The organism is Eleftheria terrae, assembly GCF_030419005.1.
Taxonomy (GTDB): Bacteria; Pseudomonadota; Gammaproteobacteria; order Burkholderiales; family Burkholderiaceae_C; genus Caldimonas; species Caldimonas terrae.
The window spans coordinates 173,015-403,700 of record NZ_CP106953.1 but is presented as its reverse complement, the minus strand read 5'-3'; the positions used below and the strand labels follow the sequence as shown (position 1 = coordinate 403,700).

184 protein-coding genes, 1 tRNA gene, 13 pseudogenes and 3 other annotated features (2 of these 201 cut by a window edge) are annotated in these 230,686 nt (G+C 66.4%); of the genes and pseudogenes, 114 read left to right on the top strand and 84 right to left on the bottom strand.

Features of this window, described 5'->3' with window-relative positions:
• Positions 1–111: the end of an integrase core domain-containing protein gene (locus tag N7L95_RS28655; protein WP_363324904.1), read on the top strand. The gene continues 408 nt to the left of window position 1, outside the view; 111 of the gene's 519 nt are visible here — the last part of the coding sequence; its start codon lies off the left edge, out of view; its stop codon occupies positions 109–111.
• Positions 112–276: 165 nt separating this feature from the next.
• Positions 277–420 (top strand): annotated as a pseudogene (locus tag N7L95_RS28650) (transposase domain-containing protein); the annotation flags it as partial.
• Positions 421–554: 134 nt separating this feature from the next.
• On the opposite strand, the gene N7L95_RS28645 reads toward N7L95_RS28650, so the two are convergent.
• Positions 555–1,154 (bottom strand): hypothetical protein, encoded by a 600-nt coding sequence (locus tag N7L95_RS28645; protein ID WP_301261025.1) that lies wholly within the window; start codon positions 1,152–1,154, stop codon positions 555–557.
• A gap of 460 nt (positions 1,155–1,614) precedes the next feature.
• On the opposite strand from N7L95_RS28645, the gene N7L95_RS28640 reads away from it, so the two are divergent.
• Together N7L95_RS28640 and N7L95_RS28635 are read left to right on the top strand one after the other, a co-directional pair.
• On the top strand, positions 1,615–2,085 hold the full coding sequence (locus tag N7L95_RS28640) for an SMI1/KNR4 family protein (RefSeq protein ID WP_301261024.1): 471 nt from the start codon (positions 1,615–1,617) through the stop codon (positions 2,083–2,085).
• A gap of 132 nt (positions 2,086–2,217) precedes the next feature.
• The gene (locus tag N7L95_RS28635; RefSeq protein ID WP_301261023.1) at positions 2,218–2,340 is read left to right on the top strand and encodes a hypothetical protein; all 123 of its coding nucleotides are present in this window, start codon (positions 2,218–2,220) and stop codon (positions 2,338–2,340) included.
• An 878-nt stretch (positions 2,341–3,218) separates the two neighbouring features.
• On the opposite strand, the gene N7L95_RS28630 is transcribed toward N7L95_RS28635, so the two are convergent.
• Positions 3,219–3,656, bottom strand: a complete 438-nt coding sequence (locus N7L95_RS28630; RefSeq protein ID WP_301261022.1) for a nucleoside 2-deoxyribosyltransferase — start codon at positions 3,654–3,656, stop codon at positions 3,219–3,221.
• Positions 3,653–5,377, bottom strand: a complete 1,725-nt coding sequence (locus N7L95_RS28625; RefSeq protein ID WP_301261021.1) for an SIR2 family protein — start codon at positions 5,375–5,377, stop codon at positions 3,653–3,655. Before N7L95_RS28625 ends, N7L95_RS28630 begins: the two co-directional genes overlap by 4 nt.
• A 676-nt stretch (positions 5,378–6,053) precedes the next feature.
• Between N7L95_RS28625 and N7L95_RS28620 the strand changes: the two genes are divergently transcribed.
• Positions 6,054–21,134: a LysM peptidoglycan-binding domain-containing protein gene (locus N7L95_RS28620; protein WP_301261020.1), complete on the top strand. Its 15,081-nt coding sequence runs from the start codon at positions 6,054–6,056 to the stop codon at positions 21,132–21,134.
• Between the two features lie 828 nt (positions 21,135–21,962).
• Complete coding sequence (locus N7L95_RS28615; RefSeq protein ID WP_301261019.1) at positions 21,963–22,349, top strand: hypothetical protein; 387 nt, start codon at positions 21,963–21,965, stop codon at positions 22,347–22,349.
• A gap of 77 nt (positions 22,350–22,426) precedes the next feature.
• Here the strand turns inward: N7L95_RS28615 and N7L95_RS28610 are convergent.
• The 5 genes and pseudogenes from N7L95_RS28610 to N7L95_RS28590 all read right to left on the bottom strand — a co-directional run.
• A pseudogene (locus N7L95_RS28610) lies at positions 22,427–22,687 on the bottom strand (integrase core domain-containing protein); the annotation flags it as partial.
• Positions 22,688–22,722: 35 nt separating this feature from the next.
• Positions 22,723–23,793 carry an IS481 family transposase gene (locus tag N7L95_RS28605; protein WP_301261018.1) on the bottom strand — a complete coding sequence of 357 codons (1,071 nt, stop codon included), beginning with the start codon at positions 23,791–23,793 and terminating at the stop codon, positions 22,723–22,725.
• Positions 23,794–23,830: 37 nt separating this feature from the next.
• A complete protein-coding gene (locus tag N7L95_RS28600) occupies positions 23,831–24,277 on the bottom strand; it encodes a DDE-type integrase/transposase/recombinase (protein ID WP_301261017.1) in 447 nt (148 codons plus the stop codon).
• Between the two features lie 103 nt (positions 24,278–24,380).
• Positions 24,381–25,606 (bottom strand): IS3 family transposase gene (locus N7L95_RS28595; RefSeq protein ID WP_301256582.1). Its coding sequence is split into 2 segments (ribosomal slippage): positions 24,381–25,318 and positions 25,318–25,606, totalling 1,227 coding nucleotides; the frame shifts between segments, so codons are not numbered across the junction.
• Positions 25,212–25,328: a sequence feature (AL1L pseudoknot), on the bottom strand. (Overlaps the previous gene by 117 nt.)
• Before the next feature lie 51 nt (positions 25,607–25,657).
• Positions 25,658–26,046, bottom strand: a pseudogene (locus N7L95_RS28590) (transposase); the annotation flags it as partial.
• Between the two features lie 148 nt (positions 26,047–26,194).
• Here N7L95_RS28590 and N7L95_RS28585 point away from each other — a divergent pair.
• Positions 26,195–26,491: a DUF7684 family protein gene (locus N7L95_RS28585; RefSeq protein ID WP_301261016.1), complete on the top strand. Its 297-nt coding sequence runs from the start codon at positions 26,195–26,197 to the stop codon at positions 26,489–26,491.
• Positions 26,492–26,578: 87 nt separating this feature from the next.
• Here the strand turns inward: N7L95_RS28585 and N7L95_RS28580 are convergent.
• From N7L95_RS28580 to N7L95_RS28565, 4 genes and pseudogenes are all read right to left on the bottom strand, one after another.
• A protein-coding gene (locus N7L95_RS28580) for an IS3 family transposase (protein WP_301260994.1) occupies positions 26,579–27,804 on the bottom strand; the annotation gives its coding sequence in 2 pieces (ribosomal slippage) (positions 26,579–27,516 and positions 27,516–27,804; 1,227 coding nt in all).
• Positions 27,410–27,526 (bottom strand) — a sequence feature (AL1L pseudoknot). It overlaps the preceding gene by 117 nt.
• Before the next feature lie 12 nt (positions 27,805–27,816).
• Positions 27,817–27,975: pseudogene (locus tag N7L95_RS28575) on the bottom strand (transposase domain-containing protein); the annotation flags it as partial.
• 446 nt (positions 27,976–28,421) lie between these two features.
• The gene (locus N7L95_RS28570; protein ID WP_301261015.1) at positions 28,422–28,841 is read right to left on the bottom strand and encodes a hypothetical protein; all 420 of its coding nucleotides are present in this window, start codon (positions 28,839–28,841) and stop codon (positions 28,422–28,424) included.
• Positions 28,842–29,008: 167 nt separating this feature from the next.
• A pseudogene (locus N7L95_RS28565) lies at positions 29,009–29,702 on the bottom strand (IS5 family transposase); the annotation flags it as partial.
• 525 nt (positions 29,703–30,227) lie between these two features.
• Here N7L95_RS28565 and N7L95_RS28560 point away from each other — a divergent pair.
• The 8 genes and pseudogenes from N7L95_RS28560 to N7L95_RS28525 all read left to right on the top strand — a co-directional run bounded on the left by N7L95_RS28560 (position 30,228) and on the right by N7L95_RS28525 (position 36,192).
• Complete coding sequence (locus N7L95_RS28560; protein ID WP_301261014.1) at positions 30,228–30,560, top strand: hypothetical protein; 333 nt, start codon at positions 30,228–30,230, stop codon at positions 30,558–30,560.
• A 143-nt stretch (positions 30,561–30,703) separates the two neighbouring features.
• The gene (locus N7L95_RS28555; RefSeq protein ID WP_301261013.1) at positions 30,704–31,294 is read left to right on the top strand and encodes a hypothetical protein; all 591 of its coding nucleotides are present in this window, start codon (positions 30,704–30,706) and stop codon (positions 31,292–31,294) included.
• A 92-nt stretch (positions 31,295–31,386) separates the two neighbouring features.
• On the top strand, positions 31,387–31,554 hold the full coding sequence (locus N7L95_RS28550) for a hypothetical protein (RefSeq protein ID WP_301261012.1): 168 nt from the start codon (positions 31,387–31,389) through the stop codon (positions 31,552–31,554).
• A gap of 227 nt (positions 31,555–31,781) precedes the next feature.
• Positions 31,782–33,242, top strand: coding sequence for an IS4 family transposase (locus N7L95_RS28545; RefSeq protein WP_301261011.1), 1,461 nt, complete (start codon positions 31,782–31,784; stop codon positions 33,240–33,242).
• A gap of 275 nt (positions 33,243–33,517) precedes the next feature.
• Entirely contained in the window at positions 33,518–33,901 is a 384-nt protein-coding gene (gene tnpA, locus N7L95_RS28540; protein ID WP_301261010.1) for an IS66-like element accessory protein TnpA, read from the top strand.
• Complete coding sequence (tnpB, locus tag N7L95_RS28535) at positions 33,901–34,248, top strand: IS66 family insertion sequence element accessory protein TnpB (RefSeq protein WP_301261009.1); 348 nt, start codon at positions 33,901–33,903, stop codon at positions 34,246–34,248. Before tnpA ends, tnpB (N7L95_RS28535) begins: the two co-directional genes overlap by 1 nt.
• A 57-nt stretch (positions 34,249–34,305) precedes the next feature.
• Positions 34,306–35,849: pseudogene (tnpC, locus tag N7L95_RS28530) on the top strand (IS66 family transposase).
• A gap of 52 nt (positions 35,850–35,901) precedes the next feature.
• On the top strand, positions 35,902–36,192 hold the full coding sequence (locus N7L95_RS28525; protein ID WP_301261008.1) for a hypothetical protein: 291 nt from the start codon (positions 35,902–35,904) through the stop codon (positions 36,190–36,192).
• An 85-nt stretch (positions 36,193–36,277) separates the two neighbouring features.
• Here the strand turns inward: N7L95_RS28525 and N7L95_RS28520 are convergent.
• Positions 36,278–37,536, bottom strand: a pseudogene (locus tag N7L95_RS28520) (IS256 family transposase).
• Positions 37,537–37,975: 439 nt separating this feature from the next.
• Between N7L95_RS28520 and N7L95_RS28515 the strand changes: the two are divergent.
• The 12 genes from N7L95_RS28515 to N7L95_RS28460 all read left to right on the top strand — a co-directional run bounded on the left by N7L95_RS28515 (position 37,976) and on the right by N7L95_RS28460 (position 46,709).
• Complete coding sequence (locus N7L95_RS28515; protein WP_301261007.1) at positions 37,976–38,473, top strand: hypothetical protein; 498 nt, start codon at positions 37,976–37,978, stop codon at positions 38,471–38,473.
• Positions 38,474–38,631: 158 nt separating this feature from the next.
• On the top strand, positions 38,632–38,847 hold the full coding sequence (locus N7L95_RS28510) for a hypothetical protein (protein ID WP_301261006.1): 216 nt from the start codon (positions 38,632–38,634) through the stop codon (positions 38,845–38,847).
• A gap of 83 nt (positions 38,848–38,930) precedes the next feature.
• The gene (locus N7L95_RS28505; RefSeq protein WP_301255679.1) at positions 38,931–40,046 is read left to right on the top strand and encodes an IS5 family transposase; all 1,116 of its coding nucleotides are present in this window, start codon (positions 38,931–38,933) and stop codon (positions 40,044–40,046) included.
• A 242-nt stretch (positions 40,047–40,288) separates the two neighbouring features.
• Positions 40,289–41,386 (top strand): hypothetical protein, encoded by a 1,098-nt coding sequence (locus N7L95_RS28500; protein ID WP_301261005.1) that lies wholly within the window; start codon positions 40,289–40,291, stop codon positions 41,384–41,386.
• Between the two features lie 46 nt (positions 41,387–41,432).
• Entirely contained in the window at positions 41,433–41,984 is a 552-nt protein-coding gene (locus tag N7L95_RS29675) for a DUF4031 domain-containing protein (RefSeq protein WP_363324899.1), read from the top strand.
• A 357-nt stretch (positions 41,985–42,341) separates the two neighbouring features.
• Positions 42,342–42,551 (top strand): hypothetical protein, encoded by a 210-nt coding sequence (locus tag N7L95_RS28490; RefSeq protein ID WP_301261004.1) that lies wholly within the window; start codon positions 42,342–42,344, stop codon positions 42,549–42,551.
• Between the two features lie 613 nt (positions 42,552–43,164).
• Entirely contained in the window at positions 43,165–43,572 is a 408-nt protein-coding gene (locus N7L95_RS28485) for a hypothetical protein (RefSeq protein WP_301261003.1), read from the top strand.
• Positions 43,499–43,702 carry a hypothetical protein gene (locus N7L95_RS28480; protein ID WP_301261002.1) on the top strand — a complete coding sequence of 68 codons (204 nt, stop codon included), beginning with the start codon at positions 43,499–43,501 and terminating at the stop codon, positions 43,700–43,702. Before N7L95_RS28485 ends, N7L95_RS28480 begins: the two co-directional genes overlap by 74 nt.
• Before the next feature lie 620 nt (positions 43,703–44,322).
• On the top strand, positions 44,323–44,793 hold the full coding sequence (locus tag N7L95_RS28475; RefSeq protein ID WP_301261001.1) for a lysozyme inhibitor LprI family protein: 471 nt from the start codon (positions 44,323–44,325) through the stop codon (positions 44,791–44,793).
• 272 nt (positions 44,794–45,065) lie between these two features.
• Positions 45,066–45,308 (top strand): hypothetical protein, encoded by a 243-nt coding sequence (locus tag N7L95_RS28470; protein ID WP_301261000.1) that lies wholly within the window; start codon positions 45,066–45,068, stop codon positions 45,306–45,308.
• The gene (locus N7L95_RS28465; RefSeq protein ID WP_301260999.1) at positions 45,305–45,613 is read left to right on the top strand and encodes a hypothetical protein; all 309 of its coding nucleotides are present in this window, start codon (positions 45,305–45,307) and stop codon (positions 45,611–45,613) included. Before N7L95_RS28470 ends, N7L95_RS28465 begins: the two co-directional genes overlap by 4 nt.
• 22 nt (positions 45,614–45,635) lie before the next feature.
• Positions 45,636–46,709, top strand: a complete 1,074-nt coding sequence (locus N7L95_RS28460) for a hypothetical protein (protein WP_301260998.1) — start codon at positions 45,636–45,638, stop codon at positions 46,707–46,709.
• Positions 46,710–47,346: 637 nt separating this feature from the next.
• Here N7L95_RS28460 and N7L95_RS28455 read toward each other — a convergent pair.
• The 6 genes and pseudogenes from N7L95_RS28455 to tnpB (N7L95_RS28430) form a co-directional block, all read right to left on the bottom strand.
• Positions 47,347–48,417, bottom strand: coding sequence for an IS481 family transposase (locus N7L95_RS28455; protein WP_301255661.1), 1,071 nt, complete (start codon positions 48,415–48,417; stop codon positions 47,347–47,349).
• A 37-nt stretch (positions 48,418–48,454) separates the two neighbouring features.
• Positions 48,455–49,585 carry a hypothetical protein gene (locus tag N7L95_RS28450; protein ID WP_301260997.1) on the bottom strand — a complete coding sequence of 377 codons (1,131 nt, stop codon included), beginning with the start codon at positions 49,583–49,585 and terminating at the stop codon, positions 48,455–48,457.
• Between the two features lie 227 nt (positions 49,586–49,812).
• Positions 49,813–49,953, bottom strand: a pseudogene (locus tag N7L95_RS28445) (transposase domain-containing protein); the annotation flags it as partial.
• Between the two features lie 7 nt (positions 49,954–49,960).
• On the bottom strand, positions 49,961–50,359 hold the full coding sequence (locus N7L95_RS28440) for an Imm7 family immunity protein (protein WP_301260995.1): 399 nt from the start codon (positions 50,357–50,359) through the stop codon (positions 49,961–49,963).
• Between the two features lie 147 nt (positions 50,360–50,506).
• A pseudogene (gene tnpC, locus N7L95_RS28435) lies at positions 50,507–52,047 on the bottom strand (IS66 family transposase).
• Positions 52,048–52,104: 57 nt separating this feature from the next.
• A pseudogene (gene tnpB / locus N7L95_RS28430) lies at positions 52,105–52,453 on the bottom strand (IS66 family insertion sequence element accessory protein TnpB).
• A 197-nt stretch (positions 52,454–52,650) separates the two neighbouring features.
• On the opposite strand from tnpB (N7L95_RS28430), the gene N7L95_RS28425 reads away from it, so the two are divergent.
• Positions 52,651–53,876, top strand: a protein-coding gene (locus N7L95_RS28425; RefSeq protein WP_301260994.1) for an IS3 family transposase whose coding sequence is annotated in 2 segments (ribosomal slippage) — positions 52,651–52,939 and positions 52,939–53,876 — 1,227 coding nt in all. Because the reading frame shifts where the segments join, the coding sequence is not laid out codon by codon here.
• Positions 52,929–53,045, top strand: a sequence feature (AL1L pseudoknot). It overlaps the preceding gene by 117 nt.
• Before the next feature lie 199 nt (positions 53,877–54,075).
• Here N7L95_RS28425 and N7L95_RS28420 read toward each other — a convergent pair.
• The 4 genes and pseudogenes from N7L95_RS28420 to N7L95_RS28405 form a co-directional block, all read right to left on the bottom strand.
• On the bottom strand, positions 54,076–55,470 hold the full coding sequence (locus N7L95_RS28420; protein WP_301260993.1) for an IS4 family transposase: 1,395 nt from the start codon (positions 55,468–55,470) through the stop codon (positions 54,076–54,078).
• A gap of 158 nt (positions 55,471–55,628) precedes the next feature.
• Positions 55,629–56,000, bottom strand: a complete 372-nt coding sequence (locus N7L95_RS28415; protein WP_301260992.1) for a hypothetical protein — start codon at positions 55,998–56,000, stop codon at positions 55,629–55,631.
• A 304-nt stretch (positions 56,001–56,304) separates the two neighbouring features.
• Positions 56,305–57,345, bottom strand: a pseudogene (locus tag N7L95_RS28410) (phage terminase large subunit family protein); the annotation flags it as partial.
• On the bottom strand, positions 57,345–57,866 hold the full coding sequence (locus N7L95_RS28405) for an elements of external origin (RefSeq protein ID WP_301260991.1): 522 nt from the start codon (positions 57,864–57,866) through the stop codon (positions 57,345–57,347). The gene N7L95_RS28405 and the pseudogene N7L95_RS28410, both read right to left, overlap by 1 nt.
• Positions 57,867–57,993: 127 nt before the next feature.
• Between N7L95_RS28405 and N7L95_RS28400 the strand changes: the two genes are divergently transcribed.
• The 4 genes from N7L95_RS28400 (at position 57,994) to N7L95_RS28385 (ending at position 60,032) form a co-directional block, all read left to right on the top strand.
• Complete coding sequence (locus tag N7L95_RS28400; RefSeq protein ID WP_301260990.1) at positions 57,994–58,587, top strand: DUF3489 domain-containing protein; 594 nt, start codon at positions 57,994–57,996, stop codon at positions 58,585–58,587.
• Between the two features lie 146 nt (positions 58,588–58,733).
• Positions 58,734–59,087: a hypothetical protein gene (locus tag N7L95_RS28395; protein ID WP_301260989.1), complete on the top strand. Its 354-nt coding sequence runs from the start codon at positions 58,734–58,736 to the stop codon at positions 59,085–59,087.
• 106 nt (positions 59,088–59,193) lie between these two features.
• On the top strand, positions 59,194–59,568 hold the full coding sequence (locus tag N7L95_RS28390) for a hypothetical protein (protein ID WP_301260988.1): 375 nt from the start codon (positions 59,194–59,196) through the stop codon (positions 59,566–59,568).
• Positions 59,569–59,666: 98 nt separating this feature from the next.
• Positions 59,667–60,032 carry a hypothetical protein gene (locus N7L95_RS28385; protein ID WP_301260987.1) on the top strand — a complete coding sequence of 122 codons (366 nt, stop codon included), beginning with the start codon at positions 59,667–59,669 and terminating at the stop codon, positions 60,030–60,032.
• Between the two features lie 54 nt (positions 60,033–60,086).
• On the opposite strand, the gene N7L95_RS28380 is transcribed toward N7L95_RS28385, so the two are convergent.
• From N7L95_RS28380 to N7L95_RS28370, 3 genes are all read right to left on the bottom strand, one after another.
• Positions 60,087–60,392, bottom strand: a complete 306-nt coding sequence (locus tag N7L95_RS28380; RefSeq protein ID WP_301260986.1) for a hypothetical protein — start codon at positions 60,390–60,392, stop codon at positions 60,087–60,089.
• 110 nt (positions 60,393–60,502) lie between these two features.
• Entirely contained in the window at positions 60,503–60,730 is a 228-nt protein-coding gene (locus N7L95_RS28375; RefSeq protein WP_301260985.1) for a hypothetical protein, read from the bottom strand.
• Between the two features lie 51 nt (positions 60,731–60,781).
• Positions 60,782–62,056 carry a site-specific DNA-methyltransferase gene (locus tag N7L95_RS28370; protein WP_301260984.1) on the bottom strand — a complete coding sequence of 425 codons (1,275 nt, stop codon included), beginning with the start codon at positions 62,054–62,056 and terminating at the stop codon, positions 60,782–60,784.
• A gap of 339 nt (positions 62,057–62,395) precedes the next feature.
• On the opposite strand from N7L95_RS28370, the gene N7L95_RS28365 reads away from it, so the two are divergent.
• Positions 62,396–63,229, top strand: coding sequence for a PEP-CTERM sorting domain-containing protein (locus tag N7L95_RS28365; protein WP_301260983.1), 834 nt, complete (start codon positions 62,396–62,398; stop codon positions 63,227–63,229).
• A 503-nt stretch (positions 63,230–63,732) separates the two neighbouring features.
• On the opposite strand, the gene N7L95_RS28360 is transcribed toward N7L95_RS28365, so the two are convergent.
• The 14 genes from N7L95_RS28360 to N7L95_RS28295 form a co-directional block, all read right to left on the bottom strand.
• Positions 63,733–64,176 carry a DUF6362 family protein gene (locus N7L95_RS28360; RefSeq protein WP_301260982.1) on the bottom strand — a complete coding sequence of 148 codons (444 nt, stop codon included), beginning with the start codon at positions 64,174–64,176 and terminating at the stop codon, positions 63,733–63,735.
• The gene (locus N7L95_RS28355) at positions 64,169–64,378 is read right to left on the bottom strand and encodes a hypothetical protein (RefSeq protein ID WP_301260981.1); all 210 of its coding nucleotides are present in this window, start codon (positions 64,376–64,378) and stop codon (positions 64,169–64,171) included. Before N7L95_RS28355 ends, N7L95_RS28360 begins: the two co-directional genes overlap by 8 nt.
• Before the next feature lie 2 nt (positions 64,379–64,380).
• The gene (locus N7L95_RS28350) at positions 64,381–64,845 is read right to left on the bottom strand and encodes a hypothetical protein (RefSeq protein ID WP_301260980.1); all 465 of its coding nucleotides are present in this window, start codon (positions 64,843–64,845) and stop codon (positions 64,381–64,383) included.
• A complete protein-coding gene (locus tag N7L95_RS28345; protein WP_301260979.1) occupies positions 64,842–65,129 on the bottom strand; it encodes a hypothetical protein in 288 nt (95 codons plus the stop codon). The genes N7L95_RS28350 and N7L95_RS28345 overlap by 4 nt, the downstream gene beginning before the upstream one ends.
• A 240-nt stretch (positions 65,130–65,369) precedes the next feature.
• Positions 65,370–67,643: a phage/plasmid primase, P4 family gene (locus tag N7L95_RS28340; protein ID WP_301260978.1), complete on the bottom strand. Its 2,274-nt coding sequence runs from the start codon at positions 67,641–67,643 to the stop codon at positions 65,370–65,372.
• Complete coding sequence (locus N7L95_RS28335; protein WP_301260977.1) at positions 67,636–67,869, bottom strand: helix-turn-helix domain-containing protein; 234 nt, start codon at positions 67,867–67,869, stop codon at positions 67,636–67,638. The genes N7L95_RS28340 and N7L95_RS28335 overlap by 8 nt, the downstream gene beginning before the upstream one ends.
• Positions 67,866–68,600, bottom strand: a complete 735-nt coding sequence (locus N7L95_RS28330) for a PD-(D/E)XK nuclease family protein (protein WP_301260976.1) — start codon at positions 68,598–68,600, stop codon at positions 67,866–67,868. Before N7L95_RS28330 ends, N7L95_RS28335 begins: the two co-directional genes overlap by 4 nt.
• A complete protein-coding gene (locus N7L95_RS28325) occupies positions 68,597–69,076 on the bottom strand; it encodes a DUF6511 domain-containing protein (RefSeq protein WP_301260975.1) in 480 nt (159 codons plus the stop codon). Before N7L95_RS28325 ends, N7L95_RS28330 begins: the two co-directional genes overlap by 4 nt.
• Before the next feature lie 12 nt (positions 69,077–69,088).
• Positions 69,089–69,781, bottom strand: coding sequence for a hypothetical protein (locus N7L95_RS28320; RefSeq protein WP_301260974.1), 693 nt, complete (start codon positions 69,779–69,781; stop codon positions 69,089–69,091).
• Entirely contained in the window at positions 69,778–70,611 is an 834-nt protein-coding gene (locus tag N7L95_RS28315) for an ATP-binding protein (protein WP_301260973.1), read from the bottom strand. Before N7L95_RS28315 ends, N7L95_RS28320 begins: the two co-directional genes overlap by 4 nt.
• Positions 70,586–71,098, bottom strand: a complete 513-nt coding sequence (locus N7L95_RS28310) for an HNH endonuclease (RefSeq protein WP_301260972.1) — start codon at positions 71,096–71,098, stop codon at positions 70,586–70,588. The genes N7L95_RS28315 and N7L95_RS28310 overlap by 26 nt, the downstream gene beginning before the upstream one ends.
• A complete protein-coding gene (locus tag N7L95_RS28305; protein WP_301261192.1) occupies positions 71,095–71,574 on the bottom strand; it encodes a hypothetical protein in 480 nt (159 codons plus the stop codon). Before N7L95_RS28305 ends, N7L95_RS28310 begins: the two co-directional genes overlap by 4 nt.
• 55 nt (positions 71,575–71,629) lie before the next feature.
• A complete protein-coding gene (locus tag N7L95_RS28300) occupies positions 71,630–71,914 on the bottom strand; it encodes a helix-turn-helix transcriptional regulator (RefSeq protein WP_301255739.1) in 285 nt (94 codons plus the stop codon).
• A 406-nt stretch (positions 71,915–72,320) separates the two neighbouring features.
• Positions 72,321–73,262 (bottom strand): hypothetical protein, encoded by a 942-nt coding sequence (locus tag N7L95_RS28295; protein ID WP_301260971.1) that lies wholly within the window; start codon positions 73,260–73,262, stop codon positions 72,321–72,323.
• Between the two features lie 563 nt (positions 73,263–73,825).
• Between N7L95_RS28295 and N7L95_RS28290 the strand changes: the two genes are divergently transcribed.
• The 3 genes from N7L95_RS28290 to N7L95_RS28280 all read left to right on the top strand — a co-directional run bounded on the left by N7L95_RS28290 (position 73,826) and on the right by N7L95_RS28280 (position 76,196).
• Positions 73,826–74,305, top strand: coding sequence for a DUF2924 domain-containing protein (locus N7L95_RS28290; RefSeq protein WP_301259325.1), 480 nt, complete (start codon positions 73,826–73,828; stop codon positions 74,303–74,305).
• Complete coding sequence (locus tag N7L95_RS28285) at positions 74,302–75,714, top strand: recombinase family protein (RefSeq protein ID WP_301260970.1); 1,413 nt, start codon at positions 74,302–74,304, stop codon at positions 75,712–75,714. The genes N7L95_RS28290 and N7L95_RS28285 overlap by 4 nt, the downstream gene beginning before the upstream one ends.
• Positions 75,715–75,818: 104 nt before the next feature.
• Complete coding sequence (locus N7L95_RS28280; RefSeq protein ID WP_301260969.1) at positions 75,819–76,196, top strand: hypothetical protein; 378 nt, start codon at positions 75,819–75,821, stop codon at positions 76,194–76,196.
• Between the two features lie 70 nt (positions 76,197–76,266).
• Here N7L95_RS28280 and N7L95_RS28275 read toward each other — a convergent pair whose 3' ends face one another.
• Positions 76,267–77,184, bottom strand: a complete 918-nt coding sequence (locus N7L95_RS28275; protein WP_301260968.1) for a LysR family transcriptional regulator — start codon at positions 77,182–77,184, stop codon at positions 76,267–76,269.
• A gap of 852 nt (positions 77,185–78,036) precedes the next feature.
• Between N7L95_RS28275 and N7L95_RS28270 the strand changes: the two genes are divergently transcribed.
• Both N7L95_RS28270 and N7L95_RS28265 read left to right on the top strand, forming a co-directional pair.
• Positions 78,037–78,288: a SymE family type I addiction module toxin gene (locus tag N7L95_RS28270; RefSeq protein WP_301260967.1), complete on the top strand. Its 252-nt coding sequence runs from the start codon at positions 78,037–78,039 to the stop codon at positions 78,286–78,288.
• 230 nt (positions 78,289–78,518) lie between these two features.
• Entirely contained in the window at positions 78,519–79,091 is a 573-nt protein-coding gene (locus N7L95_RS28265; protein ID WP_301260966.1) for a hypothetical protein, read from the top strand.
• A 246-nt stretch (positions 79,092–79,337) separates the two neighbouring features.
• Here the strand turns inward: N7L95_RS28265 and N7L95_RS28260 are convergent, their stop codons facing one another.
• On the bottom strand, positions 79,338–79,703 hold the full coding sequence (locus tag N7L95_RS28260; RefSeq protein WP_301260965.1) for an H-NS histone family protein: 366 nt from the start codon (positions 79,701–79,703) through the stop codon (positions 79,338–79,340).
• Between the two features lie 633 nt (positions 79,704–80,336).
• Here N7L95_RS28260 and N7L95_RS28255 point away from each other — a divergent pair.
• From N7L95_RS28255 to N7L95_RS28240, 4 genes and pseudogenes are all read left to right on the top strand, one after another.
• Positions 80,337–80,822, top strand: a complete 486-nt coding sequence (locus N7L95_RS28255) for an SLATT domain-containing protein (protein WP_301260964.1) — start codon at positions 80,337–80,339, stop codon at positions 80,820–80,822.
• Positions 80,806–81,453 (top strand): GTP cyclohydrolase II, encoded by a 648-nt coding sequence (locus N7L95_RS28250; RefSeq protein WP_301260963.1) that lies wholly within the window; start codon positions 80,806–80,808, stop codon positions 81,451–81,453. The genes N7L95_RS28255 and N7L95_RS28250 overlap by 17 nt, the downstream gene beginning before the upstream one ends.
• 133 nt (positions 81,454–81,586) lie before the next feature.
• A complete protein-coding gene (locus N7L95_RS28245; protein ID WP_301260962.1) occupies positions 81,587–82,756 on the top strand; it encodes a YaaC family protein in 1,170 nt (389 codons plus the stop codon).
• A gap of 179 nt (positions 82,757–82,935) precedes the next feature.
• Positions 82,936–83,160 (top strand): annotated as a pseudogene (locus tag N7L95_RS28240) (transposase); the annotation flags it as partial.
• A gap of 811 nt (positions 83,161–83,971) precedes the next feature.
• Here N7L95_RS28240 and N7L95_RS28235 read toward each other — a convergent pair.
• Together N7L95_RS28235 and N7L95_RS28230 are read right to left on the bottom strand one after the other, a co-directional pair.
• Positions 83,972–85,087, bottom strand: coding sequence for an IS5 family transposase (locus N7L95_RS28235; protein WP_301260961.1), 1,116 nt, complete (start codon positions 85,085–85,087; stop codon positions 83,972–83,974).
• 491 nt (positions 85,088–85,578) lie between these two features.
• Positions 85,579–86,076 (bottom strand): hypothetical protein, encoded by a 498-nt coding sequence (locus tag N7L95_RS28230; RefSeq protein WP_301260960.1) that lies wholly within the window; start codon positions 86,074–86,076, stop codon positions 85,579–85,581.
• A gap of 501 nt (positions 86,077–86,577) precedes the next feature.
• Between N7L95_RS28230 and N7L95_RS28225 the strand changes: the two genes are divergently transcribed.
• The 3 genes from N7L95_RS28225 to N7L95_RS28215 all read left to right on the top strand — a co-directional run bounded on the left by N7L95_RS28225 (position 86,578) and on the right by N7L95_RS28215 (position 89,520).
• Positions 86,578–88,035: a site-specific integrase gene (locus tag N7L95_RS28225; protein WP_301260959.1), complete on the top strand. Its 1,458-nt coding sequence runs from the start codon at positions 86,578–86,580 to the stop codon at positions 88,033–88,035.
• Positions 88,036–88,139: 104 nt separating this feature from the next.
• Positions 88,140–89,054 (top strand): abortive infection family protein, encoded by a 915-nt coding sequence (locus N7L95_RS28220; protein ID WP_301260958.1) that lies wholly within the window; start codon positions 88,140–88,142, stop codon positions 89,052–89,054.
• Between the two features lie 238 nt (positions 89,055–89,292).
• On the top strand, positions 89,293–89,520 hold the full coding sequence (locus tag N7L95_RS28215; RefSeq protein WP_301260957.1) for a hypothetical protein: 228 nt from the start codon (positions 89,293–89,295) through the stop codon (positions 89,518–89,520).
• 425 nt (positions 89,521–89,945) lie between these two features.
• On the opposite strand, the gene N7L95_RS28210 is transcribed toward N7L95_RS28215, so the two are convergent.
• Entirely contained in the window at positions 89,946–90,545 is a 600-nt protein-coding gene (locus tag N7L95_RS28210; protein ID WP_301260956.1) for a recombinase family protein, read from the bottom strand.
• A 474-nt stretch (positions 90,546–91,019) separates the two neighbouring features.
• Between N7L95_RS28210 and N7L95_RS28205 the strand changes: the two genes are divergently transcribed.
• From N7L95_RS28205 to N7L95_RS28165, 9 genes are all read left to right on the top strand, one after another.
• Positions 91,020–91,406 (top strand): hypothetical protein, encoded by a 387-nt coding sequence (locus tag N7L95_RS28205; protein ID WP_301260955.1) that lies wholly within the window; start codon positions 91,020–91,022, stop codon positions 91,404–91,406.
• A gap of 5 nt (positions 91,407–91,411) precedes the next feature.
• Complete coding sequence (locus N7L95_RS28200; protein WP_301260954.1) at positions 91,412–93,286, top strand: hypothetical protein; 1,875 nt, start codon at positions 91,412–91,414, stop codon at positions 93,284–93,286.
• Positions 93,287–93,468: 182 nt separating this feature from the next.
• Complete coding sequence (locus N7L95_RS28195) at positions 93,469–94,194, top strand: hypothetical protein (protein WP_301260953.1); 726 nt, start codon at positions 93,469–93,471, stop codon at positions 94,192–94,194.
• A 48-nt stretch (positions 94,195–94,242) separates the two neighbouring features.
• A complete protein-coding gene (locus tag N7L95_RS28190) occupies positions 94,243–95,106 on the top strand; it encodes a hypothetical protein (protein WP_301260952.1) in 864 nt (287 codons plus the stop codon).
• Complete coding sequence (locus N7L95_RS28185) at positions 95,103–95,471, top strand: hypothetical protein (RefSeq protein WP_301260951.1); 369 nt, start codon at positions 95,103–95,105, stop codon at positions 95,469–95,471. Before N7L95_RS28190 ends, N7L95_RS28185 begins: the two co-directional genes overlap by 4 nt.
• 373 nt (positions 95,472–95,844) lie before the next feature.
• On the top strand, positions 95,845–99,759 hold the full coding sequence (locus N7L95_RS28180) for a hypothetical protein (RefSeq protein ID WP_301260950.1): 3,915 nt from the start codon (positions 95,845–95,847) through the stop codon (positions 99,757–99,759).
• A 95-nt stretch (positions 99,760–99,854) separates the two neighbouring features.
• A complete protein-coding gene (locus N7L95_RS28175; RefSeq protein WP_301260949.1) occupies positions 99,855–100,331 on the top strand; it encodes a hypothetical protein in 477 nt (158 codons plus the stop codon).
• A 50-nt stretch (positions 100,332–100,381) separates the two neighbouring features.
• On the top strand, positions 100,382–100,810 hold the full coding sequence (locus tag N7L95_RS28170) for a hypothetical protein (RefSeq protein WP_301260948.1): 429 nt from the start codon (positions 100,382–100,384) through the stop codon (positions 100,808–100,810).
• A 16-nt stretch (positions 100,811–100,826) separates the two neighbouring features.
• Positions 100,827–101,006, top strand: coding sequence for a hypothetical protein (locus tag N7L95_RS28165; protein WP_301260947.1), 180 nt, complete (start codon positions 100,827–100,829; stop codon positions 101,004–101,006).
• 134 nt (positions 101,007–101,140) lie between these two features.
• Here N7L95_RS28165 and N7L95_RS28160 read toward each other — a convergent pair.
• Positions 101,141–101,216: transfer RNA gene (locus N7L95_RS28160), tRNA-Ala, on the bottom strand.
• 49 nt (positions 101,217–101,265) lie between these two features.
• Positions 101,266–102,132, bottom strand: coding sequence for an NAD(P)-dependent oxidoreductase (locus tag N7L95_RS28155; protein WP_301260946.1), 867 nt, complete (start codon positions 102,130–102,132; stop codon positions 101,266–101,268).
• An 80-nt stretch (positions 102,133–102,212) separates the two neighbouring features.
• On the opposite strand from N7L95_RS28155, the gene N7L95_RS28150 reads away from it, so the two are divergent.
• Both N7L95_RS28150 and N7L95_RS28145 read left to right on the top strand, forming a co-directional pair.
• A complete protein-coding gene (locus N7L95_RS28150) occupies positions 102,213–103,133 on the top strand; it encodes an alpha/beta hydrolase (RefSeq protein WP_363324898.1) in 921 nt (306 codons plus the stop codon).
• A gap of 656 nt (positions 103,134–103,789) precedes the next feature.
• Positions 103,790–105,166 carry a pectate lyase family protein gene (locus tag N7L95_RS28145; RefSeq protein WP_301260945.1) on the top strand — a complete coding sequence of 459 codons (1,377 nt, stop codon included), beginning with the start codon at positions 103,790–103,792 and terminating at the stop codon, positions 105,164–105,166.
• Positions 105,167–105,744: 578 nt separating this feature from the next.
• On the opposite strand, the gene curA is transcribed toward N7L95_RS28145, so the two are convergent.
• Both curA and N7L95_RS28135 read right to left on the bottom strand, forming a co-directional pair.
• Positions 105,745–106,782, bottom strand: a complete 1,038-nt coding sequence (curA, locus tag N7L95_RS28140; RefSeq protein ID WP_301260944.1) for an NADPH-dependent curcumin/dihydrocurcumin reductase — start codon at positions 106,780–106,782, stop codon at positions 105,745–105,747.
• 75 nt (positions 106,783–106,857) lie between these two features.
• Complete coding sequence (locus N7L95_RS28135) at positions 106,858–108,021, bottom strand: MFS transporter (RefSeq protein WP_301260943.1); 1,164 nt, start codon at positions 108,019–108,021, stop codon at positions 106,858–106,860.
• A 149-nt stretch (positions 108,022–108,170) separates the two neighbouring features.
• On the opposite strand from N7L95_RS28135, the gene N7L95_RS28130 reads away from it, so the two are divergent.
• Complete coding sequence (locus N7L95_RS28130) at positions 108,171–109,211, top strand: AraC family transcriptional regulator (protein ID WP_301260942.1); 1,041 nt, start codon at positions 108,171–108,173, stop codon at positions 109,209–109,211.
• 981 nt (positions 109,212–110,192) lie between these two features.
• Positions 110,193–111,455, top strand: a complete 1,263-nt coding sequence (locus N7L95_RS28125; RefSeq protein ID WP_301260941.1) for a calcium-binding protein — start codon at positions 110,193–110,195, stop codon at positions 111,453–111,455.
• A gap of 462 nt (positions 111,456–111,917) precedes the next feature.
• Here N7L95_RS28125 and N7L95_RS28120 read toward each other — a convergent pair whose 3' ends face one another.
• On the bottom strand, positions 111,918–112,310 hold the full coding sequence (locus N7L95_RS28120) for a hypothetical protein (RefSeq protein WP_301260940.1): 393 nt from the start codon (positions 112,308–112,310) through the stop codon (positions 111,918–111,920).
• Between the two features lie 264 nt (positions 112,311–112,574).
• On the bottom strand, positions 112,575–113,570 hold the full coding sequence (locus tag N7L95_RS28115; protein ID WP_301260939.1) for a GlxA family transcriptional regulator: 996 nt from the start codon (positions 113,568–113,570) through the stop codon (positions 112,575–112,577).
• 65 nt (positions 113,571–113,635) lie between these two features.
• On the opposite strand from N7L95_RS28115, the gene N7L95_RS28110 reads away from it, so the two are divergent.
• A complete protein-coding gene (locus N7L95_RS28110) occupies positions 113,636–114,499 on the top strand; it encodes an MBL fold metallo-hydrolase (RefSeq protein WP_301260938.1) in 864 nt (287 codons plus the stop codon).
• A gap of 348 nt (positions 114,500–114,847) precedes the next feature.
• Positions 114,848–116,167: a NosD domain-containing protein gene (locus tag N7L95_RS28105; RefSeq protein WP_301260937.1), complete on the top strand. Its 1,320-nt coding sequence runs from the start codon at positions 114,848–114,850 to the stop codon at positions 116,165–116,167.
• Between the two features lie 565 nt (positions 116,168–116,732).
• Here N7L95_RS28105 and N7L95_RS28100 read toward each other — a convergent pair.
• Complete coding sequence (locus N7L95_RS28100; RefSeq protein ID WP_301260936.1) at positions 116,733–117,287, bottom strand: fasciclin domain-containing protein; 555 nt, start codon at positions 117,285–117,287, stop codon at positions 116,733–116,735.
• Positions 117,288–117,806: 519 nt separating this feature from the next.
• On the opposite strand from N7L95_RS28100, the gene N7L95_RS28095 reads away from it, so the two are divergent.
• From N7L95_RS28095 to N7L95_RS28085, 3 genes are all read left to right on the top strand, one after another.
• Complete coding sequence (locus tag N7L95_RS28095) at positions 117,807–118,229, top strand: CopG family transcriptional regulator (RefSeq protein ID WP_301260935.1); 423 nt, start codon at positions 117,807–117,809, stop codon at positions 118,227–118,229.
• 195 nt (positions 118,230–118,424) lie between these two features.
• The gene (locus N7L95_RS28090; protein ID WP_435870133.1) at positions 118,425–119,351 is read left to right on the top strand and encodes an extracellular catalytic domain type 1 short-chain-length polyhydroxyalkanoate depolymerase; all 927 of its coding nucleotides are present in this window, start codon (positions 118,425–118,427) and stop codon (positions 119,349–119,351) included.
• Between the two features lie 158 nt (positions 119,352–119,509).
• A complete protein-coding gene (locus N7L95_RS28085) occupies positions 119,510–120,157 on the top strand; it encodes a suppressor of fused domain protein (RefSeq protein ID WP_301260934.1) in 648 nt (215 codons plus the stop codon).
• A gap of 120 nt (positions 120,158–120,277) precedes the next feature.
• Here the strand turns inward: N7L95_RS28085 and N7L95_RS28080 are convergent, their stop codons facing one another.
• The 5 genes from N7L95_RS28080 to N7L95_RS28060 form a co-directional block, all read right to left on the bottom strand.
• Positions 120,278–122,284, bottom strand: coding sequence for a nitric oxide reductase activation protein NorD (locus N7L95_RS28080; protein ID WP_301260933.1), 2,007 nt, complete (start codon positions 122,282–122,284; stop codon positions 120,278–120,280).
• 3 nt (positions 122,285–122,287) lie between these two features.
• A complete protein-coding gene (locus tag N7L95_RS28075) occupies positions 122,288–123,091 on the bottom strand; it encodes a CbbQ/NirQ/NorQ/GpvN family protein (RefSeq protein ID WP_301260932.1) in 804 nt (267 codons plus the stop codon).
• 4 nt (positions 123,092–123,095) lie between these two features.
• Positions 123,096–124,475: a cbb3-type cytochrome c oxidase subunit I gene (locus N7L95_RS28070; protein WP_301260931.1), complete on the bottom strand. Its 1,380-nt coding sequence runs from the start codon at positions 124,473–124,475 to the stop codon at positions 123,096–123,098.
• Between the two features lie 12 nt (positions 124,476–124,487).
• Positions 124,488–125,360 (bottom strand): c-type cytochrome, encoded by an 873-nt coding sequence (locus N7L95_RS28065; protein ID WP_301260930.1) that lies wholly within the window; start codon positions 125,358–125,360, stop codon positions 124,488–124,490.
• A gap of 1,215 nt (positions 125,361–126,575) precedes the next feature.
• Entirely contained in the window at positions 126,576–127,313 is a 738-nt protein-coding gene (locus N7L95_RS28060; protein ID WP_301260929.1) for an SDR family oxidoreductase, read from the bottom strand.
• A 170-nt stretch (positions 127,314–127,483) separates the two neighbouring features.
• Here N7L95_RS28060 and N7L95_RS28055 point away from each other — a divergent pair, with 170 nt between their 5' ends.
• Positions 127,484–128,434: an AraC family transcriptional regulator gene (locus tag N7L95_RS28055; RefSeq protein WP_301260928.1), complete on the top strand. Its 951-nt coding sequence runs from the start codon at positions 127,484–127,486 to the stop codon at positions 128,432–128,434.
• 140 nt (positions 128,435–128,574) lie between these two features.
• Here the strand turns inward: N7L95_RS28055 and N7L95_RS28050 are convergent, their stop codons facing one another.
• Positions 128,575–129,240, bottom strand: coding sequence for an O-methyltransferase (locus N7L95_RS28050; protein WP_301260927.1), 666 nt, complete (start codon positions 129,238–129,240; stop codon positions 128,575–128,577).
• A gap of 90 nt (positions 129,241–129,330) precedes the next feature.
• Here N7L95_RS28050 and N7L95_RS28045 point away from each other — a divergent pair, with 90 nt between their 5' ends.
• The 4 genes from N7L95_RS28045 to N7L95_RS28030 all read left to right on the top strand — a co-directional run bounded on the left by N7L95_RS28045 (position 129,331) and on the right by N7L95_RS28030 (position 132,974).
• The gene (locus tag N7L95_RS28045) at positions 129,331–129,972 is read left to right on the top strand and encodes a TetR/AcrR family transcriptional regulator (RefSeq protein ID WP_301261188.1); all 642 of its coding nucleotides are present in this window, start codon (positions 129,331–129,333) and stop codon (positions 129,970–129,972) included.
• Positions 129,973–130,243: 271 nt separating this feature from the next.
• Positions 130,244–130,942 carry a Crp/Fnr family transcriptional regulator gene (locus N7L95_RS28040; RefSeq protein WP_301260926.1) on the top strand — a complete coding sequence of 233 codons (699 nt, stop codon included), beginning with the start codon at positions 130,244–130,246 and terminating at the stop codon, positions 130,940–130,942.
• Between the two features lie 109 nt (positions 130,943–131,051).
• Positions 131,052–131,879 carry a uroporphyrinogen-III C-methyltransferase gene (cobA, locus tag N7L95_RS28035; protein WP_301260925.1) on the top strand — a complete coding sequence of 276 codons (828 nt, stop codon included), beginning with the start codon at positions 131,052–131,054 and terminating at the stop codon, positions 131,877–131,879.
• 120 nt (positions 131,880–131,999) lie between these two features.
• Positions 132,000–132,974, top strand: coding sequence for a hypothetical protein (locus N7L95_RS28030; protein ID WP_301260924.1), 975 nt, complete (start codon positions 132,000–132,002; stop codon positions 132,972–132,974).
• A 128-nt stretch (positions 132,975–133,102) separates the two neighbouring features.
• Here the strand turns inward: N7L95_RS28030 and N7L95_RS28025 are convergent, their stop codons facing one another.
• From N7L95_RS28025 to N7L95_RS27980, 10 genes are all read right to left on the bottom strand, one after another.
• Positions 133,103–134,680, bottom strand: coding sequence for a cytochrome D1 domain-containing protein (locus N7L95_RS28025; protein WP_435870125.1), 1,578 nt, complete (start codon positions 134,678–134,680; stop codon positions 133,103–133,105).
• 8 nt (positions 134,681–134,688) lie between these two features.
• Positions 134,689–135,915, bottom strand: a complete 1,227-nt coding sequence (gene nirJ, locus N7L95_RS28020; RefSeq protein ID WP_301260923.1) for a heme d1 biosynthesis radical SAM protein NirJ — start codon at positions 135,913–135,915, stop codon at positions 134,689–134,691.
• A gap of 2 nt (positions 135,916–135,917) precedes the next feature.
• A complete protein-coding gene (gene ahbB / locus N7L95_RS28015) occupies positions 135,918–136,400 on the bottom strand; it encodes a siroheme decarboxylase subunit beta (protein WP_301260922.1) in 483 nt (160 codons plus the stop codon).
• The gene (locus N7L95_RS28010) at positions 136,387–136,896 is read right to left on the bottom strand and encodes an Lrp/AsnC family transcriptional regulator (RefSeq protein ID WP_301261185.1); all 510 of its coding nucleotides are present in this window, start codon (positions 136,894–136,896) and stop codon (positions 136,387–136,389) included. Before N7L95_RS28010 ends, ahbB (N7L95_RS28015) begins: the two co-directional genes overlap by 14 nt.
• Positions 136,889–137,884, bottom strand: a complete 996-nt coding sequence (gene ahbB / locus N7L95_RS28005; protein ID WP_301260921.1) for a siroheme decarboxylase subunit beta — start codon at positions 137,882–137,884, stop codon at positions 136,889–136,891. The genes N7L95_RS28010 and ahbB (N7L95_RS28005) overlap by 8 nt, the downstream gene beginning before the upstream one ends.
• 2 nt (positions 137,885–137,886) lie before the next feature.
• Complete coding sequence (locus N7L95_RS28000; RefSeq protein ID WP_301260920.1) at positions 137,887–139,053, bottom strand: cytochrome D1 domain-containing protein; 1,167 nt, start codon at positions 139,051–139,053, stop codon at positions 137,887–137,889.
• Positions 139,054–139,111: 58 nt separating this feature from the next.
• Positions 139,112–139,453 carry a c-type cytochrome gene (locus N7L95_RS27995; RefSeq protein ID WP_301260919.1) on the bottom strand — a complete coding sequence of 114 codons (342 nt, stop codon included), beginning with the start codon at positions 139,451–139,453 and terminating at the stop codon, positions 139,112–139,114.
• Between the two features lie 7 nt (positions 139,454–139,460).
• The gene (locus tag N7L95_RS27990) at positions 139,461–139,769 is read right to left on the bottom strand and encodes a c-type cytochrome (protein WP_301260918.1); all 309 of its coding nucleotides are present in this window, start codon (positions 139,767–139,769) and stop codon (positions 139,461–139,463) included.
• A 57-nt stretch (positions 139,770–139,826) separates the two neighbouring features.
• Positions 139,827–141,560 carry a nitrite reductase gene (locus N7L95_RS27985; RefSeq protein WP_301260917.1) on the bottom strand — a complete coding sequence of 578 codons (1,734 nt, stop codon included), beginning with the start codon at positions 141,558–141,560 and terminating at the stop codon, positions 139,827–139,829.
• A 666-nt stretch (positions 141,561–142,226) separates the two neighbouring features.
• Positions 142,227–142,688 carry a hypothetical protein gene (locus N7L95_RS27980; RefSeq protein ID WP_301260916.1) on the bottom strand — a complete coding sequence of 154 codons (462 nt, stop codon included), beginning with the start codon at positions 142,686–142,688 and terminating at the stop codon, positions 142,227–142,229.
• A 1,114-nt stretch (positions 142,689–143,802) separates the two neighbouring features.
• On the opposite strand from N7L95_RS27980, the gene N7L95_RS27975 reads away from it, so the two are divergent.
• The 3 genes from N7L95_RS27975 (at position 143,803) to N7L95_RS27965 (ending at position 147,090) form a co-directional block, all read left to right on the top strand.
• A complete protein-coding gene (locus N7L95_RS27975; RefSeq protein WP_301260915.1) occupies positions 143,803–145,044 on the top strand; it encodes an FG-GAP repeat domain-containing protein in 1,242 nt (413 codons plus the stop codon).
• 33 nt (positions 145,045–145,077) lie between these two features.
• The gene (locus tag N7L95_RS27970) at positions 145,078–146,370 is read left to right on the top strand and encodes a hypothetical protein (RefSeq protein ID WP_301260914.1); all 1,293 of its coding nucleotides are present in this window, start codon (positions 145,078–145,080) and stop codon (positions 146,368–146,370) included.
• 255 nt (positions 146,371–146,625) lie between these two features.
• A complete protein-coding gene (locus N7L95_RS27965) occupies positions 146,626–147,090 on the top strand; it encodes a methyltransferase family protein (RefSeq protein WP_435870124.1) in 465 nt (154 codons plus the stop codon).
• Positions 147,091–147,156: 66 nt separating this feature from the next.
• Here the strand turns inward: N7L95_RS27965 and N7L95_RS27960 are convergent, their stop codons facing one another.
• The 4 genes from N7L95_RS27960 to N7L95_RS27945 form a co-directional block, all read right to left on the bottom strand.
• Entirely contained in the window at positions 147,157–148,419 is a 1,263-nt protein-coding gene (locus N7L95_RS27960; RefSeq protein WP_301260912.1) for an FG-GAP-like repeat-containing protein, read from the bottom strand.
• Positions 148,420–148,491: 72 nt separating this feature from the next.
• Positions 148,492–149,184, bottom strand: a complete 693-nt coding sequence (gene cysC, locus N7L95_RS27955) for an adenylyl-sulfate kinase (protein WP_363324894.1) — start codon at positions 149,182–149,184, stop codon at positions 148,492–148,494.
• Positions 149,185–149,919: 735 nt separating this feature from the next.
• Complete coding sequence (locus tag N7L95_RS27950; protein ID WP_301260911.1) at positions 149,920–150,597, bottom strand: hypothetical protein; 678 nt, start codon at positions 150,595–150,597, stop codon at positions 149,920–149,922.
• Positions 150,597–151,316, bottom strand: coding sequence for a hypothetical protein (locus N7L95_RS27945; protein WP_301260910.1), 720 nt, complete (start codon positions 151,314–151,316; stop codon positions 150,597–150,599). The genes N7L95_RS27950 and N7L95_RS27945 overlap by 1 nt, the downstream gene beginning before the upstream one ends.
• Positions 151,317–151,561: 245 nt before the next feature.
• Here N7L95_RS27945 and N7L95_RS27940 point away from each other — a divergent pair, with 245 nt between their 5' ends.
• The 4 genes from N7L95_RS27940 to N7L95_RS27925 all read left to right on the top strand — a co-directional run bounded on the left by N7L95_RS27940 (position 151,562) and on the right by N7L95_RS27925 (position 159,034).
• Positions 151,562–152,317, top strand: coding sequence for a PEP-CTERM sorting domain-containing protein (locus tag N7L95_RS27940; protein ID WP_301260909.1), 756 nt, complete (start codon positions 151,562–151,564; stop codon positions 152,315–152,317).
• Between the two features lie 608 nt (positions 152,318–152,925).
• Complete coding sequence (locus N7L95_RS27935) at positions 152,926–154,887, top strand: hypothetical protein (RefSeq protein WP_301260908.1); 1,962 nt, start codon at positions 152,926–152,928, stop codon at positions 154,885–154,887.
• A 403-nt stretch (positions 154,888–155,290) separates the two neighbouring features.
• A complete protein-coding gene (locus N7L95_RS27930; RefSeq protein ID WP_301260907.1) occupies positions 155,291–156,664 on the top strand; it encodes a glycosyl hydrolase in 1,374 nt (457 codons plus the stop codon).
• A gap of 846 nt (positions 156,665–157,510) precedes the next feature.
• Positions 157,511–159,034 (top strand): methyl-accepting chemotaxis protein, encoded by a 1,524-nt coding sequence (locus N7L95_RS27925; protein ID WP_301260906.1) that lies wholly within the window; start codon positions 157,511–157,513, stop codon positions 159,032–159,034.
• 102 nt (positions 159,035–159,136) lie between these two features.
• Here the strand turns inward: N7L95_RS27925 and N7L95_RS27920 are convergent, their stop codons facing one another.
• The 3 genes from N7L95_RS27920 to N7L95_RS27910 all read right to left on the bottom strand — a co-directional run bounded on the left by N7L95_RS27920 (position 159,137) and on the right by N7L95_RS27910 (position 162,172).
• On the bottom strand, positions 159,137–159,916 hold the full coding sequence (locus N7L95_RS27920; RefSeq protein ID WP_301260905.1) for an alpha/beta fold hydrolase: 780 nt from the start codon (positions 159,914–159,916) through the stop codon (positions 159,137–159,139).
• 372 nt (positions 159,917–160,288) lie between these two features.
• Positions 160,289–160,744 carry a hypothetical protein gene (locus N7L95_RS27915; RefSeq protein WP_301260904.1) on the bottom strand — a complete coding sequence of 152 codons (456 nt, stop codon included), beginning with the start codon at positions 160,742–160,744 and terminating at the stop codon, positions 160,289–160,291.
• A gap of 834 nt (positions 160,745–161,578) precedes the next feature.
• On the bottom strand, positions 161,579–162,172 hold the full coding sequence (locus N7L95_RS27910; protein WP_301260903.1) for a 2-hydroxychromene-2-carboxylate isomerase: 594 nt from the start codon (positions 162,170–162,172) through the stop codon (positions 161,579–161,581).
• A gap of 90 nt (positions 162,173–162,262) precedes the next feature.
• On the opposite strand from N7L95_RS27910, the gene N7L95_RS27905 reads away from it, so the two are divergent.
• From N7L95_RS27905 to N7L95_RS27880, 6 genes are all read left to right on the top strand, one after another.
• A complete protein-coding gene (locus N7L95_RS27905) occupies positions 162,263–162,838 on the top strand; it encodes a TetR/AcrR family transcriptional regulator (protein WP_301260902.1) in 576 nt (191 codons plus the stop codon).
• Positions 162,839–162,957: 119 nt separating this feature from the next.
• The gene (locus N7L95_RS27900; protein WP_301260901.1) at positions 162,958–163,698 is read left to right on the top strand and encodes an SDR family oxidoreductase; all 741 of its coding nucleotides are present in this window, start codon (positions 162,958–162,960) and stop codon (positions 163,696–163,698) included.
• Between the two features lie 241 nt (positions 163,699–163,939).
• Positions 163,940–164,146 (top strand): DUF3606 domain-containing protein, encoded by a 207-nt coding sequence (locus N7L95_RS27895; RefSeq protein ID WP_301260900.1) that lies wholly within the window; start codon positions 163,940–163,942, stop codon positions 164,144–164,146.
• A 195-nt stretch (positions 164,147–164,341) separates the two neighbouring features.
• A complete protein-coding gene (locus tag N7L95_RS27890; RefSeq protein WP_301260899.1) occupies positions 164,342–164,662 on the top strand; it encodes an ArsR/SmtB family transcription factor in 321 nt (106 codons plus the stop codon).
• 165 nt (positions 164,663–164,827) lie between these two features.
• Positions 164,828–165,910 carry an ACR3 family arsenite efflux transporter gene (gene arsB, locus N7L95_RS27885; protein ID WP_301260898.1) on the top strand — a complete coding sequence of 361 codons (1,083 nt, stop codon included), beginning with the start codon at positions 164,828–164,830 and terminating at the stop codon, positions 165,908–165,910.
• 143 nt (positions 165,911–166,053) lie between these two features.
• Entirely contained in the window at positions 166,054–166,833 is a 780-nt protein-coding gene (locus N7L95_RS27880; protein WP_301260897.1) for a PEP-CTERM sorting domain-containing protein, read from the top strand.
• A gap of 76 nt (positions 166,834–166,909) precedes the next feature.
• Here N7L95_RS27880 and N7L95_RS27875 read toward each other — a convergent pair whose 3' ends face one another.
• From N7L95_RS27875 to N7L95_RS27855, 5 genes are all read right to left on the bottom strand, one after another.
• Positions 166,910–167,749, bottom strand: a complete 840-nt coding sequence (locus N7L95_RS27875) for an HpcH/HpaI aldolase/citrate lyase family protein (protein ID WP_301260896.1) — start codon at positions 167,747–167,749, stop codon at positions 166,910–166,912.
• Between the two features lie 4 nt (positions 167,750–167,753).
• Entirely contained in the window at positions 167,754–168,425 is a 672-nt protein-coding gene (locus N7L95_RS27870; protein ID WP_301260895.1) for an alpha/beta hydrolase, read from the bottom strand.
• Between the two features lie 130 nt (positions 168,426–168,555).
• Positions 168,556–169,737 carry a CaiB/BaiF CoA transferase family protein gene (locus N7L95_RS27865; RefSeq protein ID WP_301260894.1) on the bottom strand — a complete coding sequence of 394 codons (1,182 nt, stop codon included), beginning with the start codon at positions 169,735–169,737 and terminating at the stop codon, positions 168,556–168,558.
• A gap of 35 nt (positions 169,738–169,772) precedes the next feature.
• A complete protein-coding gene (locus tag N7L95_RS27860; RefSeq protein WP_301260893.1) occupies positions 169,773–170,933 on the bottom strand; it encodes an acyl-CoA dehydrogenase family protein in 1,161 nt (386 codons plus the stop codon).
• A complete protein-coding gene (locus N7L95_RS27855; RefSeq protein ID WP_301260892.1) occupies positions 170,927–171,832 on the bottom strand; it encodes an HTD2 family dehydratase in 906 nt (301 codons plus the stop codon). The genes N7L95_RS27860 and N7L95_RS27855 overlap by 7 nt, the downstream gene beginning before the upstream one ends.
• 94 nt (positions 171,833–171,926) lie before the next feature.
• Between N7L95_RS27855 and N7L95_RS27850 the strand changes: the two genes are divergently transcribed.
• Positions 171,927–172,865, top strand: a complete 939-nt coding sequence (locus N7L95_RS27850; protein WP_301260891.1) for a LysR substrate-binding domain-containing protein — start codon at positions 171,927–171,929, stop codon at positions 172,863–172,865.
• Positions 172,866–173,758: 893 nt separating this feature from the next.
• Here the strand turns inward: N7L95_RS27850 and N7L95_RS27845 are convergent.
• Complete coding sequence (locus tag N7L95_RS27845; RefSeq protein ID WP_301260890.1) at positions 173,759–174,850, bottom strand: sigma 54-interacting transcriptional regulator; 1,092 nt, start codon at positions 174,848–174,850, stop codon at positions 173,759–173,761.
• Positions 174,847–176,091, bottom strand: a complete 1,245-nt coding sequence (locus tag N7L95_RS27840; RefSeq protein WP_301260889.1) for an acyl-CoA dehydrogenase family protein — start codon at positions 176,089–176,091, stop codon at positions 174,847–174,849. The genes N7L95_RS27845 and N7L95_RS27840 overlap by 4 nt, the downstream gene beginning before the upstream one ends.
• A gap of 400 nt (positions 176,092–176,491) precedes the next feature.
• On the opposite strand from N7L95_RS27840, the gene N7L95_RS27835 reads away from it, so the two are divergent.
• From N7L95_RS27835 to N7L95_RS27775, 13 genes are all read left to right on the top strand, one after another.
• On the top strand, positions 176,492–177,073 hold the full coding sequence (locus tag N7L95_RS27835) for an NAD(P)H-dependent oxidoreductase (protein WP_301260888.1): 582 nt from the start codon (positions 176,492–176,494) through the stop codon (positions 177,071–177,073).
• A gap of 42 nt (positions 177,074–177,115) precedes the next feature.
• Positions 177,116–178,216: a dimethylsulfone monooxygenase SfnG gene (gene sfnG / locus N7L95_RS27830; protein WP_301260887.1), complete on the top strand. Its 1,101-nt coding sequence runs from the start codon at positions 177,116–177,118 to the stop codon at positions 178,214–178,216.
• Between the two features lie 29 nt (positions 178,217–178,245).
• A complete protein-coding gene (locus N7L95_RS27825; RefSeq protein ID WP_301260886.1) occupies positions 178,246–179,142 on the top strand; it encodes an acyl-CoA synthetase family protein in 897 nt (298 codons plus the stop codon).
• Positions 179,139–179,951, top strand: a complete 813-nt coding sequence (locus N7L95_RS27820) for an ABC transporter ATP-binding protein (RefSeq protein ID WP_301260885.1) — start codon at positions 179,139–179,141, stop codon at positions 179,949–179,951. The genes N7L95_RS27825 and N7L95_RS27820 overlap by 4 nt, the downstream gene beginning before the upstream one ends.
• 18 nt (positions 179,952–179,969) lie before the next feature.
• Positions 179,970–180,851 carry a branched-chain amino acid ABC transporter permease gene (locus N7L95_RS27815; protein ID WP_301260884.1) on the top strand — a complete coding sequence of 294 codons (882 nt, stop codon included), beginning with the start codon at positions 179,970–179,972 and terminating at the stop codon, positions 180,849–180,851.
• Between the two features lie 14 nt (positions 180,852–180,865).
• On the top strand, positions 180,866–181,945 hold the full coding sequence (locus N7L95_RS27810) for a branched-chain amino acid ABC transporter permease (RefSeq protein WP_301260883.1): 1,080 nt from the start codon (positions 180,866–180,868) through the stop codon (positions 181,943–181,945).
• A gap of 79 nt (positions 181,946–182,024) precedes the next feature.
• On the top strand, positions 182,025–183,380 hold the full coding sequence (locus N7L95_RS27805; protein WP_301260882.1) for an ABC transporter substrate-binding protein: 1,356 nt from the start codon (positions 182,025–182,027) through the stop codon (positions 183,378–183,380).
• A 5-nt stretch (positions 183,381–183,385) separates the two neighbouring features.
• Entirely contained in the window at positions 183,386–184,186 is an 801-nt protein-coding gene (locus N7L95_RS27800) for an ABC transporter ATP-binding protein (RefSeq protein ID WP_301260881.1), read from the top strand.
• Between the two features lie 21 nt (positions 184,187–184,207).
• Complete coding sequence (locus N7L95_RS27795) at positions 184,208–185,443, top strand: acyl-CoA dehydrogenase family protein (RefSeq protein WP_301260880.1); 1,236 nt, start codon at positions 184,208–184,210, stop codon at positions 185,441–185,443.
• 26 nt (positions 185,444–185,469) lie between these two features.
• Entirely contained in the window at positions 185,470–186,612 is a 1,143-nt protein-coding gene (locus N7L95_RS27790) for an acyl-CoA dehydrogenase family protein (protein WP_301260879.1), read from the top strand.
• 409 nt (positions 186,613–187,021) lie between these two features.
• Complete coding sequence (locus N7L95_RS27785; protein WP_301260878.1) at positions 187,022–187,504, top strand: tlde1 domain-containing protein; 483 nt, start codon at positions 187,022–187,024, stop codon at positions 187,502–187,504.
• Between the two features lie 2 nt (positions 187,505–187,506).
• Positions 187,507–187,761, top strand: coding sequence for a hypothetical protein (locus N7L95_RS27780; RefSeq protein ID WP_301260877.1), 255 nt, complete (start codon positions 187,507–187,509; stop codon positions 187,759–187,761).
• 26 nt (positions 187,762–187,787) lie between these two features.
• Positions 187,788–188,000 (top strand): LPXTG cell wall anchor domain-containing protein, encoded by a 213-nt coding sequence (locus N7L95_RS27775; protein WP_301260876.1) that lies wholly within the window; start codon positions 187,788–187,790, stop codon positions 187,998–188,000.
• A 279-nt stretch (positions 188,001–188,279) separates the two neighbouring features.
• Here N7L95_RS27775 and N7L95_RS27770 read toward each other — a convergent pair.
• Positions 188,280–188,546: pseudogene (locus N7L95_RS27770) on the bottom strand (integrase core domain-containing protein); the annotation flags it as partial.
• A gap of 994 nt (positions 188,547–189,540) precedes the next feature.
• Between N7L95_RS27770 and N7L95_RS27765 the strand changes: the two are divergent.
• The 18 genes from N7L95_RS27765 (at position 189,541) to N7L95_RS27680 (ending at position 228,231) form a co-directional block, all read left to right on the top strand.
• A complete protein-coding gene (locus N7L95_RS27765; RefSeq protein ID WP_301260875.1) occupies positions 189,541–197,469 on the top strand; it encodes a type I polyketide synthase in 7,929 nt (2,642 codons plus the stop codon).
• A gap of 94 nt (positions 197,470–197,563) precedes the next feature.
• Positions 197,564–198,085 carry an SET domain-containing protein-lysine N-methyltransferase gene (locus N7L95_RS27760; protein WP_301260874.1) on the top strand — a complete coding sequence of 174 codons (522 nt, stop codon included), beginning with the start codon at positions 197,564–197,566 and terminating at the stop codon, positions 198,083–198,085.
• Between the two features lie 73 nt (positions 198,086–198,158).
• Positions 198,159–199,190 carry a TauD/TfdA family dioxygenase gene (locus N7L95_RS27755; RefSeq protein ID WP_301260873.1) on the top strand — a complete coding sequence of 344 codons (1,032 nt, stop codon included), beginning with the start codon at positions 198,159–198,161 and terminating at the stop codon, positions 199,188–199,190.
• Between the two features lie 11 nt (positions 199,191–199,201).
• Positions 199,202–200,626 carry an aminotransferase gene (locus N7L95_RS27750; RefSeq protein ID WP_301260872.1) on the top strand — a complete coding sequence of 475 codons (1,425 nt, stop codon included), beginning with the start codon at positions 199,202–199,204 and terminating at the stop codon, positions 200,624–200,626.
• Entirely contained in the window at positions 200,620–202,032 is a 1,413-nt protein-coding gene (locus N7L95_RS27745; protein ID WP_301260871.1) for a gamma-aminobutyraldehyde dehydrogenase, read from the top strand. The genes N7L95_RS27750 and N7L95_RS27745 overlap by 7 nt, the downstream gene beginning before the upstream one ends.
• Positions 202,033–202,088: 56 nt before the next feature.
• On the top strand, positions 202,089–213,731 hold the full coding sequence (locus N7L95_RS27740; RefSeq protein ID WP_301260870.1) for a thioester reductase domain-containing protein: 11,643 nt from the start codon (positions 202,089–202,091) through the stop codon (positions 213,729–213,731).
• A complete protein-coding gene (locus N7L95_RS27735; protein WP_301260869.1) occupies positions 213,724–214,776 on the top strand; it encodes an NAD(P)-binding domain-containing protein in 1,053 nt (350 codons plus the stop codon). The genes N7L95_RS27740 and N7L95_RS27735 overlap by 8 nt, the downstream gene beginning before the upstream one ends.
• Positions 214,773–215,972 carry a fkbH domain protein gene (locus tag N7L95_RS27730; protein WP_301260868.1) on the top strand — a complete coding sequence of 400 codons (1,200 nt, stop codon included), beginning with the start codon at positions 214,773–214,775 and terminating at the stop codon, positions 215,970–215,972. The genes N7L95_RS27735 and N7L95_RS27730 overlap by 4 nt, the downstream gene beginning before the upstream one ends.
• Before the next feature lie 65 nt (positions 215,973–216,037).
• Complete coding sequence (locus N7L95_RS27725; RefSeq protein ID WP_301260867.1) at positions 216,038–217,249, top strand: type III PLP-dependent enzyme domain-containing protein; 1,212 nt, start codon at positions 216,038–216,040, stop codon at positions 217,247–217,249.
• 10 nt (positions 217,250–217,259) lie between these two features.
• On the top strand, positions 217,260–219,098 hold the full coding sequence (locus N7L95_RS27720) for an AMP-binding protein (protein WP_301260866.1): 1,839 nt from the start codon (positions 217,260–217,262) through the stop codon (positions 219,096–219,098).
• Between the two features lie 54 nt (positions 219,099–219,152).
• Entirely contained in the window at positions 219,153–219,590 is a 438-nt protein-coding gene (locus N7L95_RS27715) for a hypothetical protein (RefSeq protein ID WP_301260865.1), read from the top strand.
• A gap of 1 nt (position 219,591) precedes the next feature.
• Positions 219,592–220,461 carry an ACP S-malonyltransferase gene (fabD, locus tag N7L95_RS27710; protein ID WP_301260864.1) on the top strand — a complete coding sequence of 290 codons (870 nt, stop codon included), beginning with the start codon at positions 219,592–219,594 and terminating at the stop codon, positions 220,459–220,461.
• A gap of 81 nt (positions 220,462–220,542) precedes the next feature.
• Complete coding sequence (locus tag N7L95_RS27705) at positions 220,543–222,396, top strand: fatty acyl-AMP ligase (RefSeq protein ID WP_301260863.1); 1,854 nt, start codon at positions 220,543–220,545, stop codon at positions 222,394–222,396.
• A 61-nt stretch (positions 222,397–222,457) separates the two neighbouring features.
• Positions 222,458–223,360 (top strand): AEC family transporter, encoded by a 903-nt coding sequence (locus tag N7L95_RS27700; protein ID WP_301260862.1) that lies wholly within the window; start codon positions 222,458–222,460, stop codon positions 223,358–223,360.
• A gap of 691 nt (positions 223,361–224,051) precedes the next feature.
• Positions 224,052–224,606, top strand: coding sequence for a hypothetical protein (locus tag N7L95_RS27695; protein ID WP_301260861.1), 555 nt, complete (start codon positions 224,052–224,054; stop codon positions 224,604–224,606).
• A gap of 633 nt (positions 224,607–225,239) precedes the next feature.
• Positions 225,240–226,244: a zinc-dependent alcohol dehydrogenase family protein gene (locus N7L95_RS27690; protein WP_301261184.1), complete on the top strand. Its 1,005-nt coding sequence runs from the start codon at positions 225,240–225,242 to the stop codon at positions 226,242–226,244.
• 144 nt (positions 226,245–226,388) lie between these two features.
• A complete protein-coding gene (locus N7L95_RS27685; protein ID WP_301260860.1) occupies positions 226,389–226,976 on the top strand; it encodes a metal-dependent hydrolase in 588 nt (195 codons plus the stop codon).
• A 109-nt stretch (positions 226,977–227,085) separates the two neighbouring features.
• Complete coding sequence (locus tag N7L95_RS27680) at positions 227,086–228,231, top strand: alpha/beta hydrolase family protein (RefSeq protein ID WP_301260859.1); 1,146 nt, start codon at positions 227,086–227,088, stop codon at positions 228,229–228,231.
• 19 nt (positions 228,232–228,250) lie between these two features.
• Here the strand turns inward: N7L95_RS27680 and chrA are convergent, their stop codons facing one another.
• Complete coding sequence (gene chrA, locus N7L95_RS27675) at positions 228,251–229,612, bottom strand: chromate efflux transporter (protein WP_301260858.1); 1,362 nt, start codon at positions 229,610–229,612, stop codon at positions 228,251–228,253.
• Between the two features lie 919 nt (positions 229,613–230,531).
• Between chrA and N7L95_RS27670 the strand changes: the two genes are divergently transcribed.
• Positions 230,532–230,686: the 5' portion of an ArsI/CadI family heavy metal resistance metalloenzyme gene (locus N7L95_RS27670; protein ID WP_301260857.1), read on the top strand. The gene runs 319 nt beyond the window's last position; the window shows 155 of its 474 coding nt (coding positions 1–155); its start codon is at positions 230,532–230,534; its stop codon lies beyond the right edge, outside the window.

Here is a 230,686-nt window from a genome sequence, read left to right as displayed (position 1 = left end):
AGCACCCTCGGGTACGTGCCACCGTCTGTGTTCGCCGCGCAGTGCCGCCAGCTCGCTGGCGGCACTGCGCAAACCACCGCATCAACTACGATGCAAGCCCTTGGGCTCTAGATCGAAGTGCTACGAAAGCCGGGGGCAGCGCAGCCGCTGCAGACCTTTATCGAGGGTGCAACGCTGGCGTACGATAAACAGCTGGATCAGATCAAGCAGACACCTCACACCGATACGGCCGTCGCTTGACGGCTTGTCTGTCAGATCAAGTCTCGACTAGGACACATGAGCTTGATCCAGTCGGCTAGGCTCAACGGTATCGACCCCTGGCGCTACCTACGCGACGTCATGGAGCGGCTACCGACTCACCCCGCTGCTCGCATCGCCGAGTTGCTGCCGCATCGCTGGACGCGACCCTCGACAGAGTGATCGACGACCGTGCTCTGGCTGGCATGTGATAGCCGGACGCGTACTTAAATGCGACAGCCAGCGCCATCCGTTGGCTATATTCAGCAGTGGGCTACGGCGCCTTCGTGGCGGAAAGCAGAGCCGCCATCGCAGCGCTACTTCTCAGGAGACCTACTTGCAGCGGGCTGCCTGGACCGGAGCGGAATGGGCTTGTTGATATCAAGCTCGGTTAGCGGCCACTTCTCGCTGAACAATTCACGCAGCTTCGCAAACTGATCCACGGACCTTGCTAAGCATTCTGCCGGAGGCACATAGGGCTGCTTGTGATCTGGAAGCCAAGGCACAGTGTGCGGAGGACCTCCAGCCAGGTACTCCACGCGAAGCCAAAACTCGTCGCTCCATGGCCCACCTTCTGAACTCAGCACGAAGGTCATTGGGTGACCCCGCCCGCCAATCACGTCGCGAAAGCCGCTAAAAGGGGCTTCTGCCACGAACCTGATATCCAAGGTCATCGCAGCTTCAAACATGTGTCGCCGTGCTTCCTTCAACTCGTCGCTGTCGGACACACGAAAGTCAAAGGCAGCACAAGTGATGAACGGAGCATCCACTCCCATCTTGGGCAATTCAGGCTTGCAGCTAGACAGCCCAACGGCGACCATGCAGAGCACGGGCAGGCTCATGACGCGCTGCGGCAGTACGGGCACGGAGACACGGCCTAGGCACCAGGCCAGAATTCTTGCAGCGGTCTGCGTCATCAATACTCCAGCACTCCCTGAGACTTGGTCTAGTTTTACGGGCGCGCCCAGTCTGTCCCTCATAGTCGTCACAGCGGCACGCTGCAGTAGATGGTCGCCGGCAGCGGAACCAAGACGGCCGTTTCAAAGATGGCAGCCCGCACGGCGTGTCTCCGCCAGGCAGCCTTCCGGGCGCACATCAACCAGATGGCACCAGTGACGTGTCACAACCCTCTCGCGATCGTCGTCGGTTCAACCTGCGAGCAACCGCTCAAGACCTAAAGCACAGGAAGGGATGTGAAAGCGAGAGCGGCTTCGACTTCTCGCACACTGACCCTGCTCTGCGTGCGGACCATCAAGGTATTCATCATCGCTATTACAGAAAGCGTGGCGGCTCATGGACCGTTGCCATGCCGAAGTCCGGGAGCCGCGGAACCGGTAAACTGAGTCGTCCGAAACCAGGTGTTCTACCTTGAGAACTATGAGCAAAGCGACCGCATTGGACCTTATGTCGAAGGCAACCATGGGGCTTACGAAGCTTCCGGTTGCCACTGCCGGAGAGGTCGCCACCGCAGAGGCCGAACTGCGGCAGCCGCTACCTGATGCGTTGAAGGATTTCTACGAGTCCGTCTCGAACGGGCTGAAATTCGGGAGGCTACGGATTCTTCCGGTCAAGTCGATTTCGAACTTGAAGAATACGGCTGAGTCGATTTCCCGCCACAATGACATCCGCTATAGCGACGGGTTCAACGGAGATCCGGCGACCTTCGCTGAGTTCTTTGTTTTTGCCATCGAGAATTCGAGCCGATGTTTTGCATTCAAGCGGGGTTCAGATTGGGTGTGGGAATGGGTGCAACATGAGGAACAGGTTGTGGAGCTCGATCACCAGTTTTGGGACTGGCTCGTAGAAGCCCTACGTCAGGAAGCCCACCTACTACGCTTCAGACCGTAATGCCACAAGTGAGGTACTTGAACGTCGCTTGGAGTCATTTCCATCCCGACGAGTCGCACCTGATCTACCAGGAAATGGACGATCCACTGTGGGAGAGTCGCAAGGCGGAGTGAACGGCGAACGGAGGTTTGTTTGGCGACGCATCCGGTCAAGGTGAATACCGCGGCGGCAGCCTCCTTGCGGACCAGCCCCATTCCGAGCCTGCAGGAAATCAAGGAGGAAGAAAAGCTCTGCGCCGAACTGACCGATCGATAAGAATTTGATGGCTGTTGCGCTAACTGCTTGCTGCTTCGACGTTCCCTCGTTGGCGAGCCGCTATAGCTAAATCGGACGGCTGGCAGTGCTCTGCGGCGCGCTAAGCGACCGCCGACTCCGCCAATGTGGTGAGTTGGGCGCTATTGAGCACCTCGTGTCCGATTTGCCGCAAGTCGGAGAGGTACGACGGTGGCACTTTGAATTCGTGGAGGCGGCCATCTCTGTGCCGATATGCCACGGTCCAAGACATTGCCTTCAAAGCTTCGTATTCCTTTGCCGGATCGATAAGGTCGACGTGCGCACCCCCATCCTTGTTCGCAGCCCCTATTACTACACCGGCTGCATTCTTCGCGATTCCTTCTCCCCACCACTTGTTCGCGCAAAGTGTAGAGGGGAATGTTTCATCAACCTGGAATCGCGGTACGTGCTCAAAATCTTCTACCTGTTCTAGCGAAGCTTTCAATGGCATGCAGGAAAGCTGCGTCGTGAGCCAGCGGCATTTGCTGACTTGGATTTCTACCGACGACTGAACCTGTAGGGACTTTCCGACCCCGAGTTGCGCCAGAAGGGAAGGACCTTGGCCCGAATGGATGATTACTCGAAGAGCGCCGGCAATACGAATCCCTTCCTCACGCGCCTCGGCGTCAAACGCAGCGCACGATCGGCTGATGAATGACAACTGCCGTGAAAGGTGCCCGTAGAGGCGGGGATCGGGTTTCCTTGAAGGTTTCATGAATTTGAGGAGAAAAAGATCCGAAGGAGAGTCATGATTGAGATTCTTCTCTTCTTCAATCGGATTGCTCTATATGGTGTATCGGCACGCGAATTGCGGGTCGACGAGTTCTCTGCTTCACTTTCCTCCCGCAGATGACATGTCGCTAGCCAGCGCGGCCTTTATCTAGGGCTTCTAGTGCTGCTCTAGCCTCGGCTACGGTGGATACCCAGATATCGGTACAACCGTCGATCATCGGATTGTTCCCCCAAGGGAGCAGGACCCGTTTATCAGTTTTTAGGCCAATAACGGTTTTGTTCAGTGCTTTGGCATAGCCGATTTCGACACACACGCCTTCATCAGGAACTCTTCCGTCCAACACCGCCACTATGATGTCGCAATTACGGATAGCCTCAATGTCGCTGCAAAAAGCGGTGCGCGCGGCTTCTGCGGCAGCTGTGCCGCGTTCTACAGCTTCCGCTACCAGTGACCCATCGCGCTGAGGAAGATAGACGGTGGCTAGCTTCTCGAGCTCGCTACACAGCAGGCAGTTGAATCGCCGCTCGACCGGAGTAAAAAGAGGGGAAGCAAGATAAATTTTCAATTGCCTGCTTTCGCAATTTTCTTGCATAACAAATCAAAATCAATTGGTGCGTATTCTTGGAAGAGGACCGCTTCCGGCACTTTCGAAACTACTTGTGAGGGGGTCATATTTGTTGTGTCGATAATCGTCGCCGGGTGACCTCGCCACATATTCAGGATTGCCTCTGATTGAATCTTTAGCTGTTCTTCGTTGTAGGTCTTGCCCCGATTCGCAAGTCGAAGCTTCAAGATCCTTTCATTGCATTTAAGAATGATCAAGTGACCAGGCGCAATGTGAGTTATCCTTCCTTTAGACGGCACCATCCAACGCAACAGCTCGGCGGCTCGACTTGCTACAGCGCCCTCGTCGGCGACGAAGTAAAGGGGGTCAAGAGGGCTCCTGTCAACGAGGGAAAGTTGATCCCGCGCTGAAGTTACCCGGCGATTTTTCTTCCGGAATTGCTGATTGATCCATTCATCAACACTCTCGCGCTCTGACGTCGAAAGATCGCCGTGGGGACGTCCGAGCAACGGATTTCTCCGGTCTACCCACTCGTCGAAAGTGGCAAGACCTTTAATGTGCTCGAGAGTGCTTGTTTTGCCGCCACCCACCGGTCCAGTTAGGTAATATCGGTAATCAGTAAGAAGGCCATCGGACTCAGCGTCGCATAGCGCGCTGAACTCTTCGTCAGGCATCACCAATATGGTTGCTAACTGCTTGATTTCTTCGGAGTCGAGAAAAAGCGTCACCAGGTTGTAAGTGGAGAAGTTCGCTTTTCTAATTGCTTCCTGCTCATCAATAGATGGCTTTGTCGGGCACCAGTGAATATGGTAATGAAAAGTACCGGGATTCTGGCGCGCAGAAACCCGTAGAAGATGCTTTAGGTTGGCGTCGCTCAACGAGAGGCCGAGGAAAATGATGGTGTGCTTTGCGAGGTGGCTCAGGAGGGCCGAGTAGTGGCCTGCGCCAATGTCGGCAAGCTGGTCGGCAAATTCTTGCTCCATGAACACGATATTTTCGCTGAAGCCGTCGATCTTTTCGAGAGGCAGAAAGCCGTTAGGGTGATACAGCACGCCGCGGTTTCGGCGGAATTGACTGCTGGGGCTCCATATAACCTCAAATCCTTTGTCGTCCCTTTTTCCATTCTGCTCGTTGTTGAATAGATAAAGCATTCGTTCGACCGTATCGTCGAAATTGTAGTTTATCGTCATTGCAGAGGCTTTTATGAGCGGCACAAGAGCCCAGAGGTATGGATGTCCTTTTAGATCTTCGTCCGACGTCTTTGTGTCGCGGTATAAGCATTCGTGAACCAGATCAAGCCATCCGATCCGTACCCTACGTTCGCGCTCTACATCGTCTTCCCCGGGGAGGGGCGCTGCTTGCGGCGACTGTAAATATCTTTGGTACAGGAACTGCGTCTGCGCGGTAAAGCTCTCCGATACCTCGAGTAGCGCTGTACCTTTGATTGCTTCGTGCTCAGCAATCCTTGCAATCAGCGTCGGCCACCCTGGTATGTTGAAGTATGTGCTTACGCCAGCGCCGAGGCAAAGTCCGAGCCGATTGTCATCGTGCATTCGATGTCGCAAGTGCACGAGAAATTTGACGTTCGAGGAAAGAAAGGACGTAGGCATGGCAGCGCCTCTTGCGAGTAGTTTGACGCCATATTCTGTCCTACCGTGGCGCAGCTTGGGGCCGGCGGTGGGCGATGCCGAGTCGGATGAGGCTGTGCGCGCCCAGTTCATGCGGGACAGCTCTGCCGCAGTAGCGGGGGAGACAAACCGCTCTCGATGGCCTTCGCCTAAGTCCTTGTAACCTAAGAACTTCTGCGTAGGCCAGTCGGAAAATGTCGCCTCACTTTTTAGAGAAGAGAGAGGAAAAAGGAGTCCAACCGGCGGAAAAACCGTCGGAAACGGCGAAGGCGTGGCCTACGCAGAACGGCCCGGAACCCCGCGCCGTTGCGGGAAAGGCCCAAAGAAAAACGCCCAACCGAGAGCGGTTGGGCGTTGTGTTCTGGTGGAGGAGACGAGGGCTATGGCGAACCTTCCTCTCAAGCTGGGGAGGACTTACGCGGGCCGCTGCGGGTAAGCGTCGCCACTACGCACTTCTCGCATGAGCGACTGGCGTTTTCAACGGCTGACCCGATTGCTTCACGATCGTGACGGCGGCGAAGCAACAGAAGACCAGCGTTGCTCTCCGGGTCTCGTTGGGCGGAATATGTAGTAATTGGTTACATAAATCTGCCGAGTTTCCCTAAACCGTTTCCCGAAAGTTTGGATAACCAGAGCAGTGGCGGCCGCCATGTCGGCTGCTAGGGGAGGGTCGCAACGGTCGCCTTCGAGTCAGGCCGGCGCCCCCCGGAAATAACAAACTTGCCAAGGGTTGGATACACGGCCCACGGCGCTCTCGGGAAACAAGAAGATGACGGCAATCGTTGCAGGCCAGGGCCTGGGTTGGATGACCTCCTCACTGGGCCAACTGGGCGCGGGAGGGCAGCTGGGGCAGGCAGGGCAGGGGCGCTCGGGCGAGCGGGTGTACGTGAACGCGGGCACCGGCAACCTGGTGGTGCAGCAGCAGGACGAGTGGCTGATGGGCGCCGGCCCCGATGTGGCGCTGCTGCGGACCTACAACAGCCTGGGCGGGGCCGACGGCGACAACAACGACCAATGGCGGCTGGGGCTGAGCCGGCGCATCACCGGCTACAACGCCACCGACAACACGGTGCGCCGCATGGCCGAGGACGGCAGCGAGGCGCTGTACCGCTGGGACGCCGCGCGCAACCTCTATGTGAACAAGGACGGCACCGGCGCCTTCGACACGCTGGCGTGGAGCGGCAGCGCCTGGACCTACACCGACGGCGACACCCAGCGGCGCGAGGTCTACGAGGTCACCAACGCCACCACCCGCGAGGCGCGGCTCAAGAGCGTGACCGAGGTCGACGGCAAGAGCCTGACGCTGGGCTACAGCGGCGCGCTGCTGACTTCGGTGAAGACCGCCAGCGGCGAGACGCTGTTCATCGACTACGACAGCGCGGCGGGCAAGACGGCCAACATCACCCAGCTGCGCACCGTCAAGGCCGACGGCACGCAGACCCGGGTGCGCTACGGCTATGACAGTGCCAACCGGTTGAGCACCGTCACCGTGGACCTGACGCCGGCCGACGGCACGGTGGCCGACGGGCAGACCTACGTCACCACCTACACCTATGTGGACGCCACCTCGCGGCGGCTGGACACGCTGGTGCAGAGCGATGGCAGCAAGCTGGACTTCGACTACGACGACAGCGGCCGGGTCAAGACGATCAAGGAGACGGTGGGTGGCCAGGTGCTGAGCACCAGCTTCGACTACGCGACCCCCGGCATCACCCGCATCACCGACGCGCTGAGCCAGCGCACCGACCTGAGCTACGACCCTGCCAGCGGGCGGCTGCTGAGCGTGAAGACGCCAGCGGTGGGCACCACCCAGCTGAGCCGCGAGTACCGCTACACCGCGGACGGGCAGGCGCGGGAGCTGGTGGACGGGCAAGGCAACGTCACCACCTACGGCTACGACGCCAATGGCAACCGCCACTACGAGCGTGACGCCGTGGGGAACGTGGTGGAGCGGCAGTACGGCAGCCGCAACGAGCTGCTGAAGGAAACCCGCTACCGCCAGGGCGACCCGGACGGCGCGGGCCCGCAGCTGCCCACCGAGCCGATGAGCACACGCTACGCCTACGACGCCCAGCTGCAGCTGCGCTTCGTGGTGAGTGCCGACGGGCGGGTGGTGGAGCACCGCTACGACAGCCAGGGCCAGCGCACCAGCACCCTGCAGCACGGCGGCGGCGTGTACACCGCGCCTGCCAGTGACTTGGCGGCGCTGGAGGCCTGGGCGGCCGGCGTGGCCAAGGCCGGCAGCCAGCGCACCGACTACAGCTACGACTTCCGCGGGCAGCTGAGCACGACCACCACCTACGGCCAGCTGGATGCCAGCGGTGCCGGCGTGCTGGACGGCACGCAGAGCGTGACGCACTACGTCTACGACCCGTCGGGCCTGCTGCTGCAGAGCATCGAGGCGCGCGGCGACGAACTCGCCACCCGCAACACCGACTGGGCGCTGCAGCAGCGCAAGGCGCTGGGCCTGGTGGACGACAAGCAGGCCCCGCTGCAGGCCGAGGCCTTGACGGCCGGGCAGAAGCAGGCGCTCAAGCAGCGCTATGTCACCACCTACCAGTACGACGGGCTCAACCGGCTGGTCAAGCAGACGGATGCGGCCGGTCAGAGCACGCTGACCGTCTACAACGACCGGCTCAGGCAGACGCGGGTGACGCTGGCCAACGGGCTGGTGCAGCTGAGCCTGTTCGACGAATCGGGACGGTTGCTGAAGCTGGAGCAGCAGGACCCAAGCCAGGCCACGCCCTCGCTGGGTGCCACCACCTACGAATACGACAAGCTGGGCCGGCTGGTGAAGGCCACCGACCCCACCGGCGTGAGCCGCTACACCTTGTACGACCGGGCCAGCCGCAAGGTGGGCGAGGTGGACGGAGAAGGCGCTCTCACCGAGTACTTCTACGACCGCAACAACCGGCTGACCGGCACGCGGCGGTATGCGACGCCGCTGTCGCCGGCGATGCTGCAGGCGCTGAAGGCCGACCCCACAGGGCTGGGCCTGCCGGCCAACATCCTACGCCCCGGCATGGTCCGCTGGGACCCCGGCACCACCGGTGCGGCCACCGGCTTCGGGTTCGGGGAGGGGAGCCACCCGCAAGGATCGTTGTCCGGAGAAAAGACCTTGTGGATGAGCCAGACCGGCACCGCTGCCGTATCGGCACACCTGCGATCGGCCAAGCTCGTCGTCAGCGCGGGCAAGCGCTATGAAGTCTCGGCCTACACCGGCGCGCAGCGGGCCGCAGTGTCGCTGGAGGTGGAGTTCTTCGACGCCCAGGGCGCGCGCATCGGATCGGCACTGGTTCCTCAAGGCGGTACGGCGGTCAACAACGCCGAGAAAGCCGGCGGCGCCCATCTGGCCGACCATAAGCGCCTGTGGGGATTCGTCACCGCGCCAGCCGGTGCCTCCAGTGCGGAGGTGGTGGTGCGCAAGGCGCCCACGGCCGCTGGCCAGGCCGACTCCATCATGTTCCTGGCCCGGACGCAGTTCGGGGAGGTGATGCCTGACGCCACCAGCGGCGCGATCGACGTGCGCCCGCCCTCCAGCGGTGAGGACCGGGTGACGTACCGCATCTACGATGCGGCAGGTCGCCTGGCGCGCACCTTGCAATCGAGCGGCAGCAGTGCAGCCGTCGTGGACTACCGCTACGACGGCGCCGACCGCCTGATCGAGACCGTGGCATGCGCGAACCGCCTAACGTCGGACATCTATGCCCTCATCGAGAAAGGCACCGTCGGCGGGGTGCTCGATCTGGAGCTGACCAAGCTCAGCACGACTGCCGCCGACGAGAGCAACGACGACCGCCGCACACGCCAGTTCTACAGTGCTGGGGGCCTGCTGCTGGGCTCGCTGGATGGTGATGGCTACCTGACCGAGAACAGCTATGACGCGGCGGGCCGCCTCGTCCTGACGCGCCGCTATGCCCGGGTCACTGCCGCGTCGCTGTGGGCCGCCGGTTCTCTGGACCAGCTCCGCCCGGCTGCCGATCATGCCAATGACACGTTAACGGCCTACTTCTACGACGCCAAAGGCCAGCTGCTGAGCCGCTTCGATGCGCAGAGCTATTCCAAGACGTCGAACGTGCACCAGGGCTACCTGTCGACCTACCAGTACGACGGCGCCGGCCGCAAGGCGGGCGAGACGCGCCATGCGAGCCTGGCTGCCTACGCCGTGGACCACCCCGCCGTGGCTCCCACGGTCGCGGAGCATCCGCAAGACCGACTGACAGCCTACGAGTACGACACCACCGGCCGCCTGGTGAGGGAAGACCGGCGCGAGCGGGCACAGGCTGCGGGCCTGGTCACCCAGTTGCAGTACGACGTCATGGGGCGCTTGATCCAGACCGTTGTCGGCGCGGGCCTGGCTGATGCACGGACGACCCAAAAGCGGTACGACCTGCAGGGTCGCCTGGTCGGTGAACTCGGCGGCGAAGGCCAAAAGGCGCTGGCCGCCCTGGGAAGCGGCGCCACCGCCGCTCAGATCGAGGCCGTGTGGCAGAAGTGGGGCAGCTTCCACAGCCATGACGCCGCGGGCCGTCGCATCGCCACCGTGACCCCGAACGCCGCCGGCAGCGGCGACAAGACCATCTACTACTACGACGGCGAAAGCCGCCTGACGCACGCCGTCAATGCCTTGGGCGAGGTGACGCAGTATCACTACAACAGCTTCGGCGAGCAGGTGCGCGAGACGCGCTACGGCGATCGGCTGGCAAGCACTGCGGCAGGCGCCGGCGGGCTCAAGGCGGCGATCCAGACGGCGGTCGGTGCCCTCAAGGGCGCGCATGACACGATGCGCCGGGAGTTTGACCGTCAGGGGCTGCTCACCGCCTGGTATGACGCCCAGAACCGACGGCTTGGCAGCCACCTCTACAACGCCTTCGGTGAGGTGACAAAGCGCACCGACTACCTGCGTGACGGCAGTCAGCCCGTGCAGCGGACCACCGACTACCGCTACAACCGGCGCGGTCTGCTGGAGACAAAAACCGAAGACCCCTTGGGCCAGGGCGAGCGAATCACGAAAACGCTCCACGACGCCTTCGGCCGAGCCATCCAGACCACCGACGCGCGCGGCGGCGTGGTGCAGCAGCGTTATGACCGCCTGGGCCGCCAGGTGGGCAGCACGGACGCGGTGGGCGTCACGCGCAGCACCACGTATGACGCCTTCTCCCGCGTGGTGACCAGCACCGACGGCCAGCAAGGCACCACCACCTACACCTACGATCCCGCCACCCGGCGCATGACCCTGCAGACGCCCGAGGGCATCAAGCAGGTCACCGAGCAGAACGCCTTCGGCGAACGCGTCAGCGTGAGCGACGGGCGCACCCGCACCGAGTATGACTATGACCGGGACGGCCGGCTCACCGCGACGCGGGTGGAGAACCAGGCCACCGGGGTCTGGGTGACACGGGCCCTGACCACCTACGATGCCGCCGGTCGCGTGTTCGAAACGGGCGACGGGCGCGGCACCGTGACCCGCACCACCTACGATGCCGCGGGGCGGGTGCTGACCCGCGTGGTGGACCCCAGCACCCTCAAGCTGACCACCACCTACCGCTATGACACCCTGGGCCGCGCGACCTGGCTGCGCGATGCCAATGGCGTGTGGACCCAGACCGAGTACGACGCCGACGGCCGGGTGACGGCGGTGGTGGTGGACCCGAAATGCGGGCCCGACTGGGTGAGCGGCTCGGCGCCGGACAACCCCAACGGCTTGGCCCTGCGCACCGAGTATGCCCTCGACCTGGGGGGGCGCCTGGTGCGCTTGACCGAAGGCGCCGGCTCGGCGCTGCCCAAGGTGACGGAGTACGTGTACGACTCGTTCGGTCGCCGCATCGAAGAGGTGGTGGCCCCAGGCAGCCTGGACCTGCGCACCGTCTACACCTACGACAAGAACGACAACGTCACGGCCAAGACCGATGCGCGCGGTTTTGTGACGCGCTATGTCTACGACGCCGAGGACCGCTTGCTGTGGACCGTTGACGCCACCGGCGCCGTGCGCCGCAACGAGTACGACGCCGAGGGCCGCATCACCCGCGCAACCGCCTATGCCGTGCGGTTGGGCGCCACCCAGCTCGCGGCGCTGAGTCTCACCGCGAGCGAGGCCGACCTCACGACGGGCCTGTTGGCCACCGATGCCGGCTACGCCAGCCACCCGGGCAACCAAGTCGAGGTGCGCATCCACGACCGTGACGGCCGCTTGACGCACAGCGTGGACGCGCTGGGCTACGTCACCCGCCGGGAATACGACGCCAGCAACAACCTGGTGAAGCAGACCCGCTACGTGAAGGCGGTGCAGGGGGCGCTCGCGCCGGTCGTCAACCCCGTCGGTGTGCCGGCGCATGTCGTGACTTTCGCCGCACCGACCGTGATCGCCTCGAACGACCCGGTACCGGCGGTGCCCTATGTGGTGCTGGACGCCCAGGACCAGACCGAGCAAACCTTCTACGACGCCGCCAACCGCGCGATCTTCAGCGTCGATGCGGCGGGGGGCGTGACACAGCGCCGCTACGACGGCAATGGGAATGTGGTGGAGACCCGGCGCCACTTCAACCCGATGACCGGCACGACGGTGGTCAACGGCTTGTTGACGGTGACCGTGGCCGCCAGCAACGAAAATGACCGTGTCCAGCGCAGCGTCTACGACCGCGGCAACCGGGAGCTGTTCTCCATCGACGCCGAGAACGCGGTCACGCAGTACGAGTATGACGGACTCGGTCGGGTGAAGTCGGCAACGCGCTTCGCCAATCGACTGCAGGGGGCTTATGCCGAAGGCGAGGCCCCGGAAGTGGTGAACGCGGGTGGCACGCCGAAGACCTCGAGTAAGAGCTGGATCGTCCGCTCGGCGGCCGGCGACGTGGAACGCGACGCGCGCACGGCCAGCACGTACGACAAGGCGGGCCGCCTGATCGAAGTGCGCAATGCCGAAGACGGACTCACCACACGCGTGTATGACGAGTCCGGCCGCCTCAAGGAGCTGAACGAAGGCGTTGGCACAGCGGCGCAGCGCCGCACCTGGTATCACCATGATGCGGCGGGCCGAGTAGACGAGGAGACCCGCTTCGGTGAAGGCAGCGAAACGGTCGTGACTCGCTACTTGCTGGACAAGGCGGGCAATCGCGAGCGCATCATCAGCCCGTTGGGCGTCGAGCTGGCGGAGACCGACAGCCCGTGGGCCAAAGGTGTGCGTGCCGGCACCAAGTTCGGAACACGGTCCTGGACGACGTTCACCTCTGCGGAAAAGACCGAGCTGCAGGCGATGTACAGCACGGTGCAGGTTTTTGATGCCCTGGGCCGAGTGACCCAGGTCACCGATGCCCAAGGGGGCGTCACCGCGACGCAGTACGACGCCTTCGGCAATGCCGTGAAGGTCACCGACCCGAACGGCAATGTGGGGTACTTCTACTTCGACCGGCGCAACCAGGGCGTGCTGCACGTGAACCCGGACGCCGGCGTGGTGGAGACCACCTACACCGCCTTCGGCACGGTGAACAGCACCACGCGCTACTACCGCCGGGTGGAGATCGTGGGCGACCCGACACGTCGCGCCCTGAATGAAACGACGCTGCCGCGTGCCGTCGACGCCGTGCCGAGCTCGGGCGCCTACATCCTCCGGCATGCCGCGCTGGACCAGGTCACCCGCATCGGCTACGACCGGCTGAACCGCCAGACGAGCATCACCGATGGCGAAGGCAAGACCGAGAGGATCGAGTACGACCGGCTGGGCAACAAGGTGCGCTACACCAACAAGGTGGATGGCGTGTTCACCTACACCCACTACCGCGATGGGCGGGTGAAGACCGAGACCTCACCGGAGAAGGCGGCGCAGCAGGACGCGGCTGGCAAGGTGGTGATGGCCGACGTGATCACCACCCACGTGTACGACACCCGGGGGAACCTGCGGCGCAAGACAGAGGCCACCGGCTTGCGCGAGGAGCGGGTGACCGAGTTCCAGTACGACCGGCTCGACCGGCAGGTGAAGCAGATCGGGCAGGTCACGCGGGTCTTCGACGCTGCGAGCGGGACGGAGTCGGACGTGGTGCCGACGCTGACGACGCGATACGACGCGCATGGCAACGTGGTGGAGACGGTGGATGCACGGGGTGGGCGCACGCTGTACTACTACGACTCGCTGGGGCGGCAGATCGGTAAGGTGGATGCGGGCCGGACGTACACAACCTGGACGTATGACAAAGCTGGGAATAAGCTGTCTCAGATCACCTATGCAAACGCTGTTCAGGCCGTCGGGGGCGCGGAGCTGAGCAGTGCGACACGACCGCAGCTGTTGTCTAGCGCACCAGCACCCGGCGCTGCAGCGGTGTATCTCATGCGCGACCGTGTCGGCGCACCGGAGCTGTTTGACCGTGAGACGTTCTATACCTATGACAAAGCGGGGCGGCAAACGGGTACGCGCATCCCGAACATGCCGTATATCAAGCACCGTCCCGACTTAGGGCAGGGGCGGCATGAGTCGTACACCGGCGATCTCATAACCAGCATCACCTACGACGCCGCCGGCAACGCCGTTAAGCAAATGGACGGGAAGGGCAACGTCACTCGCTTCTATTACGACCAAGCGGGTAATAAGGTAGCGCAGCTCGATGCCGCGCTCCATTTGGTGAAGTGGGACCGGGATGCTCAAGGCAATGTCTGGAAGGAGACGCGGTATGCGAATGCCGTGAAAGGTATCACGGTCAACGACAAGACAACGCTCGGGGAAATCATCAAGCCGAACGCGCTTGTCGGTGATGCGGCTGACCGCATTACGATCTACTCCTATGACAAGCTGAACCGAGTGCTCAGTGAGACCCGCAAAGGAGTCCAAACCGCCACCTTTGACGCAAGCGGTAAGCCGGTCCCGGTGGTTGCGGATGCGGTGACCCGCTATCTCTACGACGGCCTGAACAACGTGATTCGCAAGACGGATGCGGCTCAAGCCACAACTGACTGGCGCTTCGATAAGGCGGGACGGCAGGTCAGGGAGGAGCGGGCGCTGTACGTCGACTTCGAGGGCGAAGTGGTGCGCCCCACCACTGACAAAGAATACGACGCACTCGGCAATGTGCGACGGGAGATCCGCCGTGGCAAGGACAACGGCAGCGAGGCGGACGACCGCATCGCCGTGTTCGGGTACGACAAGAGCGGTTGGCTGGTGTCGCAGACCGATGCAGAAAGTGGGGTCACGAAGTTTCATCACGACGCCGCCGGCAATGTGACCCGCAAGGTACTGAAGGGACGAGTCAGCGCGGACGAGACCGTGGTGGATGACACCACGGTCTACGTGTACGACCTCATGAACCGAGAGGTAATGCGCAAGGATCTCGGCAGCCTTGTCGTTCGGGAAACCCGTTACAACGCTTTTGGGGAACTGACGGGTAAGGCGACGCGCTCTGAAAATGCGCCGCTCAACTGGCAGGAGACCGCCGCATATGACCGAGCGGGCCGGGCTTGGAAGACCAACACCGGCGACGGTGTCACGAAGGTTCACGGCTACGACAGCGCCGGTAACGCGGTGCTCACTGTCACGTCGAAAACTGACGTATCCGCTCTGACGTTGGCGCAGGTTCTCGCGCGGGGGGATGCTGCGCGGCAGTTCGCGGTTTTCGATGCGCGTAACCAAGTGACCGACATTTTCGACGCCCACATGGACGGAGCGAACGGGTCGGCAATTATCAAGTCGAATGAGGCCGGGCAGTCGGTGTTTGTATCGGACGATTCGGCAATTCAAATCGGACCGCAACCGACGAGTACGGAAACTGGCACAGCAACGTCGGTTCGCCTGGGGGATGTGGCGATCTCGGCGACCAGGATCGCTGTGACCCAAAAAACCGTCACGCCTAGAGCCCCCATTGGAGGCGCGAACGTTGCGTTCGCCTACATCAAGATCGACGTGCCTCCGACTTGGGAGTACGGCGACGGAAATGTGATCGTGCAGGTGAGCAATTCCTTCAATGGGACGGGTCCACAAAGCCACACATTGAGAGTTGGGCCCGCCGGCGGGCAGCTGACGATCGATAACTGGGGGATCATACAAACCACGCGTTTGTGGACTGGCCAAACTACTCTCCAGTACACGGTCACCCGGGAGACCGCCCAAGGGAGTATCGTACTGGCGAGTACGTCCGTGCTTGCCTATGTTTCTATGGAGCCGCACGTCAATAACTTTGATTTGCAAGGCCCGAAGAAGCTGTACTTCAACGGTCAACCGGAAAGCGCGAACCGTCTTGTTCTTTTCTATCGTCCTGAGGGATCACAGGGCCCATACGAGTGGTTGTCGGTGCCGAAGATGTCCAGCACAAATGCCGGGGGAATGGACGGGAAATTTGCGCACGACTGGTCGGCTCTTCAAGGAAAAGACTATGAGTTCCATTACGTTGCACTCAACTCGGCAGGCGCTGTTGTCAACAAGCGCGCTGGATCGCTGAGACTCTCGAATCCGTCAGCGCCGTCAGTGGTTCAGGAATCTACGGGTATCGTCGGTCTACCGGGCCGCGGCGTGCTGCACAACGACGGCTGGCTACATATTCTTGAACAAGGCGACGCCTCAGATCTAACCTTGCGGTACCGCGAGGCCGGAAGTGGCTCCCCTTGGAAGCTCGCAGGCTCCGAGCAAGTGCTTCATCAGCCCAAGATTTTCGAAGATGGTCGAACCCCGGGTTGGTTCGCGCTGCGGTGGGACAGCTTTGAGACGGGGAAGACCTATGAGTTTGACCTTCAGGCCTATCGTGACGGTCGGCCGATAAATCGAGCGTACGCCGAGTTCCGCCGCGACAGCTCCGGAAATCCGACGATCAGCGCCTTCACGCTGCCTGCAACGGTGCACTTCTCCGAACTGAAGGATGTCCGCTCCTTGAAAGTCGAGTACCGTCCGGCTGGCAGCAGTGGGCCCTACCGCGAGCCACCTGCGGAGGACGTGCGCGGTGAAGGTCCGGGCGTCTTCAGCTGGAACGCGACGGACCTAGTCGCCGACAAAGCGACGGACTATGAGTACGAAGTGATCGTTACCGCCTATGGTGACGGTGACCTCGTCAAAAAGAAGACCACCGCCAAGCTGCGGCTGGGACCGAATGCTCGGGTCGTGGAGGTGCATGCTGACACGCTCGACCAGACTGTGTTGAGGCTCACGCCGCCGCAAAGCGGGGTGGCGAGCGTGCAGTTGCGTTATCGATTGCGCAACAGCGCGGACAACTACACGACGCTGATGACAACAAGGAGCGGTACTGAATTCAGGGCCGACCTGAGGAGTCTCGGCCTACCGCACGAAGGTAGCGTGGAGTACGAGTACGTTTATGACGCCCTCGATGCTGCCAATAATCCACTCGGCCGGAGCTACGGTACATTCCGACTTCAGCCTGATGGGGGAAGCGCCGAGCGTCTTGATTGGGTCATCTTCGCCCCAACCGACCCCGAAACACAGCAGATCCACCGCCGAGTCACCTATAACGCCTTCGGCGAGGTCGCCAGCGAAACTGACGGACGCGGCAACGTGTCCCGGTTCTTTTACAACACGCTGGGCTCCCGTCTCCGACAGGAAGCGCCAAAGACGTGGGTGACCTACGCAAATGGCTTCAAAGAGGAGGTTCTGCCGACCACGCTGAACCACTACGATCTGACAGGCCGACTGATCGGTGTCACCGACGCGAACGATCAAACGCAGAGTCAGACCTGGCTCTCAGGGGGTGCCAGCGCGGGCATTTCTTCCGAGCGACACGCTTTTGGTTCGAAGCGGTACGGATATGACATATTCGGCGACAAGCGCTACAGCCTCAATGAGTTGGCGCGAGATGCCGGTGACCTGAGAGGTCGAACCGACTATCGATATGACCGGGTGGGACGTCTGGTGGAAGTCCGTTACCCCGAGCGAGCGGCTGGCACGCCAGGCAACGGCGGCGCCGCTGGGACCCGCGCCAGCGACCACTATGCATACGACGCAGCGGGGCAGCGCATCAGCCATACCAACGCGCTGGGAGCCACCGAGAGAACCTGGTACGACAGCCAAGGACGTGTCACGAAGACGTCCAGTTTCGCCGGTCACGAGACGCGCTACCAGTACGTCTATCGGTTTGATATTGCCCTCAGCGCCGACCGCATCGTTGGTGGCTGGGAGAAGACCGTCACCGATGCAACGAAGCGGACATCGATAGAGCACACCGATCTGTTTGGCCGACTGACGTGGAAGCAGGACCTGGGTGGGCATCAGTTCACCTACACCTACAACTTCGCCGGCCAGCTGGTTGCGCAGACGGGCAGTACCAAGCAAAACATTGCGTATGAGTACTATGCCAACGGCTACATCAAAAGCATTTGGGACAAGGCCATCGGCGCCTTCACCAGCTACGAGTACGACAAGGCCGGCAACAGAACTTTTGAGGGCTACATGGTCCTCAAAAATCCTCTGGACGCCAGTGGTGGCGTACGCGACTTCTATCAGTACTCCGAGATCGAGTACGACAGCGTGAATCGCATCAAGCTGATCCGCGATCCCAAGGCGGACATCGAGTACGACTATGACGTGGTCGGGAATCGTCGGAGGGTCCGTAGCAGCTATCACGATGGCCTCGGCGGCAACCGGCAGACACAGGAGTACTGGTATACCTACGACGCCTTGAATCGCTTCGAGATGTCCATGGGATTACTGGTGGGGCCGGCTGCGACATCGCGGACGGATTCTGTGCCGAAGATTGAGCTGGGCAAGGACGGCGTTCGGGTCGGTTACGACGCTGCCAGCCGGCGAACGGTCGTGATCAATGGCGTCGACGGCAGCGTCGAGCGCTACACCTACACTGCCGACGGCTACCTGGAAGACACCTTTCTGACAGACCAAGGGCAAGCTGAGCGGCTTGCTGCGCGTCGTGTCGTGGACCTCGCAGGACGTGTCGGAACCTACAAATCATGGAGCCGAGACAATCAGGAGTACACCCGAATCACCGAGTACACGAATGACCACCGCGTCGCTTCTCAATCGGACAATGATGGGGTGACGAAGTACTTCTACTTCGCCGACAACAAGGATGTGGCTGGCGCGACGTCCTCGCAAACGAATGTCGATGCAACTGCGCGCGCCCACGCGAACGGCGCGGGCGAACTGGCGCGCACGCTTCATGAACGGCAGGGAGGTGCGACCACCAACACCTACTATGCCTACGACTACTGGGACGAGGCCAAGCAGTTCGCTATCACCAATCAGGCCTATGACCCGAAGCTAAGGGGGAACAACTCGCTCTGGGGTAAGGGCTATTCCAACATGGAGTACGACGAGAACGGTCACGTCAAAGCGGCGATCGACGTGGTGGAGAAGCGCAGCTTCCGCTACGTGTCCAACGCTCAAGGGCTGATCATGCAGCGCGACGAGATCGAAGCGAGCAAGGTCAACCGCATCCACCGCTACTACTACGTCAACGGCGTGCGTGTCGGGGACGTGGGCAATGATGGCCCGACCCGGACCAACTATGTACAGGCCTTAGCGAATCGCGGCAAGGAAAAGCCGGACTACAAGAACTGGAAGCCGATCGCCAGCGCGGACTTCGATCAGAACTACGAGCCGATCAGCGCCAACTACCCCCGCACCGCACCGAGCAGCTACACGGTGCGCGGAGGGGACACGCTTCCATCGATCGCGGCAGCTCTTTGGGGCGATCGCGCGATGTGGTATCTCATCGCAGAAGTGAACGGACTCAGCGGCACAGAGCAGCTGGTAGAGGGGCAACGGCTGACGATCCCCCCGAAAGTCACGAATATCCACAACAACGCCGGGACTTTCCGGGTGTATGACCCAGCCGAAGCGATGGGCGACTTGACGCCAACGCTTCCGCCACCACCGCATCCGCCGCGCGGCGGCTGTGGCGCCTTAGGCGTGATCGTGATGGTCGTTGTAGCGGTGGTTGTCTCGTGGATGACGTACGGTGTACTGGCACCTGAAGCGGGGGTGGCTGTAGTCGGCGCAGAGGCGGGGGCCGGAGCGGCTGTTGCTGGTGCGGGAACTGCGGCTGGAGCTGGAGCCGTGAGTTCTGCCCTCACCATGCAAACGGTGGCCGCAGCCGCGGCTGCTGGGGCAGCGGGCTCAGTGGCCAGCCAAGTGGTTGGTAAGGCGATTGGTGCGGTGGACCATTTCTCGTGGTCCGGCGTGGCGCTGGGTGCGATCGGGGCGGGCGTCGGTTCGGGACTCGGCGTGGCATTTGGGGCGGCGACGTCCATGGGCAGTGCGGCAGCCCTTGGGGCGGCCGGCAACTTGATCACACAGGGCCTCGCCGTTGCGACCGGGCTGCAGAAGAAGTTCGATTGGCGAGGTGTGGCGGCTTCTGCGCTGGGCTCTGCGGCCGGCTACGGCATCGCAGATGCGATTGGTAGTGCGCAGTACGGGAACGATTGGGACAAGAGGTTTACCGACGTTTCGGCTCGCGCAATGATCGGAAACGACATCGGAGGTGGCTTCGTTCGCAGTGCGGTCAGCAGCCTTGTGAACGGCGGTGTGCGCAGCGCAGTGCAAGGGTATCGGCCGAACTGGGCTGCGGTGGCGGCTGAGAGCTTTGGCAATTCGCTAGGTGATGCCATTACGGAAGGGATCGCACGCAGGGCGAGTCAGCAGAGAACACGTGTGGATTACTCGCTGGCAGGGGCTGATCTTCGACTAGGCGGAAGCGGAAGTACCGTTCGGCTCGGCTCGGGGGATGACGGCGCTTCGGTCTATGGCGGCGGCGACGTCTATCTATCGCGTGACCAGGAAGAAAGGTTGCAGTCTGGCCAGACAGTAACCGACTATGGCGACAGCTATCGAGGGGCTGACGGCAGGCAGGCAAACTCGATCGAAGGCGTTCGCCGTGCCAGCAACGACCGACTCATGGTGGATCGGAGCAAGCTGCCGATTACGCCGCCTACGTCCGTAGCTCCCCCTGCATCGGGGTTCCTCTACGCGCTCTTGGGTGGCCAAAGGACGGCTCTCGATGCACCCTCAGATTCACCTGTAGCAGAAGCACTGGGTCGGGGCTTTCGGAACTTCACATGGACGCCTGTCGTTGAGACGTACGACATGGTGCGCGATGGAGTGGCCTTCAGCTGGAACGGTGCTAAGGCTGGCCTTGGTCTGTCCTATGATCAGAACCTCCAGGCGTCGAGCGGTGCCGGGAGATATTTCTTGGGCGGTGGTTCGTTGCTCGGCTACTATGGTGAGGTGATAGAGGGAGGAGTAACCTCCGTCTTGGACCTGGCAAACGCGGTACGGAAAGGAGATTCAGAAAAAGCCGCCGAGTCGACCTTCAGTTTGGCAGGGCTGCTGCTCGGGAAAATGCGCGGTAGCTCAACGGCTGCCACGTCCCGAGCTAGGCCCACCCTCGGCAATACCAGCAGTGCCGCGCTGTCTTTAGAAGACACATTGGTGCTCCGGGGGGACGCCTCGCGCGCGCAAATCGTCCAGGCGATTGGCGAAGCCGCTCAGCCTTCGGTCAAGGCCCTTCTCGCTCTTGACCCGGAGGCTCGAGTCGGCTTCAGAGGAAGCCTTGCGAACGGGCTTAAGAACGACACCAAGCTTGGCCCCAACGGCGAGCGGGTGCCATTCGACGGCGTTGTCGCGACAAAGAATGGTCAGCCTTACACCGGCCCGCAGGGGTACGACGCGGACTTCTTTGTGGTCAGCGACAATCTTGCTGCCCAGCTTGGCAACAAGCCGTTCTTCAGAAACGCTGCTCGACTGGATACTTCGTTGAACGGAATCTTTGGAGAGTTCGGAGCAGGGCTTCAATCCAACCCGCTTCTGACCGGCATGAAGGTCGAGCCCCCTACCTTCCGAGTGTTTACGTCTACGGAAATTCAGAAGAAGCTGAATGCCGGTGACGCACAAATCTATTTCATCCCAGGGCAGCCATGATGACTCACTTTCTAGCCACGGTTGAATTCGATGCACGCCGCTCGCTCCCCGACTTGGCGGCTGACCTAGCGCGAGTGTGCGGGATACCTCTGACTAAGGAGGACGGGGGTCGATTCGATGAGGTGCCGGCTTACGTCGGGAGTGTCGGTGAAGTTCAACTCACGCTGTTTGGGCCAGCCGAAGACCAAGAGGTGCAAGAGTGCGTTCTTGAGGTTTCGTACAGAACTTCACTTCCCGCGAGGCAGGCGCAAGCTGCTACAACGGCTCTACTACAGCCAGTATTTGATGGAACAGAGGTGGATTCGACAGGACACATTGACTGCTCTGCACAACTGTCAAGCCTTCTGGTGGCGCGCGGATTTGATGATTGCAAGCCAGTCTAATAAACCGACTGAATCATAACCCGCCGCGAGGCGGGTTTTAATCTGGCAATGTCGGCGCTCCAGGCACTGTAAGTAGACAATTTCGTGACTTCGGCTCCAGGCGTCGCGGATGTCATTGCTGGTGTCGAGGTGCGTGCTCCTGGTTATGTCAAGCAGGCGGCAATCAAGATCTACCGCCCTGACGGTACCTTGTACATCGATTTTGATAGTGTGACAAACATGCACGTTATCCGAGTTAAAGTCGGAGCGGGAAAGGGTATGGTTTCAGAGATTTAAGCGAGTCAACAATTTACTCGCCTACCGGTTATTGGTTTCGATGCCACTGAAATTGCCGGGAAAAGACAGTCCTTCAAGCCGTCGGTCCTGAAAGATGCTCATCAGAACGGCATAACGATTGTCAGCAACGTTGACGATCTCATGAAAACTTTTCGCCCGGGAGATTAATGTGCGTGACGTGGTAGTTATTCTTTCCTCTGAAAACTCTCTCCACAATATTGAGCGGTGGCTTCATAAGTCGAAATTTGAGATTATCGGTCCGGCCGAAGGGCGCCTGATTGTTTCGTGGCAAGGTCAAGAAGTTCAATTTCATCAAAATCAGGCGTTGTCAAACCACTACGATGAGCCAGAAGAGTTGTCGTTGCTGGCTTCCGTTGGTTTGACGCAAAACTTCTTCCTCGCAAACTTCAAGGAAGTGAAATTTCTGAGTGAGGTGCTTGCTTTCGTGGTGAATCAGCAAAACTCTTTGATTGATAACGACTTTGACAGAATCGAATCTGGGCCAGAGTTCCTCCGTCGTTTCGAAGAGAATCCGGATTGGGACTGGCTCAATTAACTTGCGGTGTAAAGGATCTATCAGCAGCTACACAATGCGTCGACTTGCGCTGCCCCCAGGTTTCGTAGCACTTCGATCTAGAGCCCAAGGGTTTGCATCGTAGTTGATGCGGTGGTTTGCGCAGTGCCGCCAGCGAGCTGGCGGCACTGCGCGGCGAACACAGACGGTGGCACGTACCCGAGGGTGCTGTGCGGCCGGTGGTGGTTGCAGTCGTCGCGCCAGTTGTCAATGACGCTGCGCATGTGGCTGAGGCTCGCGAACCAGTGCTGCGACGGGCACTCGTCACGGAAGCGGCTGTTGAAGCTCTCGATGTACGCGTTCTGCACGGGCTTGCCGGGTGTCCTAGTCGAGACTTGATCTGACAGACAAGCCGTCAAGCGACGGCCGTATCGGCGTGAGGTGTCTGCTTGATCTGATCCAGCTGTTTATCGTACGCCAGCGTTGCACTCTCGATAAAGGTCTGCAGCGGCGTCTTACCGTAGCAGTACTTGCCCGAGTGCGTCCGCTCGGCGTTGTAGCTCTGCATCCACTCGTCAACGTCCACCTGCAGTTCGTCCAGCGAGTTGTACAGCTTGCGCCGGAAGGCGCTGGCGTAGAACTCGTTCTGGATGGTCTGATGGAAGCGCTCGCAGATCCCGTTGGTCTGAGGCCTCTTCGTGCGCGTGCGCGTGTGCTCGATGTTCTCCAGGTCCAGATACAGCGCGAACTCGTGCGTCTCCCGGTTGCCGCAGTACTCGCTGCCACGGTCGGTCAGGATGCGCAGCAGCGGCACCCCGTGTTCCTCGAAGAACGGCAGCACCTGGTCGTTGAGCATATCCGCCGCCGTGATCGCATGCTTGCGGTCGTAGAGTTTGACGAACGCGAGCTTGCTGTACGTGTCGATGAAGGTCTGCTGGTAGATGCGCCCTACGCCTTTGAGATTGCCCACGTAGTAGGTGTCCTGCGAGCCGAGGTAGCCCGGGTGCTCGGTCTCGATCTCGCCGTGCGCTTCCTTCTCCTGCTTGGCCTTCTCCAGCGCACGGACCTGATCCTCTGTGAGAATCACGCCCTCCTGCGCCACCTTGGCCGACAGCGCCTTCAGGCGCAGTTGGAAGGTCTGCAAGTCATGGCGCAGCCAGATCGTGCGCACGCCAGCGGGTGATACGCTGATGGCGCGCTTTCTCAACTCGTTGGCAACGCGCACCTGGCCGTATGCCGGCTGCTCCAGCGCGAAGTCGATCACCGCTCGCTCGATGATGGGGTCCGCCCGGTTCTTCAGGTTGGGCTTCTTGCGGGAGATCTCTGCGAGCGCCGTTTCTCCGCCCGTCTCGTACAGTTCCTTGAAGCGGTAGAAGCTGTCTCGGCTGAAACCCAGCACCTTGCATGCTTCTGATACGCTGCCCAGCGTCTGCGCCAGCTTCAATAGCCCGATCTTGTTGCGAATGATCTTCTGATCTTGTGTCATCTGACTTCCTTGAACGCCCTGTCGGGCAAGGGTAATGTCAGATCAAGTCGTAGCTATGACAGATGAAGCGTAGTTCGACGCCGTTGGTGGCCGCCCAGCGCTGCATCGTCCTGCCGGCGAACTCCGGCCCGTTGTCCATGCGGATCACCTTCGGCAGCCCGCGCTCGGCTTTGACCTGGTCGAGCACGCGCGTGACGTGCAGCGTCGGGATCGAGGTGTCGGCTGCGATCTGCACAGCCTCCTTGCTGCAGTCGTCCACGACGGTCAGCGTCTTCACCCGCCGGCCGTTGGCCAGTTCGTCGAACACGAAGTCCATGCTCCACACCTCGTTGGATTGCGTCGGTCGCAGCAGTGGCTGGCGCTCGGGCACCGGCAGCTTCTTGCGCCGGCGCTTGCGCACCATGAGGCCTTCCTCGCGGTAGATACGGTAGGTGCGCTTGACGTTGATGGCCCAGCCGTCAATGCGCAGCCTGCTCTGCAGCATTCGGAGCCGTGGCGGCGATGCTGGCCGGCGAGCTCCTTCAACTTCTCTCGCAGGGCCACATTGAATCGCCCCGGGTTTCGTGGAGGCTGGCTGGTTTAAGTGGTCACGCCGTCACGGCCGATCGCTCGGCGAGTTGGCGGTGGTAGTTTGCCTCGGCCTCGGCCGGCGGGATGTAGCCCAGCGGTGCCATCAATCGATGATGGTTGAACCAGGCGACCCATTCGAGCGTGGCAAGCTCGACGGCCTCGCGGGTCTTCCAAGTGCGCCGGTGGATCACCTCGGCCTTGTACAGCCCGTTGATGGTCTCGGCCAGGGCGTTGTCATAGCTGTCGCCCTTGCTGCCAACCGAGGGCTCGATCCCGGCCTCGGCAAGCCGCTCGGTGTAGCGAATGCTGACGTATTGCGAGCCCCTGTCCGAGTGGCAGATCAACCCGTCTTCGGCTTCGGGCTGGCGGGCGTACAGCGCCTGCTCCAGCGCATCCAGGACGAAGTCGGTGCGCATCGAGTGGCTCACGCGCCAGCCCACGATGCGCCGTGCGAAGACATCGACGACGAAGGCGACGTAGGCGAAGCCCTGCCAGGTCGACACGTAGGTGAAGTCGCTCACCCACAGCTGGTTGGGCCGGTCCGCCCGGAACACCCTGTTGACCTTGTCGAACGGGCACGGCGCCTTGGCATCGGCCGCCGTGGTGCGAACGCGCTTGCCTCGAATCACGCCGCGAAGACCCAGCCTGCGCATCAGGCGCTCGACGGTGCAGCGCGCCACCTTCATGCCTTCACGCCCGAGCTGGCGCCAGACCTTGTCGGCACCGTAGACCTGCCGGTTGGATTGCCAGACCCGATCGATCTCCGACATCAACTGCGCATCGCGCTGCGTGCGTGCGCAGCAGCGGCCCGGCTCGCGCCGGCGCATCGCATGGCGTCGGTATCCCGACGGGGCGATCTGCAGCACCCGGCAGATCGGCTCGACCCCGAAGTCATTCCGATGCGCGTCGACGAACGCCTTCAAGACTTCGTACGGCGGTCGAGCTCCGCCTGGGCGAAAAACGCGCTGGCCAGCTTCAGGATCTCGTTGGCCCGGCGCAGCTCCTTGACCTCGCGCTCCAGCTCTCTCACGCGTTGCGCCTCCGCGGTCGTCGTGCCCGCGCGCGTACCGGCCTCTACCTCTGACTGCTTGACCCAATCCAGCAGCGTCTGCGGCACGCAGCCGATCTTCGGCGCGATCGATTCGACTGCGCCCCATAGCGACGGGTACTCCCCGCGCGCTTCCTGCACCATCCGCACTGCGCGCTCGCGAACCTCAGGTGAGAACTTGTTCGACTTCTTCATGGCTCCATCTTCTCAAGAGTTGGAGCCTCCACAAATCCCGGGGCGATTCACATTGCCGTCGTCGTGGGGTCGGTAGCGCAGCGTGCTCGGGCTCATGCCCATCAGCTTCAGCGCCTGGCGTTCGCTCAGGCCCCGGGCCTGCAGCTGCCGCACGACCTCGCGTCGCGCCGACACGGCAACTACTTTCCCTTGAGCACCTCGCGCATCGCGTCCACTTCGAGCATTGAGTTGGCCAACAGCTTCTTCAGCTTCGCGTTCTCGGCTTCCAGCGCCTTCAGGCGTTGCGCGTCCGACACCTTCATGCCACCGAACTTGGCTTTCCAGGCGTAGTAGCTCGGTTCACTGAAGCCGTACTTGCGGCACAACTCCTTGACCGGCAGGCCTGCATCCGCTTCGCGCAGGAAGCCAATGATCTGCTCCTCGGTGTATCGCTTCTTCATCGGTCCGATCTCCATCTCGGGTTGATCGGACTCTAGACCGTAAGCGTCCAGGCATCCCATCTTGACGTGCGATGTGGAACAGTTGGGACCTAGCGTTGAGCAAGCTATCCTGCCAGCTACTACGTTGGATCGTTCACCGCTGCCCACGATGCCCTACGCGACCAAGATCGTGCTTCACTGCCCCACGGGGTATCACGTTGCTTTGGACCAGTTGGTCGAGCAGTTCATCACCGATGGTGTCAAGTTCGTCGGAGTCGTGGGCCACGACTGCGAGCGCGTCGAGGAGATCATCGACGAGCTGGTTGTGGGAGACGGTTCGGATCCCCGCCGCTTCCTGCTCACGTCCTCGCATCCTGGTGAGTCGGTAGCGGAAGTCGTCGAGTTCGCGCGCCTGCTTTCTAGCGAGTATCTGGGCGATGCTCAGGTAGTCGAGTTGGCCGTTTAGAGGCGTAAGCGGCATTGGACGGTGCCCACCGATGCGGCAGCAGTTTGAATCGCCCCGGCTTTCGTGGAGGCTGGTTGGTTTAAGTGGTCACGCCGTCACGGCCGATCGCTCGGCGAGTTGGCGATGGTAGTTTGCCTCGGCCTCGGCCGGCGGGATGTAGCCCAGCGGTGCCATCAATCGATGATGGTTGAACCAGGCGACCCATTCGAGCGTGGCAAGCTCGACGGCCTCGCGGGTCTTCCAAGTGCGCCGGTGGATCACCTCGGCCTTGTACAGCCCGTTGATGGTCTCGGCCAGGGCGTTGTCATAGCTGTCGCCCTTGCTGCCAACCGAGGGCTCGATCCCGGCCTCGGCAAGCCGCTCGGTGTAGCGAATGCTGACGTATTGCGAGCCCCTGTCCGAGTGGCAGACCAGCCCCGCTTCGGCTTCGGGCTGGCGGGCATACAGCGCCTGCTCCTGCGCATCCAGGACGAAGTCGGTGCGCATCGAGTGGCTCACGCGCCAGCCCACGATGCGCCGTGCGAAGACATCGACGACGAAGGCGACGTAGGCGAAGCCCTGCCAGGTCGACACGTAGGTGAAGTCGCTCACCCACAGCTGGTTGGGCCGGTCCGCCCGGAACACCCTGTTGACCTTGTCGAACGGGCACGGCGCCTTGGCATCGGCCGCCGTGGTGCGAACGCGCTTGCCTCGAATCACGCCGCGAAGACCCAGCCTGCGCATCAGGCGCTCGACGGTGCAGCGCGCCACCTTCATGCCTTCACGCCCGAGCTGGCGCCAGACCTTGTCGGCACCGTAGACCTGCCGGTTGGCTTGCCAGACCCGATCGATCTCCGACATCAACTGCGCATCGCGCTGCGTGCGTGCGCAGCAGCGGCCCGGCTCGCGCCGGCGCATCGCATGGCGTCGGTATCCCGACGGGGCGATCTGCAGCACCCGGCAGATCGGCTCGACCCCGAAGTCACTCCGATGCGCGTCGACGAACGCCTTCAAGACTTCGTACGGCGGTCGAGCTCCGCCTGGGCGAAAAACGCGCTGGCCAGCTTCAGGATCTCGTTGGCCCGGCGCAGCTCCTTGACCTCGCGCTCCAGCTCCCTCACGCGCTGCGCCTCCGCGGTCGTCGTGCCCGCGCGCGTACCGGCCTCTACCTCTGACTGCTTGACCCAATCCAGCAGCGTCTGCGGCACGCAGCCGATCTTCGGCGCGATCGATTCGACTGCGCCCCATAGCGACGGGTACTCCCCGCGCGCTTCCTGCACCATCCGCACTGCGCGCTCGCGAACCTCAGGCGAGAACTTGTTCGACTTCTTCATGGCTCCATCTTCTCAAGAGTTGGAGCCTCCACAAATCCCGGGGCGATTCAGTGGCAGCAACTCCTCGATGCACCGGTTCGGATGCGTCGGCAGCCGGGTCAGCACGTCCTTGAGGTAAGTCCACGGGTCGTGGCCGTTCAGCTTGGCTGACTGCCGACATTTCCGAACCGCCGGATTGAGGAGCTATTGCCCCACCGATGGCAAACTGCGGGGTATTGACGCTTACGGTGAATCCAAAGCGCGGGCCAGTTACCCACCGAGCTGCGCGAGCTGTGACAGAGTCATCGATTACCCTGACTGCATGAAAGCCGCCTGCCCGCAATGCCATGGAACGCTCGACTTCAGCGAGGTTGGCGGGCTCTTCGAGCTGCGCTGCACCAGGTGCGAGTGGAAGAAGGAAGGGACGGTGAGCTACACCTGGCCCGAGATGCCAAGATCAGAGCGCATGCCGGTCATGGCAGCAAAGGCAGCAGCGCCGGTGTCCGCGGCCACGCTAAAGTGTATGCGGGACGTTTTCATCGAGGCTCGGCAGCTTCCCTTGAACCAGCTCGCGGCGCAACTGTCGTCGGATGGGGGCCTGATAGTGGGCGCATTGGCCCCATATCGGATGTCCGAGGTCAGGGCGCTATTGGCTTCCACGGATGTGCAGCTTGAGTGTGTTCCTCATGAGGACGACGACCGCTAACTACGTTAGCGCGAAGTAGCACCTGCCAAGGCTTCTCATGGCGTTGCAAGATGGCCCGCAATACGTCGCTGTCGTCACCTTCGAACTTGACTCCGGCATGGTGCCCCTTGGGAATGAAGTCGACTGACCTACGGAAGAACTCGATGCCGACCACCCGTAAAGAGACGGTGGTGGCCGCGTCCCGGTGCGCAACTCGGTAGACGCCGTCACCATCCACCGCGCCTTGCTCGGCAACGAGACCGACGAAGAGCGTGGCGATCGGCACATCGGCCGATGACGCGTTGGTTACCACGAAGCGCCCGTCATGTAAAGCCTCATGTACAAGCAAGGTATAGGAATTGGGCCTGTCCACGCCGCCAGTCTATAGGCACTAGCAGGCTGCTGAAATACTGAGCTGAAGCACCTACCTCGACCCGCGAGCTGATGGAGTTTCGGTAGCTGCCGTCGCGAGGAGTGTCAGAAGGGCCATTTCCAGGCCGGTTCGCCCCTGTGGAGGGCCGAGTTGCGCACCTGCGCTGCTCATCTGGCGCCTTGCAGACGGACCTGTCCCAGCGAGCGCATGCGCACCAAGTTGTAGGCCGCCATGTTCAGCACGAACAACTGGTCCACCTTCTTGAGTCCGCGCACCATCACCTGCCGGATCGAGCCGATGGTCTTGGCCCACCCGAAGGCCTGCTCGATGCGCTTGCGGCATTGCATCGACAACGCGTACCCGTCGGTCTGGGCGATCTCATCGGGCACCGCCGAGCGACGCCCCGACTTGTTCTGCGCCACATGAGGCTCGACCTTGAGCTGCTGCAACTCGGCGATGAACTGCGCCGCGTCGTAGCCCTTGTCTGCACCCAGCGTGATCACCGCCTCGGGGTTGACCTGCCGGGCATCGTTGATGCCTGGCCCGGGCCGCCGCCCGCTCGTCTGCCTGAGTGACCACGGCATTGACGATCAGGCCGTGCCGGTTGTCCATCAGCGTGTGGCCCATGAAGCGCATCTCGCTGGCAGTCTTGCCCTTGCGATACAGGCGGCTGTCTGGATCGGTCTTCGATTCGTGCGTGTCGTTGCTGCGCGGCTGGCCCCGGAAGTCGCTGCCATCGTTGCTGCTGCCACCGCCCGCGTCGTCGTCGTCGCCGGCCTTCTTGGGCACAAAGCTCTTGTGGCTGGCCCACGCCTGGATCAGCGTGCCGTCCACACTGAAGTGTTCCTTGGACAGCCAGTCGATGATGCGAAACGGCGCAACGTCGGAAGAGGTGTACAGGCAAGCTCTGAAGGACGGCTTCAAGAGGTTCGAGTGCGTCGCGCTTCTCTGCGGCGTGTTCGACGTTGAGCTGGACGAAGCGCGGAAGATCGGTCATCGGGTATGGAGCGAGGACGCCGGAGCCACCACGACGGACAGCAAACGGCCTCCGCCAGACAGGAGCCTACCGGCAGGGGCCGAGCAAGTTCTTGCGGCGCTGGGACAGTTGCAGGCCAACGAGCCAATCGATCAATCCTGCCATTTTTGCCAGGGGTCGATCACCGGCGAAGCCCTCGGAAGTCCAACGTCCGCTTGGAAACTCGCTTGTCTATGCGGCAAGTCGAGCACTACTTTTCGTGGGCTTTGAGAGCCGCTACCGATCTGCGATCAAGGACTCGAAGACCGCTTTCAGCCTGAAGCGGCTGGCGGCTCTGCAGCGGAAGCGGTCGTTCGCAGTCAACGTGAACACAGATATGCTGTTGGCGTTCCCGCTACGGCCGACAATCTATGTCCGACTCCCCTCAACGCTTCGAAATCCTCTTCGGTTCTGTCGTTGTCGGAACATCTGCGCTGGAGTCTGGGGACCCGTCAATGGGCGTCGCGTTCGGCCGGTTAGTCCCGAAGGCTGACTACGCCAAGGTGAAGAATCGGGTGCTGACGGCGGAAGAAGGGCAGCACCAAGAAAGGCTGGCGGTGAGAACGCAGGATGGCATGGTCCTCAAATGCGAGGGCGTCAGCATCGCAGACCACTCGGACGAAGTCGGAGAGGATGGGATTGAGGTCGCCGTTCTCGGCATTTCACACCCCAGCTATTCGACCCTGTTCCCGGACCGGGAATAGACCGCTTCCAGCCTGAAGCGGCTGGCGGCTCCGCAGCGGAAGCAGACGTTGGCGTTGGCGGATGCAGCGGGGGACTTGGCCGTCAGGTAAGCTGGCGCACCACGAAAACAGACGCCTATACGTCCGAGGCAATTTGCAGATCTATGGGGATCGCGTCGTTCAAGAACGATCCTACGTGCACGGACGCCGCGGAAGCGATTCGCTTGTTGCTCATGCCATCGTTCCATCCCGAAATCTGCATCACATTCGGGCTTGGAAAGGTCTCGGTGGTGTGCGCGCGGACGATGATTTGGCGGCATTTCGAGCCGTCGCCGGTGCTCACCGACCGCGGTGAAGGCCCTATCAGGCAGGCCGAGTTTGGCGGCCTGCTTGACTCGATGACCCCAATCGCAACTTCGCCTGACGCCGTCCCCGGCATCATCATCGATGGCATGCCAACCGAACTGCTGCATCTCCGTGCTGGGGCGATCGCGTTGAAGGTCGGAGGAAACGGCGGCAAGGCGGGCAACTTCTCTGTTTTCATCGCGCACGCGATAGCCTTGGCTTGGGACTCGATTTCGAACGCGTACTGCCGCAATGCTCTCTCGGACGCGGCCAAGTACGTCGGTAAGTGCCTGCCTCGCGTGTCAGAGCCGCAGCGGAAGCCGGTTGTTGAAACCGTTGTTCTTGGTCTTGAGGAAGACCGAGCCCAACTGATGGAAGCACTCCGAAGGAGATACGACAGCTCAAACTGACCGGGACTCTAGCGCGCTAGCGACCGCTCTCAGCCTGGAGCGGCGGCTGCACTGCAGCGGAAGCGGACTTCGACAAGGTAGGCTGGGACGCCATGGAACATCATCTTTCAGTCAACCAAGCTCTCGCGCGTTTGGCAGAGTTGGACGGCCAAGACATCAGCGTGCAGGGCATTCTCAGTTTTGATTTCGAGGACGTGTGCATCAGCCACTTCCCCGTCGCCGAGCGGAGTGAGGGCTATCGATCTTCCATTTGGCTTTAGGTGGACGCCTATGGACTCCAAGCCGGTGCAGCGGCGCCGTCACAGCCGGGCACTTTAGACGCAGGTTCTGGTCGAGTGTGACCGGCCCGAGCGTAAGCGTACGGTCAGGCTTGCTTTTACCCACAATTTCGCCTTTTCTATGAGCGGTTGGCGCCGAGCTGCTGAGATTTTCCGGTGAGTTGGGCGCTGTGTCGCAACTTGGCAGTACGGGACGGCCGGAGGCTGCCATGGCAAACTCGCAGGGTACAAGGGCAGGTCAAGCGATCAAGACGGGGCAGAACAGTTGGATCGACCAGGAGTTGGACGAGAGCGTTTTCCAGGACGCCCGCCTGGGCCGACGCCTGAGAGCGTTGCTGGCGCGGTTTGCCCAAGCGCCAGGCCAGAGCATTCCCTGGGTATGCCAAGACTGGGCCAACACCAAGGCGGCGTATCGATTCCTCAGCAACGAGCGGGTCAACGAGGCCGATATCTTGGCAGGGCACTTCAGCGCGACACGCCAACGGATTGTTGCGGCGAGTCAGGCGCCCGTGCTGGTGTTGCACGACACGACGGAGTTTGCCTATCACCGTGACAGCGATCACGCCCTGGGACTGTTGGGCAAGGTCAATTCCGGGTGGGACTCGCAAGGCCGCGTGCGGCACCATACGGTTCGAGGGCTGCTCATGCATTCGAGCCTGGCCGTCACCACCGAAGGGCTGCCGTTGGGCTTGGCAGCCGTGAAGTTCTGGAGCCGCTCGAAGTTCAAGGGCACCAACGCGCTCAAGCGCTCGATCAATCCGACACGGGTGCCCATCGAGTTGAAGGAGAGTATGTGCTGGCTGGACAACGTGCGGCTGTCCGGCGAGATGTTCGAGCAGCCCGAACGCTGCGTGCACATCGGCGACCGCGGCAGCGACATTTATGAGCTGTTCTGCCAGGCTCATGAAGCTCAAACCCACTTCATCTTCCGAACTTGTGCCGACCGGCTTGCCGGAGACGGCACCCACACCGTGGCAACCTACCTCAGAGAGGTTCGCTGCCGCGGCCTGCATCGCATCCAGGTGCGCAATAGCCAGGGCCAGGAGCGCTGCGCGCTGCTGGAGTTGAAGTACTGCCGCGTGCGTCTGCTGCCACCGAGGGTCAAGCAAAGCCGTTACCCGCCACTCATGCTCACGGTGCTGCAGGCCGTGGAGCGAGAGGCGCCCCTGCATGCCGATCCGATTGACTGGAAGTTGATCACCAACCTGCCGGTCACCTCCCGTGCGCAGGCTATCGAGAAGCTCGACTGGTACGCCATGCGATGGAAGATCGAGACCTATCACAAGATCTTGAAGTCCGGTTGCCGAGCCGAAGACTCCAAGCTGCGTACCGCCCAACGCCTGACCAATCTGATCGCCATGTTCTGCCTCCTCGGCTGGCGCATCTTCTGGCTGACGATGATGAATCGCGCCGCTCCCGAGGCCCCGCCCCGGATGGCCTTCACAGAGGCAGAGGTCGAGGTGCTGGACCGCCTCAGACCACCTTCCTGTACGGCAGCATCGCCTTGCAGACAGTCGTTATCGTCCTGCCTGATGCAGTTGGCCCGACTCGGCGGGTACTTGGCCCGCGCTTCAGATCCACCACCAGGCAATACCGTCATCTGGCGAGGAATGGCGCGACTTGCTGATATCCGGTTCGGCTATTCACTTCGACCTCAAAGATGTGGGTAAGAGCAAGACGGTCAGGGCATCTTGCGCTGTACGTTCACGCCAAGATCCAGACAGGCGCTTATCCGCATGACGGTGCTGCGTATGCGTCCGGCAATGGGCGTAAGCCGTACTCCGGGAGGTTTGGGGCAGCGCGGTACCATCGCACGATGAGCTGCTACGTGCTTGAACTCGCTGAAGGGCCACTTGGTGAAGATCTTGCTCCGCTGTCCGAGCAAACGTATGCGTCCGGTCTGGGCACATTGATCGCGGTTCGCGGACCTTAGATAGTTCCCACTATGGACATAGTGGACTCTATCAAGAGTGGGAAGAGTGCAGCCGGAACGCCGCGTAAGCGACGCCCGCATGCAGAGCAATTCAAGCAGACCGTGGTTGATGCTTGTCGGGTACCCGGCGTCTCGCTTTCCGGCGTCGCGCTGAAGTACGGGGTCAACGCGAACCTGGCGCGGCGCTGGTGCAAGGAGCGCCCGGCGGGTGGGAAGGCGCTGCCACCGGCGTTGCTACCGGTGAGCGTCTGCGATCGAGCACCGAGCGCGACCGCGGCTCCGACGGCTTCTCCCATCGAGATCGTAACCCAGAACGTCCGCATCATCGTGCCAGCTCACGTCGACGCCGGCACGCTGCGCGAGGTGCTGAAGGCCGTGAGCGAGGTCCATCGCTGATGCTCGGCCTGCCGCCGAACACCCGCGTGTGGATCGCGGCCGGCCACACCGACATGCGCAAGGGCTTAGACGGCTTGGCGGCCCTGGTGCAGACTGCATTGCCCGACAACCCGTACTCCGGCCACGTGTTCGTCTTCCGGGGCAAGCGCGGCGACATGATCAAGGTGCTGTGGTTCGACGGCCAGGGCCTGCTGCTGTTGAGCAAGCGATTGGAACGCGGCCGCTTCGTCTGGCCGCAGGCCTCCTCCGGTGCCGTGTCGCTCACCCCGGCGCAGCTGTCGATGCTGCTGGAGGGCATCGACTGGCGGATGCCAGCTCGCACGTGGCAGCCAGCGATGGCGGTGTGAGGTAACCGACGGTCAACGCGGTTGCGAGGGGAGCGAGCCGTTGGCACAGTACAGCCCGTGGCCGCGATCTCCGTCGAAGACTACGAAGCGCTCAAGGACCGCCTCGCGCAACGCGAGCGCGAATTGCTGCTGGAGCGCCTGCTGGTGGAGAAGCTCAAGCTGGAGGTCGCCCGGCTCAAGCGAGACAAGTTCGGCGCCAGTTCCGAGCGCCTGGAGCACATCGAGCAGCTGGAGTTGCTGGTCGAAGACCTCGAGACCCGTTGCAGCGCGCTGCCGGACGGCGAGGCGCAGAACACGACGGCGTCCACCCCTGCACATCATCCCCCTGCACGCAAGCCGCTGCCGCCGCACTTGCCACGCGAGACGGTACGTCACGAGCCGGCGTGCAGATGCAGCGACTGCGGCGGGGAGCTTCGCAACGTCGGCGAGGATGTGGCCGAGGTGCTGGAGCTGGTGCCACAGCGCTTCAAGGTGGTCCGACACGTCAGGCCGAAGTACGTCTGCCGCGCTGCCAGACCCTGACCCAGATGCCGGCGCCGAGTCGCCCGATCGCTCGGGGCCTGGCGGGCCCGAACCTGCTGGCACACGTGCTGGTCAGCAAGTTTGCCGACCACCTGCCCCTGTACCGCCAGAGCTAGATCTACGCCCGCGAGGGGGTGGAGCTGGAGCGCTCGACGCTGGCGGACTGGGTGGGCAGCGCTTCGCGGCTGCTGGACCCCTTGATTGACGCGCTGCAGCAGTACGTGCTCAGCGCCGAGAAGCTGCACGCTGACGACACATCGGTGGCCGTGCTCGCGCCAGGTAAAGGCCGCACGAAGACCGGGCGGCTGTGGGCCTACGTGCGAGACGAGCGGCCGCTGGGCAGCCCACAGTCGCCGGCGGTGTGGTTCCAGTATTCGCCTGACCGCAAGGGTGAGCGGCCACAGGAACATCTGAAGCGGTTCGACGGCATCCTGCAGGCCGACGGCTATGCCGGCTTCGAGGCGCTGTACGAGCAAGGCCGGGTGGTCGAGGCAGCCTGCTGGGCCCATGCGCGGCGCAAGTTCTTCGAGCTGCACCAGGCCACGAAGTCACCGCAGGCCCACGAGGCGTTGCGGCGCATCGGCGAGTTATACGAGATCGAGCGGCACATCCGGGGTCGGCCGCCCGACGAGCGGTGGCGGGTGAGGCAGGAGCACGCGGTGCCGAAGCTACAGGCACTGCGCAACTGGATGGACGACGTGCAGGCGGCCACCTCGTCGAAGTCCGAACTCGCCCGGGCGATTCGCTACTCGCTGGGCCGCTGGCCCGCGCTCGTGCGCTACGCCGAGGACGGGCGCGTAGAAATCGACAACAACGCCGCCGAACGCGAGATCCGTGCCGTGGCTGTTGGCAGGATAAATTGGCTATTCGCGGGTTCCGACGCAGGAGGCGAACGGGCGGCCACGTTTTATAGTCTCATCGGCACCGCCAAGCTGAACGGCCTCGACCCGCAGGCGTACCTAGCGCATGTGCTGCAACACATCGGCGAACATCGCGTGGATCAGGTGGCGGACTTGCTGCCGTGGAACGTGGCGAGTCGGCTGACCTGCGGCGGTACCGAGGAACTACAGGCGGCATGATGGCGAGGCGTTCGCTGATTCCTAAGCGGAGGCCGACTGGAAGGTCATTCTGATGTCACTGAAGGAACGCTTGGCCGACTTCGAAGGCTCCGTCAGCGCTGCGGCGACCAGGGCACCTGATGAATATCCCGACTGGGGGCATTGGAGCTACGTTACCCACATGGCCGATCTGAAGGAGCTCTGGACAGAGATCCGGCCTCAGCTTAAACGTGACCTTGATCACGCCGCGCTTATCGACGCCAAACTTGAGGAGATGTTCGCGGCCTTCGAAGCGGGAGAGGAGGACAAGGGTCGCGATGCAGCGTGGGCGATCTACAACTTGAAGGTTGAAAGGTTGCGATAGCCAGAGAAAACAAAGATTTGGCTACCCGTGCTGCCTGCGATGGGCCTGTCCGATTTTTTTTGTGTGAGGCTCTGAAGGCCGTCCATCAAATGGCGGTCTTGATGAAGCGTTCGCCGTAGGCAATCGCAAATTGATTCATCGCTTCGCGCCATTCCTTGGCAGCGCGTCCCCAGTCAACCGTGATGTTGCGCAGCGCCAGCCAGATCAACTTGGTGGCGGCGTCGTCGCTGGGGAAGTGCCCCCGCGTCTTGATGATTTTACGCAACTGCGCGTGGATGCTCTCAATGGAATTCGTTGTGTAAATCACCCGACGCACCGCCGGCGGGAACGCAAAAAACGGAATCACCCGATCCCCAGTTGCGCCGCCAAGCGGCCACCACGGTGGGGAACTTGTTGCCCCAGGGCCCCGCCTCGAAGGCCTCCAGCTCGGCCGCTGCGGCCTCGGCGCTCGCCGCCGTGTAGATCGGCTTGAGCGCCGCGGCCAGCGCTTTGCGGTCCTTCCAACTGGCGAAGTCCAGGCTGTTACGCATCAGGTGCACGATGCAGGTCTGCAGCGTGGTGGTCGGGAAGACCGCGCCCAAGGCTTCGGGGATGCCCTTGAGCCCGTCGGTGACGGCGATGAGAATGTCGCCAACCCCTGGGGTCTTCAGGTCGTTGAAGACCTTGAGCCAGAACTTGGCGCCCTCGGTGCCTTCGATCCAGCCCCAGAATGTCGCGCGTGCCGTCCGCCAGCACGCCCAGCGCCAGGTAGACGGCCTTGTTGCGCACCACGGCGTCTTCGCGGATCTTCACCCGCAGCGCGTCGAAGAACACCACCGGGTACATCGGCTCCTGGGGGCGGCTCTGCCAGGCCGTCACCTCCGACATCACTGCATCCGTGACGGAGCTGATGAACTCCGGGGAGACCTCGGTGCCGTACTGCTCGGCCCGGAATCCCTGGATCTCACGCACCGTCATGCCGCGCGCGTACATGGCCACGATCTTGTCATCGAAGCCGGTGAAGCGGCGCTCGTGCTTGGGAATGAGCACCGGCTCGAAGCTGCCCTCGCGGTCGTGCGGCACTTCCAGTCGCAGTGGCCCGTCCTCGGTCAGCACGGTCTTGCCGCTGGTGCCGTTGCGGTGGTTGCCCGCCTCTTCGGGCTTGGCCGCGCCGGCTGGGTAGCCCAGGTGGTGCGACAGTTCAGCACCCAAGGCGCGCTCGATCAGGGCCTTCTTGAACGCCATCGAGGCGGCCTGGACCGCCTCGGCGCTCATCGGACCCTTCACGAAGTGGTCAATCAGTTCCTTGGGAATGGACGGCAACGCCGCCCCAGCGGCCGCAGCCGGCTTCTTTTTGCTTGGCATACATGCTCCTGTTCGACAGGCTATGCCTCAAACACAAAATTCCTGACAGGCTCCCTGCGATCGGCTGTGACCGCACCATCCGGGCACGTCCCCCCGACGCACGCCGGTGATCAGCGTACGCTTACTGTCGAGCGTCGTAACGAAAATGCTCTAGAGCGAAATATTTGGCGTTCTTCCCAAACAGTAGACAGCCATTCGGCAGCGGTCTGACAGACTCGCCGAGGAGGGACAGCGAGGCGCCAAACTGACTGCTGGTCAGCAATAGAAGGCCCGCCTCTTTGGCGTCGAGGGGGCCGCGCGATGCCAGCCAGGGAGCACTCGTCGGTGAATGATAATGGCGTTATAGCCGCGCGTCTTGGTGCAGGCTACAAGCGTGCAAAGGGCAGCACACCGACAAGACAATAGCAACCCCAACACAGCACAAGGTATAGCAGCAGCAATGAATGCAACCATCTTTCTCGGCACAGCAGCTGTTCTCGCGATCGTTTGGCTGATTTTTCGGCCAAGCAGTGCCAAGCGAGCAGAAGGGGAGACGAGTTCAAATTGGCTCGCTCCTGAGCTCAGTGAAGAGGCCTTCCATTGGCCCCGGCTTGGCGGGTTCGAGTTTGAAGTGGTTGGGGAATCACAATACCAGGAAGCGCTCGCTGCTGTGGCGGGAGACCACGGCACAGATTCCGTTGAGAGGGAATGCCTGGCGACGTTGCTTCCCGAAGACGACAACCGCTTTGACCCGAAAGCAGTGGCTGTCCTTATCGGTAGACGAAAGGTCGGACACCTTAGCCGCGAGGACGCCCGAAGCTTCAGGCGCCGACTGGCGCAGAAGCGTCTCAGCAATGCCACGACCTGTTGTGCTGCGCTCGTGGTCGGCGGGGCCACCCGCCGCACTGGCGAGAAGCTGCACTACGGCCTGAGGCTGGATATCAAACCGTTCGACTGACCGGTGTGACGGGAGCGGTAAAGAGAGTGATCGAGCCAGTCTGCTCGCGCTCGCCACGGAGCCGCGTCTTAACCTTCTATCACTCGTTTGCCTGCCCGGTCGGTTCTGGCCGTGGTCGGGGTTGTCGGATTGCTCTTGTCTCACTTTCGAGCAGCAGAATGCCCACACAGATCGGAATCGAGAACAGCACGGTCATGGTCTTCCTCGCCATCACGCCCGCCGGCCTTGCCGACGCCCTTCGCGCCGCCAAGCCGCATGACTTCGTCTGGTGCGGGAGCGACGCAATTACCGAAGGTGAATACGCGGCGCTGAAGCGCCAGAACCTCAGTCGATTCATCTACGAACTCAGCGATCGACATCTAGCAGGCTGCTGAAATACCTCGCCGTCGGCAGCGCATCCTGGCGGAGATGCGGCACAGTGTCACCCAGCACCCGAACCTGAATCTTGTTGTCACCTATGCGCGGTCCCGACACCTTCACCGAGAGCCTGTTCAGCGTCAAGAAGCTGGACGACTTCGTGCCGGCCACGCATCCGCTGCGAGCGATACGCGCGATGGTCAACGACGCGTTGATCGAGCTTGAAGACATGTTCGCCGACATGTATGAGGACGCCGCCAAGGGCGGGCGTCCGAGCATCGCCCCGCAGAAGCTGCTACGGGCGATGTTGCTGCAGGTGCTGTACTCGGTGCGCTCGGAGCGACTGCTGATGGAGCAAGTGCAATACAACTTGCTGTTTCGCTGGTTCATCGGCCTATCGATGGACGACAACGTGTGGGTGCCCACGGTATTCAGCAAGAACCGACAGCGCTTGATCGAGCACGATGCGGTGGTCGCGTTCTTCAACGAAGTGCTGGCGCAAGCCGAGCGCAAGAACTGGCTGTCCAAGGAACACTTCAGTGTGGACGGCACGCTGATCCAGGCGTGGGCCAGCCACAAGAGCTTTGTGCCCAAGAAGGCCGGTGACGACGACGACGCGGGCGGTGGCAGCAGCAACGATGGCAGCGACTTCCGGGGCCAGCCGCGCAGCAACGACACGCACGAATCGAAGACCGATCCAGACAGCCGCCTGTATTGCAAGGGCAAGACTGCCAGCGAGATGCGCTTCATGGGCCACACACTGATGGACAACCGGCACGGCCTGATCGTCAATGCCGTGGTCACTCAGGCAGACGGCTATGCCGAGCGCGCGGCGGCCCGGGCCATGATCAACGATGCCCGGCAGGTCAACCCTGAGGCAGAGATCACGCTGGGTGCAGACAAGGGCTACGACGCGGCGCAGTTCATCGCCGAGTTGCAGCAGCTCAAGGTCGAGCCTCATGTGGCGCAGAACAAGTCGGGGCGTCGCTCGGCGGTGCCCGATGAGATCGCCCAGACCGACGGGTACGCGTTGTCGATGCAATGCCGCAAGCGCATCGAGCAGGCCTTCGGGTGGGCCAAGACCATCGGCTCGATCCGGCAGGTGATGGTGCGCGGACTCAAGAAGGTGGACCAGTTGTTCGTGCTGAACATGGCGGCCTACAACTTGGTGCGCATGCGCTCGCTGGGACAGGTCCGTCTGCAAGGCGCCAGATGAGCAGCGCAGGTGCGCAACTCGGCCCTCCACAGGGGCGAACCGGCCCGGAAATGGCCCTTCTGACACTCCTCGCGACGGCAGCTACCGAAACTCCATCAGCTCGCGGGTCGAGGTAGGTGCTTCAGCGCAGTATTTCAGCAGCCTGCTAGTGGAGGATGCGGTCGGTACGATGAGGAGCATCACCCTGGACAGACCATCTGGGTTGAATCCAGGAACTAGCTGATCGGAAAGAAGGAGGCAACTTGAGCCAGGAGCGCGATCACAAACAGCTTGAAGACGATGTGCGGGCCGCAGTCCGGAGCTTTGCTGCCTCGCTCACGTCGGCCAGCCAGGGCGTGGCCGATATGTCATCGCTCGTCCGCGTCACCTCAAGGACATCGCTACTCAATCTGGCGCACTGGGAGAGGTTGATCCGCGACGAGTTCGATGTCGCATGGCGCGCTGCTGAGCGTTCCGAGAGCAGCGGATGGCGAACGTTGCTCCCATCCAGTCGTTCGAAGGGAAGGGCTGAGCCAGCGAGATTCTTGACTTGGATCGACCTGAGCCACTGGGACGGCTACGTTCGTGAGAGAACACTACGGAGTCTTTCGGGTTCCGCGCCCAACAGCTTCTTCTTTGCCTTGGCTGCACGCAGGCTCAATGACTGGGTGCCTCAGGTTAGAGCGGCAGCGAGAGAGGTCGTCCCCAGACTGGCTGAGTCTTCGGACCCGGAGCTGGTGGCGGAGGCGCTGTGCGCGCTGCTGCCGACTTGGACCTCCTGGGGCCGTCTTGAAGAGTCGGACAAGGACGTTATCTCAAAGCTCGTCTCCCTTCCCGAACTCGCCACACCGCTCACCCGCAGGCTACTCGTTTCATCAACGGGACCCATGTCTGCGGTTTTGGCCCAGATTCAACGATGGACGGTCCTCGATAAACATTTGGAGGTGATTGCGTCAGAGGCGGTGCAACCCGCGGTACGTGCGCGAGCCTATCGAAGCATGCTTCTAGGAAAGGCTGTGTGGGTGGAAGGGCGTAGCTGGCGGTGGACCGATATCAGGTACCTGCAAGGCCGGCTGAACAACGTTCTAGGTGAACGACGCCTGAGTCACGTCCCTGTGCTCTTGGACACCCTGAACGCCGCCGCACTTGATCGCTCGTCGATTGTCCGCCGCGTTGCTGCTGAGGCGCTCGTCCGTGAGATCGACAACCTCGGCGAGGCCGTCATGCCCCTGGCTCGCAGGATTGCCGATGACCCTTCGCCTTCGGTTGCCGAGCGAGGGGCGTTCGTTTTGCGGCAGTTGGCGATCCGAGCGGCGGAGACTGCTGCTCGGAGTTCCGTTAAGCCGGCGGCTGCTCCATGAGAGCAGGTCTGACCGGCTCTAGTGACTACATCGGAAATAGACGCAAATGACGGTGTACGTTGACGACATGCACACGATACCCATGGGTCAGTACGGCCGCATGAAGATGTGTCACATGGTGGCCGATAGCACCGATGAGCTGCTCGCAATGGCTGATCGCATCGGTGTGGCGCGCCAGTGGCTCCAAAAGGCAGGCACGCATCACGAACACTTCGACATCGCCATGAGCAAGCGCGCCGAGGCCGTCAAAGCCGGGGCGGTCGAAGTGACAATGAGCGAGGTGGGCCGGATCACGCGCGGGAAGCGTGAGGCCGCGGTTTCGGCCGGCGGCATGACGCCGTATCGACAGTTCCCAGAGCAAACTGTCGCCTCGCGCGAGCAGATCGGCAAGGAACGGGTATGGACTGCAATGGATGACGAGCGACTCCGAGTACGCGCCAAGGACATCCGCATAGCAGGATGGGAAGCAGGCCGGGCAGGGCTGCCCGCGTCCAACAATCCCTACCCCAAGGACAGCTCGGAGCACGAAACCTGGCGTGCTGCTCATTTCGAAGGGCAGTGCGTAGCGATCGATTCCGGCGAGCAGGAAGCACCCTAATGGCCAATGCAAAGAGTGTTCGGAAAGGTGGTGCGATGCAATGGCTCGCCCCATGGGAGTCGTACCACGACGCCGATGGTACGTTCAAGAGGCAACTCGCCATAGAGGTTAAGCCGGGGCACGTTATGTACGGACTACCGGTCGAACTCATAGGCCGGGGAAACGGGGACGACTGTCTGTTCCAGATCCTAGATGGAACCGGGCGTGTCGCTCTTGTGCACCTCGTCTGGCAAGGACCACAGGCACCACCGTGGCCATCGACAGCCATCTACGAGCGCCTCGAACAGTGGCGTGTTGAGTGCATGGTCCCCCAGCATGCCGAATGGAATGGTGAGTAGAGAACGGAAAGGGCTTGAGATGACGACGCAAAGGTCAAAGGCCGAACGGACTGTCGACACGCTGCGCGTGCTGTCGACGGGATTGCTGCCCGAGGACCTCGACCACACGATGGAGCAGGATGTGGACGGCATGCGAGAACGCTATAGCGAACTCAAAGGGAGGATGAGCTTCAGTGCCGCTGACAGCCAGTCGCGGCTCGAGTTCGTCGAACGTGTTCTCGCACAGTAGGAGAAAGGGGACTTGAATGAGCGGCCCAGGTCCAGACAGGCCCGTCAGGCAGGGCGAGCGTGAGGGTGCACTGTCCGAAGATGATCGAGAGCTGTTTCTAGAGGCTCTCGCAGAGTATCGACTCAAGGGTACCTGCAAAGTGGCGTGCAACCGTTGCGCGCAGCCCATCCACTTCGCCTCGCTAGCAGAGGGGCGAGCGACAGTGCATCAATGTGCGTGTGGAAAGTTCACCGGCTCGCTTCGAGGTCTGTAGGCGAGATCTGAAGCAGGCGAATACGAGATCGGAAAGGGAACGAGATGGGAAGTGAAGTCCATCGTGTACGTGTGAAGGACGGCGAGCCCGTAGGTGGCCTAGCTGAGAACGGTCAGCGGCTGCGGATCATGCCAGGCACCTACGACGTAATGTGGCTCAGCCGACCTCGCCCAGGTTCTGTACCGGAGCAGTTTGAGGAGGCGTTGCGTTTCCTTGATTCGAAGGAAGGTGGCGGTCATCTTGATGTGTTCCGTGCAGATTGGCCCGAACTTCAACTCTGGCCCAACCTACCGGACAGAAGCCGCTTTGAGATCGTCAAACTCGGGTCGTAGCTTGAACCTCATCGGAAAGGAACGCGAAATGGATCAGGACCCGACAAGCAGCGTCGTCGTGAGAATCATCGGCGCAGAGAGCCAGCACAATGGCCCTGATCCCGACTTGGATGCTGAGATTGCAGTGGCATACCAGTTTGAAATGGTCAAGGGACAGCTCAGTGAGGCAATGGCAATCCTGAGCGAATATCCTTCCCGCGTCGACTGGTTGACCGATGTCGCGCCTGCAGAGGACGGCTGGATGGTCGCCTTCGGACTGCCTCCGGGCGTATCAGTTTTGGTCGGGATGGAAGTCGACATGAAGGTTGGTCCACGGAAACGGCTTGGAGCAGACTTCGTTCTGAACGGAAAGGAAAGAATCCATGAGCGAGGAAAAATCGATCAAGCAGCACAGCGTGGCGGCGATCGAGGCGGCAATCGGCAAGGCGCTCACTGAGCTGGTGGGTGTCGAGCACAAGGTGACGATTCAGAACATCGATCTGTCAAGCCTCAACACGTCGGCGGCGCCGGCGGTGCCTGTGTCGTTGGTCATCCGGCCGGCTCCCGATTTTTCCGCCCCCTTCTAAGTCGGAAAGGAGGACAGGCATGCGGAAGGATTCAAAGATGCGGGCCATCCTCGTTCCTACGCTTACCGCTGCAGGGATGATGGCCTTAGCGGTCGTTTATTCGCCAGCCGCTGCGTCTGTGCTTCTGGGTCTCGGGCTGATTGTGTATTTGGGCATGTCCGCGCATCGGGAGGCTGCCGAGGACAGAGAAGGTGAGCGCCGCCCGCAAGAGGAAACCGCGGAACGCGACTGATCGGAAAGGAAAAATGCGATGAATAGACAGTTCCTCGGGCGACTGACCCTATACCTGGCACTGGCGCCTTCAACCGCATTGTTCATGCCACACCTGATACGTGCGCCGCTCTTGCAGGATGAGCCGCCGTGGTACTTGTCATCCTGGGTCATGGGGCTTGCGGTGCCTTGCATTCTGCATCACGGCCCCTCACGCCGCAGGGATCCTCGCGTTGCATCTTGAACTTGACGATTCGCTCCTGTCAGCGGAAGCGCTATGGCACTTGACCGCCTACCGATCGGTGGTCCGGCAAGCTCAAGACGACTGCCGGGGCGCACCGCCTCAGCTTACGACGACGTGCTACCGCACAACGTCATTGCGACCTTATGAGACATCGGAAAGGATCGTGATGAAGACCATCATGTGCAATGTTGCGGGTGGGTTCTGCCTATCTGGTGCGGTGATGACTGTAAAGGCTGTCCCGCTGCACAGTGCTTGCCACGCCGTGAGATTGGCCATCGGCGCAGTCGCATCGTTGGTCGCCGGAGGGGTGCTTGCTGCTGATGTTTGCCAAGGCGTCGATCTGCCTGCCTTCGATGATGCGTGCCTGCGGCAACGTGTCCAGGAACGTGAGGCGGTGGTCGTCCATCTCACACGGGATCTCGAGCAAAGTATGGACGGGAGGCTGCGCGAAGCTGTCTCCGCGGCCGACAGGTCGTGGCGCGAGTTCCGCAGACGCCAATGTGCGCTCGAATGGCTCTACGCTTATCCAGGATCAATGTCGGAGAGTGACCAGCAGCGGTGCCTTCTGCGCTTAGCCGACAGTCGCATCGCCGAACTGAAGGCCGGTCTGGCGCGGGCGCCCGAGCTGCGGCGCTGACTAAGATCCATGCGTACGCCGGCGTTCCGGCAACTGATCGGAAAGTGCAGACAGCATGAGCATCATGAGCATCAAGTTAACCTCGGTTCAAGCCGCTTGGCCGGAACCATCACCACGAACGAGTGGCACATGCGGAGGACGGAAACGCGGCCGGCTAGCTTTAGTGTTGAAGTGCATGCGCCGGTCGACGGTGGCGGCGCGCTACGGACGACGGTGTGGCCCCGTTGCGCACAGATTGTGGTGAGACCGGGTAGCCTGGAGGGATGAACGACATGGACGAAGCAGTAAGGGCAAAGCTTGGCATCGACCCATCGCACAAGGTGGTGCGGGTTTCCGGTGAACGATCGGTGCGCAAGGGTCAAGACGCCGACATCGACGTCTTCGAGGTCTTCGACGCCGAAGGCAATTTGATGCGGAAGGTGGAGGTCACGGACTCCACGTCCATCCATCCGCCATTCACGCGAATCATCACCAGTCGGGATGTACCGGACTGGTCGGAAAGGATCAAACCGTGAGGGTCCAGAAGATCTGGGGCGCCGACATCTACAGGGATGGCGGTTCGTACGGGTTCTGTTTTGATTCCGACGACGGCCAGTGGTATGAGTTCTTCCTGAAGACGAGAGCGTTCGAGCCGGTCTCGCCGGAGAGCCACCAACCTCCTATCATCTACAGAAATGGCTGCAATAGCGGCGAAGTCGTGCTGAGGCTGTCCTGGGAGGAGGCGCAAGCGTTTGTCGCGCCATTGCGTTACGAGAACAGGCGCTTCATGGAGCTGATTGATATCGTCATGACGTCCGGCGGCACCGCGCGTCGACACTAGATCGGAAAGAGAGGGGAGGCCGGTGAACAAGCTCGTTCGCGTGAGAGCGACGTTATCTGCGGAAGACGCACTGCAGAAGGCGCTTCGTTGCATCCGCATTTCAGAGCAGTTCAGACATACTGCCTCCCGTGCTCTGGATGCGCGCCTGGCATTCCGTGGCGACGTTCCGGCTGGCATTCCGGCTGTCGTCTGCGCTGCCTTCGCCGTGGAACTTGCATTCAAAGGAATCCTTCTCCTTGAGCGCAATGAGCAGTGGGTTGGTCATGATCTGGACGCACTGTTTCGCGTCCTTTCTGCTGAGACGCAGCAGTCAGTCGAGGCGGCTGTCAAGGTGCCGGGCTACCCTCGTATACCGGGACGAACAATGCAGTTCAGCGAGGCACTACGCAACATCAAGACGCTATTCGAGGATTGGCGATATGCGTATGAGGCCTCGGATGACATGGCAGCGGATGTGACTTTCGTTCAGCAGGTTGCAGCTGCAGCACATCAGATTGCCGAGCGCCTGGAGAGTGCGAGATCCAGAGCCGTCTGCTCGGCAGCTGCCTCCGAAAAGACGAGAGACATCATGAACAAGGCGCTGGCGGACACTGGAATGAGCAAGCAAGCGGGTGCCGCCGGTATCAGGAAATTCGGCACAAGCAACGACTTTTCAGTGGCGATCGGCCGGACGACGGGGGCGCTTCGTACGGTAAAGTTGGTTGTCGCCGGAGAAGGGATCACGTCAGAAGACGACCAGGTCTACGTCCCGGCTTTCGTGCCCGCACTTGCCGCAACAATCCAGCGCCTGAAGAGTGAGCTGAACTTTCTGAAGCATGAGGAGCTGTTCGTCGGGCTTGACCTAGAAGACGCTGTCCGGCGGCTTGTCAACGGGGTAGACGCGGACATAGAGCGCGCATGCGGCGATCTGCGTGTGTTCGATTGGGGGCCTACAACGGACGACTATGTGTGCTTCCTGTTGCCCTTGAACGGCCGCTTGTACCTCGGATGCTATGCGGTTGAATCTGACCGGGTGCATGGCTGCCCCGTAGTGCCGTACGACCTTATCCAGACCCTCGAGGCCGCTCATCTTGAAATGTCATTGGGGATCGAATGATCGGAAAGGACGGTGTGCAGGTGACGGAAGTTGACCGCTACTGCTATCTCTGGGACGGCTCTCAGCCCGGGTGGGTTGTGAATCGCGTAAACCTGCACAGCCTGGAATTGACCCTGCACTTCCACGCGGGAGGACCAGACGCGAAACAGGTAGCAGCGATACGCGCCGCTGTCCCGGCATATGCCGAAGTGACTGCAACAACGGCACTCAACGAGCTTCGAGGCCGGGCATGTGTAAGCCTTGGAGAGTTCGACCAGCGCGAGGGGCGGCTCATTGCTGGAGCTTGCCGGAACGCCGGATTGATCGTAGAGGAGCGACCGCAGGACCGCTCAGGAGATCTCCTCGTTAACGAAGTGACGAAGCATGCGCTCCTCATCGAGGACGAGGTCCTAGGACAGAAGGTCGCAGCGGAAGCCCGACGGCGAGGCCTTCCAGTGCGGCACGTCGAAGCCTGAGCCATCGGAGAGGAATGATGGATCAGGCTGGTAGCACGCCGAGCCGTGGCAGCAACGGTCCACGGGGTGCCGGGCAGCTATGGAGCAGTTCCACTGCAGCGGCAACGCGCAAGGAACGCGACGGCCGCCAAGCCGGCCAGCATGAGCTGTCCTAGTCGAGACTTGATCTGACAGACAAGCCGTCAAGCGACGGCCGTATCGGCGTGAGGTGTCTGCTTGATCTGATCCAGCTGTTTATCGTACGCCAGCGTTGCACTCTCGATAAAGGTCTGCAGCGGCGTCTTACCGTAGCAGTACTTGCCCGAGTGCGTCCGCTCGGCGTTGTAGCTCTGCATCCACTCGTCAACGTCCACCTGCAGTTCGTCCAGCGAGTTGTACAGCTTGCGCCGGAAGGCGCTGGCGTAGAACTCGTTCTGGATGGTCTGATGGAAGCGCTCGCAGATCCCGTTGGTCTGAGGCCTCTTCGTGCGCGTGCGCGTGTGCTCGATGTTCTCCAGGTCCAGATACAGCGCGAACTCGTGCGTCTCCCGGTTGCCGCAGTACTCGCTGCCACGGTCGGTCAGGATGCGCAGCAGCGGCACCCCGTGTTCCTCGAAGAACGGCAGCACCCGGTCGTTGAGCATATCCGCCGCCGTGATCGCATGCTTGCGGTCGTAGAGTTTGACGAACGCGAGCTTGCTGTACGTGTCGATGAAGGTCTGCTGGTAGATGCGCCCTACGCCTTTGAGATTGCCCACGTAGTAGGTGTCCTGCGAGCCGAGGTAGCCCGGGTGCTCTGTCTCGATCTCGCCGTGCGCTTCCTTCTCCTGCTTGGCCTTCTCCAGCGCACGGACCTGATCCTCTGTGAGAATCACGCCCTCCTGCGCCACCTTGGCCGACAGCGCCTTCAGGCGCAGTTGGAAGGTCTGCAAGTCATGGCGCAGCCAGATCGTGCGCACGCCGGCGGGTGATACGCTGATGGCGCGCTTTCTCAACTCGTTGGCAACGCGCACCTGGCCGTATGCCGGCTGCTCCAGCGCGAAGTCGATCACCGCTCGCTCGATGATGGGGTCCGCCCGGTTCTTCAGGTTGGGCTTCTTGCGGGAGATCTCTGCGAGCGCCGTTTCTCCGCCCGTCTCGTACAGTTCCTTGAAGCGGTAGAAGCTGTCTCGGCTGAAACCCAGCACCTTGCATGCTTCTGATACGCTGCCCAGCGTCTGCGCCAGCTTCAATAGCCCGATCTTGTTGCGAATGATCTTCTGATCTTGTGTCATCTGACTTCCTTGAACGCCCTGTCGGGCAAGGGTAATGTCAGATCAAGTCGTAGCTATGACACATGAGCACATGGGTCTCTGGTTCGGGAACAGGTGAAAGAAGGAAGGCGCGAGTGTCGGCAGTGAACCTGTTCTCGGCGCTCCCCACGACCCATCCGCTGTCGTTGACATCTCGCGCGAACTCGAGCCGCCAACCAGCCTTCTTGAGGCTCTCGTCAAGAAAGTCGTTCAAGTCAATGATGGCTCCGCCCTGCCACATGACCGCATGAAAACCGTCGCGGTCGGTGCTGCTGGTGCCGACAATCTGACCGGCGTTGTTGATGCCGTAAGCAGTGCTGATGTTCGTTCCGCCCAGGGACCCGAGGTCGGTCGGCACGGTGCCATTCCATAGAGTCGCGTGGGAGGTCCAGTGGTCCGCCAGGATGCTGTTCCCGACGATTTGACCGGCCTCATTGATGCCAAACGCGCAGCCCCCACTGCCACCCAACGTTCCCAGGTGAGTGGCGGTGTTGCCAACCCATAAGGTAGCGGCAAGCCCAGGTTGCCCTGCCACGGTGCTGTACCCGACCACTTGACCGGCTTCGTTGATCGCGTGCGCCACGCCGGATGTCTCTCCCGTCGTGCCTAGAACCGTCAGTCCTCGGTGATCCCACATGGCGGGGCGTATGACGGCGCCGCTCCAGCTGTAGCCGACCACCTGGCCGGCGTCATTGATGTCCAGTGCGCTAGAGGCGCCTCTCAGGTTGAGCGATTGCAAACGAGTCGACGTTGAGCCATTCCATACGGTGGCGTAAGGACCTTCAAATCCGGCGACCTGGCCAGCGTCATTGATAGCGTCTGCGCCACTGTCGGACTGGCTCAAGGCAGTCGGGGTCATGCCATTCCACAAGGTTGCGTAACGGTTCAGATCCTCGCCCCAACTCGTTCCCACGACTTGGCCCGCGTTATTGATGCCGGCTGCAGCGCTTTCTACGGTCCGAGACAGTTTGCCAAGAAAGGTGACAGTCCCGGGCTGTGCAGTCGCCACGGTGCAGGTCGCCAAAAAGCCAACTGCCGACATCAGTAGCGTCACGAAACGGGCCCTTCGCCTCAGCTGTCTCGTGGAGCCACGATCGCGCTGCAGCGAGCGCCCGCGTACCGACCAATGGAGCCCGAAGAATGCTGTCATGTTCACTCCTTTTGGTCCGAGCGGCTCGACGGCGCGCCAAAAATGGCACCGTGGCACGCCTTGTCCCCCGCTGCAGGCAGTTCTCAGATCTGTAGTTCACTGCCACGTCCGCTGCCATCCGTGTTTCCTCGGCAACCGCGACTCAATGATTAGGGTCTTGTTCACCGACTCGGCAACGGAGCGAACGTAAGCGTACCCCTCTCACCGCGTTGACGGGTTTGTGAAGATCAGGCAGCCAAGCGCTGCTCGGTGATCGGAAGAGCGAGCTGCGGGGCGACGTACCAGGGCAGCAGCTCATCGATGCGGTTGACCGGATGGTCACCGATGCGTTCGAGCACGTGCCGCAAGTAGGCCTTCAACCCGAGCCCCGTGCCATTACGTCGCTTCTTCGTTGTCGCCAGGCAAGTTGCGGTCATAGGGATGTATCGGCTCAAGGTTGGGCACTATCGGTCCAAAGAATGGGTCTGGCAGTTGATCAACTCGACCGTTCATGATCCGGTGCACTCGGAAGACGTTGCCGGAACTCTCAGATTCTTCGTCGTCGTTGACATAGAAGAGCCCGTAGCTCCCTAGGCCGTGCTCCGCGATCCACTCAAGCATGACCCAGAAAGGCGACCCCCTGTGGTTCCGCGACAGGTACACCTGAAGCATCCCTTTGTGGTTGTTATGTTGCTCATGCAACGTCCACAGCAGCCAGGGGGAACTGTTCGCTGCCATCCACTCGCGGAAAGAGGCCCACAATTTTGCATCGGACTCAGCGATGGCTTTGTCCATGATGCTCGCGTCCGCGTCACTCGTCTGCGCATACGCACTACGGGAGGTACGGAGAACACACCAGCCGATACTAAAGATCATCGTGCAGCCTAACGTTGGACTTCAGCGGCCGCTGAAAGGTAAGCGTCGCCAGTCGACACCTTGTTTTCAGGCGGCCTGTAGTTCCTCAGCAGCGCCCGGCACCAGCCGGCCCGTCACGTTCCCCGGCAGCAGCTCCGCCACCCGATCCACGCGGTGTTCCGCAACGTGTTCCCGCACATGCGCGAGGTATGCCTGCGGGTAGAGGCCGTTCAGCTTGGCAGTGCCGATGAGACTATAAAGCGTCGCCGGCCGTTCGCCTCCTGCGTCGGAACCCGCGAATAACCAATTTCTCCTGCCAACGGCTACGGCACGGATCTCACGTTCGGCGGCGTTGTTGTCGATTTCTACGCGCCCGTACTCGGCGTAGCGCACGAGCGCAGGCCAGCGGCCCAGCGAGTAGCGAATTGCCTGGGCGAGTTCGGACTTCGACGAGGTGGCCGCCAGCACGCTGTCCATCCAGCTGCGCAGTGCCTGCAGCTTGGCACGGCGTGCTCCTTCCGCACCCGCCACCGCTCGTCAGGCGGCCGGCCCCGGACGTGACGCTCGTTCTCGTATAACTCGCCGATGCGCCGCAACGCCTCGTAGGCCTGCGGCGACTTCGTGGCCTGGTGCAGCTCGAAGAACTTGCGCCGCGCATGGGTCCAGCAGGCTGCTTCGACCACCCGGCCTTGCTCGTACAGCGCCTCGAAGCCGGCATAGCCGTCGGCCTGCAGGATGCCACCAAAGTGCTTCAGATGTTCCTGTGGCCGCTCGCACTTGCGGTCGGGCGAATACTGGAACCACACCGCCGGCGGCGCCTGGCTGCCCATTGGCCGCTCGTCTCGCACGTACGCGCACAGCCGCCCGGTCTTCGTGCGGCCCTTGCCCGGCGCGAGCACGGCGACCGGCGTGTCGTCCGCGTGCAGCTTCTCGGCGCTGAATATGTACTGCTGCAGCGCCTCCATCAACGGCTCTAGCAGGCGCGAGGCGCTGCCGACCCCTTCGGCCATCGTCGAGCCGCTCCAGCTCCCCCTCGCGAGCGTAGATCTCGCTCTGGCGGTACGGGGGCAGGTGGTCGGCGAACTTGCTGACCAGCACGTGTGCCAGCAGGTTCGGGCCCGCCAGGCCCCGAGCGATCGGGCGACTCGGCGCCACCATCTGGGTCAGGGTCTGGCAGCGCGGGCAGGAGTACTTCGGCCGCACATGCCGCACGACCTTGAAGCGCTGCGGCACCAGCTCCAGTACCTCGGCCACATCCTCGCCGACGTAGCGCAGCTCGCCGCCGCACTCGCTGCAGCTGCAGGCCGGCTCATGACGCACCGTCTCGCGCGGCAGGTGCGGCGGCAGCGGTTTGCATGCAGGGGGTGATGTGCGCGTGCCGTCGGGGCGGGGTTCGACGCGTTGCCATCTGGCAGTGCGCTGCATCGGATCTCGAGATCTTCGACAAGCAACTCCAGCTGCTCGATGTGCTCCAGGCGTTCGGAACTGGCGCCGAACTTGCCGCGCTTGAGCCGGGCAATCTCCAGCTTGAGCTTCTCGACTAGCAGACGCTCCAGCAGCAGCTCGCGCTCGCGTTGCGCGAGGCGGCCCTTAAGCGCTTCGTAGTCTTCGGCTGAGATCGCGGCCACGGGCTGTACTGTGCCAACGGCCCGGTCTACTCGCAACCGCGTTGACCGCCGGTTACCTCACACCGCCATCTCTGGCTGCCACGTGCGAACTGGCATCCGCCAGTCGATGCCTTCCAGCAGCATCGACAGCTGCGCTGGAGTAAGAGACACGGCACCGGAGGTGACCTGCGGCCAGACGAAGCGCCCGCGCTCCAAGCGCTTGCTCAACAGCAGCAGGCCCTGGCCATCGAACCACAGCACCTCGAGTACGTCGCCACGCTTGCCGCGGAAGACGAACACGTGACCGGAGTACGGGTTGTTGGCCAGTGCGGCCTGCACCAAGGGCGGCCAGCCCGTCGAAGCCCTTGCGCATGTCGGTGTGGCCGGCTGCGATCCACACCCGCGTGTTCGGCGGTAGGCCCAGCATCAGCGATGGACCTCGCTCACCGCCTTCAGCACCTCGCGCAGCGTGCCGACGTCGACGTGAGTCGGCACGATGATGCGGACGCTCTGGATCACGATCTCGATGGGGGAAGCCATCGGAGCCACCGTCAGGCTCGGTGCCCGATCGCACTGAATCGCCCCGGGATTTGTGGAGGCTCCAACTCTTGAGAAGATGGAGCCATGAAGAAGTCGAACAAGTTCTCACCTGAGGTTCGCGAGCGCGCAGTGCGGATGGTGCAGGAAGCGCGCGGGGAGTACCCGTCGCTATGGGGCGCAGTCGAATCGATCGCGCCGAAGATCGGCTGCGTGCCGCAGACGCTGCTGGATTGGGTCAAGCAGTCAGAGGTAGAGGCCGGTACGCGCGCGGGCACGACGACCGCGGAGGCGCAACGCGTGAGAGAGCTGGAGCGCGAGGTCAAGGAGCTGCGCCGGGCCAACGAGATCCTGAAGCTGGCCAGCGCGTTTTTCGCCCAGGCGGAGCTCGACCGCCGTACGAAGTCTTGAAGGCGTTCGTCGACGCGCATCGGAGTGACTTCGGGGTCGAGCCGATCTGCCGGGTGCTGCAGATCGCCCCGTCGGGATACCGACGCCATGCGATGCGCCGGCGCGAGCCGGGCCGCTGCTGCGCACGCACGCAGCGCGATGCGCAGTTGATGTCGGAGATCGATCGGGTCTGGCAAGCCAACCGGCAGGTCTACGGTGCCGACAAGGTCTGGCGCCAGCTCGGGCGTGAAGGCATGAAGGTGGCGCGCTGCACCGTCGAGCGCCTGATGCGCAGGCTGGGTCTTCGCGGCGTGATTCGAGGCAAGCGCGTTCGCACCACGGCGGCCGATGCCAAGGCGCCGTGCCCGTTCGACAAGGTCAACAGGGTGTTCCGGGCGGACCGGCCCAACCAGCTGTGGGTGAGCGACTTCACCTACGTGTCGACCTGGCAGGGCTTCGCCTACGTCGCCTTCGTCGTCGATGTCTTCGCACGGCGCATCGTGGGCTGGCGCGTGAGCCACTCGATGCGCACCGACTTCGTCCTGGATGCGCAGGAGCAGGCGCTGTATGCCCGCCAGCCCGAAGCCGAAGCGGGGCTGGTCTGCCACTCGGACAGGGGCTCGCAATACGTCAGCATTCGCTACACCGAGCGGCTTGCCGAGGCCGGGATCGAGCCCTCGGTTGGCAGCAAGGGCGACAGCTATGACAACGCCCTGGCCGAGACCATCAACGGGCTGTACAAGGCCGAGGTGATCCACCGGCGCACTTGGAAGACCCGCGAGGCCGTCGAGCTTGCCACGCTCGAATGGGTCGCCTGGTTCAACCATCATCGCTTGATGGCACCGCTGGGCTACATCCCGCCGGCCGAAGCCGAGGCAAACTACCATCGCCAACTCGCCGAGCGATCGGCCGTGACGGCGTGACCACTTAAACCAACCAGCCTCCACGAAACCCGGGGCGATTCAGGGGGTGGCGTCAAGCCAAAAAAGTGAAACGATGTCTGCGAATCCCACAATCGGCTGGAGATGTGTAGTAAGCGGGCGGCGAAGCTTGCTCTTACCCACATCTTTGAGGTCGAAGTGAATAGCCGAACCGGATATCAGCAAGTCGCGCCATTCCTCGCTAGATGACGGTATTGCCTGGTGGTGGATCTGAAGCGCGGGCCAAGTACCCGCCGAGTCGGGCCAACTGCATCAGGCAGGACGATAACGACTGTCTGCAAGGCGATGCTGCCGTACAGGAAGGTGGTCTGAGGCGGTCCAGCACCTCGACCTCTGCCTCTGTGAAGGCCATCCGGGGCGGGGCCTCGGGAGCGGCGCGATTCATCATCGTCAGCCAGAAGATGCGCCAGCCGAGGAGGCAGAACATGGCGATCAGATTGGTCAGGCGTTGGGCGGTACGCAGCTTGGAGTCTTCGGCTCGGCAACCGGACTTCAAGATCTTGTGATAGGTCTCGATCTTCCATCGCATGGCGTACCAGTCGAGCTTCTCGATAGCCTGCGCACGGGAGGTGACCGGCAGGTTGGTGATCAACTTCCAGTCAATCGGATCGGCATGCAGGGGCGCCTCTCGCTCCACGGCCTGCAGCACCGTGAGCATGAGTGGCGGGTAACGGCTTTGCTTGGCCCTCGGTGGCAGCAGACGCACGCGGCAGTACTTCAACTCCAGCAGCGCGCAGCGCTCCTGGCCCTGGCTATTGCGCACCTGGATGCGATGCAGGCCGCGGCAGCGAACCTCTCTGAGGTAGGTTGCCACGGTGTGGGTGCCGTCTCCGGCAAGCCGGTCGGCACAAGTTCGGAAGATGAAGTGGGTTTGAGCTTCATGAGCTTGGCAGAACAGCTCATAAATGTCGCTGCCGCGGTCGCCGATGTGCACGCAGCGTTCGGGCTGCTCGAACATCTCGCCGGACAGCCGCACGTTGTCCAGCCAGCACATACTCTCCTTCAACTCGATGGGCACCCGTGTCGGATTGATCGAGCGCTTGAGCGCGTTGGTGCCCTTGAACTTCGAGCGGCTCCAGAACTTCACGGCTGCCAAGCCCAACGGCAGCCCTTCGGTGGTGACGGCCAGGCTCGAATGCATGAGCAGCCCTCGAACCGTATGGTGCCGCACGCGGCCTTGCGAGTCCCACCCGGAATTGACCTTGCCCAACAGTCCCAGGGCGTGATCGCTGTCACGGTGATAGGCAAACTCCGTCGTGTCGTGCAACACCAGCACGGGCGCCTGACTCGCCGCAACAATCCGTTGGCGTGTCGCGCTGAAGTGCCCTGCCAAGATATCGGCCTCGTTGACCCGCTCGTTGCTGAGGAATCGATACGCCGCCTTGGTGTTGGCCCAGTCTTGGCATACCCAGGGAATGCTCTGGCCTGGCGCTTGGGCAAACCGCGCCAGCAACGCTCTCAGGCGTCGGCCCAGGCGGGCGTCCTGGAAAACGCTCTCGTCCAACTCCTGGTCGATCCAACTGTTCTGCCCCGTCTTGATCGCTTGACCTGCCCTTGTACCCTGCGAGTTTGCCATGGCAGCCTCCGGCCGTCCCGTACTGCCAAGTTGCGACACAGCGCCCAACTCACCGGAAAATCTCAGCAGCTCGGCGCCAACCGCTCATAGAAAAGGCGAAATTGTGGGTAAAAGCAAGGCGGCGAAGGCATCGTGACATACCCGCTGAAGGTGATTCGTCAGGACGCAACTTGTCGGAGGAGAGTTTGGAGCGCGGGCGGCACGTCGGCGCCGTGCACAAGCACTTGGTGCAAGGCGGACTTGTATATGTCCACGTAGTGGCCAACCGGCGTTCCCCACATAAGGCGATTTGCCTCTGTCTGAAGCGGCTGCTTCGGGTCTTCAAAGTGCATCAGCACCTCACCTGTTTGAAGTCCACAGGTCTCGCATCGGAATAGGTGCCGCTCGGGCATCTTCGCAACAAACGCGCGGCGCAGCGAGCGACACTGTTCAACGAGCTCTGACTGCAGCTCGTAGTCTCTCTTCGGCGCACAAAGATCGGCCACTTCTAGCAGGTCGGCAAACGACAGAAGTGCCACTTCCATAGACATATCGCGCTCTCCCAACAGTTGAGGGAATTCTGCCTCATGCACGTACGCGATTTGGAGCCCGGTGGCCGCGTATTCAGCTCCTGTTCCACGCGGCTATGACGGGGTGCGCTGCGCGGCACCGCGGGGCTGGATGATCGGTTCGGGCGTGAAGGCATTGTCGGCACGCGTCGGACTAAAGTGGTTGTGCACGCCGGCTCCCCCGCTGTTGCACCCCGGATGGGCAGCTCCCGCTGGATCAGGAGGCGCAGGAGTCGTCGGCCGCTCACCAAAAGGATCGGCGCAGATCGCAGGTACCCACAGCTCAGGTCTCGCCCAGCTCGGTGTTCTTGAAGGTCTTGATCGCCGCCGAGGAGCGGGACTCCTTGGCGGTCGCGCTGTCCCAGGCCGCGGCGATGTCCCGCCAGGAACGCCAGCCGATCGGGCTATAGAGCGACGACAGGTGAAAACCCGCCGTGCGCCGGACGCCACCGCTCACCGTCGGGCGCCATTGCCCGCGCTCCAGCATCCAAGTCTTGTGGTGCTCCGGGATGGGCTCCTCGCAGTCCTCGCAGACGTAGGTCGCTGTGTGGGGCTTTCCTTGCTCCCAGCGCAGCCGCTCGAAGCGCAGCCACTGGCTGTGTCCGCAGTGCGGGCAGGGCAGGAAGTAGCGGCGCTGGTCCGACGCTTCGTACTCGCGTTCGATCGTCGACGCCCCGGCGATGGTCGGCGTCGAGACGATGAGGATCTTGCGCCGCGCGAAGGTGCGCGTGCGGGCCTCGGCGAGTGAAATGGCGTCGCCTTCGCCCTCGACGTCCAGCGGGTAGCCGTCCACCTCGTCCAGGAACAGGTAGCGCACCGGCATCGAACGCAAGCCCACCGCGCTGTTGGCCCCGGTCATCACCAGCACGCCGCCGCGGAACTCCTTGGACAGGATGGTGTTGCCGGCGTCCCGGCTGCGGGCCGGCGCGATCAGCTCGGCCAGTGCAGGCGACTCCTCCACCAGCGGATCGATCCGCTGTTTGGAGTTGCGCTTGGCCATCTCCACCGTCGGCCAGACCGCCATCATGGGACCTGGCGCGTGGTGGATGACATAGCCAATGAAACAACTGCCTGCCTCCGTGAACCCGAGCTGCGCTCCCTTCATCACCACCACCCGCTCCACAGGTGAAGTCGGCGACAGGCAGTCGAGGATCTCCCGCAGGTATGGGGTGCGGGCGGTGCGCCAGCGTCCCGGCTCGGCGGATGCTTTGCTGGACAGCACTCGGTGTTTGTCAGCCCATTCTGAAACCGTCAGCAGTGGATCCGGCGTCAAGCCCTGCCGCCAGGCGCGTTCGATCTCGACCGCCCCTTCGTAGTTGAAGTCCATCATCCGTCCAGCCACGGCTCGACCTCGCCCAGCTCCTGCAGTTGCTCGCGCACGGCGCGCTCCAGCGCCACGTGCATCTCGTGCGGGTCCACGCCGAGCCGGGCCGCCAGCTCCGACGAGACCCGGCCGGGCCAGTTCAGCCAGGCATCGCGCTCCGCACGCGCCAGCTTGAAAACGTGGGCCAGCGCCTGCGAGCGGTCGACCAGCTCACCCTTCAGGCGGGCCAGCCGGACCTTGTTGGCTTGCGCTTTGACGACCTCGTTGACGGTGCGGGCCTGTAGCAGCGAGGTACCACCCGCTGACGCGCCGCCGCGCTCCACCAGGTCGCTTTGCACCCGAGGGGCTTGCTGCCGCGTGCCGACGCGCGGCTCCTCCGTGTTCTGCGCCCACTCGGCGTCAGCCTTCTCCGCATCGATGGTGCCGTCCGGCTGCGGTGTGATGCGGCCCGCTCGGATCGCCTTGTGGACCGCCGTGTCGCTGACGCCGCGGTGGCGCGCATAGGCCCGAATTGAAAGTCCCATCGTGCTCAGGCAGGACTGGGCCTGCGGAATCAACTCGCATCAACTCTTCCGTTGCTGCGTGGCCCGAGAAGAGCGTTCATAGCGGCGTCGCACAGCGACCGCCAACTAACCCAAAAGGATGAACAACATGACCGCAACGACCCTGACCGCCACCCAGCGCGAGACCCTGACCCACGCGGCCGAGCACAACGAAGGCCGCATCGAGTGGTTCCCCGCCAGCGTCAAGGGCGGCGCACGCGCCAAGGTGCTGCAAGGCCTGGAGGCCCGCGGCTGGGCCTATCACGACAGGGAGTGCCACGCTCTCACCGACGCCGGCTACCAGGTCATCGGCCAAGAGCGACACCAGCCGAAAGGCGAAGCGGTGGCCACCGATGAGGACACCTCACTCGAAGCCGACGTCGCGGCTGCGGAAGCCAGCTGGGCTGGCACTCAACCGGTGCCGGCACGCAAGACACGCGCACCCCGCGACGGCAGCAAGCAAGCGCAGGTCATTGCCTTGCTGCGCCGCCCCAGCGGCGCCACGGTGGCCGAGATCCAGGCGTTGACCGGCTGGCTGCCGCACACCGTGCGCGGCACCTTCTCCGGCAGCTTCCGCAAGCGCCTCGGTCTGCAGGTGGTTTCCGCTAAGGAAGACGGCGGCAAGCGCGTCTACCGCATCGTTGAAGCGGGCGATGGCGAGATGACTGGCAGCGGCGTCTTCGGTAGCGCTGAGCTGCGGTAACTCCCGGGTGGGCCGCTAAGCGGCCCATTTGCGAACACCGGCACATCTGCCAGTGACCCCTTGACGCCGGTACGCCCCTGGAGCGTTCATGCACGGCTGTGCCGGCCAGCTCGGTCTCGCGGCACGCCGACATTCAAGGAGAGACGATGACCCACACCGCAGTGAACGACCTCCAGCGCTACATCCTGGAGCATGCGATTGACCACACCGAAGGGCGGATCGAATCGCTGCCGCCCGGCTTTCCGGTGTCTGCACGAGATGCGCTGCTGCAGGACCTGTTCAACCTCGGCGTCGTCACCACCGATGGCGCGAGGTGGTTCGTCGCCGTGCTGGCTTATGACCTGCTCGGGCGGGAGCGACCAAGCAAGCCCGTCAGTGACCCGTTTGCCGAGGTCGAGCAGCTCCAGCAGATCGAGACGGTGCAACGGGCGCTGAACGCGGGCTGTCACACGGTGCACCAGCCACTGCCGAAGGGACCGTGGGCCCTGTACTCGGAGTGATCAAACGGTATCCATTTCGAGGAGCACCAGGACTTCACTTCTTCCACCGGCGGAGCGTTCATAGCGGTGTCGCAGCTTCGCGGCGCATTCGAGAAGGAAGGCAGATATGAACAACATGACCCCAGCACCGTCCAGGGACGTGACGCGCACGCCCCGCACGGTGACATTCAACGGACGGCAAGTCCACGTGCTGGCTTTGGATGTCGCGCTCAGCTTCACCCGCAAGCCGGTTTGCCTCGACCACGTGGCGATCCACGGCGACCCGCAGAGGGTGTACATCACCACCACCCACCACCTGACAGCGGCCGAATTCGACGAGTTCACCTCGCACTTCATGCGCCGGCGGAGCTGGCTGACCGGTGCAGGTGGATCACTCCACGACGCCGCGCTCTGCATCGAAGTCGTGGCGCCGCAGCGTCCCGCCCTCTACGTCAACCCGGAAGGCGCGGACTACGCGCGCTACGTTGCGCGGCTCGGCTGATCAATCGGTATGAGGTTGGAGGCCAAGACCCCTTGGCTTCCGGCTCGTTCAGAGCGTGAATAGGGTCATCGCACGCACCCCTCCAGGAGAAATACAACATGCACCCAAACGACGGCTTACCCGGCACACACAACGAGGCTTCGGGTTTTATCGGCAGCATGGGCCAGCGAGCGTCGGCCACTTGGCCTGAAGCAATGACGCGAATCGCCGAAGCGACCGGCGAACGGCTTGAGTCGGTTCGGGCCTTTCTCGACGGCCAGTATGGCCGACAGTTTGCGGATGATGTCCTCTACTTCCACCATACCGGCCTGGACCTGGTCGCCGCAGTCGCAGCGGCGGTCAACCGCTGGCAGTCGTGGCGGGTGAGTGCGCGAACCTCGGCCCACACTGGCATTCCGCGTGGCATCAGCAATTTGACCGGCTTCGTGGTTGCGGCAGCGTTCGAAGAGGAGCGCGTTGAGTAGTGCCGCTGGCGTCGGCTGGCCGATTGCTTGATCAACGCAATTCACCTGCCTTGCTCAAGGCGAAGAGGGCGGGATCGGTGTCGGGTCACCCGGCGGGAACATGGCTGCGGCGTCCTCGATCTCCAGACGCCTGCCAGCCCTCATGTCGTCAATAGTTTCTGCAATCAAGCGACGCTGCTCCCGGAAGGTCGCGACCGACTCGCGCGCGGTGGCCAGCAGTTGATGAGTCAAGGTGACGTCCCGACCCGTCTCGGCAAGACGACGGGCTGTCTGCTCCAGTTCCGCAATGTGCAGCTCCGCCTTCGCAATGTCGCGGTCCGCGTCTGCCAGGTGCTCGAGTTCTTGCTCAAGGGTTGCCATGACAAGTCCGTTCCATGACCGCTGCCCCGTACCGATGCCGGACTGGAGCGCGCACCAGCGGTTGTGCGCCCGGGCATCCGTGCCCGCCGGCCGTAGCCGCGCCCCTCGGTCTACACGAAACCGCCGGACGTGGTGATGGATCGGCGTTGGTCTTCGAGCACAATCAGCACTGCACGCAGGGCGGCCAGAAGCGTCCTGCTGTTCGCCTCCTCGAAGTGCCCCTGTGGAATGGTCTTCGCTGTTTCCTCCAGCTCCGCGAGTCGCGCGTTCACCTTCTCGATGTTCCGATCAATGCTCTCAAGATGGTCGAACTGCTGTACACGGTCCGTCACGATCATTCCTTCTTCGTATTGCGATCGCTGCGATCCAACCGCATGAAGCGCCCGCGCTCAAACAGAGACGGCGGCCAGTGCATCAAATGGCTGCTGATCTGACTCACGAACAGCACTTTGCTCGGTCCACTGCTGCCAGCGGCGAATAACCACATCAGCGTACTTGGCATCGAGCTCCATCATTCGGGCAACGCGGCCCGTCTTCTCCGCTGCGATCAGGGTCGTTCCAGAGCCAGCGAAGGGATCAAGCACAACATCGCCTGGCCGGCTCGAATTGCGGATCGCCCGTTCCACCAGCTCGACCGGCTTCATCGTGGGGTGCAGGTCGTTCTTGGCACGTCGCTCAATCTGCCAGATGTCGCTCTGGTCCCGGTCTCCGTACCAGTGACGCTTGGCGCCCTTCGGCCAGCCGTAGAGGATCGGCTCGAACTGGCGCTGGTAGTCCGCGGTTCCCAGCGAGAAGCGGTTCTTTGCCCAGATGATGAAGGTGGACCAGTGACCGCCAGCCTCTCGGAAGGCGGCCTGCAGCGCGTCGAGCTCGCTGGAGGACATGGCGATGTACATCGCGCCGCGACAGCGCGGGACCATCAGCGCCAGAGCGTCGGTGAGGAACTGCTGGAAGCCCTCTCCAAGGGCGTCGTTCAAGATTGGTCGCGCCGCGCCGCGCTTGCGGTGCATGGCGCTTTCGGTATACGCAACGTTATAAGGAGGGTCTGCGAACACCATGTCGACCTGGCCATCGCCCAGCAGCAGCTGGTAGGCCTCGGCGGTGGTTGCATCGCCGCAGACCAGGCGGTGCTTCCCCATCAGCCAAACATCACCCGGGCGGGAGATTGGACGTGCCTCCGGCTCCGGAACTGCATCGTCGTCGGTCGCGCCCGCGTCATCCGGCTCTTCGCCCTGCAGCAGCTCGGTCAGGGCGTCTGCGTCGAAGCCGGTTAGGTCAAGATCGAAGCCTTCCACGTCCAACGCCTTTAGTTCTAGCCGCAGCAGCTCGTCGTCCCAGCCCGCGAGCTCCGCAGTTCGGTTGTCCGCGATGACGAGCGCCCGCCGCTGCAAAGGAGTGAGGTGGTCGAGCACCACCACCGGCACCGTCACCAATTTCAGCAGGCGCGCCGCCAGCACCCGGCCGTGGCCGGCAACGAGGACGCCATCAGCGCCTACCAGGCATGCATTCACAAACCCGAATTCGACGATGCTTGCCGCGATCTGCGCGATTTGAGTGTCCGAGTGCGTTCGGGCGTTCTTCGCGTAGGGCAGGAGCCGCTCGATGGGCCAGTGCTCGATCCTGGTGGCCAGCCAGTTCGTTACCTGGGGAGTGTTGTTCAACATGGGATGAAGTTGCGCATGCGGCCGGCTCAATCTCGGTGGCCAGTCATCAGTGGGTGAGCCTTCGAAGGCACAGCGACTAAAACAGAAGGGGAGCACCTTCCTGGTTCATGTCTTGCAGGCCGTCGCAGCGGAGAAATTCAGTTTTGCTGATCCATTGCTGCCGGGTGGTGCCTTTCGTCCCGACCTGTTTGAAGGCTGCCAGGACGTGTACGCCGAAAAGCCAACAACCGCGAACTGTCAAGCGAGAAAACGAGGGGGAAGGAAGGCCCACCGCCACCTATATCTCGTGTGCCTTACCGCGGCCTCGGCGCCGCCTCCACTTTGCGAAAAGGATCTCTCATGCCCGCATTTTTGGGACTTCGCAGGAAGCTCGCCGTTTTGGCTGCCTTTCTGATCGCCGCTGCTTCATCGGCAGTGGAAGTGGCGACCGCTTCGACTCCGGCGAAGGAGTTGATCATCGGCGCTGCAATCTCGGAGAGCGTATCGCTCCCATTTACTGCGCTTAGCTACCTTGAAGTGGTGGACCTTGCAGAAGTGCCACAACTCGAAGTTTCTGGCGGCTATACCGACAATGGCTTCACAACCCTTGTTCAAGGCGACATCGGCGGCACCATATATAGCCACTCACAATCTGCCACAGTCGAAGGCAATGTCGGGGAGGACATCACGATCCACATCGCTGGCACAGGAAGCCTTGGCCAGCAGGCGTTCAGCGAAACCGCGACCATCGTCTGGCACTACGACACGGCTGCTGCCGACTATGTTGGTTTCGAATTCGAGAGCAGTGGTGGCATTGCGGACTCCTTCGCCTCCAGCGCATCGACCGCAGGGTTGAAGAGTTGGTTCAACAAAGTCGTCGGCAGGGGATCCGGCGTGATTAAAGGCGTGCTCGACTTCTTCACTCAGGGGGAAACGGGAACGACCGACAAGCCGTCTGTGATCATCAAGCAGAATATCAAGGGGGATAAGAACAAGGTGAAGAAGAACATCCGCGTCGGGGAAGGCCTCGACGTTGAGGGTGGCCTTGACGGTACTCGATTCGCAGGTGTGACTACCCCAGTCCCGGAACCGAGCACGTGGCTTCTGCTAGTTTTGGGAGGCGGCTTGCTGGTCGCAAGAGGCCGTTGGTCTGCACGAAGGAAATTGGGACCGATAGAACCTGCGTTGATCTAACACAGTGGCGGGCCGCTGACGCGAGAGCGCAGGGAGACGATGCAGCGGTTCGCGTCCTGATACATGGGCGGACCGGGGGCAAACTCCGCAAACCATGGTTCGCATCTGCCGGTAGGGGAGCGTCGCGCGGTTTCCGCCCGCATTGGGTACCAAAAGGAAGGACCCACAAACTCTCCTGTGGGCTGGCGGTGAGGGCGCCAACAGCGATCTGAGGTGGATCGCGTCGCTCTACAGCAGGTCTTTTTGCAGTCGCAGTTCAAACTGTACCGAGAACAACGCCGGTCGTCTTCCGCTCCGAGACGCCGGCCACACCGCGAGTGGGAGCGGCAGCCCTCTCATCGCCGCAGACAGGAGCGCAAAGTAACTCTGGCTACCAAGGTCTGCTTTCCGCTCCGGGAGATCACTCTCTACTGCTGGTCCCTGCGCCACCGTACCCAAAAATGTACCCAAAAACGGCCAAAGTGTTGCAGCCCTCAAGTAGCGCTTGAGGGCGCGCATGGGAGCTATAGCCGCATTTCAGGAGCACCAGGGTGCGCAAAGGAGCGCAAAGGAACGCTGGCACCCACGGCCTGCTGGTCGAGCCGGTCGGCGATGATCTGCAGGGCCGCCATCCACCGACGCCAGGCCGTGGTCCGCTCGCAGCCCAGGCGCTTGCCGATCTCCTGCCAGCCGTAGCGCTGCGCCCGCATCCACACCAGGTGCCGCTGCTCCACCTCCAGCCACTGCACCCACTGCATGGCCTGCAGTAGACGGTCGATGTCCTGGGGGCTGGGCGGGAAGCGCACCGGCGCCTCCTCCCTGCGTCCCAGCGCTTCCCACTGCTCCCGAACGACCCGCGGCCAGGTGCTGAGGTAGCCCTGCACCCGAACGGCAGGCAGCCGTCGCGAGGTCTCTGCAGCATCGGCGAAGCGCATGGCCACTGCCTCGACGGTCCACTGCTCAGCCATGGCGCTTGCCTCCCTTGCCGTAGAGCCGCTCGCCGATGCGGCGGACGATCTCGCGCTCGACAAAGTCCAGGCGCTCGTCGGCCTCATTCACGACGAGGATGCGTTGCTCTCGCCAGCCGTGTTCCTTGACGGCATCCAGGTCGGTCGTCTGCGGCTGTAGCTTGCCCAACGGGCAGCGATAGCGGTGATGGGGTGTCATCATGGTCAACCCTCCTGCGTTTCGATGGCCCACAGCAACAGCGCAAGTGCATCGGCCTCGTTATCGTCCAAAGGCCCGTAGCCGCGTTTTTTCACCGCGTCAGCCACCTCCCCCTTGCCCGCGTTGCCGCGGCCCGCTACGTGCCGTTTAATGGCCCCGACGGGTACACCCTGGTACGGGACCTGGTGCTGCTCACACCAGGCCGTTAGGTGAGCCATGAGGCCGCCGTAGACATGGGCCGCATCGACTCCGGTGTGCCGGCGCACTTCCTCGAAGTACACCGCCCCGATGTCGCCGGCCGCAGCGCGAAGCTCTGTGAGCCAGCGCTTGAAGCGCAGGAAGCGCATCCCGCCGCCCTCGAAGCGCTGGGGCTTGAAGTGCTGCGTACCGCTCGTGGTCGTACCGTCACGCTGTCGCAGCGCCCAGCCGGTCGCGGTGCCCAGGTCCAGGGCCAGGATGGTCGGCCTCATTGCAGCGTCCCCCACTGCAGCGCATCGCCCCGCAGCTTCAGTCTCAGGAAGGCCAGGCGGCCGTCGGAGAGCTGGCAAGGCATGTGCGATCGCGCCAGGTTCAGCGCGAAGTGCTGTGCCGGTGCCGGAGCAATGTCCTTCTCGCGGCACCACTGCACGTAGCCGGCGTAGAGGTCGTCCAGCGTGGTGACGGCCGGAGGAGTGAAGCCCGAGGCAGCCAGTTGCTGCACCAGTGCCTCGTGAGTGGCGACGCAGATCGTCGCCTTGTTGGTCGTGTTCGTCATCGGTCGTTCTCTCGATGAGTGGCCGAATGGCTCTTGTGACCAAATTTCCGGTTAATCGCTTATACAGGGTATAGAGAATTAACCGGAAATTCGACCACTTGAGCCATTCAGCCACTGAAAGTCGGTGTGCTGAGGGTGGCAGTAGGGGCGGAAGTGGCAGCCATCCCGCGTTGCTTGCGCTGAACTTCGGGGCGAGCCGCTCCCACCAGCGCCGCTTGCTGCGACGCTGACGACCACGGATCAGTCATCGGCGTATGGCAGACGCGTGTTGCCGTCCACTCGCAGTCGAAGCCCTCGCAGGCCGCGAGTTCCGCCGGACATCTTCACGCGCTGGAAGCCGCGCATCGCCAGCTGCTCCGTGAGCCAGCGGGTCGACCCCACGTAGTAGCCGTTGCGGTCGGCGAACGATTTCCAGCGTGCATACACCTTCGCAATCGGCACCTGCGCCTGAGGATCTCGTTCAAGGTCCTCTTCCTCGAACTCCTGCACCGCGTCTTCGTTGTTGAAGTACTCCCGCGTGGCCTCCATCACGCAGATGGGCGGCTGAAGGCCCTGCGCCTGCCAGAGCGAGCTGCCCTGCAGTCCCCACGCGAGGATGCCGTCGCGTTGCTGCAGCAGCCTTTCGGTCAAGCTCCTGTCACGCCGCTCGGGCGGGATCGTCACCGTGAACGGGATGAGGTGCAGCCGCCGCCGCATCGCCTCGTCCACGTTGCGAATGGATGGCTTGTGGTTGCCCGCAATGAGCAACTTGAACTGCGGCGTGTATTCGAAGAAGTCCTGGCGCATGAAACGGGCCGAGATCGGATCGCCTCCGGTGAGCGCCTTGATGCGTGACTCGTTCCAGCGCCTGCCCTGCTCCGTCTCGGTCGCAGTGACCACGCGGGCCCCGCGCAGCGAAGCCAGCTCGGTAGGGTGCCGCTCTCCCGCGCTGTCCATGAAAGTCTCCATGGGCGCGTGCCGGGCGTAGTCCCCGAGGATCGTGCTGACGACGTTCAAGAACACGCTGTTGCCATTGGCGCCGGTGCCGTACAGGAAGAACAGCGCATGCTCGCGCGTCACGCCAGTCAGGCAGTACCCGACCATCCGCTGCAGGTACGCTGCCAGGTCGGCTTGTCCGCCGGTGATGTCAACCAGAAACGATTGCCATAGCGGAGACTGGCCTCGCGGACTGGCCGTCGCCATCTTCGTCATCAGCTTCTCGCGGCGGTGCGGCGTCTTGGCTCCCGTCCTGAGGTCGATCACTCCCGTCGGCGTGTTCAGCAGCCAGGGATCGGCGTCGAATTTCTCCGGCAGCGTCGCCAGATCTGGGTCGCTGCGCGACAGCCGCTCGACGGCGGCTACGGTGCTGGAGCTCGACAGCCGGGCCTTGGTGCGCGCGCTGTCGGTGCGTTGCGCGGCATGGCGGGTGAGGCAGCGCAGCAGGTGGTGGATGTGCAGCACGCGGTCTTCATTCCAGCGGCCTCCGGCCCAGCCGTACCACTTGCCCCACACGGCGCAGTAGCGCCAGTCCTCGCCATTGCGAGCCGTGAACGCGAGCGCGAGCCCGTCCTCGGTTCTCCAGTCGACGCCCTCCAGCACGTCGAGTTCCGGCGCGTCCACAGGCAGAGACACGGGCAGGCGCTCGCCGGCGGCGATCAGACCTTCCACGTCAAAGCCTTCCGCGACTGCGTCAGCCGCGTCCCAGCCCTCGGGCTTGTCCGCTGGTGGGTACAGGATGGCGCAAGAGGACGCACCGGCCCGCAGGATGGCCTGCGCCGCGTTCTCGGCGTACTGCCAGCCCGGCTTGTCCTTGTCGGGCCAGATCAGCACAGTCTTGCCGGCCAGCGGGGACCAGTCGGTCTTCTCGATGGGTGCGTTGGCGCCGTTCATCGCCGTCGTCGCGCAGATGCCGAGCCGGATCAGCGTATCGGCACACTTCTCGCCCTCGGTGAGCACGACCAGGTCAGCAGCAGCAATGCCCGGCTGGTTGTACAGCGGGCGCGGGTTGGGGGCGGTGGCCTTTTTGCGACGCACATCCCAGGGCCGGAACTCCTTCTTGCCGCCCGGCGGGTCGTAGCGGTAGACGCTGGCGATCCGTTGGCCTGCAGCGTCAAGGTAGTCCCACCGGGCCGTAGCCGGGCCCAGCTCGTCAACCGGCTGCTTGCGGGGCAGCTTGGCCGTCGGCTGCACCGGTGCACGACCGAGCAGATCACAGGCTTTCTGCAGCACCGCCTGAAAATTGCGTTGAGCGTCCAAGCCGTAGTGCGCGGCAATGATTGAGAAGACGTCCCCGCCTGAGCCGTCGGCGCGGTCGGTCCAGAGACCCGCCTTCTCGCCTTCCAGCACGATCTCCAGGCTGTCCCCGGGACTGCCCAGCACGTCGCCGATCAGCAGCTTGCCGCCGCGCTTCTTCCCGGCAGGGAACATGATGGCCAGCACCGACTCCAGTCGGGAGAGCAAGGCCGCCCGGATCTCGTCGCGCTGCGCGTCGAGCTGGTGATGCACCGGGGTACCGTAGTCGTTGAAGTCAAGCATCGGGCGCCTCCTTCCGGGCGCGTTGCGCTTGCCACGCCAGCATCTCATTGAGCTTGAAGCGGACCAGCTTGTTGATGTAGTAGTGAGGGATGAGCAGGCGCTCGCGCTTGGCGGCGTTGCTCAAGAGGGAGGACGGCAGGTTCAAGGCGTGCGCCGTCTCAGCCACCGTCAGCAGGCGCTCTTGCAGCAGATCCTCAGCAGTCAAAGTTGATTGGTTCTTGTTCATGACAGTGATTTGCAGCGGTCCTGCCAAGCGCAGAACCGGCATTCAAAATGGTTCGGATCGACAAAGGCCCTCGGCAGCAACTCGGCGGCCTCGGTGGCCTGGATGACTCGGGCGGCGCGGTCCGACATCCGCTGTGCCAGCGCCGCATCGAAGGGCACGAGCTCGGCGTAGATCTCCATCGAATCGGCGTTCAGCGCGGTGAACAGCGCCGGGTGCTCGTGCAGCTGCAGGTAGGCCTGGTACAGCGCGACCTGGGCCGCGTAGACCGGCTTGGCGACGGCCAGGCCGTGCTTCTGCAGCTCCTTCCACCCTTTGGCGCCGAGGCACTTCATCTCCCACAGCGCCGGGCAGGCAAACCCGTCCGGGCCGGAGAGCAGCACGCCGTCAACGTGGCCTTGCAGCCGACCGTCGGAGACGCTGAAGCCGAACTGCTCGCCGTCCGCCTTGCAGGTGCGCAGATCGAAGCCGGCGGCGCGCAGCCAGGCGGCCATGCAGTCCTCCATCCGGTGGCCGCGCTCGAAGATGCGCAGCAGGCGGCCGGTGAAGCCGCGCCCCAGGTCCACGGGGGCCTGCGCGTACTCGAACTGCAGGGCCCGCTCGCAGGCCACGCCGACGCGCGAGGCGCCGAGGTAGCTGGGGTCGGACTGCTCGGCGGCCCGCCGCTGCAGGCCGTCGTCGATCAGCGCCTCCACCCGCTCGCCCAAGCGGGCTGTCGGGTTGAAGTCCATCATCGGGTTGCTTCCTCCCAGGGTGCTTCACTTGCCATGTCGGCGAACGGCACCGCGAGCGGGTCCGGCGTTGGCGCCATACCGCGCACCGGCGGGTACTTGGTCGCCTCGTGGTGTTCCACCATCGCCTCCGTGTAGCAGGTGACAATCGCATCCACCACATGCAGGGCCTCGGCTTCGGTGTACTGCCCAAGCGGCTTGTCGAAGCCGATGGCCGAGCCGGCCTCGCCGAAGGCGCGCAGGCACTTGCGCATCGAGGCCTGCTCGATCTCAGACGGATCGATCATCAGCACCTCCTTGCGGTCGATGTCCCCCTCCCGCACGGCCCGCCAGCTCCCGTACAGCGTGTGGAACGCTTCCTGGCACCGGCGTGAGCAGAACACCCAGTCGATTGGGTAGTGCCGCGGGTCGGTCGGCGCGTAGCGGGTGTCGCTGTGTCCGAAGCCGCGGGCGCTGCGTGAGCAGATCCAACATTTCAATAGGCTCCCTCCTCACTGGGCCCACGCCGGTTTGCCGGTGACGGGCGCACGGCCCGGCGCAGCGGTGTGTCCAGGGGCAGGGGCACGGGTGGCGGCAGCAGGCTGCGCTGCGGGTCGGTAACCCTGAGCCGCGGAGACAGCGGCCGGCGTGGGGGGCACGTGGGCCGTGGGCTGCGCGGTGCCGGCCGGCGCCGTACGCGGCGCTACGCCCATCAGCCTTGCGTGGTCCGGGTGGTCCGGTTCGACGGCGACCTTGATGACGTTTTTGAGTTCGTCGCGGCCGTCCTTCTCCACGTCGATGCGGGCAAGGAACTCGATGCCGTCCAGCTCGTGAAAGCCTTGCAGGCAGCGCTGTGCGGCAGCCTGGGGGCTCAAGTCCTTCGGGTGCAGGTTGCGCGCGCTGTTGAGAACGGCGCGGATGAAGCTGCGGCCCATCTGTCCCCAGGTCGGGCCCTTCGCGCTGTAGATTCCAACGCTCGACCAAACCTTGCGCTTGGCGTAGTCACCGGCCAGCACCACGAACTCGCAGGCCAGGTAGACCGAACCGGTCTCGTAAGACTGTGTCGCCCAGCCGCCGGTCCAGCCTTGCGATTCGTCATCGAAGCCGCCCGGCTTGAGCGTCATGCGCACCGGCGCGATGGTGCCCTTGGGGATCAGGTCGAAGGATTGCGGTTCAGCGTCGTTGAAATCGTTCCACATCGTCATGCGGTGGTCCATTGCGGTTCGTTGTTGATGGTTTTGTGAGTGGCGGCGCACTTGGCGATCAGCGCGCCGAGGTCCGGCGGCTCCAGCAGGTCGAGCGAGCCGGAGCGGTCCTTGGCTGGGTAGCCGTAGGGGTTGAGGGTGTGGGTGACAAAGGCGCGGAAGCTCGTGCCGTCTTCAGCTTTGATGTGGGCCAGCGTGACAACCTCGTCGACGATACCCGGCAACTCGTTGGCGGTTTTGCTGCCTTCGATCTGCGGCAGGAAGTGCTTGCGGTTGAAGTCGTCCAGGCGCTCGTCGAGGATGGCGACGAACACGACGTGCTTGCCGCGGGCGTGCTGCAGGTGGGTGAGGGCGCCGATCATCTCGGCGCCCAGCAGCCCATAGGCGCCGCGGGTGTCTGACTTGCCGGTGCGTTCGGAAAACGCCTGCGGCTGTGTCTTGGCCCAAGCCAGGCACAACCGCGACAACACGGTGATGCTGTCGACGAAGTAGCAGTCGTATTTGTCGAGTTGGGCGGGGTCGCCGTAGCGTTGGCAGACGTGGTCGTAGTGAGCCTGCGAGAACGGCACCTCGGGTGGCATCGCCGGGTTGGGCCCTGCGAGAAAGACGACCAGATCCCGGAACTCGGGCCAGGTGCGTGGCCGCAGCGTGTCGCCTCGCCACTCCCGCACCGAAAGATCGCCTGCCTCGAGGTCGACGAACAGCGTCGAATGTTCCGGCAGCGTTCTGAGCTGCGAGGTCTTGCCCACGCCCGCGACGCCGAGCAGCACAATCTTTGCGCTGTGGTTTTCGGCCAGACGCTCTTCAGCCGAGATGATCGGGAACATCAATGTGCCTCCAGGTTTTGCGAGTGAGAACGGCATGGATCGTTGCGCGTGAAACGCCGAAGTGACTCGCCAGTTGGTTGGACGTCATCCCTGTGCGATGGAGTTGGAAGATCTGACGGACCTTGTCTGGATCCAGCTTGGCCAGCGGTTGCTCCACCCCGAGGCGGATAGGCGGCGGTGCGCCGCGTCCTTTCCGACGCATGTCGGCAAGGTTCTCGCGCTGGGTTCCTGAGGCAAGATGCAGCGGATTCACACATGCCGGGTTGTCGCAGCGGTGCAGCACGGTCACCGATGGTTGAAGTCGGACCCCATGAAAGATCTCGAACGCAACCCGGTGTGCCTTGGCGTTTCCCTGGCCTCGTGCGCCCCGTCCGATCACGCCGTATCCGTGTTCGTTCTTGGCTCCGTTCCACAGCCAACATCCCTCCCCGGCAGGATGGAGGTACCGCGCAAAACGAAGAGCCAGCGGTATAAGAGTTCGAGAGATCATTCGCCTGCCGGCTCCACTCGAAGCGTAATGGAAGGTTTGCCGGGCTCGACCGTCCGGGCCGGCGCGAACTGCTCCTGCAGGCTCGGTGGCCAGCTCTTGAACTTCGTCTCGGAAACGGTCAGCTTGGCGTCGATGTAGTGCTCGACCTTCTCGCCGCCCGCGACGATGCGCTCGGCCAGCTGGTGCAGCTGCTGCTGGTCCCACTTGACGCGCTTGGGCAGCTCGAAGGTGATCTGGACACTGCCGTCGCGGCCGTTCACGGTGCCGAAGTCGCGGCCGGAGTCCCGCAGCGCCTGCCGGCTGGTGGCACCGTAGGCGGCGTCGAGTGCCGCGGCGAACTTCTGCTCGGCCTGGCGCAGCCATGCAGCGGCGTCCTGCAGTTGGCGCTGGACGTCGGCCTTGTGAACGGCGGGCATCGCTGCCAGCTCGGCCACGGTAAGGGCGGCAATCGCGGGCAGCGCAGCCAGCTCTGACACATGGCAGCCGGGCAGTGCCGTATCGGTCGTGGTGATGTGGTTCATGACCGCGCCCTCACTGACCCGCACGCTGCGACGTCGAGCTGTAGACCGCGGCCCGCTCGAACTCCACGATCGCCTCGACGGGGTAGCCGACCCGCTTCGACAGCTTCAGGTACTTCGGGCCGCGGCCCTCGTGGCGCCAGCGTGCCAGCGTCTTGTGATTGATGCCCCAGCGGTGGGCCAGCTCGTGCTCGCTGAGCACCTGGCGCTGCACCGGCGTGGCGAGATCCGCCACCGCTGCGGCGAGCTGATGGGCCGCGCTTTGCGCCGCTCGGCCCTTGGGTGAAGAGATGAACATGGAACCTTCCTGTGTTGATGTGCGATGCACAGGAAGGATTGAAGAACTATCTTGGCGAACTGATAAGGGAACAAAAGTTCGCCATTCAGCAAACGTTCAGTTCGCCATGGAACACGCATGAATGCTGGGTTTTCGGTGTCCATGGCGAACCAGGTTCGCCATGTGGTTCGCCATGATTGGGGCTGGTTCGCCATGTGGTTCGCCAAGATCGCCCCTGGTTCGCCATGCGGTTCGCCATGATTGCCTTTGGTTCGCCATACGGTTCGCCATGTGGTTCGCCAAGACGTGGTTACCGAGCAACACACGGCGAAGATCACACGTGATCTATCGGCGCACCAATGAAAAACGGCGGGCCAGTGGCCCGCCGAAATACGGCTGATGAGGTCGAGGCGCGCAGTGGCGCATCTCAACTCGCAGATCTGCCCCGCGCGGCGGCTCCCGGTTTGGCGATGGGCATCGAATAGGTGCCGCGCTGCTGATGCGTCACCACGAGCGCACGATAGGCATACAGCGGCCCCTCGTACTCCAGCTCTCCCTTGTTGCGGCCCTTGACCTTGAAGAGATCGGCCGGCTTCTCGCTGCTCAGGCCGGCCCGCTGCATGATCTCCTCTGCGGTTCTGCTTTCGCTGCCGAAGGACCAGAGCGCCTTGAAGATGGCGGCTTGGGCGTCGGTGAGCCAGATGACGCCATGCGGCCAGCCCGCCACCTGGACGCAGCGGAAGTCGAACGCAAACGGTGCAGGGGTGAGCTCAACGGCGCCAGGCCGCCAGATCGGTTTGTCGAGGTCTTCGGCGGCATGGGCTGGCTGGTGCGTGGGGCACACCGGAGGGCTCGATGCCGACGTGTCCCCTTCGACGCCACGGCCTTGCTGGACGTGTCCGGGCCGGACGCCCCTGAGACCCCCGAACGACACTGCCTCCGTCGCTGCGACACAGATCTCCTGCACTTGGCCGCGACGAAGGCCGTCCAGACACAGGTCCACTGCATCGCAAGCCTGCTCGAACACATCGCGGTGGTGGACCAACAACCAGAACGACCGGTGCAGGTCATGCTGGCAGCCGGCCAGGCCGTGCAGGACGTCGTCGCGCCCCTCGGCCGCCTTGAGCATCGCCCTACGGCCCAGGGAGTTGGCCAGCCGCGCCCCCTTCTGAAATCGCTCTATGGACTCGGGCGGCAGTTCACCACTGGCCAGCTTCTCGATGGCGCAGTCCAGGATCCGTGCCATCTCCTTGACGGCCACGGGGCGCTGTTGAAAACGAAAGTGAGGGCCTTGCTGAGGCCGCTGCTGCCGCACCTGGTGATGACCAAGATGCGAATGGGCCTCGTTCGAGGCCCGGCTTTTCTTCATTCTTCTTCTCCAAGATCCAGGCCGGCACCTCCGGCCCGCTGCTCACGCAGTGCTGCAGGGTTGCTCAATCCACCAGCGGATGCGCCGGCCTCCAACGGCGATGCAATGTCGACCTGCCATTGGGCGTTGATGAGCCTCTGCGCGTTTGCTGCTGAAGTTGTTCATGAGGTCTCCGAGTAGTTAAGGTTCTTTACTGCGAGCGCAGATGGTAGTTGCAGATACATCTGCTATCAAGTGCCCCACCCCTGTCAGCGCAGCGAGGGAGCGCAAAGGAGTTACGTCTACGGGGTCCCGGTCCTAGGATCGGATCGGTTTATTCGTGACCTTCTTCTCATGCGTTTGCAACAACCATCCTTTGCCAGCAGCCTTCAAACACAAGCCGACTCGCCCCGCCACCCACACCAGGAGATTGCCGACCTGCTGGCCCTTGCGTTGCTGCGCCTGCGGGCTCGCCACAGCGCGGCTTCTGCGCCACTACATCCCACACTTGAGACAGTTGGACTTCACTTCCTGCCCGAGCAGAGCGTCAATGCCAACGCCTCTGAACCGAAAGGAGTTGACGCATGAAAGTTGGAACACCGGCGAGGCCAGTAGCCCCCGAACCGAGCCTGGCCGAACAGATCGCCCAGCTGCCTCACCTGCCGATGACCGAGCTCTGGGCACGCTGGGATCGGCTCTTTGACGAGCGGCCGCCTCACCACAATCGGACCTACATCGAGAGCCGCATTGCCTACCGCTTGCAGGAGCGGGCCTTCGGCGGCCTGTCGCCATCCGTGCGCCGCCGGCTGGAGGCCATCGGCGAGACCGGCATCATCCCGCGCTTGACCCAGCGGGAGGCCAACAGCCTGCTGCCCGGCACGCTGCTCACCCGCATCTATGACGGCGTGGAGCACCGGGTAGTGGTGCGTGGCCACAGCGATTTCGAGTACCAGGGGCGTCGCTACAAGAGCCTGTCGGCCATCGCCCGCTCGATCACCGGCACCCAGTGGTCGGGGCCGGCCTTCTTTGGGCTCAAGGCCGCACGTGGAGGGAGCAAGGAATGAGGGCCGCCCGTGCGTCTGGAGCGCCGCTGGTGCCGCAGAAGCGGTGTGCGGTCTACACCCGCAAGTCCACCGAGGAGGGGTTGGATCAGGAGTACAACAGCCTGGAAGCGCAGCGCGATGCGGGGCTGGCCTACATCGCCAGCCAGCGGCATGAAGGCTGGATCCCGGTGGAGGACGGCTACGACGATCCCGGGTACTCCGGTGGCAACATGGAGCGGCCCGCGCTGAAGCGCCTGCTGGCCGACATCGACGCCGGCCGCGTGCACATCGTGGTGGTCTACAAAATCGACCGGCTGACGCGCAGTCTGGCGGACTTCGCTCGTCTGGTGGAGGCATTCGATCGTCGCGGCGTGTCGTTTGTGTCGGTCACGCAGCAGTTCAATACGACGTCGAGCATGGGGCGCCTGACGTTGAACGTGCTGCTGTCGTTCGCCCAATTCGAACGCGAGGTGACCGGTGAGCGCATCCGGGACAAGATCGCAGCCAGCAAGGCCAAAGGCATGTGGATGGGCGGCATGCCGCCGCTCGGGTACGACGTTCGGGAGCGTCGGCTCGTCGTGAATGAGCATGAGGCCGACCTGGTGCGCGACATCTTCCGTCGCTTCGCCGAGCACGGATCGGCCGCTCGTTTGATGCGGGAACTGGCCATCGAGGGGCGAACCACGAAGGTGTGGGTCACTCAGACCGGGAATCGGCGTGAGGGCCGGACCATCGACCAGGCCTACCTCGGCAAGCTGCTGCGCAATCGCCTCTACCTTGGCGAGACCGTGCACAAGGGCGCCAGCTATGTGGGTCAGCACGAAGCGATCGTGAGCCGAGCCGCCTGGGATGCCGTGCAAGCGGTGCTCGATCAGCGGCGCAAGGGTCCACGCCAGCGGCCGTCGGCAAACCCGTCCTTGCTGGCCGGATTGTTGTTCGCACCGGATGGCCAACGGATGCTGCTTACCTACACCGACAAGAAGAACGGCAAGCGCTATCGCTACTACGCGCCCTACCTCTACAAGAGGCGGTCGGCAGGCGTGACGGCGCAGCGGGGGGTGAGCTGCATTGGTTTGCTCCCGGCGGCCGAGATCGAGACAGCCGTGCTGCAGCAGATCCACGCCGCACTGCGGCAGCCGGAGATGCTGGTGGCCGTGTGGAAGGCGGCCCAGGCCTGGGAGGCGGGCCGCGACATCAACGAGCCGCAAGCGGTGGTGGCGCTACAGCGCATGGCGCTGGTGTGGGAGCAGCTGTTTCCTGCCGAGCAGCAGCGCATCGCCCGGCTGTTGATTGAGCGGGTGCAACTGCACGACGGTGGCCTGGACATCGTGTGGCGAGAAGACGGCTGGTTTGCTTTTGGCCCCGAGATCGGGCGCCATCCGTTTGTTGAGGAGCAGAAGATGAGGGCGGAGGAAGGGGAGGTCGCTTGAAGGACAAGGGGGCGACAACGGTCCGTACGGCGAGGCGGACAATCACGGTTGAGGCCGCCGGGCAGCCGCGCAGCCATCACACGGGGGTACAGAAGGTCACTTCTGTGCCGCTGACCATCAGGCGCCGCCATATCCGGAAAGTCCTGACGCTGCCGACCGGCCAGGATGCACCGGCGTCCCTGTCGACGCTCGACGTGTCGATGATCAAGGTGCTCGGCAAGGCTTTCTACTGGCAGCGGCTGATGGAGGAGGGCGGGGCGGTGTCGACCAAGGACCTGGCGCGGCTGCTGAAGCTCGATGCCGGCTGGGTGGCCGAGGCGTTGCGGCTCACCTTGCTGACCCCCGACATCGTGGAAGCGATTTTGGAGGGCAAGCAGCCGCGGCACCTAAACCTTCACATGATCCGGGGGCGTGAAGACCTGCTGCCGCGGAACTGGCAGGAGCAGCGGCGGGTACTTGGTTTCCCCTGCGAAGCTCCTTGACCGAGCCAGCGATGCGCGCCGCGTTTTCGCTTTTCGTGCTGCGCGGGGCACCCGGACATGGCATGGCGCATCACAGTGCAGGTGTAGCGTCGCGCAGCGCGTGCTCTCCTGCCCGCTGGAGCCGCCCGAAGATCTCCCGCATGGCCGGCTCTACGGAATCGAGTACCGGATTGGCATCTGCTCGCCGGCGCAACACGCCCATGGCATTGCAGCGAGGCAGGTTGCGCAGCGGTCGCAGTGCGACTTCCTTCGGCAGGTGCACTGCAAGGATGGATGGAAGCAGCGCCACGGCCAGCCCGGCGGCAACAAGGTCCAGAACCCGGTGCACGGTCGCCACCTCGTAGTGGACGTAGGGCTGAAAGCCGGCCTCGGCAAAGGCGGGGTCCGGCCGATCTCCCCGCGCCAGCCAGGACTGTTCGGTGAAGCCGGCAAACCTGTCCTCGACGAACTGCTGCAAGGCTAGCGATTCTTCTCGGGCCCGTGGGTCCTGACGGCGTAGTGCGACGCACAGAGTGTCGTCCAGCTTGCAGGCGACAGAAACCGCCGAATGCCTCGGCAGCAGGCAAGCCATCCCGATGTCGATCTCGTCGGCAAGCAGGGCCTCGGTCTGCTCCGTGCTCGGGATGTCACGCACATCCATGTCGAAGTCGGTGTACTGAGCCTGCAGCCGGGCCGCGAGCTCGGGCAGCACCGGCACGGCCAACGAAGGGGCCATACCGACCCTGAGCCGGTGCTTCTCGACGCTTCTTGCGCGACGGGCCACGTCAGCGAGCCGCCCCATGGAGGCAAGTTGAACGCGAACCTCCGGCAGCAGCGCCTTGCCAGCGGCCGTCAGCACGACGCCCCTTGCATGGCGAGCGAACAGCAAGACCCCCAGTTCTTCTTCGAGTTGTCGGATCTGCTTGGACAACGCCGGCTGCGCAATGAACAGACTCTCTGCCGCGACGCTCAGGCTGCCCGCTTCCGCAACAGCTGCAAAGTAGCGCAAGTGCCTCAACTCCATCAGGCCTCCCATATCTGGTTGGAATGGGTCCCATACCCCATATGTAATTGAAGTGCGGACCCGGCTCGGCGAAAAATAGCGCGTAGACAGGGAGGCAGCAATGGGGAAGAAGGGATTGGTCAGCGGTCACATTGCGTACGGCTTCTGGTGCTGCGCAACGCTCGCACCTGAGGTCTCGTGGCAACGAACGCGGATCTGGTACCGGGAACTGGAGCGGCAGCTCCGCTCGGACGGATTCGTCACAGGGCTTCACCGCTCGGTGCTCGTGGCGCTGGACCGCTGTCCCGGTGGACAGCGCCGGTACCGCTATCGACTGGTTCAGCTACTGCTGAAGGACCCGCTTCTGGTTGTGGCGCAGGTCGGCGACCTTTTGCCCGTCTTGGAGGTCGATGCGGGTGATGCATCCGGGACGTTTGGATGGAAAGCGACGGGGCTGCCGCATGGATCGTCCACAGCGGTCGCCAGGGCGACCTTGCACAGCATCCACTGCGGTGTGACGCGGGCCAGCCGGTCAGCGGCGCGATGCAATGCAGGAAGGCGCATCCGGAAGAGCCTGCCGGCGAAGACTGCTTCCCATCCACAGCACGCCGTGCTTGAAGCTCTGCGGCTATAGAGGGTTACTGCTCGTCGTGCGAGAGCGGAAGCGGGGAGACCGAGACAGCGATCAAGCAGAAGCGCTTGTAGCCGAATGACCCAGAAAAGCGCCCGCTGGGTCCTTCCCTGTGGGACGTTGTCTCTTTATTCTGTTCGCGCGGCGACGCCGTAAAGGCGCCGACCCGAAGGTGCGGGAACACCTCGGATCGGCTAACCACAACCAACTTGAGTGAGAAGTCAATCGTGGCTGATGTCAATCATAGGCCGGGCGAAGCATTGCCCACAACCAGCAAGCTGCAGAGGAACGAGCGCTACCTCAACGTCAACGGCGCGTTCCTTCCCCAAGACCGAAGCCGCCAGCCGCCTGGCGTGGCAGACACGCCGGTGCCCTGGGTGCGCCTGCGCGGCAAGTGGCTCAAGGACGCGGGTTTTGAGGTGGACGCGCAGGTGCGCGTCCGAATCATGGCCGGCTGCTTGGTACTGACGACGGACTGAAGGAGGGCGAGTAGGCCGCCAGCGGCGGCCCGCCCCCTCATGGCGCGCTGAGCCGCCTGCGACCGTCGCTCCAAGGGTTGCCCACCACTAGCCGTGGGCAAATTGGTGAGCCGGCGGTGCTGGCCGTCCACCGCTGGCCTCCGGCAAGTGGTTCCGACTGGCACTCTGCGAACTCTGTCAGGTGCCGCGCTCAGCTCGCCATCCGTCGACCACCATTGAAGGATACGAGCATGCACGCACACGACCAGATGGCTGCGGCCATTGATTTGCGCATGAAGCAACTTGCCGCTCAGGACGCACCCCTCGAAGTAGTTCTGGACCGGATGTTGGGGTTCCTGCCGAGCCTGCGGCAGGTGTTGGAGGGAAGCACAGAGCCAGCGCTCGATGAGCTTTACAAGCGATATGCCGGGTTCCGAGCATTCGCATGCCTATGGACGCATGCCACTTGGCTGAGCCAGCCGCCCTGGCATGACGGGCAGCCGTTCAACTTGCCGAAGGCCTTGCATGAACCGTTTTCCGCCATGCTGTCCACTACGGCGGCGCTCGAGATGGCGTTTCAGGCCTGCCTTGATTCAAACGAGTCGGACGCGCTTGCTCAGCAGCTCGCCACGCTGAGCGGCATGCACGTCGAATGGCTCCGTCAGGCCAAGCAGGTCATCAACGACTTGGCTGGCCTCGACATCCCGTTTGACATCACACAGTACATCACCGACTCGGTCACCGATGCGGCTGATCGGATCAGGATGCTGGAGGCGCAGGTCCTAGCACGCGTTCCCGACAGCTCGGTACCGCGAGCGGCCTGAAGCGAGGAGAGCGGCCGCATCGGCCCCACCCTGCGCGGCGGCAGCTGTCACTGAACGGTGCCCGCCTCGGGCGTCCTCGCAGCAGCGGATGCCACCGTCTTGCGCTTCCTGGCGGCCGGCTTCGCTGCCTTCTTTGCACCGGTCTGGCGCTTGGCCGTCCCTGCAGCTCGGCGGGAGGCCTTCCTGGCTGCTGGCCGCTGAGCGGCGGAGCGACGCTTCTTCGCTGGCGCCTTCTCGCTTCCAGCGCTAACTTCGCTGGTACCCTCGACTTCGGCGAGGAAGGATACGATCGCCTCGCCTCGCCTCGCCTCGCCTCGCCTCGCCTCGCTCGAGAGCTTCGCGCAGCCAGCGCGGGCGAGGGCCGCGGCCGGACCAGCTGTTGCCACGGGCGTCCTGGTACTTCGGCACTTCGGCCTGCGAGGCCTTACCTGTCGATGAATTTCGGGCGCGAGCCTTCTCGCCGTCGAACACGTCCTCCGCCTTGAAGCCGTAGAGCGCGACGAGTCGCTTGATCTCTTTCAAAGCGCCGGTGCCCTCCTTGCGTCTCGCGGCTTCCATACGGCGCTGCAGCGCTTCCATCTCGTTGCGCAGTTGGGCGTAGGGCTTCGGCATAGAAGGGGGCATCAGGTATTGGTCGCTAGCATACGAACTTCGCCTAGTAGCACTCGAAAGCGAGCCAAGTACCCCAACAGGAAGACCGTAGCGGCTCGGTCGGGAGGCCGAGGTAGCCAACGTTTCATGTTGTATACGTACAGCATTTTGACTGTTGTCATCCTCGCCGTTGTCCGCAAATTCGCGTCGAAGGCAAGAAGGTCCCAGCGCAGGACCTGGCAACCTTCAAGTTGGACTCAACCCGGGGTCACCTCTGGCTCATCTCCGGCCGCCTGCCCACCGGCGAGCGCGTCACGGTCGCGAAGCTCACGGAGGGCGCTGGACCTCCCGGGTGCCACCTGCTGCCGCAACTCGACCGCGCCACTGTCACGGCGATGAAGGGCAAGCAATTTGTTGAGCGTGATTCAACTCCTGCCCCGCCGCAGCGGCTGACCTGAGATGCGATCAGCGTCAGTAGTTGAGAAGCGTGACATCTTCACGGCAACACGGCGTCTGTAGTAGCGTCCGTCCTCATATCACCCGCAGACGGCCGCAGCACCGTTAGAGTGTTATTCAGTCGCCGAGGCCGCAAATGATCCCGATGCCCACGGGTGCGCCTTAGCCTGGATATCTGCATCCACTCGCTGCGTCGTCATGTCAGAAAACCCGGAAAAGTTCGCCCAATCCAGCATCTCAGGATTCAAGGAAAAAGCGGATCACAACAAACTTGAGTCGCTTGCATGCTTCCTACTCGTTATCGGGTCGAGTTTGCTAAGTCCGTTATTTGTAACACTGGGCGATGGGATTATTTGGGGCAAGATCGTACCCTCTACGCTTTCGCTGGTGGCTGCGGGAAGCACAGCGTGGCTCCAGCTTCGGAAGCCCCAGAACCTCTGGTCCTTGTACAGGGACTGCCAGCGTAGACTTGAAGATCACCTCTACAAGTTTCAGTATTGTCTTCACGAGTACGCAACGGACGAACGTTCGCGCAGGCAGCTCTTAGCTGAGGCGGTCCGCAAGGTCGCCTGGGAGGCTCATGAGAGATGGCTCCCACTTGTGCCCACCCCAGAGGCGCTCGGAGGCGCTAGCAATTCTAGCGCTGCACCTGTGATCGAGAATGACCATGCAACACGAGCCTAGAGTAGCTTCCACCACGCTCCGCACTTCCCGCGGCGAGTTCAATTTCTTCTGTTTTTCTTGGGGAGAGCACGAGGAAGATAATGTCCTGTGTCTTGCGAACCGAAGTGGAACAGCGAACCTTGGTGGAACCGATCTCGCGCCGTTGTGCCGGGTTCAAAGTGCCTGTTATACCGCGGAGATCTTCCAAAGCGTAGACTGTGATTGCCATGAGCAGCTTCACACTAGCTTGGCGATGATTCGGGAGCATGGCGGCGTGCTGGTGTATATGCTATGTGATGGTCGAGGTGCCGGCCTGTTCAATAAAACCCTCGGACTCGAACTCGGCAGAACTGACGGTCTTGATACCTCTGATGCCTATGCTCGACTGGGTATTCCGCAAGATCCGAGGGAATACTCTCGCGTGGCTTTCGCGCTTAAGCACCTTGGTCTCCTTAGAATACGATTGCTCACGAACAACCCGAGAAAAATCGACGGCATCGCTCAACATGGTATTACCGTGGAGCGATGTGCGCTGGAAATCGCTTCTACCCGTGAATCCGAGTCATATCTAAGAACAAAAGCGACGAAAATGGGGCACCTCCTTTCCGAGTTCGAGGGAGAGGAGATAGGTCGCCCTGAAGGCACTTTTTAGAGTGGCTGGCAGCTGGAGTAAGCGACCCAGCGTGTCGGAGAAGGCTCACGCCTTCCTTAAGGGGTAAGGCGCACGGCCGCGCGTCGCTTGTTATGGCGTCTGCGGAAAAGGAAGAAAAATGATAATTGGGCGAATGAATGCGGGTGACTTTGGCGTTAGAGCGGACGGCAAAACTATAGACGGTGAGGCCCTGCAGGCGGCTCTGGACTATTCGTCGTCACCCAAAGAATTACCCGTGGCCGAGCGCGCTTCGCTCCCTGACGCCGACACGAGCAACGTATGGGGACGCCTCTCGGTTTTTGAGAGTGTCGATCTAGTGAAGGACCGTTTTGAACGATTGCATCGTCGAACGCTTGGTAGTGACAAGGCGCGCGAAGTGGCGTCTCATGTCGCGCAGGCAAGGTCTTATTTCGAGTCTGCAGCCAGTTCTGACGTTAGTGTAAAGCCACTTCTTCAGTACTATGGCACGCTGGCCATTAGTCGGGCATTGATCCTTTATCGAGTCCCCAATATGAGGGAGAGTGCTCTGGCAGGCGCGCATGGCCTTGCGGAGATGCAGTGGGGACAGACCTTGGCCAGCGGTCTTCCCAACGTTGCCGATCTGCGCATAAAAGTATGCCATGGGACATACTTGCAGCTTGCGCATGCTCTTAACTGCGCGTGGAAAGCCTCTATTCTAACGGCTCCTATCCCAAGCCAAATTACTCTCTCCAAGAGTGGTGGCCTTCTCCCCGTTGGATCTGAATTTACTCTCGGGACTTTGGCGGCGCGTGTTCCAGATCTGGCCGGAGAGTTTGAAAGCATCACAGGCCTGGCTTCCTACTGCTTCCCGGTTTTTGTATTTCAGCTTTCACCGGATACTTACACCGACATCGACTTCTTTCCTGGTCTGCATGGGCTGCCTTCTTTGGAGGAAATGACGCAGCAGTTTAAGATTGAGTCGGCGCTTGATGACAGAACTTATCATTTCCGAGTCGGCGCAGTGCGGCATTATTATGTACGTATAAGGCATAAATCACTCCACGAGGTGGCCGAGAAACTTCCGTCCCTTTCCGTTGATAGGCAGGGACAAACCTACGCGATTAGGCCGTTTGCGTCGGGTGGAACACAGTCTGTGATACTAACGGTGTTTGCTATTGGCTATATTTTGGGAATGTTTTCTAGATATTTCCCGACGGCTTGGGGGAACTTGTCAAGCAGGAGTTCCGGGGATCGAGTATACCCTTTGCTTGCGGCTGCCTCGAATCTGGTTCAAACCTGGTACCCGATTGCGATGCTACGCGAGTTCGAGGAGTGGCGTTAATCGTCCCTTATCTACTCCGATATCTACTCCGGGGATGTATCGGAACGTGACGCGTCGAGGCAACCTCTATTGAATGCTGCCAAGGGGGTGCCGCAGCAGTTCAGCTGCTCTGCGCTGCCTCCGTGTCTTCGTAGCAGGTAGGTCTAGAGTCCGATCAACCCGAGATGGAGATCGGAGCGATGAAGAAGCGATACACCGAGGAGCAGATCATTGGCTTCCTGCGCGAAGCGGATGCAGGCCTGCCGGTCAAGGAGTTGTGCCGCAAGTACGGCTTCAGCGAACCGAGCTACTACGCCTGGAAAGCCAAGTTCGGCGGCATGAAGGTGTCGGACGCGCAACGCCTGAAGGCGCTGGAAGCCGAGAACACGAAGCTGAAGAAGCTGTTGGCCAACTCGATGCTCGAAGGTGTGGCGGAAAGCAGAGCCGCCATCGCAGCGCTACTTCTCAGGAGACCTACTTGCAGCGGGCTGCCTGGACCGGAGCGGAATGGGCTTGTTGATATCAAGCTCGGTTAGCGGCCACTTCTCGCTGAACAATTCACGCAGCTTCGCAAACTGATCCACGGACCTTGCTAAGCATTCTGCCGGAGGCACATAGGGCTGCTTGTGATCTGGAAGCCAAGGCACAGTGTGCGGAGGACCTCCAGCCAGGTACTCCACGCGAAGCCAAAACTCGTCGCTCCATGGCCCACCTTCTGAACTCAGCACGAAGGTCATTGGGTGACCCCGTCCGCCAATCACGTCGCGAAAGCCGCTAAAAGGGGCTTCTGCCACGAACCTGATATCCAAGGTCATCGCAGCTTCAAACATGAGTCGCCGTGCTTCCTTCAACTCGTCGCTGTCGGACACACGAAAGTCAAAGGCAGCACAAGTGATGAACGGAGCATCCACTCCCATCTTGGGCAATTCAGGCTTGCAGCTAGACAGCCCAACGGCGACCATGCAGAGCACGGGCAGGCTCAGGACGCGCTGCGGCAGTACGGGCACGGAGACACGGCCTAGACACCAGGCCAGAATTCTTGCAGCGGTCTGCGTCATCAATACTCTAGCACTCCCTGAGACTCGGTCTAGCAGGCTGCTGAAATACTGCGCTGAAGCACCTACCTCGACCCGCGAGCTGATGGAGTTTCGGTAGCTGCCGTCGCGAGGAGTGTCAGAAGGGCCATTTCCGGGCCGGTTCGCCCCTGTGGAGGGCCGAGTTGCGCACCTGCGCTGCTCATCTGGCGCCTTGCAGACGGACCTGTCCCAGCGAGCGCATGCGCACCAAGTTGTAGGCCGCCATGTTCAGCACGAACAACTGGTCCACCTTCTTGAGTCCGCGCACCATCACCTGCCGGACCGAGCCGATGGTCTTGGCCCACCCGAAGGCCTGCTCGATGCGCTTGCGGCATTGCATCGACAACGCGTACCCGTCGGTCTGGGCGATCTCATCGGGCACCGCCGAGCGACGCCCCGACTTGTTCTGCGCCACATGAGGCTCGACCTTGAGCTGCTGCAACTCGGCGATGAACTGCGCCGCGTCGTAGCCCTTGTCTGCACCCAGCGTGATCTCTGCCTCAGGGTTGACCTGCCGGGCATCGTTGATCATGGCCCGGGCCGCCGCGCGCTCGGCATAGCCGTCTGCCTGAGTGACCACGGCATTGACGATCAGGCTGTGCCGGTTGTCCATCGGTGTGTGGCCCATGAAGCGCATCTCGCTGGCAGTCTTGCCCTTGCAATACAGGCGGCTGTCTGGATCGGTCTTCGATTCGTGCGTGTCGTTGCTGCGCGGCTGGCCCCGGAAGTCGCTGCCATCGTTGCTGCTGCCACCGCCCGCGTCGTCGTCGTCACCGGCCTTCTTGGGCACAAAGCTCTTGTGGCTGGCCCACGCCTGGATCAGCGTGCCGTCCACACTGAAGTGTTCCTTGGACAGCCAGTTCTTGCGCTCGGCTTGGGCCAGCACTTCGTTGAAGAACGCGACCACCGCATCGTGCTCGATCAAGCGCTGTCGGTTCTTGCTGAATACCGTGGGCACCCACACGTTGTCGTCCATCGATAGGCCGATGAACCAGCGAAACAGCAAGTTGTATTGCACTTGCTCCATCAGCAGTCGCTCCGAGCGCACCGAGTACAGCACCTGCAGCAACATCGCCCGTAGCAGCTTCTGCGGGGCGATGCTCGCACGCCCGCCCTTGGCGGCGTCCTCATACATGTCGGCGAACATGTCTTCAAGCTCGCTCAGCGCGTCGTTGACCATCGCGCGTATCGCCCGCAGCGGATGCGTGGCCGGCACGAAGTCGTCCAGCTTCTTGACGCTGAACAGGCTCTCGGTGAAGGTGTCGGGACCGCGCATAGGTGGCAACAAGATTCAGGTTCGGGTGCTGGGTGACACTGTGCCGCATCTCCGCCAGGATGCGCTGCCGACGGCGAGGTATTTCAGCAGCCTGCTAGTTTTACGGGCGCGCCCAGTCTGTCCCTCATAGTCGTCACAGCGGCACGCTGCAGTAGATGGTCGCGGGCAGCGGAACCAAGACGGCCGTTTCAAAGATGGCAGCCCGCACGGCGTGCCTCCGCCAGGCAGCCTTCCGGGCGCACATCAACCAGATGGCACCAGTGACGTGTCACAACCCTCTCGCGATCGTCGTCGGTTCGACCTGCGAGCAGCCGCTCAAGACCCTGATTCGTGACGATTTCGACGACCACTGCGTCACGTCATTGGACGCGGCCGCGGCCCTACTGGCCGGGAAGCGGCGAGCTTACACGGAGTGTCTCGCGGCATGGCGAGCAAAGCCAATCCAACGGGGGACTAATCCGTCTTAACGGCGAGGGCCGCGTCAGCGTACCTCAACTCGATACCGCCTGATCGCCCGACCACGCTTTTCCAAGCCCCTCGTTCTCAAGAAACCGTCGAACAAGCAGCGTCTCTGGGAGAGGGACGAACTCCATCGCACGGTAGTAGTTGCTTACTGCGCGATCGAGCATATCCCAGGCCTCAGCGCGAGGGTCAAAGCGAAGTAGCCCGTCCGGGCGTTCGTGCTTGGTCGAGTTTCTTGCCTCGTTCAGCCGCCACCTCACCCATTTCGCGTCGAGCGGCGCATCTGGATCAACGAGAGGGCTCAACTTCACGATCGCTTCGACGTGATCACTGAAGGCACCGGTCCTACCCTTGCTTTCGACCAGTTTCGCCAGCAGCTCTTCTGCTCCTCCAGCCAGATGCAGAACGGCGTAGTAGCGGTTTCCCGCGTAGAAGAGCTCGAGTGCCAGGTCCAGCAGTTCGGCCGCAACCAGGTACTGCTGTCGCTCGACCCCGTGATCCAACGTCCCGCCTACCTCGTTTCGCATTTCCGCCTCCCGTCTTACCTTTGCACTCCTCGGTTCCCCTTCGCGAGCGCCAGGTCGAACTGTCGTGTCACGGCGCTAGCTCCTAGGATCGAATATTGACATCATCAACGTGCCCAGACCGGACGCCCTCTTTGCTACACCAGGACGGTGGGAAACCGCTCTATTCGACCTTCGCGTAAGTCCTTGTCAACAAAGCACTTCTGCGTAGGCCAGACGGAAAAAGTCGCCTCACTTTTTAGAGAAGAGAGAGGAAAAGAGAGTCCAACTGGGCCGGAAACGGCGGGGAAGGGCGGAGGCGTGGCCTACGCAGAATGGCCCGCAACCCCGCACCGTTGCGGGAACTGCCCAAAGCAAAACGCCCAACCGAGAGCGGTTGGGCGTTGTGTCTTGGTGGAGACGAGGAGGGGAGAACCAATTCACGGTTTAGGCCCAGGACTGGCGCCGGTTCTGCATTCTCGGAGTACAGTCTGTACCTATCGACTGTACCTACGGCGCCTCCTCATGCCCCCCATCCCGATAAAGTACACCAAGCAGCGCGGCCACAAGCTCTACCTCAACCTTCCAATTCCGAAGCACCTGCGGGGCCACTTCCTGACGGCGACCGGGAAGCCACAGAGCTACATCGTGGAGGCGCTGGGAACCGGAGATGCTCGTGAGGCTGCGAAGCTGGTCCAGCTGCGCCGCGCTCATTGGCTGCTGGAGTTCGATCTGCTGTCCCAAGCCAAAGCCGCGGGAAAGAAGGTCGAGCCAGTTGCGTGGCGCGCCACAGAGCTGCGCGAGGCGATGGCCGAAGCCCTTGAGAAGGAGGACAGCGATGGAGCAGACGTCATCGAGTCCGTTGCGGCCGACCTCGCCGAGGAAGTCGAGGCGAAGCACGGCCACTTGGTGGCCCAGCAGTTCTATCAGACGGCCACACAACCGGACCGTTTGACGTTGAAGGCGGCACAGGCCGAACTGCATTCCTCCAAGGATCTCAAGGAGCAAACCAAGCTGAAGCGCGAGCATGCTCTCGGGGAGTTGCTTGCGTTTCTGAAGGTCCCTGACTGCCTCCCCGAGTGCGTCACTGATGCGCGCGCTGTAGCCTATGTGGACTTCCTCAACCGCAGCGACCTGGGGCACAGCACAAAGCAGGACCGCCTGTCGAGCCTGCAGACCCTGTGGAGGTACTTGCACAGCAAACGGCAGGTGCCCCGCGGAGTGAACCCGTGGACCGACCATCGGCTGACTGGCAAGCGCCGGAATGCTGAAGGAGGGGACGCGGAGAAGCGCGGCTGGAAGGAGGCGGAGATTCTGAAGCTGTACGGACCTGCGCCAGACGGACCGAAGGGTGGACCGCAACACTACACCCGCTCGCTGTTCCTGGAGCTGTATACGCTGGGCTTCCTAACCGGCATGCGGCTGGACGAAATTTGTTCGCTGAAGCGGGAGGACCTGGAGCACTTCGGGTCAACCGATGGAGGCCACGAGCAAGGCTACTGGATCACCATACGCAACGCGAAGACCGAGGCCGGTCAGCGCACGATACCCATTGTTCACCGCGCAGCTGTGGCTGTCTTGAAGAGGCGGCATGAGCACGCCAAGGAGGGCGGTTTCCTGTTCGGTGAGTGCCGCCCTGGAGGACCGGACAACAAGCGCTCCTGGCATGTGCAGAAGGCTTTGGGGCGGTACCGGGACAAACTCGGCTTCGGGTCGGAGGTGGACTTCCATTCGACCCGCCGCAGCTTCATGACGATGATGGACAACGAGGCGGCGGACATGGTGGTTCACGTGCAGCGCTACGTAGGCCACCGGGTGCCCACAATGATGCATGCGGTCTACAGTGACGGGCCGAGCCGGGAAAACTTCCTGCGAGTGGCGCGCGCGGCCAGGTACGGCGCCAAAACTGAAGAAGCCCTTGGAGCCGCTACGCAATACATGACGGTTCGTGATGCGCTTCACGACGCGGTCGGCGCGCCGTAGGCGAGAATCTGCTTTGATTAAAGCTATTGCCATGCATATGCGCGTTGGGTCGAGGAGAAAACTCGCCTCCATCCGTTAATGCCAATTCACGCCGGAACGAAAATATGCCAGCCTACGATATATTCTCAAAACGTCAGAAGAAGCTACGGGGCGAAGTGCCGGATGTTTACGCCTACGACGAGATCCCTAAGCCGCTGCGGGTGCAGATGCTTTACATAATCAGGGATGCGACCGGAAAGAGATACTCAGCCGAGACCGTGTCAGAGTGCTTTGAATTCATTCATGACACTTTGTGTCGAGAGCATGGCTTGCTTAATCTGGTGGATCGACTTTCCGACAAAGGGAAATCCATTGAAGTGTTCTTGCTGCAGGAGCCAAAGGTAGAGTTGGTGCTTGATGCGATTGAGCTTTGTTTTAAGCTGATCGATCTTCATCTTCGAGAGATTGATCCGTATTTTTCAAGCCGTTCCCTGAGCGCCGACGAGGCCGTAGAAGAACTGAACCTTAGGTTCAAAGAACACGGTGTAGGCTATCAATACGTTGCCGGGGGGATCATCAGGATGGATTCCGCATACGTCCACAGTGAAGTTGTGAAGCCTGCCCTTGTCCTGCTCGGTCAAGACGGGTTTGCCGGTGCTAATGACGAGTTCCGTACAGCACACGACCACTATCGACATCGACGCTACAAGGAATGCTTGGTTGAGTGCTTGAAGGCCTTCGAGAGCACAATGAAGTCGGTGTGCAAGCGGCGCGGCTGGATGGCTGAGCCCGGGGCAACAGCGGCACGGCTGGTGGAGGTATGCTTAGAAAACCAACTGTTCCCTCGGTATCTTGAGACCCAGATGGGTGCCGTTCGCACGTTGCTGACCAGCGGCGTTCCGACGATTCGGAACAAGAGTGGCGGGCACGGCCAAGGCAGCGAAACCGTCAAGGTGCCCGACTACCTTGCAAGGTACTGCCTGAATCTCACCGCAACGACCGCACTTCTTCTAATGGAAGCGGATAGCGAAGGGAGCTGAAGATTGGAAGCAAGCCGCAGTGCATTGGTGCTGGCAAGGCCGACACGATTCGAGCGCTCGATCTCGATTCCGGGAATATCCCGCTTGCAGAATCCCACATGAGCGACTGTCCTTAATGCGGGATAAATAGTTCATCTTCCCAACAAGCGCGACAATAACAGGAATCGCCATTCGTGGAGCCCCTCTTGGCGCGGCAGGCGCGGCCCGCGAGAATTTCTTCACCGCAACCGACTCCCCGGTGACCAAAGTGAAGATCCCGTTTACCAAGAAGACCCATTTCCACTTCATCCCCCGCTACTTCAAAGGCTGGAAGCTTGGGATTCCTATGTGGCAGCGGCGGTGGCGCCAGCTCAACATCGGCGGCCACCTGGTTGAGGTGGTGACAGACGACACCAGCCCCGCGCCGCTGGAGCGGTCCTCGGCGATTGACCGAATGATTGCTGACCTTGAGAAGCGCGCGGTTTGATGGTTGCCGTAAGCTGGGACGCCTCGCCCTCGGTGGGGGCGCCCATTGATGCCGCCGCAAACGCGTCTAGGGCCGCGCAGGAGGACGCAGAGGGCGCACGTGGGGCGACCCTACCGGCAGCCATGACGAAGCTGTCCAAGGCGTTCCTGGCGGTGCTGCAGAAGGCGTACCCGGGGCGAGCCTTTGGGGGAGAGATTCGGACTTTGGAAGGCCACGAGGCGGAGGGCGTGGAGATAATCGGCTACGGACATCGGTTGATTATCCGCGCTGGATGCCGCGAGCTTGAGTTTTACGCCCTCTTGCCGAAGGTCCAAGATTTTAAGCAAAAATGTGAGACCCCTTAGATAATCCCAGACCGGCCGGTTTCCCCCGTAGGGGGTGCCCGCCAGGACACCGAGGGGCGCCGCTGGGCGCCTCTTTGCATTTCAGGGCTGCACCGAGGCCGCTCCCTCTCGAATGCTGATCACCGTAGCCCGGGAGACGCAGTAGTCGCGGGCCACTGCGGAGACCGTATCGCCAGCGGCCAGCCTGCGCAGGATCTCCGCTCGGTCACCTTGCGATGTCTTGGCAGGTCGGCCCAGCGCCTTGCCCTCAGCCTTGGCCCTTGCCAGCCCTGCCTGGGTCCGCTCAACCAGCAGGTCTCTCTCCAGCCTGGCGACCGCTGACAACATGGTCACCATGGCCCTGCCGGCCGGCGAGGTCAGGTCCACGTCCCCGAGGTTCAGCACCTTCACCCGGACACCTTCCGTGCTGAGGTGTTCAATGGTCTGCAGCACGTCAATCGCATCGCGCCCCAGGCGGTCCAGCTTGGAGACCACCAAGGTGTCCCCCTGGTCGAGCTTGGCGAGCAGCCTAGCGAACTCAGGGCGCTGCATTGCGGGCACCTTGCCGGAAACCCCCTCGTCAGCAAACCAACGTCTCGCCTCGATTGCATAGCCGGCTGCCGCCAGCTCCTGCCGCTGGTTCTCTGAGGACTGGTCTGTGGTGGATACGCGGCCGTACCCGAAGACGCGAGGGGAGGACATGGGGTCTCCTGTTGGAAATGGGTGTCAGTATCTCCTTTGGTGTTGGATAGTGTCAAGGCTAGATTTCCAACACTTTTGCGGCGCTGGTTCCTGGGGTGTCGGAAACCGTTCCTTTTCTGACACTGCGACTGCTGCCGCGGCAGCGCGTCTAGACCCTGACCCTCGCAAAGACAGTCAACTACGTACGTCTACATGTTCCGGCTCGGCGTCCCGCGGAGGGCAGGAAATCGCGTGGCGGCTCAATGGCTTAGGAGCCTGGGCGCGGGCCCCACTCGCCTATACCCCGACCAGTGCTCAACACACCCTTGCCTCCCTGTGCCTGAGCGCAGCGTCATAGGGGCCAGATGCCTCCTACCGTGGGGGCCAACGCCGGGGCGAAGTAAGGAAATCGCTTTGCGGGTCAACCACTTACAGCAGTCGGCCCCTACTTTTCGGTCCTAAACCCCACCTATTGACCTAAACAAGGACAACCTCATGCACCAACACAGCGGGCCGGCCACCCGGGAAGAACTGGCCGAACTACACCGACTCACCGTCGCCGCCCTGGTGTCGCGCATCAAGGGCTCCAGCCGCCCTAGTCTAGAAATCCTTCAGGTCGCTGGGCGTCTCCTCGCCAACGAGAGCACCCACCTGGGCCCCTTGTCGCCTCGTCGCCAGCGGGAGCTACAGCAGCTGCATGGCCTGTTCCTGGATGCCGTCCTTTCACAGATGCAGAAGGAAGGCCCGAAGTCGGTTGGTCTCCTTCTTCTAGCCCGGTCGGTAGCCCGCGATGCGCCGGACACAAACACCAGCCCCTACAGCGGCGCCACTGTCGTCCCCGTGGGGGACTTGTCGCTTCCCTTCAACTCCACGGAGCAGTAACCATCTTGACCATTGATCCCGTCCGCCTCACGGAAGAGGCCTTTTCGATCCTCGTGAGCGACCTTGAGGCGCGGGGCAATGTCCTGAGCCAACTTCACCGTGCTGCCCTGCTGGAGCTGGTGGACACCCTCGCTGGCTATTCCACCGGTCAGCTACAGGGGCGGCGCGCCTTCGGCCTTCCTACCGGGCTCGGGAAAACCTCCGCCATCACGGCATTCATCGCCGCCGCACATCGGCTGGGGTACCGAATACCGGTGTCTGTCGCTGCCAGCAAGGTGAAGGCGCTGTGCGGGCTCAAGAGGGATTTGATGGAGCACGGGGTACCGGAGGCTGACATTGGCCTCAAACACGCGGTATCCGACGCTACGGAGCCGTCCACGGGGAGCGAATCGCGGCTGTTCCAGCTGGTCACCCACGCCCGTGTCCGCAGCGGGAGGGACTTCGACCTCTTCGGGACCCACGAGGGCCAACCGCGCGCGCTGCTGATCTATGACGAAACGCTCCTGCGGGCTGACGCCTTCGCGTTCTCCGAGCAGGCGCTGCGGCAGGCAACTGCATGCCTCGCCATCGCGGCCGAGGGGAAGGCGGATCAAGCCTTGTCGGCCCTGGTGGCGTACCTGCAGGAATGCGCCGAGACCATCAAGGCAGGCCTGGATCATCTCAAAGAGGCGGGCGACCCGAATGGGAACGGCCTTCCGGTCAATCTCCCTTATCAGGACGAATGCACGGTTGAGCTGTTTCGGCAACTCGTGCAACGGCACAGCCGGGTCCTTCGAGGCTTCGATTCAGAGCTGGACACCCTCCTTACCCTGTCGCAGGAGACCCTTCAGGTTCTCACCACCGAGCAGGGGCAAGGAGTGGTCTGTGCTCGGGAAGCGGTTCCTGCCACTCTGCGCAATGTTGTAGTCCTGGATGCTTCAGGTCCCATCCGGGAACTTGCACGACTTGACCCGACGGTCCAGCACATCGATAGCTTCGACTCTGCGCAGCTCAAAAGCTTCGAGGATGTCCAGGTCTTCCAGATCCTCAGCCCGGGAGGACGCAGCAGCATAGAGGGTAGCTTCACCGCCGCGCGCCAGGAAGCTTCAGCAGTTTCCAAGGAGGTGGCCGACATCATCCGGGATAGGTGGGATGAACCGGGCGGGTTCCTGGTCTTTAACTTCGTCAAGCGGGGGACCCTCGATCTGACCAAAGAACTGGACCGTGACCTTCGAAGATCCGGGATTGACCTGGAAGCGCGGACCGAGGAAGGAAAGCCCCGGGTCAAATTCCTCACCTGGGGGCAGCATGAGGGACTGAATGGCTACGAGTATTGCCAGACCGTCATCATGGCCGGGGTGCTTCACCGCAGTCACCTGGACCTGTCGGCGCTGACCAAAGGGCAGACCGGCAACCTTCGGGAGCCGACACCCAGCAGCCGGATACGTGAGCTGGTCGAGAGCGAGATTGCCCACGCTGTCTACCAGGGCGCAAGCCGGGGAAGCTGCCGGCGGGTGAAGGAGGGCCGGGCAATGCCCATGTCTCTGTACTTCATTCACAGGAACAGCGGTATCCGGTCACTGCTGGACAGAGTGATGCCCGGGGCTCAATGGTCATACCCTGACCCCAAGCACCTGAAAAAGGCGACTGCCGAAGGCAAGGCAGCCCAACTCCTCGGGCAGCTCCTGGTCTACCTGAAGTCCATCCCTGAGGATGTCCTGAAGGTCAGCAGCAGGGAAGTCAAGGCTGCCATGGGCCTTGATCAGACGAAAGCGGTAGAGCTGGCATTCACTCGCTGCCGAGAACTCCTGGACCCCTCAGAACACGGCTGGGCCGCTGAGGGTCGCTCCTTCGTCCGCTCGGGAGTCGCCTACGGGTTCATCGGCGAGTACCGAACTTAACACTCACCTCCCTATAGAAGACCCCTTATAGGGCGGATGAGGGTTAACTGAAAACCTAGCATCTATGCGGTCTACAGCCCAGTTCAGGGGCTGACGGTCATCGCACCACCACCCATCCATAGGCGCCCCAGCGGCTGCCCTGGAGGTCAACCCACGCCCCAACATTTTCCGAGGTCATATCCATGTCCACTCATCTCTCCGCGGCCCTGGCTCGCACCAAGCTGGCGGCCAACCAGGGTCACTCCTGCACTGTCGCCGGTTGTGGCCGCCGCCGCTCTGGCTTTCACAGTCTCTGCAACCACCACAAGGACAAAGCCCGGCTCTACGGGGACCCCCTGGGGAAACCGGTTCATGCCCAGGAATACCAGGACCTCATCCTCCAGGTCCGAGAGCTGTTCGACAGTCAGCCGGACCACCTCTGCCTGGTCGCCTCCCTGAAGGCGGTAACAGCCTGGACCGCTGAGGCAGCTGCGGCCAGCGGTCGCGGTCAGGAGCCGTTCCCCGGCGCTGAAGAGGTCGCAAGGGTCCTGCGGCATGGCGTCCAGCCCCGGGAATTCCTGGTGGTCCTGTGCGCCTTCCTGGTCTTCGCCGGTCAGCAGTCCCAACGGTTCGCCGGCAGGCAGGCCGAGGACTTCGCTCTTAGTCACGCGCTGTTCAAGCTGGCCCCCCGCCCAAGGAAGTTCACCCGCAACGGGGAATCTTCCAGCTCCATCCCTCCGAAGTTCGCCGCCCTGAAGCACGTAGGTCGCTACCTCCGGCAACTCTTGGCGCCGCTGGCGGCCCTCACCCGTATGGCGGTGGAGGCACGCGACCAGCAGAAACAGGAACTGCAGGACGGGATGCGCCAGCCCTTTGTGGCGCCTGTCGTCGCATTGCTCAAGGAGGCCCAGCAAACGATCCAGCCTTGACCCGCCTTCCTCCCTTCATTCCTCTCAATCAACACAGAAAGAAATCTCATGTCTCACATTGAACACCTTGCCGGGGGCGCCCTCCGAGTGACTGCAGGCGCCCAGCCCGAGCCCGTCGCCCAACCCAACCATATCGAACCGGCCGCCCAGGTGCACCAGGGCAGCTACCGCTCAACTGCCGGGGGCACCGCCGAGCACGTTGGTTTTGCGCGGGCAAGCATCAGCACTGCAGCCCCGGCACAAGAAAGTGGCGGCTCCATCATGGCGACCCTGCGGAATGACGCTGGCCCGGGCGGGAGCACCGTCGATGTCGGCGGCCTGCGCACAAGCTTGGCGTCAGCGGCGGCCCTCGGCTTCCTCGTCCGGCTGCCAAGCGGGCAGTACGTGGATGTCAACTCCGCTGCCAGCGGGATTGCGGCCCCGGCGTCTGCGACTTCTCCCGTGCAGCAGCTGCAGCAGTCCTTTGAGCAGCAGGAGCAGACCTCAGCACCTCAGCCGGAGCTGGCATCGCCGGACCAGGAAGAGGCATGGGCGGAGGACATTGAACCGCTTCCGCAGCATGCCTATGAAGGCGCACTGGCCGGCGCCGCCTCCGTGGTGTCTACCGGCAACGAGGAGGGCTGGGCACATGTAGCTAACAGTCTCGCCGAAAGCAGCGGCATCTCCCGGGAAATGGCTTGGGAGTACGTGCAAGGCGGCTTCGACTTCTTCAAGGGCCAGGTGAACGCGGCCCTCGTCAGTCAGGGTCTGGGAGCCGAGGAACTGGAAGACTTCTATGAATACCTCCAGACGAACCGCCCGGACCGCCTCAGCTCCGCTATCAATGAGCTGACTCTTGCCCGGTCTACACAGCTGTTCCGTCAGTTCGCCGGTGAGTGGGTCCGTGGCGGAAAGAAGAAGGCGATCCGATGAACCGCCGCCTCTCTCGCTGCAAGGGCCACCCGCGGCTCGCCATCCGCTGCCCTCTCAAGATCAGCACCTACTTGGCAAGCACCCCAAAGGTGGAGCCCCTGCGGGTTCCGCTGTTGGGCGAGGTCACCCTTCCTCCCTTCCGGGCCGCCGTCGGCGCTTTGCTGATCTCCAGCGCAGCCGCCACGGTCACTGCTGTTCGGGAGGGAGCCCCGGACTTAATCCGGAAGCTTGAGCAATACCGGGCTGAGGTCATCCCGCTGCGTCCTGGGGACCGCCTACGGGTGTCCGCGGGAGGGACGCCGGATGCCGACAGCTATGTCCAGGTCATCCCGCTGACCCACGGCACGAAGGGCTCCGAGAAGTGATCCCCGAGGGCTACTTCAGCCACCGACCGACCTCGCTCGCGGAGGCGGTTCCCCCGGGCTTCCGGGCAGGCCAGTGGGTGAGCTACTGGGTCGGACCTGGGGCGCTGAGTTTCACCTATGAGGGAGCCCACTGGGGAGACCCGCAGCCCTCGGCGCTGCTCATCGTCCCTCATGTCCGAATTCGGACAGTCAAGGGCTGCCGAATCGCACCTCCGGCCTTCTCAACGCGCCGCGCTCACTACACCGCGTTCATCGAATGGCAGCTCGGTGACAGCTTGGTCATCCAGCCCGCCCTCTATCACGGGACCGTCTCACTTGCTCCTCTCTACCGGGAGTAGCGGGCCGGTCCCTCTACCCACCTTAACGGAGCAACATGGACAACAACCCATATCAAGACGCCTTCCGCCGCGCCCAGCAGGCCGTCTTCTCGGACGCTGGTGGCCCCGGCGGAGTGCAGGACAACCTGCCTCTGAACCCCGGTCCCACCGCATACGAGCAGGCGGAAGAGCAGCGCAAGCGCAAGGAGGCCACCACGGCTGCCGACACCATGCAATCGATATGGCGTCAGGACGGCTTTGCCGATGGACTGATAGCGAACTACGTCGGCCGGCAGCTGCTCCCTGATCCGAATTACTCGCCCTTCCAGGATGCGGAGTGGAAAGAGCTGTCGGAAGGTGTATGGGAGGATCTTCGGCCCCACCTCTACGAGGCGCGGTCTGCAGCCCATGCGCAGTACATCAAAAGCCGACTCCTTGATAAGCAGGAGGACCTTACCCGCCTGGGAGACCTCGGGGGCTGGGGCACTGCAGGCCGCTTTGCAGTCAATGCCGTCCTTCCCGATCAGCTCCTGGTCGGCATGGTCGGAGGCTGGGCGGCGAGGGCTGCAAAGGTAGCCGAACTGGGGAAGGCGGCCACCCGGGTCCGTCGAGCTTCGGGCACAGGTGAAGCCCTTGCTGCCGCTGAGAACCTCGCAGGCGCCACCGCGCAGCAAGCTGCCTCCGCTGGAACAGCCAAAGCGATGGCCATAGGGGTGACCACTGGCGCCGCCGGAAACGCCGCAATTGAAAAGCTCCGGCAATCCGTCAACTTTGAGGACGACATGTCGGCCGTATTGGCCGCCGGCCTTCTCGGGGCCGCGATCACGACTCCTTTTGCGGCCGCAGGTCTCAAGGCAGAGCGGCGCATCGCTGAGACAGCTTGGAAGGAGCATGCAGCCTTGAAGGCCCTGCATGCCGCCCATGCAGGCGAGGAGCTGACACCGCTGCAGGCTCGGCAGGTGGACGAGGTGGTCACAACCCATCAGCTTGTCCGAGATATCCAGGCGGGCCGATTGTCGGCTAGTGAAGCGGAGGCCAAGGTCGCCGAGCTGGAGGCGCGGCAGGCATCCGACGATGCCGCCTTCATGCAGCGGCTTGGTGACAAGTTCGCCGAACAGTCCCGCCAGATCCTAGAAGAGATGTTCCCCGGCCGTGCTCTCCGCATGGAAGCGGCAGAGGAGTCTATGGCGGACCCGAATACATGGTTCCGGCAGGTCGATGACGAAACCGCAGCCCAGGCCGAGCAGGCATTCACGAATCCCGACACGGTGGAAGCCATCAAGGCATGGGCTCGGGCCAACCGGCTGCGAGACCAAGTAGCGCAGGCGGGCCAACCCCGGCCCGATGCGGTGGACCTATCAGACTCGGCTGCATGGTTCGACCTCATGAAACGGGACGAGCCGGAGACCGGGGAGGTGTTCCTGCCGGACGAACTACGGGAGAAGCTGGGCGCTCCTGAGGAGGCAGCAGTGCAGCCGGCCGGCAGCGGAGCTGTCAAGCAGGCGCTGAAGGTGCCCGCAGTGACCCCTGCTACCCCGCACGACGCTCCTGCCGGCTTCATCGCTCGGGGCTCCATCGGCTCCGCCCAGGCTTCGCTTGTTGACGCTGTTGCGGACCAGGCTACCGCCCTGGCGCATATCGAGGTGGCAGGCAAAAAGGTGCCGATTCGGTTCGACATCTTCGCGAAGCTGAACAGCTCCGAGAACCCGCTGGTTCGCCGGCTTGCGTTCTCCCTTGTGAAGGACCCTATTGCAGTAGACAAGGAAGTCGCACAGGGCTGGACCGCCTCGGAATGGAAGTCGCACCTTCGGAGGACCGTGGCCGGTCAGTTCTTCCGCGAGGCAAAGGAGCAGTTCCAGGAGGCGGCGCGGGTCCTCGGCCTGAACGTCTACCAGCGCTACAAGGTCGAGCGGGGCTTTTATGAGATGGTCACGAGGGTGACCCGAGGGGACGAGACTGTCCTGGACGACAACCCCCAGATTGCGCCGATGCTCCGCAAGGCTTCGGCCGCCCAGAGGAAGGTCTACGAGACCATCCTTCGGGAAGCCAAGAAGGTCGGCGTCAAGGGCGCTGACGGGGTAGACGTGCGGGACTTCTACGTTAACCGCCAGTGGGACATCGGGAAGATTCGAGAGCTGGAGGCAATGCACGGCAAGCAAGCTGTCATTGACGTGGTAGCCGGGGCGATTCAGGTCCCTGGCCTCACGGGCGACACCGCGAAGGCAGCTAGGTTCCTCCAGGCAGTCAAGCAGCTGGAATTCTCCCCGGTGATGCAGGACATCCTCCTCGGAGCCCAGGACATGGGCACCCTGCGAAGCGAACTGAAGGCGGCGGGTCTCGCGCCGTCCCAGGTGGATTCCATCGTGGATACCCTGTTCGAAGCCCGCGGTGGTGCCAGTGACGCAGGACAGGCGCCTAACCTCAAGTTCCGGTTTGACCTTGATGAAAACTTCTCGATCAAGACCGAGGCAGGAACCCTGAAGGTCTCGGACCTCCTGGAGAACGACAGCCGCGTCCTCGTTGACGCCTATGTCGGCTCTATGGGTGGACACGTGGCGGCCGCTAAGGTCGGCATTCGGTCTCGTGCGGATTGGGCCGCCCGCACCAAGGAGGTTACCGACTGGTTCACCGAGAACCCCTCTCCGGCCGCTCAGGCCGAGCTGCGGCTGCTGAATGACATCTACGCGAACATCACCGGCCGCCCGATGTCTACCCAGGACTTCTCCACTCCGGCCCGCATGGCGGCAGCCATCCGGGGCTACACCCGCTCTGTGATGCTGGGCCAGCTCGGCCTGGCTGCTACCTTCGAGATGATGCAGGCGGTGTCGGTTATGGGGTTCCGGGCCTTCGTCCGTCATGTGCCCTCGCTCAGCCAGTTCACGAAGGCGCTACGGGCGGGTCACGTTCCCGACGCCAAGCTGGCCCGGGACATCCAGCACATCGCCGGCTTCGGCAATGAACTGGCAATGACCTACATGAGGAATGCCGAGCTGGAGCCAGGCTTCATGGGGGCAGCCCTGAGTGGCTTTGAGCGAGGAGCGCACACGGTCTCCCACGCGGTTGACATCCTTTCCGGCAATGCGTCCATGACCTCTATCACTCGGCAGTTCGCCGGGCGAATGGCGGTGCAGCGGATGCATGACCTTGCAATGGGGCTGCAGCAGGTCACGCCCAAGCTGCGGGAACGCTTCGTTGCCCAGGGAATTGATGCCGACTATCTGGACACCATGCTAGGACAGCTCCGGCAGTTCTCTGACGCCGGGCCCGGTGGAACCGTCCGGGGCATCGAATGGGAGGCATGGCAGGCGAAGTACCCCGAGACCTACGAGAAGTTCCAATTGGTCCTCTCGCGGGAAGTGCGGGACGCCGTGCAGGATCAGGACCTGGGCGAGACGATGCCGTTCATGCACACCACCATCGGGAAAATCTTCGGGGAACTGAAGACGTTCATGCTGGTGGCCCACGCGAAGAACTTCCTAAAGCAGGTGAACTTCGCGGATGAGACGGCGATTCGAGTATGGGTTATTGGCTTTGTCGGCAACGCCATGGCCTATATGACCCAGAACGCGATCAACTACGCCCATGACCCGGCAGCGCTGGAGGACCGCCTCAGCCCCGAGCGCATCGGTCAGGGTGCGTTCTTCCGCATGGCATCGGCTGGTGTGGTTCCCGCTCTGTTCGATACCGGGTATGGGCTGCTGACAGGAGGTGACTCCCTCGTGCAGCCTGGGACGACTACCAACACCGACACCCGCAACTTCCTTCAGACCCCTTCGCTCACCGTAGCGGGGCGCCTGATGTCCGCTCCAGCAACCCTCGCCGGGATGGCGACAGGGAGCGATGTGACCACCAAGGCGGAAATGCGGTCCCTGGTCGGGGCGCTGCCCGGCTCCAACCTCTACGGGGTGCGCAACCTCGCGAATTACTTGGTGGACCTCCAGCCCGCTACAGACCCCGAGAAGGGGCGCTAGGCGGCCTTCCAGGCTGTCCACGGGGAAACCTGTGACTCAACCATCGGCGGCCCTTCGGGGCCGTTCTCATTCACTACTTCCAAGGAAATAACTGCATGACTCTTCGTGTTCGTCCGTACCCGGCAAGAGCCGGTCTGCGCGACTACGTGGACTTCGCCTCCGACCCAACTTGTGCTGAAACGCTGCTTTACCGCGTTGATAGCCGGCACGGGCCCCTAACGCTCGATATGGACGCCGGCATGGCACACGGCCACGTGCCTGGGGACATTCCCGGCGGGCCTCAACTGTTCATCACGGGAGCTGGCCGTAGCGTTGCCGTTGGCAAAGATGTCGTAATCAACTGCACGACCACCGACAAGGTGACCTTAGTCGTCGAGACGAGCGTAGACGGGACCAACTGGAGCGGCCCCACAGGTCCTGGCAGTCGCTGCTACTCGCTCAACTCGGGAGACTCCATCGGCATCCGCTTCACGGCGGTTTCGACGCTGTATCGCTGCCGCTTGGATGCCATCACCGGCGGCTCAGTACGCAAGGCCACGGTCACCAGTCAGGTTCGCGACCCGGGCGTCTGAGCAGGGCGATACGGAACTAGGGGTGCCTCCGGGCGCCTCTGTTTTTTCGAGTGGAGGAAACGCTCCGCTACAAGAACGGGCATCACCGGACGGGACTTCTGACCTCGATGTACCAAAATCTTGCCGTCATCAAGGGAGAGAACAACATGGCAACCTTCACACAGCTTGTGGTCGAACCATCCGACCATCAAAGGGGACGGTCCCCTGCTGGATACCAAGTCCAAGGCCATCTGGTTCTGGCAGATGCCATGAAGCGCTTCCTGTACACCCTAGGCTGCGCTGCCGGTGCCGCTGTGCTCTCGTACTACCTCGTTCGATTGTTCGGGCTGTGGTACGGCCCGCGGTACATCCAGTCTGACGAGGACATCGGGAACGTCTACATGGCATCCCTGGGCTTCATGGCACTGTGCCTCGTTGTCGGCGGAGTAGCAGGCTACAAGCTGGCCCGGAAGCAGGAGAACCGGCGCGCGGGAACTTGATGAAGGAACGCAGCGAATGAAAGACCGCCTGTCTCTTCTGTTGACGGCCGTTGTCGCCTCCGGGATGGCATGGACCTTCTTCAGCCAAGTGCCGTACTCGATGGAGATATTCCAGGCCGTCGCCCTGGCTGTGATCGTTGTAGACAACTTCCAGCTGAGGCAGCGGGTGCGCGCGTTAGAAGCAGGGAAACGATGAACGGGAAAAGAAAAAGGGCCCTTCCGGCCCTTCTTTCTGTACCTACTACTTGTACCTATCTTCCCAATGGTGGTTTGCTGTTGCTAACCTGTAGGGCCGCTTCAGCGCTGGATTTATAGGTGCTGCAGGATGCGTGGTGGAGACGAGGAGGATCGAACTCCCGACCTTCGCATTGCGAACGCGACGCTCTCCCAGCTGAGCTACGTCCCCACAATAATGAGATTGTAGCGCGAGCAAGCCCCCTTGCTGCAAGGTGCAGCTACATTCCGTTGCGCCGAGCCAGTTCCTTGAACAGCGCGCTATGGTCCAGTTCGGCGAAGCCGTGCTCCGCCGCGCTTGCATACAACTGCTCGAACAATGCCGTCACCGGAGCCTCGAAGTCCAGCTCAGCGGCGGTGCTCAAGGCGTTGCGCAGGTCCTTCAGCTGTACCGTCAATGCCGCCCGCTTGATGAAATCACCGTCCACCATGCGCTGCCCATGCAGCTCCAGCACCCGGCTTTCGGCAAATCCGCCGCGAATGGCTTCGCGTACCTTGCCAACATCGGCGCCCCCCCGGGCGCACAACAATAATGCTTCACTGACGGCGCCAATCGTGATGCCCACGATCATCTGATTGGCCAGCTTCGCCAACTGGCCGGCACCGTGCGGCCCCACATGCGTTGCGCGGCCCAGTGCCTTGAAAAGAGGCAGCGCGCGCTCGAAGGCGCTCGAGTCACCGCCCACCATGATGGCCAGGGTGCCTTCCTCGGCACCCACCGTGCCGCCCGATACCGGGGCATCCAGATGCGGCACACCCAGCTCGCCCAGGCGTGCCGCGTGTTGGCGCGCTTGTGCAGGTCTGATCGAACTCATGTCGATGACAAGCGTTCCGGGCTTCAGCACCGCCGCCACCCCCTGACCGAACAAGACGCTGTCCACCACGTCGCCGTTCTCCAGCATGGTGATCACCACGTCGGCATCGCGAACCGCCTGGGCGGCTGTGTGCGCTACCCGTGCGCCGTGCGAGGCCAAGCGCAAGGCCTTCTCCTGCGTGCGGTTCCAGGCGGTCACGGCAAAGCCGGCTTCGCGCAGTCGCCTGCCCATGGGCAGGCCCATCAGCCCAATGCCGAGGACGGTAACGTTCATGATGTGCTGCTTCCGGTCAAAATCCCTTGCTTCATTCAGTATAGAAGTGCCCAGCAACAGAGACCCAAAAGGAGACGCTGATGATGCGGCGCAAGCTCGACCCTGTCTGGCTCAACGGCCAGTACAGCGCCCGGGGACGGATCCCCGAGTATTCGCAAACCCTGCTCCGCTGGGCCCACGCCTCAGCCCAGGCCCGGGCGGCACTCTCGCGCCGACTCGACATCCGCTACGGGGACGGGCTGAACGAAACCCTCGATGTCTTTCCGACCCATCGCCGCCATGCGCCCGTGCTGGTCTTTCTGCACGGCGGCTTGTGGCGCGGCCTGGACAAGGCCGATCACTCTTTCATCGCGCCCGCCCTTGTCCGCGAAGGTGTCAGCCTCGTCCTGCCGAACTACGCCCTGTGCCCGGCTGCCACCATCGAGCAGATCGTCATGCAATCAGTCCGGGCGGTCGCCTGGGTGTCGCGCAACATCGACCGGCTGGGCGGCGACCCTGACCGCATCTACGTGGTAGGCCATTCTGCCGGCGGCCACCTCGCAGCGATGATGGCCAGCTGCCTGTGGCGGGAAGCGAATCCCGAGCTGCCGCCCGACCCCGTGCGCGGAGCGCTTGCCATTTCAGGATTGTTTGACCTTGAAGCCATCCGCTGCACTCCCTTCCTGCAGCAAGACCTGGGGCTGACTCGGGCCACAGCCCGCAAGCTGAGCCCCTACCTCTTCCCACCTCCACGTGTTCCTTTGCTGGCAGTCGTCGGCGGCCAGGAAAGCGACGAGTACAAGCGGCAAAGCGCCTTGATCCGGTCGGCATGGGGGGCGGCGGCGGTGCCGGTGTATGAAGTGCTGCCCAATGCGCACCACTTCGACATGCTGGAGGAACTGGTGCGTCCCGGCAGCCGGCTCCACCAACTCACCTTGGACTTGCTCCACGACCGCCCGGTCGGCCCCGCCCGCCAGCCGGCCGAGACCAGCGCCGTCAGAAGCCGGCACGCCGCTCTTTGATTCGGCTGGCCGGCCGTGGTGGCCGGCACAGGGAACAGCAGTGGCCGGCGTGTTCAAAGCTTGAGGCCGCGGCGGCCACTCGAAGCCGCACCCTGGCGCGCCGCGGAAAGCACCGCGGCTCCGGCCATCGCGTGAGCCCTCCCCAGTACTGGACCCCCGTCGCGCACCACTGCTCAGCGAAAAGGCGCTGCGGGAGCACGCCCTCGAGCCTCTCTTGAGGCGTTCTGATCGCCGCGCTACCCAAGTGGGCACGCTCGGAGCGCGCCTGCGTTTGGGCTTGCCACCCGTCCGCAACTGCGTTGTGAACTCCCGCCGCCTGGCCATCCTCACCCGGTGCGCGGCAACCCAACCGATGCAGCGGTGCTGTCCCCTCGCAACCCGCAGAGAGGTTGCATGTCGAAAAAGAAACATCGTTTCAGAACGAAAAAACGATGTTTCAAATGTGCGTCGATGATGTAGCCTGCGCTCGTTGTCGGTGTATCGAGTCCTCGGTAGCGGTCCCCCATCCAGGTGGTCGCGTCCGTGTCCGGCATGCGCCCCAACGCCGGCAGGAAGAAGCGTCCGCTTTCCGTGGCCAGGCGGTCCCTGCCACGGCCACTTGGCCACGGCCTGTTCACAGCGTCTTGTTTAGAGAAATAACTGAAGGAGATAGCACCATGTCTACCAACCAGACCCTGCTGAGGCTGGCTGCCTTGAGCCTGGCCTGCGCCGCGGGAACGCCCGCCCTGGCCCGCGACTGGCCGTCCGGCTTCTCGAAATGCGCCGATGAAGGGGAGACTTGCAAGAACGTCGGCAGCACGCCGCGTGAGGTGTCGTTCGGCATCAAGGACAAGTGGGTGGTGAAGACGCTCTCCGGCTCGGTCGAGTGCACGCAGGCCACCTTCGGGAGTGATCCCAACCCGGGCAAGGCCAAGAAGTGCGCTGTTGGACCCGTCGGCGCTCCTTCGCCCTCGCCAACTCCATCTCCGTCTCCGTCTCCGTCTCCGTCTCCGTCTCCGTCTCCGGCCCCAGCCCCTCACCACAGCGGCGGCTTTGGCGGCGAAGTCACCGGTGGCGGCACCGCGGCGCCCGTCACCGTCAGCACGGCGGCCCAGATGCAGGCAGCCATCAACGCCTATAGTGGCAGCGGCGGGCTCGTCATCCGCTACAGCGGCAAGTTCGACTTCTCGACCATCACCGACCCCTGCACTCAGTGGAAGAAGCCCGACGGCGACATTGTCGAGATCAAGGGCAAGAAGAACATCACCATCGAAGGCACGGATGGCTCCTCCGCCAACTTTGGACTTGCCATCAAGGGCGACACGTCCAACGTCATCATCCGCAACATGACCATCGGACTGCTGCCGGGTTCGATCGACGCTCTGGGCATCGAAGGGCAGGGCGGCAAGTCGCCCAGCTACATCTGGGTGGACCACAACACGCTGTTCAGCAGCGTGAAGGAATGTTCAGGCGCTGGCGATCTCGAGTTCGACGGCCTGATCGACAGCAAGGCCGGTGCGCATCACATCACCTATTCCTACAACCACATTCACGATCACCAGAAGGTCGGCCTCATCGGCTCCAGCGACAGCGACGCGAGCGACCGCTACATCACGTTCCATCACAACTACTATCAGAACGTCAAATCCCGATTGCCGCTGCAGCGCGCTGGCTATACCCACCTCTATAACAACCTCTACAGCGGCGTGCTCACTTCGGGCGCCAATATCCGCATGGGCGGGTACTCGCTGATCGAGGGCAATTACTTCGAGAACGCGCAGAACCCGGTGACTTCTCGCGACAGCTCGTCCATCGGCTATTGGGAATTGCGGAACAACAACGTTCAGAGTCCTGCCGACTTCAGCCGCTTCAACATCACCTGGGTGCCCAGCGAATCGTCGCCGACGCGCGATGCCACCGACTGGGCGACCACGGCTGTGTTCCCGGTTGGCATCCCGTATCGCTACACGGTCGATCATCCGGATTGCGTGAAGCAGAAACTGCCCACCGTGGCCGGGGCGGGCAAGTCCTACGCGACGCTCGCCTGCAACTGACGCGGCCTGCGCACACGGTACGGCAGACGTGAGGCCTTCCGCTGGTGGCGATGACCATGGCTCGTGGCCACCTGTTGCTCACGCATTCCTCGCGCGCGGAGTGCGAGGGTCGTGGCGCTGAGGCGGCAACGCAGCCGACCCGTACGACCCCGCCGCGCCGCCCGGCTTCACCACCGGGCGATGTTCGCCAACCGTTGCCTGGCGGCCCGCCGTTCCTTGGCGGGAGGCCGGCAGAGCCGGGTGAGAGAAGGGGCGGCCTCGGCGGACGAGGCCGCCGCTTTCTCGCACGTCGCGAGCTGTACCGTTTGCACAGCGTTGCGCCGAAGCCTCGGCTCGCACTGGCAATCAGCGGGACATTCGCTGCTGCCAGGCGGCCGGCCGTGCATGGCAACCCGCTGCAAGCCGGTGGCGCACAGCGTAGCGTTGCGGCCCAAGCCGAAGCGGGTTGCGGATGGCAGCGATGGGCGCCATCTCGGGAAGCAGCATGAACCTGCCTCAACCGAGCCCGGCAAGGCAAGGAATGGCCCGCGCAGGCCTTGAGCGCCGTTTCGCAGACCGACAACCGCGGCGGCCCCTCTTCAGTCCTGTCCGACACGCACCACGAGCTTGCCGAAGTTGCGTCCTTCCAGCAGCCCGATGAAGGCCGACGGCGCCTGCTCCAGTCCATCGACACGGTCCTCGCGGAGCTTGACTTGGCCATTGCGGACCCATTCACCCATCTCTCGGCGAAAAGCCTGGAAGCGCTCGCCGTAGTGATCGAGGATGATGAACCCCTGCATGCGGATGCGCTTTTGCAGCAGGGTCGCTAGAACCCGCGGCAGACGGTCGGTGCCGGGTTGCGACGATGCGTCATCGTTGTAGTGCGCAATGAACCCGCATACCGGCACTCGCGCGCCAATGTTGAGCCGGGGCAATACCGCGTCGAACACCGCCCCGCCGACGTTTTCAAAGTACACGTCGATGCCGTCCGGGCAGGCGTTGGCCAGGCGTTCGCCGAACTGCTCTTCGCGACGGTCCAGGCAGGCGTCGAAACCGAGCTCTTCGACCGCATAGCGGCATTTCTCGGCACCGCCTGCGATGCCCACCACACGGGCCCCCTTGAGCTTGGCAAGCTGCCCCACAACCGCGCCGACCGCACCGGTTGCCGCGGCCACCACCACCGTCTCGCCGGGCCCGGGTTCACCGATATCCAGCAGCCCGACGTAGGCCGTGAAGCCGGGCATGCCGAGCCCGCCCAGTGCCAGCGAGGGCGGCTCGAGGTCGTCTAGCGGCAGCAAGTCGCTGCCGTTCGACAGCGCGAAGTCTTGCCAGCCCGCGTTGGCAAGCACGAGTTCACCGACGGCAAACTTTGGATGATGCGAAGCGACGACGCGGCTCACCGTGCCGCCCACCATTGGCGCACCCAGGGGCACCGGGGGGGCGTAGCCGGGTCCCGTCTCGTCCATCAGGTTGCGCATGTAGGGATCGAGGGACAGGTACAGCGTACGCAGCAGCACTTGCCCATCGGCAGGCGCCGGAATGGGCGCGGATTCAAGGTGAAAGTCGTGCAGCGTCGGCAAGCCGCGCGGGCGGGCGGCAAGGATGATGCGGCGGTTGACCGCGTTGTCAGCGGGCATGATGGTCTCCTGCGAGGCAGTGGGGTGAACAAGAGGCGTTCGTTGGGCGAGGCGGGTGACGCGTACCGGCCAGGCTCACGCACGCGCGGGGCGAGGGCCGTAGCGCAAGGTGAGCAAGGTGCCCAGCGCAAGCGCAACGACGGCAAAGGCCGGGCCACCGCGTGCGCCAACCTGGTCGACCAGCACGCCGCCGCCGATGGCGCCGCTGGCGATGGCGATCTGGAACGCGGCCACGAGCAGGCCTCCGGCGCCTTCGGCCTGGTCGGGCGCCGCGCGCACGATCCAGGTCTGGAACCCCACCGGAAAAGCGCCGAAGGCGAAGCCCCACAGTGCGACCGCCACGGCGGTAACGACCGCGGAGCTGCCGGCCAGCAGCAGGCTGCCCGCCAGCGCCGCGATCAGCCCACCGCCAAAGACGATGGCCAGACGCTCACTGCGTTCAGCCAGCAGGCCGCCCGCGAAGTTGCCAAAGAAGCCGCCAATGCCGTAGCCCAGCAGGATGGCGGAGATGGCGCCGACGGAGAGCCGGGTGACGTCTTCCATCAATGGCCGGATGTAGGTAAAGCCCGCGAAGTGGCCGGAGATGACCAGCAGCACGGCGAGCAGGGCGATGCGCACGGCAGGGCGCCCCAACAGCTGGCCCAGCACTCTGAGATCCGGGTTGTCGCGCGGCGGCAGGGCTGGCAGCGTGAAGAGCTGCGCGGCAAGGGTCAGCATGCTGACCGCTCCAGCAGCGACAAAAGCGCTCCTCCAGCCCCACAGCTCGCCCATCCACGCACCGACGGGGGCGGCGCACACGGTGGCGACCGAGACACCGGTGAGGATGACCGACATCGCGCGTGCGAAGAGCCGCTCCGGCACCAGGCGCATCGCCAGGGCAGCCGCCATCGACCAGAAGCCGCCCAGGGCAATGCCGAGCATCACGCGGGCAAGGAGCAGCACCGGCAGGGAGCCCGCTGCGGCCGCGAGCCCGTTGGAGAGCACCAGCAGCAGGGTCAACGCCAGCAAGACGGCCCTTCGGTCGATGCGGCGGGTGAGCAGAGGAATGGAAGGCGCAGCCACCGCGCCGACGAGCGCCGTGACCGTGACGGCCTGGCCAGCTGCACCGTCCGAGACCCCCAGGTCGGTGGCCATGGCGGTGAGCAGGCTCGCAGGCAGGAACTCGGCGGTCACCAGCGCGAACACGCCCAGCGCCAGCGAGGCCACAGCGGGCCAGCGTGCCGGTGCGGCGGAGTCCATCGGGCGGCCGGCGGTGTCGGACGGGACGGCTGTGCAAGCATCAATGCAATGGGAGGTGGAAGCGGTGGACACGGGTTGGAGGCGTGGTTGTGATCGGAGTCCGCAGCTTAGGGATAAGATTTCGGTGTTTCCATGCCGGAAAAGCCAAAATGCTTGACCGTTTGTCCGACCCTCCGCTGCGCCGCCCTCCCGACTCCCCGGAGTTGCGGGACACCCTCACTCAAATCCTGCTGGGCTTGCGTCTCGATGGCGTGGAGTACGGCCGTTGCCTGCTGCGCCCGCCGTGGGCGGTGGCCTTCCCGGCGCAGCGATCAGCGCGGTTCCACTTTGTCGCCCGTGGGGGCGGCTGGCTGCGCACGCAGGCGGCCGACTGGGTTCGCCTGAATCCTGGCGACGCGGTGCTGCTGCCACGCGGCAGCTTTCACGTGCTCGCGAGCGCTCCGGAGGTGCCGGCGGTGGACATCGACTCGCTCGCTCGCGTCGCGGTTTCGGAGAACATCTACCTGGTACACGGCGACGCCGAGGCCGCCGCCGATGGGTCCGGCGAAGGGCGCGAGCCGCCGGCGTCCGACGTGATGTTCTGCGGCACCCTGCGCTTCAACCTCGACCCCTTGCATCCGCTCATGGCGATGATGCCGGACGTGATGCGTGCGGGCGACCTGGCGCAGCGCGACCCCACCGTGCCTGCGCTGTTGGAGGCCATGGAGCGCGAGGTCGCGCTCGACCGGCTCGGCGCATGCGGCATCCTCGCGCGGCTGGCAGACGTGCTGGCGGCCAGCATCATTCGCGCCTGGGTGGAGTGCGGCTGCAGCGATTCCACCGGCTGGATCGCGGCGGTCCGCTGCCCCAAGATCGGCAAGGTGCTCGCAGCTATCCATGCGAACCCCGAGCGCGACTGGAGCGTGCCGATGCTGGCCGATCTGATGAGCGCGTCGCGCTCCAGTTTCGCGGAGGCTTTCACGCGCACCGTGGGCGAGAGTCCGGCGAAATACGTGGCGAAGGTCAAGATGTTCCAGGCGCGACGCTGGATCACGCAGGACGGCATGCGCGTCGCAGTCGCCGCGAATCGACTCGGCTACGACTCGGAAGCTTCGTTCAGCCGCGCCTTCAAGCGCATCATCGGGCACCCGCCCAGCGCAGCGCGTGCCGAGCACCTGGGCATGAGGGAGGTTGCGCGCGCCCGTGAGTGAGGCCGGGGGCCAGCGAAGCAAGGATGATTGACGCCGGCCCAGCCGGTGTGTCGCGCGCCGCTGGCGCCTTGGGTGCCGTATTGCTGGTGCGCGCCCGGGCAGGGTGGCTGCACTCGATCTGCGGGGCCGCTTGTGCGTCGCTGAGCAACGGCAAATCGGCGGGGACCGACGGGCCGCAAGTGGGCGATGACGTTGCAAGCCCTGATCTGGCCGTCAGCGGCGTCACAGTGCGGGCGGAGCAGTGACAGGGGCCTTCCTGACTCGCGGCACGTTGCGTCACCGGCCCCCGGTCGTCGTCACCTGCCTTGACGCCCGCCCGTCTCGGCCTCGCCGTGGTGTCGGGCCCCACAAGCGACGGAAGGTGCGCTGTGGCGCGGGAGGAACCGATGGCCGCTGCGGTTCTCGCGGGTTCGCTGCCGAGGTGGGTGCCGAAGGCCCGGCGGCCGGTCGGGGGGCGCTGCCTCGGTGAAGTGGGCCTGGAGTCTGACGTCGCGCCCCGCAGGTATTTCCTCGCAGCGCCTTCTTACGGGCGCGGTGGCGAATCAGGCAATGGCCGCTGTCTGACAGGGGGCGCAGCGCGGCCTGCTTGCTGTAGTGCCTTGAGCGGCCGCTTGGGCCGTCTGAGCGGTGAGTCCATGACGCGGCCGGCGCTCCGCCCCTGTTTCATGCCACACAGCCCACCCGTCCCGCTGGCCGACTGCATGGGCTACGTCCCGCGTGCAGTTCCGCTGGCGAGTTCTTTCAAGGCGATGTTCTGCCGATCGGAGAGCTGCCTCCCCGCGCACGACCTGCGCTGTCATCACTTACAAGAATCGGCTTGGTTCCCGGCGGCGGGAGGGCTAGCTTGGACTAGCGGCGTACCTCCGGACTGGCGGCCGTCCTCGATGGAGGGCGTTGCGTTCACCTCGGCGCATCGCCCTCACTGCGCGCTGCAGAAAGAGCGCAACGGTGTGGGCGGAGTTCCACTTCAAGGAGATTGACATGGCCATCATCACTGGAACAGCAGGCAACGATGTCCTCAACGGAACAGCGGCCAACGACCAGATCTCCGGCCTTGCCGGCAACGATGTCTTGAACGCCAACTGGTCGGCCGGCGATGACGCACTTGTCGGAGGCAGCGGCAACGACACCTACAACGTGAATTCCGCAGGAGACACCGTGACGGAAAACGCCGGCGAAGGATCGGATACCGTGGTGTCGCGGCTGGCTAGCTATTCGCTCGGCGCGAACGTCGAAAACCTGACCCTGGACAACACGGGGCCCCTGATGGCGGTCTCCGGCACCGGCAACGCACTCGACAACGTCATCACCGGCAATGACAACGACAACACGCTGTCCGGTGGGGCGGGCAACGACACCTTGAACGGCGGCGACGGTGACGACACGCTCGCCGGCGGTGCGGGCAACGACACGCTGTCGGGTGGCAACGGCGTGGACACCCTCAACGGCGGCGCGGGGGACGACACGCTCGACGGCGGAGACGGTCCGGACAGCCTCAACGGCGGGGCCGGCAACGACATCCTGCAGGGGGGCGCCGGCGCCGATACGCTGAACGGGGGCGCGGGCGACGATACGCTGGATGGCGGTGCAGGTGCCGACAGCTTGAATGGCGCAGCCGGTGACGACACGCTCAACGGAAATGATGGCGCCGACGTGCTGGAAGGCGGTGCCGGCAGCGATACGCTCGACGGTGGTGGTGGGGCCGACACCCTCAACGGCGGGGCCGGCGGGGACATCCTGCTCGGCGGCAACGGTGCCGACCAGTTGGCGGGCAACGGCGGCACTGATCAGCTCAACGGCGGCAATGGCGCGGACACGATGAGCGGCGGGACTGGAAACGACCTCTTGACCGGCGGTGGCGGCCTCGACCGATTCGTATTCGCTGAAAGCGGAGCCAGCCATGCAGACGGCATCACTGATTTCAACACCACTGACGACACGGTGGTGCTCGACAACGCTCTGGACCAGGCCCTGGCCGGGGGAATCGACCCTGGCATTCTCGGGCTGACGTTTGTCGGCGGAGCCGTGGGCGGCAATCCGCTGGCGGCGGCGTCCTTCTTCAAGGGGGCGGGCTTGACGGGCAACTCCGCGGCCAGCGCCAGCGGCATCTACGTCAACACGTCCGACGGGACGGTTTGGTACAACCCGACGTCCGGGGCAGGAGGTGACTCGATGCTGCTGGCGAACGTCGGCGCCCCGGCATCCACGACCCTGGCGTCTTCGGACTTTGTTTACGGCGCCTGAAGCAGCGTGGATCAACTCGGGAAACGGCATGGGTTTCCCGATGTCCGGCCGGCGCAAGGGAGGCTCGGTGTGGATGCGCCCGGTGGTTGGTGGCCCGCGGTAGCCCTCGACCCCGGGCAGAACAGCGCCTGCCTGTGCGCCGGCATTCGTTGACGGAGCCGTCGAGGGATGCCGTCTGCCATCCATGAAGGCAGACCGGGCCCGCTCCACCTGCAACAGACGAGCCCTGCGCAGTGGCTCGCCCGGCGCCCACCACCGCTTCCCGGCATGCAAGTGGGAGAACAGGCCCGGGGGCATGAGGAGGGGGGGCGCCAGCCTGAGGCTCATTCGGTGTCAGCAACCATCGGCACAGGCCCGTGCCGGCCATTCATTGATGATGCTATCGAGCCTTCAGCGACAGCGTACCGCCCGACATCTGCTGCCGTTGTCGATCCCGGTGTCGCGGATCGCCCGGTCAGTCAGTCAGTGTCGTGTCGAGCTGGTCTCTTGTGCGTGAGCCCAGGGCAGCGGGTGCGAGCGCAGGCGGTCCCAGAGGCGTCGCAGGCGGCTTTTGCGCGGGGCGGCGAACGAATCCGCCGCATGGGGTGGTGATGAGTTGGGATCGGAGTTGGACAAGCGGAGCGGCTCAAGCGCTTGATCCGATGCTCGAGCCAAGGCGATGCGCGATGCGTTCAAGACCTTCAAGCCCGCCTCGATGGCCGCCAGGGACTCCGCCTCTTGCTGTGTGTCGAGTCCTGCTTGCTTCAAGCGGTCAATGAGCAGGCGCTTCGAAGTGCACCGCAACTCATCTTTGACGACCAAGGACTCGAGCCTGTCCTCCCACTTGCCCTTCAAGGAGCTGGACAGAGCTTTCACTTGCGCCTCCTCATGAACCTGCCGGGAACTTTAGGCCATCGGCGTCGTGCGTGCCACCATCCTGCAGAAGTAGCCAGGGACTCGCATCGCAGGTTCGACCTTGACCAGAGTGGGCTCTGTCATCGAGACGCTGGAGGATCCATCGGCCCGCGGGCCGGCCTGGCTTGCACCAGCAGACCAGCTGCGCCTTCGCCGGTGTCGCTCTGCCAGCGGCACACAACGGCCTTCAAGCGCGATGATCACCCGGCACCAGCGCCGCCTCGATCACACCCTGACGGTCGGGCCTGTTCCGCACGACTTCACGAAGTCACCTGGCGTCAGTCCCGTCGCTTGCTTGAAGCTGCGGCGGAAGACCGACTCGTCCGAGAAGCCCAGTGCGTCGCTGATCTGCGCCACCGTCTGGCCGCTGTGCAGGAGGCGTTCTCCAGCCTGGCGCAGCTTGAGCAGGCGCACATGTTCCCCGACGCTGTGCCCGGCCGCCGAGCTCACGCGGCGGGCCAGGGTGCGTGAGGAGGTGGCCAGTGCCTCTGCAATGGTGTCGAGCCGCAGCTGATTCGCCGGCAGACCTTCGACCAAGGCTTGCAAACGCGCCATCAAGGGATCGACGCTGTCGATGGCCTCCAGCCGCTGGAATACCGCAAGCGTCGATTGCGGCCGGGGCAGCACCGCAAAGCGCTCGACATCGCGCCATAGGGATCCACCCAGCCAACGGGTGACATGCTGGCCGATGATGGATTGGTAGCCATGTGTGCCGGATGCGGTGACGACGTGTCGATCCGCGACCACGCTGTGCTGCCATTGCCAGTCGATATCCGCGTGGCGCGCTGTGAGCCAGGAAGCCGCCCACCAGGTGGCGGTGGCCGAACGACCGCGCAGGCGCCCCGCTTCGGCCAGCAGCGCGACTCCGCTGCAGTAGGCCCAGCACTGGGTGGATGGCGGCAAGCCGCGAATGGCACGAAGCAGGGACCGCTCGCCCTGCAGCACCGCGTCGATCTGTGTCACGGAATGGGCCCAGAAGCCGGGCACCACCACCACATCGCAAGCAGCGCTGGCCACACCCTGCGACGCCCGCATTCGCAGCTCGTGAGCCGTCACCACATCGCCCTCCTGCAGTCCCACCCACTGCACATCGAACCGGCGGGCTCCGGCGCGCAGGTTAGTGGCGGCCAACAGGTCCGCGGTGGCCAGAAGCCCCGATGCCACGCAGCCCGGGTACAGCAGCAGACCGACGCGCAAGCGCCGGGAGGGGGGTGTTGGCATGAAATGCTCGGAAGCTGGCAAAAGCAGCCATGGTAGCAAGGGCGGGAAAACAAGAGGATGAGCGCATGAACATCACACAACTGCGCAATGCCACCGTCCTGGTGGAGATCGGGCCCCACCGCCTTCTTGTCGATCCGATGCTGGCTGCCGCCGGTGCCTTGCCCAGCCTCAAGTGGTTCACCACGCAGCGACGCCGCAATCCACTGGTCGACCTGCCGCCTGGCAGCGACAGCGTGTTGGACCGGGCCACGCACGCCCTCATCACGCACTGCCAGCGGGGGCACTTCGACCACCTCGACAGCGCGGGGCGCCGCTGGCTGCGCCAGCGTGGCCTGCCGGTGTTGTGCATGCCTGACGACCTGGTGCACCTGCAGGGTCGGGGGTTGAATGCGGTGGCATTGCAGCAGGCGGGCAGCAGCACGGTGGACGGGCTGAGGATCACCCCGGTGCCGTGCCTGCATGGCGAGGGCTGGGTCGGCCGCTTCATGGCCCACGGCTACGGCTACTTCATCGAATTCCCGGGAGAGCCGACTTTGTACATCGCCGGCGACACCGTTCTCACCGACACGGTAAAGGACTGCGTCCTGCGTCGGCACCCCGATGTGTGCATCGTTCCCGCAGGCGGCGCGGCGTTCGACCTCGGGGGCGAGATCATCATGGACGGGGGCCAGGCGATGACCTTGGCGGCGCTTGGTCGCGGAGCCTTCGTCGCGAACCATCTTGAAGCCCTCGACCACTGTCCCACGACCCGGGCCCAGCTGCGCAGTGCCGCCATCGTACGAGGGTTGGGCGAGCGCTTTTTCGTTCCGGAGGATGGGGAGGTGCTCTCGTTCGCAGGAGTGCAAGCACCGTCTGCATCGGTGGCGCCGCCGCACGCGCGGCGGGCGACGCCTGGCGTGGATCTCGCGCTCGTCGATCCGACCGCTTGAAGCGACCTCGGTGGCGGCGTTGGGGTCCGCCCCGCGTCGGTGTCCTGCAGCTGGTTCGAGCGCTGCGCCGCGCGGCGGAGAATTCGCCGGCCCGGCGCGATGTGGTGCGTTCGAGGTGGTCGGCGGCAGGGCCGCGTCACGCCTCCCCGGGCCAGCGGCAGCCTCGCGATGGCGCGAAACAGGTGCCGATCGCTGCATCGCCGTGTCAGCGACCACCGCGCGCGAGGGCGGCCGGGTGAGCTGCCTTCGCCGCTGAACCAGCCCCCCATCGTGGTGTCTGGATCTCGTCCACATCGGTGCGTAGACTCCGCAGCGCTCGTCGAGCAGCACATTCCTTGAGGAGGGGAGATGCCCATCACCTACATCGATTCGGCCGCCGCTAGCAGCGGGGACGGGAGTGAACGCAGTCCCAAGAAATACTGGGATTCTTCCGTCGATGTGTCGGACGGCGCCGTGGTTCTGCTGAAACGAGGGGCGGTCATCGAGCTGGTCAACACCGTGCAGCCACCGGGCGCCATCACGGTGCGGGACTATGGTGATCCGGCCGCGGCCGCGCCAGTATTGCAATGGACCCCCGACCGAGGAATCGAATCGAAATGCACCGATTCCAGCAAGACGGTGAGCTTCGAGAACGTGCATTTCATTGGCAATGGCGTGGGAGCGCTGTTCCAGGCGGTTCATGGTGCCAGGCTTCGTGTGGTGAACTGTGTCGGCGAAAACGCCATGACCGGGGTTCGCTATGCGGCGTCCGATTCCGTGGTCGAGGGCAACATCCTTCGCAAGGTCACCACCGGCATCTATGTCGGTAGAAACGACTTGCCAAAACCCTCCCGCGGCTGGATATCCGGGAATCAGGTCTTCGCCACCGGTGATGCGGTGACCCTGCACGACGGCGTGGGGCTGGGTGTGGGCAATGTCATCTACGGCAATACCCTCATCGGCGGAGCTCCGACCAATAACGAAAACGCGGTCGATGTGCTGCGCGGCTGGCCGCAAACAGTGATTGCCTTCAACCACCTTGCATGCAACGGGCGTCAGGCGGCCATCGTCACCTCCGCCGGTAGCGACGGCTGCCTGATCTACGGCAACAAGATTGCGGGGGCGGGTACCGGCATGGCGCTGAACATCCGCTCAAGCAACAACTCGATCTACGGCAACATCGTCCATGAACGCCGCTCGTCGAACACGGCGACCTGTCTCTACATCGGCCCGGACAGTACCGGCAATGGCGTGGCCACCCGGAATGCAATCCTGAACAACACCTTCGTCGCAAGCGCCGATACGCAATGCCACGCGATCAAGGTGGCGGTCGGAACCAGCGGACATTTCTACAACAACATCGTGATCAACCGCTCCTCGTGCGCCAGCCTGGAGATTCCCGCCGGAGCCCTGGCGGCCTGGATGGTGGACCACAACGCCTGGTGGACGCCCTCCGGTGCGATGCCTTTCATCGCCGGCGGCCATCCGTGGTCGTTTGCGCAGTGGTACGAGAGCGGGAGGGACCGCAGTGGCACGGCCTCGGTGGATCCCTTGCTGGATGTGTTGATGCGACTGCCCGACCGCTCGCCGCTGGCAGCGGCCGGCTTCGACTGGGCTGACAAGCGACAGACTGACGCCTGGGGGCAAGCCTTTGGGCGGCCGCCTTCGATCGGCGCGGTGCAAGGGTAGGGGGATACGTCATGGAGATCCGACAGGAACGGGCCCCGGCGGCCGGGATGTCGAGGCATGCTGCCGAGGCCAGCTCCCTGCACCGACGGCAAGTGCTGGCGCTGCTCGCGGTGCTGCCGACCGGTGCGCTGCTGCCGGCTTGTGGCGGCGCAGATCGCGCCCCGGTGGCACCGGCCGAAGCCCACACCGGCCTCGACGTGCCAGCGGGCGGTGCCCCGGCCACGACGACAGGGCGTATCCATAGCGAGGCAAGTACGCCACGCTCAGTGCCGGGCGCGGCGGCGGCCGGCCTCCGGCCCGATTAGGGGCGGCAGGCACCGGATCTCCGGGGGCCCTCGTTGCCCCGCCCATGCGCTGGCTGCGTCTTGGCCGTGTTGGCGTCCTCGGGGTGTGGCGTTGGTGCGAGACACACTCGTTCCACTTCCTCTCCAGGCCCGATGGCGTCAATGCGGGCCGGGGCACCCCGCCATCCGGTGGGCAGCATCCGTCGAACCGGGCGAGCTGTTCGCCGATCGCCTGTGGCTTCTCGGGGCCATCAGGGGGGGGCCTCTGCTCCGGTCCAAGCTCAATTGCGCGGCACGCCGTACAGCAACGGGTTGCGCACCCGGATCTCCGAGGCGGATTGGCGGCTTGACAGTGTCGAGGGCGTGATCACCTTGTTGATGATCCACAGGACACCATTGCTCGCTGCACTGCCGGTGTCCATCAGCCTGCCAGCTCCATACCAGTGGCCATCGGCGTCGCTGCGGGTGCAGATGCTTTCTCCGCGCAGCGCTGACAAACTGCCCCTGCCGAGGTCGAGTTCACGCACACACGACGGAACGATGTGGTGGGCGAGCAAGGTGCTCGCCACTCGCATGTCGCGCATCGACTCGTGCAGGAAGTGAGGAGGCAGCGCGCCGAACGCTGCGTTGCTCGGCGCAAACACGGTGAAGGGGCCTCGGCCTCCCAGGGTCTCTGACAGTTGGGTGGTCTGGAGCAGTACGGCAAAGACGCGCAGCAGGGGGGTGCAACGTATCAGACTCAGCAAGTCGGTGCCTTTCTCGTCGGCACGGCCGATGGACAGGGACCGCAGCTCGGGCTGGATCGAAGGTGCGTCGTGCCGCATCTGTGCTTGCATAGGGTTTCCTCCCGGTGATCAATGAAGCTGAAAGCGCGCGATGCCATGCGGCTTTCAAGGTGTCCACGCACAGCGGCAGGGACGCTGGCCTCGCTTGCGCAAACGACAACTGCGCGTCGATGGGCGGCCAGGATCAGCTGTAGCGGCAACGCCAGCCATTGCGGGTTCGACCATCGAGAACCAGGCGAGCGGCCGGCAACTGGACACCGTGGCGACAGGCCGGCAGGAGAGGACGGGCGCCCGGCTGCGTGGAAGAAGCGATCCGGAACCCGACGACCCACGGTAACACCGGACGAGGGCATGGCACGACTAATTTTTTCGGCTGGCGTCGTCGCTGGATGCGGCGGGCGCAGCGCTCTCGCCGAAGCATCGACCAAGGCAATGGCCGCCTTGACGCGGCGCAAGCGGCGGCGCCCTTCGCAAAACGCCCGGGCGGCCACGCCACCCCTGCCGCACCCCCGCGGAGCCAACGTGCCTTTTAGATGCCCCATCCAAGTGGATGGTGCTAGGATGGGCGCCATGCCTCCTCGCACCGCCCACCAAGCGCCCGTCCCCAGGCCGCCCGACGAGAAGATCACGATCAACGTCGGGTGTGTAGACCTGGGGCAGATCGACCTGCTGGTGCAGGAGGGCTTTTATGCGAACCGGACCGACCTGATCCGCACGGCCATCCGCAACCAACTGGCCGCGCACGGCGACGTGGTGCGCCAGGTGGTCTTGCGCCGCACCCTGGTGCTCGGCATCCAGCACTACGCCGCGGACGATCTCCGCGCGGTGCAGGCCGCCGGGGAACGGTTGCAGATCCGTGTGCTGGGCCTTGCGTCCATTGCCGCCGATGTCACTCCCGAACTGGCGCTCGACACCATCGAGTCGCTGACCGTGCTGGGCTCGCTGCATGCGAGTCCCGCCGTCAAAGCCGCTCTCGCCAAGCGCATCTGTTGATGACTGCCTCATGGAGAGCACATGATGAATCCTGATTTCCAGCGCTTGATGAACGAGGCGACCCGCCTCACCCGATCCGGCGACCTGGCTGCCGCCAGCTCGGCCATTCGAGCCGCCCTTGGGCACGCCCTCCCTGGAACGGGTGCGGCATCTGGCGGAGGCCGGCCACCTGCCTCCGCGGACGCGGGCTGCCTGGTGATCGATGTCGAAGCCCGGGAGCGCCCGGACAGGGAGGCGCCGGCGGCGCCAGCACCGGTCCGCACGCCGGCGCGGCCGGGTGGCGAGTTCGTGGCCGGCAGCCATACAAGCGCTGGCGGCAGCCGCGAGTACAAGCTGTTCATTCCGCCGCAGGCTGGCGCGCGCCCGTTGCCGCTGGTGGTGATGCTGCATGGCTGCACCCAGGACCCGGATGATTTTGCCGCCGGCACCGGCATGAACGAGGCCGCGCTGGCCGAGGGATTTTTTGTGCTGTATCCCGCGCAGTGCGCGCGGGCGAACCCGCAGCGATGCTGGAACTGGTTCAAGCACAGCCACCAGCAACGCCATCGCGGCGAGCCTGCCTTGCTCGCAGAGCTGACGCGCGACATCATCGCCCGGCATCCCATCGATGCCCAGCGCGTGTATGTCGCCGGCCTGTCGGCCGGTGGCGCCATGGCGGCCATCCTCGGCAATACCTATCCTGACCTCTATGCCGCCGTGGGCGTGCATTCCGGCCTCGCCCCTGGCAGCGCGACGGACTTGCCATCAGCCCTGGCTGCGATGAAAAGTGGCCGGGGCGGCGATGGCGGGGCGGCCACCGGCATGCCGACCATCGTCTTTCACGGTGATGCGGACGCCACCGTGCATCCCGGCAACGCCGAGCAGATCGTTGCCGCCGTGGCCGGGCCCACAGCGGCGGTCGAGTGCCAGCAGGTGCAGGGCCATCACGCTCGCCGCTGCACGCGTCATCTGCACCGCGCCGCAGATGGCAGCGTGATCGCCGAACGCTGGGTCGTGCACGGCTCGCCGCATGCCTGGTCGGGCGGCAGCGCCAAAGGCTCCTACACGGACGGCCGGGGCCCGAATGCGACCGCGGAGATGATCCGCTTCTTCCTTGAACGGAAACACCGCGGCGCGAGTTGAGGCGCGGCGCCGCCGGCTTCCTGGATCGAAGGAGCCAGCGTGGCGGGCGCCGACGCCGGCCCCGCGCCTAGAATCGGATGCCTTGCGCCGGGACGATGCAAGCTCTGCAGGTCTCCGGCTCTCGAAGTGGGCTGCCCTGTTTGCAGAGGGAGGGAAGAATGCGGGATTTGGAGCGTACCGAGGCAAGCGCCACGCCTTTGGCGCCAGCGCGCCGTGCAGCGATGACGGCGGCGCTGGGTGATCCACACCTGGTCGATGCCGACCCGGACCGGTCGCAACCGATCGACATCTTCGTGTTCGAGCGCAATTTCATCGAGGAATGCGACGACGACGCGGACGACGATCCGGGATATGTGCTGGTGACCTCCGGTATGAGCGATCAGCTCATGACACTGCCTGATGAAGGGGCCGATGATGCTTCGCCCGCGGTGGAACTCGTCTGGTATGTGCGGGACTTGAACCCGGAGTACCTGGCCAATCTGCGCTGGCTGGCCAAGCTGCCGTTCATCGATGCAACGTGGTTCGCAATGGGCCATACCATCGCTATGCCGCGGCCGCCCTTGTCCTTCTGCGAGTTCAGCGCCTTCCTGTTGTTGCCGCCGATCATCCGCACCGACCGCGAACTGTTCGAAGACCTGGAGCAGCAGGGGCATCCCATCGAAACACTGACGGTCCATCTGCTGTCCGAACCCGAATACCGTCTGGTCAAGACGGAGGACGGCCTGGACGAGTTCCTCGATCTGCTTGACGAGCACGACTACCCGCTGATCTTCGACCCCGCCAGGGCGTCGATCGTCGAGCCATGAGCGGCCGGCAGCGGGCGCCGGGCTGAGCCGGCCCCGCGGCACCGCGCGCGGTGCATACGCCGGGAACACGGCACCGCGGGAGCCGCTTCGCCGCCAGGGCGCCGATGCCGCGGCCGGCCTCTATGCGCCCGAGGCGGCCGCCAGGCGCTTCATCCATTCGAGCAGTGCAGCAGGGAGCAAGTCTGCGCGAGGCAGCAAGGCATATTGGTGCCAGCCGAAAATGCCTGGGATGTAGCTGGCCGCCTGGCGGTCCACGGTGAGGCAGAACGGGTGCACGCCCTGGAGCTTGGCTTCGGTGACGGCCTGTCGCATGTCCTCGACACCATACCGGCCCTCGTACTCGTCGATATCGTTCGGCTTGCCGTCGGACAGCAGGAGCAGCAAGCGGTGCCGGGACGGCTCGCTCATCAAGGTCGCGGTGGCATGCCGGATGGCGGCGCCTGCGCGGGTGTAGTGCTCGGGCTCGAGTGACGCGATGCGCCGGGCAACCTGCTCGCTGTAGGGTTCGGTGAAGGCCTTCAGTGTCCGGACGACCACGCCCTTCGGACCTTCGCCCGAGAACGCCTGCAGCGCAAAGGGCTCCCCCATGCTCTGCAGTGCAATCGACACCAGGAGCAGTGCCTCGCGCTCGATATCGACGATGCGTTTGCGGGCCGAAATCCAGCCATCGGTCGAGCCGCTGATGTCCGTCAGGATGAGGATGGACATGTCACGCCCGACCTGCCGATAGGTCTGGTACAGCGCCTGGGGCATGGGGTGCCCGGCCCGGAAATCGGAGTATCCGTCGATGTAGGCCTCCAGGTCGATGTCGTCTCCTTCGAGCTGCTTGCGAAGGCGAGCACGCTGCGCCTTCAGCATTTCGAAGCGGCGCCGCACGAGGTTGAGCATCGACCGGTACTCGTCGAGTGTCTGCTCGACCCAGTGCATGGGGCCTTCCGGGGTGTCCCGCAGGTGGATCGCCACGTGGTTCTCGACATAGCACTGGGTTCGGACATCCCACTCCGGATAGCGCAGGCCAGCTTCTCCGGGGAGTGGCGGCGAACCGGTGCGCTTGGCCCGGGCGTCCGGCGGGTCCTCGGACAGCAGGATCTCCTTGGCTTTGCCGGGCGTGGAGACAAGTCGGGCCTCGGGCAGCTCCGATAGCGAGTCGGCCAGCTCTTGCGCGGCGGTCGACTCGTCTCGATCGGTGGGCCGTTGCAGGCCGAGCGGGTCTTCCGCCTGCTCGTGCGGCTGAGCGGTCTGCACCATCCACGCGCCCGGCTTCTGGTCGTCTTCGTCCTCGGGGGCTTCCCGCACCTCCGGGCGGCGGCCGAGGCGGGCGCTGCGCGGGTTGACATCGTCGTCCAGCGGGCGCTCGGCTTCGTCCCGCGAGGCCGTCGCCAGGCGTGGCGCCCCCCGGAACTCGCCGGTCCACAGGTCGCGGAGCAACCACCGGCCCTCGCCGGCACGCGGCAGGTCGGCGGCAGCACGACGGGCCTGCTCGAGCGACCTTTCCACCGACGCCGGGGGCAGCGAAATCAGCGGCGCATCGAGCAAGTCGCGAAGCCGCTGCTCCAGCGGCCGGCGGTACAGGGGAAAGGCATGCAGCGGGGGCCGCAAGCGCAGCGACCGGTGCCGCAAGCGCTGCAGGGCCGGCAGGAGGCCGGGGAGCCGCTGCACCAGGGCTGCGTCGGCAGCGCTTGCCTCATGAAGCACAAAGAACGCTTGTTCCGCCGGATGCGCGAGTTGCTGCCACACGGCCGCGCTGCCGCGTACGGCCCGGATTGCTTGCTGCAGAACGGCCAACCGGTACTGCTCGAGCGCGGTCAACTCGTCGTTGTCGAGCAGCACGGCCGGCAGCCAGATCGAGCGGCCGTCGGTGCAGGGGACCGCCTGTTCGACCCGTGGTCCCTCGCTGCGCCGGAACAGCTTCGTCAGGAAGGTCGCGGGCGCGGGTGGCTCTGCCACCCGCAAGGGGAAGCTGCTGCCGAACGCGGCGGTGACCAGCAGGTCCAGACGCTGGGCGACGTCACGCAGCGCAGTGCAGCCGGGGCCGGGTGCCTGCTTGCGGTGCTTGCGCCAAAGGTCGCGCGCGAAGATGGTCGCATGCCGCGCGACGTCCTGGATGACTTCCTCGGCTTCTGCCACGGCCTACACGAAAGTCGCATCCACCAGGTCCCGCATGGCCGACGCCAGCATGGGGTCGTCGGACAATGGCGACACGATGGCGGAGCAGCAGGCGTCCCGGACGTCAATGCCGCTTGCGATGAGGCGCCCGGCCGCAATCAGCAAGCGCGTGCTCGGCACCTCCGCCAGACCACGGTCCTGCAGGCCGCGCAGCCGGTGTCCCAGCGACACGAGGGCGTGTGCGTTGGCGTTGCTCACACCGCTTTCACGCTCGATGATCTGCGCTTCCCGCTCTGGCGGGGGGAAGCTGAAGTCGAAGGCCACGAAGCGCTGGCGCGTGCTCGGCTTGAGGTCCTTCAGCATGCGCTGGTAGCCGGGGTTGTACGAAACCACCAACTGGAAGCCGGGCGCTGCCTCGATCTGCTCGCCGGTCTTGTCGATGGGCAGCACCCTTCGGTGGTCGGTGAGCGGATGCAGCACCACCACCGTGTCCTGCCGTGCCTCGACGACCTCGTCCAGGTAGCAGATGGCGCCCGCCCGCACGGCGCGGGTGAGGGGCCCATCCTGCCATTGCGTGCCGTCATGCCGGACCAGGAAACGGCCGATCAGGTCGCTGGCCGTCAGATCGTCATGGCAGGAGATGGTGATGAGCGGGCGGCGCAGCCGCCAGGCCATGTGTTCGACGAACCGCGTCTTGCCGCAGCCGGTCGGCCCCTTGAGCATGACGGCGAGCCCGCGCGCGTGGCATTGCTCGAAGATGTCGACCTCTTTGGCATAGGGCACGTAGTACGGCTCATCGGTCGCCAGTGGCAGCAGCTCATTGTCCATCTGCTCAGGCACCCACTGGTTTCACCCGTGCTGTGCGGATCTCGTGGTCGACCTCGTCGTTGACGACGTCGAACCGCGGCGCATGGCGGAAGAAGTCGATGATGTAGAGGGCAACGCCGAGTGCGAACAAGGAGGCGGTGGCCACGAGCATGAGGAAGTGCACCTGGATCTTCAGTTGGGCATCGAGATAGCCGAGTCCCATGATGCGCTCCAGGTACACCTGGCCAATGCCGGCGGTGGCGAACGACAGGGTCATGCCGAACATGCCGGCCAGCTGTAGCCAGAACGCCCAGTAGCCCATCTGCGTGCCTTCTTCCTTGCGCCCGGGTGCCATCTGGGGCAGGGCGTAGGCAATCATGGCCATCACGATCATCGCGTAGGCGCCATAGAAGGCGGCATGGCCGTGCATTGCGGTGATGAGCGTCCCGTGCGTCCATTTGTTGACGCTCGGCCAAGTGTGGGCCAGCCCGAGCAGGCCGGCACCGAAGAGCGTGTACACCGCGCTGCCTACCGTCCAGTGCAGGGCCAGGGTGTTCGGGTGCGCCATCCCCGAGCGCCGCATGGCGGAGTAGGCGTACATGGCCATGCCAACCAGCGCCACCGGCTCCAGCGCGCTGAAGATGCCGCCGATGGGCAGCCAGTAGCTCGGCACGCCAACCCAGTAGTAGTGGTGTGCCGTGCCCAGGATGCCGGCGATGAAGACCAGGCCAACGATGACGTACAGCCATTTCTCCATCACCTCCCGGTCGGCTCCCGACAGGCGAATGAGCAGGTAGGCCAGGAAGCCGCCCTGGATCATCTCCCAGACACCTTCGACCCACAGGTGGATGGTCCACCAGCGGTAGAAGATGGAAACCACATAGTTCTCATAGTGCAGCAACGCCGGCAGGTACAGCACCGCGGCCCCCGCCACGCCCAGCAGCAGCACGCCTTCGGTGGTCGTGAAGCGACCGGATTTCCTGATGGTCATGCCGATGTTGTAGAGGAACATGAGCATCACCACCACGATCGCGATCTTGTGGGGCAGCGGCTGCTCCAGCAGCTTGTTGCCGGTGCCATAGCGGAACAGGTAGCCGATGACGGCGCTGACGCCCATGACCATCCAGATCGCGAGCTGGATGTAGGCCAGCTTCACGCTGTGCAGCTCGGTGCGCGATTCGTCCGGCACCATCCAGAAAGTGGCGCCCATGAAGCCGGTCAGCACCCAGACGATCAGCAGGTTGGTATGGATGACCTTCGTGACGTCGAAGGGCAGGATGTAGAGCAGCGGGTCCGGCCCCAGGTACTTGGCGGCCGAGAGCAGGCCGAAGACGATCTGCAGGCCGAACAGGACCATCGCCACCGCAAAGTACCAGTAGGCGACTGATTGAGACTTGTAGCGCATGGAGTACCCCGCTTATTTGAGCGACGAGAGATAGGCGACGAGTTGGTCGACCTGCTCCGGTTTCAGGCTCTGGCTGTAGGTGTTGGGCATGAAGGACGTGCCGCTGGCCGAGTACATCGGGCCGGCCACGACATGGGCGCTTGGCTCGAGGATCGATTCCCTGATGTAGCCAGCAGCATCCTTCGCCTTGCCCTTGTACTCGGGGGAGCCGACCAGCTGGGCCGCCCGGGCGCCAAGGCCATGCAGGCTCGGCCCCGCCATGTTGGCGTTGGGCGCCACGGAGTGACAGGCGTTACAGGCGGGCGTCGCCGAGCGGAACAGCCGCTCGCCGAGGGCGATGGGATTCTCGTCTCCCGTCAACGGGCGTGCGCCGGGTGGCGTGGCGGTGCCACCGGCAGCCGGTGCGGACGCCGCCTCGGAAGGGGCGGCCGCCATGTCGGTGCCCGGAATGGTCGCACCCGTCACCAGGATGGGCCGGGGCGGCCAGCCCTGGTTGTCCACCTTGCTGACCCAATCCAGGAAGGCAATGAGATCCTTGATCTCCTGCTGGGCCAGGTCCTGCTTCGGCATCAGCCGGCGATGCCGTTGCTCATCGTAGAACTGCGAGGGGTCCTTCATGTAGGCGGTGAGGTAGGCCTCTCCGCGCAATTGGGTGATCTTCGTCAGATCGGGGGCGTAGTACGCGCCTTCACCGAACAGGGTGTGGCAGTTCACGCAGTTGTACTTGTGCCAGACATCCATGCCGCTCTTGACGGCGGGCGTGATGTTCTCGGCATTGGTCAGCTTGGGAAACTGCCGGTGGCTGTCGAGGGTCAGGCCGAGGAACACGACGGCTGCCACCAGCGTGGAGCCGATGGCGAAGAGGCGAGTCTGCTTCTTGTTCATGTGGCGCCTTTCTCAAACACCGATGCCGGACCAATGCGTCATCGAGATGTAGGCGACATACAGGACCGCCGATGCCATGAGCAGCACGACGGCGTAACTCACCAGTTTGAGTGGGCCATGCATGGACACTTCCTTCGTGGGTTCAGTGCGCGGAGCCGCTCCCCGTGAACGGCCGTGCGGGTCATCTACAGCAACTCATGCTCCAAATATGAGCTGGTGGAGGTGTATTTGCCATGCTTCTTCTAAGCGGGCTTGTCTCCATGCTCATGGGATGAATTGAAGTATGCGGGATGGATGTAGAACGGGATCACCCTTCTGCATTCGATTTGTCATGCCGCAATTTCTCAAGCCGAATTGCTTGATCAACGCTGCTGTCGCAGACAGAGATTTCCCTCGCTATTGGCCATGGCATGTGCCGCCCGTCGCGGCACCCATCAAGAAGCAGCGCGGTTGATCCATCCTTTCGCCGCGGTATTGGCCTCCCGCGTCGGGCCGCTCTCATTCAAACCGATGACGCGGCAGCCGGGCTCGACCAGCAGAGGAACTGCCTCGTCTGCCGTATCGTGGACAAGAGACCACACCGTCCGATGGGCCCACCAGGAAAGGCTGATGCGAGTGAGGCAACCCAGCACTCGCTGTGTTGGTCGCCGTGCTCGGCTGCGCTGTGTCCGACGCCTGCACTGGTGTCGATGCTCCTCACGGCATCAGGAAGATGTGCCGCAACCCGCCTCCAGCGGAGCTCACGAACGAGCGCTACACCAGTCCCTCTGCGGCGGGCAGCGCCCTCGGCATGGACGTGACATTGCGGCTGCTGTTGTCTGAGCCGGTGAACGAGGCCCGCCTCGAGACCACTCGCAAGATCATCGACTTGGGCGCCAGGTGTGAGCTTCAATGCATGGACCTTCGGGCATGTGGTGCCTGGCTCGTGGCCAGGGCGGAGGCCCGCCATCCACCGGCGTTGCAGGCGCGGCTGCTTCCCGCGAGCCCGCCGTCCAGGCCGCGAGGCGGGGGGGGCTCCAGCAGCTGTCCGCGCGCACTGCGCCCCCCTGTCCGTCGATGAGAGGGCTGCCGGACCGCTGCCGCGCCGCGGTCGCGGCAGCGGCCTTGGGGCCCCGGACGAGCCGCCCGTCACAGCCGTGCCGGACAGAGCCGCGCACGGCAGCGGCAATGGCCTCGGACGTCACTGCGCCGGCTGCGGCCGGGCCGCCGCACCGGTCAGTACGGGCTGGCGGTCGGCCGCACGATGATCTCGCTGGTATCCACGTCCTCCGGCTGCTCGATGGCGAAGGCGATCGCGCGGGCCACCGCGTCGGGCGCAATCGCGATGCGACGAAAGTCCTGCATCAACTCACGTGCGCCGGGGTCGGAGATCGAGTCGGCAAGTTCCGACTCGGTCACGCCGGGCGATATCACCGTGACGCGGATGTCGCCCCCCACTTCCTGCCTGAGGCCCTCCGAGATCGCTCGCACCGCGAACTTGGTGGCGCAATACACCGCCGCGGTGGGGGACACGGCATGACCGCCGATGGAGGAGACGTTGACGAACTGGCCGCTCTTCTGCGCCCGCATCACCGGCAGTCCGGCCGCAATGCCGTGCAGCACACCGCGGATGTTGACGTCGATCATGCGGTTCCACTCGTCAATCTTGCCTTCCTCCAGGCGAGAGAGCGGCATCACCCCGGCGTTGTTGACCACCACGTCGACGCGGCCGAAGCTCTCGCGGGCAAAGCTGACGATGGCCTCCACCTCCTGCAGACGGGTCACGTCCAGCGTGCGGTGGCAGGCCGAGCCGCCTTCACTGCGGATGGCGTCGGCCAGCGCTGCCAGTCGCTCCTGGCGCCGTGCGCCGAGCACCACCTTCGCTCCGCGCCGGGCCAGCAGGCGGGCCGTGGCCTCGCCAATGCCGCTGCTCGCGCCCGTGATGACCACCACCTTGCCGTCGATGCCTGACATGTTCGCTTCCTTTCGTGTGAGTGCCTGAGCACAGGGGTACAAGATGAAAGCGAGTCTAGGAAGCAGCGCTGCCCGGGGGGTAGCCCAGACGCCGCCACTTCTTGCACAATCCTCCAGCAACGCAGGGCCCCGGTTGGGACCGCGGCCGTCTCCAGGCAAGCTCTACCGCCATGACTTCCTCATCCCTTTCCCGGCCGCCGGCCGACGTGGCGCCCCCGGACCTCTCGGTGCCCCTCACGCGGCTGGCCAGCTTGATCCAGCGTGCCACGTCCGGTGACGGGGTGTTCAGCACCGCCATCGGACGGCTGGCGCTGATCCGCGCGTCGCAGCCGAACCAGCCGCTGCATGCGGTGCAGCAACCGGCGCTGTGCGTGGTTGCGGGCGGTGCCAAACGGGTGATGTTGCAGGATGAGGCCTACCTGTACGACCGCTCCCGTTACCTGGTGGCCTCGGTCGAGCTGCCGGTCTCGGGCCAGGTGGTGCAGGCCACGCCGGATGCGCCTTATCTTTGCGTCCGGCTCGATCTGGATCCCGGCGAGATCGCCGGGCTGCTGCTGCAGGCGCGGCTGCCTGCCCCGCCGGTTCCGACCGGTCGTGGCCTCTGGTTGAGCCGCACCTCGGCGCCGCTGCTCGATGCGGTGCTGCGCCTGGTGGCGCTGCTGGACAGTCCCGAAGACATCGAGACGCTGGCGCCGCTGGCCATGCGCGAGATCGTCTACCGGCTGCTGAAAAGTCCCGAAGGCCCGCTGCTCGCTCATCTCGCCCGGGCGGACGGCCCTGGGCAGCGCGTCCGCAAGGCGATTGCTTGGATCCGGGCGCACCTGGACCAACCCTTGCGCATCGAGGCGCTGGCCCGGGAGGCGCACATGAGCCCGTCGTCGCTGCACCAGCACTTCAAGGCGTTGACGTCGATGAGCCCGCTGCAGTACCAGAAGCAGCTGCGCCTGCAGGAAGCACGGCGCCTGTTGCTCAGCGAGGTGGCTGATGCGGCGACCGCCGGCCACCGCGTGGGCTACAGCAGCCCGTCGCAGTTCAGCCGCGAGTACCGGCGCCGCTTCGGCGCGCCGCCAGCGCGCGACATCGAGCGCCTGCGAGCCGGCGAGGCGCCGGTGCCGCTGTGAACAGCGCCTTGGCGCTGCCGCCACGATGAACGGCGCCGCTGGCTTGCGCAGCGCCCGCGGCACAGGGCGCAGGCAGGGAAAGCAGCCACGAGGCAAGGGCCACCTTGCTCCACGCCGGCCTGCCGGTGCAGCGACCGCCTTCAGCCAAGACGCATCGACAGCTCCACGTCTTCGCCGAACGGCGTGGACAGGTAGCCCCCTGAGGGGGAGCGCACCCGTGCCAGGTAGTCCGGGCTGTGGTCCGCGTTGTCGGCGACGATGAGGGCACCGGGCCGCAGCCGGCTTTCCAGCAGGCCGAGGATGTCGGGATAGAGCGCCTTGGCACCGTCGAGCAGGACCAGGTCGATGCTGTCGGGCAGGTCGACGGCCAGCGTCTGCAGTGCGTCTCCCTCACGGATCTCCACCAGATCGATCAGCCCCCCGGCTGCCAGGTGATCGCGCGCGCGGGCCACCTTGGACGGCTCGAATTCGCTGGTGATGAGTTGGCCACCTCCGTTGTCCCGCAGGGCCGCGGCCAGGTACAGGGTAGAGATGCCGAAGGAGGTGCCGAACTCGACGATGGTGCGCGCGTGGCTGCTTCGCGCCAGCATGTAGAGGAGGGTGCCGGTCTCGCGCGAAACGGGCAGCGGGAAATCCTTCAGGCGCCCGTAGAAGTCGCGGTAGTCGGTCTTGCTGCGCATCAGGCGCGCATGGTCGGCCTCGGTCAGTCCGGCGAGCGCGGGGCTGTTCGCCGGCGATGTCGCGGCGGCTTCGTTGAACAGGCGGTCCAGCAGGGCCGCCAGCGGTGCGGTGGTCAGGGTCGTCATGGCAGGGTCTTCCTGAAGAGAGTGGGTGAAGGGAGTCGTCATAATATGAAGGAACCTTCATGTTTCCTATTCGCATTGCCCGTCACACCCATGGCCGAACGCCGAAGCACACCCATCGCCTCACGGAGACAGCCGAAGCAGGTGCGCTCGGCCGGGCTGGTCGCCGCGATTCTCGAAGCTGCCATTCAGGTTTTGGCAAAGGAAGGCGCGCAGCGCTTCACCACCACGCGGGTGGCCGAACGGGCCGGCGTCAGTGTCGGCTCGGTGTATCAGTACTTCCCGAACAAGGCATCGATCCTCTTTCGCCTGCAGAGCGATGAGTGGCGGCGAACGACCGAGATGCTGTGTGCGATCCTGGAGGACCGGCGTCGACCGCCGCTTGAGCGCTTGCGGCTGCTGGTCCACGCCTTCATCCGCTCGGAATGCGATGAAGCCGAGATCCGCACCGCGCTCAATGACGCCGCTCCGCTCTACCGGGATGCACCCGAGGCGCACGAGGCCAGGGCAGCAGCCGATCACACCGTGCAGGCCTTCATGCGGGAGGTGCTGCCCCGGGTCTCGGACGAAACGCGTGCCGTGGCCGGCGACCTCATCACCACCACACTTGGCGCGGTGGGCAAGGATTTCTCCGAAAGCTCCCGCACGGAGGAAGAGATCCAAGCCTATGCCGAAGCGATGGCCGACATGTTCTGCGCCTACCTTCGCAGCCTGCGAGCGGCGAAGCGAGCGTAGCGATGCGCATGCTGCCCGGTCGGCTGGCAAGCCATGGAAGGGCGCGCCGGCCACCGGCTCACGGCAGCGCCCGGACGAGTCATGGCCCGGGCCGGCCACCGGCCGCACGGCGCTGGCCTGTGCATGACGCCAGCGCCCGGCTCCGTGCCGGCACCTGCCGTCCCGGTCGGATGCGGGGTGCTTGACGTTCCGCAAGAAGGCGAGGGTGGGGCACTCCCACAATCAGTCATTGCTTGCCCACCCCTTGCCATCCCTTGTCGTCGGAGCCCCCTTGGATGCCCGTGCCTTCGATGTGCCCCGCTACCTGTCGGTGCTGCCCCTGTTCAATGACCTGAGCCCGGCCGAGCTGGAGCGTGTGGCGGGCGGCTGCCACTTGCGCCGCCTGGCGCGCGGTGAGACCCTTTTCCGGGTGGGACAGCCTTGCGAGGAGTTCCATGTCACTGTCACCGGGCAGGTCAAGCTCTTCGCCATCTCGCCCGCCGGGCAGGAGAAGGTCATCGAGCTGGCCGGACCGGGCCACAGCTTTGCCGAAGCGCTGATGTTCGCCGGCAAGGCCTACATCATCAACGCCCAGGCGCTCTCCGACACGCTGCTGCTGACCGTGAAGAAGCACGCGGTCGTCGACGAGATCGAGCGCGACCCACGCTTTGCCATGCGCATGCTGGCCGGCATCTCGCGCCGGCTGCATGGCCTGGTGCACGACGTGGAGGCCTATGCATTGCACAGCGGGCTGCAGCGCGTGATCGGCTACCTGCTGCGCGACCAGGTGGCCGAGGACTGTGTGAGCGGCGAAGTCATCACCGTGTCGCTGCCGGTCAGCAAGGCCACCATCGCCTCCCGCCTGTCGCTCACGCCCGAGTACTTCTCTCGGGTGCTGCATGAGCTGGAAGCGGCCGGCCTGGTCCACATCGACAAGCGCGACGTGCACATCCTCGATGCACGCCGGCTGGCTGCCTATCCGGGGCGATGAGCATGCCGACATGGCACCGCCCTGGGCTTGAACTGCTTCAAGGCGGCGCTGCGCCGGCGATCGTGCAATGCAGTATCCGGCGCCGTGCCGCATCGATCGAAAGCCTGCCATGACCCTGCTCACCGAGCCCTTGCATTTCACCCCCGGCGCAGCGCCAGCGGCCCGGCGGCCCGCACGCGTCACGCTCGTGGGCGCTGGGCCGGGCGATCCGGAGTTGCTCACCGTGAAGGCCGCCAAGGCGCTGCAGGCCGCGCAGCTGGTGCTCTATGACCACCTGGTGTCGAGGGAAGTGCTGCAGCTGGTGCGCCCGGACGCCGACCTGGTCTACGTGGGCAAGGAAAGCGGCCACCACACGCTGCCGCAGGAGGACATCGCCGCGCTGATGGTGCGGCTGGCGCAAAGTGGCCGCAGCGTGCTGCGCCTGAAGGGGGGCGATCCCTACATCTTCGGCCGCGGTGGCGAGGAGGCGCAGGCCCTGGCAGCCGCGGGCGTCCCCTTCGAGGTGATTCCCGGCATCAGCGCGGCACAGGGAGCGGCGGCGGCCGCCGGCATTCCGCTCACGCATCGGGACCATGCCGAATCGCTGGTGTTGACCACCGGCCACCTGCGCGGCGAGGGCGCACAGCGCAGCGCGGACCTCGACTGGGCGACACTGGCACGCGCCCGGCAGACCGTGGTGATCTACATGGGCGTGAGCACGCTGCCGACCATCAGCGAGCAGCTGCAGGCGCATGGCCTGGCGGCCGACACGCCGGCGGCCCTGGTCGAGCGTGCCACGCTGCCCGAGCAGCGGACCGTGGTGGGCACGCTCGCGACCTTGCCGGCCCTGGCGCGCGAGCACGAGGTGCGCTCGCCGGCGCTGATCGTGATCGGCACGGTGGTGGCGCTGCGGCAGGTGCTCAGCCCCAGCGCAGCGGAGCCGCTCAGCGTCACTTGAGGCAGCGGCCCCGCGCGGGCTGCACGGCGCCAGGCGCATCAGCTTCCGGTCAGCAGGCGATGGCGATACTGCGGGCACCTTGCCGCGGTGCAGCCGCGGCGCTTCCAAGGAGACACCATCGTGACCTGGCCCCTGACCCGTTGGCTGCCGCTGGCCGCAGCCTTGCTGAGCGTGGCGTCGTGCGGCGGCTCCGCAGGGGTGGATGCGCCTGAGGCCGCCAGTGGCGTGGCCGGCGCGCCAGCCCCCGGCTGCCGTGCCGACGGTGCCTGCCGCATCGTGGCGCTGCCCGCCCCTGCCTCTGCGCAGAATGCCTGCTTCAGCCCGGATGGCCGCCGCCTCGTGTTCACCCGCTGGCACCGCGGCTACAACCAGGCCCCCGCGAGCCTGTGGACGGTGCCCGTCACCGGCGGCACACCCGCCCGGGTGATCGATGACGGCGCCAGCAACGTGAACCTGCCCGGCGCCTGCTGGAGCCGGGCCGGCCGCATCGCCTATGCCAGCGACGCAGTGGGCGACAGCGACGAAATCTGGACCATCGCCGCCGACGGCAGCCGGCCGCAGCGCCTCACGCATCACAGCGGCGCTCCCTACATCGAGCCGAGTTTCTCGCCGGACGGGTCGCAGCTGGTGTTCGAGGCGTCCGTGAGCGAGACTGCCGCCGAGCTGTGGAAGGTGCAGGCCAACGGCGGCGGGCTGACGCGCATCACCCGGGGTTTCGCCGACCGCGAGCCGAACTGGTCACCGGCCGGTGACCGCATCGTGTTCCAGCGCTTGGGCGACGACTGGGCGCTGTACACGATGAAGCCCGACGGCAGCGAGGTGCAGCGCGTGACGCCGCCCGGCTGGTCCTGCACCGATGCTTCCTACTCCCCGGACGGCAAGCAGCTGGTGTTCTCGGCCACCCCGCCGGGCGAGGAGGGCGCCCAGATCGCGGTGGTCGCGGCCAGTGGCGGTACGCCCCGGCTGGTCACCCGCTCGTCCGGCTACAACGGTGCGCCAAGCTGGTCGCCCGACGGGCGGCGCATTGCCTTCGAGGCCTCGGACGACCCGGACGCCACGCGGCCCACCGCGTTGTGGATCATCGACGCGCCGTGAGGCGCGCCGACGGGGAGCGGCCCGGCGGGCGGCCAGGCAGCGCCAGCCCGCGGGCCGGTGCTGCCTTCGGGCGCCGGCTGGCGATGACGGGGGCACGCGTGCAAGGTGGCCGAGGGCTGCGTCTGACCTCAGTGCGAGGTGCCCTCCGAGCGCGAGATCTTGTTCCAGACGTTGTACTTCCCCACGGGCTTGCTCATTGGCAGGCGCTTGACTTCCTTCAAGGTGCGCGCGTCGTAGACGATCAGCGCGCCGTCGTCCTCCCACAGGCTGGCCAGCGCATGGCGGCCGTCTCGGGTGAACTCGATGTGGGCCAGGGTGCGGCCCGGCTCGCGGATCTGTGCAACCGGCTCCAGCGTGGCCTTGTCGATGACAGTCAGCGTGTCCCTGGCCGTCGGGCTCATCATGGAGTCCACCCAGGCGTAGCGCGATTGCTCATGGCTGCGCATGAAGAAGCCGGGGCCAGGGGTGGCGATGCTCTTCACCGGTTGCCAGGTGCGCATGTCGATGACCTGCACCACGCCGTCCTTCAGGTTGGGCGAGGCGAGCACCGTGCGGCCTCGCCATGCGAAGGTGATGCCGGAGCCCAGGTGCGGCATGCCGGCCAGCGGCAGGCGGGCGATGCGGCGCCGCACGTCCAGGTTGACCACTTGCGCGCTGGGGCTGCCGTCACCCTTGGGCCGCGTGGCGCCCAGCACATGGCGGTAGCTCTGGTCGAAGAAGAAGTCGTCGAGCGGCTCGTCCAGTGGTGTGCGCCGCACGCCGAGGTGGCCGGGCTTGGCGATGGCTTCGCCCATCTTGTAGTCGTGCACCAGGCCGTCATGGATGGGTTCGGCGGCGGGGTCATAGGAGATCTCCCACAGCTCGGGGATGTCCTTCATCGCCACGACGAAGCTGCGGCGGGGCTGCGCGTCGTAGACCGCCGAGACGCGCGAGCTGGTCTTGCCGTCCAGCGTGGCGGCGGGGTAGATGCGCTGCAGGTTCAGGTCCGCGTCGAACAGCGCCAGGGTGTGCGGCAGGTAGTTGGCCGCCATCACCCAGCGGCCGTCGCCCGAGACGGCGATGTTGCGCATGTTGAGGCCGGCTCGCACCTCCGCCACCACAGCCAGGTTCCACAGGTCGTACTTGGTGATCCAGCCGTCCCGCGAGCCGAAGTAGACATGGCGGCCCTCGGGCGAGAACTTCGGCCCGCCATGCAGCGCGAAGCGGGACGCGAAGCGGTGAATGACCTCGAAACGGTCGCCATCGACCAGCGACACATGATGGTCGCCGCCCTCGACCACCACGAAGAGGTTCATCGGGTCGGCCTTCCAGGCCGGGCGGCCGGGCAGCTTGCCGGCATCGGCCCGGGCGGTGCGCGAGGTGCGGATGTCGGCCTCGCCCCATTGCGGCGTAGGCGTCACCGGGGTGTAGATCCACTGCACCAGGGCGGCCGCTTCCTCGGCGGACAGCTGGTCCTGGAAGCCGGGCATCTGTGTGGCGGCCCGACCCTGCGTCACGACAGCCAGCGCTTCGGCGGGGCGCAGCCGCTGCAAGCTCTCGGGCAGCAGGGCCGGACCCATGCCGCCCAGTCGCTGCTCGCCATGGCAGGCGATGCAGTGCTGGCGGTACAGCTCCGGTGCCGAGGGGCCGGCGCGGGCCATGTCGGCCATCATCGCCAACCAGGCTGCGAGCAATGCGAACTTCAGGCAAAGGCAGAGTCGGTGCATGGCGGACCTCAATGGGCTTGGTAGGCGAAGGGCGTGGACAGCACCCGCGCTGCCGCCGGGCCGCAACCGCTACGGCCGATCTCGTCGTCGTCCAGGTAGCAGCCCGGGTCTTCGGCCCATGGATCGCCGGTGACCTGCTGCGCCCGCACGCGGGTGTTGCCGCCGCACAGCTCGAAGTACCGGCAGCCGGCGCAGCGGCCGCCCACCGGCCGGGGCTTGGCCTTCAGGCCCTGCATCAGCGGATCGCGGGTGTCCAGCCAGATCTCGGAGAACGGTCGCTCCCGCACACTGCCCAGCGGGTGGTGCCACCACATGGTGTCCGGATGCACGATGCCGAGGTTGTCGATGTTCGCCACATTCACGCCCGAGGCGTTGCCGCCCCGCGCCACCAGCCGCTCGCGCAGCGGCGTGGCCCAGCGTGGCAGGCGCTGCTGCACCCATTGCAGCAGGTAGGCACCGTCGGCATCGTTGTTGCCGGTGACGAAGTCCTGCCCGCTGCCGGAAAGCGCGGCGTCCCAGGCGGTCTGGTACAGCAGGTCGAGCGCGGCGCGGGTGGCCGCGAACTGCGCATCGCGGGCGCGATGGATGTTGCCGCGACCCGCATAGTTCAGGTGCGAGAAGTAGAACTTGTCCACCGCTTCGTCCTGCATCAGCTGCAGCAGCGGCGCCAGGTCGTGCGCGTTCATCGCCGTCATGGTGTAGCGCAGGCCCACCTTGACGCCGCGCGCGTGCAGCAGGCGCAGGGCGGCCAGGCTGCGGTCGAAGGCACCGTCGAGCCGGCGGAAGCGGTCGTGCGTGGCACCGATGCCGTCCAGGCTGATGCCCACATAGTCGAAGCCCTGCGCGGCGATGCGGTCGGCCATCGCGGCGTCGATCAGCGTGCCGTTGGTGGACAGGCCGACGTAGAAGCGCATGGCCTTCGCCCGTGCGGCGATCTCGAACAGGTCCGGCCGCAGCAGCGGTTCGCCGCCGGAGAGGATGAGCACCGGCACCCGGAAGGCCTTGAGGTCGTCCATCACGGTGAACACTTCCTGCGTGCTCAGCTCGCCGGCGTATTCATGGTCGGCCGAGATTGAATAGCAGTGCTTGCAAGTGAGGTTGCAGCGGCGGATGAGGTTCCAGATGACCACCGGGCCGGCCGCGGGGTGGCCCTCGCTGCGCCGGGCGGTGGTGGGGTAGTGCCCGTCGGCTTCGGCCTGCGCCAGCTCGCGCATGTACTGGGAAACGCGGAACATGTTCAGTTCTCCTTGAGCCGCAGCCCGGCCTTCTTGAGGATGGCGCTGCTGTAGAGGATGTCGTTGGCTGCGCAGGCGGCGCCGAGCAGCGTGCGGATGGCTTCGGCCTGCCGCTCCACTTCCTCGCGGCTGCGGCCATGCACCATGGCGAACAGGTTGTAGGGCCACAGCGGCCGCTCCCGCGGGCGGCGGTAGCAGTGGCTCACGCCGGGCAGGGCCCCCACCCGCTCGCCGAGGGCATCGACCTGCGCGTCGTCCACGTCCCACACTGTCATGCCGTTGGCGACGTAGCCCAGGCGGTAGTGGTTGGGCACGGCGCCGATGCGGCGGATCAGGCCGTCCGAGAGCATCTGCCCGAGCCGCTCGCGCACCTGCTCGCCGCTCACGCCCAGCATTGCGCCCACCGCTTCATAGGGGCGAGCCACAAGCGGCAGGCCCGTCTGGGTGGCGGCGATCAGCGCGCGGTCGAAATCACTCAGTGCCATGAGGTCCCTCCTCCACGGTGGCAGCCAGGCGCAGGCCCACGAAGTACTCGCGCTCCTTCGGGAAGGCGTGCACCGGCAGGCCGGTCAGGCGGCCGATGCGGTCGAGCGCGGCCCGTGCCGCCTCGTGCGACTCGGCGGCCACCACGAACCACATGTTCAGCCGGTGCTCGCGGCGGTAGTTGTGCGCCACCTCCGGCAGCTGGTTGACGATGGCCGCGATGCGCTGGAATGCCGACTCCGGCACCTCCAGCGCGGCCAGCACGAACTGGCCACCGGCGCGCTCGATCTGGAACAGCGGGCCGAACCGCGTCAGCGTGCCGCGGGCCAGCAGGCGGCCCAGCCGCTCGATCACCTCGTCCTCGGGCAGCCCGAGCGCCGCCCCCACCTCGGCGAAGGGGCGTTCGGTCAGCGGCAGGCCGCCGTGCAGGTGGTCGATCAGGCGCAGGTCGGTGCGGTCGGGCAGGGCGAACGTCGCCAGGGCGGGGGTGTCAGGCATCGGCATGGATGGCCTCGGTGGCAGGAGTGCGGAAGTAGCTGGCGCCTTGCTGCTTGAAGCGGCGCCGGCTGAACAGCACCTCGTGCGGGTGCTGCTGCAGGCCGGCCGCCCGGGCGGCGCCTGCGATCAGCTGGCGCACAGCCTGGCGCTCGCGCCCGTGCACCATGCAGTACAGGTTGTAGGGCCAGCCGTCGGCGCGGGCCCGGCGGTAGCACAGCGTCACCCCGGGCTGGCGGGCGAGGGCGCCGCCGCAGGCGTCCACCCTGGCGTCGGGCACGTCGAACACCGTCATGGCGTTGTGGGCGAAACCCAGCTCGTGATGCCGCACCACGGTACCGAAGCGCCGCAGCGTGCCCTGTGCGAGCCAACGTTGCAGGGTCTCGCGCACCTGCGGCTCCGGCCAGCCGAGCTGCTGCGCCCATGCAGCGAAGGGCCGCTGCACCAGGGGCAGGCCGCCTTCCACCAGGGCGGCGAGCGGGGCCTCGGCCGGCTCGACGCGGGGCACCGCGGCTGCGGCCGGCACCGTGACGCGTGTGGCGGGCGCGCGGCCTTCGAGGTCGAAGCCGAGGTCGATGCGGTAGACCCGCTGCATGGGCAGGCGCAGCACCGGTAGCGCCGTGTGCTGCTCCAGCTGGGCCAGCTGGTGCTGCAGGCCGGGCAGGTCGCGGCCGGTGATGACGAACCAGAGGTTGAAACGGTGCTCGCGCTCGTAGTTGTGGTTGACGCCCGGCAGCGCGTCCACCTGCGCCGCCACGCCGGTGAGCCGGGCCGGCGGCACGGCCAGGGCGCACAGCAGCGCGGCGCCGCCGGCACCGGCGGCCCAGGCACCGCCGATGCGGCTCAGCGCACCGTCCTGCAGGGCACGGCGGTAGGCGGCCAGCACCTCGGCTTCGCTGCGGCCAGCCTGCGCCGCGATGTCGGCGAAGGGCGTCGGCCCCAGCGGGAAGCCGTGCTGCCAACGGTTGAGCAGGTCCAGTGGCTGGTCCATGGTCAGAACCCGATGCGGGCCGCACGGCTGGTGAAGAAGACGCCGCTGGGAGCGTCGAGCGGCAGCGTGGCCAGTGTGGCGAAGCTGGCGGTATCCACCACCGAGACGCGGTTGGCGTCGCGCGAGCTGATCCACACTGCTTCGCCGCGCGGCGTGAACTCCATGTGCAGCACCGCCTTGCCGGGCTCCAGCGTCTTCACCACCTGGCGGGACTGGGTGTCGATGACCTGCACGCGGTCGTAGTCCGGCACCGCGAAGTTGACCCACACCTGGCGGCCGTCCGGGCGGGCGATCACGAAGACCGGCTGGCCCGCGACAGGAATGCGGCCGACCTCGGCCCAGGTGTCGGTGTCGACCACCAGCACCTCGTGGCGGCCGATGGCCGGCAGCCAGGCATGCCGCCCCGCCACGGCCCAGCCGCGCAGGTGCGGCATCTTGAACACCGGCAGCGCCTGCTGGCCGCGGCCATAGCCGGCGAGGATGCGGCGCACGGTGGGCCGCGGTGCCCACAGGTCGATCATCGCCAGGCCATCTTCGCCGAACAAGCCGGCGATGTAGTGCCGCCCGTCGGGCGTGACCAGCGCGTCGTAGGGCTGGCGGCCGACATTCTCGAACCGGGTGAGCCGCGGCCGGGTGGGCTCGGACAAGTCGGCGATCCAGATCTGGTCGGCGTCGAAGAGCGAGAACACGAAGCGCCGGCCCGGCAGGTCGGCCAGGCCCACCACCCGCGAGCGCTGGCCGGGCGCGTACTCGGCCGGGATGTCGGCCACCAGCGCGAGGGTGCGGGCGTCGAACACCTTGATGCCGCCGGGTTGGTAGTTCTGCGCTGCCACCAGCGTGCCGTCCTGAGAGACGGCCCCGCCGATGGAGTTGCCGGCCTGCTGGATGCGTTGCTCGATGCGGCGGGTGGAAAGGTTCACCCGGGTCAGCGCACCGTCGCGGCCAAACACGAAGGCGCTGCCACCGTCACGCGAGAACACCACCGAGGCGTGCGACAGATCGCCGAGGCCCGGCACCTCCGCGAGCACGGTGCGCTCGCTGGTGTTCACGATGGCCAGCGTACCGCGGCCGCGCTCGATGACGACGCCGAGGTCGCCGGTGCCGGCCGGGCCCGGGGCGGCAGCGCAGCCGGCCAGCACGGCGAGCAGAAGGAGGAGCAGGTTTTTCATGGAGAGGTCTCCGGCGCCGTGCGCCGGGGCGCGCGGCAGGTGGACGGGCGGGCCGGCGTCATGGCGCTTCGGCCGGGAAGCCGGCAAGCAGGCGCTCGGCGATCCAGCGCGCCTCCTCGCTGGTGAGCATGGAGCGCCACGGCGGCATGGCGGTGCCGGGGCGGCCGTGCACGATGGTGGCGGCCAGCGAGTCGACCGGCCTGTCGGCCAGCGCTTCGCGGGTGAGGGCCGGGCCAAGGCCGCCGGTGAGCTTCATGCCATGGCAGGAGCCACAGTCCTGCCGCACCATGCGCACCAGCTGGCGGGCCCGGGCGGCATCCGGGTCGGCAGCCGCGGGCAGGCAGGCCAGCGACAGCACCAGGGCAGCCAGGCAGGGCGAGGGAAGCAGCTGGGGGCGCATGGGCGCCTCAGCTCTTCAGGATGGATTCGATGGCCGCCTTCAGGTCAGCGTCGCTGATCTTGTCGGGGCCGGTCGGCGCCATCGGGATGGGCCCGAAGCTGCCCTTGCCACCGGTGCGCACCTTCTGCATCAGGGTGGCGATGACATCCTGCCCTTTGTATCTGGCCGCGATGTCCTTGAACGAGGGGCCGACGATCTTCTTGTCCCGCGAATGGCAGGCCATGCATCCGGCCTGGTTCATCGCTTCTTCGGTGCCGGCGGCGGCGCCGGTGGCTGCCAGGGTGAGGGCCAGCGCGGCGAGGACCTGCGTGTTCATGAGGCGCTCCTTCGTGCGCGTGGGCAGGGCGGGCGTGGTGCCGCCCTGCCTGGCGCGTCAATAGACGTCGTGTTGCGTGTTGTAGACGTTGAAGTGGCCGGTAGGCGTGATCAGGCGGGGATCCTTGATCACGGTCTTCAGCTTGAGCGTCTTGTCATCCACCACCACCAGGGCGCTCTGCTTGTTCTTGGCGGACCAGACCGCGAACCACACCTCGTCGCCGTTCTTGTTGAACTCGGGTTGCACGACGCGCTTGGCGCCGTCGTCACCCAGGCCGGCCCATTCGGCGATCGGCAGCACGGTGTAGCCCTTGTCGAGCTGGTCGATGTCGTACACCACCACCGATTGGGAGATCTTGGGATCGGGGTTCAACGGCGTGTCCGAATAGAGATGGCGGCTCTTCGGATGGCTCTTGATGAACAGCGCCCCGCCGCCCTGGCCCTTCAGCTCGGCGACCTTCTTGAAGGCATAGGCCTTGTGCTTGACCGGGTCGGTGCCGATCAGCGAGATCGTCTCGTCACCCAGGTGACCGGTTGACCACACCGGCCCGAACTTCGGATGCACGAAGTTGGCGCCACGGCCCGGGTGGGGGATGGTGCCCACATTGACCAGGGCGGCCAGCTTGCCTTCCTTGGCGTCGATGACGGCGATCTTGTTGCTCTGGTTGGCGGCCACCATGAAGTAGCGCTTGGTCGAGTCCCAGCCGCCGTCATGCAGGAAGGGCGCCGAGCCGATCTCGGTGACCTTGAGCGCGTCGAGGTTGGAATAGTCCACCAGCAGGGACTTGCCGGTTTCCTTCACATTGACCACGAACTCCGGCTTGAAGTGAGACGCGACGATCGAGGCAACCCGCGGTTCGGGGTGGTATTCCTGCTTGCCCACCGTCATGCCGCGGGTGGCCATCACCTTCAGCGGCTCCAGCGTGTCGCCCTTCATGATCACGTACTGCGGCGGCCAATAGGCGCCGGCGATGGCGAGCTTGTCGGTGAAATCACCGGCCGGGCCCTTGTACTTGCTGGTGTCGACCGAGCGGGCCTCGAGGCCGATGCGGATCTCGGCGACGTTGTCCGGCTTGGCCATCCACAGGTCGATCATGTTGATCTTCGCGTCGCGCCCGATCACGAACAGGTAGCGCCCGGAAGCCGACATGCGCGAGATGTGCACGGCGTAGCCGGTCTTGATGATGTTGATGATCTGCTTGGTGTCGCCATCGATCAGCGCGACCTCACCGGTGTCGCGCAGCGTGGTCGAGAAGATGTTCTCGATGTTGTAGCTGTTCATCTTCCGGGTCGGCCGCTGCTCGGGCGGAACGATCACCTTCCACGTCTGCTTCATGTCCTCCAGGCCGAACTCCGGCGGTGTGGGCGGGTCCTGCTGGATGTAGCGTGCCATCAGGTCGACCGTCTTCTCGTCCATCTCGCCGGAGGTGAGCCAGTTCGGCATGCCAGCCGGCGAGCCATAGGCGATGAAGACCTTCAGGTAGTCGGTGCCCTTGCCGATGGTGATGTCGGGCGTGAGTGGCTTGCCGGTGGCGCCTTTGCGCAGCACGCCGTGGCAGCCGGCACAACGCTCGAAGTAGGTCTTGCGGCCGATATCGAACTCGGCCTGCGTCATGGGCGGCGCCTTCGGGTTGGTGCTCTGGTACATGGGCACGTCGCGGATTGGCGATCCACCGGCCTGGTAGTTCACCTCGGGTGGGGTGACGTCCTTCTTGTCTTGCGACTGCACGCCTGTGGCCGCCAAGACGGACAGGAGGAGTGCCGTCAGCCGAGTGATCTTCATGGTGTTCATCGAGTGTCCTCTGCGTCGTGGAGCAGCTTGATCGGGCCGCGATCGTGAGTCGGGCTTGCCTCGCCGGGCGGCTGTCCATCGTCTGGTGGCGAGCGGTGCCATGGTCATCCTGGCGTGCCCCGCTGTCTTTAAACTGGGTCAAGGACGGGCCAGGGAGGCAGCAAGGGGCCGCGATCGTGAGTTCAGGCGCAAGCTGGCGGCTTCCCGGGGCGGCGGGCCCGGCTGTTCCGGTCAATGCATGACAAGCCGCAAGGAGCGGCCGGCGCGCATGCAGGGTGGGCGGGTGGCGGGCCGGCCGGTTCTAGCGCCCGGTCACCGGCGTGCCATGTCTGCAGCTTGCAGCAGGCGCGGGCCGAGGCGATGCACGGGTCGGCGACGCGGCACTGGTAACGAGGCTCTTCGCTCGCGATGCGATGTCGGGCATCGGGGCACGGCGGCGCAACGCTGGCGAGGGGCAGCATTCGGGGCGGCGGCCGGAGCGCGGTGCTCGTCGAAGCACTTGGGGGGCTTCTGCCAGCTGGAGGCGGCGTGCTGCCGGCACAGAAGCTCAGCCGCCTCACGGCCTGAGGGATGCGAACCGTCGCGAGGCGACCGTTGCCGATGTCTGCAAGGTCGACTGAGCCCGCCTTGACCGCTGAAGCCGCATCGACTGGGAGCCACTGGGCTTTATCGCGCCCGGGCGTGCCGGCGCTGGCGCCACTGCAGCGTCCCGCCGAGCAGGGCACCCCAAGCGAGGTGGTCTGCAAGCTGTGGCCAGAACGGCAGTGCCGCCACCGCAGGGAAGGCCCAGGGCGCGATGACACAAAGGTCCAGCAGGGCGACCGCGGCTGCGCCTGCCGTCGCCCACCCACAGGTCCGCGTGCGTGGCAGCAGGCGTGCGAACACCAGGGCCCAGAACAGCGACACTGCAGGGTGGACCAGCGCGGCGGCGCCGAACAGAATGACGGTGTCGTTCACCCCCGGCAGCAGCATCTGGCCCGCGGCGCGGGTGGCCTCGAGCAGGTCGCCCCCGGTGGACAGCGCGTGCAGCGTGGAGGGCAAGCCGCTGAAGAGGGTGGCGACCCACCACGCATGGAACAGGTCGCGTCGGCTGAAGCGCGGTGGGGCGAGGCGAAGGAGGGCCGTCATGCGCCGATCGTATCTTCCTTCCTTCAGGATGCCGCGCGAAGCTCTTCTGTTGCTCGTGGTGCAGGGCACCAGGTGCAATGAACGGCCAGTGTGCATGCGGATGCGTGACCGGTCGCCCGTTCTGGCCCCTCTTGACTGGGCGGCCCCCACGGTCGCCCCCCGCGCAGGCGGCTGAGCCGACCGATCCACATCGGCCAGCAGCGGGGGCGGCCAGTGCCGCTTGGAGGCCCGTGCAGCGCGCAACCCAAGCAACGCCGGTCCGGCTGACGAAGTGCCGAGAGCCCGATGAGACGCCAGCAGGCGATGAAATGGCCCGGATGATGTTCAGCACGAGGCGGACGCCAAGAAGGCGGCGGCCCTTCAGTCAGGTGCCCGGTTCCGCGCTCGAGTTGCGTGCAGGCGCCACCGGCTGATCGCTAGCACTGCCACAGGGGAGGACAGATGCAGCGTGTTCCTGCCTGCCCGGCGAGTCAGTGAATCACTGGTGCTCTGAGGCAGGCAAAGGCCGAGACGGCGTCGTCAGCCGCAACTCGGCCGCCGCGGGGCAGCAGCTGATCTCACCTACTGCTTGTCAGTGCGCACCCCTGACTGAGCTGCGCATCAAGATGGGGCTGAGTCATCACCACCGGAACGCGGCCCATTGCCTCATACATGCACGCTTTGCAACGATGAGAGTCATCTGTAAGTGTGTCGGCTTTCCACTTTGATTCCGTGCCGTAACGCTCTAAGGATAGAAGTCACATGAGCTGATCATCAATCGCATCGGCTGGCGAAGAATGAGTGCAGGTTGTACGTCTACGAGTCATCTCAGGCGTTGCAGGGGGCCCTCATCGGACGAAGGGCCAGGCGCTCATGCCGACGCTGCCGAACAGCGACGAAGTGGTGTGGTGCTGATGCGTGATCGCGCAGTGGGTCTTCGGCCTGGACTCCGGACGGCATCGTCCAGAGGCCTGGACGTACTCACAGGGTGACATCGGCGGGTAGGCCGCCCCGTGAACCGGCCCGCTTCACCTCACGGTAGATCTGGAATGGCAATCGGCGAAATGTGTCCAGCCCGGCCCTGCGGCCGGCCGCCTGTGCAAACCAGCACGCCGAATGGATCTGGAGGGGACACGTGGCACGTCGACTGATCATCTCCATGCTCGATCTGGTCGGGCGACCCTTGGGAGGAGCCGGCTGGACTGAAGCGGTCACCCGATCGAGCCGACCGGAGCAGAAGCGGCTCGAGGTCCTGCTGCTCGATCCCGGGGCGGGATGGTCGGTGGAGCGCCTCGACCTGCGCTATCCCGGGGCCGCGGAGGCGATCGACAGTGGCGAGTTTGTCGTCTCCGAGATTGGCGACATCGATGGCGACGGCCAGCCGGAGATCGTGCTTGCCGTGACGCCAACGGGCGCGCCGCCCTACCTGCTGGCTTACCGCTGCGACCGCGGGCGCTGGCAGGCCGAGCCCATCCAACGCAACATCGAGTCGGTGGACTTCATTCGCAGTGTCGCGCTGGGCGACCTCGACGGGGACGGCTGTGACGAGATCGTGATCGGCACCCGTCCCGATGGCGCCATCGTGCTCTTCGAGCGCGGGCCCTCCGGCTACACCGCCGCGTTGATCGATACGCAGCAGCAGGGCGCCAACAATTCGAACATCCGTGAAGTCGCCATCGGCGACATTGGCAATACGGGGCAGCTCGATGTCTTTGCGGCTTCGGCTCGCGCCAACGAGCCGGTGAAATGGGACCGCGTGCCTGGAGCCATTTTCCGCTACCGCAGGACCGGCGGACGCTGGGAGCGATCGGTGATCGAGGATCACGGCGGGCAGACGCACACGCGCATGCTGCGCGTTGGCAAGGTACGAGGCCTCGAGCAGGTGGTGTCTTGTGCCGTGGGCGTGCACGACACCCAGCATCACCGCATCGATCCCGAGCCCGTGCTCCAGATGCACAGGCTCGCGCCTGATGGCACTGTGGAGCGAGAGACGATCGCTGTTCTTGAAAATGCGATCAAGTCCCGCAGCCTGGCCATCGGCGACATTGACGGCGATGGAGCCAACGAGCTGGTGGTCGGCACCCGGTCGCTGGGCTTCGGTGACTACGGAGCCACCTTCCTTTACCTCTTCAAGTACGACGCCACCGCCGGGGCGTGGTCGCGGCAGACGCTCGACACCAGCGAGCCCCTGGGCTTCCACTGCGTGACCCTGGCCGATCTTGACGGCGAAGGCCGGCCGGTGGTGATTGCGTCGGATGACGGCAAAGGCTTGGTCAAGGCTTACCGGTTCCGCGACGGTGCATGGCAGGCCGAGGTCATCCTGTCGCGTCCCAACTTCATCTTCGTCAACGCGATGGGCATGGTCGATTGCTCGTGATCACGACAACGCACGCCAGGGAAAGGGCATGACATGTACAGGTCACTTCACCTCACCTCCAATCCCCATGTCGAATCGACCAGCGAGGACATTGCCACCTTTCGGCATGATGTCCATCTGGGCGAGAACCTGAAGATCATCGCGATCGTCAAGAACTGCTTCCAGGTCGACAAGAACTGTCGCCAGGAGGCGCAGCGAGCCCGGCAACATCCCGAGATCCATGGACGCGAGAGGGTGCGTCCCTTCTACCATGGCTTGGTGGTGGCCTACTCCCTGGCACACGACCGGTTCACCTGGACGCTGGACGACGCCGAGTGGAGCTTCTCTGCGCTGGAACCGTATTGCATCGACATGGCTGACAACCGGGTCGCGCTTTGCGGTGGCAATTATGTCGAGGTGGTGGAGGTGGACAGCGGGCTGAAACGGTCCTTCCGGCACCCCTGGCTGCGCCAGGCGCACAGTGTGCAGATCTCGGGCAAGGGGGATCGGCTGCTGGTATCGTCTTCCGGCTTCGATGCGGTCTTCGAGTTCGACATCTCCACCGGGACCACCTGCTGGGAATGGTTTGCCTGGGACCATGGGCTCAATCGGTCCCGGCTCGGCGAGTATTTCGTCCGGTCCCGGGAGCGGGGCGAGGCGCTGCTTGCCCAGGGCCACCAGGTGGTCGTCGTCGACGATCCCTCGCAGCACGAGTTCGGGATCCCGACCCGGCTCTGTCCGGTCCATATCAACGGCGCGTTCTACGATCGCGATGAGAGTGTGCTGGTGACCCTGTTCCAGCAGGGCGGTGCGATCCGTGTGGACAAGGCCACCTGCGAAGCGACCACCATTGCGTCCGGTCTCATCAACCCGCACAAGCTGCACCCACGCAGCGAAGGCGGTTACTACGTGGCCGACACGCGTCGCGGCGAGCTGCTGCTGCTGGATGACGGTTTTCAGGTGGTGCGGCGCCTATCCTTCCGGGAGACGCCGCAGCAGGTGCGTTCCGCATCGCTCACCGAGTTCCTGCAGAGCGCCTCCGAGCTGGACGACGGCTTGTTCGCCTGTGTCGACATCCATCGCAGCATGCTGTGGCTCGTCGATATCCACGGGCGCAGATACCGTGGTGTCTCGTTCCCACGGGAATGGTCGGTCCATGAGGTCACCCTCAACCGGTGCTCGCCAGCGATGAGCCACCTGCTCGGCAAGACCTTCGGGCGCGTTGAAGCGATTGTCGATGCCCAGGGAGGCCAACAGGTCCGCCATTTCTCGGCGGAGGGATTCGAGCGTGCGACCTACCTGCTGGATGCCGATGGGCGGACCGTGGGGGAAGGCATCGAGATCTGATCCTGCGATCGATCAGGGAGCCGGCGTCCAGCCGCTGACTCTGGCACGCCAGTCATCATCACCACCGGGCAGAGGCAATTTTCCATGACTGCTCCTCAGGACACCACGTTCCGCGATGTTTTCCCCCTGGACCGGATCGTGGCGATCATTGCCGTCGTTCCCTGGGCCTATCTGTTCTACTGGCGGTTCCGCCATGTCGAGTTTGCGTTTCCCGTTCTGGTGGCGCAGACCAACACCTTCCTCTTCATTGCAGGGATGGTGACCCGGCGGCCTCCCCGCCGGACCACGACCAATGGCTGGTTCTGGCTGCTTGCATTCGTGCCGACCTACGGCACCTTCGGCCCCGCGTTCTTTGCACAGCCGGGGGTGCCGCTGGTTTCGCCGTGGATCTCCAACGCCGTCGCCGGTGCGGCCTTGCTGCTTGGCATCACGAGCCGGCTGACGCTCGGCCGCAACATCAGCATCGTGCCGGCGCAGCGCAACCTGGTGACGACCGGTCCCTACGCCTTCGTCCGGCATCCGATTTACACGACGGTGTTCCTCACGTACCTGAGCCTCAATCTTCAGATGTTTTCCGTCGTGAACTTGCTGATGACCTCGACGCTCATCGTGCTCTTCATCGTCAAAAGCCTCATCGAGGAAGAATTCCTGAAGAAGGACACCGATTACGTCGCGTACATGCGGAAGGTGCGGTACCGATGGGTGCCTTTCGTTGCCTGACCGGGCCCGGTGCATCTCGGTGCGGTCCGCTTGCCCCGCGCCTGCCGATGATTCCGGTGCGCTGGATCACCAGCGGCTGACCACTCCCATCGCGGTGCAGAAGATGAAGTTGGGGCGCGACAGGATGACCTCGGCTTGCCATGCGCCATGGCGCAGCCGGTACGCCTTGATCAGGCCCTTGCCGTCGTCCGACGCAATCACCGCCAGCCGGCCATCGCCGTCGAGATCGGCGAGGATCAGCGAGCGAAACCCCAGGGGCTCGCTGGTGTCCAGCGTCATCCGCGTCCAGGCTGCGGTGGCGGGGTCGTGCTTGTAGGCGTAGAGGAAGGTCGTTCCCCGCCCACCGAAGGCGAGGGATCGCGTGCCGACCACCAACTCGTTGCGTCCGTCACCGTCGATGTCGCCGATCGCCATGCTGCGGCACATGATGGCCTCCTCGAGGACGTCGATGGTCTCGCTCGTGAAGCTGCCGTCCCCGCCGAGCGTGTGCATGCGGAGGACCGGCGCGGGGTCAATGCGCTGCTGCTTGTTGTCGTACACGCCGACCGAGCAGGAAACGAGGCGCTGCGCACCGGCGAGCTCGCCGATGCGCAGGACACGTGTGTGCGTCACGCCGCCGTGCTGCTCGACGAGGGTGCGCTGCCAGCGGCCGTTGATCCGGTGGTGGCGGAAGATGTGGCCGGGCACCGGATCCCATTTGAGGTCTGGCGTCTGGTCCCACTTCGGGCGCGTATTGCTGCGCGCCGAGGCGGTGAAGACCTCGGGCCGTCCCCCGCCCAGGTCACCGATGGTGACCTCGCGGACGTTCGAGATCCCCGCGCCCTGCTGCCGGGAGTCGATGAGCTCGGCGACGTAGCCCGCGGCTTGCCGGTGCAGAAGCAGCGTGGCGCCATCCGGGCGGGTGCCGATCACGATCTCGTCGCATCCGTCGCCATCGAGGTCGCCGAGCGCCATGCTGCGGATGAAATCCACCGCCTCCATCTCCCGGTTGATCGGTTCGGGCCGCCACGTCCCGCGGTCGTAGCGATGCGCCATCACGTAGCAGGCACCGCCCGTCGGCGTCACAGCGATCACGATCTCCGGGCGGCCGTCGCCATCGATGTCGCCGACGCCGGCGGTGGCGAATTCGCCGAACTCCATGGCCTGGGTCGCGCCGGGATAGCGCAGGTCGAGGTGCTCCACCGACCCGCCTGCGCGGGGATCGAGCAGCAGCGCCTCAAGTCGTTTTCGCTCGGGCCGGTGCAAGCGCGTCACCGCCTCATTCCATCGGGGCCGTCCCAGGGGGCGTTCCACGAGATCGAGCATGGAGATGATGAGTCGGCCTGACATCGCGCCCTCCTTTGGCTTGATCCGGCGCACTTGCTTGCCTGCAGGCACCACCGGGCGGTTCGCATGCACGTGCTACTTGCAGGGCGGTGGAGGCAGCAGGCCGCGGGCTTGCAAGGTGGCGATGATCTGGTCGGCGGCTGCCTCGGCACTCACACCGGTGGTCTCCAGATGGAGTTCAGGGCAGCAGGGCGGTTCGTATGGCGAGTCGATGCCGGTGAAGTCCTTGATGAGGCCCATCCGGGCTTTCCGGTACAGACCTTTGGGGTCGCGTTGTTCGAGGACAGCCAGGGGCGCATCCACGTGGATTTCAAGGAACTCGCCTGGCGCGAACAGTGCACGTGCGGCCTGGCGTTGGGCACGCATCGGCGAGATGAAGGCCGCAATGACAATCAGCCCTGCATCCACCATCAGCCTGGCCACCTCTGCCGCCCGCCGCACATTCTCTGTCCGGTCGCCTTCGGTGAAACCGAGATCCTTGTTCAGGCCCTGCCGGAGGTGGTCTCCGTCCAGCAAGAAGCTGTGCTTCCCGGCTGCATGGAGCTTGCAGTCGACCCGGTTCGCAATCGTCGACTTTCCTGCACCGGACAGGCCCGTGAGCCACAGCAGGCACGGTGTCTGGCCCTTGAGGGCGGCACGCAGTGACTTGCCGACGGCCGGCGCCCGCACATCGCCGCAGCCCGGGTTGCGATCGGCGGGAAGCGGGGACGATGGGGGACGGTCTGTTGCGTCCTGCCGGCAGGAGATGTCCTGCCCTGATTCGTTCATGATGGCCTCCGGTGGGGGCGGCGACTCCCTGGCATGCTGGGATCTCCTGGCAGGCCCGGCCTGCGGGTCGACCACCACATGACGCCGAGCAGGGAGGTCGCCACCACCCCCGCAAGCCCTCTCAACGACCGCGCTGCGGTCATCGGGAGGCGGTGTCCGGGGGGCCGTCCCGGCCGGCGTCTGCATGGTGGAGTCGCTGCTTCGAAACAACCGCGCCGAGGCGACACGCTGCTCATGTCGCGTCAATGAATTCTAGGTTCATCGCTGGCCCGCGTGAACGGTCGAGCGTGGACCGGCTGCTGCCACTTCATGGAGCCTTGGCGGCTTCCGCTTGCCGATAGCCGGCCTCTCGGCGGCCCAGGCGCTCGGAGGACGTTCTCGCCGAGCGTCACCACGGCCCCTGATCGCTTGCTCCGCCTTCGAGACTGCTGATCGAATCGTTGTTGCCCGTCACGGCGGCGCTTGCGCGGCGCCGCTCTGCGGCTCAAGCCTCATGTGCTCGGACCTGTTCGAGGGGAGTGTGGGTGATGCACCGTGGCGATGCCGGTGGCATCACGGGCTGGCTCGACTTCCTTGGATCGAATACCGCACGCATCGCGCTGCCGGCACGACGCGTGCCCGAAGCCGCTGGTGCGCAGGGTGGGGCATGGAGCGCGCCGGCAGGGCTGGCCGCGACTTGCGCGTGGGGCTCCGGGCGGTGCCTCGCACCCTGCCTACACGGTGTCTACACCGTCTCTACTGGCCCTCGACGACCAGGGCCCCGCCTTCATCGGTGGGGTGGCGCGCGACGCTGCGCGCATCCTCGCTGCCGCTGCAGCGTTGCACGCTGCACTGGTAGCGCATCAGGTGAAGAGGAGCCGGCGCATGCTCCGCCGCCCGCTCGACGACCGGAAACACCACCTCGCCCGGCTTGTCGCCGGCTTGCAGCGAGTCGCAGCCGGTCCAGTAGCCCACGAAACGGTGCGCCGTCTTGCCCGGCCGCTCGCCGCGGAAGGGGACCAGGACCACGCTGCTCCAGCGCTGGTAGCTGCCGCTCTTGCCCATGCCGCTGTGCGAGAACTCGATGCAGCTGCCCCAGCGGCGGCCGGCGTTGAACACCTGGTAGGCGTCCATTGGCGTCCAGTCGATTTCGGGCAGCGCCGGCCCGTCCTTGTGCTTGTGCTCCACCAGGCGCAGGCGTGCACCGCGCGCCTGCTGGATGAAGCCTGGCTCCACCCGGATAGACAGCCGCTCCAGGTCGACGCTGCAGCCGGCGGGGCCGCATCCGCTTTCGCTCTTCAGGGGCTCGAGCGTCGCCGGCTGCGCCTGGCCGCGCAGCAGGTCGCGCAGCTCGGTGGCGTTCGACACCGTGCTGCCGGCCCAGGCACCGCAGGCCCCGAGCGCGAGAGCCACACCGAGAAAAACGCGCCGCATCAGTTGTATTCCTTGTTGTGGGTCGCCTTGATGAAATCGCCGTTGTACTTCCAGAAGATCGTGCCGCCCCACGCCGCGGTCGAGTCGTACTTGTGGGTCCACTTGCCGCGCAGCTTGGTCTTGTTGCCGTTGGCGTCGCGCCACCACTCTTCGCCAGGCACTTCCTTCTCGGAGATGCCGTAGATGTTGTGGCTGGCGTCGCCGAACTTGATGCCGGCCCGCACCTTCACATGCTTGGCGTAGTTGGACTTGATGTCGGCGCCGTCCCAGAAATAGGCGCCGTTCGAATAGTCGGTCGGGCTCTGCGAGAGCGCGTTGCGCGCGCCGCGCACGGCGGCGTCCATGCCGGGGTCGGCAGCGATGTCCTTCTCGCTGGCCTTCATCAGCTTGTTGTAGCGCTGGTTGCCGTCGTGGGCAGCGAAGGCAAAGGTCTTGTCGGCCTTGATGAAGGAGCTGATCGTGGCGTAACCGCGCGCCTTCTGCTGGCGCACCAGCACGTTGGCGATGGCGGCCATCTCTTCGAACACGTTGCCGGTGGAGCCCTCTCCGTAAGCCACGGCGGCCAGCGCCCGCGTGTCGTCGTCGAGGGGAATCGACTTCACCGGGGCGGCACCCACCGGCTGGGCCACCGGGGACGCGGCGAGTGCCATCGTGCCGTCAGCAATGTCGATACAGAAGTCGGTCGTGCCGACCGGTCCGGGAATGCGGCAAGCGGGCATGGAAGGGGTCCTTGGAGGGCGGCCAGTTTAAGGCATTTCCTGCGGCCCGCCGGTGCCGAAAGCGCGCTCTGCGGCACCCGAAATAGGGGGCCTATGAGTCCGGTTCGTTCTTCTTATACTTGCAGCGCGCCGGCTTCTTGCGTGCGCAACCGAAAAGCAAAGTTCAGGAGGGAATCGTGCACCTATTCAATACAACCGCGCGCAGCCACACGCAGCGGCGCAAATGGGTGAACCGCCTGGCGGCCATGTCCGTCGCGCTCGGCTGCACCGTTGCGGGGCTCGCCCATGCCGGCCCGCGTGCGGAAGCCAGCTGGGAGCGCTTCACCTTCACGGTGATCGATCTCGACCTGAACGACGGCATCGAGGCTGGCTACAGCTTCACCGGTGAAACCAGCACCTTCAATGAAGTCTTCCACCGGCTGCCCTCCGGGGAGCTGATGCCGGGCGTCCATGAAACGCGGATCTGGGACGCCACGCCGGCCAGTCCGGTGACGGGAGGCGTCGCGGCCGCGGCGGTGAGTGCCGACGGCGGCCTCGGGATCGGGGCGGCCAACGCCCGGTCCGCGATCAGCTTCGGCGCGCATGGCGCGGCCGACAGCGTGACCAGCCGGTGGCTGAACCTCCAGCTGCAGGCGAATACCCGTCTCGAAATTTCGCTCGACGCCAGCATCCGACTGGAGGACGACGGCTCCCTGTTGAACCAAGACCGCAGGCTGGACGCCTATGTGCACCTCGATTTCTATGGCGCCGACGGCGTCACCGACTATTCCGACCACCTGAGCGGCGAGCTGTACCGGCTGCACAGCGTGCTGGCCGATAGCCGGCGGCTGTCCCTGACTTTCGAAAGCGGCAGCCAGGGCCTGGCTGGCTCTCTGTCGGTCGCCGCCCTGGCGTCTGGCATGGTGAACCCGCTGCCGGTCCCCGAGCCGGCGACCTATGCCTTGCTGGCCGGCGGTCTGGGCCTGCTCGGCTGGCGCGCCCGCCGCCGCAAGGCGGTGTGACGCACGGCAGGCCGCGTTGCGGCCATTGAGCGGCTGCCGCTCCTGGAGCACCGGCCCGCCAGGGTCGCCGCACTGCCGCCTTGTTTCGTGAAGCAGTTGGCAGCTGGGGAAGGCCGGCAGAATCCCTCGGCACCAGCTGCTGCCGCCTGAACAAGCCAAGCGCAGCTTGGCCACCGTGCCGCAGCCCGGGCTGGCGCTGAGCCTGTCGACCAGAATGACGCGCACCCGCGAGTTCCTGGGAGAGGCGGAGAGTGGGCGGCCAAGGCCGGCCTGCCGCCATCCGGCGTGGAGGCGCGGCGGCGCGTCCACGCTGTGCCGCGGTCAGCACACGCTCACCCGCCGGTGCCGGCCCTCGAGCCGCCGGTCCGGGAGACCTTGCCGCACCGTGCCAGAGTCGCAAGACTCCCATGCGTACTGCCTGCCCTCGATGGCGGGCCGTGCCGGCCCTTTCGGGTGCTCGACAACGGTGCCGGACGACATCCTTGCTTTGCCTGCCGCAGCTGCCGCGCCCACAGGCGAGGCCGGGTGGGCATGGGGTTGAGCGCCCGTCCGCCCGGGGTCGATGTCAGAACACGTCATAGAACACCGAACCCAGGAGGACGACAGGAATGAGATTCAAAGCGAGTGCGGGCTGCCGGCTCACCATGTCAGCGTTGTGTGCCGCATGGGTGTGCGGCACGGCGGACGCCGGCCCCGTGACGCCCGAGGGTTTCGAGCACAAGACGTTCGTCGGTTATCAAGCGTGGTTCAACATTCCCGCGGATGGCCAGGGGCGCAACTGGTTCCACTGGTCGCACACCCATCCGCCCACCCCGTCGACGATGAGTGTCGACATGTGGCCGGACGTGGCCGAGTACCCGGCGGACGCGCTTCAGGCCACCGGCCTCAGCAATGGCGACGGCAGCCCCAGCCTGGCCTATTCCTCGGCGAGCGCCCGCGTCATCGACACGCACTTTCGGTGGATGCGTGAATATGACATCGCCGGCGCCTTCCTCCAGTGGTTCGTCGTCGACTCGCCCGATTACCGGCTCGACATCGCGCGCAAGGCCCGAGCCGGTGCCGAAGCGCAAGGCCGCAAGCTGGTCATCATGTTCGACGTCTCCGGTGCGCAGAACTCGAAGACGTGCAACACCGGTGCCGCCTTGGTGGAGTGCCTGAAGACGCGCTGGCGGTCGGTGGTCGACGCGGGCGTCACTGCCTCCAGCTCGTATCAGACCTTCAGGGGCAAGCCCTTGCTTGCGGTGTGGGGCTTCGGGCTGGCGGGCAACGAGACGGCCTCTGCTGACGATGCGCTGGCATTCGTCAACTGGCTGCACACCGGTGCGCCGGTGAAATACAGGGCCAGCGTGATGGGCGGGGTGCCGTCGCAGTGGCGCACCGGCAGCGGGGACGCGCTGAGCGGCAGTGGATGGCCTTCCTACTATGCCAGCCTCGACATCATTTCGCCTTGGACGGTCGGGCGGTATGCCGACGATGCTTCAGCGTCGGCTTTCATCCGTTCCCGTACAAGCCAGGATCTGGCCGTCGTCCGCCAGCGCGACCAGCGCTACCTGCCGGTCGTGTTCCCGGGCTACAGCTTTCGCAATGGAAGCAAGGGCAGCAAGCGACTGAACGAGATTCCCCGCGCGGGTGGCCAGTTCATGTGGACACAGGCACGCGAATACGCGGCGCTGGGTCTGGTGTCCAACTACGTGGCCATGTTCGACGAGGTCGATGAGGCGACTGCGATCTTCAAGCTGGCCGCTGCGCCAGCCGCCGCTCCAGCCGCCTTCCCGAACGTGACACTGGCCTCCGATGGCATGACCCTGCCGCCCGACTGGTACCTGCAGGTCACGCGGACGGTCACGGCAGCCGCGCGGCAACCGGGGCGCTCCGGCTTCATCACGTCGGGGCTGCCGATGGTCTTCGCCGCTGGCACGCTGGTGATGGCACCGGGCTCGATGCGCTCGGGTGGCGGGTACACCCTGGCATTCCAGCATGACGGCAATCTTGTGGTGTACGACGCCGCGTTCCGGCCGCTGTGGGCTACCAACACGGTGGGGCGCCAGTGCGGTGCCAGTACGTGCAGCGCGGTGCTGCAAGCCGATGGCAATTTCATCCTGTACGACCGCGGCCACGCCTACTGGGCCACGCACACCACCGCACCGGGTGGCCACCTGAAAGTGACCGCGCGAAGCCCGTTCCTGATGGTGCAGGCGGCCGACGGCACCCCTGTTTTCACCACGAGTAGCACGCTGGAGGCTCCATCCGGCGCCTTCCATCTGCCTGCGTTGGCTGCCGCCCGCTTCCATGGCGGGCACCTGACCCTGCAAGGTGACGGCAACCTGGTGGTCTACGACAGCAATGGCCGAGCACTGTGGGCCTCGAATACGACGGGACACCAATGCTCCGCCGCTTCGTGCTCGTTGACCTTCCAGACAGACGGCAACCTCGTCCTGCGCGACGGTGGCGCTCCGTACTGGAATTCAGCCACCTCCGGCATTGCGGGTGCAGAGCTCAAGCTCTCTGCCGCCTGGCCCTACCTGTGGTTGGCCGATGGCCACGGTGCACGGGTGTGGCCGCGCCCCTGAAGGCCCGCGCGAGGTACCGGTGACGTCGAACGCGCCCCGGCGAGGCGACGACGCGGGCCGTGTCCCTTGTGGCCAGCCTGTCCGCTCAGCGGGGTCCGGCGGGGCTGCTGCGGGTGCGGACAGGTCGCCCCCCCCAGGCGCCTCGGGCCGCGCCCAGGGCAGGAAGCGTCCGGCGCGAAAGGTTGCCGACCCAGTGATTCCTGCCGGGGAGAGACATCGCACCGACCCTTTCACCGCCAGACGCGCTTCTACACAGAGAGTCACGCCCTGTCTCGGTACGGTGGCGCTGCTGACCTTCGTCGCCGGCCATCAAGGCCGCCCTGCCGGTTCACCGCAAGCGCGTGCGCCCGGAGGCGAAGCAAGGTCCCGAGCTGCCCATACAACGATACAGGAGACGATCCACATGCGATTGACGTGCAAGAGTATGGCCATCGCTGCACTCGCGATGGCGATGTCCGCGGCGTCCTGGGGACAGACCCGCCACAAGTCGCTCAACTATCTCTACAGCATCTCGGGCCAGAAGACGGTGGCCGGGCAACACAACCGGGAGCCGAACAGCGACCCGGCGAAGTGGACCGCCCAGATCAAGAACGTCACCGGCCGCTACCCGGGACTGTGGAGCGGCGACTTTCTGTTCTCGCAACACGACATCCACTATCGTGCCGCCATGATCGAGCAGGCCAAGACCGAGTGGCGCAATGGCGCGCTGGTCAACCTGATGTGGCACACCTGCTCGCCGGCGACAGCGGAGCCCTGTGGCTGGGACTCGAGCGTGCAGCGCAAGCTGTCGGATGACGAGTGGCGTCAGTTGTTGACCGAGGGAACCTGGCTCAATGGGGTGCTGCGCTCGCGCCTGGATGCGATTGCCGTTCACCTGCAGGCGCTGAAGGACAGCGGTGTGGAGGTGCTGTTCAGGCCCTTGCACGAGATGAACCAGGGCGCCTTCTGGTGGGGCGGCCGGCCGGGGCCGGATGGGACCGCGAAGTTGTACCGCTACGTGCACGACTACATGACCCGCACCAAAGGCCTGAGCCACCTGATCTGGGTGTGGGACCTGCAAGACTTCGCCACGCTGGAGTCCGACCTTGCCAGCTACGATCCGGGTGAAGGGTATTGGGATGTGCTCGCCCTTGACGTCTATGGTTCCGACGGGCGAGGCTACACGCAGCAGAAGTACGACGCGATGGTGAGGGCCTCTCGCGGCAAGCCCATCGCGATCGGCGAGTTCGACCGGCTGCCGAGCCCGGAAGAGCTGGCGGCCCAGCCCCGCTGGACCTTCCTGATGGGCTGGGCCGAGCTGGTGTTCGAGCGCAACAGCGCGCAGTCCATCCAGCGACTCTACGACTCGCCCCGCATCGTCGACCTGAGCGAGATGCCGGGCTGGGGCACTGTGAGCGCCGGCAATCTGGCACGCGGCCGGCCGGTGACGGTGTCCTCGACCGAGAGCGGCTACCCGGGCGCCAATGCAGTCGACGGCAGCGTCGAGTCGCGCTGGTCGTCTGCCTATGCCGACCACCAGCACCTGTACGTCGACCTGGGCAGCAACCAGCGGATCCGCCGCGTCAAGGTGGTATGGGAAACGGCGTATGCCCGCTACTTCCAGGTGCAGACCTCGGTAGACGGCCACACCTGGAAAACGGTGCGTGACGTCGGCAGCAACACCGCTCTGGTCAATGACCTCACCGGGTTCGATGAAACGGCTCGCTACGTGAAGATCTATGGTGTCAACCGGGCCACGCCATGGGGCTTCTCGATCCGAGAGCTGGAAGTCTATTGAGAAGCGGCCGGCGTGCAGCTGCAAAGGCAACCAGTGCAGCTACGGGCCGTGGGACGCGGTGAATCGCCAGGACCGCGTGGGCCCGGCTGGCCGGCCGCGCCGTGCACCGGTGCGGCGGTGGGGCCGGCCTGCAACAGCGCTTGATGGCCCCTGCTCGACTTCGACGATCTTCAGGCACGCGGGTCGGCCGCTGGTGCGAGCGGCGTGGCTGTCCGCCCGCCAGTGGGCGCTCGCGGTCCGGGCAAAGGCAAGACGCTGGACGAGCTCTGGCTCGGTGACGCGCTGGCTGAGTGCGCGCAGAGGATGGGCGCGGGCGTCCGGGCCATGGTGGAGCGGCCGGGCCTGGGTGGTCAAGCAGCAGGACAACTTTCGCGACGTGGGCTGGCTTGGCCGGCACAGAACATCAATGGGGTCGTCGGTCTGCGGCTCAAGCTGCTGGACGGGCCGGCCACAACCGATCGCGGCCAGGGATGAGCTGCCTCCGCAGCGACGCGATGCTACTTGCTGCGCTCCCGGGAGCTTCACGCCCGGTGGCCGCGTCCCCCGCGAGGGTGTCGTTCGCCGGTACTGGTCGTCATTGGCCAGTGGGCATCCGGGTCGACGGTGTTGTGCAGCCGCCTGCCCGCCCCAAGGCCACCCCACGTGCTGGCCACAGCCGCAGCACCGAGCGGCCGCGGAGCTCGTGCTGCCAGCGCTGCGGCGCGGCAAAGGCGCTTGCCACACTCAAGATTTTCCCCGGATGGCCGATGAGCAGTGATCTGGCGACGTCGCGCGCCCGCGCACGTTGCCGCATCGTGAACCACTGCGCGGGCGGTGCCTTTCGCGCCCATCCGGCCTGTCCATCCCATGAAACTGAAGACCCGCGTCCTGACCGTCTTTATCGCTGCACTGCTCGGCATGGTGCTACTGGCGACGGTGTCCCTGATGACCTTGCGCCAGACCATGGTGAAGGAGCGCACGGCGCAGCTGTCGAACCTGGTGGTGCTCGCGCATGCCTCGCTCGAAAAGCTCCATGAGCAGGAGAAGGCCGGCAGCCTGAGCCGTGAGGAGGCCCAGCGCCAGGCAAAGCAGCTGATCGGCAGCCTGCACAAGGACGAGCGCTATTTCTTCGTGCGCGGCTACAGTGACGACATCAACCTGGTGCATCCCAACCCCAAGCGCATCGGCATCGTCGACGCCAAGGGCGGCAAGGAGGCGGGGGAGCGCTACCGGGCGGCCTTGCAAGGGCAGACGGTCGGCACCGTCACCGCTTTCGGCACCCGTCCTGGCAGCAAGGTCGAGGTGGAGAAGCACTACGCCGTCATCCACTTCAAGCCCTGGGACTGGATCATCGGCTTCGGCGACTACATCGATGACATCCAGGCGGCCTTCTGGCGCAGTGCGGCCATCCTGCTGGCCATCGGCGGTGCCTTGATGCTCGTCATCGGCGGCCTGGCATGGAGCATGACGCGCAACATCTACCGCCAGCTGGGCGGCGAGCCCGACTACGCCACCCAGGTGGTGCGCAGCATCGGCGCCGGCGACTTGTCCGTGGCCATCGATGTGAAGCCGGACGACCGCCACAGCCTGCTCGTGGCCATGCGCCAGATGCAGCAGAGCCTGGCGACCATGGTCAAGGAAATCCGCGGCTCCACCGACACCATCTCGATCGCCTCGGTCCAGATCGCCGAGGGCAACCGCGACCTGTCCGAGCGCACCGAGCAGCAGGCGGGTGCCTTGCAGCAGACCGCTTCGTCGGTGGAGGAGCTGACCTCCACCGTCAAGCAGAACGCCGACAACGCGCAGCAGGCCAACGCCCTGGCAGCTTCGGCATCCGAGGTGGCGCAACAGGGGGGTGAAGTGGTCGAGAAGGTCGTGAGCACCATGGACTCGATCAGTGCATCTTCCAAGAAGATCGTCGAGATCATCGGTGTGATCGATGGCATCGCCTTCCAGACCAACATCCTCGCCCTCAATGCGGCGGTGGAAGCCGCACGTGCCGGCGAGCAGGGCCGCGGCTTCGCCGTGGTGGCATCGGAAGTGCGAGGCCTGGCGCAGCGCTCGGCATCGGCGGCGAAGGAGATCAAGCAGCTCATCGACGATTCCGCCGGCAAGGTGGAAGCCGGCGCCCAATTGGTGGGCCAGGCGGGCCGCACGATGGAGAACATCGTTGCCAGCGTGCGCCGTGTCACCGACATCGTGAGCGAGATCAGCGTGGCCAGCCGGGAACAGACGGCCGGCATCGAGCAGATCAACGGTGCCATCAGCCAGGTGGACAGCACCACGCAGCAGAACGCGGCGCTGGTCGAGCAGGCCGCCGCCGCTGCCGGCTCGCTGCAGCAACAGGCCGAGCGCCTGGTGCAGGCGGTGAGCGCCTTCGAGGTGGCCTGACCGCCTGCCTACCCGCACCCCCATGCGGTGACAGGTGAGCGGCGGCCGGTATGGCAGCGGCGCAGCGGCCCGTGCAACCGGTGCCGGTGCTGCCACGGCAGGTCAATCCGCCAGGAAGCGCCTCAACACCTCGGCCAGCAGGGCGGACGGGTCCTCGTGCACGGCGTGGCCCGCGAACGGGATGTTGAGCAGTCGCGCACCGCGGACGGCCTGCTTGGTGTCGACCACCTGCTGCAGCGAGACCAGGTGGTCGTCGTCGCCCCGCACGATCAGCAGCGGGCAGTTGATGCCTTCGATGGCGTTGCCGGGATAGCCGGAACGGCCGGTATCGAGCCACATGCTGACCGCCGCGCGGACCAGCGCTTCGAAGTCCGGCGCCGGATTGAGTTGTCGGTAGGACGCCTCGCTGCCGGGGAACTTCGCCTTCCAGCGGTCGGCCGTCATGCCGCCGAGCAGTGCGCGGGTCTGCGGCTGCTGCGGTGCGTCGCTGGATGAGCCGATGGTGACCAGCCGCCGAAACCGGGCAGGCCGTTCGGCCGCCATGCGGTAGGCAACGATGCCGCCGTCGCTGAATCCGATCGCCGAGGTCATTGATACACCCAGGTGGTCCAGCACTGCTGTGGCGTCCTGCTGCAGCCGTTGATAGCCGAGAGGCTCGCTGCCCACGGTGGACTTGCCGTGACCGCGGCTGTCGATGCCGATGACGCGCCAGGCCTCACCCACCAGCGGCAGCAGCACATTGAAGTCCTCCATGTGGCCCAGCCCGCCATGCAGGAACAGCAAGGGCTCGGCACCGGCAGCGCCGTGCACTTCGTGGTAGATCAACGCATCCCCGACTTCGAGGTGCTGCCCTGACAAGTGGTCGAAGAGGGCCATGGACATCGGCTTTCCAGGTGGCGGTGGACCGGTCTTTCGGCAAGCAGCGCAGCGGTGCGACGCTGCTCGCCCGGGTGGCGCGGCGGGCCGGCATGGGCTGCACGCTGGAAGGCGCACAGCGTTTACGGCGCCGACAGGCCGGCGACCGAGGTGCCGATGCCGCGCGCCAGCCGGTGTCGGAAGGACAGCAGTGCAAGATGAGGCTGGCGCCCATCGCGCCCGGTGGGGCCGACCACCGGCAGGCGACCGGGAGCGGCCGCCACGCGATGAGTGTGGCACCGACCCGGCGGCGGCATGGCCGCCGCCGCACGGATCAGGCAGATGCGGCGGCGCGCCGCCTGTCATCCTCGAGTGCACCGGGGCCGAGGACGACCGGGCTCACGGACGCGACGAGGTCCCGCCCGCGCTGCCGTTCGTGCCGGTGCTGCCGCCGGTGGAGGGGGTGTTCCCCTTGCTGCTGCCGCCCATGTTGCCGGAGGCCGCGCCGGAATTGCTGTTCCCGCTGCCGGTTGCCGCTCCACCGGAGGAGGTGCCGGCGGCACCGCTGCCCGAGCCGCTGCCGGGCATGGTGGCCGTGCTGTTGTCGGTGCTGCCACCCGCCCCGGTGCTGCCGCCTTGCTGCGAATGGCGACGCTTCTTCTGGTGTGACTGCGAGCCGGTGGTACCGCTCGCATCCGGCGTGGTGCTGCCGGTGGCGCTGGAGCCGGTCGCACCGGTGTTGCCCGGCGTCGAACCGCCCGAAGCAGTACCTCCGCCGGACTGCGCGGCGGCGCTGCCCGCCAGGGCGGCCATCAGCAGGGACACGGTGAGTTGGGCCAGGGATCGCTTGCTCATCTATCACTCCTGTACAACGGTTGAGTCAGTGGGGAAAGGGCAGGGCGAGGCCGCACAGCGCTGGTGATGAGCCGGGGCCGGCCGCTTCTGCCCGAGGGACCCAAGGCCTGGTGACTCGGGCAGGCTTGGGCGCTGGAAGAGACGAAGGCTGGAGTCGGGGTTAGATGCGCCGCGCCTCATGGAGGCGGGGCATCGGCGATGCGCATGGCTCGGGCCGGCTGCTGCCGCTTGTTGGATGTCCGCGGTGGTCGGCGGCGATCAAGGTCGGGATTGAGCGGGCTGCTGAGGTGGTGCATCGTGGAATGTCGGGTGTCGCCTGGTTCGCTTGTCGTACCGCTGCCGGCCGGGGCTGCCTGGGCTGCTCGGCGAGGCGTGGCGGGTCCTGCCGTCTCACGCGGCAAGGCATGTTCCCGCCAGCGGCACCGGACCTGGGCGGTTCGATACGGCGAGGGTGGCGCCAGCAGCACGCCGCGTTTCGAGGCACGTTCGGCGCTGCGGTCAACGCTGCAGCTGCTTCTCGCCACCCGGAGACCGGGCCGGCGTCCGCTGCTGCAGGGGAAGTCCGGTAAAGAGCGCAGGAAGTGCGGCATCAACGACTGCTTCCGCGGGCGCCATGCCACGCCGTTCGGGCGGGCTGTGCCAAGGGCCGGGGAAGATGGGGAGGGGCGACCGCCCTGGGCGCCTTCGGCAGCGCGTATGGCGAAGCGGGTGCGCGGGTGCGCCTGACCGCAGCCTCGGAGCCGCCGAAGGTGCGTCCCCTGCAGGGGCCCCGGCATCGAGGAGCCGGGCCAGCGCCCGGTGACGGAGCGCTGCGCGTTGCCCGCACAGGAGACTTCAGCCGAACAGTTGTTCGCGCACCATGTCGAGCCGGTCCTGCCCGAAGAACATGTGCTCGCCGACGAAGACGGTGGGCGCCCCGAAAACGCCCATGGCAACCGCCTCGTCGGTGACCTCCCTCAACCTGGCCTTGACGTCCGGCCGGGCTGCCAGTGCCTGCAGCCCGGCGGGATCGAACCCGGCTTGTGCCAGCGTGCGGGCGGTGATGGCGGTGTCGTTCAGGTTGAGCGCGTCGACCCAGAGGGCCTGGAACACCACGTGCAGCAGGTCTTGCAGGCGCTCCGGATGGTGCATCTGCACGCCCGTGACGACGCGCATCAACCACAGGGTGATGATCGGAAAGTGGGGGTTGGACACGAACGCAACAGCGTACTTGCGAGCGTGCCGCTCGTAGTCGAGTTGCGTGTAGCGCAGTTTTGCGGGAACGCTCGCCGGAGACGTGTTCCCGGTGGCCTGGAAGACACCCCCAAGCAGCAGGGGCTTGTAGACCAGCCGTGCCCCTGCCTGCGCGCAGATGCCGGGCAACTGCGTCCATGCAAGGTAGGCCGCCGGGCTGCCAACGTCGAAATAGAAGCGCACGTCCTCGGTCATGGGGCCTCCATGGGTCAACGGTCGTTTGGTTAACGGACGGTATGCTAGCGTCGACGCCGTTGTCAACTCGGGCAGGTTCCCGTCCTTCACATGCGATACCCCAGCACCCACAAGCAGGAGACCCGTGCCAAGCTGCTGGCCGCCAGCCGCGCCATCGCCAAGCGCGGTGGCTTCGAGAAGACCGGTGTCGATGCACTGATGTCGGCGATCGGTCTGACCGGTGGCGCCTTCTATAGCCACTTCCCCTCCAAGCAGGCGCTGTTCGAGCAGGTGATCTGCGAAGAACTCGAGAACAGCGCCCGCATGCTTGCCGGCGACGAAGACGCGCCGCCGGACCATGTGGCGAAATGCCTGCGCAGCTATCTGAGCAGCTTCCACGCAGCCCATCCGGAGACCGGCTGTGCGCTGCCCACGCTGGGCCCGGAGATCGCGCGGTCGGGCCCCGAGGTCCGCAAGACGGTCGAGAAGGCAGTCAAGAAGGCCCACAAGAGCTGGAGCGAGAGGATCGAAGACCCGGACGCGGCCTGGTCGCTCATTGCCCAATGTGTCGGCGCCTTGGTCCTGGCACGTGCGGTGGAAAGCGACAAGACGCGGCGCGAGATCCTCGCCGCATGCCGCCGCGTGACCGACCGGATGCATCGCCTGGACGCCGACAAGCCCTCCTGACACCGTGATGTTGCCGCGCTGCCCCGGCACCGGCACAGCCGCAGGCCATGCGCTTGACAAGCTCTGGTTGATTGCCTAACGTCCGTTTAGTCAAACGCTCGTTCAGCCACGGAGTGCCCATGTCTTTCGCAGCAGGCCAGCCCAAGGTCGCACTCGTCGTCGGCGCGGGCGACGCAACCGGCAGCGCGATCGCCGCGCGCTTCGCCAAAGAAGGCTACATCGCCTGCCTGACGCGCCGCTCGGCGGACAGGCTGCAGCCGGCCGTCGATGCCATCCGGGCCGCTGGTGGCCAGGCGCACGGCTTCGGCAGCGACGCCCGCAAGGAGGAAGAGGTGCTGGCCCTCATCGAGCGGATCGAGGGTGAGCACGGGCCCATCGAGGTGTTCGTGTTCAACATCGGTGCCAACGTGCCGTGCAGCATCCTGGAAGAGACCGCCCAGAAGTACTTCAAGATCTGGGAGATGGCTTGCTTCAGCGCCTTCCTGAATGCCCGCGAGGTCGCCAAACGCATGGCGCGGCGGGGGCGCGGCACCATGCTCTTCACCGGTGCCACCGCGGGCTTGCGCGGTGCGGCGCACTTCGCTGCCTTCGCGGGCGCGAAGCACGCACTGCGGGCCTTGGCCCAGTCGATGGCGCGGGAACTGGGCCCGAGGAACATCCACGTCGCGCATGTCGTGGTGGACGGCGCGATCGACACTGAGTTCATCCGCAGCCACTTCCCGGAGCGATATGCACTGAAGGAGCAGGACGGCATCCTCGACCCGGCCCATATCGCGGACAACTACTGGCACTTGCACACCCAGCCGCGCGACGCCTGGACCTTCGAACTCGACCTCAGGCCGTACATCGAGCGCTGGTGACGCCGCGAGCGGCCTCGTCGCGCCGTTCCCGGTGCGGCGGGCGGCCGTCCTCGCCGCCGGCCGCCGGGGCGGCACGGGGCAGGGTGCGCCCGTGATCGGGGGCCGACGGGCTCCCGCGGTGCCTGCCGGCGCGGGAGCAGGCGCGTGTCGGTTTACACCGACGCACGCCCCGTGGGATCGCCGACAGGCAAGGCGCCCAGGATCGTTTCAGATCTGCACCATCGCATTGATGGAGTACAGCATGTCCGACAATCTTCAAGCACGCGGCGGCCAGGATCGCAAACGCATCGACATCGGTGAGGACTACGAACTGCGCTACTGGGCGGACAAGTTCGGTGTGACCCGCGAAGAACTGCGGGAAGCGGTGACGGCAGCCGGCACCACCCAGGCGGACAAGGTGCAGGCATACCTGGCCCACCATCGCAGCACGGACGGCCCGCGCCACTGAGGCGGCCGCCTGGCGGGGCGAGCCCGGTACGCGTGGACCGCGGCCGCCGGCCGTCTGATGGGCGCTGCCCAGGGCGGCCGGCCCCGGGCGTGTGCGTGCCATGCGTCCCGGTCGCACTGCGGCCCTGAGACGGCATCTCGTACCGCAGATCCACCCGGGCGTTGCCAGCGTTCATATTTCCACTATTATTTAACAATGGAAGAAGTCGATGTGGTTCGCGCCCTGGCGGCGCTCGCCCAGCCGATCCGGCTGCGGGTGTTCCGTGCGCTGGTGGTGGCGGGCCCGCAAGGTCTCACCCCCGGCGTCATGGGTGAGCAGTTGGGTGTTGCGGCCGCCACGCTGTCATTCCACCTGAAGGAGCTGATGCATGCCCGCCTGGTCAGCCAGGAACGCGACGGCCGGCACCTGATCTACCGCGCTGGCTACGAGCAGATGAATGGGCTGCTGGCCTACCTGACCGACCACTGTTGCCAAGGGGCGGCCTGCGCCACCGGCACGGCCGGTTGCGCCTGCTGATGCGCCCGTCGGGCGCGGCGGCCCGCACCGGCCTGCCCCGTGGACCGTACGCCGGCCGGCGTGGCGCCGTGCGGATGCGCCGCCGCTACCGCGGCCTGTGCGCCCTTGGCATGGCGCCCGGCCCCCTCGCACCCTGGGCGTCGCCCTGAATCAGGAAGCTGGTGCATGTCCAACTCCTCGCTTTCACATCACCATGCCGATGGCGTGGCCACGCCGCCGGCCATGGGCGTCTTCGAGCGCTACCTCACGCTGTGGGTCGCACTGTGCATCGTGGTCGGCATTGCCTTGGGGCAGGGCTGGCCGGTGGTGTTCCAGCACATCGGCGCACTGGAGATCGCGCGGGTGAATGTGCCGGTCGGTGTACTGATCTGGGTGATGGTCATCCCGATGTTGCTGAAGATCGACTTCGCTGCCCTCGGGCAGGTCCGGGCCCATTGGCGCGGCATTGGCGTGACGCTGTTCATCAACTGGGCGGTCAAGCCGTTCTCGATGGCGCTGCTGGGCTGGCTCTTCATCCGCCACTTGCTGGCGCCCGCCCTGCCGGCCGATCAGCTCGAGAGCTATGTGGCCGGCCTGATCCTGCTTGCGGCGGCGCCCTGCACCGCGATGGTGTTCGTCTGGAGCCAGCTGTGCCGCGGAGATCCGTATTTCACGCTGTCGCAGGTGGCGCTCAACGACGCGATCATGGTCGTTGCCTTCGCTCCCCTGGTGGCGTTGCTGCTCGGGCTGTCGTCCATCACGGTGCCGTGGGACACCCTGCTGACCTCTGTGGGGCTGTACATCGTCATTCCGGTCATCGTCGCGCAGGTGGCGCGCTGGCACTTGCTGCGGCGCGGGGTGGACCACTTCCAGGCGGTGGTCGGCCGACTGGGGCCGTACTCGATCTCGGCACTGCTGCTGACCCTGGTGCTGCTGTTCGCCTTCCAGGGGGAGGCCATCATCCGCCAGCCGCTGGTGATTGCCTTGCTTGCGGTTCCGATCCTGCTGCAGGTGTTCTTCAACGCTGGCCTGGCCTACCTCCTCAACCGCAAGCTGGGTGTGGCGCACTGCGTGGCCGGCCCGTCGGCATTGATCGGCGCCAGCAACTTCTTCGAGTTGGCGGTGGCCACCGCCATCAGCGTGTTCGGCTTCGATTCAGGGGCTGCGCTGGCGACGGTGGTCGGCGTGCTGATCGAGGTGCCGGTGATGTTGCTGGTGGTGCGAGTGGTCAACCAATCGCGGCACTGGTACGAGCGTGCGGCCGCGTGAATGGCCTGCGCTTCTTGGCGCTAGCTCGCTGTGGGTTGGCTGCACATCTCCTATCGTTCTTCTCGTGCAAGCGCACGGCTGCGCTGACGCAGGGTAAGCTCGCAGGCGAACCCCTGGCGTCTGACATCCTGACGGAGTAGCACATGAATCACAGATCGCGGTTCTCGGCTTGCCTTGTTCTCTGGTCGACGCTCGCTGCGGCGGCATCGGCCAGCGCGAGCGAGGCGCCGCCCGGCTATAGCTGGGCCCGGGCGGTGATCGAGCCGGTCGAGATCTGGACGCGCGACCTCGTCACCGGGCAGGTGCGGCCCTGGGCGTCCTATCAAACCCCTGGCCTGTCCTACGCCGGCGGCGTGCACCGGCTGGCCGACGGCGAAGCGGACGACCCCGCCCTGCAGCCGTACCACACCACCAAGCGGCATCCGGACAACGGCAGCCAATACACCGAGGTGGCGCTTCCGGTGAACCATGTGGGCGACTACAACGCCGGCAGCCAGACCTGGAACGCCTTTTCCACCGACGTCCTGCCTGCGCAGACCGAGATGTCGCTCCGGATCACCTACCACCAGGATGCGGTGCTGGCGCAGCATCCCGTTACGGACCCCGTGGCGGTGCAGCTCATCGGCTCGAGCATCTGGGCCCAGCTCAGCAGCAATACCTGCGACCAGTGGCGACGCGACACCCTGAGCTTCGAGGGCACCGGGCAGCAGTCCCGCAGCGGCAGCTTCACGCTGACCTGCAGCAACGCCACCGAGCTGGACCAGCATTTGTGGCTCAGCTGGTCCGCCGCCGCCGGGATCGTTACCGCAGCGATGGTCCCCGAGCCCACCAGCTACGCGCTGCTCGTCGCCGGGCTCGCTTGCCTGGCGTGGCGAAGAAGCCAGGGCCAACGCCGGAGCCGGGCCGGTGCCCCCGCCAGCTGAGGCCCACGGACGAAACCCGGCAGCATCCACCGCTGCGCCGTGCTGAAGCCCGGCCTGCCGGAGTGCGGCGATCCGGTCAACCGGCCCGCTGCAGCAGTCGCTGCGCGCGCAGCACGACCGGGGCGTCGATCATTTGGCCATCGAGCTGGCAGGCCGAGCCGCCGGCTGCCTGGTTGGCCGCCATCACCCGCTGCGCCCAGGCCAGCTCTTCATCCGGCGGCCGCAGGGCCGCATGGAGCACCGGCACCTGGCGGGGATGGATGCAGAGCTTCGCGCCGAAGCCCATGCGGGCCGCGCGCTGCATGTCGGCCTGCAGCCGCGCCGGGTCGTCCACGGCGGCCGTCACGCCGTCCACCGGCGCAGCCAGGCCGTGGCGGCGCGTCTGCACCGCCATGGCAAAGCGCAGCGGCAGCAGTTCCTGTTGCTCGTCGCTGCAGCTGATGCCGGCGTCGAGCATGAAGTCGAGATGCCCCAGGACCAGCCTCACCACCCCGGGCGTTGCGGCGATCTCCGCCATCGAGAGGTAGCCAGCCACGCTTTCGACGAGGGGCAGCAGATCGGCATGCGGGCGCCGGGCGCGCACCGCTTCGAGCGCCGGTCGACCATCGGCCTTGGGCACCATGATGGCGGGCCCGGCCGGCAGGCCGGCGAGCCAGCCGAGGTCGGCAGCGCCCTGCGGGCTGGTGGGCGAGTTGATCCGCACCACCAGCGCGGGCCCTGGGCCGCCTGGCGCCGCGAGGTGCCGCCCCACCGCTGCGCGTGCGTCGCCCTTGCGGGCGGCCGGTACGCTGTCCTCCAGGTCAAACACCAGGGCGTCGGCGCCCGCGGCCACGGCCTTGTCGAAGCGGTCCGGCCGGTCGCCGGGCACGAACAGAAAGCTGCGTGCCTGTGCAAGGCGGCTCCATCCTGGGCTCATCGGTTCAGGGCTCCGGGGTTGTGGACAATTGGGCCAGCACCCGCTGCCGCAGCACCGGCAGCCGCCCACTGAAGAAATGATCGGCGCCCGGCACCACGGTGACGGGCTGCACCGCCGGCCGGGCCCACTCCAGCACGGCGGACAGGGGCGCGCGCTCGTCGGCTTCGCCGTGGATCACCGCTGTGTCGCCGATGGGTGGGGGCGTGGCATAACACCGCTGCCCCGCCACATCGCCGATGGGCAGGCCCAGCAGGCAGCTGCGCCAGGCCGGGCGGCCGGCCGCTGCCAGCGCATGGGCAACCCGTACCTGTACGAAGGCACCGAAGGAGAAGCCCAGCAGGGCCAGCCGGGCGCCCGGCTGCGTGGCATGGAGCTGGTCGACGACGGCGAGCAGGTCGTCCGTCTCGCCGATGCCGCGGTCATGCACGCCCTGGCTGGCGCCGACGCCGCGGAAGTTCGGCCGCGCCACCCGCCATCCCGCTTCGCACAGGGCCCGGGCCAGCAGTTGCGGGATCTTGTGGCGCGCATGTCCGCCCAGCAGGGGCTGTGGATGGGCGATGACGGCGAGGCCGAGCGGCGCCTCTCGCGCAGGGAGGTCAAGCAACACCTCGATCTGCCCGGCAGGGCCGGGCAGCAGGAGCGGGTTGCCGTGGGGGCCATCGATGGATCGTGGCATCACAACAAGGGGAAGGTGGTGCGCCAGGCTGGGCAAGGGGGCGGGCAGGCCGGCAGCCACGCTGGCATCGCCTCGCATGCCGCCGGCGGCGGCTGGGTGCCGTGCCAGGCCCGACGACCGGGGCGGTGCATCAGATCACCCCCTGCTCGCGAAGCGCCTGGATGTGCTCGCCCGACCATCCCAGCTCGCGCAGCACCGCGTCGGTGTGCTCCCCGAGCGCCGGGATGGGGCCCATGCGGGGGGTGAACGAGGCGTTGACGGCCGGTGGCAGCAGTGCAGGCAGCGGGCCCTCGGGGCTGTCGACCTGGGTCCAGCGGCCGCGCGCCGACAGCTGCGGATGGCGCCAGACCTGGTGCATCTCGTTCACCCGCGCGTTGGCGATCTGCGCGTCGTCCAGGCGCTGCATCAGTTCATCGGCAGTCAGTGCCGAGAAGACGTCGTTGATCAAGGCGCCCAGGGTGTCGCGATGCTGGGTGCGGCGCGAGTTGGAAGCGAAGCGCTCGTCCTGCGCCAGCGCCGGCTGGCGCAGCACGGTGGTGCAGAAGGACGCCCATTCGCGCTCGTTCTGCAAGCCCAGCATCACGGTGCCGCCATCGCCGGCGACGAAGGGGCCATAGGGGTAGATGGTGGCATGTGCCGCGCCGGCCCGCGGCGGTGGCGGCGCATCGTCGAAGGTGTAGTAGAGCGGATAGCCCATCCACTCGACCATGCTCTCCAGCATCGAGACGTCGATGCGGCTGCCGTGCCCGGTGCGCCCGCGCTGCAGCAGGGCCGACAGGATGCTCGAGTAGGCATACATGCCGGCCGCGATGTCGGCAATCGAGCAGCCGGCCTTGGCCAGCGACTCCGGCGTGCCGGTGACCGACAGGAAGCCGGCCTCGCCCTGGATGAGCAGGTCGTAGGCCTTGCGGTCGCGGCTGGGGCCGTCGGCCCCGTAGCCGGAGATGTCGCAGACGATCAGGCCGGGGTAGCGTGCCTGCAAGGCCTCGTCGCCGAGGCCCAGCCGCGCCGCCGCGCCCGGCGCCAGGTTCTGCACCAGCACGTCGGCGCGCTCCAGCAGGCGCTCCAGGATGGGCCGGGCCTCGGGATGCTTGACGTCCAGCGTCAGGCTTTCCTTGGACCGGTTGGTCCAGACGAAATGCGAGGCCATGCCCCGCACGCGCTCGTCGTAGCGGCGGGCGAAATCGCCGGTCCCGGGGCGCTCGATCTTGATGACCCGCGCGCCCAGGTCCGCCAGCTGGCGGGTGCAGAAGGGGGCGGCGATGGCATGTTCCAGTGCCACCACCGTGATGCCGTCGAGGGGGCGGACCATGGGCGCTGTCTCCAGGTTCGGGGGGCGGGCCGCGGTCAGAAGGACCGGGGCAGCCCCAGCACGTGCTCGGCCACGTAGGCGTAGATCAAGTTGGTGGAGACCGGCGCCACCTGGTAGAGCCGCGTCTCGCGGAACTTGCGCTCGACGTCGTATTCGGTGGCGAACCCGAAGCCGCCGTGGGTCTGCAGGCAGACGTTCGCGGCTTCCCAGGAGGCCCTGGCTGCCAGGTGCTTGGCCATGTTGGCCTGCGCGCCGCAGGGCAGGCCGGCGTCGAAGCGGCGGGCGGCGTCGAACCGCATCAGGTTGGCGGCCTCGATCTCGATGTAGGCCTCGGCGATCGGAAACTGCACGCCCTGGTTCATGCCGATCGGACGGTCGAAGACGATGCGATCGCCGGCATACCGGCGGGCCCGCTCGATGAACCAGTAGCCATCACCGATGCACTCTGCGGCGATCAGGGTCCGCTCGGCATTGAGGCCGTCGAGGATGTAGTGAAAGCCCCGGCCTTCCTCGCCGATGAGATTCTCCACCGGGACCTCCAGCTCGTCGAAGAACAACTCGCTGGTCTCGTGGTTCACCATGTTCGGGATCGGCCGCACCGTGAGGCCCCGGCCAATGGATTCGCGCAGGTCGACCAGGAAGACCGACATGCCGTCCGACTTGCGCTTCACCTCGGCCAGCGGCGTGGTGCGTGCCAGCAGGATCATCAGGTCGGAGTGCTGCACCCGCGAGATCCACACCTTCTGGCCGTTGACCACATAGCGGTCGCCTTTGCGCACGGCAGTGGTCTTCAGGCGGGTGGTGTCGGTGCCGGTGGTCGGCTCGGTGACTGCCATGGACTGGATGCGCAGCCGGCCGGCCGCAATGGCCGGCAGGTAGCGGTCCTTCTGGGCCGGGCTGCCATGGCGCAGCAGCGTGCCCATGTTGTACATCTGCCCGTGCACGGCGCCGGCATTGGCGCCGCTGCGGTTGATCTCCTCCATGATGACCGACGCCGCCGCCAGCCCGAGGCCGGCGCCGCCATACGCCTGCGGGATCATCGCGGCCAGCCAGCCGGCCGCCATCAGGGCCTGCACGAACTCGTCGGGATAGGCCTTCTCTGCGTCGATGCGGCGGAAGTACGTGTCCGGGAACTGGCTGCACAGCTGGCGCACGCCGTCGCGCAGGGCATGGAACTCGTCGGGTTCGTTCAGCATGGGATGTGTCCTGTGTCAGGCGCGAGGGTGGCCACCGCCTCCATCGCCAGGAAGCCGTCGGCGGTGCGCGCCCACAGCTGCACGGTGGAGGCCCCCAGGCGACGGCCGCAGACGCTGAAGGGGGCGGTGTCGAAGACCGGCCGCACCGCCCGGAACTCGAAGCCGCGCACCGTGGCGTGTGGCAGCCGGCTGCGCAGCAGCTCCAGCAGCAGGGTGGCGATCAGCGGGCCGTGCACCACCAGGCCGGGATAGCCTTCCACCGCCATGGCATAGCGCCGGTCGTAGTGGATGCGGTGGCCATTGAAGGTCAGCGCGGAATAGCGAAACAGCAGCACGTCGTCGGGCCGGACCTGGTGCTCCCAGTCGGCATGCAACGGCGGTGGCAGGCCCTCAGGCGCCGGCTCGCCGGGCGCGGGCAGGTCGCGGTAGACAATGGTGTGTTCATCGCTGACGCACAGGCTGCCCTCTGCATGGACGTCATGCCGCACCGCCACGAACACCAGCGCACCGGTGCGCCCCTGCCTGAGCCGGACGTCGGCAATCGTCGATTGGCGGTGCAGGGCCTGGCCCACCTGCAAGGGGCGGTGGAAGGTCAGCCGGCTGCCCGCCCACATGCGCCGCGGCAGCGGCACCGGTGGCAGGAAGCCGCCGCGCTGGGCATGGCCGTCGGCACCGATGTCCGACTGCCGGTGCAGCGGCAGGAAGTAGAGCCAATGCCAGCACGGCGGCACCCGGTCGCCGGTACGCGGCACCGGATCGTTGCGATCGAGCGTCGCGGCCAGTGCCTGTAGCGGCACGGGCGTGGCTATGTCGTCGGCCGTCTCCCTGCGGCCGATCCAGGTGCGCAGGGCATCGAGGTCCAGGGGCAGCGCGGCGGGGCCGGCAGGGACGGTGCTCATGCCGTGATTCTGGGTACCATGGCGCTATCTGTGAAATACCGATTCCGCCTAACCGCTATAAGCCACCGCGATAGCGGCGTGCCTGCTCCTCCTGATGGAACTACGACAGCTTCGCTACTTCATTGGCATCAGCGAGGCGGGCAGCCTGCTGAAGGCCTCCTCCCGCCTGCATGTGGCGCAACCGGCGCTGAGCCAGCAGATGGCGGCGCTGGAGCAGGACGTGGGCGCCAGGCTGCTCGAGCGCAGCAGCCGGGGGGTGACGCTGACGGAGGCCGGCAAGGCCTTCCTGGCGCACGCAAGGGTGGTGCTGGACGATGTGGAGCGGGCTCGCCAGGCCGCCTGCGAGCTGGCGGGGGCCCCCAGCGGCCCGGTGGCCATCGGCCTGCCCACGACAGTCGGCCTGGTGGCCACGGTGCCGCTGCTGCAGGCTTGCCAGCAGCAACTGCCACGGGTGCAGCTGCGCATCGTGGAGGGCTACAGCGGATTCCTGCGCGAGTGGCTGCTGGCCGGACGGGTCGACATCGCCCTGCTGTTCGGAGCCGGCCCCGACCCGGCGCTGGTGAAGCGGCCGCTGGTCGAGGACCGGCTGGTGCTGGTCACCGCCGCCTCCGGGCGGCGCGGGCCGCGCAGGATGGCGCTCAGCGGCATCGCTGACTGGCCACTCATCCTGCCCGGCCAGGGGCATGGCTTGCGCAGCATCATCGATGAGGCCTGCCAGCCGCAAGGCATCGTGCTCGACGTGGTGGCCGAGGTGGAGTCGCTCAGCAGCGTCAAGCGGGCGGTAGAGGCCGGGCTGGGGGCGACGATCCTGCCCTACGGATCGGTGGCGGAGGAGGTGGCCGCCGGTCGCCTGCGCGCCAGCCACATCGACGGCCCGAGCATGTTGCGCCACGTGGTGTGCGCGAGCAGCGTGACGCGGCCGATGACATCGGCAGGCGCTGCCGTCATCGAACTGGTGCACGGCCTGATCCGGCGCATGGCCAAGCGCAAGGAATGGCCGGTGCGGTGGGTTGGCGCCGAGCCGGGCGGCTGACAATCGCCATGGCGGGCAGGGCTCGTCTTCCAGCACGGCGGTTTCGAAGGAAGGCAGGCCGGCGCTGTCGGCCTGCTGGGCGAAGCGGTCCGCCTGGCGCCTGGCGACGCGCCTCAGCTCTTCCTGCACGTCGTTCAGCACGAGCGGACCGACCTCCGGCGGCAGGTTGACCAGGCCCGTGGGCGCGAGCCCGACCAGGTGGCTGCCATGCAGCAAGGCCAGCGCGATGGCAAGGCGCACGCGCACAGCGCAACGTGCGGTGTCGTCCAGGTGCACAAGGACGGTGGGGTAGCTCATGGTGTCTCTCCTGTGGAGTCAGTCCGGCATGGCGGCGAGCGCGGCCGCGACGATGGAACCTCGTCTCGGCGGGCTGCGGCAGCATGGCCAGTCTTTCGAATTCCGCCCGGGAGGGTCCTGCGCTGCGTCAAGTGCGCAGGCGTTGCGGGAGGGGCGCGCCGGGGCAGCCGGGTTCGCAGCGGCGAAGTGGTGTCCTGCAAGCGGCGAAAGGCAGCATGCCGGGCCGCTGCTTGAGTGGCCTGCTTGAGTGGCCTGCTTGAGTGGCCTGCTTGAGTCGCCTGCTTGAGTCGCCTGCTTGAGTCGCCTGCTGCGGCAGGGCTTCGGGCCTAGGCGTCACCCGCCACACCGCTTGGCCGACCTGGTCCGGGACGCGGCCTATGATCCGACACGCCTATTACGATAACTCTTCTTATCGCAATGGCAGTTCCGTGCTGGGAAACTGGCTGTTGCAGAAGACCCAGGGACGCCTCCCACCTTCCACCGCGGCGCTGCGCCGAAGGGCGCACCTGCCGCCTCCGACAAGGTCTTCAGCTGGAACACCGCACGCGCCTCGGCCGGGCGACCCTCGCCACCCGCGGCGGCGTGCGGCCACCGGCCTACTTGCGCGCCTCGATCAGGCCGTGTGCGATCAAGCGGGCCCGCAGCACGTTGCGACTGAGGCCGAGCAGCCGAGCGGCCTTCACCTGGTTCTGCTGGCAATGCGCATGGGCCACGCTCACCACGGTTCTCTCGATCAGGGACCAGAGCTCCGCAGGCGCGTCCTCGCACAGGCGATGCAGCGCCTGCTGCAGCTCCGCAAGGGCGGGCCCGGAAGCCGCGTCCTCAGACGCGGAGGGGGTGGCGCCGGCAGGCAGGGTGGTGAGGGACAGCGCCTGCTCGCCGATGTCCGGGCCGTCGCCGATCAGCAGCGCGTGGTGCACCACGTTCTCCAGCTCCCGCAGGTTGCCCGGCCAGTCGTGCGCCAGCAGCTGGGCTTGCGCAGCGGGGCTGAAGTGCCGGCGCGGGCAGTTCAGCCGCTCGCCCAGCAGGGCAAGGAAGTGGCGCGCGAGCGGCAGGATGTCGCGCCGTCGCTCCCTCAACGGCGGAACCCGCAGGTGGATGGCCCTCAAGGCATGGTAGAGGTCTTCCCGGAAGCGACCCTCGCGCACCGCCCGGTCGAGGTCGATGGCGGTGGCCGTGACAAGCCGGATGTCCGCCGGCAGCGGCCGCCCGGCGCCGACGCGCACCAGCTCCCGGGCTTGCAGCAGTTGCAGCAGTCGTGCCTGCAGGTGGTGCGGCAGGCGGTCGACTTCGTCGAGGAACACGGTGCCGCCCTGTCCGGCCTCGAGCCCGCCCATGTGGACCGCAAAGGCGCCCGGCACGCGGCCCTTGCCATGCCCGAACAGTTCGCCTTCCAGGCTGTCGGTGGGATAGGCGCCGCAGTTCACTGCGACGAAAGGGCCGTGGCCGCGCCGGCTGGCAGCGTGCAGGGCGCGGGCGATCCAGTCCTTGCCGGTGCCGCTTTCGCCGAGCAGCAGCACCGGTGCATCGGTGGGCCCGATGCGCTGGATCACCAGCAACAGCTCGCGCGAACGCGGGTCTTCGAGCACCTGCAGCGATTCGTGCCCTGGTTGCCAGGCCGCGCGGCGCTCGCCTGGGACGCGGTGCCGCAGCTCGCCGGGGCGCGCATCCCGTTCGACCGTGTTCATGAATAGAAGGTAGGCTGCGGCCACTGCCCCTTGAGCACCCAGTCACCCAGCTCCTGCAGCTTGAGCTGCACCGGGTCGTGCAGCGTATGGGTGCGGAGGTTGCGCCAGTGGCGGTCGAGCCCCAGCCGGGCGTGGGTGGAGCGCGCGCCAGTGACTTCGAACAGCCGGTTGCAGATGTCCAGCCCGGTGCGGGTGGCGCAGACCTTCGCAGCGGCAATGGCGACGGCTGTTGCGCCGCGCTCGTCGGCGGTCAGCTCGCTGCCGCGCTGCAGGGCCTCGTCGACCCGTTGGCCGGCACGGTCGGTGAGCAGCCGCATTGCCTCCAGGCCCACATGGAACTCGCCAAAGCCGGTGAGCACATGCGGGTCCTCCTCGGCGGCAGCGCGCCTCGAGCCGGGCCAGGGCCGTGCTTCCTGCCGGGTGTAGTGCAGCGCGTCGGAGAACGCCCCCTCGGCAATGCCGACGTAGATGTTGGCCAGGATGGCCTGTGCCAGCAGGGGCCGCATGCAGGCGAGCGGCGTGGACAGCGGGCCGGGGTCGAGCAGCAGCTCGTCGTCTTCCACCCGCAGCCGGTCGAAGTAGACGCTGCCGCTGTCGGTCTGGCGCTGCCCGATGTTGTCCCAGTCCTGCATCAGGTGGATGCCACTGCGGCTGGTGGGCACCGCGGCGACCAGCATGCGGGACGCGTCGCTCTCGTCCACTGCCGACACCACCAGCATCTGCGAGTCGAGCGCGCCGGAGCAGAAGCTCTTCATGCCCGAGAACTCCAGCCCGTGGGGGGTGCGGCGCCAGGTGGTGCGCCTGTCCAGCGGATTGAGCGCATTGCCCCAGAACCAGTCCCGCTGCGCAGTGTGACGCAGCCACGGCTGCCACTGCGCCGGCTGGCCGAACAGCTGCACGGTGGCCAGCATCAGGTGATGGAAGGCGAACAGATGGGCCACCGAGCTGTCGGCACGCGCCAGCTGGCGCACTGCCGACAGCACCAGCGACCAGCGGCCGCCCAGGCCGCCGAGCGACTGCGGGATGGACAGCCGCAGCAGGCCGCTGCGGCGGATGTCATCGCGCTGGGCCTTGGGGGTGCCGCCGAGCACGTCGCGCTCGGCCGCGGTTTCGGCGAAACGCCGGCACAGCGCCTGGAGGACGACGGGCACGCCAGACAGGCTGTCCGCGCGGGGCAGGGTGGCTTCGGCGGGGAGGGGGGCTGCCGCGGCAGCAGGATCCAGCGCGAGGGGGGTGTTCATCGAGACCCTGGGAGGTGAGTGCTGCGGCCGGGGAAGCAGGTCATGTGCCAGCCGCAGGCCACGGGGTGGCGACCTGTGCTGCCCAGCAAGCAGCCGCGCTGCTGGGGATCGCGCAGCGCCCGGTAGCTGCTGCTGGCAATGCAGCAGCGCGCTTGCCGGCGTCCACCGGTGCCGCGCCGTCCACGTCGGGAGCGGCCTGCGCGGGATGCAGCATGGGCTGCTGCTGCAGCAGCAATCGATGCGGCGCAGGCAGCAGCGGCGCACCCTGCACGGCTGCCGGGGGCCCGGGTGGGCTGCGGACCGCATAAGCATGTTCGGCAAACGATTCAGGGCCAGGTCAACGCGCCGAGGTGGCACGGTCGGTGCAATGAATGGCTGCCCAAACGCAAGGAGTCCCGTCATGCCCCAGCCCTTCAAGGTCGTCGCCATCATCGGCAGCAGCAGCGAGCGTTCGCGCACGCAGGCCCTCGTCGAAAGCATCGTCGCGTCGCTCGCCGAGCACGTGCAGATCGAGGTCGAGACACTGTCCATCCGCGCTCTGGCCCCGCACATCGCGGTGGCCGGGGACCGCGCCAGCCTCGGGCCGGTCGGTGCTGCTGCGCTCACGTCCATCGAGGAGGCCGACCTGCTGATCGCCGCCACCCCGATCTACAAGGGCACCTTCGCCGGCCTGTTCAAGCACCTGATCGATCTCATTGCGCCAAACGCCCTGGTTGGCCGGCCGGTGCTGCTGGCCGCCACCGGCGGCAGCGACCGCCATGCGCTGAGCGTGGACCATGCGCTGCGCCCGCTGTTCGCCTTCTTCCGCACCCACACCGTTCCCTCGGCGGTGTATGCGTCGGAGGCCGACTTCGACGGGCTCACGGTGCGCAACCCGGCGCTGCAGGCCCGCATCGACGAAGCCGCCCTGCAGGCCGCCCGCCTGCTGCCCAGCCACGCACCGGCGCTGGCCCGGGTCGATGCCGTGGCCGCCGCTGCCTGAAGGCAGGCGTTGGACCGAGCCACCGAACACGAGGAAACGAGCATGAGCGACAACCGCCACGAACCGCCGATCAAGTTCGCCTACTGGGTGCCCAATGTCAGTGGCGGCCTGGTGATCAGCAAGATCGAACAGCGCACCAGCTGGGACATCGACTACAACCGCCGCCTCGCCCAGGCGGCCGAGCGCAACGGCTTTGACTATGCGCTGACGCAGATCCGCTTCACCGCCGGCTATGGGGCGGAGTACCAGCATGAGTCGGTCGCCTTCTCTCACGCGTTGCTGGCTGCAACGAGCCGGCTCACGGTGATCGCGGCCATCCTGCCTGGTCCCTGGAACCCGACGCTGGCGGCCAAGCAGGTGGCCACCATCAGCCAGCTCACCGGCGGACGCATCGCGGTCAACATCGTCAGCGGCTGGTTCCGCGGCGAGTTCGCCGCCATCGGCGAGCCGTGGCTCGACCACGACGAGCGCTACCGCCGGTCGGAGGAGTTCATCCGGTCGCTGCGCGGCATCTGGCGCGAGGACAACTTCAGCTTCCGCGGCGACTTCTATCGCTACACACACTACACGCTCAAGCCCAAGCCCGCGCAGCCGCTGCCCGAGATCTTCCAGGGCGGCAGTTCGCGGGCGGCCCGGGACATGGCTGCACGGGTTTCGGACTGGTACTTCACCAACGGCAACACGCCCGAGAACATCCGCAAGCAGGTGGACGACCTCCACGCCAAGGCGGCGGCCAACGGGCACCGCGTGAAGGTCGGCGTGAACGCCTTCATGATCGCCCGGGACACCGAGGAGGAGGCCCAGCGGGTGTTGCAGGAGATCATTGCCGCAGCCGATCCCGAGGCGGTGAACGCGTTCGGCGCCGAGGTGAAGAACGCCGGGGCAGCGTCGCCGGAGCGTGAAGGCAACTGGGCGAAGTCCAGCTTCGAGGACCTGGTTCAGTACAACGACGGCTTCCGCACCAACCTGATCGGCACGCCGCAGCAGATTGCCGAGCGCATCGTGGCGCTGAAGGAGGCAGGCGCCGACCTCATCCTGATCGGCTTCCTGCACTTCATCGAGGAGGTGGAGTACTTCGGCCGCAAGGTGCTGCCCCTGGTGCGTGAGCTGGAGGCCCGGCGCGAGCCGGTCGCCGCCGCCTGAGCACCGGACGCCCCGCGCAGGGACCGACGATGGCAATCGCATCAACCGACGCACTGCGTGTCCACCGTCGTGGGCAATGGCTGTGCTGGAGCAGAGAGGGCCTGCGGGCCGACGTGGCCGCACTGGCAGAAGGCTGGCGCCGGGCCGGCGTGCGGGACGGTGACACCATCACCACCGTAGGCCCCTTGAGCGCGGCATTCGTGCTGACGCTGAAGGCCGCACCGCTGATCGGCGCCTGCGTGCAGCCCCTGCAGTGGCGGGCCGATGCCGATGCGCTGCCGGACGTGCCGCTCCAGCACGTGCTGGTGGACAGCACGCACGAGCTGGAGGCCTTGCTGGCCCGGCGCCCGACCGGGCTCGGCCAGGTCCATGTCGCCTATCCGCTGCGCAGCACGGCGGCCGACGGTGCGGTTGCTGTCCGCGTCCTGCCCTTTGCCGGGCTGCTTCGAGGGCCGGATGCCAACGCAGGGCCGACGCGGGATGAGCCGGCGGACCCGCTGGAACAGCACGCCGACCGCCAGCGCGGGCTGCGGGTGCTCGCGGAGTTCGAGCCGCACTGGGCCCCAGGGCTGGCCTGGTTGCAGCAGGAGTGGTGGCGCCAGGCAGCCACGCTGGTACTTCCAGAGCCGGGCGGCGACGCCTGGGCCGACCGGCGGCGTGCCCGGCCCGACCTCTGGGTGGCGCCGGCCGGCACGCTGGAGGCAGCAGCTCGCGACATCGCGCGCCAGACCGAAGGCCGGCCTGGCGGGTGGCTGCGCTGGCGTGCGGCGGCTGTGCTGGGCCTGCGCCCGGGGCTGCGCTGGATCACCGACGGGCCGTTGTCGCGGCCCACCGTCGAGCTGCTCGAATCCTTCGGCGCAGCGCCCCTGTCGTCGGCCGGTGGTGCGACCGCGTGGCCGCCCCACCTTGCGGGGGCATCGACATGACGCAGACGGCCAGCCAGCCCGGCCGCCACGCCATCCGCGCGGTGCCACTGCTGGAGCTTGAGCACATCACGCTGCGCTTCGGCGGTGTCACGGCCATCCGGGACATCGGGTTCTTGGTGCACGAGGGTGAGGTGCTGTCGATCATCGGCCCCAATGGGGCGGGCAAGAGCTCCTTGCTGAACGTGGTGAGCGGTGTCTACCGGCCGCAGGCCGGCAGCCTCCGCTTCGGCGGCCGGCCCATCGAGCGGGTGGCGCCACGCCACATGGCACGCCTGGGGGTGGCCCGCACCTTCCAGAACCTGGCGCTGTTCAAGGGCATGCCGGTGATCGACAACATCATCGCCGGCCGCCAGGGCGGCACAGGTGCCGGCTTCTGGGCCAACGCGCTTCGCTTGCCCGGGGCACGCGCCGAGGCCGCGCGGCAACGCGCCCATGCCGAGGAACTGCTGGAGTTCCTGCGCTTGCAGCGCTGGCGCGACCGCACCGTGGCCGAGCTGCCCTATGGCCTGCAGAAGCGGGTCGAGCTGGCACGTGCCCTGGCGGCCGAGCCCCGGCTGCTGCTGCTGGACGAGCCGATGGCCGGCATGGGCAGCGCCGACAAGCACGAGATGGCTCGCGTGGTGGTGGAGGTGAACCGCCGCTTCGGCACGACGGTGGTGTTGATCGAGCATGACATGGGGGTGGTGATGGACGTGTCGGACCGGGTCGTGGTGCTGGACCACGGCCGCAAGATCGCCGACGGCCGGCCCGAGGCGGTGCGCGACCGGCCCGAGGTCATCGCCGCCTACCTGGGCGCCGGGCTGCACTGAGGGCAGGGGGAAGGGGTGATGGACTTTTTCATCGAGGTGCTGATCGGCGGCCTGCTGGCCGGGGTCATGTACTCCATGGTCGCGATCGGCTTCGTGCTGGTCTACAAGTCGTCCGGCATCTTCAATTTCGCGCAGGGCGCGATGGTGCTGTTCGCTGCGCTCACCTTCGTCAGCCTGGTCGAGCGCGGCTGGCCGTTTGTCGCGGCGCTTGCAGCCACGCTGCTGGCGATGGTGTTGCTGGCGCTGCTCATCAGCCGCGTCGTGATCAAGCCGCTGGTGGCGCGCCCGCCGATGGTGCTGTTCATGGCCACGCTGGGCCTGAGCTTCATCCTGGAAGGCGCGGCGCAATGGCTGTGGGGGGCGCAGGTGCATGCGCTCGACCTCGGCATCGAGGACACGCCGGTGGCACTGGGCGGCGTGCTCATCAGCAGCCTCGACCTGGCGGCCGCTGCCACGGCAGCGGTGCTGGTCGCGGCGCTGGGCATTGTGTTCCACCGCACCCGGGTGGGGTTGGCGCTGCGCGGTGTGGCGGACGACCCGCTGGCTGCGCTGGCCGTCGGCGTCGACATCCAGCGCCTCGGGGCGCTGGTGTGGTCGGCGGCGGGGGCGGTGGCGCTGGTGGCCGGGTTGTTGTGGGGGGCCCGCACCGGCGTGCAGTTCTCGCTGTCGCTGATCGTCCTCAAGGCGCTGCCGGTGCTGATCATCGGCGGGTTCTCCTCGGTGGCCGGTGCCATCGCCGGCGGCCTGCTGGTCGGAGCGGCCGAAAAGCTGGCCGAGGTGTATGTCGGGCCGTTCGTGGGCGGCGGCATCGAGAACTGGTTTCCCTATGTGGTGGCGCTGCTGTTGCTGTTCTGGCGGCCCGATGGCGTCTTTGGTGAACGCACCGTGCAACGGGTGTGAGGAGGAGGGGTCCCATGCGCAGCCACACCAGCACCGTCGCCCCCGATTGGACGCATGCGTCCAGCGCGCGCCTCTGGCGTCCGCCGCTGGGTGCGCGGCCGTGGTGGATCGTGATCGGCCTGGCGCTGGCGCTTGTCTGGTTGCCACGGGTCGGCGGCGACTACCTGTTCTCGGCGGTGCTCGTTCCCTGGCTGGTGTTGTCGCTGGCAGGCCTGGGGCTGAACCTGCTCACCGGCTACGCGGGGCAGTTGTCGGTCGGCTCCGCCGCCTTCATGTGCGTGGGGGCGTTCGCCAGCTACAACCTGCTGCTGCGCCTACCGGGCCTGCCGTTGCCGGCCGGCCTGCTGCTCGGCGGCGCGGTGGCGGCGGCCTTCGGTGTGCTGGTGGGCCTGCCCAGCCTGCGCATCAAGGGCTTCTACCTCATCGTGTCGACGCTGGCCGCCCAGTTCTTCGTGCCCTGGCTCTTCGTCAGGTTTGGCTGGTTCTCCAACCACAACCCCTCGGGTGTCATCAGCGCGCCCCGGCTGGTGGTGGCCGGGCAGGACCTGTCCTCGCCCGCCGGCCGCTACCTGCTCACGCTGGCGGTGGTGCTGCTGCTCACCCTGCTGGCGCGCAACCTCGCGAACGGCGACATCGGCCGCCAGTGGCGCGCGGTGCGCGACATGGACACCGCGGCCGAGGTGATCGGCATCCCGGTGCGGCGAGCCAAGCTGCTGGCGTTCGCGGTGAGCTCCTTCTACCTGGGCGTGGCGGGCGCCTTGTGGGCCTTTGCCTACGTGGGCACCGTCGAGCCCCACGGCTTCGACCTGGCGCGCTCGTTCCAGGTGCTCTTCATCGTGATCCTGGGCGGGCTGGGCAGCGTGGCCGGGGCATTCCTGGGGGCGGCCTTCATGGTGCTGTTTCCGATCCTGCTGTCGAACCTCGCCACGCAGTGGCTGGCCGGGCTGATCGATCCCGGCAACTTCGAGAACGCGCAGAAGATCGTGCTCGGTAGCCTGATCATCTTCATCCTGATCCGTGAGCCGGAAGGCCTGTGGCGGCTGCTGCAGCGTCGCTGGCAGCGCTGGCGGTCCTGGCCGCTGTCCGCCCCCTGAATCCCTTTCACCCGACGCCGGACCGGCGTGCCACACACGCACCGGCTGGCCCGCACTCACCCACAAGGAGCCCGATTCCATGCCTTCCATCCTTCGCCGCGCCACCCGGGCGGTCGCTGCCGCGGCCCTGCTCGCCGGGGCCGTCTCCAGCCCTGCCCAGGGCCGGGAGCAGTACTTTCCGCTGCAGAGCTACCGGGTCGGCCCGTATGCCGCGGGCGGCACCGGCTTCTTCGGCGGCTTCATCGACTACCTGCAGCTCGTCAACCTGCGTGACGGCGGCGTCAACCAGGTCAAGCTGACCTGGAGCGAATGCGAGACGGAGTACGTGGTCGAGAAGGGCGTGGAATGCTACGAGCGCCTGAAGAAGGGACACAACGGCGCGCCGGCGGCCGCCACGAACCCGCTGTCGGTCGGTATCGCCTATGCGACGCTGGACCGCTCGGCCGCCGACAAGCTGCCGCTGGTGACCATCAACCACGGCCGGACGGACTCGACCGACGGCCGCGTTTTCCCCTACGTCTTCCCCTTGCAGCTGAACCCCTACAGCGAGGTGTCGGCCATCGTCAACTACATCGGCCAGCAGGCGGGCGGGCTGGAGCGGCTGAAAGGCCGGAAGATCATCACCCTGTACCACGGCTCGCCGTATGGCAAGGAGACCATTCCGGTGCTGGAGCTGCTCTCGCAGAAGTACGGCTTCGCACTGCAGCAGATCGAGGTGCCGCATCCCGGCAACGAGCAGCAGTCGCAGTGGCTGACGATCCGGCGTGAGAAGCCCGACTGGGTGATCCTGCGCGGCTGGGGTGTCATGAATCCGGTGGCGCTGAAGAACGCCCAGAAGGTCGGTTTCCCGGCCAGTCGCATCATCGGCAACATCTGGAGCAATTCCGAGGACGACGCAGCGCCGGCCGGCGAGGCCGCCAAGGGCTACCTGGCCATCACCACCCATCCGTCCGGCACCGGCTTCCCGGTGCTGCAGGACATCAAGAAATACGTGGTCGACGCGGGCAAGGGCAACCTGGCCGATCCGAAGCGCTTCGGCAACGTCTACTACAACCTGGGTGTGGTCAACGGCATCCTGAATGTGGAGGCACTGCGGGTGGCCCAGGCGCGTTTTGGCAAGCGGCCGCTCACCGGGGAGGAGGTGCGCTGGGGCTTCGAGAACATCCGCATCGACGACGCGCGGCTCAAGGAGCTGGGTGCCACCGGTCTGGTGCAGAAGCTGCGCCTGAGCTGCAGCGACCACGAAGGCGGCGGCGCGGTGCGCTTCCAGCAGTGGGACGGGCAGCAGTGGAAGCTGGTGAGCGACTGGGTGCAGGCCGACCGCGCGCTGCTGCGGCCGATCATCGAGCGCTCGTCGCTGCAGTACGCCAGGGAGAAGGGCGTGGCGGTGCGCGACTGCACGCAAGAAGGCAGTGCCGTCGCTGCCGGGAAATGATCGCCATGGCCGCCTTGCTTGAACTGCAGGACGTCGACGTCCGCTATGGCGGTGCCATCGATGCGCTGCACGGGGTGTCGCTGCAGGTCGCGACCGGCGCCATCGTGGCCTTGCTGGGCGCCAACGGCGCCGGCAAGAGCACGGTGCTGAAGGCAGCCTCGCAACTGCTGGGCGCCGAGCGAGGCGAGGTGACGGCCGGCCGCGTGCACTTCGACGGCCGGCCGACGCAGGGCCAGGCCGCGCACGAGCTGGTGGCGCAGGGGGTGTCCCATGTGCTGGAGGGCCGCCACTGCTTTCCGCACCTCAGTGTCGAGGAGAACCTCAGGCTCGGCGCGCTGGTTCGCAAGCCGCGGCGGGCGGAGCTGGCAGCGGCCCTCGAGCAGGTGTACGAGCGATTCCCGCGCCTGAAGGAGCGCCGGCGCAGCCCGGCGGGCGTCACGTCGGGCGGCGAGCAGCAAATGGTGGCGATCGGGCGGGCCTTGATGGCCCGCCCGCGGCTGGTGCTGCTGGACGAGCCGTCGATGGGCCTGGCGCCGCTGATCGTGCAGGAAATCTTCGACGGCGTGCGTGCCTTGAACGAGCATGACGGCGTGAGCTTCCTGCTGGCCGAGCAGAACGCGGCCATCGCGCTGCGTCGTGCCCACCATGCCTACCTGCTGGAAGGGGGGCGCGTGGTCCTGCACGGGCCGGCCCCCGAGCTTGCCGCGCGCGACGACATCCAGCACTTCTACCTGGGCGGGAAGGCCGCGCAGCGGCGGTCCTTCATCGACGCCCACCGCATCCGAACCTTCCAGGCCGCGGCCTGAGTCCTTGAGGAGATTGCATCGATGACCCCATCAAGCCACCCGCCGGCGCTTTCGGCCGGCACGGACCCCGAGGCGCTCGCGCAGCGCTTGCGCCCCGTCTTCCAGCGCATTGCCGAAGGCGCCCTGCAACGGGAGCGCGACCGCCAGCTGCCGCGTGAGCCGATTGCCTGGCTCAAGGAAGCCGGCTTCGGCGCGGTGCGAGTGCCGCGCGAGCACGGAGGCGCCGGCGCCTCGCTGCCGCAACTGGTGCAGCTGCTGATCGAGCTGGCAGAAGCCGACTCCAACATCGTGCAGGCACTGAGGGGCCACTTCGCCTTCGTGGAAGACCGCCTCAACGCAGCGCCGGGGCCGCAGCGCACAGTCTGGTTCGAGCGCTTTGTGAAGGGCGACCTGGTCGGCAATGCCTGGACCGAGGTGGGCGACGTGCAGGTCGGTGACGTCATCACCAAGGTATCGCGCAAGGACGGCCGCTGGGTGGTCGACGGTCGCAAGTACTACAGCACCGGGAGCATCTTCGCCGATTGGGTGGACCTGTACGCACGCCGCGCCGACAACCATGCCGACGTGATTGCCGCCGTCAGCACCCATCAGCCGGGCGTGCAGCACTTCGACGACTGGGACGGCTTTGGCCAGCGCACCACCGGCAGTGGCACCTCCACCTACGAGGATGCGCTGGTGGAGCCCGAGAACCTCATTCCCTTCGAGACACGCTTCAAGTACCAGACCGCCTTCTACCAGCTGTTCCACCTGGCCACGCTGGCCGGCATCGGCCGTGCCATCGAGCGTGACGTGGCCCACGAGGTGCGTTCGCGCAGGCGCATCTTCTCCACCGGCAACGCCAACCATGTGAGCCGCGATCCACAGGTGCAACAGGTGGTGGGGCAGATCTCGGCCTGGGTGTACGCGGCGCAGGCCACCGCCTTGCGTGCGGCCGAGCCGGCGCAGCGGGCCTATGAGGCGCGTTTCCAGGACGATGTGGAGGCCGAGCGGCAGGCCAACATCGCCGCGGAGATCGAGTCGGCGCAGGGCCAGATCGTGATCTCCGAGCTGATCCTGCGTGCCGCCACCGAGCTCTTCAACACCCTGGGGGCATCGGGGGTCAGCAGCACCAAGGCGCTCGACCGGCACTGGCGCAACGCGCGCACCGTGGCGTCGCACAACCCGCTGATCTACAAGCAACGCATCGTCGGCGACTGGCGCATCAACGGCACCGAGCCGCCCTACGTCTGGCAGATCGGCGCGGGGCCGGGGCGTTGAGCGGGGCCGGGCGAGGGGAGGCGGCCGTGCCGGGGCAGGAGGAGGTGCAGGCTCGCGTGGACCGGCTGGCTGCCGCATGGCGCCAGACGGCAGCCGAACGCGACCTGGCCGGCGGCCACGCTGCCCGCGAGCGCGAGCAACTGCGTGAGAGCGGGCTGCTCGGCCTCACCATTGCACGCGCCCACGGCGGCTGGGGCGCGCCCTGGTCGGTGTTCTACGACGCGCTGCGGCGCCTGGCCGGGGCCGACAGCGCATTGGCGCACCTGTTTGCCTTCCACCACCTGCAGCTGGCCACGGTGCTGCTCTACGGTTCGGCTGAGCAGCAGCAGCGGCTGCTCGGGCGGTCGATCGAGCGGGGCCTCTTCTGGGGCAATGCGCTCAATCCGAACGATCGCCGCGCGGTGGCGCAGGTCGACCGCGACGGCGCGGTGGTGCATGGATCCAAGAGCTTCTGCTCGGGCTCCGTCGGCTCGGACATGCTGACCGTCAGCGCCTGGCACGAGCCGACGCAGACATTCCTGACCGGGGTGGTGCCGTCCCGCGCGCGCGGCGTGACGATCGAGGAAGACTGGGACGCCTTCGGACAGCGGCAGACCGACAGCGGCACGGTGCACTTCGACGAGGTGCGCGTGCCCAGCGCGGACATCCTGGTGGCCCCGGGTGTCAGGCCGGGCGTTCGTGCCACGCTGCGTGCCCAGTTCGCGCAGTTGATCCTCGTGCACCTGTACCTGGGCATCGCAGAGGGCGCCTTGTCCGAGGCGCTGCATTTCGTGCCCGACTCCCGGCGCGAGGCGGACGATCCCTACCTGCTGCAGCGCCTGGCCGAGCTGCACCTGCAGCTCCGGCCGGCCCGGGTGCTGGCGGAGCAAGCCGCCGCCCGGCTGGAGGCTGCGTATGGCCGGGGCGAGGCGCTGACACCGCGGGAGCGGGGAGAGGTGGCCGTGGCGGTGATCGAGGCCAAGGTTCTCGCGCACCGCGCGGCACTGGCGGTGTGCAGCCAGCTCTTCGAGGTGACCGGCGCGCGCTCCACCTCCCGCCGCCATGCCCTGGACCGGTTCTGGCGCAACGCGCGGGTGCACACGCTGCACGACCCGATTGACCTGAAGCTGCGCGACCTGGGGCGGCACGTGCTCGACGGGCGGTATCCGGAGCCGACGCCGTATTCATGACGGCGGGCGGCTGCCGCCAGACGCGCATCCGGGGCTTGGTCTGCGGTGCCCGACGATCCGGGGCGCCGAGTGCTGGGGCCGGGCCGCGCCTCACCACATCTACCGGACCGGGATCAGTCCAGCTGACCAACATCGGCTCGACATTCCGATCCAAGCCCGCAGCCCGGCCGGTTCCTCCTCGGACGAGCACATCTCTGCATTCGCGGCCGCATCGAGGATGGCCGTGCTCTACCTATCGGTGAACCCAACGTCGAAAGTGGGTGACGTCGTACACGAATTTCGGCTAACGGCTAATTGGTCAGCGACCCCTGAGTTGAGGGGTGCGCGCAGAAACAGTGTGTACATCAGCGAATCGGCCTGATGCCGCCGGCCATGATTTAGGGCTCAACAGATGGATGGGAGGTTCTCCATGTCCGACTACACCGAAGAGCGAGCGCGGCCCGCTGTACCGCATTGCGCGCGTGCCACGATGTCGCTCCGTTTCAACGGCACGTACTTGACCTTGTCCGGCAAGAAGACCCGCGTCTTCCCCGCCGTATCCGGCAAGCCGGACCAGAACGGCAAGTTCGCTTACTCCGCAGATCGGCAGAAGGTCGCATTCGCCGGGCCGATTCCAGAAGGTGAGTACTGGATCAACTTCGAAGAGCTGTGGACGAACGCCTTTTGGCGCCGCGGTTCGTATCGCGCATGGGGCAACTACCGCCTCACCATCCATCCGCTTCCCTCGACCAAGACACACAATCGCGGCGGCTTCTTCATCCACGGCGGCGCAGTCCCGGGCAGCGCCGGCTGTATCGACTTGAACGCCAAGATTGACGACTTCGTCGCAGCCCTGCGCGAGGAACTCGGCGATAGCAAGTCCTGCTACATCCCCCTGTCCGTCGCCTACTGACCATGGCAAGTAAGGCCCCCGCAATCGTCGCAGCAATCACCGCCGTTGCCGTACTCGGCGCGGCAGCGTTCGTCACCGTATCGAACCTGATCGAGTCGTATGGGAGCGGCCCACCCTATTACGGCTTGACCACGAACATGGACAAGTGGGAGAGCCCCGTGCCCTTCCTCCTGGCATTCGATGCCGTGGCGCTGGTCATTGCTGCGGCTCTCGGCTGGTTCGCCAGGAGCCGGCTGAAGCGTTCCATCATTCGCTGACGGGCTGGCTCCCGGCGTCTGAATCCGTGGGAAGAATCAAGACCCTCGGCCTGGCTCTGCTGCTCATCCTCGTGTTGGCGGTCAGCGGGTGCATTGTTGTCACCCTGGCCATCCTGCCGAACGATGCCAGCATCGATGAGGGGTGGGCCTACAGCTGGGCCGGCATGGCGGCAGGGGCGATTCTCGGCGGCCTCGCATTCTGGTGGTCCCGCCGCCGCAAGGTTCAGCCGCATCACTGACCCTTCACCGTCACGTTGAACATTGGGACCAAGGAAGGCAGGTCCTTCCCCCTGGCTCTGGTGAGCTCCGTCCGACCCAGCTTCGGCGCCGCGGACTCGGCGAGCCTGGCGATGATCTCTAGCGATCTCGCCAGGTCCGCCTTGCCGTTCTCGCTGCCGTCGCCCTAAGAGCGGCTAACAAAACTCAGCGCAGCGGTTCTGGCTAGGCGCGCCGCCGCAGACAGTACGACCGGTACGGCAAGGCGGCGCAACGACGCCAGAAGAGTTTTGTTAGCCGCTCTAAGTGTGAACTGTCAAGGCGTTGTCTCTTGGCGGAGGAAGGCGGGGCATGGGTGCGACGCGGCCGATGCCGTGATGTGGATGGTGCCAGTTGTAGTGCCGCTGCCAGCTGTGAAGCGCCTAACGTCGCTGCTTGGAGTTCTGGTGGGTGCAGCCATAGGCCCGCTCACGCAGGGCCGACTGGATGAATCGCTCGGCCTTGCGGTTGCTTTGCGGGCGGTACGCTCGCGTGAACCTCTGAGTGACGCCCAGCTGTCGACAAGCCTGTCTGTGGACTGCTCCCGGACCGGGAGCAGTCCACAAAGCTTGCGACGACAGCGAAGGCGGGTCCTTCTCCATTCCCTAGGATGGTCATCCTAGTTTACATAAGAAATATTCTGCAGAATGTGCGCGATTCGCCGGATCTCCTGAGCGGGCTGCGGCTCTGTTCTGCGTCTGCGTCTGCGTCTGCGTCTGCGTCTGCGTCTGCGTCTGCGTCTGCGCCTGCGCCTGCGCCTGCGTCTGCGTCTGCGCCTGCGTTCAGTGGGAATCGTCTTTGACATGGTGACCGCCCGTCGGCACCCTTGGCGTGTCGTCGATCGCCCTCCCGAAGGCCGCTTTCGGCGGCCTCGGGCGCCGCCGGGCCACGTGCAGCGAGAAGCGGTGGCCGTCTTGATGCCGGGGGCGTGCATTGCCATCGCGACGCGCCATAGCGCGCCGCAGGATGACCGGCTGACGCGGCAAGACAGCTCGCCTGTTCCGCCGAAGCTGTGGCGCCGGCAACCTGGCGTCGGCGCAAGGCCGTGGCTTTGGCCGCGAGCTCGCTCTTTTAAGGGGTCGTCGTGAGGGGTGAATCGCGCCGGCGCACAGCAGCGTATTCCTTATGTCAGGCCTGGTCAGCTTACCTAAAGCTGACGCAGAAATATTTCTGCCATATACCTGACGTTTATCTTACGAGGCACCGTCATGCGCTTGCGCTGGCTGCCGATTCACGTGCGGCGCTGCTGTCAGCAGCTTACCTGTCCTCTGTTAATCCTTACAGTTCCCGCCTTATAGGGCCAGCGGCATGATCACATCTGAGAAAAACGCATAACGATGGAAGAAAATATTTTCTAGAACACCCTCTCCCATTTCCATTCTGCTTTGATCGCGTTCGATGCTGCCGCTGCGGCGGGCTCAAGGGCCTGCGGCTGCGCGCCGCATTGTTTCTGCATTTTCAGTCTGCTGGCGCCGGCGGATGCGGCTTGGCCGCGCGCTGCCTGGGCGCTGGCCGGAAGGTGTCATGTCCCGGATCAGGTCGGTTGCTGCTGGATCCCTGAATAGCCGAATCAAGTTCATCGCTTTCCCTTTCGCGGGCGGCGGTGAGCAAAGCTATCAAATCCTGGCCGAAAGGCTGCAGAAGGATTTCGCCTTCATTACCCTTGCCCTGCCCGGGCGCGGGCAGCAGCATGATATCGAGCCGTATAGCGACTGGAGCGCGCTCGTATTTGATCTGGCGCAAGAAGTCATTCAACAGGCCGCCGGTTCTCCGTTTGTATTATTTGGGCACAGCTTCGGCGCCCTGCTGGCCTTTGAAGTGGTACGCGCGCTGCGGCAATGCGGGGCGCCCATGCCGCTGGGCCTCATTTTGTCGGCCTGCCCGGCGCCGCAGCTGCCCCGGCCGCGCAGTGAGCCGGGGCGGCAGACGCACACGCTGCCCGGCACGGCCTTTCTCGATGCGGTGCGCGAGTGGGGCTTCTTCAACAGCCACTGGCTGGGCCCCTCCACACCGGCGGTGCAGGACGCGCTGCTCCGCCATGCCGAGGCGGCCTTGCGGGCCGACCTGCGGCTGGATGAAACCTATCGCTTTGCGCCCGGCGCACCGCTGGCGCTGCCGGCGGTGGTGATGGGCGGTACACAGGACCACAGCGTGGCGCCGCAGGCGCTGCAGGCCTGGCAGGACCAGTTCGCCACGCCGCTCGCCTGCACGGTGGAGCGCTTCGACGGCGGGCACTTCTATTTCCTGCAGGACGATGCCACGGCCGACGCGCTGGCGTCGCGCCTGGCGCTGCACGGGGAGCACTGGTTGCGTGACCGGCCGGCCTCGCTGCGCAGCCAGGCGCCCGCCCCTGGCTCCCTGCTGGCTGCCCACGGCTGGGATGCCGCGCAATGGCGGTCCGGCCAATCGGTGCTGGCCCACATCTGTGGCCAGGTGGACCGGACGCCGGATACGCCCGCCCTGGTCGACGGCGAGCGCCGCTGGAGCTACCGCGAGTTGTCGGCCGCTGCCGCCCGCTTGGCGGGCAGCCTGCAGGCGGCGGGTGTCAAGGCCGGCGAGGTGCTGGGCGTCTTCCTGCCGCACAGCGCCGAGTACACGCTGGCGCTGCTGGGCGCCTGGGCCTGCGGCGCGGTGGTGTGCCTGCTCGAGAAGAACTGGTCCGACTCCCTGCTCAGCGAATTCGTCGCCAGCGCGGGCGTGAGCCGGGTGCTGGTGCTGCCCCAGGACCTGGACCGCCTGCAGGCGCTGCTGGGGCCGGTGCCCTGCCTGGTGGTGGAGGCGGGCAGCGGCCACGGCGACACAGCCCGCCTGCAGGCCCGGCCCTGCCGCGGCGAGGACCTGGCCTTCGTTTCGCTCACCAGCGGCTCCACCGGCAAGCCCAAGGCGGTGCTCACCACCCAGCGCGGCTGCAGCTACTGCTTCCTGGCCCGGCAGGACCTCTACCCCTACCAGGCAGGCGAGCGCGAAGGCATGAATGTCTTCTTCGCCTGGGAATGCCTGAGGCCGTTGATGTTCGGCCTGGCGGCCGTGATCATCCCGGACGCGGTGATCTTCGATCCGCCGCGGCTGCTGGCCTTCCTCGAACAGGAACGCATCACGCGCCTGGTGGTGACGCCGTCGCTGCTCGAGACGGTGCTGGACGCACCGGGGCTCACCGACCGGTTCGCCGACAGCCTGCTCGCGCTGCGCACCTGCTTCCTGATGGGCGAGGTGGTGCCGGCGCGCCTGGTCGAGAAGGCGGCCCGCCGGCTGCCCTCGACGCTGCGCCTCGTCAACGCCTACAGCACCTGGGAGAGCCTGGACGTGGCCTATGCGGAGCTGTTGCCGCCGCCGGCCGGGCTGGGGGACTGCGCCCCGGTGGGCCATGTGATGCCTGGCTGCACGGTGGCGGTGCTGGATGAGGCCGGACGGCCGGTGCCGCAGGGCGTGGCGGGTGAGCTGTATGTGGCCAGTCCCGGCCTGGCGCCGGGCTACCTGGGCGATGCGGCGAAGACGGCCGAACGCTTCCTGCCCGCGCCGCCCGCCCTCGCCAGCCTGCAGGTGGCCACGGTCTACCGCACCGGCGACGCCGCCCGGCTTCTGCCCGATGGCCAGCTGCTGGTGCTGGGGCGCATCGACAGCACGGTGAAGATCCGCGGCTTCAAGGTGTCGCTGCACGCCATCGAGGCGGTGCTGGACGCGGTGCCGGGCGTGGGCAAGTCGCTCGTGCTGCCACTGGAGGACGCGGCTTCCGCCGGGCAGCCCGCCGGGCTGGTGGCCTATGTGGTCGGCCCGGACGGCGCGCCTTCGGAGACGGTGCTGGCCCGGCTGCGCCAGCAGGCGCGTGCCCGGCTGCCGGAGTACGCGGTGCCGGGCCATGTCATCGGCCTGGCGGCTTTTCCGCTGCGCCAGGGTGAGTCGCGCAAGCTGGACCGGGCGGCGCTGCCGCGCCCGGCGCGCGACGCGGTCGCCGCCACGGGCGGCGCCGCGCCGCTCGACGCTGCGGCACCGACCTCGCTGGAGCAGCAACTGGCCGCCTTGTGGCGCGAGGTGCTCGGGGTGACCGAGGTGCACCGCGATGACCACTTCTTCGAGCAGGGCGGCAGCTCGCTCGCGGCGGCCCGCCTGGTGGGGCTGCTCAACGACCGGCTGGGCCTGTCACTGGCCGTGCTCGACCTCTACCAGCACAGCCGCTTCGGCCAGCTGCTGCAGCAGTTGTCCGGCAACCGGCCGGCCGGCGTCGCGCCAGCGGCCACGCCGGCAGCATCTGCGGGGGGCACGGCCGACCGCACCGCGATCGCCATCGTCGGCATGGCGGGGCGCTTTCCTGGCGCTGCGTCGATCGAAGCCTTCTGGCGCAACCTGCGCGATGGCGTGGACAGCCTGCGCCGCTACAGCCGGGACGAACTGCTGGCCCAGGGCGTGGATGGGGCCCAGCTCGACCATCCCGACTGGGTGCCGGTGGGCCAGGTGGTCGACGGCGCCGACCGCTTCGACGCCCACTTCTTCGGCATTGGCCAGCGCGAGGCAGGGCTGATGGACCCGCAGCACCGCCTGTTCCTCGAAGTGGCCTGGGCCGCGCTGGAGCAGGCCGGCCATGCGCACAGCGACAACCCCTACCGCAGCCGCACGGGCGTGTTCGCGGCCTGTGGCATCGATGGCTACCTGGTGCATCACCTGCAGGGCGGCGGCTTGCACACGCCGCTCGACCCGGGCCGGCTGTTCCTCACCGAAATCGGCAACGAGAAGGACTACATCGCCACCCGCGTGGCCTACCAGATGGACCTGGGCGGGCCGGCCGTGACGGTGACCTCGGCCTGCAGCAGCGCCCTGGTGGCCGTGGCGCAGGCGGCGCAGGCCATCGCCTCGGGGCAGTGCGACATGGCGGTGGCCGGCGCGGCGGCACTGACCTTCCCCAACTTCGGCTATTGCTACGAAGAGGGCTTGGTGGGCAGCGTCGATGGCCATGTGCGGCCCTTCGACAGCCGCGCCAGCGGCACGCTGTTCGGCGATGCGGTGGGGGCGGTGGTGCTGAAGCGGCTCGACCTGGCGCAGGCCGACGGCGACCCGATCTGGGCGGTGCTGTCGGGCTGGGGCCTGTCGAACGACGGCCGCCTGAAGGCCGGCTACACCGCGCCCAGCGCCGAGGCGCAAAGCCGCTGCATCTCCGACGCATTGCGCATGGCGCGGCTGCACCCGGCCCAGCTGTCGTATGTGGAATGCCATGCCACCGCGACGCTGATCGGCGATGCCATCGAGCTCAAGGGCCTGAGCGATGCCTTTGCGGCCGCGCCGCCTGGGCCGCCGCTGCGCCCCGCGAGTTGTGCCATTGGCAGCGTCAAGGGCAATATCGGCCACGCGAACGCGGCGGCGGGCATCACCGGGTTGATCAAGACGGTGCTGCAGCTGCATCACCGCGAGCTGGCGCCCACGGTCCACTTCGACACGCTGAACCCCAAGCTGGTGCCATACGTGGAGCACGAGGGCTCGCCCTTCCACGTGCAGCGCAGCCGGAGCGAGTGGACGGTGGCGGACCCGGCGGTGCAGCTGCCGCGGCGCGCCGGCGTGTCCAGCTTCGGCATCGGCGGCACCAACGCGCACCTGATCCTGGAAGAGGCACCGCCGCCGGTGGCCGCGCCGGTGGTGGCGCCGGGCCGGGCGCGGCCGGTGCAGCTGCTCACGCTGTCGGCCCGGTCGCCGGCCGCATTGCGGCGCCAGCTGACCGAGCTGGCAGAGCACCTGGCCGATGCCAGCGCCGCCGAGCTGGCCTGCAGCGCCTACACGCTGCATCTGGCGCGCGAGGCGCATGTGCTGCGAACGACCGTGTGCGCCCCGGCTGACGCCCGGGCCGCAGCGCAGGCACTGCGTGAGCAGGCGGCCCGCCTGCCCGCCACCCTGCCGCGCGCCAAGCCGGGTGCCACGGTGGCCTTCTGTTTCTCCGGGCAGGGCTCGCAACAGGTGGGCATGGCGGGCGGCCTGTACCGCGCCGAGGCCGAGGGCGGGCGCTTCCGGCGCCATTTCGATGCGGCCTGCGCGGCGCTGTCGCGTCACCTGGGCGTGGACGTGGCGAGCCTGGTGATGGAGGCGGACGAGCGAACGCTGCAACGCCCGCTGGTCACCCAATGCGGGCTCTTCGCGGTGGAGCACGCGCTGGCCGCGCTGCTGGTGGACTACGGCGTGCGGCCGGTGGCGGTGGCTGGCCACAGCATCGGGCAGTACGCGGCGGCGGTGGCGGCCGAGGCGCTGACGCTGGACGATGCGGCCGCACTGGTGGCGGCGCGTGCCGCGGCCACCGAGGCGCTCGACGGCTTCCCTGGCGACGACGGCCGCCGCGTGCCGGGTGGCATGCTGGCGGTGCGGGGCGACGAGGCGGCCATCCTGGCCTGGTTGCCGGGCCAGCCGGGGCTGTGGCTGGCGGTGCGCAATGCGCCGGGGCAGCTGGTGCTGGCCGGGCTGCAGCCGGCACTGGAGCGTGCCCGCCCTGCACTGGCCGCGCTGGGCGCCGAGTGCCGCCCGGTTCCGGTGTCACACCCCTTCCATACCGAGCTGCTGCAGCCGGTGGCCGACGCCATCGGCCGGCTGGCGGTGGCGGGCCGCCGGCCGGCCCTGCCCATGACCTGCAATGTCCGGGGCGGCTGGCTGGGCGAGGAAGCGGCCGATACCGCCTACTGGGCCCGTCATGTGGTGGCGCCGGTGCAATGGGCCGACAACGTGGCCACCCTGCTGCGCTGGCAGCCGGATGTCATCGTCGAGATCGGCCCCGGGCAGGTGTTGTGCCGGCTGGTCGGCAAGTGCCTGCCGGCGGGGGGGCCTGCGCCGCAGCTGCTGGCCAGCCTGCCGGATGACGCGCGTGGCGCGGACGACACGCTGCACTTCAGCGAACTGCTCGGCCGGCTCTGGTGTGCCGGCGTGCCGCTGGACTGGGCGGCCTACCACCAGGGCGAGGCCAGTGCCGACGGCCAGCCCTTGCGGCGCCGCTGGCTGCCGCCCTATCCCTTCGACCCCGACAGCCACTGGACCCGGCCGCAGGCCTCCATCTATGTGAAAGCGGCCGCGCCGGCGCCGGCTGTCGCCGCAGTCACTGCCGCTGCCGCTGCGCCGGAGTCTCCCTGGCTGGTGCGGCTGCAGCCGCGGCCTGCGGCGCGGCTCAAGCTCTACTGCTTCCCCTACGCCGGCGGCAGCAGCCGCAGCCTGGAAGGCTGGGCTCGCAGGGCGCCCGACTGGCTGGAGGTGGTGGCGGTCGAATGGCCGGGCCGCAACCGCCGGGCCGAGGAGGCGCTGGCGCGCGACGAGGCCGACGACCTGCGCGCCCGCCAGGCGCTGGCGGCGGCCATCCTGGCGGATGCCGGCTCGCTGCCGGTGGCGTTCTGCGGCCTGAGCTATGGCGGCGCGGCGGCCACCGAGTTGCTGTGCAGCGAACTGGCCGAGCTGGCCCGCAGTGGCCAGGTCAAGGGGCTCGCCATCGTCGGGCGCGCGCCGCTGCTGGAGCAGCCGGACATCGCCGCCGATCCGCAGGACTTCCTGCTGGTGCCCGCCGAGCTGCAGGCCGACCCCCTGTGGCGTGAGCTGTTCCTGCCCATCCTCGAGGCCGACCTGGCGGCCGATGCGCGCAGCGCCCGCCGCACCGCGGCGCGCTGGCAGGCCGCCGGTCGCAAGCCGCTGCTGGCCCTGCCGCTGCAGGTGCATGGCGGCGACGATGACCCGGCCTTCGACTGGCGGCAAGCGGCTGACTGGGGCCGGCTGTCTTCGCTGCCGCTGGCCGGGCTGCATGCCTACCCCGGCGGGCACGACTTCATGATGCGGGCGGAGTCCGAGATCCTGGCCCGCCTGGCTGACTGGCTGCAGCCGCAGCAGGCGACTCCGCGGGGCACGGCCACGGTGAGCGCTGCGCCGGTCTACGCGGTGCACTGGCAGCCACTGGCGCCGCGCACGCCGCCGGCCACCGCAAGTGCCAGTGCATGGGCTGACTGCCCGCCGGGTCGTGAAGCTGCGCTGCTGGACTGGCTGCGGCCCCGTCTGCAGGCGCCGGGCGACCGCGTGGCCCTGCTGTGCCGACGCAGTGACGACGACGTCAACGGCGCCCGGCAGTGCACCGGCTTCGCCACCCTGTGGCAGGGCCTGATGCGGCACGGCTGCCAGGGCCACCTCTGCCTGGTGCTGCCGATGGATGCCGGCAGTGGCCCGCTGGCCGGTGCGGCGCGCGTGGCCGCCGCCGAGCAGGCAGCCCTGGGCGTCCAACTGGTGCATGCCGACGACCATCCCGACCTGCGCGCCGGCCGGGTCGACGCCGGCTGGATCGATCGCCTGCTGGCCGAGGCGGCGGCGCATGCCGACGAGCCGCAATGGGCCCGCCGCCGCGGCCGCCCGCTGGCCCCGCGCCTGCGGCGCCATGCCGGCCCGGCGCTGCCGGACGGCAGCCTGGGGCTGTCGGGCGGCCACTACCTCGTGACCGGCGGCTCCGGCGGCCTCGGCGCCGCGGTGATCGACTGGCTGGTGGACCACCAGGGCGTGCCGCCCCAGCGCATCGTCGTGCTGCAGCGCAGCGAGCGGCCGTTGCGCGCGGGCCTGCAGGTGCGGCGCGTCGACTTGGCCGACGCGGCCGGGCTGGCGTCGGCGTTGGACGGTGTGGCTCACATCGAAGGCATCTTCCACCTGGCGGGCGTGCTGGACGACGGCATGCTGGAGCAGCTCGACGCCGGGCGCATCGGCCCGGTGCTGGCGCCCAAGCAGGCACTGGCTGGCGTGCTGGCCCATGCCGGGCGCTGGGAGACCCGCTGGGTGATGGCGTTCTCGTCCACCAGCGCCCTGCTGGGCGTGCCGGGCCAGGCCAGCTACGCCGCGGCCAATGCCTGGCTCGACCAGCTCGCCAGCTGGCCCGCGGCGGACAGCCGGCCGCCGGTGTTCAGCGTGCAATGGGGCAGCTGGGGTGAAGCCGGCATGAGCGCCCGCAGCGACAAGGCCTTGCGCCGCGCGCTGCAGGACGGCGAACGGCCGCTGGCCACCGGCTCGGCGCTGCAGGCGCTGTCGGTGCTGCTGGCGGGGGTGCTGGGCGAGAACTTGCCGGGGCGGCAGTTCGCGGTCTGCGACGTCGACTGGGCGCGCTCGCCCTGGGCCGGCCAGCCCCTGGTGCGCGAGGTGCTGGCTGGGCCGCCCACCCAAGCAGCTGCGCCGGCCGATGCCGGGCCGCTGCCTGGCGGCCCGGCCGGTGTCGGTGCCGGCCGGGCCGCCGAGGCCGCCGGCACCGAGCCGGTGATGGGCTTCCTGCGGGAGCATGTCAGCCGCTGGGACGAAGCCCTCAGCCTGTCCGCGCTGGGGCTGGACTCGCTCGATCTGGCACAGCTGCGCAACGGCTTCTTCAAGCGCTTCGGCCAGCAGGTGCCGCTGTCGCTGCTGGCCACCCCCGGCCTCACCCTGGGCGCCCTGCTGCGGCAGCTGCGCGAGGCGGCCGGCCTGGCGACATCACAAGCGCCGTGAGCCCAGTTCTCGTTTTCGTGCGGCATGGCGTTGCGCAAGACGCCGTGCCGATCCTTCCCTGCCCGAGCCCGTAGCCACAACACGGAAAGCACCAATGAGCACATTGACCATCGTCGAGTCGACGGCCACTGCCGAAGGGCTGTATCCCAATGCCGACCTCGATCCCTGCGAAGGCTATCCCGCCACCAGTGAGTTCGAGGTGGTTCAGACCCAGGACGGCCGTGGCGCCGGCATCCGCAGCCTGCGCGCCTTCCGGCGCGCCGAGATGATGGCCCGCGTGTCGGGCCAGCTGCTGGGGTCGCGCCGGCTGCACACGCTGCAGATCAACCCGCAGTCGCACCTGCACGACCCGCATTTCTGCGGCCTGCTGCTGCACTCGTGCGACCCCAACACCCGGCTCGACATGGTGAGCTTCGAGCTGTGGGCGCTGCGCGACATCCGGCCCGGCGAGCTGCTGACGATGGACTACGCCTCGACCGAGGACATCCTGATGCGCCAGTTCGCCTGCCGCTGCGGCGCGCCCAGCTGCCGTGGCTGGATCACCGGCGCCAAGGAGCGCCCCAACGAGGAAGGCCAGGCCCTGCTGGGCCGGCTGAAGGCGATGGAGCCGGCCTGAGGCCCCCCCGCGCCGTCCACCCCAGCGCAGGCCCGCGCGGCCTGCCATGAGCCAGCGACACAGGAGCAAGGTTGTGCAAGGTTTTGTCGAGCTGAACGAGCGCAGCGACCGGATGGTGCCGGTGCGCGGGCGCCGCTATCTGGCCGGCTCGGACAGCGAGCAGGTGCCGCTGGCCGTGCCGATGGCGAACGAGCGCCTGCTGAGCCTGCGGGCCGAGCAGCGCCTGCAGACGCCGCAGGAGGCGGCCGCCGCCTGCCGGCCGCTGATCGACGCGCGGCTGGCCGAGACCGGCGCGTTGCGCCTGTCGGGCCTGCCGCTGCGCGAGCGCGCGGACTTCGATGCCTTCATGGCTGCGCTCGGCTATGCGCCGCACAGCTATGCGGGCGGCATCGCGGTGCGGGCCCGCGAGAGCGGCATGGCGCTGGTGGCCAGCCAGGAGGATGCGCGCATCACCATGGCACCGCACAATGAGATGGCCTACCTGCCGGACGTGCCGGCCAAGGTCTTCTTCTTCTGCGAGCAGGCGGCGCCGCACGGCGGCGAGGTGCCGATCAACGACATCCGCGACAGCGTGCGACACATCCCGGATGAGGTGCTCAGCGAATTCGCCGAGCGCGGCATCCGCTACCACCGCCACCTGCCGCGCGAGTCCACCCCCACCCAGGTGGGCTGGATGGAAACCTACGGCGTGCCGGATGCGGCGGCACTCGACGCCCTGATGCAGGCGCAAGGCCTGGAGCACCGCTGGGCGACCCGCCAGGCGGTGATGATCAGCCAGCTGCGGCCCGCCTTCCGGGCCGACCCGGATGGCGGCGCGCCCCTGTGGTTCAACCAGGTGACCGAGCTGCACAGCTCCTACTGGCGCAACCACCCGCTGTTCCCGAGCGACGCGCCCGAGCACAGCTACCCGGCCACCACCTCGTATGGCGACGGCGAGCCGATCGACCCGCAGCTCATCACCTCGCTGCGGGCGGCGCTGTGGCAGACCGCCAGCGCGGTACGCATGGCGCCGGGCGATGTCCTGGTGCTCGACAACCTGCACATCCAGCACGGCCGCTTCGCCTATGAGGGCCCGCGCCGCCACCTGGTCAGCATCACCGCATGAGGTCGACGCCGATGGCAACCCCCCACCCCGCCCCCAGCCGCATCGAACGCCAGGACATGCAGCACCTGCTGCATCCCTGGGCCGACCTGTCCAGCCTGGGCCGGCAGCCGCCCATGGTCATCAGCGAGGCACGTGGTGCCCGCGTCACCGACAGCCACGGCCAGACCTACCTGGACGCCATCGGCGGCATGTGGTGCGTCACGGTCGGCTATGGCCGCGCCGAGCTGGCCGACGCCATGCGCGCGCAGGCGCTGAAGCTGCCCTTCTACACGCCGTTCGGCGCGATGGCGAACGAGCCGGCCAGCGAGCTGGCAGCCGCACTGGCCGAGCTGGCGCCGGGCGACCTGAAGCGGGTGCACCTGACCACCTGCGGCTCCACCGCGGTGGAGTCGGCGCTGCGCTTTGCGCACTACTACTTCGGCGCCACCGGGCGGCCCGGGAAGCGCCACATCCTGTCCCGCGCCGACGCCTACCACGGCAGCACCTATCTAGCCGCCTCGGTCTGCGGCAAGGCCTGGGACCGCACCTGCTTCCAGTACGAATCAGGCTTCGTGCACCACCTGAGCGCTCCCAACCCCTACCGCCGGCCGCCCGGCGTGGCAGAGGGCGACTTCTGCGACTGGCTGGTGAACGAGCTGGAGCAGCGCATCCTGGCCATCGGCCCGGAGCGGGTGGCCTGCTTCATCGCCGAGCCCATCCTCGCCTCCGGTGGCGTCATCGTGCCGCCGGCCGGCTACCACCAGCGCACCCTCGAGGTGTGCCGGCGGCATGAGGTGCTCTACATCTCCGACGAGGTGGTGACCGGCTTCGGCCGGCTGGGCCACTTCTTCGCGTCGCAGCCGCACTTCGGCATCGTGCCGGACATGATCATCTCGGCCAAGGGCCTCACGTCGGGCTACCAGCCACTGGGCGCGCTGCTGATCTCGGAGCGGCTGGTGCAGGCGGTGTCGGGCGAGCAGGCGGCGTCCAACCCGGTCTTCACCAACGGCTACACCTACTCCGGCCACCCGGTGGCCTGCGCGGTGGCGCTGGCCAACATCCGCCTGATGCAGCAGGAGCGCATCTGCGAGCATGTGCGCGAGGTCGGCCCCTACTTCATGGCGCGGCTGCAGGAGCTGCGCCGCCTGCCGCTGGTGGGCGATGTGCGCGGCGACCACCTGATGGCCTGCATCGAATGCTCCAGCGGCTTCGTCGAGGCGCTGCCCACCGTGCAGGACATCGCCATCGCCCAGCGTGTCGACGCCCACTGCCAGGCCATGGGGCTGCTGGTGCGGCCCTACGAGAGCATGTGCATCCTCTCGCCGCCCCTGACCATCACCCGGGCCGAGATCGACGAGCTGTGCGACATCCTGGCCCGCGCGCTCGAGCGCACCCAGCAGGACCTGCTGGCCGGCGCCCGCGGCGGGCAACCGGCTCGCGAGGGGGTGGCATGCTGATCGGCGGCGAGCACGTGCGCGGCGGCGGCAAGCCGCTGGAGCTGCTGGACCCGGCCACCGGCCAGGTGATCGAGACGCTGGCCAGCGCCACGCAAGCCGATGTGGACCGGGCGGTGGCCGCCGCCGCCGCGGCATTGCCGGGCTGGCGTGCCACCCCGCCCGGCACGCGCGCGCAGTGCCTGCTGGCACTGGCGCAGGACATCGAGGAGCGGGCGGCCGAGCTGGCCGCCATCGAGAGCCGCAACACCGGCAAGCCGCTGCACCTGGTGCTGCAGGACGAGCTGCCTGCCATCGTCGACTGCTTCCGCTTCTACGCCGGCGCGGCACGCACGCTGGGCGGCCCGGCGGCGGGCGAGTACGTGGCCGGCCACACCAGCTTCGTGCGGCGCGACCCGGTCGGCGTGGTGGCGCAGATCGCACCGTGGAACTACCCGCTGATGATGGCCGCCTGGAAGATGGCGCCGGCGCTGGCGGCCGGCAACACGGTGGTCTTCAAGCCGTCGGAATGGACGCCGCTGTCGGTGCTGGCCCTGCAGGACTGCTGGGCGCGCCGGCTGCCGCCGGGGGTGCTGAACCTGGTGGTCGGCACCGGGGCGACGGTGGGCCAGGCGCTGGTGCGGCATGCGGGGGTGCGCATGGTCTCGCTCACCGGCTCGGTGGCGGCCGGGCGCTCGGTGCAGGCCACAGCAGCCGGCAACCTCAAGCGCACCCACCTGGAGTTGGGCGGCAAGGCGCCGGTGCTGGTGTTCGACGATGCCGACCTGGCCGCGGTGGTGGCCGGCATCCGCTCGGCCGGCTTCTACAACGCGGGCCAGGACTGCACGGCCGCGTGCCGGGTCTATGTGCAGCGCGGCATCCAGGACCGGCTGCTGCAACAGCTGGCCGATGCGGTGGCCTCGCTGAAGGTCGGCCCGCCGGGCGATGCGGCCACCGAGCTGGGCCCGCTCATCCATCCGCAGCACCGCGAGCGGGTGGCCGGCTTTGTGCAGCGCGCGGCAGACCTGCCGCGGGCCCGGGTGCTGGCCGGTGGCCAGGCGCTGCCGGGCCCGGGTTGCTATTTCCAGCCCACGCTGATCGCCGGCCTCGCGCACGACGACGAGATCGTGCGCGAGGAAGTGTTCGGCCCGGTGGTGACCGTCACCGCCTTCGACACCGAGGAGCAGGCGCTGGGCTGGGCCAACGACTCCGAATACGGCCTGGCCGCCTCGGTCTGGACCGGCGACGCTGCGCGAGGGATGCGGCTGGTGGCCCGGCTGGAGGCCGGCGTCAGCTGGGTCAACACCCATTTCACCTACACCGCCGAGATGCCGCACGGCGGCGTGAAGCAGTCGGGCCACGGCAGCGACCTGTCGGTGCTGGGCCTGCATGACTACACCCAGCCGCGCCATGTGATGTGGCGGCACTAGGCCGGCCCTGGCTGCGATTGCCTTTTTCTCCCCCCTTCTTGCCTTCGAGACACCGGATGCCGAATTCCCCTCTTCCCGCCGCTGCCGGCCAGGACCTGGCCGCCGCCGTCGAAGCCGTCGTGCTGTCGCTGACCGCCGAGATCTGCGGCCGAGAGCCCGGGTCGGTGCAGCCGCACCGGCGCTACCACGACCTGGGCTTCGACTCGGTGCAGTACGTCGAGCTGTCCGGCCTGCTCGGCGAGCACTACGGGCTGGAACTGGCGCCCACGCTGTTCTTCGAGGCGCAGACGCCGCACGATGTTGCCACCCTGTTGCTGCAGCGGCATGCGGCGACGTTGGGCGCGCGGCATGCCGCCCTGCAGGCCGGCGGGCCCGCCACGCTGGCAACCCCGCTGCCCGTCGGGCCGTCGCAGGCGCCGGCACCGGCCGCCGGGCAGGCCGCAGCGGAGGGCGACATCGCCATCGTCGGCATGGCGGCGCGGCTGCCGCAGTCGGCCGACCTGGCGGTGTTCTGGCAGCACCTGCTGGCCGGTGACGACCTGGTCAGCGAGGTGCCGGCCGGCCGCTGGGACTGGCGCCGTCCCGACACCGGGCCCGCCACTCGCTGGGGCGGCTTCGTGCCGGACATCGACCGCTTCGATGCGGCCTTCTTCGGCATCTCCCCGCGCGAGGCCGAGCAGATGGACCCGCAGCAGCGCCTGCTGCTGCAGACCGCCTGGGCCGCGCTGGAGGATGCCGCCATCCGGCCCGCCGACCTGGCGGGCAGCGACACCGCGGTGTTCGTCGGCGCGAGCACCTGCGACTACCTCAGCCTGCTGCCCGAGGCCGATGCGCACTTGGCGATCGGCATTGCGCACGCGATGCTGCCCAACCGGCTGTCCTACCTGCTCGACCTGCATGGGCCGAGCGAGGCGGTCGACACGGCCTGCTCCAGCTCACTGGTGGCGCTGCACCGGGCAGTGCGCGCGCTGCGCCGCGGCGAAAGCCGGCTGGCCCTGGTAGGCGGTGTCAACGCGCTGCTGACGCCGCAGCTGCACCGTGCGCTGGGCCAGGCCGGCATGCTGAGCCCGCAAGGCCGCTGCCGCACCTTTGACGCGGAGGCCGACGGCTATGTGCGCGGCGAAGGCGTGGCGGTGCTGGTGCTCAAGCCGCTGGCCGATGCGCTGGCCGACGGCAACCCGGTGCATGCCATCGTCAAGGGCAGCGCCATCAACCACGGCGGGCGGGCCGCCTCGCTGACCGCGCCCGACATCCGGGCCCAGGCCGCTCTGCTGGCCGCGGCCTACCGCGATGCCGGCGTGCATCCGGCCACCGTGTCGTATGTCGAGGCGCATGGCACCGGCACGCCCCTGGGCGACCCGGTCGAGGTGCAGGCGCTGCAGGAGGGCTTCGGCGCCTTCGATGCGGCCGGCCGGCAGGGCCAGCAGCCGCCGGCGCTGCGCTGCGGCCTCGGCTCGGTCAAGAGCAACATCGGCCACTTGGAGGCGGCGGCCGGCCTGGCCGGCGTGCTGAAGGTGGTGCTGGCGATGCGCCACCGGGTGCTGCCGCCCAGCCTGCACTGCCGGCAGCTCAACCCCTACCTGAAGCTGGACGACGGCCGCTACTTCGTGGTGGACCGGGCGCAGCCCTGGCCGGCGGCGGCTCTGGGCCTGCCGCTGCGGGCCGGGGTCAGCTCCTTCGGCTTCGGCGGCGCCAATGCGCATGTGGTGCTGGAAGCGGCCGAGCCGCCGGCCCTGGCGCCTGCCGCCGCCGGCTCCGAAGCGCCGCCGCAGCTGGTGCTGCTGTCGGCCCGCACCGAGGCCGACCTGCAGGCCCGGCTGCGCCAGCTGGCCGCCTGGATCGACACCGCGCCGGCCGGCGACCGGCTGCTGCCGGCCCTGGCGCACACCCTCAGGCGCGGCCGTGAGGCGATGGCGGCGCGCTGCGCCGTGCTGTGCCGCTCGATGGCGGCACTGCGCGACTTGCTCGGCCAGGCGCTGCGCGAGGGGCTGCAGCAGCGCTTCCTGCACGACCCGGCCGTGCCGCCAGCGGACGCGCTGGCAGAGGCTGGCCGGGCCTGGGTGGGCGGCAGCGAACTGCCGGCCGACACCGCGCCGGCCGGCTTGCCGATGCTGAGCCTGCCTGGCTACCCCTTCCATGGTGAGCGCTACTGGCCGGCTGGGGCGCAGCCCGGCGACGGTTGCCTGCCGGTGCTGCAGCCGGCGGGCCCAGGGCGCCATGTGGTGCAGCTGGAGGCGGCGATGCCGCTGCTGGCCGACCACGCGTTGGCCGGCGTGCCGGTGCTTGCCGCGGCGGCGCAGATCGACTTCGTGCTGGCCGCGGCCGGCGCGGCGGACCGGCTGCCGGTGGTGCTGCGCGAGGTGGAATGGCTGGCGCCGCTGGCGGTCGGCCCACAGGGCCTGGCGCTGGTCCTGCAGATGGCTGCGGCAGGCGCTGGTGCGCAGACCTTCAGCTTCCACAGCGAGGAGCAGCCCCAACAGGCGGCGAGCCGCGGTGCCTGGTCGCAGTCGGCCAGCAGCGCAGCGCCGGTGCTGGTTGACATGGCGGCGCTGCGCGCCCGTTGCCGCCGCCGCCTGGCGGCCGAGGCATGCTACGAGGCCTTCAGCGGCCTGGGCATCGACTACGGGCCCGGCTTCCGGGCGCTGCGCGAGCTGCGGGTGGGCGATCGCGAGGTGCTGGCCGAGCTGCAGCCGGTGCCTGGCCTTGCGGCTTGCGCGTCGGGCGTGCTGCCGCCGGCGCTGCTCGACGCCGCCTTGCAAGCCATCATCGGCCTGCAGCTGGCGTCCCCCGACGGTGCGGCCCAGCGGCGGCTGCCGGCGCGGCTGGCCAGCATCGAGGTGCTGGCACCGGCCGCCGCGCCACTGTGGGCCTGGGTGCGCGAGGTGGCCGGGCCTGCCGGGCCCTGCTACGACATCGACCTGCTGGAGCCAAACGGCCGGCCCGCTGCGCAGCTGCGCGGCCTGGTGCTCGCCACCGGCCCGCGGGTCGCGCAGCCGGAGCCCGTGCCGGCCGCCGAGCCCGCCGACACGCTTGCACTGCCGCCCGGCGAGCACCGGCTGGTGCGGCAATGGAGCCCGCTGCCCGAGCCGGCTCGACCGGCGCCGATCCTGCCGCTGACGGTCTGGGGTGGCACGCCGGCCCAGCACGCCGCGCTGGCCGCCGGCGGCACAGCGCTGCGCACCGTGGCGACACTGGAGCAGATCGACGCCGCCACCGAGCACCTGGTGTGGCTGCTGCCCGAGGCGCCGGAGGCCGACACCACCGCCCCCGCGCTGCCGGACGCGACGGCGGCGGTGCTGGCCGGGTTTCGGCTGGTGCAGCGGCTGCTGGCGTTGGGCTTCGGCGACCGGCCGCTGTGCCTGAGCGCACTCACCGTGCGGCAATGGGCGCTGCCTGGCGAGTCGCCGGCCTTTCCGGCGCAGGCCGGCCTGGCCGGCCTGCTTGGCTCGCTGGCCAAGGAGATGCCGCACTGGACGGTGCGGCTGCTCGACCTGCCGGCCGCCACCGCGCTGCCGCCCGAATGGCAGCGGCGCCCGGCCGACGGCTGCCAGCGTCCGCTGCTGTGGCGGCATGGCCAGTGGTTGGCACCGCAGCTGGTGCCCCTGCAGCCTCCTGCCGTGCCGCCGCAGCCGGCCTACCGGGCCGGCGCGGTCTACCTGGTGATAGGCGGTGCCGGTGGCATTGGCCGGGTCTGGACCGAGCATGTGCTGCGGCAGCAGCCGGCCCAGGTGGTGTGGGTTGGCCGCCGCGCGGAAGATGCCGGCATCACCGCCGAGCGCGAGCGGCTGGGCTGCCTGGGGCCGCGGCCGGACTACCTGGCGGCCGACGCCACCCGCCCGGGCGAGCTGCAGCGGGTGCGTGAGGAGGTGCTGGCCCGCCATGGCCGCATCGACGGCCTGGTGCATGCCGCCATCGTGCTGCAGGACGGCAGCCTGGCGCAGCTGGACGAGGCCCGCTTCATGCTGCCGCTGCAAGCCCAGGTGGACAGCCTGCGCCACCTGGCGGAGTCCTTCGGCGGGCTGGCGCTGGATTTCGTGCTGCTGTTCTCCTCGCTGCAAAGCAGCGTGGCCGCCGCCGGGCAGGCCAACTATGCGGCCGGCTGCACCTTCAAGGATGGCTTCGCCGGCTGGCTGGCCAGCCGGCTGCAAACCGCCGTCAAAGTGATCAACTGGGGCTACTGGGGCCATACCGGCGTGGTGGCGTCCGAGGCCTACCGCCAGCGCATGGCAGCCGCCGGCCACGATTCGATCCGCCCGGCCGAGGCGATGGCCGCGCTCGATGCCTTGATGGACGGCCCGCTGCAGCAGATGGCGTACCTGCGCACGCTGGCGCCGCTGACCCTGCCGGGGCTGGCGCTCGGCCTGTCGGCCTGGCGCCCTGCCATGCCGAGCCCGCTGCCGCGGCTGGCGGCCGTGCCGGCGCCGGGGGAGCCCGGCCTGGACGCCTGGCTGCAGGCCACCGACCGGCTGGAAGCCGCCCTCGCGCAGCGCCTGTATGCCGAGCTGGCCGCGCTCGGCGGCTTCGGGGACGATGCCCACTTCGACCTCGAGGCCCTGGTAGCCCGCATCGGCCTGCTGTCCAGCTACCGCCCCTGGCTCGTGCACAGCCTTGCGCAGCTGGCCTCGCATGGCTGGCTGGCGTGGGATGGCCACGCAGGCCGACTGCTGCGGCCCCCGCCCGGCCTGGATGCGGCACGCGACGAATGGGCCCAGCAGCGGGCTGCCCTGCACGAGGCCGGCCACGCCGCCCATGTGGCGCTGGCCGAGCTGGTGCTGCCGGCGCTGCCTGCGGTGCTGCAGGGGCGCCTGCCCGCCACCGGCCTGCTGTTTCCCGAAGGCCGCATGGACGCGGTGGAGGCGGTCTACCGGGGCAACCTGCAGGCCGATGCCTGCAACCGCCAGCTGGTGGCGGTGGTGGATGCGCTGCTGCAGCGCCTGGACGATGGCGGCCCGGTGCGCCTGCTCGAAATCGGCGGCGGCACCGGCGGCACCACCGTGCCGCTGCTGGCGGCACTGCAGGGCCACCGCGGCCGGCTGGCGAGCTATGACTTCACCGACATATCGCCGGCCTTCCTGCGGCACGCCGAGCGCGGTTTCGGCCGGGGCGAACCGCTGCTGCACACGCGGCTGTTCGACGTGAGCCGGCCGCTGGCGTCGCAGGACGTGCCGGCCGGCGCCTATGACCTGGTGGTGGCCACCAACGTGCTGCACGCCACCCCGGACATCGCCCAGACGCTGCGCAATGCCAAGGCCTTGCTGAAGCCGGGCGGCCACCTGCTGATCAACGAGCTGCTGCAGGTGCGGCTGTTCACCCACCTGACCTTCGGCCTGCTCGACGGCTGGTGGCTGCATGCCGACAGCCCGCGCCGGCTGCCCGGCAGCCCGCTGCTCTCGCGCGAGGGCTGGCGCGCCGCGCTGGCCGAGGCCGGCTTCGTGGTGCTGCCGCAGGCCGGTGGCGACGACGACCGGCTGGGCCAGGGCGTCATCGTGGCCGTCAGTGATGGATGCATCACCCAGCCGGCCGCGGTCCGCCCGCCAGCGGCCGCGCTGCCGGCCGCAACGGCACTGCCGGTGCCGGCCCAGCCCGCCGCCGACCTGCGACAGCGCTGCCTGCAGTGGCTGGCAGCCCTGGTCGGACGCACGCTGAAGCTGCCGCCACAACGCCTCGACCCGCAGGAACCGCTGGGCAGCTACGGGGTCGATTCCATCCTGGTGATCGGGCTGACCAAGGCCTTGCGTGAAGCGCTCGGCGTGCCCTTGCCCAACGCGACCCTGTTCGAGCACCGCAGCCTGGCGGCGCTGGCCGATCACCTGCTGGCGAGCCATCGGGAGGCCTGTGAACGGCTGCTGCCGCCGCCGGCAATCGCTGCGCAGGTAGGCGCCGCCGACCCGGACGGCGATGCCGCAGCTGGCGGCCGGCAGCCTTCGTCCGCGCCTGCCCGCGCTACCGCCCCCGCGGTCGCCGCAGCGCGGGGCGCCACGCCCGCGGTCGCCGCGGCGGCGCCCCGGCCCGGTGCGGCCTTTGACGTTGCGGTGGTCGGCCTGTCCGGCCGCTTCGCGCAATGCGGCGACTTGCAGGCCTTCTGGGAGCTGCTGCGCGCCGGCCGCCATGGCATCACCGAGGTGCCGGCCGAGCGGTGGGACTGGCGGCCCCATTTCGACGCCGAGAAGGGCCGCCCGGGCAAGACCTACAGCCGCTGGGGCGGCTTCCTTCCACGCATCGACACTTTCGACGCGCCCTTCTTCCGCATCCCCCCCCGCGAGGCCGAGGCGATGGACCCGCAGGCCCGGCTGTTCCTGGAAGAGGCCTGGGCCGCCATCGAGGACGCCGGCCACACGCCGGCCAGCCTCAGCCCGCGGCGTCGGGTGGGCGTGTTCGTCGGCGTGATGAACGGTTACTACCCGAGCGGTGCACAGTTCTGGTCGGTCGCCAACCGGGTGTCCTACCTGCTCGACTTCCAGGGGCCCAGCCTGGCGGTGGACACTGCCTGCTCGTCCTCGCTGACCGCCCTGCACCTGGCCCTGGAGAGCCTGGCCGCCGGCAGCTGCGACTGTGCCATTGCCGGCGGCGTCAACCTGGTGGTGAGCCCGCGGCACACCATCGGCCTGGCATCGCTGACGATGCTGTCGGCCGGCGACCGCTGCCGCGCCTTCGGCGACGGTGCCGACGGCTTTGTCGACGGCGAGGGTGTCGGCGCGGTGGTGCTCAAGCCGCTGGCGCGCGCACTGGCCGATGGCGATGCGATCTACGGCGTCATCAAGGGCAGCATGATCAACGCCGGTGGCCGCACCCACGGCTACACCGTGCCCAACCCGCAGGCACAGCAGGCGGTGGTCAGCGAAGCGCTGGCCCGCGCCGGCCTGCCAGCCCGCGCGGTCAGCTACCTGGAGGCGCACGGCACCGGCACCGCGCTGGGCGACCCCATCGAGGTGGCGGGCCTGACACGCGCCTTCCGCGAGGGCACCGCCGACACCGGCTTCTGCGCGCTCGGTTCGGTCAAGTCCAACATCGGCCACTGCGAGAGCGCCGCCGGCATGGCCGGGCTGGCCAAGGTGCTGCTGCAGATGCAGCACGGCGAACTGGTGCCGACCCTGCATGCCGAGCCACCCAACACGGACATCGACTTCACCGGCTCGCCCTTCGTGCTGCAGCAGCGGCTGCAGCCCTGGCTCGGCGCCGCGAGGCCGGAGGGCGGTCGCTGGCCGCGCATCGCCGGCCTCTCGTCCTTCGGCGCCGGTGGCGCCAATGCGCACGTGGTGATCGAGGAATTCGTGGACCCACCTGCCGAGCTGGCGGCGGACGCCGGCCAGCCGGCGCTGGTGGTGCTGTCGGCCGCCACCGAGGAGGCGCTGGCCGGCCGCGCGGCGCAGCTGCTGGCCGCGCTGCAGGCCGGCCGCGTCGCGCCGCATCGCCTGGCCGACCTGGCCTACACCCTGCAAGTCGGCCGCGAGCCGATGGCCCGGCGGGCGGCCTGCCTGGCCGCCACGCTACCCGCGCTGGCCGACCAGCTGCAGCGCTTCGTGGACGGCGACCGCAGTGCCTGGCACCAGGGCCAGGCCGGCGGCCTGGCCGAACTGGAAAGCGACGCCGAGCTGCGCGCCGCGGTGATCGAGCGCTGCCTGGCCGGTGGCAAGCACGACAAGCTGCTGGCCCTGTGGTGCCAGGGGCTGTCGGTGGACTGGTCGCGCCTGCACCAGGGCCGCCGGCGCCAGCGGCTGCACCTGCCGAGCTATCCCTTCGCCAAGCTGAGCTACTGGCTGGCCGACGACGCCGCAGTGCCGGGCAGGGCGGCGTCGCCGGCGCCCGCGTTGCCGGCATCGCCGGCCGTGCCCGGCGCTGCCGCCGACGGCCCGGCCGCCTTGCTGCAGACCCTGGTGGCCGACCTGCTGGGCTACCCGACGGTGGCCATGGAGCAGTCCTTCCTCGCGCTCGGCGGCGACTCGATCCGCGCAGCGCGGCTGCAGCGCCGCCTGCAGGAGGCGCTGGCCATCGAGGTGCCGATGAGCCGCCTGCTGGAGGCCCCCAGCCTGGCGGCACTGGCCGAGTGGCTGGAGGACGGCCGTGCCCGCACCGCGCCCGCGGCCGACGCGGCCATGTCGGCGCCGGCCGGCCGGGAGGGCCTGCTGTCCACCCAGCAGCAGCAATTCCATTTCCTCGACCGCATGAGCCCGGGCAACCCTGCCTTCAACCTGCCCGGTGCGCTGCGGGTGCACGGGCCGCTGGACCTGGGCCGCGTGGAGCGGGCCTACCAGGCCATGGTGGAGGCGCATGACGTGCTGCGCACCCGCTTCGTGGTGCGCGACGGGCAGGCGCGTGCCGAGGTGCTGCCGCTGTCGAGCGCCGCGGTGGAGCGCATCGACCTGGCGCCGTTGCTGCCACGCCGCCAGGCGGCCCGGCTGGCCGAGTGCCTGGCCGCGGCCGGCCGCCAGCCCTTCGACCTGGAGCAAGGCGGCCTGAGCCGCCTGACGGTGGTGAGCCTGGGCGACGAAGACCATGTGTTGCTGCTCAACCTGCATCACATCGTCGGCGACGCCGGCTCGGTGGCCCAGCTGCTGAAGGCGCTGGCTGAAGCCGGCCTGTCCCCCACGCCGGTGCCGGTGCGCCGGCCGGCCCGCCAGTACGCCGACTGGGCCGCCGACGAGCAGCGCGAGCTGCCCGCCGTGCTGGCGCGCGAGCTGCCCTACTGGCGCGAGCGCCTGCAGGACCTGCCCGGGCCGCTGCCGCTGCCCACCGACCGGGCCCGCCCGCCGCTGCCCAGCTACCGTGGCCACAGCGTGCCGCTGGCACTGCCGGCGCCGCTGCTGCAGCGGCTGGACGACTATTGCAAGGCCCGCAACCTGTCCAGCTTCGTGGTGCTGCTGGCGGCCTTCAAGGTGATGCTGCGCTGCCTGTCGGGCTGCGGGGACGTGGTGGTGGGCAGCCCCTATGCCAACCGCGCCGGCGAGGACACCCGCGAAATGGTCGGCTGCCTGGCCTACGCCCTGGTGCTGCGCACCCGCCTCGGCAGCGGCGGCGACTTCGACCAGGCGGTGGCGCAGGTACGCGAGACGGTGTACGGCGCCTTCGACCACCTGGGCGTGCCCTTCCCGCGGCTGGTGGAGGCGCTGCAGCCGCGCCGCCATGGCCATGCCAACCCGCTGTACCAGGTGATGTTCAACCTGATCCCGATGCCGCCGCTGCCCGCCGGTGTCAGCCAGGTCGAGGTGGACACCGGCCATGCCGACTACGACCTCTTCCTGCGCATCTACCACGGCCAGGGCCGCGCCGAGGGCGTGCTGCAGTACAGCGCCGACCTGTTCGACGCCGGCACCGCCGAGGAGATCGCCACCTTCTACGGCGAGCTGCTGCACCTGCTGCTGGAACACCCGACGCTGCCGCTGGACAGCCTGGCCGCGCCCGACACGCTGGCCGGCCGCACGCCGGTGCAGCCCCAGGCCGACGCCCAGCCGCTGGCCGTGCATGTCGCCTCGACCTTCACCGACCGGCCGCTGGCGGCCACGCTGCGCTACTGGGGCCAGGTGACCGGCCGGGCCATCGAGCCCGAGTTCGCCGGCTACAACCAGCTGCTGCAGACGCTGTACGACGCCAGCCATCCTTTCCACGCCAACCGCCACGGCCTCAACGTGGTGCTGGTGCGGGCGCAAGACTGGTTGCGCCACGGCGCGGTGCCGGCCGGTGGCGCTGCCGCCCGGGTCGAGGCCGGGTACGACGAGCTGGCCGAGGCGGTGCAGGCCGCGCTGCCCGGCCTGTCGGTGCCCCTGCTGCTGCTGGTGCTGCCCAGCGACGCGGCGGCCTGCGGCATCGATGCGGACACCGCGCTGGCGCAATACCGGCGCTGGCAGGCCGGGCTGGGCGAGTCGGCCCGGCTGGCGGTGCGGTACTGGGAGGACATCGCTGCCGTTTACCCGGCGGCCGAGGTGTTCGATCCGCATGCCGATGCCGCTGGCCACGTGCCCTACACCGGCGAGTACTTCGCCGCGGTGGGCAGCTACATCGCCCGCTTCGCCTTCCAGCATTCGGACGATCCGCTGGATGGCATCTGGGACTGCGCCGCGGCCGACGTGCATGCCGAGGCCGACCAGCTGGCCCTGGCCGGTGCTCGCCCGCAGGCGGGCGCCCCGCGTGCCGCCCCGGTGTCGCCGCGCAACGCGGACGAGCAGGCCTTGCTGGAGATCTTCGGCCAGGCGCTGAAGCAGGACGACATCGGCATCGACGACGGCTTCTTCGCGCTGGGCGGCCATTCGCTGCTGGCCATCGCACTGGTCTACCGGATCAACGAGCGCTTCGGCAGCCGCCTCACGGTGGCTGATGTCTTCATGGCCCCCACCGTGCGCCAGCTCGCCGAGCGGCTGCACGGCGAGGCGGTGGCTGACGAGCCGGTCGACCTGGCCCAGGCAGCCGTGCTGCCCGACGACGTGCAGCCGCTGCCCGGTGCCGCGCCGGCACCGGAGGCTGGCGCCATCCTGTTGACCGGCGCCACCGGCTTCGTCGGCCGCTTCCTGCTGCGCGAGCTGCTCGACCGCACCGACGCCACCGTCCACTGCCTGGTGCGTGCCCGCGACGCCGGGCACGGCGCGCAGCGGCTGCGCGAGGTGATGCAGCGCTGGTCGCTGTGGCGCGACACCGACGCCGCGCGCATCGTCGCCGAGCCGGGCGACCTGGCACAGCCCTGGCTGGGGCTGGGCGAGGACCGCTACCGCACCCTGTGCCGCGAGGTGGACGTGGTCTACCACAACGGCACCAGCATGAACCACCTCGAATCCTTCGAGATGGCCCGCAGCGCCAATGTCGACGGCGTGGTGGCGCTGCTGCGGCTGGCCTGCAGCGACCGGCCCAAGACCTTCAACTACGTCTCGACCCTGGGCATCTTCAGCCCCGAGGGCCGCAGCGGCCGCCATGTCTTCGACGAGGCCAGCCCCATCGACGCCGAGCGCCACCTGGCTGCCCAGGGCTACACCACCAGCAAGTGGGTCGGCGAGCAGCTGGTGCACCTGGCGGCGCGCCGCGGCGTGCCATGCAAGGTGTTCCGCCTGGGCCTGGTCACCGGCGACAGCGAGGCCGGCCGCTACGACGAGCTGCAGTCCTTCTACCGCCTGCTCAAGAGCTGCCTGCTGATGGGCTCGGCCTTCGACAACTTCCGCTACGACCTGGTGATCACGCCGGTGGACTACGTCGCCCGTGCGCTGGCCCACCTGGGCCTGCGCCGGCCGGCCGACAGCGAGGTGTTCCACCTGTCCACCATGCAGGTGACGCCGATGCCGGAGGTGTTCCACCTCATCAACCGCCTCACCGAGACGCCCCTGCAGCTCGGCCGGCATGCCGAGTGGATCCAGGCGCTGCGCAGCCGCTACGAGCAGGGCGAGGTGCTGCCCATCGTGCCGGTCGTGCAATGGATGATGACCAAGGACGAGGCCGGGCTTGCCCGCCTGGCCCGCGAGCGCGAGGCCGTCACCCTGGTCTACGACTGCAGCCGCACCCATGCGGAGCTGCAGGCCGCCGGCATCGAGCTGCCGCCCTTCACCGAGGCGCTGTTCCGGCGCTACCTCGAAGGGATGCTGGCGATGGACCCCGAGCTGCGGGCCAGCGGCCGGCTCGTGCTCAAGCCGCTGGCCGAGGGCGGGTCCGCCCCGGCCGGTGCCTCCCTTCCCGACGCTTCTTTTCCCGCCCCCACCCATGGACAGTCCCTTCCTCATGTCTAACCCCATCTATCACGACGAGCAGGTCTCGCTGGCGCCGCTGGACGGCCTGACGGTGGCCGTCATCGGCTACGGCATCCAGGGCCGCGCCTTCGCCGCCAACCTGCGCGACAGCGGCGTGTCGGTCTGCGTCGGCAACATCGACGATGACTACTTTCCCCGCGCGGTGGCCGAGGGCCACCGCGTCAGCGGCATCGCGGAGGCGGTGCGCCAGGCCGACATCGTGCTGCTGCTGATTCCCGACGAGGCCCACGGCCCGGTGTTCGAGGCCGACATTGCGCCGCAGCTGCGCGAAGGCGCGATGCTGGTGGTGGCGCATGGCCATTCCACCCTGCAGGGCCATGTGCGGCCGCTGCCGGGCCGTGACCTGGCCATGCTCGCGCCACGCATGTACGGCGAGCCGATCCGCCGCTACTACCTGGCGGGCCAGGGCGCCCCGGCCTACTTCGACGTGATGCAGGACTGCACCGGCCAGGTGCAGCCACGCCTGCTCGCGGTGGCGCGCGCGGTGGGCTTCACTCGCGCCGGCGTGATGCGGCTGCACTACCGCCAGGAAACCTTCCTCGACCTGTTCCAGGAACAGTTCCTCGCACCGGCGCTGGTCGACCTGGTGGAGACCGGCTGGCGGGTGCTGGTCGAGCAGGGGTTCGACCCGCGGGCGGCGCTGCTGGAGGTCTACGGCTCCGGCGAGATGGGCAAGATGCTGCTCGACGGCGCCGGCATCGGGCTGGACGACGTCATCGCCCAGCAAGGCTCGCCGACCTGCCAAGTGGGCTACCACCGCTGGCGCGACCGCCTGCTGCCGGCTTCGCTGGCCGACTCCGCCCGCGCCATCCTGCGCCAGCTGGAGAACGGCGAGTTCTCGGCCGCGCTGAAGGACGAGGCGGCCCAGGGCTATGCCAGCCTGGCCGCCCAGCACCGCGCCTGCCAGGACCGCCCGATGAACCGGCTGCACCGCGAGGTGCGCGCCGCCTTCCGTTTCCCCACCGAGTCCACCGAAGCGCTGTACCACGCGCAGGGCGAGGCCCGGCCGGAGGACCCGCGATGAGCCCGGCCGCCGTGCTCATCGGCGCCAGCTTCACCGCCACGCCACTGCAGGCCCTGCTGCAGGAGCAGGGCGTGGCAGAGCTGCACTTCACCCCCTACAACCAGTTGCTGCAGGTGCTGCTGCAAGCGCCCGCTGCGGCGGGCGGTCGCTGCGTGCTGCTGCTGCGCCTGGCCGACCTGGTGCGGCACGACCGCGGCAGCCCCGCCGAGCTGGCCGCCCTGCTGGCGCAGCGCGCCGAAGCCTGGCACGACGCCTTGGGCCGCTTTGCCACGGCGCAGGCGCGCCCGCCGCTGTTGTTGATGGTGCCGTCCGAGCGCCTGCTGGCGCAGGACCCGGCGCTGGCGGCGCAATGCCGGCGCATCGAGGCCGAGCTGGCGGCCACGCCCGGGCTGCGGCCGCTGGCCTGGGCCGACTTTGTCGCGGCACACCCGCTCGAGCGGCCCTTTGACCCGGTGGCCGACAAGCTCGGGCACCTGCCCTTCAGCGTGGCCGGCTTTGCGGCCCTGGCTCGCTGGCTGGCCGGCGCGCTCGCAGCGCCGGTGGAAGGCGCCGCCACGCCAGCGCCCGCGGCCATTCCAGCCGCGCAGGCGGCGGCACCGGGGCTCGACCGGTTCTTCGAGCGACTGCAGCTGCGGGTGGGCTGCCAGCCGCTGCTGGAGCCGCAACGGCTGGCCCAGGCGGCCCGGCTCAGCCACACCGCCGCCACCTTCCACCTGAGCGGGCGCCGCCACACCGAGGCCGAGCTGCGGCGGCGGCTGTCCGAGGGCGAGGTGTGCGGCCTGGCCGTCGACGTCGCCGACCGTTTCGGGCAGTACCCCGACGCCGGCTTCCTGCTGATCCGCAGGGGCCGCCAGCCCCGGGTGACCGACTGGGTGCTGAACTGCGTCGTGCTCGGCAAGCAGGTGGAGCACTGCCTGGCGCACCGCCTGGGGCTCGGCGCCGAGGCGGCCGGGCTGCCGGAGATCGTGATCGAGCAGGCGGCGCTGGACGGCAACCAGCCAGCCCTTGACTTCCTGCAAGCCCTGGGCAGCGCCGCTGGCGGCCGGCTGGAGCCGGCGGGCGCCACCGCGCACTGGCACCTGGCGCCCGGCGCGCTGGCCCGTGCGGCGCTGGCCCAGGCGCGCGCGCCCGCCGCGCTGGAGGCGGCCGGGCTGCCCTGGCCCGCTGCCTGGCTGGGCGAAGGCCAGCCTGCCTGAGCCGCCGCGCCTTCTCCCCGACACACCGACACACCGACACACCGACACACCGAAAGACCCGAACGATGCCAACCCCCGAGCCCTGGTGGGCCCGTGACGACCTGCGCTACGAGCAGGGCCGCCTGATGTTCTGCGGCCACGACGTCGCCGCGCTGGCCGGCGCCTTCGCCGAGCCGCTGTTCCTGTACGACGCCCGCCGCCTGCGGCACAACGTGCAGCGCCTGCACGAGCTCTTGGCCGGGCTCGGCCCGCCCTTCCGCCTGTACTACGCCATGAAGGCCAACCGCTTCCGGCCGCTGCTGTGCGAGCTGCGGCAGACCCCGCTGCACGGGCTGGACGTGTGCTCGCCGGAGGAGCTGCGCGAGGCCCTGGCCTGCGGCTGGCGGCCCGGGCAGCTGTCCTATACCGCGCACGGGATGATGCCGGAGGACGCCGCCCTGCTGGCTGCATTGCCCGAGGTGCATGTCAACTGCGACACCCTCGGCGCGATCCGCCTGCTGGGCGAGCATTCGCCGGGCCGGCGCATCGGCCTGCGCATCAATCCCGGCATCGGCATTGGCTATGCGGACAGCGAGCGGCTCAGCTATGCCGGTGCCATCACCACCAAGTTCGGCATCTACCGCGAGCAGTTCACCGAGGCGCTGGCGCTGGCCGCACAGCACGGCCTGCAGGTGCGCTGGCTGCACTGCCATGCCGGCTGCGGCTACCTCGACGCGCAGCTGCCGTCCTTCGAGCGGGTGCTGCAGGTGGTGGCCGGCTTCGCCGAGCGGGTGCCGGGCCTGCAGGGCGTCAACCTGGGCGGCGGGCTGGGCCTGCCGCACCGGCCGGGCGACGCCGCGCTGGACCTGGCGCGCTGGCGCTCGGCCGTGCAGGCGCAGCTGGGCGGGGCGGGGCTGGAGATCGCCATCGAGCCCGGCGACTTCATCGCCAAGGACGCCGGCATGCTGGTGCTGCGCGTCGGCTACGACGAGGTCAAGCGTGACCAGCGTTTTGTCGGCCTCAACGGCGGCTTCAACCTGGCGGTGGAGCCGGCCTTCTACGACCTGCCCTGCGAGCCGGTGCCCTGCCGTCCACGGCCGGGGCCGGTGGCGCCCGCCACCCTGGCCGGCAACATCAACGAGGCGCTCGACATCTGGGCCGCCGAGGTGGCGCTGCCGCCGGTGGCGCCTGGCGACTTCATGGCCTTGCTGAATGCGGGCGGCTATGCGTCCTCGATGAGTTCCAACCATTGCCTGCGCGGCCAGTTCCGGGAACTGCTGCTGCAGCCCGACGACTGAGGAGACCCTGATGAACCACGCCAGCCCCCAAGACCAACTGCAGCAGCTCGGCCGACAGGTGCTGGGTACCGAGGCCTTCGGCCCCGGCGCCTCGATGGCCAGCCTCGGTGCCTGGACCTCGCTCAAGCATGTGCAGCTGCTCGGCCGACTGGCCGAGGCCTTCGACCTCGACATCGAGCTGGAGGAGGCCTACCGCCTCGACAGCTTCGAGCGGCTGCTGCAGTACATCGAGCAGCAGTCCGAGGCCCCCGCCCCGGCGGCGGCGGATGCCGGCGAGTCCACCATCGGTGCGCTGTTCGCCGCCCGCGCGCAGGCCCTGCCCGAGGCGCCCTTCCTGATCTTTCCCAAGGAAGACAGCCGCTACACCTACCGCGGCTTCCACCAGCTGGCCTCGGCCGCTGCCGCACGCCTGTCGTCGCACGGGCTGCGGCGCGGCGAGCGGCTGTGCGTGGTGATGCCCAACGGCCCCGAGTTCCTGGCGCACTACTTCGCGGCCCACCTGCTGGGCCTGGTGCTGGTGCCGATCAATCCGGCGCTGACGGCCGCCGAGCTGGCCTATATCGTGCGCGACAGCGGCGCCCGCCTGGCGCTGTTCGACCGCCAGCTGGCCGCGGCCCGCGAAGCGGCAGCCGGCCTGCTGGACGGGGTCCGGCTGCTGCTGGCCGACGCCACCTCCGGCCACGGCATCGAGGCGCTGCAGGCCGGCGGCGACACCGGGCTGCTGGCCCCCGCTGCCGGCATCGCGGCGGACGACCCGGCCGGCATCCTCTACACCTCGGGCACCACCGGCCATCCCAAGGGCGTGGTGCTGTCGCACCGCAACTTCCTGGCCGATGCCGCGGCGCTCGCCCAGTGGTTCGGCTTCGAGCCCGGTACGCGCACCATGTGCATCCTGCCGATGTTCCACAACAACGGCCAGGTCATCACCCTGCTCAGCCCGCTTCAGGTGGGTGGCAGCTCGGTGATCCTGGAAGGCAGGTCGGCGCTGATGTCGTTCTGGAAGATGATCGATCAGCACCAGGTGCACTGGACCAGCGTGATGCCGGCCTTCCTGTCCACCTTCCTCGAGTTCGGCCTCAAGCGCACCGACCAGTCGCTGCGCGGCATCGTCTGCGGCGGGCAGGTGCTGCTGGAGGAGATGCGCAACCGTTTCGAGGCCCGCTACCAGGTGCCGGTGTTCGAGGGCTACGGTCTCACCGAAACCACCTCCTTCTCGACCATGAACCGCCACCCCGCCGCGTTGCGGCGCAGTGGCTCCATCGGCGTGGCACTGCCCTGCAACGAGATGAAGGTGGTGGACGAGGACGGCCGCACGCTGCCGCCCGGCCAGACCGGCGAGATCCTGATCCGCGGCGGCAACGTGACCCGCGGCTACCACCACCTGCCCGAAGTCACCGAGCGGCGCCTGCAGGACGGCTGGCTGCACACCGGCGACCACGGCTGGCAGGACGCCGAGGGCCACTTCTACTTCGCCACCCGGCTGGACGACCTGATCATCAAGGGCGGCGAGAACATCTACCCCGCCGAGGTCGAGAACGCGCTGCACGGCTGTGCCGACGTGGTCGAGTGCGCCGCCTTCGGCATTGCCGATGCGCTGCTGGGCCAGGAGGTCTGCCTCTATGTCAAGCTCGTGCCCGGCTCGACGCTCGGCGAGGACGACATCCGCCGCTTGTGCGGCGAGCGCATCGCCCGCTACAAGTGCCCCGGGCCGGTGGTGCTGCTGCACACGCTGGATGACCTGCCCGAGCTGCCCAAGGGGCCCACCCGCAAGATCCTGCGGCGCGCGCTGCGCGAGCACTACGAGGCCTTGCTGCAGCGCCGGCAGCAGCCGGAGCCGGCCATCGCCTGAGCCCGGGGCCTTGCGCCCGTCCCCACGATCTCCACCATCACAAGGACTTCCCGCATGAGACTCGCATTGTTCGTCCACCTGATCTCGGTCGCGCTCTGGATTGGCTGCGTCATCGTCGAAGGCATCTACGAGCATTCCATCGACAAGAGCCCGGCCATGCGCAGCTTCATCTCCCGGCTGCACTGGAACACCGACAAGTTCGTCGAGATCCCGGCCTTCCTCGTGGTGCTGCTCAGCGGTGCCTACCTCCTGCAGGGCCGGACCCTCGGCGGTCTGCTGGCGGCCAAGGTGGCCTTCGGGGCGCTGGCCATCTTCCTCAACGCGGTGTGCGTCTGGCTGGTGATCCGCCGGCTGCGCCATGCGGAAGCGGGCGATTTCGCCGGCTGGGAGCGAGTGGACCATCTGCAGCACAAGCTCGGCGGCCTGGTGGCCCTGGCCATGCTCGCGGCGCTGGGCATCGGTGGCTACCTGTTCGTCGTCGGTGGGGCCTGAGATGCGGGCCATCGTGTTTCCCGGCCAGGGCTCGCAGGGCGTCGGCATGGGCGCGGGCCTGTTCGAGCGCCATGCGGCGCTGCTGGAGCAGGCCGACGAGGTGATGGGCCTGTCGATGCGCCGGCTCTGCCTCGAGGACCCCGACGGCTGGCTGGCGCAGACCCGCTATGCGCAGCCCGCCATTTTCCTGGTGAACGCGCTGCACTGGCTGTCGTGGGTCGAGGACCACGGCGGCGAGGTGGCCGCGTTTGCCGGCCACAGCCTGGGCGAGTACAACGCGCTGCTGGCCGCCGGTGCATTCGATTTCCGCAGCGGGATGCAAATCGTCAAGCGGCGTGGCGAGCTGTTCGCCCGCGCAGGCGGCGGCATGGCCGCGGTGGTGGGGCTGCCGGCCGCGCAGCTGCGGGCGCTGCTCGAGGCCGAGGGCCTGGGCGAGCTGGACCTGGCCAACCTCAACAGCCTGGAGCAAACGGTGCTTGCCGGCGAGCTGGCCGCGCTCGCCCGGGCGCGCGAGCGGCTGGAAGGCCGGCCCGGCATCACGGTGGTGCCGCTCAAGGTCAGCGGTGCCTTCCATTGCCGCCACATGCGGCCGCTGAAGGACGAGTTCGACGCCTTCCTGCAGGGCTTTGCGCTGGCCGACCCGGCGCGCATGGTGGTCTCCAACGTCACGGCGCGGCCCTACCAGCCGGGCCAGGTGGCCGAGCACCTGGTGGAGCAGCTCGACCACCCGGTGCGCTGGCGCGAGTCGGTGCGCTTCCTGCGCCGCCAGAGCGTGGATGACTGGCTGGAGCTGGGCCACGGCCGGGTGCTCACCCGGCTGCTGCAGGCCATCGAGCGCGAGGCCCAGGTGCCCGCGCTGCAGGCCGGCTGAGACCACGCGGCCCGCCACCGCCGGTGCCCGCCGGGGCGCTTCCTTCTCATCCGTACACAACCGAACCAAGAGGTATCCGTCATGCAAGCCGTCCAAGACGCGCTGGCCCGCTGCCGCAGCTTCGAGACCCCGGCGGCCCCCGCGCCGGCCCGCCATTTCGCCGAGGTGCTGCAGTTCCGCGCCGCCACCACGCCGCAGGAGTTCGCCTATGCGCTGCTCGGCTTCGGCCAGCGGCCCGACCTGGTGATGTCGTATGCCGACATGCACCGCCGCGCGCTCGCCATCGCCGCCCGGCTGCTGGCCCATGGCCGGGTGGGCGATCCGGTGCTGCTGGTCTTTCCGTCGGCGCACGGGTTCATCGAGGCCTTCTTCGGCTGCCTGTACGCCGGCCGGGTGGCGGTGCCGGCGCTGCCGCCGCGCATCGAGCGCGAGCGCCGGCGGCTGCTGGGCATCGTGGCCGACTGCCGGCCCGCCGCCGTGCTGTGCGGCAGCGCCGACCTGGCGCCGCTGTGCCAGGAGCTGATGGCCGCCGGACACGGCGGGCTGCCTTGCGTGGCCGTCGAGGAAATCCCGGACGACGGCAGCGAGCCGGCGCTGCCGCGCATCGACGCACAGGCCCTCGCCTTCCTGCAGTACACCTCGGGCTCCACCGCCGTGCCCAAGGGGGTCATGGTCGGGCACGACAACCTGCTGCACAACGAGGGCCTGCTGCGGCGCTACTTTGGCGCCGACCAGGAACGCTGGATGATGGTGTCCTGGCTGCCGCACTACCACGACATGGGCCTGATGGCCGGCATCCTGCTGCCGCTGTTCGCCGGCCGGCCCGGCGTGTTCTTCTCGCCGCAGGACTTCCTGCAGCAGCCCACCCGCTGGCTGCGCGCCCTGTCCACCTTCGGCGGCACCTGCAGCGGCGCAGCCAATTTCGGCTACGAGCTGTGCGTGCGACGTGCCCCGCGCATGAACGTGGCCGAGCTGGACCTGTCGGGCTGGCGCTATGCCTTCAACGGCGCGGAGCCGGTGCGCGAGGACACCATGCGCCGCTTCGCCGAGGTGTTCGCCCCGGCCGGCTTCCGTTACGAGCACTTTGCCCCCGGCTACGGGCTGGCCGAGGCCACGCTGCTGACGACGTCGAAGTTCCCGGGCGAAGCGCCGCGCGTGCGCGAGCTGGACGCCGCGGCACTGGCCGAAGGCCGTTTCCTGCCCGCCACCGGCGGTGGGCGCACGGTGGCGCTTGCCTCGGTCGGCCAGGTCGGGCCCAGCGGGCAGCAACTGCGCATCATCGACCCGGGCAGCGGCCAGGCCTTGCCACCATTGCAGGTGGGCGAGATCTGCCTGGCCGGCGGCAGCGTCTGCCGCGGCTACTTCGGCCAGGACGCGCTGTCCGAGGACATCTTCCATGCCTATCGCTCGCCCGAGCTGCCTGGCGGCCTCTTGCGCACCGGCGACCTCGGCTGCGTGGACCAGGACGGCCACCTGTTCATCACCGGCCGGCTGAAGGACGTCATCATCCACAACGGTGTCAACCACTATCCGCAGGACATCGAGGCCGCGGTGGAGGACGCCTGCGAGCAGGTGCGCCCGGGCCGGCTGGCCGCCTTTGCCGTCGAGCAGGCCTCAGGCAGCGAGGTGCTGCTGGTGTTCGAGGCGCTGCCCGGGCTGGACTTCGCCACGGTGGCGCCGGCCTTGATCGACCACGTCTGGAGCACCTGCCAGCTGAAGCTGGACGGCCTGCTGTGCGTGAAAAAGGGGCAGATCCCGCTCACCTCCAGCGGCAAGATCCAGCGCTCGGCCTGCCGCCGCCTGCTGCTGGGCGGCGAATTCTCGGTGCTGGCTTTGCACGGCAGCGAAGCGATGCAGGCCCGCTGGCGCCACCTGCTGCTGCCGGCCGCGGGCGACGGGGTCGAGGCGGCCGGCGTGCCGCTGGCCGCGATCTGACCCAGAATGTGCGGCGGCCGCGAGGGGCGGCCACAGGCGGCAGGGCCGGGGACCAGGACAAATGCAGGGATTGGCGCTCATCGCGGTGTGCTTGTTGATCGGCGCGGGCCTGGCCCGCAGCGAACGGCTGCCCGACAACTTCTGCGCCGTGCTCAACCTGTTTGCGGTGCGGGTGGCCTTGCCGGCGCTGGTGCTCAAGCACCTGCACGGCATGGTGTTCGATGCCAGCGTGTGGCTGCCGTTGCTGACACCCTGGCTGGTGTTCGCGCTGGCGGCGCTGGCGGCCCACCTGGCGGGGCGCTTCTGGGGGCTGCGGCGCGACACCGTGGGCTGCCTGACGCTGGTGTGCGGCACCGGCAACACCTCCATCGTCGGCATCCCGCTGGTGCAGGCCTTCGTCGGCGTACCGGCGGTCGGCTATGCAGTGGTGGTGGACCAGTCGAACTTCGTCGTGATGTGCACCCTCGGCATGATGGCCGCCAGCCTGTATGCCGGCGGCGCGCAGGACGGGCGGCGCATGTGGCGCCAGATGCTGGGTTACCGGCCGCTGCAGATGATGGTGCTGGCCCTGCTGCTGCGGCCGCTGGCCTTCCCGGCCTGGCTCGAGCAGACGCTGTCGGTGCTCGGCGGCACGCTCACGCCGATCGCCCTGGTGTCGGTCGGCGCCAGCCTGCGCAGGCCGAGCGACAGCGGCACGGTGCGCAACTTCCTGATTGGCGCCGGCATCAAGCTGCTGCTGGTGCCGGCTGTCGTGCTGCTGGTGTGGAGCCAGCTGCCGGGGCCGCGTGAGCTCGCCTTCACCACCTCGGTGCTGCAGGCCGCCATGCCGCCGATGATCATCGCCGGCCTGATTGCCACCGAGAAGCAGCTGGACCCGCCGCTGACGCAGATGCTGATCGGTATCGGCATTCCGCTGTCGTTCGTGACGACGGCCTTGTGGCTGGGGGTGCTGCAACTGGGATGAGGGGCCGACCTGGCCCGGTGGTCGAATACCGGGCGGCCTGTCTTCGTCTCCTGCCGAACGCGCCGCTTCCGGCTGCGATGGGCGGGCGATCGGCGGAGATCGCCCCGCCCTGCCGGGCCCGGCCGCCCCTTCGAGCCGGCGGTGGCAGCCACCGCGCACGCATCCACCGCATTCATGCCCCTGGTCCCTGGCGCTCGCAGTTGGCAGCGCAGGAGGCATTGCCTGCAGGCCAGGTGGGAGGCGGTAGCGTCGCGGCTTGCGTGTCGATATCGGCGACACGAATGTCCAGGTCCATCGACGCGGTGGCTGCGTCGGTGGCGGCCGCCACGGTGCATGCCGCGCTGCGGCGTTCGATGCAGCGCGGACGAGATGCGCTGCCGCGACTGCATGGAGCCGGGGATGCGAAGACCATGCCGTCCCGGGCGGCTGCGGTACCGAGGCGCGGGCGGCCCGTCGCGCCTGCGCGAAGCGGCGGCAAGGCCGGGGTCGACACGGCAGTCCAGCGCAGCGGCAGGCGGAGGCGGAGGCGCTGCCGTGCGGCCATCGGGATGCCAACGCAGTCGAGCGCGGCGCCCCGCGCCTGCCGGCGCTTGCCGGGGTATTGGATCGTTGCACATTCGCCGGTGCGTCGCCGTCCGCGCTCTAGCCTTGTTCAGGCGTGACTCATCAACCACCGCAGGAGGTCCTGAACATGGACAACACATCATTGCGCATCGGATCGGTGTTGATCGGCGCCGGCCTGGCCCTGGCGGCTTCCCCGACCTTGGCGCAGCAGATCATCACCTTCTCGTGCAACGGCGACCCGCACCTCATCTGCATCGACAGGCCGGAAGTGAAGCGGGCCCGCACCGAACTGCCCATCACCGTCTACAAGAACGATGCCGTGTTCATCCGCGCCGGAGGGTGCGTGCAAACCGGTGGACGAGGCAAGACCTGGAAGCGGTATGTCAACCCCACCGGCCCCAACTCGGCCCAGCTGTACCACGGCCAGATCCAGATCCCCGGTGCGGTGCAGACGCTGACCTTCCTCAACTACCTGGTCGGCGACGATGGCGGCTGGTCGCGCATGTTCAGTGTGGGCGCGGGGGATCCGAACTTCTTCCCCGGCAACATCGCCATTGGCTATACCGATGACGACTACGGCGACAACGGCTACTGGGGGCATGACGACGGCACCGAGGATCAATGCCGGGGTGTGGGCGACGCCTGGCTCCAGATCTACCTCTGCCGCAACGGCACCTGCTGACCGTGCGGCATGGCGTGCCGACAACGGGTCGGCATGCCCAGCAGCCCGGGCCTCGGTCCGCCCCTGGGGCCGCCGAGTGCGAGCCGGGCGACTACCCGCATGCCAAGGGAGGGCCCTGAAGCCGGACACCCGTGAAGCCCATGGGGCGCTTGCGGCAACACCAACGGCACAGCGGCGGACATCGGCCCGGTGCACCCACCGTCGCGGGGCGTTGCCTCCCCCGGCGCGGTGTGATCTTGGCGGCGAAGGCATGGACCGGTGCCGTTCAGCCCCGGCACATCGGAGCTGGCAGCGTCCTGCCTGCCGCCTGAGCGACCCATCGTTCCCGCTCCCCTGCCCGCCGCCCCGCCGCGAACCGGCCCGCCCGAGGTGCAGGCCGGGCCGCCAGATTATCAAGCCGCAGTGGCAGGTCTATCCAACGGCGTCGTGTTTATCTTCAAGCACTTCTAAATCAACATCGCCTTCTTCACGCAAGCGGCCGCAATGCCGGCACACCGAAACGCGACTTCCCTGCCCACCTCGCGGGCGAGGGGGCGAATCCGGATGCCGCGGGCCGGGCCGGTTCGCCGCCGGGCGCCGGCTGGCATCGATCCGCTTGACATCGAACGGCCCCTTTTGCACGCCACATACACCATGAAAGCCATTCAACTCACTGCCCCCTCCCTCTGCGCCTTCCGCCACACCGAGCTGCCCGAGCCGACAGCCGGCCGCGGTGAGGTGCTGGTGCGCCTGCGTGCGGCCGCCTTGAACTTCGTGGACGTGGCGATCGCCACCGGGCACTTTCCGGCCGCGAGCTTTCCGATGATTCCGGGCACCGACGGCGCGGGCGAAGTCGCGGCGCTGGGCGAAGGGGTCAACGGCCTGGCGGTGGGCGACCGCGTGATTCCGCACTTCATGCCGAACTGGCAAGGCGGCGCGATCACGCCCGGCGCGGTCGCCGCGATGCGTGGCATCAACTTGCCGGGCTCGCTGGCGGAATATGTGGTGGTCCCCGCGGCCAGCCTGGTGGCGCTGCCAGCCCACCTCGATTTCATCCAGGGCGCGACGCTGCCCATCGCCGCCACCACGGCCTGGAACGCAGTGCGTTCCGCTGCGGTGCGTCCCGGTTCGGTGGTGCTGCTGCTGGGGACAGGCGGCGTCAGCCTGTTTGCCTTGCAGTTCGCGAAGGCGTCCGGCGCCACGGTGATCCTGGCCTCCTCGTCCGATGACAAGCTCGAGCGTGCGCGGCTGCTGGGCGCCGATCATCTCATCAACTACCGAGCCACACCCGACTGGCACGAACAGGTCCTGTCGCTCACCGATGGACGAGGTGCCGACCTGGTGGTGGAAACAGTGGGGGGCGCGACGCTCGGCCGCTCCCTGCAGGCGGCCGCGGTGGGGGGCACCGTGTTCACGGTGGGCTTTGTCACCGGCACACTCGCTTCGGTCGACCTGATGCCCATCATCGTCAAGGCGCTGCGCGTGCTCGGCAACAATACCGGCTCGGTGGCCGACCTGGCGGAAGCCGCCCGCGCCATGGCGGCCCATCGCCTCGTGCCGGTGATCGACCGTGTGTTTGGCCTCGACGAGGTCGGCCTCGCGTATGCTGAACTCAACGGCGGCGGGCGGCATTTCGGCAAGTTGGCGATCCGCCTCTGAGCCCTGTCTGTCGCGCTGCCGTCGGGCTCGCACAGGCAAGCCAGCTGGCCGGCACCTTCCGGCCCCGGGCGTCACCGGGGCGGACCCCAGGCCGAGCCGCCGGGAGAATATAAAAAAAACGCCACCCACCGAGACCTGCCACCGATGTCATCCCTGATGGGCCACGCCGCGGCGGGCCTTGCCGTCTACCTGGCCCGCCACCGCTTGCAGGAGCAGCGCAGCTGGCCGGCCTTGCCCATCTACGTCGGGCTGGCCGTCTGCGCCGACTTCGACTACCTGGCACTCTGGCTGTTCGACGCACGCGTCGTGCCACGGCTCACGCACACCGCGGTATTCGCGGTGGTCGCGGCGGGCCTTGCGCGGCTGGGCACGGCGCACCGGCGCCGGCACGATGCCGGCTGGATGCCCTGGTCGGCCCTGCTGCTGGCCAGCGGCTCGCACGTGTGGCTCGATTTCTGGGTCGGTGCGCACCCGCTGCCCTTGCTCTGGCCGCTGTCCCGGCCCGATCTCACGGCACCCTTCGGCCTGCTGCCGAGTGCGGGTCGCCTGGCGCTGGGCAACATCTACCTGTGGCGCAACCTGCTGATCGAGCTCGGGGTGTTGCTGCCAGTGCTGGCCATGCTGGTGGCCTTGGCGCGCCGCACACCGCGTGACACCGTCGCTCGCTGGGCGCTGTGGGTGGTGCCGGGGTGGCTGGCCTTCCTCGGCGGGTCCCTGAGCCTGCAACGCTGAGGGACGACACGCCGGGCCCGAACGATACCGCCGCCGCCGTCGCGAGACAATCCGCACCGGGGATCTGCGTGCGGGGCTGCTAGGCCGCTGCCACCAAGAGGAGCGAGGGATGGCACACAAGGGATTGTTGGCGGTGGCCGGCGTGGGCCTGGGGGTGGCCCTGGGCGGTGCGGCCTTCATGTGGGGCATGCAGCGCGAGCAGGCTGCACAGGCGTTGGCGTCCGCCTGCGTCGGGTCGCCACTGCGCAGTGTGGAGGCCCGCAACCAGGCCCTGGAAGACGGCCATGTCATCAACCCGCGATACGACTGTGTCGACAAGCCGGCCTTCGAGGCCGAGCAGCGCCGGCAGGCGGATCGGCTCGCCAGCGCGCCGGCGGCCCCACCGCCGTCGCCGCCGGCCCGTTCGCTCCTGGAGGCCAGGCAGGGGTTCCGCACCCAGGTGTCCGAGCCCGGCAGCGGCGCTCTTCCTTTGCCGCATCCCCCGGCGCAGTGGTTCATTCGGACCGATTACGTCAGCACCGGTGGGCTGGTGTTGCCGGCATTCATCACGCCCGATCCGAAGGACGGCCGCCGACATCCGGCCATCCTGTGGCTGACGGGCGGCGAGACGCATTCGCTCGGCGACTTCTGGGTGGCGGGGCCGCCTTCGAATGACCAGTCGGCAAGCGCGTTTCGCGAGGCCGGCATCGTCGTGATGTTCCCCACCTTGCGGGGCGGTCACCAGAACCCGGGCCGCAAGGAGTATTTCCTCGGCGAGGTGGACGACGTGCTCGCCGCCGCCCAGCACCTGGCCCGCCAGCCCCATGTGGACCCCAACCGCATCTACCTGGGCGGGCACAGCACCGGCGGCACGCTGGCGCTGTTGGCGGCCGAGATGGGAGCGAAGTTCGAAGCGGTGTTCGCCTTCGGCCCGGTGGCCCAGGTGGACCGCTACCCGCCGCCACTGGTTCCGGCCGGGCTGCGGCAGCGGGGCGGGGAGGAAGTGCGCCTGCGTTCACCCCTGCACTGGCTGCACGGCATCGCGAGCCCGACCTACCTGATCGAGGGTCGGCGTGAGCCGGGCAACCTGAACGAGCTGGCGGCCCTGTGCCAGGAGGCCAGCCACCAGCCACTGTTGTTCTGTGTGCCGGTGGAGGGGGAGGACCACTTCAGCGTCCTGTCCCGGGTTGGCCGGGTCCTGGCTGCCCGCATCGCGGTCCCGGTGCCTGGTCAGCCCTTCTCCTTGCGGGCGGAGGAATTCGCAGCCGGGCGATGAGGCCCGGCACCCCGGCCCATCACCCGGGCAGTGACCGCCAGGCGCTGGCCGCCAAGCCGGCCAGCCCGCACCCCGCCAACAACGGCAGTACGCCCACGTGCCAGCGAAACAAGGCCAGGCCCGCTGCCACGGCGATGGCGGCGGCCATCAGGTCGGGCTCGTCCATGCGGCCTTGTGGCCACACGACGTGCCAGGCGAAGAACAGCGCCAGCTGCACGATGACCCCCACAACGGCCGCCGTGATCGCCGTCAACGGCGCGGTGAAGCGAGCCTGGCCATGGGTGGACTCCACCAGCGGCCCGCCGGCCAGGATGAAGATGAAGGACGGCAGGAAGGTGAAGAAGGTCACCACCGTGGCCGCCAGCGCGCCCGACAGGAAGCGGGCCTCCGGTCCCAGCACCTGCTGCAGCCAGCCGCCGACGAAGCCGACGAAGGCCACCACCATGATCAACGGGCCCGGCGTGGTTTCGCCAAGGGCGAGGCCGTCCATCATCTGCGGGCCGCTGAGCCACTGGTGTTGCTCGACTGCGCCCTGGTAGACGTAAGGCAGCACCGCATAGGCGCCGCCGAACGTCAGCCAGGCTGCCTTCGTGAAGAACCAGCCCATCTGGGCCAGCGTGCCGTGCCAGCCCTGCCAGGCCACCAGGGCCGCCATCACCGCAAGCCACAGTCCCAGGCCGGCGGCCAGCACCCGGGCCAACCGCAGGCGCGAGAAGCGGGCATGGGCGGGCGTCGGTGTGTGGTCATCGATCAAGGCCGGGCCGAAGCCTGCCTGGACGGCGCCCCCCGCGCCGCCCAGGGCGAACACCGAAGGAGCGCGGCGGCCTCCGACATGCCCGAGCAGGGCCGCCGCGAGCACGATCAAGGGGAACGGCAGCTCCAGCAGGACCATGGCGGCGAAAGCCGCGATCGCGATGCCCCAGAGCCAGCCGTTCCTCAGCACTCGCCCGCCGATGCGGTGGGCCGCGTGCAGTACCAGCGCTGTCACCGCCGGCTTGAGTCCATAGAAGATGCCGGCCACCACTGGGACCTGGCCGAAGGCGATGTAGACCCAGGACAAGCCGACCAGGATGAACAGCGAGGGCAGCACGAACAAGGCCCCGGCGAGCAGGCCGCCAGGCGTGCGGTGCAACAGCCAGCCGATGTAGGTCGCCAGCTGCTGTGCCTCGGGGCCGGGCAGCACCATGCAGTAGTTGAGCGCGTGCAGGAAGCGCTTTTCGCTGATCCAGCGACGCCGCTCCACCAGCTCGGTATGCATGATGGCGATCTGACCGGCCGGCCCGCCAAAGCTGATGAAGCCGAGTTTCAGCCAGAAACGCAGCGCCTGTGCCAGGCTCACGGGGGAAGGCGGTGCGGTGGGCGGTGGGGAGTCGAAAGGCATCGGAGAGGAGGTTCGTTGCCCGGCATCCGGGACGGGGATGTATCTGCCGCGTGCCGGGTTCAAGCTCGTGGCTCGTGGCTCGTGGCTCGTCGCTCGTCGCTCGTCGCTCGTCGCTCGTCGCTCGTCGCTCGTCGCTCGTCGCTCGTGGCCCGTGGCTCGTGGCTCGTGGCCCGTGGCCCGTGGCCCGTGGCCCGTGGCCCGTGGCCCGTGGCCCGTGGCCCGTGGCCCGTGGCCCGTGGCCCGTGGCCCGTGGCCCGTGGCCCGTGGCCCGTAGCCCGTAGCCCGTAGCCCGGTCCATGGTCTGTCGCAGGCAAGGCAGGCACGTCAGTGTGCCGCACGACAGACCGCACAGGACGGCAGTGGCGCGCTGCGGACGATACCTGCCGCCGCGCCCTGGCCGACGCCTCGCGCTCAGGAACGGCTGGGTGGCAGCCGCTGAATCGCCCGGTGCCATATCGCCAGGGACCGCCCCTGGTGTTTCCACGGCTCGGCGTTCCAGCCGAATCGACCGATCTGCCGCCGCTGCACGACCAAGCCGGTTGCTGGGCAGCCAGCAGCGCGCTTGTCAGCACACATCATTTCCATTATCGTTTGAATATTGAAGGACAGGAGCCGCTGAGTGCCATGACGTTGCCAGCGCAGTGGCTGGCTGAGCCGCTGCCCGGCTTGCTCGCGTGCCGTGCATGCGCGACATCGGGGCGACGGCCCCGCGTTGCGGGTGCCAAAGCGGCCGTGCCCATGCCTCTGAAGGAGCCGATGCCTCGCCGGCAAGGAGCGAGAGGCGGGTACTTGGTTGCCGCCCGGGCAGTGAGCGCCCTTCCTCGCCACTGGGCTGGCTGACGGCGCATTGCTAAGCGGGCCGTCCCGTTCAGGGTGCCGTGCGGGCATGTTGATTTCCCCCTCTGAAGGAGAGCTGACCATGAAGCGTTTTCACCTCCATGTCCATGTGGACGACCTCGGCCGCAGCGTCGATTTCTACTCCCGCTTGTTTGCCGCGAGCCCGACCCGTCTGGAGGCCGACTATGCCAAGTGGATGCTGGACGATCCGCGCGTCAACTTCGCCATTTCCACGCG

What these genes read in the sequence shown, in the direction of transcription:
- N7L95_RS28645 (WP_301261025.1), bottom strand. Translation starts at nt 1,154, where the DNA reads ATGACGCAGACCGCTGCAAGAATTCTGGCCTGGTGCCTAGGCCGTGTC.
- N7L95_RS28640 (WP_301261024.1), top strand. Translation starts at nt 1,615, where the DNA reads ATGAGCAAAGCGACCGCATTGGACCTTATGTCGAAGGCAACCATGGGG.
- N7L95_RS28625 (WP_301261021.1), bottom strand. Translation starts at nt 5,377, where the DNA reads ATGAACTGGGCGCGCACAGCCTCATCCGACTCGGCATCGCCCACCGCC.
- N7L95_RS28620 (WP_301261020.1), top strand. Translation starts at nt 6,054, where the DNA reads ATGACGGCAATCGTTGCAGGCCAGGGCCTGGGTTGGATGACCTCCTCA.
- N7L95_RS28605 (WP_301261018.1), bottom strand. Translation starts at nt 23,793, where the DNA reads ATGACACAAGATCAGAAGATCATTCGCAACAAGATCGGGCTATTGAAG.
- N7L95_RS28600 (WP_301261017.1), bottom strand. Translation starts at nt 24,277, where the DNA reads ATGCTGCAGAGCAGGCTGCGCATTGACGGCTGGGCCATCAACGTCAAG.
- N7L95_RS28585 (WP_301261016.1), top strand. Translation starts at nt 26,195, where the DNA reads ATGCCCTACGCGACCAAGATCGTGCTTCACTGCCCCACGGGGTATCAC.
- N7L95_RS28560 (WP_301261014.1), top strand. Translation starts at nt 30,228, where the DNA reads ATGTCCGACTCCCCTCAACGCTTCGAAATCCTCTTCGGTTCTGTCGTT.
- N7L95_RS28555 (WP_301261013.1), top strand. Translation starts at nt 30,704, where the DNA reads ATGGGGATCGCGTCGTTCAAGAACGATCCTACGTGCACGGACGCCGCG.
- N7L95_RS28550 (WP_301261012.1), top strand. Translation starts at nt 31,387, where the DNA reads ATGGAACATCATCTTTCAGTCAACCAAGCTCTCGCGCGTTTGGCAGAG.
- N7L95_RS28545 (WP_301261011.1), top strand. Translation starts at nt 31,782, where the DNA reads ATGGCAAACTCGCAGGGTACAAGGGCAGGTCAAGCGATCAAGACGGGG.
- tnpA (WP_301261010.1), top strand. Translation starts at nt 33,518, where the DNA reads ATGGACATAGTGGACTCTATCAAGAGTGGGAAGAGTGCAGCCGGAACG.
- tnpB (WP_301261009.1), top strand. Translation starts at nt 33,901, where the DNA reads ATGCTCGGCCTGCCGCCGAACACCCGCGTGTGGATCGCGGCCGGCCAC.
- N7L95_RS28525 (WP_301261008.1), top strand. Translation starts at nt 35,902, where the DNA reads ATGTCACTGAAGGAACGCTTGGCCGACTTCGAAGGCTCCGTCAGCGCT.
- N7L95_RS28515 (WP_301261007.1), top strand. Translation starts at nt 37,976, where the DNA reads ATGAATGCAACCATCTTTCTCGGCACAGCAGCTGTTCTCGCGATCGTT.
- N7L95_RS28510 (WP_301261006.1), top strand. Translation starts at nt 38,632, where the DNA reads ATGCCCACACAGATCGGAATCGAGAACAGCACGGTCATGGTCTTCCTC.
- N7L95_RS28505 (WP_301255679.1), top strand. Translation starts at nt 38,931, where the DNA reads ATGCGCGGTCCCGACACCTTCACCGAGAGCCTGTTCAGCGTCAAGAAG.
- N7L95_RS29675 (WP_363324899.1), top strand. Translation starts at nt 41,433, where the DNA reads ATGACGGTGTACGTTGACGACATGCACACGATACCCATGGGTCAGTAC.
- N7L95_RS28490 (WP_301261004.1), top strand. Translation starts at nt 42,342, where the DNA reads ATGACGACGCAAAGGTCAAAGGCCGAACGGACTGTCGACACGCTGCGC.
- N7L95_RS28485 (WP_301261003.1), top strand. Translation starts at nt 43,165, where the DNA reads ATGGATCAGGACCCGACAAGCAGCGTCGTCGTGAGAATCATCGGCGCA.
- N7L95_RS28480 (WP_301261002.1), top strand. Translation starts at nt 43,499, where the DNA reads ATGAGCGAGGAAAAATCGATCAAGCAGCACAGCGTGGCGGCGATCGAG.
- N7L95_RS28475 (WP_301261001.1), top strand. Translation starts at nt 44,323, where the DNA reads ATGAAGACCATCATGTGCAATGTTGCGGGTGGGTTCTGCCTATCTGGT.
- N7L95_RS28470 (WP_301261000.1), top strand. Translation starts at nt 45,066, where the DNA reads ATGGACGAAGCAGTAAGGGCAAAGCTTGGCATCGACCCATCGCACAAG.
- N7L95_RS28455 (WP_301255661.1), bottom strand. Translation starts at nt 48,417, where the DNA reads ATGACACAAGATCAGAAGATCATTCGCAACAAGATCGGGCTATTGAAG.
- N7L95_RS28450 (WP_301260997.1), bottom strand. Translation starts at nt 49,585, where the DNA reads ATGACAGCATTCTTCGGGCTCCATTGGTCGGTACGCGGGCGCTCGCTG.
- N7L95_RS28440 (WP_301260995.1), bottom strand. Translation starts at nt 50,359, where the DNA reads ATGGACAAAGCCATCGCTGAGTCCGATGCAAAATTGTGGGCCTCTTTC.
- N7L95_RS28420 (WP_301260993.1), bottom strand. Translation starts at nt 55,470, where the DNA reads ATGGCAAACTCGCAGGGTACAAGGGCAGGTCAAGCGATCAAGACGGGG.
- N7L95_RS28415 (WP_301260992.1), bottom strand. Translation starts at nt 56,000, where the DNA reads ATGTCTATGGAAGTGGCACTTCTGTCGTTTGCCGACCTGCTAGAAGTG.
- N7L95_RS28405 (WP_301260991.1), bottom strand. Translation starts at nt 57,866, where the DNA reads ATGGGACTTTCAATTCGGGCCTATGCGCGCCACCGCGGCGTCAGCGAC.
- N7L95_RS28400 (WP_301260990.1), top strand. Translation starts at nt 57,994, where the DNA reads ATGACCGCAACGACCCTGACCGCCACCCAGCGCGAGACCCTGACCCAC.
- N7L95_RS28395 (WP_301260989.1), top strand. Translation starts at nt 58,734, where the DNA reads ATGACCCACACCGCAGTGAACGACCTCCAGCGCTACATCCTGGAGCAT.
- N7L95_RS28390 (WP_301260988.1), top strand. Translation starts at nt 59,194, where the DNA reads ATGAACAACATGACCCCAGCACCGTCCAGGGACGTGACGCGCACGCCC.
- N7L95_RS28385 (WP_301260987.1), top strand. Translation starts at nt 59,667, where the DNA reads ATGCACCCAAACGACGGCTTACCCGGCACACACAACGAGGCTTCGGGT.
- N7L95_RS28380 (WP_301260986.1), bottom strand. Translation starts at nt 60,392, where the DNA reads ATGGCAACCCTTGAGCAAGAACTCGAGCACCTGGCAGACGCGGACCGC.
- N7L95_RS28375 (WP_301260985.1), bottom strand. Translation starts at nt 60,730, where the DNA reads ATGATCGTGACGGACCGTGTACAGCAGTTCGACCATCTTGAGAGCATT.
- N7L95_RS28370 (WP_301260984.1), bottom strand. Translation starts at nt 62,056, where the DNA reads ATGTTGAACAACACTCCCCAGGTAACGAACTGGCTGGCCACCAGGATC.
- N7L95_RS28365 (WP_301260983.1), top strand. Translation starts at nt 62,396, where the DNA reads ATGCCCGCATTTTTGGGACTTCGCAGGAAGCTCGCCGTTTTGGCTGCC.
- N7L95_RS28360 (WP_301260982.1), bottom strand. Translation starts at nt 64,176, where the DNA reads ATGGCTGAGCAGTGGACCGTCGAGGCAGTGGCCATGCGCTTCGCCGAT.
- N7L95_RS28355 (WP_301260981.1), bottom strand. Translation starts at nt 64,378, where the DNA reads ATGATGACACCCCATCACCGCTATCGCTGCCCGTTGGGCAAGCTACAG.
- N7L95_RS28350 (WP_301260980.1), bottom strand. Translation starts at nt 64,845, where the DNA reads ATGAGGCCGACCATCCTGGCCCTGGACCTGGGCACCGCGACCGGCTGG.
- N7L95_RS28345 (WP_301260979.1), bottom strand. Translation starts at nt 65,129, where the DNA reads ATGACGAACACGACCAACAAGGCGACGATCTGCGTCGCCACTCACGAG.
- N7L95_RS28340 (WP_301260978.1), bottom strand. Translation starts at nt 67,643, where the DNA reads ATGCTTGACTTCAACGACTACGGTACCCCGGTGCATCACCAGCTCGAC.
- N7L95_RS28335 (WP_301260977.1), bottom strand. Translation starts at nt 67,869, where the DNA reads ATGAACAAGAACCAATCAACTTTGACTGCTGAGGATCTGCTGCAAGAG.
- N7L95_RS28330 (WP_301260976.1), bottom strand. Translation starts at nt 68,600, where the DNA reads ATGATGGACTTCAACCCGACAGCCCGCTTGGGCGAGCGGGTGGAGGCG.
- N7L95_RS28320 (WP_301260974.1), bottom strand. Translation starts at nt 69,781, where the DNA reads ATGACGATGTGGAACGATTTCAACGACGCTGAACCGCAATCCTTCGAC.
- N7L95_RS28310 (WP_301260972.1), bottom strand. Translation starts at nt 71,098, where the DNA reads ATGATCTCTCGAACTCTTATACCGCTGGCTCTTCGTTTTGCGCGGTAC.
- N7L95_RS28300 (WP_301255739.1), bottom strand. Translation starts at nt 71,914, where the DNA reads ATGTTCATCTCTTCACCCAAGGGCCGAGCGGCGCAAAGCGCGGCCCAT.
- N7L95_RS28295 (WP_301260971.1), bottom strand. Translation starts at nt 73,262, where the DNA reads ATGAAGAAAAGCCGGGCCTCGAACGAGGCCCATTCGCATCTTGGTCAT.
- N7L95_RS28290 (WP_301259325.1), top strand. Translation starts at nt 73,826, where the DNA reads ATGAAAGTTGGAACACCGGCGAGGCCAGTAGCCCCCGAACCGAGCCTG.
- N7L95_RS28285 (WP_301260970.1), top strand. Translation starts at nt 74,302, where the DNA reads ATGAGGGCCGCCCGTGCGTCTGGAGCGCCGCTGGTGCCGCAGAAGCGG.
- N7L95_RS28265 (WP_301260966.1), top strand. Translation starts at nt 78,519, where the DNA reads ATGCACGCACACGACCAGATGGCTGCGGCCATTGATTTGCGCATGAAG.
- N7L95_RS28260 (WP_301260965.1), bottom strand. Translation starts at nt 79,703, where the DNA reads ATGCCGAAGCCCTACGCCCAACTGCGCAACGAGATGGAAGCGCTGCAG.
- N7L95_RS28255 (WP_301260964.1), top strand. Translation starts at nt 80,337, where the DNA reads ATGTCAGAAAACCCGGAAAAGTTCGCCCAATCCAGCATCTCAGGATTC.
- N7L95_RS28250 (WP_301260963.1), top strand. Translation starts at nt 80,806, where the DNA reads ATGCAACACGAGCCTAGAGTAGCTTCCACCACGCTCCGCACTTCCCGC.
- N7L95_RS28245 (WP_301260962.1), top strand. Translation starts at nt 81,587, where the DNA reads ATGAATGCGGGTGACTTTGGCGTTAGAGCGGACGGCAAAACTATAGAC.
- N7L95_RS28235 (WP_301260961.1), bottom strand. Translation starts at nt 85,087, where the DNA reads ATGCGCGGTCCCGACACCTTCACCGAGAGCCTGTTCAGCGTCAAGAAG.
- N7L95_RS28230 (WP_301260960.1), bottom strand. Translation starts at nt 86,076, where the DNA reads ATGCGAAACGAGGTAGGCGGGACGTTGGATCACGGGGTCGAGCGACAG.
- N7L95_RS28225 (WP_301260959.1), top strand. Translation starts at nt 86,578, where the DNA reads ATGCCCCCCATCCCGATAAAGTACACCAAGCAGCGCGGCCACAAGCTC.
- N7L95_RS28220 (WP_301260958.1), top strand. Translation starts at nt 88,140, where the DNA reads ATGCCAGCCTACGATATATTCTCAAAACGTCAGAAGAAGCTACGGGGC.
- N7L95_RS28210 (WP_301260956.1), bottom strand. Translation starts at nt 90,545, where the DNA reads ATGTCCTCCCCTCGCGTCTTCGGGTACGGCCGCGTATCCACCACAGAC.
- N7L95_RS28205 (WP_301260955.1), top strand. Translation starts at nt 91,020, where the DNA reads ATGCACCAACACAGCGGGCCGGCCACCCGGGAAGAACTGGCCGAACTA.
- N7L95_RS28195 (WP_301260953.1), top strand. Translation starts at nt 93,469, where the DNA reads ATGTCCACTCATCTCTCCGCGGCCCTGGCTCGCACCAAGCTGGCGGCC.
- N7L95_RS28190 (WP_301260952.1), top strand. Translation starts at nt 94,243, where the DNA reads ATGTCTCACATTGAACACCTTGCCGGGGGCGCCCTCCGAGTGACTGCA.
- N7L95_RS28185 (WP_301260951.1), top strand. Translation starts at nt 95,103, where the DNA reads ATGAACCGCCGCCTCTCTCGCTGCAAGGGCCACCCGCGGCTCGCCATC.
- N7L95_RS28180 (WP_301260950.1), top strand. Translation starts at nt 95,845, where the DNA reads ATGGACAACAACCCATATCAAGACGCCTTCCGCCGCGCCCAGCAGGCC.
- N7L95_RS28175 (WP_301260949.1), top strand. Translation starts at nt 99,855, where the DNA reads ATGACTCTTCGTGTTCGTCCGTACCCGGCAAGAGCCGGTCTGCGCGAC.
- N7L95_RS28165 (WP_301260947.1), top strand. Translation starts at nt 100,827, where the DNA reads ATGAAAGACCGCCTGTCTCTTCTGTTGACGGCCGTTGTCGCCTCCGGG.
- N7L95_RS28155 (WP_301260946.1), bottom strand. Translation starts at nt 102,132, where the DNA reads ATGAACGTTACCGTCCTCGGCATTGGGCTGATGGGCCTGCCCATGGGC.
- N7L95_RS28150 (WP_363324898.1), top strand. Translation starts at nt 102,213, where the DNA reads ATGATGCGGCGCAAGCTCGACCCTGTCTGGCTCAACGGCCAGTACAGC.
- N7L95_RS28145 (WP_301260945.1), top strand. Translation starts at nt 103,790, where the DNA reads ATGTCTACCAACCAGACCCTGCTGAGGCTGGCTGCCTTGAGCCTGGCC.
- curA (WP_301260944.1), bottom strand. Translation starts at nt 106,782, where the DNA reads ATGCCCGCTGACAACGCGGTCAACCGCCGCATCATCCTTGCCGCCCGC.
- N7L95_RS28135 (WP_301260943.1), bottom strand. Translation starts at nt 108,021, where the DNA reads ATGGACTCCGCCGCACCGGCACGCTGGCCCGCTGTGGCCTCGCTGGCG.
- N7L95_RS28130 (WP_301260942.1), top strand. Translation starts at nt 108,171, where the DNA reads ATGCTTGACCGTTTGTCCGACCCTCCGCTGCGCCGCCCTCCCGACTCC.
- N7L95_RS28125 (WP_301260941.1), top strand. Translation starts at nt 110,193, where the DNA reads ATGGCCATCATCACTGGAACAGCAGGCAACGATGTCCTCAACGGAACA.
- N7L95_RS28115 (WP_301260939.1), bottom strand. Translation starts at nt 113,570, where the DNA reads ATGCCAACACCCCCCTCCCGGCGCTTGCGCGTCGGTCTGCTGCTGTAC.
- N7L95_RS28110 (WP_301260938.1), top strand. Translation starts at nt 113,636, where the DNA reads ATGAACATCACACAACTGCGCAATGCCACCGTCCTGGTGGAGATCGGG.
- N7L95_RS28105 (WP_301260937.1), top strand. Translation starts at nt 114,848, where the DNA reads ATGCCCATCACCTACATCGATTCGGCCGCCGCTAGCAGCGGGGACGGG.
- N7L95_RS28100 (WP_301260936.1), bottom strand. Translation starts at nt 117,287, where the DNA reads ATGCAAGCACAGATGCGGCACGACGCACCTTCGATCCAGCCCGAGCTG.
- N7L95_RS28095 (WP_301260935.1), top strand. Translation starts at nt 117,807, where the DNA reads ATGCCTCCTCGCACCGCCCACCAAGCGCCCGTCCCCAGGCCGCCCGAC.
- N7L95_RS28085 (WP_301260934.1), top strand. Translation starts at nt 119,510, where the DNA reads ATGCGGGATTTGGAGCGTACCGAGGCAAGCGCCACGCCTTTGGCGCCA.
- N7L95_RS28075 (WP_301260932.1), bottom strand. Translation starts at nt 123,091, where the DNA reads ATGGACAATGAGCTGCTGCCACTGGCGACCGATGAGCCGTACTACGTG.
- N7L95_RS28070 (WP_301260931.1), bottom strand. Translation starts at nt 124,475, where the DNA reads ATGCGCTACAAGTCTCAATCAGTCGCCTACTGGTACTTTGCGGTGGCG.
- N7L95_RS28065 (WP_301260930.1), bottom strand. Translation starts at nt 125,360, where the DNA reads ATGAACAAGAAGCAGACTCGCCTCTTCGCCATCGGCTCCACGCTGGTG.
- N7L95_RS28060 (WP_301260929.1), bottom strand. Translation starts at nt 127,313, where the DNA reads ATGTCAGGCATCGACGGCAAGGTGGTGGTCATCACGGGCGCGAGCAGC.
- N7L95_RS28055 (WP_301260928.1), top strand. Translation starts at nt 127,484, where the DNA reads ATGACTTCCTCATCCCTTTCCCGGCCGCCGGCCGACGTGGCGCCCCCG.
- N7L95_RS28050 (WP_301260927.1), bottom strand. Translation starts at nt 129,240, where the DNA reads ATGACGACCCTGACCACCGCACCGCTGGCGGCCCTGCTGGACCGCCTG.
- N7L95_RS28045 (WP_301261188.1), top strand. Translation starts at nt 129,331, where the DNA reads ATGGCCGAACGCCGAAGCACACCCATCGCCTCACGGAGACAGCCGAAG.
- cobA (WP_301260925.1), top strand. Translation starts at nt 131,052, where the DNA reads ATGACCCTGCTCACCGAGCCCTTGCATTTCACCCCCGGCGCAGCGCCA.
- N7L95_RS28025 (WP_435870125.1), bottom strand. Translation starts at nt 134,680, where the DNA reads ATGCACCGACTCTGCCTTTGCCTGAAGTTCGCATTGCTCGCAGCCTGG.
- nirJ (WP_301260923.1), bottom strand. Translation starts at nt 135,915, where the DNA reads ATGTTCCGCGTTTCCCAGTACATGCGCGAGCTGGCGCAGGCCGAAGCC.
- ahbB (WP_301260922.1), bottom strand. Translation starts at nt 136,400, where the DNA reads ATGGCACTGAGTGATTTCGACCGCGCGCTGATCGCCGCCACCCAGACG.
- N7L95_RS28010 (WP_301261185.1), bottom strand. Translation starts at nt 136,896, where the DNA reads ATGCCTGACACCCCCGCCCTGGCGACGTTCGCCCTGCCCGACCGCACC.
- ahbB (WP_301260921.1), bottom strand. Translation starts at nt 137,884, where the DNA reads ATGGACCAGCCACTGGACCTGCTCAACCGTTGGCAGCACGGCTTCCCG.
- N7L95_RS28000 (WP_301260920.1), bottom strand. Translation starts at nt 139,053, where the DNA reads ATGAAAAACCTGCTCCTCCTTCTGCTCGCCGTGCTGGCCGGCTGCGCT.
- N7L95_RS27995 (WP_301260919.1), bottom strand. Translation starts at nt 139,453, where the DNA reads ATGCGCCCCCAGCTGCTTCCCTCGCCCTGCCTGGCTGCCCTGGTGCTG.
- N7L95_RS27990 (WP_301260918.1), bottom strand. Translation starts at nt 139,769, where the DNA reads ATGAACACGCAGGTCCTCGCCGCGCTGGCCCTCACCCTGGCAGCCACC.
- N7L95_RS27985 (WP_301260917.1), bottom strand. Translation starts at nt 141,560, where the DNA reads ATGAACACCATGAAGATCACTCGGCTGACGGCACTCCTCCTGTCCGTC.
- N7L95_RS27980 (WP_301260916.1), bottom strand. Translation starts at nt 142,688, where the DNA reads ATGACGGCCCTCCTTCGCCTCGCCCCACCGCGCTTCAGCCGACGCGAC.
- N7L95_RS27970 (WP_301260914.1), top strand. Translation starts at nt 145,078, where the DNA reads ATGTACAGGTCACTTCACCTCACCTCCAATCCCCATGTCGAATCGACC.
- N7L95_RS27965 (WP_435870124.1), top strand. Translation starts at nt 146,626, where the DNA reads ATGGTGACCCGGCGGCCTCCCCGCCGGACCACGACCAATGGCTGGTTC.
- N7L95_RS27960 (WP_301260912.1), bottom strand. Translation starts at nt 148,419, where the DNA reads ATGTCAGGCCGACTCATCATCTCCATGCTCGATCTCGTGGAACGCCCC.
- cysC (WP_363324894.1), bottom strand. Translation starts at nt 149,184, where the DNA reads ATGAACGAATCAGGGCAGGACATCTCCTGCCGGCAGGACGCAACAGAC.
- N7L95_RS27950 (WP_301260911.1), bottom strand. Translation starts at nt 150,597, where the DNA reads ATGCGGCGCGTTTTTCTCGGTGTGGCTCTCGCGCTCGGGGCCTGCGGT.
- N7L95_RS27945 (WP_301260910.1), bottom strand. Translation starts at nt 151,316, where the DNA reads ATGCCCGCTTGCCGCATTCCCGGACCGGTCGGCACGACCGACTTCTGT.
- N7L95_RS27940 (WP_301260909.1), top strand. Translation starts at nt 151,562, where the DNA reads ATGTCCGTCGCGCTCGGCTGCACCGTTGCGGGGCTCGCCCATGCCGGC.
- N7L95_RS27935 (WP_301260908.1), top strand. Translation starts at nt 152,926, where the DNA reads ATGAGATTCAAAGCGAGTGCGGGCTGCCGGCTCACCATGTCAGCGTTG.
- N7L95_RS27930 (WP_301260907.1), top strand. Translation starts at nt 155,291, where the DNA reads ATGCGATTGACGTGCAAGAGTATGGCCATCGCTGCACTCGCGATGGCG.
- N7L95_RS27925 (WP_301260906.1), top strand. Translation starts at nt 157,511, where the DNA reads ATGAAACTGAAGACCCGCGTCCTGACCGTCTTTATCGCTGCACTGCTC.
- N7L95_RS27920 (WP_301260905.1), bottom strand. Translation starts at nt 159,916, where the DNA reads ATGTCCATGGCCCTCTTCGACCACTTGTCAGGGCAGCACCTCGAAGTC.
- N7L95_RS27915 (WP_301260904.1), bottom strand. Translation starts at nt 160,744, where the DNA reads ATGAGCAAGCGATCCCTGGCCCAACTCACCGTGTCCCTGCTGATGGCC.
- N7L95_RS27910 (WP_301260903.1), bottom strand. Translation starts at nt 162,172, where the DNA reads ATGACCGAGGACGTGCGCTTCTATTTCGACGTTGGCAGCCCGGCGGCC.
- N7L95_RS27905 (WP_301260902.1), top strand. Translation starts at nt 162,263, where the DNA reads ATGCGATACCCCAGCACCCACAAGCAGGAGACCCGTGCCAAGCTGCTG.
- N7L95_RS27900 (WP_301260901.1), top strand. Translation starts at nt 162,958, where the DNA reads ATGTCTTTCGCAGCAGGCCAGCCCAAGGTCGCACTCGTCGTCGGCGCG.
- N7L95_RS27895 (WP_301260900.1), top strand. Translation starts at nt 163,940, where the DNA reads ATGTCCGACAATCTTCAAGCACGCGGCGGCCAGGATCGCAAACGCATC.
- N7L95_RS27890 (WP_301260899.1), top strand. Translation starts at nt 164,342, where the DNA reads ATGGAAGAAGTCGATGTGGTTCGCGCCCTGGCGGCGCTCGCCCAGCCG.
- arsB (WP_301260898.1), top strand. Translation starts at nt 164,828, where the DNA reads ATGTCCAACTCCTCGCTTTCACATCACCATGCCGATGGCGTGGCCACG.
- N7L95_RS27880 (WP_301260897.1), top strand. Translation starts at nt 166,054, where the DNA reads ATGAATCACAGATCGCGGTTCTCGGCTTGCCTTGTTCTCTGGTCGACG.
- N7L95_RS27875 (WP_301260896.1), bottom strand. Translation starts at nt 167,749, where the DNA reads ATGAGCCCAGGATGGAGCCGCCTTGCACAGGCACGCAGCTTTCTGTTC.
- N7L95_RS27870 (WP_301260895.1), bottom strand. Translation starts at nt 168,425, where the DNA reads ATGCCACGATCCATCGATGGCCCCCACGGCAACCCGCTCCTGCTGCCC.
- N7L95_RS27865 (WP_301260894.1), bottom strand. Translation starts at nt 169,737, where the DNA reads ATGGTCCGCCCCCTCGACGGCATCACGGTGGTGGCACTGGAACATGCC.
- N7L95_RS27860 (WP_301260893.1), bottom strand. Translation starts at nt 170,933, where the DNA reads ATGCTGAACGAACCCGACGAGTTCCATGCCCTGCGCGACGGCGTGCGC.
- N7L95_RS27855 (WP_301260892.1), bottom strand. Translation starts at nt 171,832, where the DNA reads ATGAGCACCGTCCCTGCCGGCCCCGCCGCGCTGCCCCTGGACCTCGAT.
- N7L95_RS27850 (WP_301260891.1), top strand. Translation starts at nt 171,927, where the DNA reads ATGGAACTACGACAGCTTCGCTACTTCATTGGCATCAGCGAGGCGGGC.
- N7L95_RS27845 (WP_301260890.1), bottom strand. Translation starts at nt 174,850, where the DNA reads ATGAACACGGTCGAACGGGATGCGCGCCCCGGCGAGCTGCGGCACCGC.
- N7L95_RS27840 (WP_301260889.1), bottom strand. Translation starts at nt 176,091, where the DNA reads ATGAACACCCCCCTCGCGCTGGATCCTGCTGCCGCGGCAGCCCCCCTC.
- N7L95_RS27835 (WP_301260888.1), top strand. Translation starts at nt 176,492, where the DNA reads ATGCCCCAGCCCTTCAAGGTCGTCGCCATCATCGGCAGCAGCAGCGAG.
- sfnG (WP_301260887.1), top strand. Translation starts at nt 177,116, where the DNA reads ATGAGCGACAACCGCCACGAACCGCCGATCAAGTTCGCCTACTGGGTG.
- N7L95_RS27825 (WP_301260886.1), top strand. Translation starts at nt 178,246, where the DNA reads ATGGCAATCGCATCAACCGACGCACTGCGTGTCCACCGTCGTGGGCAA.
- N7L95_RS27820 (WP_301260885.1), top strand. Translation starts at nt 179,139, where the DNA reads ATGACGCAGACGGCCAGCCAGCCCGGCCGCCACGCCATCCGCGCGGTG.
- N7L95_RS27815 (WP_301260884.1), top strand. Translation starts at nt 179,970, where the DNA reads ATGGACTTTTTCATCGAGGTGCTGATCGGCGGCCTGCTGGCCGGGGTC.
- N7L95_RS27810 (WP_301260883.1), top strand. Translation starts at nt 180,866, where the DNA reads ATGCGCAGCCACACCAGCACCGTCGCCCCCGATTGGACGCATGCGTCC.
- N7L95_RS27805 (WP_301260882.1), top strand. Translation starts at nt 182,025, where the DNA reads ATGCCTTCCATCCTTCGCCGCGCCACCCGGGCGGTCGCTGCCGCGGCC.
- N7L95_RS27800 (WP_301260881.1), top strand. Translation starts at nt 183,386, where the DNA reads ATGGCCGCCTTGCTTGAACTGCAGGACGTCGACGTCCGCTATGGCGGT.
- N7L95_RS27795 (WP_301260880.1), top strand. Translation starts at nt 184,208, where the DNA reads ATGACCCCATCAAGCCACCCGCCGGCGCTTTCGGCCGGCACGGACCCC.
- N7L95_RS27785 (WP_301260878.1), top strand. Translation starts at nt 187,022, where the DNA reads ATGTCCGACTACACCGAAGAGCGAGCGCGGCCCGCTGTACCGCATTGC.
- N7L95_RS27780 (WP_301260877.1), top strand. Translation starts at nt 187,507, where the DNA reads ATGGCAAGTAAGGCCCCCGCAATCGTCGCAGCAATCACCGCCGTTGCC.
- N7L95_RS27765 (WP_301260875.1), top strand. Translation starts at nt 189,541, where the DNA reads ATGTCCCGGATCAGGTCGGTTGCTGCTGGATCCCTGAATAGCCGAATC.
- N7L95_RS27760 (WP_301260874.1), top strand. Translation starts at nt 197,564, where the DNA reads ATGAGCACATTGACCATCGTCGAGTCGACGGCCACTGCCGAAGGGCTG.
- N7L95_RS27750 (WP_301260872.1), top strand. Translation starts at nt 199,202, where the DNA reads ATGGCAACCCCCCACCCCGCCCCCAGCCGCATCGAACGCCAGGACATG.
- N7L95_RS27745 (WP_301260871.1), top strand. Translation starts at nt 200,620, where the DNA reads ATGCTGATCGGCGGCGAGCACGTGCGCGGCGGCGGCAAGCCGCTGGAG.
- N7L95_RS27740 (WP_301260870.1), top strand. Translation starts at nt 202,089, where the DNA reads ATGCCGAATTCCCCTCTTCCCGCCGCTGCCGGCCAGGACCTGGCCGCC.
- N7L95_RS27735 (WP_301260869.1), top strand. Translation starts at nt 213,724, where the DNA reads ATGTCTAACCCCATCTATCACGACGAGCAGGTCTCGCTGGCGCCGCTG.
- N7L95_RS27730 (WP_301260868.1), top strand. Translation starts at nt 214,773, where the DNA reads ATGAGCCCGGCCGCCGTGCTCATCGGCGCCAGCTTCACCGCCACGCCA.
- N7L95_RS27725 (WP_301260867.1), top strand. Translation starts at nt 216,038, where the DNA reads ATGCCAACCCCCGAGCCCTGGTGGGCCCGTGACGACCTGCGCTACGAG.
- N7L95_RS27720 (WP_301260866.1), top strand. Translation starts at nt 217,260, where the DNA reads ATGAACCACGCCAGCCCCCAAGACCAACTGCAGCAGCTCGGCCGACAG.
- N7L95_RS27715 (WP_301260865.1), top strand. Translation starts at nt 219,153, where the DNA reads ATGAGACTCGCATTGTTCGTCCACCTGATCTCGGTCGCGCTCTGGATT.
- fabD (WP_301260864.1), top strand. Translation starts at nt 219,592, where the DNA reads ATGCGGGCCATCGTGTTTCCCGGCCAGGGCTCGCAGGGCGTCGGCATG.
- N7L95_RS27705 (WP_301260863.1), top strand. Translation starts at nt 220,543, where the DNA reads ATGCAAGCCGTCCAAGACGCGCTGGCCCGCTGCCGCAGCTTCGAGACC.
- N7L95_RS27700 (WP_301260862.1), top strand. Translation starts at nt 222,458, where the DNA reads ATGCAGGGATTGGCGCTCATCGCGGTGTGCTTGTTGATCGGCGCGGGC.
- N7L95_RS27695 (WP_301260861.1), top strand. Translation starts at nt 224,052, where the DNA reads ATGGACAACACATCATTGCGCATCGGATCGGTGTTGATCGGCGCCGGC.
- N7L95_RS27690 (WP_301261184.1), top strand. Translation starts at nt 225,240, where the DNA reads ATGAAAGCCATTCAACTCACTGCCCCCTCCCTCTGCGCCTTCCGCCAC.
- N7L95_RS27685 (WP_301260860.1), top strand. Translation starts at nt 226,389, where the DNA reads ATGTCATCCCTGATGGGCCACGCCGCGGCGGGCCTTGCCGTCTACCTG.
- N7L95_RS27680 (WP_301260859.1), top strand. Translation starts at nt 227,086, where the DNA reads ATGGCACACAAGGGATTGTTGGCGGTGGCCGGCGTGGGCCTGGGGGTG.
- chrA (WP_301260858.1), bottom strand. Translation starts at nt 229,612, where the DNA reads ATGCCTTTCGACTCCCCACCGCCCACCGCACCGCCTTCCCCCGTGAGC.